This is a genomic window from bacterium Scap17 (genome assembly GCA_013376735.1).
Classification (GTDB): domain Bacteria; phylum Pseudomonadota; class Gammaproteobacteria; order Pseudomonadales; family Halomonadaceae; genus Cobetia.
Map to the genome: position 1 here is coordinate 1,436,053 of VINJ01000001.1, position 230,686 is coordinate 1,666,738.

Sequence of the window (230,686 nt, forward strand, 5' to 3'; positions counted from 1 at the left end):
GTAGCCAGTGAAGCGTGGGTGCTGGGTGAGCGTCAGGCACTGCGCATCGGCGAGCTGGGCCAGCGGCGCCCAGTCCAGCTGCCAGCGTGCCAGCGGCTGGCCCAGCAGCAGGTGGATGTCATCGCGGGTGGCGCAGCTATCGCTGCCCGCTGCGCGGACTGTGCTGTTCGCTTCATGGGATGCGCTGTCAGGGTCTGACGGAAGCTCAAGATGAGACGCCAGCAACTGCAGCCCCCGGCGACTGGCAGCCGCGACCTGACCTTGCGGCGTGATGGCCAGCAGGGCCGCGCTGGGCGAATCCAGCTGCGAGCGGTTGAGATGCAGGCGTAACAGGTGATGGTCGTGCCCGTGCGCCTCGCTCAGACGGCGTTGCTCGATGTCATCCGCCAGTACGCCGAGCATGCCAAGGCTGTATTGGCGCACACGGTAGGGATCGCAGATCAGCCCCAGGCACCCCTCGCAGGCGCCGGGCGTCAGGCCGCGACTGGCACTCCAGCTGGCGGGTGCCAGCAGAGCGGCACTGGCGCTGGCCAGCCCCTTGAGACATTCGGCGTCATGCGCCTCGAGCGCGATGCGCGCCAGACGATTGGCGCGCGGTGCATTCAGGGTCTCGGCGATGGCGTTGTGGCCCAATGACTCCTCACGCCAGCGCGCGCCGGGGTGCAACAGGGCGGCGTCATGGCCCAGCAGCTGTTGATGGCCGTAGCTTGCCAGCACCACGCCGTCGCGGTCGGTCAACACCAGACACGCCTGCCAATGATCGAGCAGGTTGAGGGTATGGCCGGTGACTGCTGACGCCACCGTCGCCATCAGGCTGGCGGCCTGACGCTGACGCCAGACGAGCTCCTCCGGCGGACACCTGAGGGTTGAGGCCGGCAGCGCCGAGGGGAAAGAAGAGGGAGGAGAAGAGGGAAGGGCAGAGGAGAGAGCCGCCGCAGGCGTTGCGCAGGCGGCGCCTGGATCGAGCGCCTGATCCTCCGCGTGGCGGGCTGGATGCTTGGCCGAATGTTGGGCAGCGTGGCGCGCTGAATGCTTGGCGGCGTGGGGTAGTGGCATGCGACGTCCCTTGTGCGGCGGGCCTTTCAGGCCTCTGTTGTTATTGGTGCTTTGACCGGTGCTGTGATCGATGCTGTTTTCGGTGCTTTTATCGATCTGGGGGGAGTGTTCACGGCAATGTTCACTTGTGTGTGGTGAGTGTTCAGTTCCGAGGACTCCAGTGTTCAGATACTGTTCACCAGAGTAGCGGCAGACGGCGCGTATGACGGGCTAGACCATGGTCTGCCCCTGCCTTGGTCGCATCTGGCAAGTCACTGAATGATCGACAAAAGAGAGGAATCTGGCGACCTCCGGTGGTCGATGGAGGGTGTCTGTGGGCAAGTGTCGGCGCGCGGCTGGCACAGGGTTCGCTTGAGGATAGTCACCAGGCGGGTGTGAACACTCGGCAGTGGTTGGCCGTGTCCTTGCCCCGATGACTTTCACCAGACGAGACAGCGCCATGTCCTTGAGCCTTGAGGCGGTCACCCGCCGGGTTGGCCGCGAGACCCATATCGACAGGGTGGATCTGACCTTCGAACCCGGCTCCTTCAATGTGCTGCTGGGACGCACCCTGTCAGGAAAGACGTCGCTGATGCGCCTGATGGCGGGTCTCGATGTGCCCAGTGACGGACGCATCGTGATGAACGGCGAGGACGTGACCGGCCGTCCGGTGCGCGAGCGCAACATCTCGATGGTCTATCAGCAGTTCATCAACTACCCGAGCCTGAGCGTCTACGACAATATCGCCTCGCCTTTGAAGCTGGCGCGCATGGCGCCTGAGGAAATCCGCCGCCGCGTACACGAGATTGCCGAGATGCTGCATATCGAGCAGTTTCTTGCGCGTCAGCCAGCGGAGCTGTCCGGTGGCCAGCAGCAGCGCACGGCCATGGCGCGGGCGCTGGTCAAGGACGCCGACCTGGTGCTGTTCGATGAGCCGCTGGTCAATCTCGACTACAAGCTGCGCGAAGAACTGCGCCACGAGATGCGCAGCCTGTTCGCGACCCGCAACACCATCGCCGTCTACGCCACCACCGAGCCCGGCGAGGCACTGGCGCTCGGCGGTACCACCACGCTGATGCATGAAGGGCGGGTGTTGCAGTCCGGGCCTACCGAGGCCGTCTACCATCATCCGCTGAGTGTCGAGGCGGCGAAGCTCTACTCCGAGCCGCAGATCAATCTGTTCGAGGCCGAGGTGCGCGGGCGTGAGCTGGCGTTCTCCGGTGCGGCCAGTGCCAGCGAGCAGGGCAGCCGTTTCGTGCTGCCCGCGCCACTGGCGGGGATCGAGAGCGGGGCCTATCGCTTCGGTATCCGCCCCAGCCATCTGGGGCTGGCACCGCTGGCCGATGATGATCTGGAGTTCGCCGTCACGGTGGATATCGCCGAGATCTCCGGCTCCGAGACCTTCCTGCATGTCAGCAATGCCGATCACTCGCTGGTCCTGCATCTGGCCGGCATTCACGACTTCGCCGTGGATGATGCCATCCGCGTCTATGCCCCCGCCCACAAGCTGTTCGTCTACGCCGCCGATGGCGATGACGGTGCGGTACAGCGTGGCGATGGGGCACTGATCCGCTCGCCCGAGCGACCCACCACGACTGGCGGAGGGCTGGCCTGATGGCGGAAATACACCTCAATGACCTGGCGCACAGCTACCTGGCGGCGCCCACCGCGGACAGTGATTACGCCATCCGGCGCATGAATCATGTCTGGCAGCAGGGCGGCGCCTATGCACTGCTCGGCCCGTCGGGGTGTGGCAAGAGCACGTTGCTCAACATCATCTCCGGGTTGCTGGCCCCCTCCGAGGGCGAGGTGCGCTTCGATGATCGCGTGGTCAATCGGCTGCCGCCGGAAGAGCGCAACATCGCCCAGGTGTTCCAGTTCCCGGTGGTCTACGACACCATGTCGGTCTTCGACAATCTGGCCTTCCCGCTGCGCAATCAGCGCCAGCCGGAGCACAAGGTACAGTCCCGGGTGCGTGAGATCGCTCAGGTGCTGGAGCTGGAAGACCTGCTCACGCGACGTGCCAGCAACCTGACGGCCGATGAGAAGCAGAAGGTCTCGATGGGCCGTGGCCTGGTGCGCGATGACGTGGCCGCCATCCTGTTCGATGAACCACTGACGGTCATCGACCCCCACCTCAAGTGGAAGCTGCGCCGCAAGCTCAAGCAGATCCATGAGCAATTCAACATCACCATGGTCTACGTCACCCATGATCAGCTGGAGGCCTCGACCTTCGCCGACAAGATCGCGGTGATGTATGAAGGCCGCATCGTGCAGTTCGGCACCCCGCGCGAGCTGTTCGAGGACCCTGCTCACACCTTCGTGGGCTACTTCATCGGCTCGCCGGGGATGAATCTGGCCAGCATCACGCTGGAATCGCAGGGCGTGCGGCTCGGCACGGGGGAGGACGCCCCCCTGCTGCATCTTCCACAAGCGCTGCTGGCGACACTGGCGGAGCGCAAGGGCGAGCTGAAGCTGGGCATCCGGCCGGAGTTCGTCGAACTCGAGGCCAGCGACAGCTCATCGGCGGCGGTGGTTCCCGACACCCGCGAGCATTGGCTGAGTGGTCAGGTCACGCTGGTGCAGGACCTGGGGACCTACAAGGTGGTGGACCTCGACATCGGCGGCGGCTGCCTGTTCAAGGCGCGTATCGAGGAAGATGCGCCACTGCCGGCAGGCCGCGTGCGTCTTCGCCTGCCGGCCCGCTGGCAGCGCTTCTATCTCGATGAGCATCTGCTGGACCTGTCACAGGCCGGTGTGTCCGACAGTGGCGAGGCGGACGGCTTTGCCAGAGGGGAGAGTGGCGGCTCTGTCAGAGGGGAAAGTGGAGAGCGGCCGGGAGGGAATGCCTGATGCAACGCACACACAACAATCGTGCCTGGTGGCTGGTGCTGCCGGTAGTCATCGTGGTGGCATTCTCGGCCATCGTCCCGATGATGACGGTGGTCAACTACTCGGTGCAGGACATCTTCGATCCCTCCACGCGATTCTTCGTCGGCACCGAATGGTATCGCGAGATCCTGCGTGACGAGCGCCTGCACGACTCGCTGATCCGGCAGTTCGTCTATTCCTTCGCGGTGCTGGCCATCGAGATTCCACTGGGGATCGCAGTGGCGCTCTCGATGCCGCGCAAGGGCTTCATGGTCTCGCTGTGCATGATTCTGCTGGCCTTGCCGCTGCTGATTCCCTGGAATGTGGTCGGCACCATCTGGCAGATCATCGGTCGTGAGGACATCGGCCTCTATGGCTGGGCGCTGGGCCAGCTAGGCATCGACTACAACTACGCCTCCAATCCGGCCGACGCCTGGGTGACGGTACTGGTGATGGATGTCTGGCACTGGACGTCGCTGGTGGCGCTGCTGTGCTATTCGGGGCTGCGTGCCATTCCCGATGTCTATTACCAGGCCGCGCGCATCGACCGTGCCTCGCCCTGGGCCGTGTTCCGCTACATCCAGCTGCCCAAGCTCAAGAGCGTGCTGTTGATCGGCATCATGTTGCGCTTCATGGACAGCTTCATGATCTACACCGAACCCTTCGTGCTCACCGGTGGCGGGCCGGGTACCACCACTACCTTCCTGTCCCAGACCTTGACCCAGATGGCGATCGGCCAGTTCGATCTTGGACGTGCCGCTGCCTTCTCGCTGATCTACTTCCTCATCATCCTGCTGGTCTCGTGGCTGTTCTATACCGCCATGACCCATCAGGACAGTGACGACGCCTGAGGAGACGAGTGATGACCACACGCAAGCGTCTGGTAATGACGATCTATCTGCTGTTTCTGCTGGTGCCGATCTACTGGCTGCTGATCATGTCCTTCAAGTCGAATCAGGAGATTCTCGGCGGCCTGACCCTGTGGCCCGAGAACTTCACCTTCGACAACTATCGGGTGATCTTCACCGACCCCAGCTGGTACATGGGCTACCTCAACTCGATGAGCTACGTGGTGCTCAACATGCTCATCTCGCTGGCGGTGGCGCTGCCGGCGGCCTATGCCTTCTCGCGCTATCGCTTCCTGGGCGACAAGCATCTGTTCTTCTGGCTCTTGACCAATCGCATGGCGCCGCCGGCGGTCTTCCTGCTGCCGTTCTTTCAGCTCTATTCCTCGGTGGGACTGTTCGATACCCCGCTGGCGGTGGCGCTCGCGCACTGTCTGTTCAACGTGCCGCTGGCGGTCTGGATTCTGGAGGGCTTCATGTCCGGCGTGCCCAAGGAGATCGACGAGACGGCCTATATCGACGGCTACAGCTTCCCGCGCTTCTTCCTGACGCTGTTCATTCCGATGATTCGCCCGGGCATCGGGGTGACCGCCTTCTTCTGCTTCATGTTCTCGTGGGTGGAGCTGTTGCTGGCGCGAACCCTGACCTCGACGGAGGCGAAACCGATAGCGGCGGTCATGACGCGAACGGTCTCGGCCTCGGGCATCGACTGGGGCGTGCTGGCCGCCGCCGGTGCCTTGACGCTGATTCCCGGCATACTGGTGATCTACTTCGTGCGCAACCATGTCGCCAAGGGCTTCGCCCTGGGCCGGGTATGATCGGCACCAGGTCGAGCGCCGCTGTCATTGCCGTCAGCAAGTCTCTGCTGGCGGCTCACAAGAGGACATGATGATGGAATGGATGGCCTGGACACTGCCCACGTCACTCTTCTTTGCCGGTATCGGCATCCTGCTGCTGGGCATGACCGCCTGGCAGTTCGTGACCCCGACGTTGAGTCGTCAGGGCTTTCTGCCCATCGCGACCACGCGGGGCGACAGACTGTTCATCGGCCTGCTCTCCAGTGGCTGGCTGCATCTGCTGTGGTTGGGCTTTACCGACCAGGTGTTGTGGATCATCAGCATCGTGTGTGTCGTCTGGATGCTGGTGTTGATGAAGTGGGGATGACATGCGGGGAGAGGTGGAGAGGAGAGCGCTGACGACAGGCAGCGTCGCCCGGTGGCAACACGGAACTGGACAGCCTGAGGGGAGTCCCAAGCGGTTCTGACTGGCATCCGCCAGTGACATTCGCCGCTCTGGAATCTCGTTGCATGTCGTCATCTCGCTCACCGCATCGCTCGTCTGCAGATAGTGCCTCAAAAGGGGCCTTGAATGGCGATTCTCCCTCGCCGGGCCGCAAGAACCGCCGTCGACTCTGGACGGGCGTGACAGGGCTGAGCATTGCCTGCGTTGTCGTCCTCGGTTGGTGGGCCGGTACACCGCTCGCCACCTTGGACGCCACGACGCCTGATCAGCAGGTTGGGAATGGCGAAACGGAAGATGCAGGGCAATCAACATTGTGGCAGCAGTATCAGCTCCAGTGGCAGGCCAATCAGACCCGCCCAGCCGAGGCGCGCAAGCCACTGCCACTGCCTGACGTTTCCCGCGCCGGCTACCATCAGGGCGAGGCACTGCCGGCACTTGCGCTTGAGCCACATGATGCTGGTGAAGCGCCAGGAAAGGGCGAGGCAGAAAAGGTCACGCCAGACGAGAGCGAAAAAGGCGCGCTGCGCCGATTCGATGTCACGGCCTACGGCGCGGATGGCAGTGACACCCTGAGTGATCGCCGCGCCATTCTCAAGGCGCATGCCGCCATGCGTGACTGGCAGCGCCAGGGCAGTGATGACGCCGACCGCCCCGCGCGCCGCGGCGTGCTGTATTTCCCGGCGGGGGAGTACGTGGTGTATGGGGCGGCCGAACGCGACTGGTTTCATTCCCGCCTGGTGGCACTGAAAGCCGCGGTGGCGGACTCAGAACGCCAGCAGGCGCTGCGCGAGGCACTGCTCAAGATGCAGGGTTTGAGTCTGGCAGGCAGTCACTGGACCTTGATGGGCGCGGGCAGTGATGTCACGCACCTCAGGCAGACCCGGCCGATGCTGCCGTTGCACGCCAGCTGGTACTGGAGCACTCCCTGGCTGCTCCATCTGGGCAATCTGGCCGAGGGTGGCAAGCAGGAAGCATGGCAAGCCGTCACGCCGACGAGTCACCGGCAGCCGGCGGATACGCAGGACACGATCACGCTGGCGGATGAGACGGATGAATCAGATGACGCAGCGCTCGCGCCAGGCGATGAGGTGCTGCTTGAGAGCATCGACAAGCGGCCTGAGGCAGTGGCCCGTGCCCTGGCGCCCTATCAGATGGAAAAGGACGCCAGCACCGGCGAGTCACGCTGGTTGATCGAGCGTGATGGAGTGTTCAAGCGGGCGCGCTACCGCGTGGTGGCACGTGACGGCCACCGCCTCACGCTCTCGCTGCCGGTGGTGCATGAGCGCTTTCCCGGTGAGCAGTGGCGCATCGCTCGTCTGCACCCGGCGCGGGAAGTCGGGGTGCAGGGCATCACGCTCAAGGGCAACTGGCGTGGGCACTTCAAGCATCACCGCAGCGCCGAGGATGACAGCGGCTTCGGCCTTCTGGACCTGGATGGCATCACGGATGGCTGGGTGCGTGACGTACGGCTCGACAGTTTCAATCAGGGGGTGAAGGTGCGCCACAGCTCACAGCTGACACTCGAAGACGTTACGATGACCGGCAAGCCCGGGCATATCGCGATGACGATCAGTGACAGCAATCAGGTACTGGCTCGCCAGGTAGTCGACCAAAGTCATGCCTGGCATGCACCGGGAGTGGCCCGCTACGCGACCCATAACGTCTACCTTGAACTGGAGCACGCCGGTGACAGTGGTATCGAACTGCATGGTCAGCAATCGCGCGACAACGTGTTCGATCAAAAGCGCGGTGGTCATGTGCGCGACCGTTGGGGCGCCAGTGTCGGCCATCAGCCCAATCATCTGCGCGGGCTGGTGCTGTGGAATCCGGTCAATACCGGCAAGCCACATGCTGCCTGGCCCTTCATGCGCGCCGATTCTCATTTCGGCAAGGTGATCATGCCGACGGTCGTCGGGGCGACCGGGCATGCGCTGGGCATCGCCAATCGTCATGACTATGCCCGGGTGATGAATGCCAAGGGCGTGACCGAGTATGACCCCTTGCCGCCGATGGATGCCTTGCAGGCACGCGTCGAGTCACCGGGCGAGGCCGTGAAGCCTGCCTCGCTCTACCGCGCCCAACGCGAGCTGTTGCATGAGACGCAAGAGTGATAGCCAGCCGCTCGGCCCATCGAGCAGCAGGGCCGCAGTGCAACGAGGACAACAGAGCAGCAGCCAACGACAGCAGATTGGAACGGCAGGAGGACGAGCAGCACCGAGAGCAAGCAAGGCGGCGAATCGCGCCGCGCGACACGTGATTGACGGAAGTGGTTGTTGGAAGACGCGACACAACAATAACGCCAATGAAGGGACATCCCATGAGTCAGCACATCATTCGACCCGCACGCCTGCGTTACGCCATCGCCTTCGCCACGGCGGCGGGGCTCGCCGGCCTCTCCAGCCAGGCCACGGCCGATCAGTATCAGGATGCGGCAAGGAAGTGGATCGATCAGGAGTTCTCACCCTCCACGCTGAGCAAGGACGAGCAGATGTCCGAACTCGAGTGGTTCATCAAGGCCGCTGAACCGCTGCGCGGCATGGAAATCAAGGTGGCCTCGGAAACCCTGACCACCCATGAATATGAGTCAAAGGTGCTGGCCAAGGCCTTCAGCGAGATCACCGGCATCAAGCTGACCCACGACTTGATTCAGGAAGGCGACGTCATCGAGAAACTGCAGACCCAGATGCAATCCGGGCGTAATATCTACGATGGCTACGTCAATGATTCCGACTTGATCGGCACGCACTTCCGCTATGGCAAGGTCGTGCCGATCAGCGACATGATGGAAGGCGACGGCAAGGCCTTCACCTCGCCGACGCTGGATCTGGACGACTTCATCGGGCTGGATTTCACCACCGGCCCGGATGACAAGCTCTATCAGCTGCCGGACCAGCAGTTCGCCAACCTTTACTGGTTCCGTGCCGACTGGTTCGAGCGCGAAGACCTGAAGAAGCAGTTCAAGGACAAGTACGGCTACGAGCTGGGGGTGCCGGTCAACTGGTCGGCCTATGAGGACATCGCCGATTTCTTCACCAATGACGTCAAGGAAATCGACGGTGAGCGCGTCTACGGCCACATGGATTACGGCAAGAAGGACCCGTCACTCGGCTGGCGCTTCACCGATGCCTGGTTCTCCATGGCGGGTGCCGGCGACAAGGGCCTGCCCAATGGCCTGCCGGTGGACGAGTGGGGCATTCGTGTCGAGGAATGTCAGCCGGTGGGCTCCTCGGTGACACGTGGCGGCGCGGCCAACGGCCCGGCGGCCGTCTATGCCACCACCAAGTATGTCGACTGGCTGGGCAAGTACGCACCGCCGGAAGCCCAGGGCATGACCTTCTCCGAGTCCGGTCCGGTGCCGTCCCAGGGCAACATCGCCCAGCAGATCTTCTGGTACACCGCCTTTACCGCCGACATGACGCGGGATGGCCTGCCGGTGGTCAACGACGATGGCACCCCGAAGTGGCGCATGGCGCCGTCGCCGCATGGCCCGTACTGGGAAGAGGGCATGAAGCTTGGCTATCAGGACGTGGGCGCCTGGACCTTCTTCGATTCCACGCCGGAGAAGAATCGTCACGCGGCCTGGCTGTACGCGCAGTTCGTCACTGCCAAGACCGTCTCGCTCAAGAAGACCCTGGAAGGGCTGACGCCGATCCGCGAGTCGGATATCCAGTCCCAGGCGATGACCGATGCCGCGCCGAAGCTGGGCGGTCTGGTCGAGTTCTATCGCAGCCCGGCGCGAGTGCAGTGGTCGCCGACCGGGACCAACGTGCCGGACTATCCCAAGCTTGCTCAGCTGTGGTGGCAGTACATCTCCCAGGCCGCCAGTGGCGAAGCCACGCCACAGGAAGCCCTCGATGGCCTGGCCAAGGCACAGGACCGCATTCTCGAGCGTCTCGAGCGCGCCAAGGTGATGGACAACTGTGGTCCGAAGCTCAACGAGGAGCGTGATGCGGAGTACTGGTTCGCCCAGCCGGGTGCGCCGAAGGCCAAGCTGGACAACGAGAAGCCCAAGGGCGAGACCATCGCCTACGACGAGCTGCTCAAGAGCTGGAAGGAGTAAACGCGACTGGCGCGACACTGCGCCTTCGAGCAGTCTCGTGAAAGACAGCAGCAACGACAACGCCCCTGCCGGTTTCCCGGCAGGGGCGTTCTTGTGCCAGAGCGATCAGCGACAGCGTTTCATCACTGCCTCATGGCTGGCTTGCCGTTACGGCCTTCCATTACCGCTCTCAGTCACGGCCCTCAATCGCCGCTCTCAATCACGGTAGAGATCGATGCTCGGGCAGGAGCAGATCAACTGACGATCGCCGTGCACGTTGTCGACCCGGTTGACCGCCGGCCACTGCTTGGCGGCCTTGACGTGCTCGCTGGGGAAGGCGCCGATCTCGCGGGAGTAGCTGCGCGTCCACTCGGCGTCCATCAGGTCGGCCTGGGTGTGCGGCGCGTGCACCAGCGGGTTGTCTTCCAGTGTCCACTCGCCTTGCTCGACACGGGCGATCTCGGCGCGGATCGCGATCAGCGCCTCACAGAAACGGTCGATCTCGTAGAGCGACTCGGACTCGGTGGGCTCGACCATCAGGGTGCCCGCCACCGGGAACGACATGGTCGGCGCGTGGAAGCCGTAGTCGATCAGACGCTTGGCGATGTCCTCCTCGCTGATGCCGGAAGCGGCCTTCAGCGGGCGGATATCGATGATGCACTCATGCGCCACGGTGCCGTTCTTGCCGCGGTAGAGCACCGGATAGTGCCCATCGAGACGCGTGGCGATGTAGTTGGCGTTGAGGATCGCAAGCTCGGTGGCTTCACGCAGCCCCTGCGCGCCCATCATCTTGATGTAGGCCCATGAGATCGGCAGGATCGCCGCGGAACCGAAGGCGGCGGCCGAGACGGCGGTGCACTCCGGTTTCACGCCTTCCAGCGGGGTGACCACGTGGTTGGAGACGAACGGCGCCAGGTGGGCCTTGATGCCGATCGGGCCCATGCCCGGGCCACCGCCACCGTGGGGAATGCAGAAGGTCTTGTGCAGGTTGAGGTGCGAGACATCGCCGCCGAAGTCCCCCGGGCGGCAGATGCCGACCTGGGCGTTCATGTTGGCACCGTCGATGTAGACCTGGCCGCCGTGGTCGTGAACGACCTGACAGGCTTCGCGCACGGTTTCCTCGAACACGCCGTGGGTGGACGGGTAGGTGATCATGATCGCGGACAGCTTGTCGCTGTGCTGCTCGGCCTTGGCACGCAGGTCTTTGATGTCGATGTTGCCGTTGGCGTCACACTCGACCACCACCACCTTCATCGCGGCCATTGCGGCCGAAGCCGGGTTGGTGCCGTGAGCGGAGCTTGGGATCAGGCAGATATCGCGTGCGCCTTCGCCGATGGAGGCCTGGTAGCGACGGATCGCGACCAGCCCAGCGTATTCCCCCTGCGCGCCGGAATTCGGCTGCATGGAAATGGCGTCGTAGCCGGTGATCTCGACCAGGAAGGCCGACAGCTCATCGATCATCTGCTTGTAACCGACCACCTGATCCGACGGTGCGAAGGGGTGGACGTTGGCGAATTCGGGCCAGGTGACCGGGATCATCTCGGTGGTGGCGTTCAGCTTCATGGTGCAGCTGCCCAGCGGGATCATCGCGTGGGTCAGCGACAGGTCCTTGTTCTCCAGACGCTTCAGATAGCGCAGCATCTCGGTTTCCGAGTGGTAGCGGCTGAAGGTCGGGTGAGTCAGGAAGTCGCTGTCACGCTGGCAGGCCGCCGGAATCGCGCTTGCGCCCTTGGCCAGCAGGTCCTGGTCCAGCGCGGCGACGGACAGGCCGTGCTCTTCGCCGAGCAGCACGTCGAACAGCACGCCGACGTCAGCGGCGGTGGTGGTCTCGTCGAGGTTGATGGTGATGCGGCCGTCGCCATGGTGGCGCAGGTTGATCTCGTGGGTCAGTTCGCGACCGTGGATCTTGCCCTCATCCACGCCGGTCACGGTGATGGCGTCAAACCAGCTGTCGTGGGCCAGTGCCATGCCGCAACGGCTGACGCCCTCGGCGAGAATGCTGGTCAGGCGATGCACGCGGGTAGCGATGCGCTTGAGGCCCTCGGCACCGTGATAGACGGCGTAGAAGCCGGCGATGTTGGCCAGCAGCGCCTGGGCGGTACAGATGTTGGAAGTCGCCTTCTCGCGGCGGATGTGCTGCTCGCGAGTCTGCATCGCCATGCGCAGTGCCGGGTTGCCGCGTGAGTCCTTGGAGACGCCGATGATACGGCCCGGGATGGAGCGCTTGAGCTTGTCGGTGGTGGCGAAGAAGGCCGCGTGCGGGCCGCCGAAGCCCATCGGCACGCCGAAACGCTGGGAGGTACCGACGACGATATCGGCACCGAGGCTGCCCGGCGACTTGAGCAGCACCAGGCTCAGCAGGTCGGCGGCCACCACGGTCATCGCGCCATTGGCGCGCGCGGCGTCCAGCAGCGGCGCGAGGTCTCGCACCTGGCCGGTGTTGCCCGGGTACTGGAAGAGGGCGCCGAAGATGTCGTGCTCGCCGACGTTCTCTGCGGCATCGATGACCAGCTCGAAGCCGAAGTAGTCGGCGCGGGTGCGCATGACGTCCAGGGTCTGCGGCAGGACATCATCGGCGATGAAGAAGCGCTTGCTCTTGCTCTTCTTGTTGCCGCGCTGACACAGCGCCATGGCCTCTGCAGCGGCGGTGGCTTCGTCCAGCAGGCTGGCGTTGGCCAGCTCCATGCCGGTCAGGTCCATCACTGCCTGCTGGAAGTTGAGCAGTCCTTCGAGACGGCCCTGGGCAATTTCCGGCTGATACGGCGTGTAGGCGGTGTACCAGCCCGGATTTTCCAGCACGTTGCGCTGGATGACTGCCGGCAGGTGGGTGTTGTGGTAACCCTGGCCGATATAGGTCTTGAACACCTTGTTCTGACGCGCGAGGCGCTTCAGGTAGTCCAGTGCTTCGGATTCCGTGCGTGGCCCTTCGAGATCCAGCTCACGGCCCAGACGAATGGCGGTGGGCACCGTGCGGTCGATGAGCGTGGCGATGCTCTCTTCGCCCAGCGTCGCCAACATGCGCGTCACATTGGCATCGGTCGGCCCATTGTGGCGGGAGATGAAATCGTCGTGTCCGGCCAACTGGGCCAGGGTAAGCGTCTCGTGAGCCATGCAAGAAATCCTGTGCTGCAACGGGGACTGCAGAGGGCAGTCCGCGGGAGGAACATCACCGTGCCAGCGAGGAGGCTGCGGGCAGGGCGTCGGGAATCATGGGGGCATCGACATCACTGCCGAGCATGCTGCAGTTGCTTCACTCCCCGCGCGACCTGCAAGGGCGGTCGTGTCAGGGGTGTCGTGCCATCGAAACGGGGTGGCGCAATCACGAAGGTGGCTGTGCGCGAGTGTGACTTATGCGAGCACGGATACGCGCTGAAACCTCCTGCCCTGAGTGACTGCGGCCTGGACAGGAGGTTGACGGCGATCAGGCTTCGCTTTCGACCAGCTGAGAATAGGCATCAGCGTCGAGCAGCTTTTCGAGTTCGGCGCTGTCAGCGACCTTCATCTTCAGAATCCAGGCATCGTCATAGGGGCTCTCGTTGACGGATTCCGGCGCGTCTTCGAGGCTCTCGTTGACGGCGATGACTTCACCGGCCAGCGGTGCGTACAGATCGGAGGCCGCCTTGACGGACTCGATGACCCCGAACTCTTCTTCCAGTGCCAGCTCACGGCCGACTTCCGGCAGTTCGACGAAGACGACATCGCCAAGCGCCTCCTGGGCGTGGTCGGTGATCCCGATGGTCACGGTGCCATCGCCGTTGTCCTGAACCCACTCGTGACTCTCGGTGTACTTCAGCGTGGCGGGAATATTGCTCATGAGTGTTTTCCTATGTGAAAAGATTTTCTGATTCAGGGAATCGGTACGTCATTATGCCCCAAGGTCCCAGCGTGTGGCAGTGGCAGACTGCCGCGTGATGCTACGACTTTGGGCGTGTGCTGCTGACGGCCGTCCCTCTATCGTGGTCTGTCACTCCTCGGGCGTCCAGTGTCTTGCGTGGTTCACTCATGAAGCCCGCCATCATGGGCCTGCCTGGCCCATTGCTATGCATCGTTGGCCGGGCCGCCCGGCGCCTTGTTAGTGCGCCGTGACACCTCGTGAGAGGTTGAGTACCTCGCAGCAGTGCGGGAGATGGGTCGCGCCAGTGGGCGAGGATGTCCGGGTCACTGTTGCGAGGCGCTCAAACTCGCGTTATGGTGCCGGCAGTTTCTTATCGGAAACTTGTTTCCATGTTGTGTCGTGAAGACTCGGCTGTCAATGCCTGATGCGTTCAAGCAAAGCGAACCTGATGAGAGCGCTGGAGACGCTGAACGAGGTTCACCTGAGCGTGACCGCGCCGGGCATGCGGCTCTGCATCTAGCTCGTCATTCGGTTCGGTTTGTTGTGAGACCTTTTTCGACAGTCTCGAGATCACCGGGCGAAGGATCTGCTGCCAGAAGACACGATGAGGCGATGAAACATGCGAGTTGGCGCAGTCTCATCGTACTTTTTACGCAATGATTGCCTCACCTGCCAGCGTAAAGCCCTGTTAGGCTAGTGAAGTGAGATAGCTTCCGCTAATGTGGGCTGTCCCAACGGTGAAAATGCCGTGGGAGGCTCGTCGCGGGTCGATCACCCACCTGGGGATGGCACCGCCACGAGTCACTGCGCATCGTGTGATAACAACAATTCAGCGGAGGAAATCTGCGTGGAAATGATCAGTTCCGTCTTTAGTGCCATCAATGGCGTCGTCTGGGGTCCATTGATGCTGATCCTGCTGCTCGGGGTCGGCTTCTATCTTCAGGCAGGCCTAAAGGGCATGCCGATCCGCAAGTTGGGTACCGGCTTCAAGCTGTTGTGGAATGGTCGTGCGCCGGGCAAGGATGGCGACGGCGAGATTTCTCCTTTCAATGCCCTGATGACGTCGCTGTCGGCGACCATCGGTACCGGCAACATCGCGGGCGTGGCAACCGCCATCGCGCTGGGTGGCCCGGGGGCGATCTTCTGGATGTGGATCACCGCGCTGGTCGGCATGGCGACCAAGTACGCCGAGGCCGTGTGTGCAGTGCGTTATCGTGAAGTCGATGACACCGGCAACCATGTCGGTGGCCCGATGTACTACATCCGCAACGGTCTGGGTGCCAAGTGGGGCTGGCTGGGCGGTGCCTTCGCCTTCTTCGGTTGCTTCGCGGCCTTCGGTATCGGCAACACCGTGCAGTCCAACTCGGTCGCGGATGCGCTGGAAACATCCTTCGCCATTCCGCACTGGGTCTCCGGTGTGGTGATGATGGTGCTGGCTGGCGCCGTGATTCTCGGTGGCATCAAGCGCATCTCCAGCGTGGCCGGCAAGCTGGTGCCGTTCATGGCCATCGCCTACTTCCTGGCCGGCATCATCATCCTGGTGATCAACGCCGACCAGATCGGTCATGCCTTCGGCCTCATCTTCACCTATGCCTTCAATCCGGTCGCGGCTACCGGCGGCTTTGCCGGGGCAGCAGTGATGGCCGCCATCCGCTTCGGTGTGGCGCGCGGTATCTTCTCCAATGAAGCGGGTCTGGGCAGTGCGCCCATCGCCCACGCGGCGGCGCAGACCAAGAACCCGGTACGCCAGGGTCTGGTCGCGATGCTGGGGACCTTCATCGACACCATCATCATCTGCACCATCACGGCGCTGGCGATCATCACCTCTGGCCTGTGGTCTTCCGGGGAGACCGGCGCGGCCCTGACCTCGATGTCCTTCGATCAGGCGCTGCCGGGTGTGGGCAACCACCTGGTGGCCATCGCGCTGGCGGTCTTCGCCTTCACCACCATCCTTGGCTGGTCCTTCTATGGTGAGAAGTGCTTCCAGTACCTGTTCGGTACGCGTGCCATCATGCTGTATCGCATCGTGTTCGTGATCGCGATTCCGTTGGGTGCGATGGCCAAGCTCGACCTGATCTGGCTGATGGCGGACACCTTCAATGCGTTGATGGCGATCCCGAACCTGATCGGTCTGGCGCTGCTGTCGCCGGTGGTCTTCAAGCTGACGCGTGATTATTTTGATGGCTAGGAAGTGCTGGCTGGCGAAGATCGCTGAACGACGCTGATGACTCGCCTGGCCCTACCGTGCCACTGACTGCCTTGTGCATCGCCCGGGCCACCTGATCTGGGCGGTGCAGGCGCAGGGCGCCCTGTTCAAGTCGACGGTGCTCTTGTGAGCAGTGTCCATGACAACAAGCCTCCAGAGAGCGTGTGCCGTTCGTGTGCCATCTCTGAGAGTCATCGCAAGCCAACCAGGAGAATGACGATGTCCGATTCCGCCGCAGTGACGGGTCTCAAGCAGACCGCCCTTCATGACCTGCATGTCGAGCAGGGGGCCAGGATGGTCGAGTTCGCCGGCTATTCCATGCCCGTGCAGTACCCGCTTGGCGTCAAGAAGGAGCATGAACACACGCGCGCCAAGGCAGGGCTGTTCGATGTCTCGCACATGGGGCAGTTGATCCTGCGGGGCGAGAATGTGCAGGCGGCGCTGGAGGCATTGGTGCCGACGGATATCATCGACCTGCCGGTGGGCATGCAGCGCTATGGCCTGCTGACCTCCGACACCGGCGGTATCCTGGACGACCTGATGATCGTCAATGGCGGTGAACACCTCTACGTGGTGGTGAACGCTGCCTGCAAGGATCAGGACATCGCACATCTGCGGGTAGGACTGCCGATGGATATCGAGCTTGAGGTGCTGGAAGATCGGGCGCTGCTCGCACTGCAGGGGCCGATGGCTCATGCGGTGATGCAGCGTCTGTCGCCCGAGGCCTGCGAGCTGACCTTCATGCATCATGCCCATGTCACCATCGAGGGTATCGAGTGTTGGGTCAGTCGCAGTGGCTACACCGGCGAGGATGGCTTCGAGATCTCCGTGCCCGATGCCGACGCAGTGCGCTTCGCGCGGCTGTTGCTGGCGATGGAAGAGGTGGAGTTCATCGGGCTTGGCGCGCGGGATTCACTGCGTCTCGAGGCGGGGCTGTGCCTGTACGGTCACGATCTCGATACCACCACCTCACCGGTGGAAGGCAGCCTGATCTGGGCGTTGGGCAAGGTGCGTCGTCAGGGTGGCGAGCGTGAAGGCGGCTTCCCGGGGGCCGATGTCATCCTGACCCAGATCGCCAACAAGGATCACACCCGCAAGCGGGTAGGGCTGGTCGCGCACGGGCGTGCGCCTATCCGCGAAGGGGCTGAGCTCTATGATGCCCAGGACAATCGTATCGGTGTGGTGACCTCCGGCAGCTTCGGGCCGACCTATGGCAAGCCGGTGGCGATGGGCTATGTGAGCATCGCTCACAGCGCACTCGAGACCGAAGTGTTTGCCGATGTGCGTGGCAAGCGCCTGCCGATGACGGTGACGAAGATGCCGTTCGTCGAGCAGCGCTACTATCGGGGTTGAGCACGCCGTGGCCAGATGAGACACAGTCAGCGGAATTGCCAACGAGGCGTGACGATCACCCGCTGCTGGACGCACTTTGACCAGACATGAAAAAGGGACTGCCCAGGCAGTCCCTTTTTCATGTCTGGCAGACGGGCATGTGGGAGGGGGCGATGCCCCGCGCCGTGCGCGAACGCCAGACGCAGAAAAGCCCGCCGAAGCGGGCTTTTCTGTCGGAGGAGGGGTTAGCCTCTTCCAGCCAGATCATGATCAGTCAACGATCTTGATGTTGGCGGCCTGGAGGCCTTTCTTGCCCTGGGTGACGTCGAAGGAAACCTTCTGACCGTCTTGCAGAGACTTGAAGCCTTCAGCCTGGATTTCGGAGAAGTGTGCGAACAGGTCGTCACCGTTGTCGTCCGGAGAAATGAAGCCGAAACCTTTGGTGTCGTTGAACCACTTGACTGTGCCAGTTGCCATGATCGTAATTCCTTACTGATGATATTGCCGGGAGTTACCCGATAAACGTGGGTAAAACAAGGAGGATATACACCAGGTACCGAAGTGCTTCGATCACGACTGACGATATTCGACTTGCTAACCAACGAGAGCAATACTGCGCTGCTCGGGCGGCAAGGTCAAATGAAATATCAAAAACTTATCCTTTTGCCTAATGATCGTGTGCAGAATTCGCCCGCAAATCCGTGCCAATAGTGCTGAGAATTTCGCCACATCAAGGGCGGGGAGCTCGCTTGTTTTTTTATCCCGTTATCTTGGTATGAGCGATGACGCCTGTAGGAAAAAGACCATGGTGCGGCTTTGCCTGTGCAGGAGCTTGAATGGCGCAAAGCCCCGTACGACGGGCGATAGACACAAAAAAGCCGGCAGCGATGGCAGCGCTGCCGGCGGATGGCGTCGAAGCCATCAAGGCTCTCGGAGAGAGGATGTGATGCGCCCATCACATCATGAGAGATTTTCCTCAAAAGGGTCGGCAAAAATCCGTGGGATGCCGGGGCCGTGATTCGTCACCCTCGAGCGCAATTGTTTCGTGAGTCAAAAGTGGCTCGAAGGCCAAAGGCGGCGCGAGGGTGGCCAGTGGTCGGAGGCAGAAAGTGCCTCAGGCATCCAGCTGCATTTCCGGCACGTGTTCCGGGACGACCAGCTTGCCTGCGGTCAGACGCTTGATTTCCTCGACGCTCACGCCTGGCGCGCGCTCCAGCAGGTGGAAGGCACCTTCCTTGATCTCGAGGAAGGCGAGGTCTGTCAGCACGCGACGGATGCAGCCGGCGCCGGTCAGCGGCAGTTCGCACTGGCTGAGCAGCTTGGATTCGCCGTGCTTGGAGGCGTGGGTCATGGTGCAGATGATGTTCTCGGCACCGGCGACCAGGTCCATGGCGCCGCCCATGCCCTTGACCAGCTTGCCCGGAATCATCCAGCTGGCGATATTGCCGTTCACGTCCACCTCGAAGGCGCCGAGCACCGTGAGGTCGACGTGGCCGCCACGGATCATGGCGAACGATTCGGCCGAATCGAAGATGGCAGCGCCATCGATGGTCGTCACGGTTTCCTTGCCGGCATTGATCATGTCGGCGTCGACTTCGTCTTCATAGGGGTAGCGGCCCATGCCGAGCAGGCCATTTTCGGACTGCAGCATCACCTCGATACCGTCGGGGATATAGTTGGCCACCAGTGTCGGGATGCCGATCCCCAGATTGACGTAGGAGCCGTCTTGGATTTCCTGAGCCACTCGCTGGGCCATCTGTTCGCGTGTCAAAGCCATGATTGTTTCCTTGTCTTGGGTGCCATCAGCCATGAGGCACTGTGCCTTGTCGTGAAGGCGGTCGAGAAAGTTCGCCGACGGGCCTGTCGCCCTGATGACAGCGATTCATGCCGGCGGAGCCCTGGGCTCAACGCGAGCGGACGGTGCGTTTCTCGATGCGCTTCTCGAAGTTGCCCTTGATGACGCGATCCACATAGATGCCGGGCGTGTGGATGTCGGCGGGGTCCAGTTCACCCGGCTCGACCAGCTCTTCGACTTCTACCACGGTGATCTTTCCGGCGGTGGCGGCCAGCGGGTTGAAGTTGCGCGCGGTGTGGCGGTAGACGACGTTGCCATAGCGGTCTGCCTTCCAGGCCTTGACGATGGCGAAGTCGCCCTTGATGGACTCTTCCAGAATGTAATGGCGGCCATCGAACTCGCGCACTTCCTTGCCTTCGCCGATCGGTGTGCCGTAACCGGTGGCGGTGAAGAAGGCGGGGATACCGGCGCCGGCAGCACGCATCTTCTCGGCCAGCGTGCCCTGGGGAGTGAGGATCACTTCCAGGTCACCGTCGAGCAGCTGCTTCTCGAACAGTGCGTTCTCGCCGACGTAGGAGGCGATCATTGTCTTGATCTGACGGTCTTCCAGCAGGACGCCGAGCCCGAAGCCATCGACGCCGCAGTTGTTGGAAACCACGGTGAGGTTCTTGGCGCCGAGGCGCTTGATCTCAGCAATAAGGTTCTCCGGGATACCACACAGGCCGAAGCCACCGGCGATTACCGTCATGCCATCTTCGAGGCCTGCCATGGCCTCCGCGTAGCTGGTCACCACCTTGTTGAATCCTGCCATGCGAATCTCCTTGAGTATCCAAGCTGTTGTCGTCGGGATGTCTTCATCATTGCCGACAATCCTGAGTCTGTATATATTTAATAAGTTTGTTTTTTCTATCCATTGATCAGTTTTTGATAATAATTGATTCGCGACTTATCGAGCCTGCTCGCGAGGAAAAAGCCTGCCAGACCCCATGCTGGCGGGGCTGATGCGGTAGCGGGGCGGAACGGCCTGAACTGTGCGCTCAGCCAGGTGAGAGCTTCGTGGCTGTCATCTATGACCAATGGCCTAGATGCCCTGCGAGCGCCTGCTCTGCGAGCGACAGCCAACGAACTGCGCCACATCACTTCTTGTGACATCTCTTGAAACAACCCCGGGACAGGACACGACATGACTCTCAAACAGCTGAAGGCCTTCGTGGCCGTGGCGCGCACGTTGTCCTTCGCCGAGGCGGGCACGCTGGTACATCTCTCGCAGCCGGCCCTGTCGTTGGCGGTGAAGAATCTGGAGGAGTCGCTGGGGGGGCGCCTGTTTCAGCGCTCGACCCGACAGGTCAGCCTGACGCCGGAAGGGCGCGCCTTCTTCCCGCTGGCCAGGCGTCTGCTGTCGGACTGGGAACATGCCGAGGATGAGATGCGCCAGCGCTTCAGCCTCGGGCGCGGCCGCGTGGCCCTGGCCGCGATGCCGACCTTCGCCGGCAATCTGCTGCCCGGGGTGCTGGCCGATTTTCGCCGCCAATATCCGGAGATCACCATCGAAGTGAATGACGTCATCGCCGAAGAGGTGGTCGAGCGGGTCACCGATGGTCGCGTCGAGCTGGGGATCTGCTTCGACCCCGGCGTACGCCAGGACCTGGTGTTCGAGCTGCTGTTCGAAGACCGCTATGTGGCGATCATTCCCCCCGGCCACGCCTTGCTGGCAGAGGCGCCGACCTCCATCGAGTGGTCACGGCTGCTCAAGGAAGACTTCATCACGCTGCAGCGGCCCTCGGGGGTGCGTCGCATGCTCGAGAAACGTCTTGAGGATGCGGGCATGGCGCTGCATGTCGCCTTCGAGACCCACCAGCTGGTCACCTGCGGGCGCATGGTGGCGGAGGGTCTGGGTGTCAGTGCGGTACCGGCGATGAGCGCGGCGCAGATGAGCGCGCTGGGCTGTCAGTGCCTGCCGCTGACAGGCCCCGAGGTTCAGCAGCGGGTCGGCGTGATCCGTCGCGGCCGTCATGAACTGTCGGTGGCGGTACAGGCGATGCTGGAGACCCTGCGCGCGCGTTACCCAGCGGCGGATTGAGTCCGGGGCGCAGTGACACAGGGAGCGACAACAAAGAAGGCGTTAGCGCAGGAAGAGGGCAGCAAGAAGGCAAGAGGAGAGCGAGAAGAGAGAAAGCAGAATGCACAAGAAAGCCGACCTCACCGGGAGGGCGTCAGCAGCTGGCGATAGGTCAGGCTGATGCGCAGCCCGTCGAGCTTGCGCGGCGGCAGCGCATGATGGAGGCGATCCTGACAGCCACGGCCCATCACCAGCAGCGAGCCATGTGGCAGCCACAGATTGAACGCCGGCGTGTCGGCATAGGGACTGCGCGGATGGCCCTTGAAGCGCAGGGGGCGTTCTCGTCCCAATGAAATGGCGAGCACGATCGGGCGAGTGCCCAGCTCCGGCTCGTTGTCGCTGTGCCAGCCCATGCGGTCGGCGCCGTCGGCGTAGCGATTGGCCAGCAGGCTGTTGAAATGCTCCGGGATCACGGACTCGCTGCGCCCCAGATCATCGCGTTGCGGGCTGAGCTCATGGTTGATGGCATGACGTGAAAGCTCGCCCAGTTGCCAGGCGGTCATGTGCCAAGGATTGGGTTCGAACAGGCTGCCGGAGTAGCGATAGCGGGCGCCGACATCGCCCATCCACACCTGGCGGCGTGGAATCGGGTGTGTCTTGCCATGCACGCTCAGGCTGGGGCGCTGCCAGTCGAGATCGCCCTCCAGCGTGACGAGGGCCTGATCGGCCTGCAGCGGCGTCAGGGCGCGCGGCTTGAGATAGAGCGGGTGCAGAGGGTGGCGGTACCAGCCGTGCGCGAGGGCAAGCCAGTCCTCGGGCAGCTCGCGCGGGCGAGCTGCCAGGGCCGAGCCATCCGCCGCCGTCTGGTGCGCAGCTCCATCAGCCGCGGACGTGGAATCAGAGGTCGAGAGGGCGGCGAAGAGATCATCGCCAGCAGAAGGAGTCGTCATGCGGCGAGAGTGCCAGAGCCGCGTCAGGTTGGGCAAGTGGCTCTCGATTCGCGCCGACCCGGGGCTGACGCGAGCCTCACAAGCGTCAGGTCGTCAGCAATGTCTCGAAGGTCAGGATGGCCACCTCGGCAAGGCCCAGCCCCAGCAGCGCGCCGGCCAGCACATCACTGACGTAATGCAGACCGAGGATCACTCGGGAAAGCGCGATCAGCAGTGCCAGTGGCGTGACGAGAATGGCAATCTCCGGCAGCTGCTGAGCGGTCAGGCTGGCGAAGAGGGCAGCATGCAGGGTGTGACCGCTGGGAAAGCTGTAGCGATCCAGCGGTGGCATGGTGCAGTTGATGGTATTGAAGGTGATGAACGGGCGTTCCCGACATAGTCGCGTCTTGAGTGCGCGGTAGAGCAGTGCCCCGGCGCCGGCCGCCAGGCCGAATTCCAGAAACAGCCAGCCGCCCATGGCATGGTGCAGCGGCAGGCTCAGCGTCAGCAGCGCCCACGCCGGCCAGTCGCCCAGCCGCGAGACGATACGAAACAGGGTGAGTATCGGCCGGAACAGCGCCAGGCGCGCGACCTGGCGGCACAGGCGCCACTCCAGAAGGTCCAGTCGCTCAAAGACGGGAAGGCTGCGATCGTGCATCGGGCTTCTCCTCGGCGTGACGCAGGCAGGTCAGAAAGCCCTCGGCGATGCGGCTCCAGCCCAATGGTTCGACGCGCACGCGGGCGGCACGTCCCAGTCTGGCGATGCGGGCCGGCCGCTGGCAGGCCTCCACCGCCTGTTCGATGAAGCGCTCCGGCTGGCTGCAGGGCGCCAGCAGGCCCTGGTGATCGTCGCGGATCACCTCGGCGGCCGCCGCGTAATCGAAGGCGATCACGGCCAGTCCGCTGGCCATGGCTTCCAGCACCACGTTGCCGAAGGTCTCCGACAGTGACGGGAAGACGAACAGGTCGGCGCTGGCGTAATGGGCGGCCAGCGCCTCGCCGGTCTGGAAGCCGGCGAAGATCGCCTCGGGCAGGCGCTGTTCCAGGCGCTCGCGCAGCGGACCGTCTCCCACCAGCACCAGGGCAAGGTCCGGTTGCACGGCCAGCATGGCCTCATAGGTACGGATCAGCAGGTCGATGTTCTTCTCGGCGGCCAGGCGCCCGACGTGCAGCGCGACGGGTTGCTGTGAGCTGACGCCCCATGACTTGCGCAATGCTTCGCTGCGATGACGGGGCGAGAAGCGCTCGCAATCCAGGCCGCGCCCCACCACCTGCACATGCTCGAAGCCTTGCTGCATCAGGCTGTCTGCCTGGGTGCGCGTCGGTACCAGCGTCATGTTGGCCGCATTGTGGAAGCGGCGCAGGCCGCGCCGCACCAGCGGGCGTAGCGCCTTGAGCCGGTAGTGGGTGCTGTATTGATCGAAATTGGTATGAAAGCCCGCGACCACCGGCAGGCCCAGACGGCGGGCGACCATCAGTGCGCTGATGCCCAGCGGGCCTTCGGTGGCGATATAGACGACACAGGGGCGATGCTCGCGCCACATGCGCATCAGGCGCTGCGGCGCCGGCACGCCGACCTGCACGCTGTCATACCCTGGCAGGCGGAAGCCGCGTACCTGAAGCTCCTGCTGGACACGCGGCTCCAGGCTGCCATCTCGGGTGGCGGGACGAATGAGTTGGAGCTCACAGCCGTGCGCGATGAGTTGATCGCACAGATGACTCAAGGTATGAGCCACGCCATTGATCTCCGGATGCCAAGTTTCACTGACGAAGGCAATGCGCTCCATGACGTCTCCCTAGATGACTATTGTGGTCATTATCGAGAGAGGGAGTGACGGCGGCATAACAAGCAGGTGACGAAGCGATGACACACCTTCAACCCCTCACAACTCAGAGGTATGAGGGTTGTCTCATGAATCGTCAAGCAAGGACGACAGCCACCGGCGCTATCGTCAACTGGCGGGGACTGGAGGTGGCGCCATGCCGGGCTGGCGCCGCGATGCAACGCAGCTTCAGCGCTTCTCGAGAATTTCGCGCGGGTCGATCGGCTTGCCCCCGTGGCGTACGTCGAACAGCAATTCATGCTGACCGTTGTTGCCGCGTGCGACGCGACAAAGCGGCGTGCCCGGAGTGACCTGCTGGCCCACCTTGACCAGAATCTCGCCGCACTGGGCCAGCACGCTCTGCAGGTTGCCGGAATGGTGCAGGATGACCACGTTGCCCAGTTGGCGCATGGCGTCGGCGAAGCGCACTTCGCCCCGCGCCGGCGCACTGGCGATGCCGCTGGCGGCGGTACGAATCTGCATGGGCGCCAGCTGGCCATTGCCGTTGGTGCCGAATTCACGTGTCACGCTGCCGGCGGCGGGCCAGCGCCACGACTGGCCCGGCTTCTGCAGCGGGCCGGGGTCCGGGCGGGCGACCAGGCTGCCACCGCTGGCGCGCGCGGCCGGGGCGCTGCGGCTCGGGCCACCGTTGAGCGGCACCGAGATCAGCATGCCGACGTCGAGATCATTGGGGTCCTTGCCGGGGTTGGCGGCCTGAATGCGCTGCGGGCTGGCGCCGAAATAGCGTCCGATCTTGGAGTAGGTATCGCCGGGGCGCAGCTGATAGCGATACGGGCCGCCGGAGGGCGCCCGCTCGCGCGCGGTGGGCACCAGGATGCGCTGACCGACCTTGAGGTCACGAATCTTGACGCCCGGATTGAAGCGCGTGAGGCGCAGCAGGGGAATGTCGGCATCGCGAGCGATCTGCCCCAGGGTATCGCCCTTCTGGATGGTGACCCACTGGCCGGCCGGCGAGCCGGAGTAGCTGCTGGTCGCGCAGCCGCTCAGCCACAGGCTGAGGCAGATCAGCGCCAGCCAGCGCAACGTGAGGCCGGCACGCTGCAGAAGTGGACGGTTTACGTCGGGTTCGGCCTGCGCTCGTGCCGTGAAGCCCGCGGCATCCAAGCCACATTCAGTGTTCATCAATGTCATTCCCTGCACGTGACAGTCGGGCATCCTTGTCCTTCCAGACCTGATTGAGCCATTGCTGGAAGCGCTCGCGATAGGCGGCGTCCGCATGATAGTTGCCGTCGAGCATCCAGGGCTCCAGGGGCCGCTGAGTGATGACGAGCGTGATGTTGCCCCCGTGACCGCACAGGAACTGCCAGAAACTGGCATCGGCATGTCGGTAATCGAGAGTGGCATCCAGAATACCGGAAAGTCGATCGCCAAGCGTGTTGATCACCTGGGCACTGCCGCCGGCACGCGGCTTGAGCAGGTGCTGGAAAGGGCTCTGCTGCTGGTTGTGCTTGGCGGGCGTGAAGCGAGTGCCTTCCACGAAGTTGAAGATCGCCATCGGCGCCTGACGCGAGCGCTCGCACATGCGTCGTGTCGCTTCACGATCACGCTCGGCAAGCCGTGGGTTGCTGGCCAGTTTCTGCTGGCTGTAACGGCGCATGAACGGGAATTCCAATGCCCACCAGGCAAGGCCGATCACCGGTACCCAGATGAGCTCCTGCTTGAGGAAGAACTTGGGCATCGGCGTACGGCGGTGCAGGGCGTACTGGAGAACGAAGATGTCAGTCCAGCTGCGATGATTGGCGATCACCAGCCACCAGCGACGCCGGGCAGCCCCATCGCGCAGCGATTGCGGCACTTGGATGTCCCAGCGCGGGCGCAGCACGTGGCGAATCCACAGGTTGTTGGTGCCGATCCAGCCCATGGCGAGACGGTTGAGCCCCTCCAGCATGTGCAACTGCAGGCGGCGCGATGGCGTGATCAGCTTGAGTGCGGCCAGCAGATACAGCGGCAGCGCCCAGCACAGGGTATTGATGATCAGAAAGACAAGGCTGATGACACCTCTGATACTCGACATGCATGACTCCTTCATCAGGTGGCGCCATCGTAATTCACCCAGGAGTGGATGCCCACCCCGCTTGCGTGAGGGGTGGCAACCCTGCGTTGCACGAAGCGAACGCCCCCCTCAGGTCGAATGGCGGGGCGCACGCAGCTGTGGTGAGATGCATCGCCGGTCGTGTGACTGGTCGGTGCAAGGGAGAGGTCGTGGCAGGGTTCACGCTGAAGTCACGCCGGGCACCGTCAATCATCGCCGCCGCTTCGCGGCGATATCTCAGGGAGCGAGAGTGGCATGTGGTTGCAGGGACTGTTGATCGGGCTGGCGCTGGCCGCCTTCGTGTTGATTGCCATCGAGGATGTGATCCATCTCAACAAGGCCAAGACGACCTTGTTGCTGGGCACCTTCAGCTGGTTGCTGCTGTTCATCTTCGGTCCCGCGGCCCTGGCGGTGGAGGATGTCCCCGAGGCCTTGAACGAGAACCTGCTCGAGATCGCCACCTTGTGGCTGTTTCTGATGGCTGCGATGACCTTCGTGGCCTTTCTCAATGCCAAGGGGCTGATCGCCAATCTGATCTACCGCCTGCTGCCCAAACGCATCGGGGAGCGCGGGCTGCTGTATCTGACGGGGCTCTTTGCCTTCGCCTTTTCATCGCTGGCCGACAACATCACCGCGACGCTGGTATCGCTGACCCTGGTGCTGTCGCTGGGCCTGGCGCCGAAGAAGACGCTGCGCTTTGCGGTGCTGGCGGTATTCGCCGTCAACTCCGGCGGCGTGGCGCTGATCACCGGGGATGTGACCACGCTGATGATCTTCCTGGCGGGCAAGGTGCGCATCAGCGAGCTGATGCTGCTGGCGCTGCCGTCCTTCCTCAGCGTTATGCTGCTGGCGACGCTACTGCTGCCCGGGCTGGGAGGTGAGGTGAATCTGGTGCGCGAGCCGCGCGAGACCCGGCGTCTTGATCGTCTGGTCGCCTGGCTGTTTCTGGCCACTATCCTGTCGACCCTCGGGCTCAACGTGCTGTTTGGCGTGCCGCCGCTGCTGACTTTCCTGTTCGGGATGTCGCTGATGTTCCTGCTTGGACATGTCGCTGAACGGCGCAGCGACAGCGAAGAGCGCCGTATACTTGATTACATTCGTATTATCGAATTCGATACATTGCTATTCTTCCTCGGCATCCTGCTGATGGTCGGGGCGCTCAAGGAAGCTCGTCTGCTGGAAGGCCTGGCACAGCTCTATGCCTTGATGCCGGCGATGCAGGCCAATTATCTGGTCGGGCTGCTCTCGGCACTGGTGGACAACGTGCCGCTGACCGCCGCAGTGCTCAAGGCGGATGTCAGCATGAATGATGCAGAGTGGCTGGCGCTGACCTATGCCGCAGGCGTGGGTGGCTCGCTGCTGGTGATTGGCTCCGCCGCCGGGGTGATCGCGCTTTCCAAGGTGCGTGAGGTGAGTTTCATGAGTTATCTGCGCTTCTTCCCGGCATTGTTGCTGGCCTACAGCGTGGGCTATCTGGGGGCGTACTGGCTGGGCGGGCAGATCACGAACACGCCAGTGACATTGGCGCTGTCGTCTCTGGGCTGATGTTGGGTCGCTGGAGGGCGTTCACTACGGCCACAGCCGCTGCCGCAGTCGCTGCCACAGTGGCCGTCTGAGCTACTTTTGGACGCACTGCCGGATGCGCTATCGGGAGAGGAATTGGCGCTGTTCCTGGTCGGCTGATCATTTTTTGATCAATCTGTCTGCGCTCGCCTGATCTCGATGGCGATACCCAGATGTACAGAGATTATTCACAGCTTTTTCCACAGCTTCTGTTGATAACCTGTCTGCGACGTTAGGTTTAGAGCCTCAGGCACAAGGCGCAGGCATGGCGGGGGGTAAGCGGCGAGTCATGCGGCGATGACACCATGGGGTGTTGCCATGAAGAGTGATGGCAGAAGGGGCGTGGAGGGTATGGCATGAAAGGGCATGCCATCTTCTGCACAGAAGAGCCCCCTGCGCATGCGTAGGGGGCTGAATGCGACTCATCTCATTGCGCAGTGCTGCCAGCAGGCCATCACGCGCTGAGCTGGCACAGCGTATGTTCCGGCAGCAGTTGTTCTGCGGGACGCTGTTTTCCTTCTTGCTGAGTCGTCACCGGTGCCGTCGCCAGCAGGGCGATGCCACCCAGCACCACCATATGCTCGTCACCGTCCGCGAACACCATGCGCTGGGCGTGGGCCGGGTAGTAGTGATATTGCAGCTTGGGATTGATGGGCAGTACCGCATGATGACGCCCGGTCTGCGGTGCCATGCCGTAGGCCAGCATGCCCTCGCAGACCGCTTCCAGCGTTTCGCCAAGCTCTTCGGCATTGAAGCCGACATGGTGCAGGCGCGGCCCCATCACGGAGAGCCAGGCAGCCAGCGGGTTGGCCTCGAGCAGGCGCTCGAAGGTCGGCCAGTCCGGCATGTCCCACGGACGGCAGGGCGCGAGCAGGTTCTGACCCTTGCAGTCATCACGATGACTCTGCCTGATCAGGCGCTTGAGCAGGTCGCGATGCATCGGCGGCAGGCTGTTGGCCTGCAGTTCCGCCAGCATGACGGCAGCGCCACCATCCGGGGGAAGCAGCAGATCGACCAGCAGGCCGCGGTCGGCCATGGCGTACTGTTTCACGCGGCGATAGCCCTGGTGATACAGACTGGGCAACAGCTTCTCGCTTCTGAAGGGCCCCTGGTTCAGCGTCAGGAACATCAGATATTCAGGGTTGATGCTGTCTGGCCAGATATCCAGCGCCCCGATGTCGGGATGGCGGTGGACGAAGTCCAGCCATAGCTGCTGTTGGAATTCCTTGCGTTGCATGATGCCTCCTTGAACGGCCCCTATGACCTCAGTGCTGGAGCGATTATAGGTAGTCGTGCAAAGGGTCATTCAACGCCATTATCCGTTTTTTCGCGTTTCTTGATCGGAGAGTAAAAATGCCAGTGCTGGTGGCGTATTGCGTGGTTCTCATGGTGTGGTCGACGACACCGCTGGCCATCTCGTGGAGCGCTTCGGGCTGGCTGCCTGCCTGGTCGGCGATGGGCAGAATGTTAATTGCCGCATGCCTTGGTTACCCGTTGTTACGCATGATGGGGCTGAAAATGGACCTTTCACGTGGGGCATTGCGCAGCTACTCGGCAGCCGCTCTGGGTATCTGGGGTGGCATGTACTTCGCCTACCTCTCTGCGGCCTGGTTACCAAGCGGTATCATGTCGTTACTGTTTGGACTGGCACCCTTGCTATCAGGGCTTTATGCACGCTGGTGGTTGAAAAGTGCCCCACTTGACAAGTTGCAGTGGATGGGGTTTGCGTTGGCACTGAGTGGACTGGCCGTCGCGGTCTCGGATTCCCTCGCGTTACCGCCGGGCAGCTGGAAGGGGGTCCTGACCATGCTGCTGGCCGTCAACTGCTTTGCCGCCTCGGGGGTACTGGTGCAACGCGAGCGGGCAGGGCTTCATCCGCTGGTGCAGACGGAGGGTGCGCTGCTGGTCTCTCTGCCGCTCTATCTGGTGTGTGCGCTGCTCGTCGATGGCGTGCCGCAAGCCCTGCCGGAGGGACGCCCGATGGCTGCCATCCTCTATCTCGGCATCTTCGGCTCGCTGATCGGCTACCTGTGCTACTACTTCGTGCTGTCACGCCTGTCGGCCAGTACGGTGGCGCTGGCGACCTTGATCACTCCCATCTTCGCCATGAGCCTGGGCGCGGTGCTCAATGATGAGCTGATCTCCAGCCGTGTGCTCGCCGGGGCCTTGCTGATCGTGATCGGGTTGTGCGCCTATCTGTTCGGCCCGCAGTGGCGGGCGCGCCTGACATCCCGCCGCTTGCAGGGCTGAGCAGGCTTCGGGCCGCCATCCTGCCTGTCTCTCGCGCAGCGGATCTGCACGCAATGCCTTGCCGAATGCATCAACGACAAGGGCCGCCCCGGCAGGGGCGGCCCTTGTGTCCTTTCCGGCGCGACTGAGCGCTCTGGCGAGTCGTGCAGGCATCAATCCTGATTGTTCTGGAACAGACGCTTGAGCTCGATCATGGCGGCCTGCTCGCTGTTGACGAGCGCTTTCTGGTCGTGGCGGTGCTCATAGTTCTGCTTGAGCATGTTGTCATCCATTTCCCGGAAGGCGCGCGCCACTTCCGCCGCGCGAGCATTGGGGTAGCCCATCGCTACCAGCAATTCTCCGCCCATCTCCAGGCTGCTGGCATAGGTGTCACGAATCACGTGCTCCACGCCCAATTCCATCAGCTCCCAGGCATGGTGGCGGTTACGGGCACGCACGAACAGCTTCAGGTGCGGGAATTGATGGCGCACCATGCGCACGATGCCGGTCGAGGTCTCGGCATCATCGACCGCCACCAGCATGATCCTGGCCTGCTCGGCACCCGCCGCCCGCAGCAATTCGGCGCGGCTGGCATCGGCGTAGAAGATGCGCGACCCGAACTGACGCACGAACTCGACCTGGGTGATATTGGGGTCCAGCGCGGTGAAGTTGATGCCCTGGCTCTTGAGCATGCGCGCGCTGATCTGGCCGAAACGACCGAAGCCGGCGATCAACACCTGGGGCGTCTCCTCACCGAAGTCCTCATCATAGGGGCGCTTGGCTTCGCTGGTGGCGCCGAGGTGGCGGGCATAGCGATAGAGGAAGGGCGTGGCAGCCATCGACAAGGTCACCGCACTGATCACCAGGCTGGTGAGGGTCTGATCGAAGATGCCGGCGGCCATGCCGGCGGTCAGCAGCACGAAGTCGAACTCACCACCCTGTGACAGGACCGCGGCCAGCGGCAGGGCCTCGGCCATCTTGAGGCGTGCAACGCGTCCGACCAGCGTGATGACGATGACCTTGCCGAACATCAGTGCCAGCGTCAGCGCCAGGACGGTCAGCGGCCGCTCCATCACCAGCGAGACGTCAACCGACATGCCTACGGCCATGAAGAACAGCCCCAGCAGCAGCCCCTTGAAGGGCTCGATGTTGGCTTCCAGCTCGTGGCGGTAGACGGTATCGGCGAGCAGCACCCCGGCCAGGAAGGCACCCAGGGCCATGGACAGCCCCACCCACTCCATCAGCAGCGCCGTGCTGATCACCACGAACAAGGCCGCGGCGGTGAAGATCTCGTGGATCTCGCTGCGCGCGACCATCTTGAGCAGGCGCGGCACGACAAAGCGCCCGACGATGATGACCGCCGCGATCATGCCAATGCCCTCGGCGATGCCGATCCAGTTGGTGCCGGTGGAGGCATCGAAGTTGTCAGCGAACAGCGGCATCAGGGCCAGCAGCGGAATCACCGCCAGGTCCTGGAACAGCAGGATGGCGAAGGTCGACTGGCCGTGCGGCGTCGCCAGCTGCTGATTCTCGCTCAATACCTGCAGCGCGAAGGCGGTCGAGGACAGCGCCAGAATCAGGCCCAGCAACACGGCTGCGGGCAATTCCAGCCCCAGCCACAGGCCGACGGGGGTGAGCAAGGCACCGCACAACAGCATCTGGGCGCTGCCCAGGCCCGCAAGCTTGAGGCGCATGTCCCACAGGCGCTTGGGCTCCAGTTCCAGACCGATCATGAACAGCAGCATGACGACCCCGAATTCGGCGAAGTGCAACACTTCGCCAGGCTCCGAGATGAAGCCGATCAACGACGGACCCAGCAGCACCCCGATGGCCAGATAGCCCAGGATGGAACCGAGGCCCAGACGCTGGAAGAGTGGCACGGCAACCACCGCGCATCCCAGCAGCACGGCGCCTTCCATCAACATGTTCATGTGCGTGTCCTTGTGCATACACGGGCGGAGGAGGCAGCGATTGTCGCTGGCCCCTCCTTTTGTCGCAAGCGTCAAGACGCGCTGGATGCGACCTTGTGCGCAGCGTGTTGCTGTGAGCGGGGCATGAGTGGAGGGGATGTGACGCAGGCACAAAAAAGCCCCCGCCAATGGCGAGGGCTTCAGCAGTGAAACGACTGATGGCGGCGATCAGGCCTGCGGCATAAGAGCTTCGTCCTGCACGTACTGGTTGAACTCGGTGAAGCCACCGATGTGGGTCTGATCGACGAAGATCTGCGGCACGGTCTCGACCGGCTTGCCGATGGTCTTTTCCATGTCGGCCTTGCTGATGCCTTCTGCATGGATGTCGATGTAGCGGAAGTCGAAATCATCGCGCTTGGCGGTGAGCTCTTCCGCGAGGTCCTTGGCGCGGACACAGAAAGGGCAACCCGGACGACCGAAAATGACTGCAAGCATGAGATTCTCCTAAGGTTCGTGATTCTCGTTCAGCCCGTACTAAAGGGGCCGAGAAAATGGCGCCGGCACTGCCGGTGAGTAATCGATGACCGCCATTGTGCTTGAGCCTGCCCGGGTTTGCCAATTGAGCCGTACTACCAAAGTCATTGTGGCAATCAATCACTGCCGTGCCGGGGACTAGCCCATCAACAGCAGATTGGCGCCAAAGCCACCGACGATCAACAGCGTGAACAGGATCAGCGCGAGCAGGAAAGGCTTCATGCCCAGTGAGCGCAGACGATCGATGCGAGTCTCGACGCCCAGGCCCGCCATGGCCATGGTCAGTGCCACGCTGCCGAGGGTAGAGAGGCTTGAGTGCACTGCCGCCGGAATCTCGCCGGTGCTGTTGATGCCGGCCATGGCGATGAAGCCCAGCGCGAACCACGGAATCGTCATGCCGCCGCCGGTCTCGCGGTCATCACCTTCGGTACGGGCACGCATGGCCCACAGCTTCGGCAACAGCAGCAGGAAGGGGACCAGCATCATCACGCGCATCAACTTGACGATCAGCGCATTGGCCAGGGCGTCCGGGCCGACCGCTTCACCGGCGGCCACGACCTGAGCGACCTCGTGGATGGTGGAGCCGATATAGATGCCGAACAGGCCTTCATGCATGCCGCTCAGTGGGTAGAGCAGCGGGTAGACCAGCATCGCCAGCGAACCGAACAGCACCACCGTGGCGACGGCCATGGCGGTGGCCGCCGGGCGAGCCTTGATCATCGATTCGGTCGCCAGTACCGCCGCGGCGCCACAGATGGCGGAACCGGCGCTGGTCAGCAGTGCGGTGTCGCGGTCCAGCCCCAGCCAGCGCGTACCGATGAAGTAGCCGCTGCTCAGCACTGCGGTGATCACCAGCACATCGAGGAAGACGACGCTCCAGCCCAGGCCGAGAATCTGCTGCAGGGTGATGGAGAGGCCGAACAGGATGATGCCGAGACGCAGCAGCTTCTTGGTCGCGATATGCAACCCCGGGGAAAGCGCCGCGGCGTGCCGGCTGGTGATCGGCAGGTTGCCGACCACGATACCGCACAGCAGGGCGAAGACCAGCGGGCTGATGCCGGTGGAGGCCAGCGCCGGAATGGAATGCAGTGCCAGCCCCACCAGGGTCAGGCCGCCACACAGGGCGAGGCCCGGCAACATGCGGCGCAAGCGCTCGGCAGTGGCGGGGGGAGTCAGGGTCTGTGCGTCCATGAGCATTCTCCTTGAGGAAAGTGGCCTATCCCGTGCGGAACATGGCCTGTCTTGTTATGGGGCGTGCGCTGGCGTGGGGGGCACGGCTGTCATCGCCAAGGGCGCTTGAGCTTGCGTTGCTGAGGAAAGTGGCCTATCCCGTGCGGAACATGGCCTGTCTTGTTATGGGGCGTGCGCTGGCGTGGGGGGCACGGCTGTCATCGCCAAGGGCGCTTGAGCTTGCGTTGCTTGCTTAGTGCCTCCGGTTTGATGATTAGTCTATTCGGGAATATTATTCGGCAGTTAGTCGATTATTCTTTTATTACATACCGGAAAAACCGATATGCAGATCCACATCACGCTGCGTCAGTTGCAAGTGTTCGTGGCGGTGACACGCCACGGCTCCGTCAGCGCCGCGGCGCGCGAGATCGGCCTGTCGCAATCGGCGGCGAGTCAGGGGTTATCCGAACTGGAGCGTCATCTCGAGGTGCAGTTGTTCGAGCGCCTCGGTCGCCGCCTGGCCCTGAACGCCAATGGTCGCCGCCTGTTGGCGCGCGCCGAGCAACTGCTGGAGCAGACCCACGCGCTGGAACTTGAGGCCCGTGAGCCCGGCGTGGTGGATGGCAACCTGCGTGGCGAACTGGAAATCGCCGCCAGCGCCACCATCGGCACCTGGTTGCTGCCGGGGCTGGCAGGGGCCTTCATGCGCGAACATCCGGGCACCGAGCTCAATCTGCGCCTGCGCAATACCCACCAGGTGGTGGAGGCGGTGCTCAACTATGACGCCGAGCTCGGCTTGATCGAGGGCGACTGCCACGCGCCGCGCCTGATGAGCCAGACCTGGCGCGAGGATGAGCTGGTGGTGGTGGCGCCGCCGAGCCATCCGTTGGCCATGCGCGGTACGGCGCTCAGCGATGAGGATCTCGCCACGGCCGACTGGATTCTGCGCGAGGGTGGCTCGGGCACGCGGGCGGTCTTCGAGCGTGCGCTGCATGGGCGGATCGAACGTCTCAAGGTGCGAATGGAGTTGGGCCAGCACGAGGCCATCAAGCAGGCCGTGTTCGCCGGATTGGGGCTGGGGTGTCTGTCGCGGCTGTCGGTGGCGGCCGAGATCGCGCGTGGCGAGCTGGTGGTGCTGGCCACGCCCCAGCTCAACCTGAAGCGGCGCTTCTCGATGCTGTGGCACCCGGAACGTTACCGCAGCCCGCTGTGGCAGGCGGTCAAGGTCTATCTGGAAGCCAGTCCGCGCTGAGCCGTCGAGGGCGGAGCCGCCGCGCGCTTGATAGTTTGCTAACATAGGCGCTCCCCGCGATCCGGCTGCCGCCGAGCCACGCCGCTGAGCCTGAGCCACGGGGAGCGTAACGGTCTGTCTAGCGTCCATGGAGATGATGATGAGCACAACGGTCGAGCTTTATTACCACGAGAGCGATGCTCGTGATGGCGCCGAGGAACAGACAACGAGCCAGCAGGACGCGACGCCGCTGGTCATTCTTCACGGCCTGTTCGGCAGTGCCGACAACTGGCGTTCGCATATCAAGTCGTGGTCGCGGACGCGCCGTGTGATCGCGGTGGATCTGCGTAACCACGGCCGCAGCCCGCACGTGGCCGGCATGAGCTACCCCGAGCAGGCCGCGGATGTCATCGCGCTGCTCGACCGCCTTGCCATCAAGCGCTGTGACCTGCTGGGCCACTCGATGGGCGGCAAGGTCGCCATGCAGGTCGCGCTCGAGGCGCCCGAGCGTCTGCGCAGCCTGCTGGTCGCCGATATCGCGCCGGTCGCCTATGGCCACGGGCATGACGATATCTTTGCTGCCTTCGAGGCGGTGCGTGACGCGCGCCCGGCCTCACGCAAGGAGGCCGACACGGTGATGGCGCAGCATGTCGATACCCCGGCCATCCGCCAGTTCCTCGCCACCAATCTGGTGCGTCTCGACGATGGCGCCATGGGCTGGCGCGTCGGGCTGGACCATATCGCCGCGGGCTACCCGCAGATCGTCGAGGCGCCGCACGGTCAGGGGCCGGTCGAGCTGCCGGCGCTGCTGCTGTGGGGGTCGCGCTCCAACTACGTGCAGGCCGAGGGCCTGGCGACGATGCGCGAACACTTCCCTGCGCTGGAAGATGACTCCCTGGAGGCCGGCCATTGGCTGCATGCCGAGCGTGCCAGCGAGTTCCAGCAGGCGGTGGTGGCGTTTCTTGATCGCGTCGCACGCGCTTGAGTACGCCGAGCAGTCACTCCGAAAATCGTCAGCCGGCCGCGAGTGATCGGGTCATCCCGCCGGTGACCACCCACGAGCGCCTGGTGGTGGCGCTGGTCACCCTGCTGCAGTTCGCCGTCATCATGGGCTTCACCATGGTGATGGCGCTGGGCCCTGACTTTGCTACCTCGCTGGGCATTCCGCTGGATCACCTAGGCTATATCGTCGGCAGTTATCCGCTGGCCGCCGCGGTGGGTACCCTGCTGTGGACACGGCACGCCGATCGCTTCGATCGCCGCTGGGCAGTGCTGGGTTTCCTGTTCGGTGCGGCGCTCTGTCATCTGATCGCCAGCTTCGCCACCGACTTCGAGACCCTGCTGGCGGCGCGCATGCTGGGTGGGTTGTTCGGCGGGCCAGCGGCGGCGACGGCGCTGGCCATCGTGATCGACGTGGTGCCGGGAGTCCGCCGGGGGCGTGCCATGGGGCTGGTGATGGGTGCCTTCTCGGTGGCCTCGGTGCTGGGGCTGCCGTTTGCGCTGTGGTTGTCGCAGGGCTTCGGCTGGCAGGCGCCATTTCGCGCAGTGGCGCTGTTGGCGTTGCTGGTGTGCGGGCTGCTGGCCTGGATACTGCCGCCGATCCGCGGTCATCTCGATAACCCCGAGACCCGCCTGCGCAGCCGCAAGGGCACCACGATCCTGAACATCCTGGCCCAGCCCGACCATCGCCTGGGGCTGGCGCTGATCGCCACGGCGATGTTCAGCAACTTCCTGGTGATTCCCAACCTGGCAAGCTATCTGCTGTTCAATCTGGGCCTGCCGCGGGAGGATCTCGGCGGGCTCTACATGATCGGCGGCGGGCTGTCGCTGGTCGGCATGCAGCTGACGGGGCGGCTGTGTGATCGCTATGGCTGTGTCTGGCCGGGCACCATCACCTGCCTGATGACGGCGCTGGTCGGCTGGGCCTTCCTGCTGCATTCGCCGGGGCCGTCGCTGATCTGGATCGGCTTTGGCGCCTACATGCTGTTCTCGTCGGCGCGGCGTGTGACCCAGAATACGCTCAACAGCTTCATTCCCGCCGATCACGAGCGGGCAGCCTTCACCAGCACCCAGAGTGCCGTGCAGCATCTGAGTTCTGCCGCCGGCAGCTATGTGGGCGCCGGACTGCTGGTCAGCACCCCGAGTGGCGCGCTGGAAGGCATGCCGCTGCTGGTCGCGGTGCTGATGATCGCGCTGGTGATCCAGCCGCTGCAGATCCTGTGGCTGTCGCGTCGCCTGGCCCGCCGCTAGCGCTTGTGGAATCGGTACAAGATGGCGAGAGTGAGCCGGACCTAAACCCAAAACGCCCTGTCGGAGATTCCGGCAGGGCGTTTTGCATGGGGCGCGCTCAAGCGCTCAACGTCTCAGGGCGCGTTGACGTCGACGGCCAGGTGGCTCAGCGACTGGCGCTTCTTGATCATGCCGCGCTCGAACAGGAAGTCCTCGAAGTCACGGTAGCGGCCGGCATCCAGCGCGGCAGGACGCAGCGCGAAGCGCGGCAGGGTGGCGTACCAGGCTTCCTTGTTGAGCTCGGTATCCAGTGCCGGATCGGAGTCACGGAACATCTCCCAGCCTTGGTCCGGGTGGTTGATGATCCAGGCGGTGGCTTCGCCGACGGCGGCGAGGAAGCCGGCGTACTGCGCCTGCTTGCGCTCGTAGCTGTCGCTGTTGGCGACGAAGATCAGCTCGTCATAGGTCGGCACGCCTTCTTCCTCGATGTAGAAGGCGCGGCCCTTGACGCCTTCCTGAGCCATCTGGGCCAGCTCGAAGTTGCGGAAGGCGCCGGTGACGGCATCGACCTTGCGCGTCAGCAGTGACGGCGTCAGCGAGAAGTTGACGTTGGTCAGCGTGATGTCATCCAGCGTCAGGCCGCTGTGCTGCAGCATGGTGGAGAGCAGCACTTCCTCGACACCGCCGACCGAGTAGCCGACCCGCTTGCCCTTGAGGTCGGCGATCGACTGGATGTCGCTGTCGGCGCGCACCACCACCACATTCAGCGGCGTGGCGACCAGGGTGCCGATACGCACCAGCGGCAGGCCCTGATCGATCTGCAGGTGCAGTTGCGGCTGATAGCTGATGGCGATATCGACACGCTCGGCGGCAGCCAGCTTGGGCGGCACGCTCGGGTCGGCGGGGGCGATCAATTCGACATCAAGGTCGTGCTTCTTGAACAGCCCCAGCTCCTGTGCCAGCACCAGCGGGGCGTGACCGGGGTTGGTGTACCAGTCGAGCATGACCTTGAACTGCGTCAGCGGCTGCTCGGCGGTGGCAGCGTCCTTGGCAACGTCCTTCGAGTCAGCATCAGCGCTCTGTTCGTCGCCGGCTGGCGTGGCTTCCGCGGTCGGTTCAGCACCGTTCTTCGCCTGCTCGGCGGCGCCGGCAGTCGCTTCCACGGCTTCCTGACTCGCCACCGGCGCGGAGGCGGTTGAGTCGCCGTTCACTCCGACCTCGGCTTGCTGAGCGACGATTTCCGGCGCTGACTGGGTGCTGGTCGCGGCGGGTTCTGCCTCGGCGGCGTGGGCCGACATGGCAGTGGCTGGCAGGCTGCTCAGGCACAGCGTGGTCAGCAGGGTGGCGAAGGCGGTGGACAGCAGCGAGGCACGCGGTGAACGTGTCGGCTGTGCTTTGCGCCGTGGCGCCGATGACGAATGAGACATGGCGGAGTTCCTTGTGATCACAGGGTAGTGGTGCTGCCGTTCGTGGGCGGCAGTCGTCAGGCTCTTGCAGTTTGTGTCGAGCGTCGTTGCGTCTTTCGGTCATGCGGTCATGCGGTCATGCAGTATTTTTCCGAAGGCAAGGCGTGTCAGCTCAGACGTGTCAGCCGGTCGCGGTGCCAGGGCATCAGGGTGCGCAGCAGCGCATCCAGCGAGAAATAGAGCAGCAGGGAAAAGGCAACCAGCACCAGCAGGGCGGCGAACATCAGGTCGATCTCCATGCGCGCGTTGGCGTTGAGCATCAGATAGCCCAGCCCCTGGCTGGCACCGGCCCATTCCCCGATGACGGCGCCGATGGGGGCGGCAGTCGCGGCCATGCGAATGCCGGAGGCCAGCGCCGGCAGTGCGGCGGGCAGCTGGATGTGGATCAATCTGCGCCATGGGCTGGCGCCCAGGGTGTGGGCCAGATCCAGCCAGCCCTGCTGGGTCTGGCGCAGGCCGTCGTAGCCAGTGGAGGCGACCGGGAAATAGATGATCAGCGTCGCCATCACTACCTTGGACAGCATGTCATAGCCGAGCCACAGCACCAGCAGTGGGGCGATCGCGAACAGCGGTATCACCTGGCTGATCAGCAGCATCGGCAACAGCGTACGGCGCAGGCGGGGGATGAAGGCCAGCGCCAGCGCGGTGGAAAGCCCGAGCAGGATGCCCAGCACCAGCCCGGCCAGTATCTCGCTGATGGTGACGCCAGCGTGATGGGCCAGCAGCGGTGCCTTCTGGATCAGCACCTCGAGCACGGCCTGGGGCGTGGGCAGAATGTAGGGCGGTACGGCGGTAACGGCAATGATCAGCTGCCAAAGTCCCAGCAGGAGCAGCGTACTGATGACGAGGTGACGCATGGCGTGCAGACGTTTCATGCGGCCTCCTCGCTATCACGCAGGCGGGCGATCAGTTGCGCCTGCGCCGGCGGCAGGGCCGGGTCATCCAGCGGCACCGGCCGCACGGCGCCAAGCCCCGGCAGATGCTCAAGCTCGGCGCCGTGGCCCGGGGCGCTCGACGGGCGCAGCACCAGCAGTTGATCGGCAAGGCGCAATGCCTCAAGCGGGTCGTGGGTCACCATCAGGACGGTGCGGCCCTTGAGCAGGCGGCTGGCCAGATCGTGCAGCTCCAGACGGGTGATGGCATCCACCGCCGAGAACGGCTCATCCATCATCACGATCGGCGCCTGCTGATAGAGCGTGCGGGCGAGAGCGACGCGTTGGCGCTGGCCGCCGGAGAGGGCGTCCGGCCAGGCCTGCTCACGACCCTCAAGCCCGACCGCGGCCAGAAGCTCATGGGCGAGTTCGCGATTGCGCGGCCGCCGGCGCAGGTCATCGCCCAGCCACAGGTTGTCGATGACGCGCCGCCACGGCAGCAGCAGGTCCTGCTGCGCCATCCAGGCCACGCGGTCGGTCAGCGGCTGACCGTCATCGGTGGCGAGGTCGAGCTGGTGGAGATCTGACATTTCCAGGCCAGCCAGCAGGCGCAGCAGCGAGCTCTTGCCGCAGCCGGAGCGCCCCAGCAGTGCCGTCCAGCTACCAGCCTCCAGACGCGCGGAAATATCGCGGAACAGCGTGTGGCCGGCGTAATCGATTCGTGCGTTGTTGAGGGTGAGTCCCAGCGACACAGGCAATTCCGTGGTCAGGCGGCGTGCCGGCAGGAGGAAGCAGGTGACGCGCCGTGCAGGGCACGCGTCGGGGATTCCCTCCGCCGGTATCAACCGGATCAGGTTCCAGGGGTTGTCGCGCGACGTATCGCTGCGACTCTCAGCCCATTCTCGGGCACCCCCATCCAGGCCGACAGTGTAACGTCACTGTCTTGCCGGTGTCTTGTCCGACGCAAGTCGGGACAGGGGAGACGGCGACTTTCTTGAGTGGCTTTCCTGATTGGCTTTCCTGAGTGGGGCGAAACGGACTATGCCGATGTGGCACGCCTTGGGTATGCTGAACATGACTGTAACAAGACGTGTTGCCCAAGGAGATCATCATGCCCGACACACCGGATCTCTCGACCTGTTCCAGCTATCCCGTCCCCCCGCGACGGCCGAGCGCAGCTGACGCCACGGGGGAGCCGCACCCCGTGCCCAGGGGCTGGCCCGAGGAGTCACTGACTCGACGGCTCTCGACCTATCTGGGGCAACCGCTCGAACCGCTGGCACTCGCCTGGCCGGATAGCGCCAACTGGCTGTGGCGCCAGCGTGGCGGCACGCCGGGGCTGATCAAGCTGGCGCGAACCGGGCCAGACCACGACCCCTTCTGGCACGCCATGCGCGGGGTCTTCGGTGCCGATCGCTGGGCGACGCCGGAGGGTTTGACGCGACTGGCGGGCGCCTTGCCCGCGCGCCTGCCGATTCCGCCGCTGCCCCTGACCTTCCTGGGGCGTCTCGATGGCGCGCCCATCTGGCACCTGCCGTGGTCCAGCGGTCAGCCGAGCAATCTCAGCATCACCTTCTGTGAGCTGCTGGGCGACCAGCTCGGTCGCCTGCATCAGGATACGGTGTCGGGCTTCGGTCAGCCGCTGGCGCAGCCGATGCCGCTGTTGCACTGGAATGCCCGCGTCACGCGCTTTCTGGCCCATCACCCGCGTCGCGCGGAACTCGGCACGCTGCTCAAGCGCACCTTCCCGGCGCCGACTCGCGCGGTGTGGTGTCTGCCGGACATGCGCGCCGATCAGTATCTGTGCGCCGCCACCGGCTGGGTATGGAGCGATTGGGAAGCGCTGGTGTGGGCGCCGATCGAGTTCGACTGGGCGCTGGTGGAGTTGCTGCTGGAAACGCCGGAGCAGCGTCAGGCCTTCATGAAGGGCTATTCGCGCCATGGGCGCATGGTCGATCTCGATGGCCAGCGTGAGCTGTGCCGTGCGCTGTTGTGGGCGATGGAGGCATTCGGCCCGCGGTCCTATGCTGAGCTTGCGGCAGCCCCTGCCTGGGTCTCGCCGCGCAGCCTGGCGTGAAATTCGCGTGCTGTACACTGCAAGTACATGAAAGGTGTGAAATTTCTCTGCAGCCCCTTCGCTGACATGGAATACTGTGGGTGAGTCGTCATGGACGTCATTCGAGATCTGATGTAGGGCTTGGCGGGGGAGCACTCGTGGTAGAGAACCTGAATTATTATTTCTTGCTGGCAGGCACGCTGATCGCCTTGAGCGTGTTGGCCAGCCGCGTCTCGGCGCGTCTTGGCATGCCGCTGCTACTGCTGTTCCTCGGTCTTGGCATGCTGGCGGGTGAAGATGGCGTCCTGGGCATCCAGTTCGACGACGCCTCATCCGCTTACATGATCGGCAATCTGGCGCTGGCGCTCATCCTGCTCGATGGCGGCCTGCGTACGCGGCTGTCCACGTTTCGTGCCGGCCTGAAACCGGCGCTGGTGCTGGCCACCGTCGGGGTCTTCATGACCAGTGGCCTGGTGGGCCTTCTGGCCATGTGGCTGTTTGATCTCACCCTGATCGAAGGCCTGCTGGTCGGGGCCATCGTCGGTTCCACCGATGCCGCGGCGGTCTTCTCGCTGCTGGGAGGCCAGGGCGTTCACCTCAATGAGCGTGTCGGTGCGACGCTGGAAATCGAGTCCGGCACCAACGACCCGATGGCGATCTTCCTGACCATCACGCTGGCCGAGATCCTGACCGGTCAGCTCTCCGGCGTCGCGTCGGGCATCATGAGCTTCCTGCTGCAGTTCGGTGTCGGCGCCGCCATGGGGATCGCCGGCGGCTGGTTGATCGCACGCCTGATGCGTTATCTGGACCTCGCCCCCGGTCTTTATTCGCTGCTGGCGCTGGCACTTGGCTTGAGCCTGTTCGCCACCACCAACGAGATGGGCGGCAGCGGTTTCCTCGCCATCTATCTGTGCGGCCTGATGATCGGGAATCACCCCGGTCGTCATCTGGAGCACATCCTGCCGGTGCATGATGGCATGGCACACCTCTCGCAGATCGTGCTGTTCCTGATGCTGGGCCTGCTGGTCTCGCCGTCGACCATGCTGCAGTTCGCGCTGCCGGCCGCCATCCTCAGCGTGGCGCTGATTCTGGTGGTGCGCCCGCTGGCGGTCATCCTGTGTCTCAAGCCGTTCTTCCGCTTCCGCTGGCGCGAGCTGTGGTTCATCAGCTGGGTGGGATTGCGAGGGGCGGTGCCGATCGTGCTGGCGATCTTCCCGGTGATCACCGGGGTCGAGAATGCCGGTCTCTACTTCAATGTCGCCTTTTTCGTGGTCATCATCTCGCTGCTGGTACAGGGCTCATCGCTGGCGCCGATGGCGCGCAAGTTGAGGGTGGTGGTGCCGCCGGGCGCACAGCCCAGTCGCCGCAACCTGCTCGGCATCATGCCGGTCAACGACTACGAGATGCTGGTCTATCGCGTCGACAACACGGCGCTGGAAGGCGTGGCGCTGCGCATGCTGCGCTTCCCGTCGGGGGCCAAGGTCGGGGCGCTGTTCCGCAACAAGGTGTTGATCCACCCCAAGGGCAGCACCTGTCTGCATCAGCAGGATGTGCTGTGCGTGGTAGGGCGCTCGTGTGATGTGCCAAGCCTCAACCGCATGTTCAATGGCGAGAGCCTGCAGCATGAGCAGCGCGCCTTCTTCGGGACCTTCACGCTGGAAGGCGATGCCAACATGCAGGATATCGCCGATGTCTACGGGTTGACACTCTCCCAGGGCGAGCAGCATCTGACCATCGCCGAGTTCATCACTCGTCGAGTCGGTGGGGTGCCGGTGGTCGGCGACGATGTGGACTGGCATGGCATCCACTGGGTGGTGAACGAGGTGGAAGGCAATCGCATCACCAAGGTCGGGCTGCGACTGCACTGAGCCTGACTCCGTGTCTGAGCCTGAGCCTCTGTCTGAACTTCACGCACTACGACGCCCCCATTGCACTGCGTGTAATGGGGGCGTCGTGTTTGGACTCATCAATATCGTACTCTGTTGATGTCAGGCCAATTTGTCCGTGACAGCGCCTGGCCATCCTTTGTGGCCAGCGACAAGGAGGTGACTACATGGCCAGCCCACATCCTCATCTCGCGGGCTTTCTGCGACGATTCGAGCAATTCCCGCCCGGGCTCACGGCGGATGAGAAGACCTTTCATGCCACCTTCAACATGGTCTACGTGCTGGCGGTCAGCTGCCATCTGATCTACGCCATCCTGCTGTTGTGGCTGGGTGAGATGGGCATTCTGGCGCTGAATCTGGCGATGCTGATCGTCGATCTGGTCTGCCTGCAGCTGCACCGTGCTCGCCGTGAAGCCCTGGCGGCCACGTTGATGGCGCTGGGCACCTGTGCGCAGATCAGCTTCTCGCTAAGCTATTTCGGCTCGGAGGCCGGATTCGACTACTTCTACTTCGGTGCCTTGCTGTGCATCTACTCGATCCGCATGTCGTTCATGCGGCGCGTACTTCTGTGTGCCGCCTGCCTGAGTATGCCGCTGCTGGCCTATATCATCCTGATGCTGGAAGGGCCGACCCATCTGCTGCCCGCTGGCTGGATGCTGGCATTTCGCATCATCAATCTGGGTGTATTGACCATCTTCTTCACGCTGGTGCTGGTACAGATGGGCTGGTCGGTGGAGCGCCTGCAGCAGCGTTTCGAGACGGGAGGGCGCTTCGATGCGTTGACCGGTGCCCTGAGTCGCGCGGAGCTGGTCGACAGCGGACGCGGCATGTTGATCAACAACGGGCCGCTGAGCCTGATGATGGTCGATGTCGACCACTTGGCGCTGATCAACGAGACCTGGGGTCGCCAGGCCGGTGATCAGGTGCTCAAGGAGCTGGTGCGGCGCATGCGCAGCATCCTGCGCGGGGAGGATCTGGTCGGGCGCTATGGCGGCGAGGAGTTCGTGCTGTTATGCCCGGGGCTGCATGGCGAGCGCGTCGACCAGGTGGCAGAGCGTCTGTGCAAGGGCGCTTCGGCGTTGCCATTCGTCATCAATGACGGCCTCAACAGTCTGGATGTCAATCTGTCGATCGGTGTCGCCCAGCGTCAGTCCGGCGACAAGGACCTGGAAGGCCTGATCGCCAAGGCTGACGTCAATCTGTTCCGCGCCAAGCAGGATGGCGGCAATGGCTTCGTCAGTGACACCCAGCTGGGGCCCGTGGGCGGGCCGGGCATCGCCGCCATCAATTGAGCGCAATGCACTGTGCGTAGCTCTGTCCATGGAGCACTGCGCGCAGAGCTTCGTGCACAAAGCCTGGTATACAACCCGGCGCGCCCCCGCAGAATGACGTTCATGTCTCCGGGGGCGTGCTTGTGTCAGGGCGTCACCAGGCTTGCCCTGAGATAAGTCAGCGGCGGTTGGACTGGCGCCGGCGACTCTTGCTTGCGGGCTTGGGGGCGTAGTCGCTGTTCGAGGCCGGTACCGCGAGCTTGGGTGCAAAGCCTTCCACGACCTCGCGCGTCACGAAATAGCCCAGGTGCTGCTCGATGGCGCACAGGTTGCGGAAGTCATCACGCGAGACCAGCGAGATGGCTTCACCGCTGGCCCCGGCACGGCCGGTGCGCCCGATGCGGTGGACATAATCCTCGGCGGCGTCCGGCAGGTCGTAGTTGACCACGCGCTGCAGATCATCGATGTCGATGCCCCGCGCGGCAACGCCGGTGGCCACGAGATACTTGATGGTGCCGGCCTTGAAGTCGGCCAGCAGCTGCTCGCGCATGGCCTGGCTGCGACCGCTGTGGAAGGACTCGGCGGCGATGTCACGTTTCTCCAGCTGACTCACCAGCTTGGCGGCGCCGCGCTTGGTCTCGATGAAGATCAGCGCCTGCTGCCACTGCTTCTCGTGAATCAGGTGGCTCAGAAGGGCGGACTTGAACTCCTTGTCGACCGTGATCAGATACTGGCTGATGTCGGGCGCGGTGACGTTCTCCGGTGCGATCATGATCTCGACGGCGTCCGTCACTGCGGTCTTGGCGAGCACACGCACCTGGGCCGAGAGCGTTGCCGAGAACAGCAGGTTCTGGCGCTCCCTTGGCAGCTTCTCGATGATCTTGTTGATGTCGGCGATGAAGCCCATGTCGAGCATGCGGTCCGCTTCGTCGATGACGAGAGTGCGTGTCTCGTCGAGATGGATCGCGCGGCGGGTCAGCATGTCCAGCAGGCGGCCGGGCGTCGCCACCAGGATGTCCACACCTTCGATCAGACGCTGCTGCTGGGGCTCGATCTCCACGCCGCCATACATCGCCATGGAGCTGACTTCCAGATGCCGGGCGTAGTGCTGGATGTTGTCTTCGACCTGAATCGCCAGCTCCCGCGTCGGGGTCAGGATGACGGCATGTACGCGCTTGGCGCGCACCTTGGGCGCCTGTTGCAGGGTCTGCAGGATGGGCAGCACGAAGCTTGCCGTCTTGCCGGTACCCGTTTGGGCGGCGGCGATCAGGTTGTCACCGGCCAGCACGACGGGGATCGCCTTCTCCTGGATGGGAGTCGGGGTCTGGTAGCCTTGCTCGGTGACGGCCTTGACGATGGGATCGCTCAAACCAAGGGCAGAAAATGGCATGGTGTCTCGACTTGTCTAAAGGGGGAGGGGCAAGCGCACATTCTGCGGCAAGGAATGTCTGGCGCAGTGATGCTCACTGTAGCCGAAAGTCCGCTGACGGCCCGGCGCATCATTGGGCATCGCTCAGGCAGGGTAGCGAAGTGGCGGCGATGGGCGCTGCGCGGCAACAATGAAAAAGCCCCGCCTACCTGAAGTAGACGGGGCTTTCGGAATTCAAGGTGGTGGAGGGACAGGGATTCGAACCCTGGGTAGGCTATTAACCTACGCCGGTTTTCAAGACCGGTGCATTCAACCGCTCTGCCATCCCTCCGACTCACGGAGCGAAATACTACCGAATCTGATGAGAATAGCAAGAGGTAGGCGAAGAAAAATATTCGGAAAAGCCATCGCGGACAAACACTTGCAGCAGGATGGCGCTGGGGTGAGGCCGCCGGAAGCCGCCTGCTGGTACCAGGCCATGATTCAGCTCATGACTCGGATCATGAGTCATGACCACGAAAAAGCCCCGCCTACCTAAGGTAGACGGGGCTTTCGGAATCAAGGTGGTGGAGGGACAGGGATTCGAACCCTGGGTAGGCTATTAACCTACGCCGGTTTTCAAGACCGGTGCATTCAACCGCTCTGCCATCCCTCCGACTCACGGGATGAAATACTACGGATTTTTCAGTCAGCGTCAAGGACTTGGCGTAAATTTCCTTGTCGTTCAGATGCTTGAAAGGTCGCACATGCCACAATGGCCGCGGAGACTGACGATGTCGTTGCCTTGCGCGCGCCGGATGGTTGCCTCAATGGGGCTTTTCATCGTTCTGTCTCTTGATTAGGCAAACCCCTGAGGGCATGCTGGGGTCAATTCGATGAATCCATCGTAGCAACCTGAGGATAGACACCATGGCTAACAGCTCCTGGCAGGTCTCGCAGGATACCGCGAGCCGCTCGCTCAGTACTCACAAGGTACTGCGCAACACTTACATGATGCTGGCAATGACGCTGCTGTTCTCCGCGCTGACCGCTGGCGTGGCGATGAGCATGGGCGTCGGCCGCATGAACATCTTCGTGCTGCTGATCGGTGCCTACGGCCTGATGTTCCTGGTCCACAAGACCGCGAACTCCACCGCCGGCATCTTCGCGACCTTCGCCTTCACCGGCTTCATGGGCTTCACGCTCGGTCCGGTACTGAATGCCTACCTGAGCCTGCCCAACGGCGGCCAGCTGGTGATGACCGCGCTCGGCATGACCGGCATCACCTTCGCCGGCCTGTCCGCGGTGGCACTGGTGACGCGCAAGGACTTCTCGTTCCTGGGCAACTTCCTGTTCGCCGGCGCCATCGTGCTGATTCTGGCGATGCTGGCAGCGATGATCTTCAACATCAGCGGCCTGGCACTGGCTGTCTCCGCCGGCTTCGTGCTGTTCGCCTCCGCGGCGATCCTGTTCGAGACCAGCCAGATCATCCACGGCGGGCAGACCAACTACCTGCTGGCGACGGTGAGCCTGTACGTCTCCATCTACAACATGTTCGTCAGCCTGCTGGCCCTGCTGGGCTTCGCTTCCGACGATTGATCGTCAAGCGAAGGAACATGAGACCTGCAAACGACCCCGCCTCGGCGGGGTCGTTTGCGTTCGGGTGTCAGGTGGCGTGACTCGCGCTAGAATGGCGGCCATTCATGAGCAGTCACACGAGGTTCGCATGCGTTATGCTCTGGCCGTCTACGGCGGCCCCTACAGCCAGCAGGCCAGCCATTCGGCGCTGCGCTTTGCCGATGCCCTGCTAGCGCGCGGCCATCAGCTGACCACGGTGTTCTTCTATCACGATGGCGTCTACAACGCCGCCAACATGATGGCGCCGCCTCAGGACGAGCCGCATCTGCGTGATCGCTGGCTGTCGCTTGCCGAGAACCACGCTACCCGCCTGCAGGTGTGTGTCGCTGCGGGCCTGAGGCGCGGCATGCTCGATGAGCGCGAAGCGGCGCGGCATGGCAAGCAGGGGCACACCCTCGAGGCGCCGTTCGAGCTGACGGGGCTGGGCCAGCTGGTCGAGGCGACGTTGGACAATGAACACTTGATCACCTTTGCATGACGTCATTTCTTGTCATCACTGATGATGACGCCACTTATCAAGTGAGGAGCAGACCATGAGCGATGTGATGACGGCACCCTTGGCAGGTGAAGACGCCGGGATGGCCGCCGGTGATCTGCTGGTCATGCTGCGCCATGGCCCGCATGGCAGCAGCTGGCTGCGCGAAGGGCTGGAGGCGGCGATGGTCGCGGCGGCCTTCGGACGCGAGGTCGGGCTGCTGTTCACCGGTGATGGTGTGATGGCGCTGCTGGAAGGGCAGCAGGTCGGGCCGCTGGGGCAGAAGGGCAGTGACAACCTGCTGGCGGCGCTTGAGATGTATGACGTCGAGCGCTGCTATGTCGATGCGGCGGCGCTGCGCGCACGGGGCCTGACAGCGCAGGATGTCACGCTGTTGCCGGTCACGCTGCTCGAGCACGACGAGGTGGTCGCGCTGACAGTCGCGTTCTCGCGCGTGCTGAGCTTCTGACACGTCACTGCCGCCAACGCTGGCGACTGATATGCTCGCATCAGTTTCCTGATGCCATGTCGTTGATATCTCTTGATTGATGGCCAGCGTCAGCCCCAGCTTTCCTTGCCTGGATAATTGCATGAATCTACATCTACTCAATCGTTCGCCATTCTCCAGCCGCATCCATGATGATGTGCTCAATGCCATGGGCCCGGAAGACCAGCTGCTGCTGATCGAGGATGGCGTCAATGGCGCCCTCGACAACGCCGAGCAGCACCTTGCCGGGCTTGAGGGGCGGCTGTTCGCGTTGCGCGAAGACCTTGAGTCCCGCGGCCTGCTGGGACGCTGCGCGGAGAACGTCATCGTGGTCGACGTCGACGGTTTCGTCGCCCTGACCGAGGCCGCCGACAAGACCGTCAGCTGGTTCTGAGGCGTCAGGCGCTTCTCCCTTTCAATTTTCATGCAAGACAGTGAATCAGGATCTGTATGGCCAGTAGTGAAACGGTGCGCACACTGACGCTTGATGGACGTGATATCAGACTGGATGCGGAAGGCTATCTGGTCGATCTGGATGACTGGAGCCCGGCGCTGGCGGAAATGCTGGCCGCCGAGGAGGGGCGTGAACTGACGCCGGAGCACTGGGAGGTGATCGAGGTATTGCGTGACTTCTATCAGCGCTTCTCGCTCTCGCCGGCCATGCGCCCGCTGAGCAAGGCGATGACCCAGCGGTTTGGCTCCGACAAGGGCCGCTCGCTGCATCTGATGCGCCTGTTCCCGGACAGCCCGCCCAAGGTGGGCGCGCGCATCGCCGGGCTGCCCAAGCCGACCAACTGTCTGTGACGGTCAGCAGCATGCCTGAGTCGCCTTGCCCGTCGTGGTGCGCTGCGCTCAACGCGCAAGACCCGGCAGGGATGGCGACGTACGGCGTTGTCTGCGTTACTATTCGTCACAGCGTTGCAGTGTCGGCCAGGAGGCCGACACTGCTTCAGGTCCCGCGACATGGTCGCAAGGGCATTTGAATTCAGGCGGACAAGAGTCGACTTGCATGGGAAGAGCATTCCAGAACCGTAAAGAATCAATGGCGCGTACCTCTCTCAACAAGGCACGCGTGTATTCACGTTACGGGCGCGAGATTTACGTCTCGGCCAAGAACGGTGGCCTCGACCCCAACGGCAACCTGAGCCTGCGTCGTCTCATCGAGAAGGCCAAGAAGGACCAGGTGCCGACTCACGTCATCGACAAGGCGATCGACAAGGCCAAGGGCACCGGCGGAGAAGACTTCGCTCTGGCGCGCTATGAAGGCTTTGGTCCGGGCAATGTCATGGTCATCGTTGATTGTCTGACCGACAACAACAACCGCACCTTCGGCGAAGTCCGCACCTGCTTCAACAAGGGCAAGGGCAAGCTGGGCGCGCAGGGTTCGGTGTCGCACATGTTCGACCACCGCGCCATCCTGGCCTTCAAGGGTGCGGAAGAGGATGAGGAAAAGGTCCTGGAAGCGCTGATGGAAGCCGACGTCGATGTCAGTGATATCGAGCTCGACGACGGCATCATCACGGTTCTCGCGCCGACGACCGAGTACTTCAAGGCCAAGGGGGCACTGACCGATATCTACGGTGAAGATCTCGACTTCGAAGTCGATGAGATCAGCTTCATTCCGCAGATCCATACCGAAGTCGGCGGCGATGACGCCGAGCTGCTCAACAAGATGCTCGAGCTGCTGGATGATTGTGAAGACGTGCAGCAGGTCTATCACAATGGCGAGTTCGTCTGAGGCAGCATCTTGAACGTGATGCGACTGGCGGCTTCACGCTGACAGAAATGTGAATGTCAGTGTGGGAGGTCAGTCAGAGAAAAGCCCCGTCGGCATGCCGACGGGGCTTTTTCATGTCTCGACACTCAATACTCAACGCTCGGCGTGTCTCAGCAGTGCACGCGCTTCAGCAATGTGCATGGTGCTGCGCTTGCGGGGCCGTCTCGCGTGGGTCCGCCATGCCACCCTTGACGCCATGCTTCACCAGCCAGACGTTGACGGGCCAGGCGGCGAGCAGACCCAGGCTCAAGGAAATGATCAGCGAGTTCCAGAACAGCGGCTGATGCATGCCGGCGCCGCCCGCAAGCCAGAGGTCCACGGAAATCGCCACCACTTCCATCACCACGATGGAGGCCGTCTCGCTCTTGAAGGCATCACGAATCACCTGCGGCTTGTCGTCACTGCCACCCTGCAGCATCGGGCCGACCGTCAGCAGAAAACCGAACAGGTAAGCGAAGAGGAAGGTGATGATGGCGGTGGAGATATTGCCCATGGCCAACAGGCCCACCGCCAGGCTGACGCCGACGAATTCCCCCAGTCCGCAGCCCGAGTAGCAGTGCGCGACGCTTCTCAGCCCCTTGCGGGCATCACCGTTGGCGGCGATCTGGCGGCGCCCGGCGAAACGATAGACCAGCAGGCCAACGACACCGGAGTAGAGCGTGGTCAGTCCCCACACCCACTTCATCATCGGGGCCAGGTGGGCATTCTTCGTGGTCAGATCGCGCACGACCCAGATCAGCGCCGGTACCATCAGCAACAGCCAGCACAGCAGCAGGCTCCAGTGGGAAAGTGACTCACGTAACAGGTCTTGCATGATGACCTCCGTCGAGTGGATGTTGCAGGTGGCAGCCCGCTGATGGCGCGGCCCTCCTTGATAGCTGGTGGGGGCAGCGCGCCATATCAAGGGTGGCTTGTCATCGCCTGCTCGCAACCGCCAGTTGCTTTCGCCTGACAGGGGGACAGGGGGCAGAAGAACAGGCGAGGGTGTGCTCTCACGCCTTGTTAACCTTGCCGCAAGCCTCCATGGTGAAGGATGTCGGGTATTGTCCTTGCAACGTCGCCACTTTTTCCTGGAGCCATCATGTCGAGACACGCTGCTACATCCCTCGCACGCGCCGCACGTCAATTCGCCGGTATCGGTTTGATTGCCTCGCTTGCCGCGCCAGCCGTGGCCCAGGCGGCAGACGATGAAGTCTTCGGTTGGGTGGAAAAGGCGACCATCGAGCCGTGGGGCGTGATGGTGAAGGCCAAGCTGGATAGCGGCGCGCTGACCTCCTCGATGCATGCCGAGAATATCGAGACCTTCGAGCGTGATGACGAGGAATGGGTGCGTTTCGATGTCGAGGTCGAGGATGAGACCAAGGGTGAAAAGGTCGAGAATACCTTCGAACGCCCCCTGTATCGTGACCTGACGGTGTCCGGTGCAGGCGGACGTGATACGCGCCCGGTGGTGCTGATGACGCTGTGCATGGGCGGCGAGCGCTACGAGGAGCAGTTCAGTCTGCGCGATCGTGACGGCATGAATTATCCCGTGCTGCTGGGGCGTCGCACCATTCAGAGCCTGGGTGTGCTCGATGTGCGCAAGACCTTCCAGACCAGCCCGGACTGTGCCGAAGACGCGCCGCTGCATCGCTATGAAGACAAGGAATATTCCGACCGCATCGGCGCGGCGTCCTGATCTCATGTCGCGCTGAACGCTCATTGAGGAACGCGTACCGCGCATTTTCATCACAAGAGGGGGGCCAGCATGCCGGATGCCGCCAGCCAGCGACCTCAGCGTGACGGTTTGCCACTCATCAAGATCTACTACGACGCGCGCTGCCCGGTGTGTCGTCGTGAACGCGCCCGCTACGAGCGGCTGTCGCGCCAAGACGCCAACGTGGAGTGGTGGGATGCGACGGATAACGCCGAGCATCTCGCCGCTCGCGGCATCGGCCTTGAGCAGGCATTGCTGTCGTTGCATGTCGAGACAGCGCAAGGGCAGATCCGTGAGGGCATGCCGGCGTACCGCCTGCTGCTAGCGCGTATCCCCGGCCTTGCCTGGCTGGGGTGGCTGATCACGCGGCCGCTGATCGAGCCGGCGCTGACGCGAGTCTACGACGCCTGGGTGCGGCGTCGACTGTGTCGGGATGGCAGGTTGTGAGTGCCGACGAGCCTGATGCAGTGAGCTGGCTCCCCCATGGGAAGCCCTGCTGGTTTATCATGCTCTTTTGATATGCAAATGCTAATAGTTTTCGTTAGTATGTGAGGCACTGTCTGTTTCTTCACGTCTGCGAGCTTCCCGATGATCGACGCGCTTTCCCCGCTCTTTGCCGGTCCGATGGTTGCCTATCGCGACCTGATCACTACCTACACTCAGGTGCAGGAAGGCGATGAGGCGTCGCTCCAGCGTGTCGTGCCGGCGCGCGATGTGCTCAGCCCCGGTTGGCTGGCGGCGTGCATCGCCGCGCATGGCATGCAATACGAGACCAGCTCGGCAGACGCCGCTTCTCACCACAGCGGCCCCGATGAGCAGGCGCTGCTTTCCCAGTGGTCCAAGTACCTGTTGTCCTCGATGGTATCGCTGCCGCTGGCGGCCAATCTGCTGCTGGACCATCAACTGCCGCTGGAGCTTCGGCACCTTTCGCTGCGCCTTGGCGAGCATGGCGTAGTCACTCAGCTGATACTTGATGATGCGGCGGGGCAGGGCGCAAGCCTCCCGGCGGAGATCGAGTCGGCCGATGAGGCGACGCGTCTCCAGGCTCGCTTCCAGGGCTACCTGGCACATCTTGAGGCCGTCATCGAGCGCCTCGTGCCGCACACTGCGCTGGGGCCCAAGGTCTTCTGGAGCAACGCGGCGCATTACTTCGTCTATATCGTCGGCATGCTGGAAGAGCAGGGCTGGGTCGCGCAGGCGGCGCCGGCACGTCAGCTGATGGCGACCAGAATTCTGGCCGACGGGCGGCGCAATCCGCTCTATCAGCCGGTCAGCGACGTGATGGACCGCCATGGCGAACGGCATACGCCGCGCAAGGTGTGCTGCGTGCGTTATCGCATCGAGTGTCTGGGCTATTGCAGCAATTGCCCGCTGAGCATCGAGCGTGCACCGGCCCGCCGCGCCCAGACGCGTCGGGTCGATCAGCGTGCCAACTCGCGCGCGGCGCTGATCGGTAGCGACCTGTCCTGATAGATAGCGTCCTGAGTGGCAGCTGAGGGGCAGCGTCCTGTGTTGTTCGGTGCCCTCTGGTAAGATGGCGCCCCCTGTCATTGTTCGGTATGTCGTCATGTCCTCGTCTTCGCGCCGCCCACGCGGTGCCTCCTTCGCCAAGTCCGGCGCATCCTCCCGACACGACTCGGCTGACAGACGTCAGCAGGGCACCGCGGCTGGCCGTCGAGATCCTGCGGCCCGCGAGAAGTCCAGCGCGGCCAAGGCGCCTTCCAACAAGTCGCCTTCCATCAAGGTGATCCCGGCTCGCAAGGGTCAGCTGCATCCCCGCAACCCGCATCGTGGGCGCTATGACATGGCTGCGCTGGTCAAGGCGAGCCCGGCACTGGCGGCCTTCGTGATCAAGACACCCGCTGGCAGCGAGTCCATTGACTTCGCTGATCCCGTGGCGGTCAAGGCGCTCAATCGGGCACTGTTGAGTCGCCATTACGGCATCGCCCACTGGGACATTCCTGCCGGCTATCTTTGTCCGCCCATCCCCGGGCGCGCCGATTATCTGCATTACCTGGCGGACCTGATCAGTGAAGCGAATGGCGGTCAGCTGCCGGCGGGTGAGCACGTGCGCGCGCTGGATATCGGCACTGGCGCCAACCTCATCTACCCCCTGCTGGGCAATCGCAGCTTTGGCTGGCAGATGGTCGGCAGTGATATCAGCGTGCAGGCGATCGACTCGGCTCGCGCGATCGTGAGCGCCAATCTGCGCCTCAAGGGCCAGATCGAGGTGCGTCTGCAGACTGATCGCACGCGCCACTTCGCTGGTATCTGGGGCGCGGATGAGCGCTTCGATCTGGTGCTGTGCAACCCGCCGTTCCATGCCAGCGAAGCCGATATGGCGCGGGAATCGCAGCGCAAATGGCGCGGGCTCGACAAGTCGCGCCAGCAGCGCGGCAATGGCCCACGCAAGAGTGGGTCACGTAACGCGCCTGCGCTGAATTTCGCGGGTCAGGCGGCCGAGCTATGGTGTCCGGGCGGGGAAGAAGTCTTCGTCACCCGCATGATCCAGGAGAGCCGCAACGTCGCCTCGCAGTGCCTGTGGTTCACCTCGCTGGTCGCGCATTCGGCGAGCCTGACCGGTATCAGGAAAGCCCTCAAGCGCAGTGGCGCCAGCGAGGTCCGAGTGATCGAGATGTCCCAGGGGCAGAAGGTCAGCCGCTTCGTGGCCTGGTCGTATCTCACGCCCGACCAGCGTCGGCAGTGGGGGCGGGATCACTGGCAAGGGAAGTGAAGCGTCTGTCATAGCCGTATCAAGAGAGTCTTCGACTCAATGATGTCTTTGCATTGAAGCCCCCGTCGCCCAGCGCGACGGGGGCTTCTTGCATTGGCGGTTGTCATCCGCGCTTCACTTAAGCCTGCCTTAATAGTTTGCGGGCAAACTTTCTGCCAGAAACGCGCAGCCTGCCGGTTCCGATCGCTCCAGGATCTGTCATCTATCCGGCTTGCTCGACGCCCAGTCATTGCTCAGGAGTTATTCCATGAAGTCCGCGATCACCATGACATCGCCTGGTCCAGACCACCCCTTGGCGCAGGGCGAGGAGCCCTTGTGCGGAGGAGTTTCGGTGTTGATACCGGCTCGTGATGAGCGTGACAACTTGCCGAGCCTTATTGCCGAGGTGCATGAGGCGCTTGCGGGGCAGCGCTACGAGATCATCGTGGTGGATGATGGTTCCAGTGATGGCAGTTGGAGTTGGCTCAAGCAGGCTGCGCAGGAAGATTCACGATTGCGTCCCTATCACCATGGCACCAGTTTCGGACAGAGTACTTCGCTGTGGCAGGCTGCCCGGCTGGCGCGCGGTCGATGGTTGGCGACCCTGGATGGCGATGGCCAGAATGATCCAGCGGACTTGCCGGACATGTTGTCACTGGCAACGCTCGAAAAGCTCGACCTGGTAGCTGGTCATCGCACGCAACGCCGCGATGATGCCGTCAAGCGTGTGTCATCACGCTTGGCCAATGCCATCCGACAAGCGCTGCTGCACGATGACACGCCAGATACCGGCTGCGGAATCAAGGTCATGCGTCGTGATGTCTTCCTTCGGCTGCCGTATTTCGACCACATGCACCGTTTTCTTCCGGCGCTGGTTCGCGCCCAGGGTGGCAAGGTGCAGTCATTGGCAGTCCGGCACCGCGAACGAGTGGCAGGAGTATCCAAATACGGCTTCTTCGATCGGCTCTGGGTCGGTATTGCCGATATTGTCGGAGTGATGTGGCTTGTGCGTCGCTCGCGTCTACCGTCACCGCTCGAGAATATCTTTGGCCATGCTGCCAGTGAGGCCATCGACCATGGTTCGCTGCCGTTGGTGGGGACGCACGTGTCGACGCCCTCTGCATCCGCGCCAACAAGCCTGTTTGACTCCCCCTCTAGATATCAGGCTGACGGTCACGATGCAGCAGCAGGTGACAGCAACCCGGACCAGGCCGACGTGGCGCGGGGTGCCTGCTGATGGATGTCAGTCCGTGGTGGGTCGCTGTCGGTTTTGGAGGCCAGGCGCTGTTCTCGGCGCGTTTCATCATTCAGTGGCTGGCCAGTGAGAAGGCACGTCGTTCCATCGTTCCTCGTGCCTTCTGGTGGTTCTCGCTTGCCGGTGGCATGACGCTGCTTGCGTATGCCATCCATCGCGAGGACCCGGTATTCATTGCCGGTCAGGGGGCAGGGCTTTTCATCTATCTGCGTAATCTGAGCTTGATCAAGCGGGATCGCCGGTCACTCACGTCGCCTAGCAGCGAAGCGTCGTCCCAGGCACCGCAGGAGTCCACTGTCGTCGAACACGCTTGTGGCAAGACGGAAGAATGCGCATTGGGCACTGACGACTCCCTGAAGGCCAGGCTCGCGTCGCTGGAGATAGAAAACGCCCGACTCAAGACTGAAGTGGCACACCTCCATGCCAATTCCGTTCGGCACCAAGGGACAGGCGCATGAAGGCAATGACGCCAGCTGGCGGTGTGTACCGAAGACTTTCCCGCCATCCCTGGTGGGTCCTGGGGGCGTTGTATCTATCTGTCTCTGCCATCGGGCTTGGCATGCGTATGCCGTGGCCTGCCGATGAGCCACGCTTCGCGCTCAATGGTCTCGAGATGTGGATCACGGGGGACTGGTGGTTGCCACACCGCGCGGGAGAGCTTTATCCCGACAAGCCGCCGATCTTCATGTGGCTCAGTTCCTTGTCCACTGGCTTGGTGGGGGATATCCGCATCGGCTTTGCCCTGCCATCGCTGGTGGCCGGGGCCGCGACTCTGGGGCTGAGCGTGGACCTGATTCGCCGCCTGCATGGCCGGCACACAGCCTTCATTGCCGGGCTGTGGTTGCTCGCGTCAGTGCAGTTCATCTTGCAGGCTCGTACGGCTCAGATCGACATGCTGGTTACTGCTTTCATCCTGCTGGGTAGCTGGGGATTGTTGCGGCATGCATTGCTCAATGATGGCGTGCGCTATTTCTATCTCGGCTGCTTTGCGATGGGGCTTGGCATCCTCACCAAGGGGGTCGGGTTCCTGCCGTTGCTGATGTTGCCTTTCTGGCTGATGGCTGCGCGTCACGCATCGACTTGGCGCAGCAGTGGTCGTCGCGCAGGGCAGCTGACATCACGCGAGCTGTTGATCGGACTCTGCTGGATGCTGGCGGCTCCGCTGCTCTGGGTAGGGCCGATGCTGGTGATGTCCTTCGTGTCCGGCGATTCGGAGCTTGCCGCCTATCGCGACAACATCCTGCTCAAGCAGACCGCTGAGCGATATACCGACAGCTGGCATCATCTGAAGCCTTGGCATTACTTCCTGACCAGTGTGATTCCCTGGGCATGGATGCCGCTGCTGCTGACGCTACCCTCGTGGCCGAAGGCACTCGCTCGCAGCTTCTCGCGCCGCGATCTACGAGTCTGGCTGCCCCTGGTGGGTGCGGCATTGATGGTGGTCTTCTTCTCATTGTCTCCAGGCAAGCGGGGAGTCTATATCCTGCCGGCGCTGCCGCTGTTGGTGATCGGCCTGGCACCCATGTTGCCGGGGTTCTCACGTAAGCCTCATGTCTCCTGGCTGGGGTTTGCACTTTGCGCCGGACTGGCAGGCATCTTCCTGATCGCGGCACTGCTCGGTGTCTTCGGGTACCCGGCATTGGTGACGCTTGCCGAAAAGGAGGGGGTTGTGCCGTGGGGGTGGTGGGGGCTGCTGGGTGGCAGTGGTATCGCGCTCTGTGCCTGGCTGAAACCACGGAACGGCTTGTTGGCCTTGGGGATTTGGCTCGTGGTGTTCTGGATTCTGTGGGGCACCTGGGGGGCACGATTGATGGACCCGGTTCGCAATCCTGCCCTACTGATGGCGCAGGTTGCCGAGAAGAGCGATTACCAGGCATTGGCTATTCCCGACTTTCGTGAGCAATACATCCTGCAGGCGCGCCAGCCATTGTGGCACTTCGGTTACAAGACGCCGGAGGAAGACCAATTCTCGCGTCTCTATGCATGGCTGAAGGAGGCCCCGCAGAACCGCTGGGTCTTGTTGACACCCCGCAAGCTCAAGCGGCATGCCTGTCTGGATGGTGCACAGGCCATCACATTGAATGAGCCGGATGAGCAATGGGTACTGCTACCTGGTAGCGCGGCCGTGAAATGTCAGGGCAATCCCGATGCTGCGCCGATGTATCTGGCGCCGACCTCGGTCTCGAATGAAGCGGCACAGCTGATCGGACTTCCCCAGCGACATACTCTGATGCCGGAGGTTCAGCCGTGAAGTGTCAGAAGCAACTTTCATGTGCGATATCCCTGGTGGGTAGGGGGTCCCATTCGTTGATCAACCTGAATGCCAGCGAGCGAATATGTTGGACGCTATGGGGAGTGTTGCTGATGTCAGCAGCGCTGGCACGACCCTATCTGTCCATCGATGAAACTCGCTATGTCTCGGTGGCATGGGAGATGTGGCATGCCGGCAGCGGGTTCGTCTCGACCATGAACGGGGCGGCCTACGCTGACAAGCCGGTACTGTTGTTCTGGTTGGTTCACGCCGGATGGGTGGTCTTCGGAGTCAATGATGTCTGGCCAAGATTGGTGATGCCGCTGGTCAGTCTGCTGGGTATCTGGCAGATAGGGCGTGTCGCCCGCACCCTGAGGCCGGCCACTGGCCTGGCCGATGCCGAACGGCAGAGACATGAGCTTTGGGTACGCATGGTGCGTTTGATGCTCGCCGGTTGTCTGATGTGGGTGCTCTATAGCCAGGCCTTGATGTTCGATGTGCTGTTGACGACGTGTCTACTGGGCGCGTTGCGGCCCTGGTGTACACCACAGGGAGGGCAGCCGTTCAGTCTGAGCGTCGTGCTCGAGAGTGGTGTGTGGCTGGGGTTGGCCTTGCTGGCCAAAGGGCCGGTCGCACTCTTGTGGTTTCTGTTGGTGGTCGGCTCGCGCCCCTGGTGGACGCAAGCACAAGCCCGCGAGGTGTGGGGCTGTGAGTGGCGCGGTTGGGTGTTGAGCCTGCTGCTGGGCATCGCGGTGTTGTGCATCTGGTTGCTTCCCGCCGTCATCACTGGTCCTCCCGACTATGTCGAGGATCTGCTTTGGGGCCAGACGGCAAGCCGCGTCATCTCCGCGCAGGATCATGCTCGACCGCCATGGTGGTATCTACCGTGGCTGGCGGTGTTGATCTTCCCGCTCAGCTTGCGCCCGCGATTGCTGATCGAGGGGTTTCTGGCCTCGGTTGCTCGGCGGCCAACGTCAGAGCAACCCTTGCTGAAGCTGGGACGCTTCTGGGCACTGGGCGGACTGCTGGTCTTTTCACTTATCTCCGGCAAGCAAGTGCATTATCTGATGCCGCTACTGGTACCGGTGAGTCTGCTGCTGGCCTGGGCTGCTCTGCGCCAGCCTCCGGCTCGCACATCGCTGAAACTGCTGGCGATGATCAGCGGTGGCCTGGGACTGACAAGCCTGGCGTTGGCGGTCATCGTCATGCCCGCAGGCTGGCTGGCTGATGCCTCATTTCTGCCGACCCATGCAGCGCTGGTGGCTTCGGGCAACGCAAGCCTTGCGTGTCTCATGGCGGGAGCTAGCTTGCTGGCCTTGATGGTATGGCTATGGCCTTCCGTGGATGAGGCGAGACGCTCCATCACGGCTCAAACACCTGCCGCTGAGTCACTGGGCAATAGCGCGCTGAATGCTCAGCGGCGACTGGCGCTGGGCAGCGTGTTGCTGGTGACCTGCTTGCTGGCCCTGACATTACGTCCGTTATGGCCACGTCTGGATCAGACTGCCCTGGCTCAATGGGTTCAGCACCATCAACAGGAGGGCCAGGAGGTGGCCGTCGTTGGCTGGGACTATCAGGCAACCTGGCAGTTTCTGGGGCGACTGACCCAACCGCTGAAGCAATTGAAGCGCGATTCGAGTCAGCTGAATTCCTGGCAGGCAGCGCATCCCGATGGCTGGTTGATAATCGAGGCTGACAAATGTCTGCGTCTACCCGACACGCCAGGCCCTCTGGCCGGCATGCGTGATTGGTGTCAGGCGGCAGTAGACGATGGAGACAATGCCACGCCGGTCTTTCGTCAGGGACGCCACCGATTATTGACGGTACCCGCAGCGGCATTGGGCGGCCCCTCATCAGCACCAACGGCGTTGGTCATGACCGTTCAGGAGAAACGATGAGCATGAAGATACTGGTAACTGGGGCTGCAGGTTTCATTGGTGCTGCTCTGTGTGAGCGACTCTTGAAGGAAGGCCTGCAGGTCGTCGGTCTCGACAATCTCAACCCCTACTATCCGTTGGCGCTGAAGCAGCACCGCCTGACACGTCTCGAAGCACTTGCCGGGCAGTGCGTTGCTGCCCCCGGGAATGCACGCCGGTTGGGCAGCTTTCGCTTCGTCAAGCTGGATCTTGTCGAACGTGAGACGCTTCGCACATTGATGCAGGAGGAGGAGTTTGATGTCGTCGTCAATCTGGCGGCCCAGGCTGGGGTGCGCCACTCCATCGCTCAGCCTTTTGATTATGTCGACAGCAACCTGGTCGGCTTCGTCAATCTTCTTGAGGCTTGTCGTGACACGGCCCCGAGCCATTTGCTCTATGCTTCCAGCAGTTCCGTTTACGGGGATGATACCCGTCAGCCTCTGCAGGAATCCCAGGCGGGTGTACGCCCGCTCTCGCTGTACGCTGCTACGAAGCGCTCAAATGAATTGATGGCTTACAGCTACGCGCATCTCTATGGTTTACCGGTGACAGGGCTACGCTTCTTTACCGTGTATGGTGCCCGCGGGCGCCCGGACATGGCGCCACTTCGTTTCGCACGCAAGCTGCTGGCCGACGAGGTGATCGATGTCTACAACCATGGACAGATGGCACGTGATTTCACCCATGTCAGTGATATCGTGGAGGGCATCTACCGACTTATGCACCTGCCGCCGACGCAGGAAGTGAATGCCGCTCCCTCGCGTGTCCTGAACCTCGGGCGTGGTGAGCCCATCGCTTTGGGGAACTTCATCAATGGCCTCGAGGCAGCGCTGGGTGTCCCGGCTCGCAAGCGTCTGCTGCCGATGCAGCCAGGGGATGTCGAGCGTACCTGGGCAGATACCTCGACACTCGAGACGCTGACCGGCTTTCGCCCCAGTGTCAGTCTTGCCACAGGGCTTGAGGAGTTGGCTGAGTGGGCGCAACAGTATCCGTCATTGCTGAGAGAAACCGATGATGAGCAATCGCCCCGGGTGAGATGTCCTGATGAAGCAGGCGTCGCTGCAGGTGGACATTCTGGACGCATGACAAAGGCCGGCATGTCCGCCATGACGGCCTTGGCCTTCAGTAGTGGAACTCTCTTGAAGGCCTGAGTGGGATTCAGCGGCTGTATATCTGAGGTCAGGTCGAGAAGCGTCCACCCCTACAACGCAAGGAGCCCCGCCAGTGAACTGGCGGGGCTCCTTGTATCTTGCCTGTCAGCCGCTATCAGCAGCGACCCTCGCAATTGGCAGGCTTGTCGTTGGCGATGCGCCAGTCTTCCTCGTTGGCCAGCGTGGCCAGCGGCGACAGCATCGAGAAGTCGAACTCGGTGAGGCAGGTACCGCGTTGTACGCGCTTGGGCCAGTCATGATTGGCCAGCGCCGAGCGACCGATGGCGACCAGGTCCGCGTGCTGCAGGGCGGCCTGGGCCTTCGCGACGCTGGCGACATTGCCATTGGTGATCAGCGTGATGTCTGACTCCAGTGCCTTGCGTGATTGGTCGGCAAGCGCCGTCAGGCTGAGGCTGCGCTCACGCTCGTCGTCTGCCTCGGGGAAGGCGGGGGCATCGACATCACTGCCGGTCAGGTGCAGGAAATCCAGCCCAGCTTCCATTAGCTTGGCGAGGCGCTCGCGGGCCTCGTCAGGGCCGCCCTGCCAGGTGAGCTCAGGCTCGGTCACGGTGCCCTGGGAGAGGCGCATGCCGATGACGAAGTCGGCGCCGACCGCCTCACGCACGCTGCGGATGACCGCCAGTGGGAAGGCCAGACGTGCGATGGCGTCGCCGCCCCAGGCATCGTCACGCTGATTGAAGCGCTCACTGATGAACTGGTGGATCAGGTAGCCGTTGGCACCATGCAGCTCGATACCATCGAAGCCGGCTTCCTTGGCGCGACGGGCGCTGGTGGCAAAGCCGGCGATCGCGTCATGGATTTCCGCTTCGCTGATCTCGCGGGCCAGCGGGAAGGGGCCGGAGCCACCGTAGAAGCTGAGCATCTCGCCACTGGCGCGGCTCTCGGAGGGGGCGACGACCTCGTCCTTGAAGCGGTTGTGCTGGGTCTGGGCGCCGGCATGCATCAGCTGGGCGATGAGGCGCCCACCTTGTTGATGCACGGCGTCGACCACCGGGCGCCAGCTGTCCTGCTGCGCCTGGTTGGCCAGCCCCGGCTGGTTGGCGTAGCCCTGGCTGAAGGCTTCATCGGTGTAGATGCCTTCGGTGATCAGCAGCGAGAAGTTGCCCCGCGCAAAATCGCGATAGTAATCGACCATGTCAAAGTGCACCTGGCCGTCATCCTGCGCGCTGGTGCGCGTCATCGGGGCGAGCACCAGGCGATTGTCGAGCTCCAGCCCGGCGAAGGCATGGGGGGTGAACAGTGCGGTGGTGTCTGTCATCTAGTACGTCTCCCGCGGAAAGCATTCCGCTGTCGTATCCGGTCGTAGGCCCTGAGCAACTGCGTGCACGAAGAGGTGAAGATCGACGCAGTGCGGTGGCCTGAATGAATGATCGACGGATCATCTGTATGCCCTATATCGTGCCTGCCGCACCTGGGGGTCACAAGCCGGAACGCTGGAAGGAGAGTGTTGTCGTTTTGACAACCTGTGCATGTAATTGACTGAATTTGCGAGATTTTTTCTCAAACAATTCAGGGTTGCTGCATGAAGTGGCAACGCAGTGCTGCTTTCCATGCACATAAGCATATGCGCGCAACGACGCAGGCCCCGCTACCGTGGGTTGCGGGGCCTGCGTCTTGAGCGCCAATCGTGCCTATGGCGAGTGCTCCGTGCTGATGATCACTTGCCGTCGCACTGGGCGTTCTGCTTGCTGCTACCGGAGGGCGGGCAGCCGAACCAGTTCTCGGTCGGCTTGGCCTGGCCCGTGTTGGCGTGGCGGCCGCCCTGGCTGCCGATCTTGCCGCCATCGAGGCTTTTCTGTACCTGGTGCGTGGCGTTGTCCTTGGCTTGCTGCCGTGCCTCGGGCTGTTCGTTCTGTTGATAGTGCGCGCCGTTGTCAGCTGCGCCGTCTGCGGTGCGCTTCGAGTGGCTGGGCGTTGGCTGGCCCTGCGAGGAATGCTGGGAAGAGGCCGCGCCGCTGGTCCCTGTCTCGGTGTTCATCTCGTCGAAGGCCTGAGCCGGGGAGAGGCCCAGCAGGCCCAGCATCACTGCGGCGGCGCCGATGCCACGGCGCAGGCGGGTGCTCGCGGTAGGTCGCTTGCCTAAGAGCAGATCAGTGCGCAGGCGATGGAGAGAGGCATTGTCGTCAGTGATGGCTGTCGAGGTTCTGTAGAACATGATGAGGGGACTCCTTGCGGGTCTGGCTGCCGGTGTCGGCAGCCGCGCGGGTGAGGGATTCACCGGCGACGCATGAGGTGTCGGCAATGCTGCGCTCTCTTGCGAGTGCGCGCTGCCAGACATGAGAGGATGATGTGAGTGACTGTAACTCGGCGTTGCGCGCCGGGTAATCGATGGAACAGTTATCGGGGCATACCAAGGGAATTCAACTCTTGTTCAATAATTGGCCGTGGCGACGGGCGCACTCGTCGGGGTGGGTGGCATGTCTTGCTCACTCGAGTGAGGCGCAGCCGGCACGCGATCGATCAGACACTTGTGATGGCAAAAGGGCAGACGCCCCTTGAAGTCATGGCGTGCCATGACAATGTGGGAGGGACAGGGCAACGGCCCTGAGTGTTCACCCAGTCAAGGAGACAGGCATGACGATCAAGAAAACCGGTTCCGCGCATTGGGAAGGTAGCGTCAAGCAGGGTAAAGGCACTGTCAGCAGTGAAAGTGGTGCGCTCAAGGATCAGCCTTACGGCTTCAATACGCGCTTTGAAGATGGCGCTGGCACCAACCCCGAAGAGCTGATCGGGGCGGCCCACGCCAGCTGCTTCTCGATGGCACTCTCGATGATGCTGGGCGAGGCGGGGCATGAGCCCAAGGCCATCGATACCACCGCCACCGTCCATCTGGACAAGGAAGACAGCGGCTTCAGCGTGACGAAGATAGCCCTGGTGACCAAGGCCGATGTGCCGGGCATCAGCGAGGCAGATTTCCAGTCCACCGCCGAGAAGGCCAAGGGCGGCTGCCCGATCTCCAAGTTGTTCACCGCCGAGATCTCGCTGGAAGCCTCGCTGGTCAACTGAGGCGTCGCCTGCAGGCGAGCCGTTGCAGATGAACAGCCCTCAGGCGCTGATCACGACGACAATGACTCGCGTGACCGCAGGCATCATCTCTGCGATGCGAGCATGAAAAACCGCCCCTCGGGGCGGTTTTTTCGTTGTGCGCGCGGTGAGCTTTCCCAGCGCGTGTACTAGCGCTTGTCTGAGCCGCTTTCAGAACCGTTTGCTGACTCGCTTTCTGCCCCCTTGCCTGACCTCCTGTCTGGGCTCATTTCCATTGCCTCATCCTCGCTGATCTCGCCGGCATGCTGCATGGCATTGCGGCGCGACTGCAGCCGCGTCAGTGGCTTGCGATCCGGCGTGCAATACCAGCGAATGTTCTCGCGTGAGCATTGCTCCAGCTCGGCGATCACCTGGGCGCCGAGCAGCAGGATCACGGCGCCGATCTCCAGCCCCAGCAGCAGCACGATCAGCGTCGCCAGCGAGCCGTAGACGGCACCGACGAAGGACAGGTGGGTGAAGTACCAGCTCAAGGCGAGGCGTGTCAGCTCCCACAGGGTGGCCGCGACCAGACCCCCGACCAGCGCGCGGCGGGTCGAGACGCGGGTCTGGGGCAGTATCTTGTAGATGGCGCTGAACAGCCCGAACATGCCAACGATGCTGATCAGATAGATCACCTCGCTGCCGGCATCGCCCAGGGTCAGCTCGATGCCGGTCAGCAGCGTCAGGGCATCATTCATCGCCGAGGCCAGCGCCACCAGCAGGGTCAGCGCCAGCAGGCCCGCGCCCAGCACCATCACGAAGGCGTAGGGCAGCAGGGCGGAAATCCACGCGCTGCGCTTACGAATCACTGGATGCTGATGGAAGATCAGCGCAATGGCGTCTTCCAGCATGCGAAAGGCCAGCCCGGCGAAGAACAGCAAGCCGCCCATGCCGATCCAGCTGATCACCTCGCGATTGGCCAGCAGCTTGCGCACCGCGTCCAGCAGGATATCTTCCTGGCCCGGCCCCAGATGCTGGACCTGAATGGCGATGATGCTCATCAGGCGAGTTTCATCCACCAGGTGCGTCAGCAGCACGCAGAGCAAGGCGAACAGCGGCACGCTGGACAGCAGGATGTTGTAACCGACGCCCCCGGCCAGCAGCACGCCACGGTTGGCGATGAACTGTCCGATGACGCGCAGGGCGAAGGCCAGCAGGCGCGGCAGAAAGCGCAACAGGCGGCTGCTCACGGAGTCTGCAGCAGGGTCTGGCATGGCTGGGCATCCTCGCGTTGGTTCGTGATGTCGGTTCAAGGGGGATATCAGCCGCGCTGCCGAGCGCGATGCTGGAAGAACGTCGAGGCGGTATAGAGCGCCAGACCGCTCCAGATCAGCACGAAAGTGATCAGCATCGTCGGATGCAGGGTTTCCTTGAAGATCAGCAGCGCGATCAGAAACTGCATGGTCGGGTTGATGTACATCAGAAAGCCCACCGTGGCGAGTCGCAGGCGACGCGCCGCACCGGCAAAGGCGAGCAGCGGCAGCGCGGTGAGCACGCCGCTGGACATCATCAGCACGCTGGCGGGTAGTTCAAGCGGGCCGACATCGCTGGCCGTGAAGTGCGATTCGCCCGAGAACCACTGGCCGCCGATCAGCAGTAGCGCGAGTGGCGCGAGCATCATCGTCTCGACCAGCAGGCCCGACAGGCCATCCAGCGCGATGCGCTTTCTGAGCAGCCCGTAGGTGCCGAAGGTCACAGCCAGCGAGAGCGTGATCCACGGCAGTTCCGTCAGGCCGACCAGCTGCAGGCTCAGGCCGAGGATGGCCAGCCCCAGCGCGAACAGCTGCACGCGCGACAGGCGTTCCTTCAGGAACAGCATGCCCAGCCCGACATTGACCAGCGGCGTCATGAAGTAACCCAAGCTTGCCTGCAGTACCTCATGCACCTCTACCGCGTGGATGTAGATGCCCCAGTTGAGCGCGATCAGGATCGAGCAGGCCAGCACAGGCACAAGCTTGCGGGGTTCGGCGAAGGCAGCGCGCACCGGTGACCAGCGCCGGATGACGCTGATCAGCAGCACCATGAACACGCAGCTCCACAGGATGCGGTGCAGCAGCACTTCCCAGGCGGGAATGCCCTCGAACAGCGCGAAGTAGAGCGGAAAACAGCCCCACATCACATAGGCGCCCAGTCCGAAGCCGACGCCCTTGGCGCTCTCGCGGCGTGCCTTGGCCAGACTCTCGACAGAGGGGCTTGTCTGCTCCCGCCTCATGCGGAGTCGCTCGAACCATCCTGCGCCAGCGGTTTGCCTGCGATCTGCGCCAGCGGTTTACCTGCGATGTAGTAGCCCGACGGTTCAAGCGCGATGAAGAAGCTTTCGGCCTCTGGGTAGCCGGCCTCGTTCATGGCCTGCGCGATGGACTGGGCGCACAGATCGCGCACCTGTTTGCCACGTTCGAACCACAGCACCTCGACGAAGGGGAAGGCATCGACGAGCTGACCATCGAACACATACTGGGTGGTGATGCACTCCAGCGTGAATTCGTCGCGCGCGGTGGCGGTCGCTTCGCTCAGCTGATCGATCAGTGCGCGCGAGACAGGGGCAAGACGGGCAGGCGTGACACCGTGGAAGCGAAGCTGAGGCATGAAGCTCTCCTGTGAGTCGGGATGGGGAGGGGGCGAGCAAGCTCGCGGTGAACTGACGCCGCCGCAACCTGGTGTGGTGGCCTTGCGTTCATCGCCAATATATCACTGGCTTCTGATGCTCACACCCGCCGCCAGGGATTCGTGTGCGTGATGAGCGCTACGGCGATGACAGATCATGCTTTGCCTCTCACATCTGATCGCCACAGACGGTAGAATGAGCGCTTTCAAGGCGTGGCATGACCAGTGGCAGGGTGGGCAAGGCTCACGCCGACGCGCATCCGCCGGTCGCCACTCAAGCGCCCATTCAGTCAGCAGGGAGGCACGACGACCATGACGACACAGCCACAGGCGACTTCCCCACAAGCGAGTGCTGGCGATGCCTCGCGAGGGGCGACATTGCGTGTCAGCCTGGTGCAGACGGACCTGCGCTGGGAAGACCCGGCGGAGAACTGCCGTCTGCTCGGCGAGCAGCTGGATGCCGCTGGCCTGGTCTTGGGCGCCGATGGCCGCAATGTCGCAACCGATCTGATCGTGCTGCCCGAGATGTTCGCCACCGGCTTCACCATGAATTCGCGTGAGATGGCGCAGCCGATGGAGTCCAGCGAGAGCGTCGACTGGCTCAAGGCGCAGGCCATCACCCGTGGTTGCGTGATGACCGGCAGCATCGCGGTGCTGGATGACGGCGAGTGTTACAACCGCATGCTGTGGGCCACGCCCGACGGTGAGGTGTCGCATTACGACAAGCGCCATCTGTTCCGCATGGCCGGTGAGCATGAGCGTTATGGCATGGGTTATGAGCGGGTGCTGGTCGAGCTCAACGGCTTTCGGATCCAGCTCTCTGTCTGCTATGACCTGCGCTTCCCGACCTGGCTGCGTCAGCGTCCCGTCATCGGTGGCGTGAGTGCTGCCGAGACCGCCGCCGACAGCGCCTTTGAATATGACCTGCTGCTGTGCGTGGCCAACTGGCCGGGCGTACGGCGTCATCCCTGGCGCACGCTGCTGCAGGCGCGCGCCATCGAGAATCTGGCCTATGTGGTGGGCGTCAACCGTGTGGGTGACGACGCCAACGGGCTGCACTATACCGGCGACTCCATGGTCTGCGACTTCAAGGGCGAGCCCATCCTCGACCCCGCGCCAGACCAGCCCTTCATCGAGACCGTGACGCTTGAACGCGGCGCGCTCGACGAGTTTCGAACCAAGTTTCCGGCGTGGATGGACGCCGATCATTTCACTCTGGAGGCCTGATGCGCCTGGACAAATTCCTTACCGAAACCACGGATCTCAGCCGTAGCGATGCCAAGAAGGTCGTGCACCGCGGCGATGTCACCGTGGATGGTGAGGTAGTCAAGAACACCGCGAGCGCCGTCAAGGACGGCATGCGCGTCGAATGGAATGGCGAGCACCTGGAGCTGATGGGGCTGCGCTATCTGATGCTGTACAAGCCGGCCAATGTGGAATGCACCAGCAAGCCGGGCCTCTATGAGCGCGCGCATGACCTGATCGATCTGCCCAATGTCGAGCGCCTGAGCATCGTTGGGCGTCTCGATGTCGACACCACCGGCCTGGTGCTGATGACGGATGACGGCCAGTGGAACCATCGTGTCACCTCGCCCAAGAAGGCCTGTGCCAAGCGCTATCGCGTCACCCTGGCGCGCCCGCTGGAAGGCGATGAGCTGGCGCGCGCCGTGGAGGACTTCGAGCACGGCCTGATGCTGGATGGGGAAGAGAAGCCGACGCGTCCGGCGCGTCTCGAGATGGAAACCGCCACCGTGGGTCTGCTGTGGATCACCGAAGGCCGTTATCACCAGGTGAAGCGCATGTTCGCGGCCATCGGCAATCACGTCGAAGCCCTGCATCGCGAAGCCATCGGGGCTGTCGAGCTGGACCCGGAGCTGGAGCCGGGCGAATGCCGTTTCCTGCGTCCGGAAGAGATCGCCAGCTTCTGATCGTTGGCTTCTGATGCATCAGCGCATGCATCATCAAAAGCCCCTGTCATTTTCACGAATGGCGGGGGCTTTTTCGTGCGCGTCGTTGGCCGCCGTGTCTTGTATCGATCCAACGATCGCGCTTAAGGTAGCTGTTCGTCTGCTCGCATTGTGATTTCTTTGCGGGAAGCGCGTTTTGCAGAAGTGATGTTTATACAGAGGTCGCCTTCAATCAAACGCTTGTTTCCGGTATTTTCATGACAATGGCGTATCCATAACAACAACGAGGAAAATCCACTATGTCGTCCCCCTTCACCAAGTCGTCTCCCTTTGCCAGATCCTCCCTGATGAAACCCCTGCCGCTGCGCATGGCGTTGGCGGGCAGTGGTCTGCTGCTGGCAACGCTGTCAGCGCCGGCGACTGCCGCGGAAGACGCCAGTGTCGTGTTCGCGGCGCCGCCGTGGCCGGGCGTGACCATGAAGACCGAGATTGCCTCCGAAATCTTCGAGGCGCTGGGCTATTCTCCCACCACCCGCCAACTGGGCGCGCAGATCACCTACGAAGGCATCTCGCTCGGTGAGGTCGATGTCTACCTGGCCGCCTGGTTGCCGGGGCAGAGCACCATGTACGATGCAGCGATGGCAAAGGACGCCATGGTCGACTTCGGCAATAACGTGAACGGTGCACGGGCCAATTTCGCCGTACCGCGTTATGTGGCTGAAGCCGGTGTCACTTCACTGCATGATGTCGACAAGCCGGAATTTGCCGACAAGTTCGAAAAGACCATCTATTCCATCGAGATCGGCTCGGGTTCCAGTGAAATCGCCAACCGTGCCGTCGATGAGGATATCTATGGCCTCGGCGATTGGGACCTCAAGGAGTCTTCCACTGCCGGCATGCTTGGAACAGTCGCCAATGCCATCAAGCGTGATGAGTGGGTCATGTTCGTCGGCTGGACTCCGCACTGGATGGGCGTCGAATACGACATGGTCTTCCTCGATGATCCAGAAGACCTGTGGGGGCCGGGCGGCGGCAAGAGTGACGTGAGAACTCTGGCCAACAAGAAATGGTCTGAAGCGCATCCCAATGCCTCCGTCTTCCTGGATCAGATCTCCTTTACCTCCGAGGAGCAGAGTGAACTCATCTATGGCTATGGCAAGGAAGAGCGCCCGCAGGAAGAGGTGGCGGGAACATGGATGAAGGCCAATCCGGGCAAGGTCAAGGCCTGGCTGGATGGCGTGACCACCCGTGATGGCGAACCTGCCTGGCCGGCCGTCAAGGAGGCACTTGGCCTGCCGGAGGCATGATTGACAGCTTGAAAAGGTGCCGCTGATCTTTGCGGATGCAGCACCTTGAATATAGTGGTAAGAACACGAAGCCCGCTCATTGAGCGGGCTTCGTGCGTTCTACAGCAGCGAACGTGTCAAGAAAGCGCACAGCGTCAGAGACGGGAATAGCTTCGGGTGTGCCGCGCACCAGGGGGTGAAATCACTGTCATGCAAATCTTGCATGGAAAATCCAAATAAAGAATTGGTCGCGAGATAGGGGCCTGTATCACCATCAGTCTGCACTCTGCGCTGCTTCCACGCGCAGCCAAGAACAATGACAAGAAGGAAACACTCATGGCTGATTCAGGTTCTTCCTCCGCCCCGATACCCCGCTCTCCCGGGCCCATTGCGCGCTTTCTGTCTCCCTGGACAAGACTGGCGCTGTGGAAGCAGATCTTCATCGCACTGATTCTGGGCCTGGGGCTGGGCATCGTGCTCAACCAGACCGGGCGCGCCGATATCGCCGCCGATATCAAACCGCTGGGTGACCTGTTCATCCGCGGCATCAAGATGCTGATCGTGCCGCTGGTCTTCATCTCGCTGGTCACTGGCGTGGCCTCGCTCAACAACCTCTCCAAGATCGGGCGCCTGAGCGTCAAGACGCTGGTGCTCTATCTGGGCATGACGGCGGTCGCCATCACCATCGGCCTGGGGCTGGCCACCGTCTTCCAGCCGGGTGTCGGGATCGACCTGGGCAGCGCGGCCAATGTCGAGGTGCGTGAAGCGCCGACCGCCGTCGATACGCTGCTCGGGCTGGTGCCGACCAATGCCGTCGAAGCCTTCGCCGAAGGCAATGTACTGCAGATCATCGTCTTTGCGATCCTGTTTGGCCTCTCCATCACGCTGGTGGGGGAGAAAGCCCGTCCGGTACGCGTGTTCTTCGAGTCCGCAGCGGAAATCATCTATCGCATGACCAGCATCATCATCGCCTTCACCCCCTACGGTGTCTTCGCCCTGATGACCTGGGTGGCCGGTACCTATGGCCTGGCGATGCTCGCGCCGCTGGCCAAGGTGATCGGCATCGTCTATCTGGGCTGCTTCGTGCATGCCATCGTGGTCTATGGCGGCATGCTGCGCTTTCTGGCGCGCTTGAACCCGCTGCGCTATTTCCAGGGCAGTGTCGAGCCGATCATGCTCGCCTTCACCAGCACCTCCAGTTCCGGCACCTTGCCGGTGACCATGATGGCCGCCGAGCAGAATCTGGGCGTCAAGCGGGGTGTCTCGAGCTTCGTGCTGCCGCTGGGCGCGACCATCAACATGGATGGCACCGCGCTGTACCAGGGCGTCTGCGCGCTGTTCATCGCCCAGGCCTATGGCGTTGATCTGGGCATGACCGAATACGTCACCATCATCATGACCGCGACGCTGGGCTCCATCGGTACCGCCGGTGTGCCGGGAGCCGGCTTGATCATGCTCTCGCTGGTGCTGACCTCCGTCGGCCTGCCGCTGGAAGGGGTCGCCATCATCGCCGGCATCGATCGTGTGCTCGACATGGCACGTACCGGCCTCAACGTGGCGGGCGACTGCGCCGTCAGCTGCCTGGTCGCCAAGAGCGAAGGCGAGCTGGACGAGCAAGTCTTCAATACGCCCCACGTCATGCGCTCAGAGCTCAGTTGAGCGCTCTTGTCTGAACACCAACCGCGTCATCATCATCGGCTTGTCGGCATCCGCGTGATAAGCGTGTCAAGGACATCAGGAGAACATCGTCATGGAACGCCCCAACGCACCTTCACATAAAGCCAGCCCCTCTGTCGTCCGCTACGGCGTCGTGGGCGGCCTGGGGGCGATCGGCAGCGCGGATGTCCTGCTCAAGACGGTGCGCGCGGCGCAGTACTGCAAGCCACCGGGCGGGGTGGATATCGCCTTCGAGCAACGTCACTTCGATGACGGGCCGGGAATCGCCGCGGAGGCCTATGACCCGCTGCGACGCAAGTTCTACGTCTACAACGTGCTCAAGGATATGCAGGGCAAGGTCGAGAACGCAATGGTGCCATGCTTTCTCTCGCATACCTTCCTGGCCGAGATCACCCCGGAAATCAGCGTCAACGTCGTCGATATCTTCGATGCGCTGCTGGCGCGCATTCGCCGCGACTATCCCGAGGTGCGCAAGATCGGCGTGCTGACCTCAAGCTACGTGCGCGCCTCCGGTATCTTCGAGCAGCGCTTCGGGGAGCCGGAGGCCACGATGGCTGTCACGGATGCCACGCAAGACGGTAACCTCGTGGCAGGTGATGGCCTCGAGGTCATCTACCCCGATGCCACGCTGCAGCGTAATGCCCTGATGCAGGCCATCTATGGGGCCAGCGGCATCAAGAGTGGCCATCATGGTGGTGAGTGTCTGCAACTGTTGCTCGAGGCCTGTGATGGCCTGGTCAGTCAGGGCGCGGAGATCATCGTGCCGGGCCTGAGCGAGATTCCGGTGCTGATGGAGTCGCTGCAGCCGCTGGTGCCGGTGCCCTTGCTCGACTCCAACCTCATCTACGCCGAATACGCATTGGGCGTGGACCGCGAGCGCGAGAATCGCAACTTCAAGCTTGGCGTGCTCGGTGGGGTAGGGCCGGCGGCCACGGTGGACTTCATGCGCAAGGTGGTCAGCCTGACGCGTGCCGAGCGCGATCAGGACCACCTCAAGATGGTGGTGGAGCAGAATCCGCAGATTCCCGATCGCACCGCCAATCTGATCGGCAAGGGCGAAGACCCGAGCATCCCGATGCTCGCGACCTGTCAGCGGCTGGAGGCCGATGGCGCCAATGCCATCGCGATTCCCTGCAATACCGCGCATGCCTTCGTGGCGCGTATCCAGCCCTATATCGGCATCCCGATCATTAACATGCTGACGGCGGTGGTCGATCATATCGCGGCGATGCAGGCGCCGGTGGCGCGGGTCGGGTTGATCGCGACCAGCGGCACCGTGATCAGTCGGGTCTACCACGACATCATCGAGGCCTCGGGGCGTGAAACGCTGGTGCCCGATGCGCGCTGTCAGACCCAGGTGATGGAGGCGATCTACGGGCATCACGGCGTGAAGGCGGGCCATACGGCAGGGGAGTGCAGCGAGCATCTGCAGGCTGCCATTTCCCACCTGCTGGCGCGGGGCGCAGAAGTGATCATCCTGGGCTGTACCGAGCTTCCGTTGATCGAGCTCGATGCGGCACTGCGTGAGCGGGTAGCGCTGCTCGACCCCGCGGAAATTCTCGCGCAGCGCTGTGTGGCACTGGCGCAAGCCGAGGCCTGATTGGCGCTTCATCCATCCGATCAGCCAGTGAAGAGAGCTTGAAGAAAAGACACCCAGCGACGCGATATACTGCGCTCACGCAGGCTCGCTGTGTGCCTTTGCCTCATTCATGCCTCTCTTCAGGTGCTTTGCCGTGGAAATGAACTGGCTGGAAGACTTCCTCACCCTGGCGGTGACGCGTAATTTCTCGCGCGCCGCCACCCTGCGCAACGTGACGCAACCGGCCTTCAGCCGTCGTATTCGCAATCTGGAATACTGGGTCGGCGCCACCCTGATCGACCGCAGCCTGTTCCCCGTCGGCCTGACTCCCGCGGGCGAATCCTTCCAGCGCACCGCCCAGGATGCGCTCTCGGTATTGCGCGTCGGCCGTGATGAGGCGCTCGGCTTCGTGCCCAAGATAGAAGAAGTCGTCTCGATTTCCGCCTCGCACACGCTGGCGGTCAGCTTCTTCGTCGACTGGCATGAACAGCTGCAAAACCGACTGGGCAATCTCAAGGCACGCATCGTGCCCGACCACGTCGCCGGCTGTGTCGATGCCCTGATCAGCGGCAATTGTGATCTGATGCTGGCCTACAACAGCCCGCTACTGCCTACGCTCACCGACATCGTGCGCTATCCCTCCATCGTGCTCGGCTCCGAGCGGCTGGTGCCCGTCAGTGCCGTCGATGACGCTGGCCAGGCACTTTACTCCCTCGACAGCGACACGCCGCAACCCTACCTCTGCTACTCCAGTGACAGCTATCTCGGCCGACTGACCGCACTGATCATCGGACGCCAGAACCTCGCCGCGCGTCTCAACTTCCGCTACGAATGCTCGATGTCTGACGTGCTCAAGCGTGGCGCACTCGCCGGTAGCGGCATCGCCTGGGTGCCGGAGCGCGCCGTGCGCGACGAGCTGGCCGCCGGGCGCCTCGTCATCATCAGCGATGACAGCCACACCGCGCCGCTGGATATCTGCCTCTTCCGCCACGCCGAGCACGACCAGCGCGTGGCCGAACGCATCTGGCAAGCCTGTCTGACCGACGAAGACGAGGCCCTCGAATCAGAATGATAATTCGCTGGCGGCGTACCAGGTCAGAGGAAGAAAGCTCAGGGGGTAGGGCTGGAGAAAATGGAAAAGAAAGCCCAGAACAATGACCTGACATCATCGCCAGAGCACGACGCAAGACGGGAGCCACTGGGGCTCCCGTCTTGCATTACTGCATCTAAGCGCATCTGAGCGCATTCAACCGTATCTGATCGCATCTCAGCTCGCAGCTCTATCGACTGCAACTGCATCGGCCGCAACGGCAAGTCATGCATTGCCTCTCACGACAGTCGACGCGAATTGGCCGTCGTGCGCTTGTGCAACGGCTTGATGAAGAGGGTGCCCGTCGTCCACCACGGCGCCACCTTGCCGCCCGTCATCGCGTTCATCCACGCCTTCTGCATCACGAACCACATCTCCCAGCTGGCTGCGATCTTCTCCGACACCATCTTCTGGTTCTCGGTGATCATCTTCGGGTCCAGCGGTGACTGGGTTCCCCACAACTGAGTGCGCGACATGATGGTCGACATGGCTGTCGACCACATCTCCACCGACGTCGTGCCCAGCTTCCAGACATCGAACATCGCAGCCGGCGTCGTTGGGACCAACTCTGACCAGGCAGGTTGTTTAGCCATTGTACTCTCCAGGTAAGGAACATGAATACAGTGATACGCCTGTTTTTGTTGCAGTGCAATATGAGTTTTGACTGTGGGACGAGATCGGGCGATTCGGAGCCTCCATTATCACCACTTTCCATACAAAACAATGAGTTAGCGGTAGGTGATGGCTTGGGAAGCCGGAATTTTCCGTGCCTTGGCGGAAATTTCCCGTGGGGTTAGGGAAAGTGGATTTTCAGGATTTGTTGGCAATGTCTTACGCAGCCGTATGAATTTTATGAGGCTGGGTATCAGTTCAGTCAGACAGGACGCGTAGGCGTTGGCGAATGGCGCGGAAAATTCCGGCGTGGTGTTAGGTACGATAGAAGTGGGAGCGTGGCGAGGGACGCTGGGGCACCGAGACGGCGTACCCTTCAGGCGACGTAGGGTGTCGCATTGAACTGACGATCTATACCCGCAGATGCACCAAGTCAGCTACTATTAGGCTTCATGAAATTGCACATATTCGGATTTACAGTTGTTGATCGCCCCAACAGGGCGTTGGGTCGTGTGGTCCTTGGACGGAGCTTGCCCTGCTGCAGCGCCGTGCGGTAGCCGTGCATAAACATTTTATAGTGGGCGGATGCAGGCTCTGAGTGCAACACCCCATTGAATTGAGGGGGGGCTTCATTGTGCTTTGCCATCAGTTCATTCATCACCTCGATAGGGCATTTGAAGTCGAAGCGTTTCCGAGGCTGCATATTCAGCTCGAAGGCAATGGCATCCAGCTCTTCATGACTGGTCGGTGACAGTTCCCTTAGGGAGATACTGGCGAATCAGCCCATTGATATTCTCGTTTCTACCTCATTGCCAAGGGCTATGGGGATCATAGGAGTAGATAGCGACGCCTGTGTTTTGCGTGATAGCGGCATGCCTGGCCATCTCTCGTCCTTAGTCATACGTCAGGGTTTTTCGTGCTGCCAATGGCATTCTCTCAAGCGCGGCACTGAAGCCCTCTAAGGCTGAGGTCGCAGTCGCATCATGCATTTTTGCCAGTATCAAGTATCCGTTACTGAGCTCTACAAGAGCGCCAACCGCTGAGGAATTGCCTTTTCCTCGATTAGATCGCCTTCCCAATGCCCAGGCATCTCGCGCTTGTCCACCATGATGGACGCCGTTGCCGGTCGGCTGCGTGAGGAGTGGAGACCACAGCAAATCAGTGGCTTCATGGCGCCCTTGGCCGGCGGTAGTGTCAGTCATCAATGGATCTACTCCTTGATCTGGGACGACAAGGCCCGGGGAGGGGGGCCTTTGGCGGCATATTTGTCAGCCCAAACTCCCCAATAAGCACCGCACGCCCCCCAAGAACGCCGGATTGGGCAAGATCCCCAACCGAGTCGGTATCGAGCACCGCCCAGATGAGGTTGATGACCGGCGCTTCATCGGCCACTGGGAAGGCGTCACCGTGATACAGGGCCACAAGCAATCAGGCCTTGTCGCGTTGATCGAGCGTCGCAGTGGCTATTTACTGGCGGAACGACTGCCCAGGATCTCGGCAGAGTTGATGCAAGCAGCCATGATCCGCTTGTTAAAGCCGCGTCGAGGAGCGGTCCAGACCATTACGCTGGACAATGGCTCAGAGGCTCAGGCCTTGAGAGAGACAAACCTGGATAGTGGCACGATCGGTAATGCTGAGTTCTGAGTATGACATGAGTGCAATACCTTACAAGGAAACTCAGTTGTTGCACTCAGAATCTGCGGCCAAGGAGTTAAAGGTTGTACTGTAATTGATATATAACATAGAAAAGCGCTGTAGTGGTCAGTTTTAAATGTAGCGTTAAAATACAAGCTTAGGTAGGAGGGGGGATGAGACGATTTGTTTCACCACCAGTAGAACATTTTGATCGATTGCGGCAGCCACTCACTAAAGGTGAGCGAATAGTATTCGACTTGTTCAATGAGACGCTTGCGCCTGAGTGGGAAATTTACATTCAGCCTCACCTTAATGGTTTGCGTCCAGATTTTGTTTTGATGAACCCTGCTGTTGGAATTGCCGTCTTCGAAGTAAAGGACTGGAATCTAGACGCAATGCGCTATTGGGTAGAGGACCGGCCCGGTAGAGCTCCCCAGCTATGGGCATCTGATGGTAGAAAGGAGTTTTCAATTCACAGCCAAAATCCGGTTGAAAAGATATTTAAGTACAAAAATGAAATACATGAACTTTATTGTCCTAGATTAAATGCAAAGGCTGGTTTTGCTACGATTACCGCTGGAATCATTTTCCCATTCGCCAATACAGAAGATGTCCAGAAACTTTTACGTCCTTGTCTGGATTATCGAGGAATGCTTGGATGGCCTCAGTACAATCCCGTATCTGGTGCTGAAGCCATAACTGAAAGTAGAGTTCATCAGGTCTTTCCTGAAAGTCGCCGACTAACTTCTAGATTTATGAGCGATGAGCAGGCTGATGACATGCGAAATTGGTTGATAGAGCCCGATTTTTCTGCTGCTCAAAGGGAAATCATAGAGTTGGATTCAAATCAAAGATCGTATGTAACTTCTAGAACTCAGTCAGGCTACAGGAGAATCAAGGGACCGGCTGGTTCTGGGAAATCCTTGATCCTTGGTGCTCGCGCGGCACAACTTCTCGGTGAAGGTAAAGAAGTTCTTGTTGTTACTTTTAATATCACTCTACTACACTATTTAATGGATGTTGCTGTTAGATGGCCAAACTCGAAGGGGCGTACGAGGCAGGATATCACCTGGTTGAATTTCCATGCATGGTGTAAGCGAGTTTGTTTGGATTCAGATCACGAAAAAGAGTATCTCGATCTATGGCGCGGTGCCGAAGAAGTATTACGAGATGAAGATAGTGTGTTGCGGTTTCGCCTGCCTGCATTGGTAGGAAGCTGTATTGATTCGGATACTGATGAACTGGTTCAGCGCTACGATGCTGTTCTGGTAGATGAGGGGCAGGACTTCTTGCCGTCGTGGTGGAATGTACTTCGTAAAGTGTGTCGGGATGGCGGTGAAATGCTGCTTGTGGCCGACGCCACGCAAGATGTATACGGAACCGCTCATTCATGGACCGATGAGGCTATGACGGGCGCGGGATTTCTTGGTGGTCGTTGGGCAGAGTTACAAACTTGCTACAGGCTGCCGCCTTCTGCTTTACAAGTGGCAAGAAATTTTGCCAGTAAATATTTACCACCAGACACCGTCGACTTGCCTAATGGCCCGCAAGGAGAGCTCGATTTATACCCGTGTGCATTACGATGGGTCCAAACTACTCCTATGCGTGCAGTTGAGGTATGCCTCGAAGAAATCCTTCAGATGGCACCGCGTGCTACTAATGCTATTTTGGCGATTCCTGATATCACGTTTTTAACGGGCAGCCAGAAGATGGGTGCTTCTGTTGTGAATGCTTTGGAGGCTAAAGGCATCCATGCGGTGCATACGTACAGCGCTGACAAGAAGGAATCACGCAGACGCAAAATGGGTTTCTATATGGGGGATGCAAGAGTAAAGGCGACGACTCTTCATAGCTTTAAAGGATGGGAAGCTCGTGCCATTGTTATTTTTGTGGGCGAGAAGACTAGCGGACAAACACTTGCTCTGATTTATGCCGGACTTACAAGGCTTAAGCGGCATGAAGAAGGAAGCTTTTTGACCGTGGTCTCTTGTGCAGGCGAGCTAATAGAGTTCGGAAAGTCATGGGATGCTTATGAAGAGCGATAGTGTAGTGGCATATTGATTCTGGTCACCTGAGTTTGAGGGTATGATCACTCATACAAGTAGTCAGGTGCAGGAATTATAGCAGTATCTCCGTTGTTGTATCGTGGCCAAGAGAGGCTGTATCAAGTAGGAAGAAGAGAGTCCGATAATAGAGCTGCTATTGAAGGTCGAGCGGACTAAGGCTAGTATCTGTTTCATGTTACCAAGAATCTCTTTGGCTACCGAAAGATGCGCTAAAAGGTGCTTACCAATAGACCAGCGCAGCTATTCAGCCTGATCGAGATGGCCAAGTAATACAGTCAAGCAATTTTATGCATAATAATGAATATTGATTGCGAGGTGATATGAGTATTGATATTTTAAATTTTAAGGTTGCTGGATATCGCTATGCGCAGCAATATCGTAGTCCGAGTGATATTGTTCAAGTTGGTGAATCATTGATACTTAAATGTAATCAAAAGAATATTTACGATGATCACTCTGTTGAGATTTATAATTGTCGGATGGAGAGGTTAGGCTATGTCCCAAAATTTTATAGCCAGAAGGTCTTTAAAATGGTTATGAATTCTAAAGAATATCATGCTTGTGTCGCTAGTTATAGGGATCTTGATTATCCTTTGATAAATGTTTCTCTGAAGATCAGTTCAGAGAGTACTTCTTCTGATGGTGACTCCTTGGTAAATAATCTATTAACTGGGTCGTGAATAACCTTCTATTTGTCAGATTTGCTTTTTACCAGAGCGATTAGTGATGGATTTATATATTTGCGAGACAGGCTAATATGTGTTGCTTGTGTATGTCAGTTATCCACTGATTTGTCGATAGGTATAATTTTTAATGTTGCTAATTTAGCATAGATCGTCTAGGCTTAAATTTTGACTTTGCTTGAGGGTTGACTAATGTTGAAGTTTTTAAATGCTTTAGGTGTGAGTCTATTCCTGAGTGGGTGTGTTACATCAGGGCATTCCACACCAGCTCAGCTTGCAGAATATAAAAAATCTATTCCAGTTTGCTACGAGAAAACCGAATGTCAGAAAATGTGGAGTGCGGCTAGAAGGTGGATATTGAATAATTCTGGATATAAGCTTCAGCATATCACATCGGATTATATGGAGACTTATAATCCACGCAATGGAGATACTGATATAGCCTTTAGAGCTTCATTGGAGCCTAGTGGTGACGGGTATCGTATCGTGGGAGAGGCGTGGTGCGGGAATATGTTTGGATGCGTGCCTGTTCAACATGAAGCTATGATTAACTTCAACCAATATGTGTCTGACTCTATATATAGATGATGAATAAATAATCTAATTATTATTTGAGGGCGCAATAACTGTATTGACTTTAGTTATTGCGCTTAAGTCTTGGATTCCTGAATTCAAGCAATAAGCGCAGCACCTGCAGTATCCAGCCCTCCTGAGTATTCCCCTAGAAACACCTGCGCCGGTGTCCGGTAGCCGAGTCGCTTTCGAGGACGGTCATTCAGCTTTTCGACCACCTTGCGTAGCTCTGCATTGCTGACCTGACGAAAATCCGTTCCTTTGGGGAAGTACTGCCGTATCAGGCCATTCGTATTCTCGTTGGTCCCACGCTGTCCAGAGCAGTAGGGATCGCAGAAGTACATCGCCGCCGTCACGGCCTTGGCCACCGCTTCGTGGCCAGCGAATTCCGATCCATTGTCCAGTGTGATCGTCTGGACCGCTCCCCGACGCGGCTTCAACAAGCGGATCATGGCTGCTTGTGTCAACTCGGCCGAGATCTTGGGCAATCGTGCCGCCAGTAAATAGCCACTGCGACGCTCGACCAGCGTGACAAGGCCTGATTGCTTGTGCCCCTGTATCACGGTATCGCCCTCCCAGTGGCCGATGAAGCGCCGGTCATCAATCTCATCTGGGCGGTGCTCGATACCGACTCGATTGGGGATCTTGCCCAACCCGGCGCTCTTGGCGTGCGTGCGGTGCTTATTGCGGCGTTTAGGCTGACGGAGATGCCGCCAAAGGTCACCACCCCGTGCCTTGTCGTCCCAGATCAAGGAGTAGATCCATTGATGACTGACACTAACGCCAGCCAAGGGCGCCATGAAGCCACTGATTTGCTGTGGGCTCCACTCCTCACGTAGCCGATCGGCAACGGCGGCCATCATGCCTGGAAGGCGCTTTGTCCACTTGTTAGCAGTGCGGCGCCGATGATCACTGAGTATCTGAGCCTGCTCGGGATCATAGCCATTAGCGGTGGCGTTACGGCGAATTTCACGGCTGATCGTGCTGCTGTGGAGGTTCAGCTCCCTGCCGATCTGGCGCTGGCTCATGCCCAAGTCATAACGGGCGTGGATCTGATATCGTTGGGTCTGGGTCAGCTGTCGGTATTCCATACTCTGCTTCACTTTGGTCGGTGAGCCGAGAAGGGTACCGGCGCTGGCCCTCCTGCCTCTACCGTGCGGTCCAAAGTGCTGCGGTTATTCTATGAATCCAGGATTTATTTGGAAAGTTTGGGTAGATTATCGCCGGCCAAACCCTCGTTAGCGCTTGCATACTAGTAGCTGAGAAATTTACTCCAGCGACGATATGATACTCAGTCTATATCCCAGGCTTGTTTCAATCTCGTAACGGTATGCTCCCATTTCGGTGTTGTGGGCTTGCAGATAGTGTTCTGATTGCCGAACAGACCGACTTCGCTAAATGCTTGTGAGGCACTGTACGAAGTGATCCAGCGGACTGGCACGAGGTATTCCGCTGTCTCCTCATCCTCTTCATCGAAGGTTCGGTGGAGCTGTGGGTACGCGGTAGCTGTGGCAATGTCGTGAAGTCTCTGAATCCCTTGATCGGTCTGGACCGTGAAATGCTCGCCTCGGCAACGCTCTCCGGTCACCTCAGCCACGCCTACGTAGCCGGTCTTGGGGATGTTGACCCAGACGCGGTCTCCCTCTGAGAGCATAGCGAGGGTCTTCGAGTACCAGGCGGCGCCACCACCGGCAATGAAGCCATAGCGACGCGCCAACTCCCATGGACGGTTATCGCCGAAGGAGGCGTAAAACTCGCCATTCCAAGGCTCCTTGCGTGACTTGCGTGGGACAGGCAGGGGCGGTTCGTCCGGGTCGATCATCCAGGCACGACTGAGGTAATGATTTCCCTGGTCCTCGAAGGCGCTGAAGAACATGGCGTTGATCGAGAGCTGGGCATGTTCGTTGAGATAGTTGATGATTCGCTCGCTGCTGGCGTCGAGTTGGGTGGCCACGACCACCAGCTGGTGATTTTCGTTGAGGGTGACGCTATCTAGCGTGATACCGAACTTGGCCTCGAAGGCGCCCTCAAGAGACATGTGAGGGCGCTGATAACGTTGGGCAAAGGCTTGATAGATTTCTACCAGCTGGTAGTCGGCCAGGGTGACGATCCAAGAGGCATAGTCGATGGCCTGAGCCACCACATCGCGGGGTGTCTTGTCGCGTTTGAGTTCGATGACGATAACTGTGCCGTCGGCAGCAATCGCCAGCAGATCGATCAGCTTGTTGAAGTCCGTGCGTACCTGTCGACCAATCAACAACCAGTCCCGATTGAGGATCGAGACATCCTGCATGATCTGCTCCTCTAGCTCCCCCTCGTCGGCTAGCCCAGTAGGCCGCAGCTTTTGCGGCATCTCGCCTGCAGTACCTGCCAGCTTCCAGATTCCTTGCTCTATAGCCATCAGGCGCCTCCTGGTGCTTGTTAGAGAAAGCGTTGCCTCACCCAAGGCGATGCTCTACCATGGATATCAACACGGCCCCCGCCTCTTGGCTCTCACGAGCTTACGCGGGGGTTCTTGTTTGTGTGCTCCCACCTTCATCATCCCCACCAGCGCTCCCAGCCCGGTGGAGCTCCCATGTCCTCCAGCGTTAGCCCTCGTCTGGAATGAGGCACCGGGAAAGCCTCCAGATGTGCCTGTAGACGTCGATGCCACTCGGTTTCGGGGCAGACCATCAACGCCATGTGCCGCACGATACTCAATAGCAGGAAGGGGCGGGCAAGGCGCTTTGCGTCCCTGAATTCATCGCACCACGGTACCTCACCTTGCTTGGGCAGCCTTGGCTGGTCAACGACATTGCGGTTCCAGAGCCGGCTGTGGTGTGCGCAGACGTTACGCAGATAATTCAGCGAGCGAAGCCAGCTCTGGAAGACCTTCCAGTCTTGAATGCCGTATTTCTGAGCGATCCGTATCTGGTCTGGCACCTTCATCATGGCGAAGAGCTGCGAGAGGGTGCCGAAGTCCCAAGTCTCGACGGAGACCCAGATCGGCAGCCGCGGCCCGTGCTTTTGCCGATAGTGCTTGACGAAGTCTTCCTTTGAGCGTCGCTCCATACCTTCGCAGCGCTCCTGCCACTTCTCGAAGCTGTCGCGCGAGTCACGACCGGATTTGCGGCGGGCGAAGGAGGGATGGAAGGTGGCGCGGTGCAGGTGTGCGAAGGCATCGCTCCCGCCCAATAGGTAGGCGATATCCACTCGCAGCGCGATCTCGATACGTTCCAGGGCATCGGTCAGGCGCAGCCGAAGCTCCTTGTCGAAGAGGTATAGCCGCACCGCATCGATGAACTGGGTGTCGGGAACGAACTGATCCGTTGCTTGGGTGACTGGCCGGTCATGTTGGTCATGACCGGCCGTCTCGAAGACTCGGAAGGAATACCAATAGGCGCTTAGTCGGTAGTAACCGACGCGCTCCAGATATTCCAAAGCGGCGCTTTCATCGCCGACCTGCATCCCGCGCTCGGTGAGCAGGGTCAACTGCTCTTGAAACGACTTCCAGGGACGATCGTAGGCCATCAGCTCACCATCCTTTTATTGGTTTGCCGACGTCAGATAAGGACTCGGTTCTCCAAAGCTCGAGACGTGAAGGCTCTCGATGGCACGTGTGGCAGCTACGTGTATCAAGGCACGCTCATTGAGCTCCCGGTAACGCTTCTCGACCGGATCTTCACTGTCCATGGAACGTGGGGCAGGGACGACGCCTGCATTGATCCCTGCGAGACACACCTTGCGGAATTCCAGCCCTTTCACCCGGTGCATGGTGGCGAGCCGGACTGCGTTGTCGGTTGCCTCATCGCCGGACTCCTTCTCCATGATGGCCACCGGAATTCCACGTGCCTTGAGTGCCTGAGCATATTGATCACGCAAGCGCTGAGTTCGGGCAACGATGCAGCAGTCACGACGCAGGGTAGGGCGTTGCCCGTCACCGGCTTCCCTATCGGGCGCTTCTGCCAATCCTTCGACAAGCTGTACAAGCGCATCGACTTCTTCATCGAAGCTATCGAAATGCTGCACGGAAGGTGCTTCGCCCTGCAGAAGCGAGCGATAGTCACTGCTGGAGTCCTGGCCATCATCGAGATCATCGACCTCTACGCCTTCCAGCAACGCTACGGCATAACGGCGGGTCTGCTCGGTAGTGCGGTAGTTGATTCTCAGCTTGCGTCCACGACGGCCGCGCACGTTGATACCACAGCTTGAGAGAGTCGCACGGCGGCCATAGATGCGCTGATGGCCGTCACCTACCAGGAAGAGGTCGTTGGCGCCTTCAGGCACAAGAGCGCGCAGCAGTTTGAGGGATTCTGCACCAAAGTCCTGAATCTCGTCAGCGATGACATGCCGGTACTGGCGAGCGAGCTGCCCTTGCTCCGCGAGTTGTACGGCCTCGAAGGTACAGTCTTCGATCGTACGCAGCCCTGCATTGTTCAACTGGTTGCGCATTTCCTCGAATACCGGCCAGATGGCGGCGCGTTGTCCGCGGTTCAGCGGCTTGCCACGGCCTACACGTCTGGCCCGGAAATATTCCTGGCGTGTGCGAGCATGCTGGGGGAGGACGACCTGTTGCCATTCCTCGTCGTAAAAGCTCTCTGGCAGGTCCAGCTCATCGGGAATCAACTGAAGTGCTGCGCGCCACGCCTTGCGGTATCCCGGTTGATTGGAATAGGCAAGCCTGGCTTTGCCTTGGCCGCTGGTCAGGCGATGGATGAGTCGGTCGATATTGATGACCTCGATACAGGCCATTTCCTGATGTGTGCACAGCTGATTTAGCTGGTGCTCGATATCCTGCGCGAGATTACGCGTGAAGGTCGTGAACAGGATGCTGCGTTCGTCCCCTTCACCACGTCTCACGGCATGGCGGGCCAGGTAGCGCGCTCGGTGCATGGCAACGACCGTCTTGCCAGTCCCTGCGCCTCCCAGTACGCGCACGGCACCATTCCAATCGCGCTCGACCAGTTCACGCTGCGAAGGGTGAAGGAAGACCCGCCAGTGCTCCAGTGGCGCATTGAGCATTCGCGTCAGCTCATCGTCGTCTTCCACCACGTGGAAACGGCGCTGACTGTCGGCTTGCTGCAAGGCCTGCACGAAGTCTTCGGTATCGATGCTGGGGGCTTCGTCCGGCGCACCGTACATCTCGAGTATTTCTTGCTTGTCCTCACCTTGCGCGAGGAAGAGCAGTGCCTCATAGGCCTCATCGGGCAATACGTATTGCATCGCATCCAATGCAGCCGAGTTCTTGAGCTCACGCACTCTTTCCAGCAGGGCCTCTGGGACACCCAACCGCAGAAGCTCTCTATCGCGCACTTCGTCAAACAATGGGCTTGCGGACTCACTGACAGGTGTCGTCAGCGGGCTCGACGCGGGAGCATCTTCGTAAACCTCACGCGTGACGGTGGCCAGTACCTGGAGGCTACCCGTCTGGGGGTTGATGCTGGCTTCATGACGACGCGCCCAGTCATAGGCATCGTCATGCTTGTCGACCCACATGAAGACGTAGACATTGCCTTTCTCAGGCTTGAGCACGATAGCGCGATATTCCTGGTCCACGCGGACCGAACGCATGTTCTTGTCACGGGCATCACGGATGACCTCGTAATTGATGCCCGAGGAGCGCGGGTTGCTGCGAAACTTGCCGATCAGGTCCTGCACCTTGTTCTGCTTGGCACGGGGGATGCTGCTCATCGCGCCGAGAAATTCCTGAGCGAGCGCGATGGTCGGCTGATGCGATGTTTCTGAGGGTGCTGTCATGTTGCTGCGTCCTTGTCCGGTACTTCTATAGTCAGGCTGTCACGGCGAGCCAATGGCCTAGCTGAGTGAGTGCATCCTTGTCGATGGGCAGACCCGTACTGTCATCAAACAGGATCACCCGCCAGTCAGCAAATGCCTCGGGCAGTGGTGTGGAGCTAATGGCAACCTTGTCATCCGGCCAGCTCAGCTCAAGCATGATGCTGGCCTCACCATTGGCATCCAGGAGGTCTACTCCACTTTCGGGTACTGCTACCTCCTGAGCGATCAAGGCCTCCACCCATTCTGGATCCAGCAGGCTGTTGGCATGGATTTCCTCCCAGGCATTGTCGGCCTGGGCGCCGTCGGTCCGAGTATCGTCATGCCCAGTATTGCTCGTGGCGTCTTCATCTGCTGGCCACCAGCAGGAGGGATCGAGCAACCCTTCACCAGCCGCTACGCCACGCGTGCTGCTGAGAGTCAGGCGTGGAGCGAATTGCAGAAGATTGGCTTGTTGCCAGAAGCGGCGCCAATGGTCCTCGTCCTTGAGTGTGGCTTCCAGATCCCGGTCATCCAGCGAAAGATGCAGGTGCAGGTGATTGCGGATACCACTGACTGATCGAACTTGTGTCTGGGGAACGCTCACCAGTACCTCGCAACGCCCCTGGCTATTATCGAAGCTGTCAAGGACGCCCCCGAAGAGACGTGGTCCCATCGACGTATCCAGCAAGGCGTCAGCCAAGGGGATCAACAGGTTCTCCCGCAATTCTGTGCTCAAGCGAGTGAGCAACGAGGAATTGTCGTGCGTCTGCATGGTCAGCCAGGCAAGTGACTGCGTCAGGCAAGCCTGATGCCACTCCTTGCTCTGCAGGTCGGGTTGCGCGGCATAGGTGAGCAGAGCGTCAAAGGCAGATCCATCCATCAGCTGGCGAGCATGATTCACGGAGAGTGGTGCAAGCGCCTTGAGCCATTCTTGCGTTTCGGGCGTACTCGCCTTGGCCTGGAGCACCTTGAGCAATGAGTGAGGTATCTCGATATCCGCGAGGCTGGCGCATTGATGCTTTTCTCCCATCAGATCGCGCCACGTCAGTGTCCAGACCCGATAACGTCCACTGGCCAGCACTGCCTGACGTTTCTCGGCATCATCGCCGACTCGCTCACGATGATATTGATAACCATCGAGATAGATGGCGATCGGTTGCGTACCTGCAGGTGCGCTGAGCGGGGTCATCAAGAAGTCCGGGCGTGTCGTGCGAGACACTCCCTGGCTTGGCCCGAGTACGGCCTGCGGACGAATCTGCCAGCTGACCAGCGGGCCATCGCCCTGACCCTTGAAGGTCAATCGCCAGCCCGGCGTGCCATCGACAAGCTCTTGGCCAAGAGAGTGGTTCCCAGACGGCTGATTGAGCAGGTCGATGAAGCGTTGCTCCAGCTCGCTTTCCACCAGCACATTGAGGTCGATCTTCTCCAGCCCCGCGACTTCCGTCAGAAGATGACGACGCGAGATGATGCGCTCAAGCAAATTCAGGGCCGTATCACGCGATGTGTCCTTGAGATGACGGCTCTGGCGATAAGCCAACAGGCAGCGATAACACCCATCCCGTCCAGGCTCATCTTCGCATGCACAGTCACGCATGGTGTCGCGGGCAAGGGCCAGCATGTCCACCAGTTTCTCCGGGGCCAGCATCAGCTCCTTCAGATAACCGGTACCACCGGGGACAGTATCGTAGAGCACCAGGTAATGGCGGGCGGGTTGCTGTTGGGTGGCCGGCACTTCCTGCTCGGTCAGGCGTAGATGGTCCACGCTGCCACGGAAGTAGCGCTTCAGCCCCAGATGGAGACTTGCGATCAGTGACTGACGCGCACGTTCCGACATCGCGACATCGGAGAGTGGCAGCAGCAGGCGCAGTGCTTCCGAGTGCAGTTCGCGATACAGGAAGAGTCCGTTATGCAAATTCTCTGGAGTATCGGGCAGCTTGTTGCGCACCACCTTGCACCATGGCGTGTGTTGCTCTTTCTCTTTCTGACCCTTGTAGCGGACCTTGCCGCAATGCGCACAGACCGCAAAGCCCGGGCGAGGGGCCTCCTTGCCTGCAATATTCAAGGTATCACCAGCATCCCCTCCGCGGCCGAAGTTGATCTCAACGAAGCGTGCATCTGCGATGAATTCAAAGCCGAACGGGCAGGCCGGGTCATCAATGCGCATGGCATGGCTGGCGCTGTTCGGTTTGATATCCACCAGCATCTGGCGGTTGTAGAAGGCTGGCTGACGCTGGTCGCTGTCATCCCCGATGCGGCTGTCTCGGTCGCGTACCGTGGCCGTGACTTCCTTCAGGCGCAGCAAGCTTCGCTTCTGAGCCGAATCTCCCCATTGAGGGCTGCCGCAACGTGGGCAGCTGCCATGAATGTCTCCCTCAGCCAGCGACTCGCTGTAGTGGCATACACTGCAAAGTCGCCAATGTTCGATGTCCTGCCCGCGCAGGTTGATCTGGTCGATCGTCAGCGTGCGTCCCAGGGCATAGAAGGTATTGAGAGGGGCCAGCTCCACCAAGGCACTCTGTGCCGGGCGTTGGAACTCATGATGTACCACTTCATAGCTCTTGCCGCTGGCAGCCTGTGCCTTGCTGACGTGGCGGATCACCATGCCATTGAGCGTCACGCCTTCTTCCGGGAAGGCATAGTTGGGCAGCAACCCTTCATCCGTGAAGAAGTTGAGCGTCTGTTGCTGGCCCAATTGCTTGAGCAGGCTCATGCGGCCATGACGCTCGACCTCGATGGCCTCGATCTCGTTGCGCACATGCTCGTCTTCTGGCTGCGACCTCAGATGCTCCAGTGCGCGGTCGTACTCCTTGATCTCCAGCTTCCAGGCACGGCGTTGCTCGGCGCGGCGTGTCAAAGTGGTGATGACACGTGCTTTCAGGCCTGAGGGAAGCGCTGCCGAGGCGGCAGTGGCGTTCGGCATCAGCTGCTGGCTCAGGTAATCACGGTCTTCTACATCCAGATGCGGGAAGCGCGCCAGAAAGCGTGCCAACAAGTCGGCATGATGCTCTTCGATGAAGCCGAGCAGGGTATAGGGGAAGCGCCCGGTATTCGGGCCATCATCGGCCTTGTGATTCACCGCATCCAGCACTTGAGTCAACCGACTGGGCAGCAGCGAGGGAGCCAGGCTGCCATTCTGTGCATGGCTGGCCATCCACGCATCAAGGCAGAAGGCCAGTAGCTGGCGTTCCAGTACTGCGCGGGCTTTCAGGAAGACTCCAGGCGTCGCGACTTCGCCGTTCATCATTTCCTGTGGTCGAGAGAAGAAGTACAGATCATGCGGTGCGCCATTGGCGATGGTCAGATTGAGCGCATTGCCATCGCGGCGACCAGCACGTCCGATGCGCTGCAGATAGTTGGCCTGGGCCGGAGGAGTCGAGCACAGCAGTACGGTGGAAAGGTCCCCGATGTCGATGCCCATCTCCAGCGTCGGGGTGGCGGATAGCAGATTGATGTCCCACGGGCGCTTGCCCTTGATGAAGGAGTGCTCCACCCGTGCACGGGTATCAGCGTCCAACAGGCCGGTGTGTTCATGGCTGACCAGGCGCGCCCCGGATTGATGTGCCGGGGTCAGGCTCCAGTGAGCGGGACGAGCTGCCTGTAGCTGGCCCTGGCAATGTGGCTGCAGGCAATGCATGTTCAGCCAGTTGGGTAGTGCCGTCGAAGGTACCTGTACGCGCTGACTGCACTGACTACACCGTAACGGCAGGAGTTGGGTGCTGGCATGCCAATGAGCCGGGACAAGGCCCCAGATGCTACGACCCTGACTCTGGCCTTGCTCTTCCACCAGGCCCGCGCGTGATAGCGCTTCAAATGCCAATCGATACGCCTGGGCCACGTCACTCGCGCTGCTGAGGCTATCGATAGGCAGGTGGTGGGTCAGCCAATGGCGGTACCACTGGCTAGCACTGCGTGCGCTACCCTGGCTGCCACCGGTAACGCAATCGACGAACTTGCCGATGGGCTCCAGACTGACAAAGGCCGGCGGCTGACGACGTGGGCCATAGTTGGGCAGAAACAGCGATTGCTGAGTACGGTTGAGCATGAACGAGTTATCACCGCCCTGAGCGATGAACTCGCGCATGGCGGGATGAATGAAGGCACCGCGGACGCGCATGCGATGCAGCACGCCCAGCAGCCACTGTTCCAGCACCTGAGAATGTGGCTCAGCCATCGCGGCCAGATGGGGCAGTTGTTCACGCCATTGGTGACGCAACTGGGTCAGGGTTCGCTCAAGACGCGAGACATCGACACCCAAGCCCAGCAAGCCTTGTCGCTCGAGCGTCCTGCCGATACGGCTGCCCAGTCCCAGTTCGCTACGTACTTCCCAATCGAGGCGCTTGGCGATCAACTCCGGCAGTTCACTGCCGGCCGGTAGAATGCCGGTTTCCTGTAACTCGCGAGCGTCCTGTAGCCAATCCAGATTGGGCGGCAGCCAACGGCCCACGAAATCGGCATCACTCCCCGCGCGCTGGCGTTCATTGTCGGCAAATCCCTGGGCCAAGGTATCGAGATCCATTGGCAGACGTTGCTGACTGGCCCAGCCTATCAAGGCCTGGCGCAATGATTGGCTCCAGGTACGGGCCTCGAAGAAACCGGCGCGGTGCGCGGCATCCTGTACGGAGTCCGAGAAGGCAATCACCTTGCGGTCATCATTGAAGTCGGATTGATACAGCCGAGATAGCATCACGCTGGAAAGCGAGGCAGCACGCGAGCCCACGATGGATAGCCCGTTATGTGCCTGACAGCAGGGGCACTGATCGACGGCGCTGATCGTCTTGTCATTGCGTGTCTCGATCAGCGCAGGCATCCAGACACGAATCCTGCCGGGCTGCTGGCAATGCGGGCACTCATCACTGCTATCGCGATTGGCGCTGCCCATACGCTTGCAGGACGGGCACAGGTGGCGGACTTCGCCCTTGCTGGCCGCAGGAGGTGTTTCGCCTTCCTTCAGGGGGTAAAGCAACACCATGTCCGGATCTTTGGCGAAGTACGCCGTATAGATACGGCTCAAGTCATCGCTGACCTGTGGGGAGTCAATGGACTTGAGGGTGCCCCACGCCGCGGAATGACACTCACGGCAATGCACCAAAGGCAGGGCAAGTCCTGACAATGAGCTCTCCGCGCTACCTTCTCCGGCAGGCAGAGAAGCATCGGGCTCGTCATCATCTGCGGCGGGTGCATCCGGTAGTTCATTGCTGCCGCTCAGTGCATCCCCGCTCAGGTCATCACTGAACAGCAGCGAGGGCTGAGCATCGACACTGACGACCATACGAGACAGCTCACGTAGCCACAGCTGTACGCGTACGTTCAGAAGTGGCGTCGTGCATAGCTTGCCACTGGCATCAGTGACCTGATCACGTGCCGTGCATACGAGGGCGACCAATCCTTGCAACAGCAAGGCGGCATCCCGTCGTGATGTGCCCAGGCGGCGCTGCCAATCACTGGCAAGCACCTGCATGTCGGTGACACTCGTCAGGCGTCCCAGCAGATCATGGAAGGCCGAGTGACGACGCAAATCATTACCCAGCAGAATCCGGTGCCGTTCGTGTTCCGCATGGTTCGGGTCGCCGAGAATGGCGGGGTTGCAGGAGGGCGCTTCGCCTTCAGTGTCTCTGTCCTGTACCGGGAACCAACTGGCTGCCAGCATGGCCAGATAGTCGGCTGCGTTCTCGTGGTCACGGGTGGTCAGAGAATCCAGTTCAGCAGGGCTGCGGGGGACATGGCGGAAAGCGATCTCGCCCAGTTTCTCTTCAGCGCCATTCAGGTACTCCTTCGCCGAAAGGCGGTCCTCTCGTACCAGTGACGAGGCATCGAAGGGCGTAGCAAAGACATCACTGGCATAGGCCAGCATGTCGCCGCTACCACCTTCGCCGCCGATGGTGGCAGAGGTGCCGACGCACGCCATCTCGTCACCGATGGCGAGTCGCTCACGCAGACGGCGGATCAGGCAGGCGAGGTCTGTCCCTTGTGCGCCATCGAAGGTATGCAGCTCATCTACCACCAGATAGCGCAGCATGCCCGGCGTGTTGTGCTTCCACAGTGGCTGGTCCTGCGGGCGCATCAGCAGATAGTCCAGCATCTTGTAGTTGGTGAGCAGAATATCCGGGGGCGAGCGACGCAGTGTGTCCTTGCAGGTGATGACACTGTCTTCACGCATGACCGTGCAGGGTTCGCTCTCGGTGTCGCCGGTAAACAGGCCTACGGTCAGTTTGGGTGACAGCCGCGCGCATTCCTTGGCAAAGCGGCGCGCCTGATCGGTCGCCAAGGCATTCATCGGATAGATGATCAGCGCCTTGATACCATTCTTGCCTTGGCTACCCGGCGCGCTGCGGACTCGTGCGCAGTGTTCCAGCAGGGGATAGAGAAAGCATTCCGTCTTGCCTGAGCCCGTGCCCGTGGCGACCAGCGTAGACCCCAGTGGTGCATCCAACGTCTGGCCGCACAGGCGATCGAAGGCCTGCTGCTGATGCTTCCAGGGCGGGAAGGCCGGCTTGACGTGCTTGAACGGCACCGTGCCTTCTCCACGTCGGAAAGGCAGCGCCAACGAGAGATAAGGGCCCTTGAACAAGGTGTCCGGGCTATCGGTCAGCTGCTCGATCAGCCAGGTATTCTCTCCATCAGCATTGGCACGTTGCGGGCCACGAAAATAGGGCGTGCTGACCGGAAAGGTCGCGCGCAGAAAGTCTCTGAGCGAGTGGGTCAATTCATCTGCCACGACACTGGGTAACATGGGCGTCCTTGTCCTTCGTTATCTGGTTCAGAAGCTTCCAGGGCTATTCAGCGCCTGCTCTACCGTCAAGACTTGCCATCCCAAGGCTTCTGCGGCACTGATATCTGTCTCATCAATGGCAACACCTAGCTTGCGGCGTGGCCATGCCAGCTCCAGTGTGGCCACGACCATCTGCTGGCTGTCCTGAATATCCAACCCGACCTCGGGAACCGTAGTGCGGTTGTGCTGCAAGTGATGCAACAAGCCATGTACTCCCGGGTCAGCAAAGCGGAACACATCCACCCAGCTCTGAGGAATCGGCATCTCTTGCTGTCTGCGAAGGCTAGCGATCAGTTTACGGTCATCATGATGTACGAACATGCGCTGATGGTTCGGCTGCTTGCTATGGCAATCGATGCACAGAACGCGGAGGTTTTCCTTGCGGTTGTCATTCTTTACGGCATTGACATGGTGAACATGGAGCAAATGTCGATGAGCGTTCAGGCTGACACGGCATTGGCTACAGGTATAGTGATGTTGCTCGCGTAACTTCCGTGATACCTCTGGCCAATCCTTGGTGTAACTCGGGCGTTCCGGAACCTGCTTGTCATCATCAATGGCAGGGTGGAAGGGGAAAAAGGAGGAGTATTTTTCGAAAAATCCTTGGAACGTGAATTCATCGAATATTTTTCCTGTACCTCTCCCTGGAGTGACATAGCCCTCATAGTTGAGCTTGCGTAGGCATAGCTTGCAAACCTTGAGTGCGGCCATCCCTTGCTCACGTGTAATTCGATCGACAATCAGGAATTGGCCTTCCAGTGACTGGGAGAAGAAGTACTCGCTATCAAGTTTGCCAGCTCGCTTCATCTCTTCGAGTTTCTGGCAGTAGGCAACATGGATTCTATTCCCGTTTATGCCATCAAAAAGGGCTTGATGAAATTTGGGCGTATAGTGGCCTCGCATGTAAAGCATGACCTGTTGGCCCTGCTTCTCCAGCAAGTCTCCCTTACCTCGGATATGCTCGAAATCATCCCAGTCAATGGGGCCGACATCGGGTAGATCGACCTCCAAAGGCTTTCCAGGCTTTCTCGCTGGCGGTGCTTCGCGTTCAGGAAGCGGTGGCAGGCTCGTATCCAAACTCAGTGGACGATGACCAGGGCGCGCCATGGGGCGCGCCTTAGACTTCAGAGTGTTGAAAGAGATCTCCAGCTTCATGGGGTGACCTCGTCGAGAATGGTACGAATCTGACTCTCTGCATTGGTCAATACACGGAAACTGACACGCCGTGAGCGTTCCGCATTTTCCTGCTGATTCTCGTCAAGCTCAGGGTGCGCTGAGGAATAGCCGACGGCAGCCGTCGTCTTCTTTACCCAAGCCTTGTCGGCCTGAGTCTCGGGAAGCTGATAGAGGTAGTTCAAGACTGAACGCGTACGGTCCTGAGAGAGTTGCATGTTCAGAAAGTAAGCGTCGTCTTCACTCACCAGTCGATTCCAGCGACTGGAGGTATGTCCTTCGATACGTATCTCGTCAATCACTGACTTGAAGGGAGCCAGGACCTCAAGATAACGCGGATAAAAGTCCGCCAGAATTTGCTCAAAGCGTGGGCGAAGCTGGTACGACCCCGTGGCAAAAAGCACCTCGGGTGACTTGAAGGTCAAGGCCAGAGTCTTGGGGTCTATCTCCGCTTCCCAGCGCGGGAGGTCGTCCTCGAACTCCTTGCGCAGGGCCTCGAAGATCGCGACCTGAGTGGCCTGATAGGTTTCCGCCACCTGAGTGACACGGTCGCGCTCCTTGAGTGCGTGCTGCATCAGAGCGATGGAAATCAGCAGAAATACCATCATCAGGCCAGCCATCAGGTCAGAGACGCTCAGCCAGTGATGTTCTTCTTCACTGCCGGCCGCGCTGCCGCGGCCGAACAGGGCATCAAGACGACTCATCAGTAGGCTCCTGCACGTGAACCCTGGTTGACCACTTTCTGCATTTCATTGGTCAACTGCGTGTAGTCCTCAGTGAAGCGGCCCGTTACCTGAGCCAATTGATTGCCCATGAGCGTCAAGGCGCGCGTCAGCTCGTCTTGCATGGTGCTATCCAGGTTCTTGACCTGCTGATCCAATGAGCTGGCGGTATCCCGTACGATGTCTTGCAGTACGCCATTGAGTTGTTGCTGGGCGGCTGAGAGCTGGCCTTGATACTGCTTGGATGCCGCTTCCAGCGCCTCACGATACTGATTTTGCAGGGTCGCGAGTTGCTCACGTGCCTGGGCCTGGCTATCGCGCAGTTGCTGCTGGGTTTCTACTCCGGCATCGCCCAGAGTGCGGGTCAGCTGACTGGACTGCTGGGTGAGCTGGTCAATGAGGGTCTTGACCTGCTGCTCGGCCGTTTCGATACCCTTGCGGTGAGTCTCACTCAGGCGTTCTGCGCCCTGATTGAGTTGCGCGGCATTCTGCTCCAGCGTCGCGTGCAGTCGTTCGAAGCGCTCACCGATTCCCTGGGTTCCTTCGCGCATTTCGGTTGCCATCTTCTCGGCATTGCTGCGCATGTCCTTGCCGAGCTCCTCGGCACCTTCGGATAGTTTGCGTGTCATGCCTTCAGCCCCGTCACGCAGTTGCTTCTCGAGGTTTTCGGCACTGGTCTGCATCTGCTTGCCGAGACCTTGGGCCCCTTCATCGAACCGCTTCTCCAGTTGTTCTGCACCGGAGAGGAACTGTCGGTTGAGGGTCTCGGTGCCTTGCGTCAGCGTATCGGCACTGCCTTGCAGATGGCCTTGCAGTGCAGTGAAGCGTTCTGCACTCTGGCGGTGCTGCTCATCGAGTTGCCCCGCGATACGCTCATTGCCCTCGGTGAGGTGCTTGCCCATGGCTTCGTGCTGTTGCTGAAGATGTTCGACCATCTCGCGCACCTGAGCATTGACGGTTTCATGGGCGTCACGGAATTGACCGGCGATCTGCTCGGACTGGCTGGCCAGGTGATCCGACGTGCCTTGTAGTGACTGGTGAACGCTGTTGTAGCGTTCGTTGAGGCCGGAGGCGCCTTCGATCATCTCGGCGTTGATCTTGGCGGTGCCGTCGACCAGCTCCTTCTTGAGTTCTTCCCCGCCGCTGACCAGCTGGGTTGCGGCATTGAGAGCGGCCTGGGAAATATCGGCCACTGTCTTCTCGACCTGCGCATTGATCTGCGGCACTGCCTCGACGGCCTTGTCGCGCATGTCGGCGAAGGCGGCGAGGTGGGCTTCGAGGTCTGCCAGCTGGCGCTGGGTGGCGGTCAGCAGTGTTTCCAGTCCTGACATCGTCTCCGGGATGGCGCTGGCACTGGTGCTGATGTTGGCGATGCTCTTCTCGGTATCGGTGATGGCAGTGACGCCCTGAGCATACTGATCACGCATCTCGCCCAGCTGCTGGCGGTAGTTTTCCTGCCATTCCACCAGCGACTTCACCGAGGCATCCAGTGCCTTGAAGTTCTCGCCGAACTGTTCCGTCAGCTGGTTGTTGAAGTCCTGGATGACTTCCTTCAGGGCATTGATGACCTGCTCGGTGGCGGATTTCGACATCATCTCGGCGAACTCGTGCATCTGCTCACTCAGCTCGCGCGCGAAGGCGTCAAAGCGCTGGCGCTGAGCTTCGGCGTGGGTGCCCAAGGCTTCAGCGGCGGTGGACTGGCGGTCTACCTCGCGCACCAGCGCCTTGTGGTTGTCATCCTGATTCTGACGCAGCAGACGAATCTGCCCGGTGAGGGTATCGCTGTCGTCGCCGGCAATCGCCAGGTGCAGTTTCTCCAGATTGGCAGTTTGCTTGGCGAGTTGCTCATTCTGCTGCTGCATCACCTGGTGAATGTGCTCCGGGCCGACTTCATCCGGGCCGGAGGCGACATCCGTCCCGGGCTGCATGAACTTCAGACCGGTGGTGACCTTGTAGGCCATGGCCAGCGCCATGCCGAACAGACTGGTCATGAAGGCGGTCTTCAAGCCATCCAGCAGCAGGGCGATGCTGTCCTGGATATTGGTGGTATCGAAGTGCAACAGGCCAATGACGATACCGATGAAGGTGCCCAGCATGCCCAAGGACGTCAGCAGGTTCGGGGTGTAATGGGTAAAGCTGCGCGCCTTGTCCTGCTTGTAGCACACCAGGGCGACAATCCCGATGGCGAGTATCACCCAGCAGAAGACGCCGGTAATGGTATCGGCGTTGCTGCTGTACAGCTGGCCTTCCAGGTGGCTGGAGATCATTTCAATCATTGCGGTTGCTCCCTGCGGGCCTCTCTGGGCCTTTATCCAATATGTGCCAGCCGCTGAGGGGATTTCCCGACAGCGGCTATTACGACGTGAAATGTTTTTGCAATGCTTTTTGCGATATGGCGTCAGTGGCGAGTGATCATGGCGTTATCGTCACGTGGCCCTTGTTGTCACTCGCTGCTGATTCGTTTGGTTCCGCGTCTTCTCGCTCTGCTGCAAAGAAGGCCCATGCCTCGCGATAGTTCGCTTCTCTGTCCGGGCGAGTGAAGGGCGCGTGGTATTCCACCGTGGTTTCATAGGGCCCGCCGGGCAGGGTGTCATCCTGATAGGTCTTGCGGACGACGCCTTGCTCCAGGTGCTGGATGTCTTCCCACCCCAGGGCAATGCCGTATTCGGTCAGCTCCGGTGACTCGATGGAGTAATGAATGCCGTCATTCAGCTCCGCCTTGCGTGCCTTGCGCGGCAGGCCGACGCCTGCCAGTCCCTTGCTGGGTGTAAAGACGATCCGGCCCTTGGCGTCGTACCAGGTATCGGCCTCGTACTGGCGCATTACCGAGAACTGCACGCGGTAGATGGTAATCAACTGCTCCAGGGTCATGCCCAGCGCCTGTGCCACCAGTACATCAATTTCCACCAATGCCTGACGGCGGGCGTAGTCATATCGCAGGGCGCAATCGCGCTGCCATTCCGGCGTCAGCTTGGCGAAGAAGTCGTGATCTAGCATCGGGCTGGTGCTGGCCCAGCGTTGTTGGGTGAAACATGTTTCGTATGTATCTTCCCACAAACTATTGTAATGGCTAGTAAGTGAATGCAAGCTAATAATGCGACTAGTAAGTTGTTTCTGAGAGCGAGCATTAGGTTCTACAATTGCAAAATCGTCCAGCATTTGATGCAGGTTTGCTTTGCCTGTGGTTTTGCAAAGAAAATCAAATGGTAGACTATTCGCTAGCGCCATATGATTAATCAATAGAATCGTATTTCGATACGCGTAAGTTCTAACACCATTCATGTGCCCTGCACCTTTTGGCACTAGTGAGCTAATTAGTGTTCTTTCTCCCGACTGGGAAAGCATTGCGCGAAATGCTTGGCGATAATACTCCGTCACCTTTCTCGGCTCGCTTTCCCCTTCTTCCACCCAGCTGACGCGCGGCGTGCGGGCAGCATAAGTCTCCGCATCACATGCTGGCACGTAGTTGGTGCGCGGCAGATAGTCAGCGGGCAGGGTGGTGAGATCCAGCACATCGTAGTGGCTGTTACCTGTACAGACTGCACGAGGCGTCTTGTAAAATGGACTGCCGACGAAGAAGTGCGGGCCGCTGAGAATCCAGTCTTGGCTGGATTCCGGGAAGCGTGTTTCGCGACGCATGGTGCCATCTTTCTGGGCATTCGTTTCATGCCACATTTCGAGCGACACATACTCACCCTTCAAGTCGCCCAATCGCTTGGGTTGACGAGCAAAGCATCCCAGCACCTCCAGGAGTTGCTTGGCATGAAGCGCGGGGAGGCGAGCTTGGAGCGCAGGCGTTCCCTCGCTGTCATATAGCTTGGCGAATAGCTCAAGTGTTTCCACGTCAATCTCTAGCAATCGATCGCGGTGTCCCTTTGTATTCCAAGTAACCTTGGACTTTCCATTGATCTCGACTTCATCTTTGATGGCAGGAACGTCTTCTTTACCTACTTTGTCAAGGTAGCTTTGGTCTATGGTATTAGGCGAAAATGTATTGGCCAAATGCAAGAAATCTGGAGATTTTGTTCGTCCATATACATTGATGCTGAACATCGTGGCATGGTGAACTTCGGCGAAAAGACGCAATTCATTATGGAACTGAAAATGTGCCCGCAATCTTGGATATACCGCCTCACGCAGCAGGCCACCTTTCGGGTCGTCGTAGATACCCTCCGGATGCAGGAAGCCGGAAATCGCCTTGTCATTGCCCAGCCGCCAGGCGGTCGGCAGGAAGCATTTGTACAGGTTGGTCTGCACCCCCTTGAGCAGCGGATAGTTGCTGGCATGGTTGAGGAAGGCCTGGGTGGCATCTGACTGCTGGTAATCTGCCAGCCAGGCGTCCTGCAGGCCGGGATGCTCGTGCATGGCCTGTTCGCGCAGTGTATTCAATTGGCTTGCCGAGAATTTCTGCAGCACGAAGCGCGGCTGGTGATCACCGAGCACGCCGCTTTCTTCCCATTCCACCTTGAGCCAGGGCGGGTTCCCCAGTATCAGGTCAAAGCCTTGGCGGCCGTTGTGCAGGCCGGCGAAGAGATCGGCAAATTCCAGCTCCCAGTGGAAGAAGCGTTCGCGCTCGGCAATGTTCGCCGCCATGGCAAAACGCGGGCAGGCCTTGAGCAGCAGATCGCGGTTGACGACGCCGAAGCGGTCGACGAAGGAGCGGCCCTCCTGCTCGACATCATAGGTGCCGTCGGGCTGGCTGATGGCGAGGTCGGCGGAGAACAGGTCTGGCGTGGCGGTGGTCGGGCCTTGGCCGAGGGTGTCTCCGGCGAGAAGTGTCTCGAGGTCGAACAACCATTCGGCGCGTGAGGGCAGGGCTTCGTGTTCCTCCAAGGGCCAGAACCACAGCGCACACCAGTAATCCATCGCCAGTTTCAGGCGCTGATAGGCGGGGGCGTTGTTCTGTTCCGGGCGGCTGATGGCGTCATGCGCGGCGTCCTTGTCGGCCATGCTGCTCCGCCGCCCCTTGGCCGGTTGGCCGTAGATGGCGTAGGGGTCTGAGGTGGTGTTGCGCAGGCGATGCAACTCACGGGCGTGCTCATCCCATAGCGCACTGACCTTGCGGCTGAGCGCCTCCAGACGCGCGATTTCCGTGCGGTCGAAGGACGTGGTGAAGTCCTTGCGCCACGCTTTCAGCGCCTTGATCTGCTCCGGGAAGAGCGTCTTGGCGACCTTGTCGTCATAGGCGGCCATGCCATCGAAGGGCAGCAGGAAGTGCCAGATACCGGCTGTCTCTTGCGTAGTCTCGGGCATCGTCTGCGGCTCGAGCGCTGTCTGTGACTCGAGCGCTGCCTGTGACTCGATCGAAAAGGGCACGGCCTTGGGCGCCGTCTTCAACCAGCTGGCGGCATTGTTGCCCTTGAGGGACAGGCTGCTGGCGGGGTAGCTCTCACGGCGTGCGCCGATCAATGAGTTGCCGGTATGCAGCTGGAAGCCGAACCAGGGCACGAAGCGATCATCGGAGAGGGCGGCCAGCCACAGTGAGACCTCGGCCAGCTCCACGGCGACCGGGTTCAGGTCGACCCCGAACACGCAGTGATCGGCCAGGTACATCTTGACGCGCTGCTTGTGGGCGGCGTATTCGGCCTGGGGAATGCGGTGCCCCTGTGCTGTGCTGGTGTCCTTGCCTGCATCAGTGCTGCTGGCGTCAGCGTCGGCATCACGGTGGGCTGCAGTGGCTTGCTCGCCTGGCAGTGATGCCTCATCCAGCGCCAGACCGGCACTCTGGGCCAGGGCGAGATACTTGTCGGCCAGCTGGTCAATCGCTTCATTCAAGAAGGCGGCGCTGCCCATGGCAGGCTCGCACAGAGTCAGGCTGAGAATATGTCGGGCGCGGGCGGCGTCATCGGCGAGGGGCTCCAGCTGCTCGCGGTACAGCTCCTTGAGGGCGTATTTGACCAATGAGCGAGTGAGGACCTCCGGCGTGTAATAGGAGGCACTCTTCTGGCGGTCACGCCCGGCCAGGCGATAGAGGAAGCTGCCGCGTTCATGGCGCTTGTGAACTTGCTCGCCGTGCTCGTTGCGCAGCATGACGCGTTCGTTCTCGGCGTAGTGATGCAGCTCGTGCTCCGGCACGAAATAGCCGGTCTCCAGGGCATCGGGGTTGGCTTCGCCGGCTTTCTTGACCTCGAAGAGTGTATCGGTGGCGAAGAAGCCACGGTAGGAGAGCAGTGCCTCGTAGACGGCGCCCAGCTGGTTGATGCCGAGACGTGCGTAGCTGATACGACCACGACGCTTGTTGCGCCCACTGGCACGCGAGAGTGACATCAGCTCGATGATGCGCTGCCAAAGATAGTTGGGGAAGACGACCTGATTGAGCAGCGGCGTGCGGGCCGGCTCGAACAGGTGGGAGCGCAGGGGGCTCATCTCAAAGGCGGAGGCGCCATCACGCGCACTCATCGCCTGGGTCATGTCCATCTGATGTCCAGTGCTTACCCCTTCGTAGACGAGGGTGAACAGCTGAGTGATGGAGTGATGCAGATAGCTGCCCTGGCGTTCGCGCTCGCTGGTCAGCGGGGTGAGTTCCAGCTCGCGCAGGCGTTCCAGCGAATAGCCGTTCAGGTAGATGCTGTTGGCGACCGGGGCGTAGTTCAGCTCTGGGCGGGCCTCGATGTAGAACAGGAACAGCAGGCGATACATCACGCGCAGACACTCGCGAGAGAGCACGTCCGGGTCCAGCTCGTTGCTGCCGGAGAAAATGCCTTTCTTCTGGCTGCGCGCCTTTTCGACCAACTGGCGCGCGGCCTCGTTGCCGAGCAGCTCGATGCACTCGCGCAGCGCATACTTGAGGTCTTCGCTGACGCCATAGGCATGCTTGTGGGCGTTCTCGTCCAGGGTGTCCAGCAGGCTCTGGCCGCTTTCTTCGCTGATGGCTTCGCGGGAGAGGAGCACGCTTGCGGCCTTGAGGGCCGGGTCTTCACGACGGCCGAGCAGCTCTACCCAGTCAAAGCGCAGCAGTTGTGCGCGTGCGAAGCGCGCGCGGTCGATCAGAATCCATTGGCGGGGCGAGACGAGGAGTACCCAGCGCGGCGGGCGGGCCAGCGTGAAGATGTCCCGCGAGATCAGCGCCTGCCAGTTGGCCTTGCCCTCGGTGATACGCTTGCTCATGGCCTCCGGCAGTGGGGTTTCATCACGGCCCGCGCTGGTGGTGCGGTACTGGGCAGGATGTGGCTGTGTCTCCAGCGGATCGCCTTCGGCGGTGTCTTTCGAGAAGGCTTCGACGACCCACAGATGCGGATGGCCATCGGCGTTGGTCAGCTCGGCCAGCAGCGGGATCTCACAGTCATCCGACAGCAGCTGACGCTTGGGCGCGGCGTGATAGCCGAGAATCGACAGCAGCGGGGCATTCAGTGCTCGTGCGGCGGCGACACGTGCATTGGCGTCTGCACCGCGAAGGCCTTCCAGCTGCTCGATGTCACGCAGATGCTGGTGGCCGCGACGGCTCAGGGCACTCCACGGCGTGCGAGTGTCGTCCTGGCTGGCCTGTTGTTTCCAGCGTTCCAGCACGTCGGAGATGTTGGATTCGAAGATGTCCGCGAGGTAATGCTCGCTGTAGAACTCGTTTTCGTTGCTGATCCCGGCGTAGGCCATGGTGCTTTCCTTGCCTTGTGCCCGGCGCGAGTGGCCGGGCGCAATATTGAATAGGCGGATGTCGTGTCGTGCTGTCTTGCGTGACTGGCCTGCGCTCTCAGGCCTGGCCTTCGTTCCTGGCTGCGGGCTCGCCCGTCAGGACGGCAGCGACCTGGATGAAGGGCAGCGACTCCAGCATCTGGGTGTCTTCCAGCCAGGCTTCGTAATCGTCGAAGGTACGTTCTATGCCGGCTGTGGCCTCGTCGCGGCGCTGTTGCTTGCGGCCGGCGGCTTCTCGGCTACTTTCCAGTGTCAGGTCCAGCTGGCGATGATGGCGCTTCTTGAGCTCATCCATGGCGCTCATCTGTACGTTGAGGCGCTCATTCAGCTCGTTCTCGCGTACCTTGCGCAGTGCGGAGAGCTGTACACGGGCGCGATCCACCACTGCGGGTAGGGCGGCGGCGAGGGCGCGGGTGTCGCCTTCTATGCCGGGGTTGGGCAGGGCTTCGGGATTCAATTCAAGGCGTTCCAGTGCCTCTTCGAGAGGCTCTGGCGTGCCGGCCTGCCACTTGCCGCCCACATGGGTGGCGGGTACGGCAATCCAGGCTTCCATCAGGCTCTGTCCGCGCTTGTTGGGATAGCCGCCATGCAGAACGAAGAGCGCTTCATCCGTGGCCAATACCGATGGCACTCGCATGACAGGCGCCCTGTGGCGACCGAAGGCATTCAAGACACGTTGACGCAACCACTGCATCACCGGGTGCAGCGGCCATAGATATTGCACGCTCGGCCATGGGCTGTCTTCCTGGCGGGCCAGCGCAAAGTGGCGTTTGAGCGTGTCGATGTCGTCGCTGAGGATGAAGCGATCATGTGCCGGGCGAATCTCGCGTGGCAGCCATTTGAGCTGCTGACGGAGATCCGAAGGAGCGGTCAGCTCGACACGTCGTGCCTTGCGGTCGACCTGCATCTGCAGTGACTGATTGTTGTCGCGCATCTCGGCGTCCAGCCAACGCAGTGCGTGGCCCGCCCAGTGGAGGGTGTCCTCATAGAGGCCGCGCGGTCGTTTGGCCGGAGCAGGGGTGACCGCTTCCGGAGTGAACTGAGCCAGGGTGTCTTCCATGGGGTTGTCCAGGTCGAACAGGCCCTCGAAAAGACTCTGGCCAGCATCACTGGTGGTATCAGCGGCCATGACTTCGGCGACTTTCTCTTCCTGCTCCTGCTGGGTCAGGGCAGTGGCAAACTCGGAAGGGTCACCGATATTGCGGCTGGCCTGGTCATCCTTGTCGATCAGCACTTCCAGTACACGCTGGTCACCGCGTACGCGAGCATTGGTACTCTCGGTGAGCAGGTAACGAATCTGGGGCGTATGGCGCTGGCCGTAACGATCGATACGGCCGTTGCGCTGCTGGAAGACCATCAGCGACCAGGGGATGTCGAAGTGCACCATGCGATGAGCGAGGTGGTGCAGGTTGATCCCCTCGGAGGCAACATCGGAGCACAGTAACAGACGCAGCGGACTGTCGCCGCGATTGAAGCTCTCGACGGTCGCCATCAGATCGCGATCGCTGTCGGTGCCCTTGAGCACTCCGATCTGCTTGGCTTTGAGGCCGCAGTCACGCTCGATATGTTCGCGCAGGAAGTCGAGGGTCTTGAGGCTCTCGGTAAAGATGACGAGGCGGTCATCCTCGGTGCGTGTCCAGCCCAGCCCCCCCTGGCCGGCCTTCTTGCCGATCAGCTCACACAACGCCTGATACTTGCCGAACTTGTCGGGAGTGATCTCCGAGACAATGTCGTGCAGGGTGGTGAGATTCTCGATATCCGCGTTGCGCTCCGGTGTCTGCTCACGCTTGGCTAATGCCTTGAGACGGTTGGCCAGGATACTGGTGCAAGCCGCAGGGCTTGAAAACAGGGCTTTTTCCAGCGTGGTGCGGAAGAGCCCCTGACGACCTTTGCCGTCAAGACTCTGGAAGGGTGTCTCCATCAATAGATCATAGGCACGCTCTTCCAGGGGGCTGGCGGTCGCGTAGTGCTTGTCGATCTCGCGGTCGGGGAATTCACCGAGCTGATCTCGCACGTCCTTCTTGAAGCGGCGGATGACCAGCCCCTTGTCACGGAAGTCCTCGTGGGCGTAATTCGAGGTATCGGCGATGGCGGTGGGGTCCAGCATGTTGACCAGGCTGGCGAAGCTTTCGGCCTTGCCGTCGTGCGGAGTGGCCGACAGCATGATGAGCGTGTCCGAACGCGTCGCCAGCAATCTGGCTAGACGCGCACGTTGGGAGTGACTGCCGCGCTCGGCCACATTGTGTGCTTCATCGATGATGATGATGTCCCAGTAGGCTTGCTCGAGATAATGCCGATATTCGAGGTCCTGCTTGAGGGTATCGATGGAGACGATTGCCCGATCGTAGTAGTGGAACGGGTTGTGATTGCTGGGAATGTGGCGGCGGACGCGCGCCAGGCCCACGGAGTCCAGACGTGTCAGCGGGATGGTGAAGCGATTCCAGAATTCCTGCTGAAACTGGGACAGCATGGATTTCACGGCAAGCACGAGAATGCGCTTGCCTCGGCCACGGTGAATCAGCTCACTGGTCAGAATACCGGCTTCCAGCGTCTTGCCCAGGCCGACGGAATCCGCGATCAGGATGCGCTGGCGCGGTTGACGTAGCGCCTGACGAGTCGGCTCGAGCTGGAAGTCCAGCGTGTCCATGGCACCCATGTGACCGAGCTGAACGGCATCGTCAGCTGGAGCCGTAGCACGCAGTTGGGTATCCAGGTTCAACAAGCCAGCACGGAAGCCTGGAGAGAGATCATCCACCAGGGCTGTTTTCTCCGGGGCGAGCACACGAATGTTGGGCTCAAGCCGGGTGAGAAAACTCGCCTCTCTTCCACGCACCAGCTCCGAAAGACCAGTGCAGTGAAGAACGTACTCGCCATCACTGCTGTGATCCATTCGGGTCAGGCGCCACTCGGCATCACGAATCTCCAGGCGCATCCCCGGAGCGTACTGTGGCTGACTCATGCCTTCTTCCTTGTGTGACGTGTTGCTTAGCGATATCTGATAGACAGGGTAGCAGGGCGCTGACTTGGCACGTCAGGCTGTAAATCCATTCAGTGTGACTGAAAATGCGAAGCACATTTTCTTGCTGGATGGCCCTTGAGCGCCACAGTCACTAGGCTTTTGGCCCTGGTGACGAGCACGAAACAGGGCTGTCGTATGTTGACAGTGCTTACTCTTTCGTCTCGATTGTGCGACGCTTGTGTCGTTTCTTTGCACATTATCATATATTGGTTACGTGCTGTAGTTAACACTGATGTGCTTCTCGTAAGCACTGCGGTAGCCGTGGGTGCGGTGTAGTTGTAGTGCCTTGGTAGAGAGGGAAGCTGATAACTGATAATTGCCTCGTAGATATATTGATAAGTTTTGTCCCCATTGAGCAGGTATAAGCGTCTTCGATTGACTAGTGCCAGAGTTTCACGATTTTTATGGTAAGTGAATGTTAAAAAGTATTATACGGTGGTGGTATCGCCCTGAACAGTCTTCAGGTTATGTGAGTTATCTGAAGACGATTGAAAACAATAAGATTTGTTATGAATTGAGGTTCTTCCCCGGAGACGAGGGAGGGCTGCCTGCATTGAAGGAATATTCTGCCAAGCCTTTGTTCATCACGTATCAAGAAGATGGTTGGGATGTGGAACAAACGCTTCTGGACCATTTCAGTCGGTATGCAGCCCGTGTAGATAGAGGCAAGCGTGCAGATCGGTATACGAGGCGTGATCGATGCGGAGCTATGTTTTATAAGGATGTGCTCGGCTTGGATGATCAGCTACATGTTGAAGCGGAAAAGGCTCAAAAAGAAGCTAGATTGAAAGAGGAGACGAATGCCAAAGAAGGGTGTTTTTCTTTGATAATTGCGATTGCTCTGGCACCTTTTACTTTTGGGCTTTCATTGCTTTTCGTGTTTTATAGCGGATCTTGTTTAAGAGAGTCAGCGAAAAGCAAGGCAAAAAAAGAACAACATAGGGGAACTACAAGACCAGTTCACCCTGAAGATATACAATCTCTGTTGAGTGTATTGATTGACAATAAGGTTTCATCATAAAATTATTTGTATTGCTCCAAGGAGCCCTATCTGCCAGCGTAGTTGTCACCTAAACGGATTGAGAGGTGATCAACGTGCGTTATTCCACAGAGCGTAAGGAAGCCATCCTCAAGAAGATGGCGCCGCCTATGAGCATGACCATCCCGGAATTGGCCGAACAGGAAGGCATCACTGCAACAACCCTCTACAATTGGCGGAAACAGGCCAGAGAGCGAGGACAAGTTTTGCCATCACGTTCCACCCAGCCCGACCAGTGGACCAGCCAGGAGAAGTTCCAGATCGTCCTGGAGACGGCCCCGATGAACGAGGCCGAACTCAGCGCCTATTGCCGCGAGCGTGGGCTCTACCCCGAGCAGGTGGAAGCCTGGCGGGATGCCTGCATGAACGCCAACGACGACGTGGCAGCGCAGGCCAAGCAACAACGCCAGGCTCGCAAGGCGGAGCAAAAGCGGCTCCGTAAGTTGGAGCGCGAGCTGCACCGCAAGGACAAGGCCCTCGCCGAGACGGCGGCCCTGTTGACCCTGTCAAAAAAAGCCGAGGCGATCTGGGGCACGACCCACGACGAGGACGACTGACCAGCCTCCCGGATCGCCAGCGCATCGTGACCCTGGTGCAAGACGCCCAGCGTGACGGGGCTCGGCTGGCCAAGGCCTGTCAGGTGATGGGCATCAGCGTGCGGACCTACTACCGCTGGGTCGCAGAAGGCGAAGTGACGGCGGACCGCCGTCCCGACGCCGATCGCCCGGAACCGGCCAACAAGCTATCTCCCGAGGAGCGAAAATCGATCGTGGCGTTGTGCAACGCTCCAGAGTACCGAAGCCGCCCTCCGGCCTTCATCGTGGCCGATCAGGCTGACAAGGGCCGCTATCTGGCCTCTGAGTCGACGATATACCGAGTGCTTCATGAATATGATCAGCAACATCACCGGGGTCGACAGCAGGCCCCTCAGCGTAAGCGCCCACCGACCACTCACCAGGCGACGGCGCCGAACCAGCTTTGGTGCTGGGACATTTCGTGGCTGCCCGGTCCCGCGCGCGGCACTTGGTGGTATCTGTACCTGATAATGGACGTCTTCAGCCGCAAGATCGTCGGGCACGAGATCTATGAAACAGAGACTGGCGAGCTGGCCGCTGAGTTGATCCAGAAAGCCTGCTGGCGAGAGCGCCTGACAGATCGTCATAAACCCTTGATTCTGCATTCAGATAACGGCAGCCCGATGAAGGCAGCGACCTTCCTGGAAAAGCTCTATGACCTGGGCATCACTCCCTCATACAGCCGACCGCGAGTCAGCAACGACAATGCCTTCGCCGAGTCGGCCTTCAAGACGCTGAAGTACCGGCCGGGCTTCCCCATCGACGGGTTCGCCACCCTGGCCGAGGCTCAGGACTGGGTTCAGCAATTTACCGAGTGGTACAACCATGAGCACCGGCACAGCGCCCTTCGCTACGTCACGCCGAGCCAGCGTCATGACGGCGAGGCCAAAGGCATTCTGACGCAGCGCCGAGAGGTCTTCGAGGCCGCGAAGCAGCGTCACCCGGAGCGATGGTCAGGCGACATCCGAAAACTCGACCTGCCGGAGATAGTGCATTTGAATCCGGAGCGGGATCCGATACCGCAGGCAGCAGGATTTTAAAAAGCCAGCACCACTTCATGTGCCAACTATGTTGACAGATTCCGGGAGGGAGTTATGAAGGATTTAACTAGAGTCATTCCTGAGTCAGGTGAAGTATTGCGGATATTAGTCAGGCTTACAGGCTATCGACCATATTTCGAAAATATAGGGGGAGATAAAGACCTTGACGATATGTCAAATGGCAGTCGTCCAGGGAGTAATTTTACTCTATTTCAATATTCCCAGAATACATGGCTTCGTGCCTTACAAGAGGACTGCGGAATTGAGTGGCATAATCTCGTCAACTCTTACTTTCAACAGCACATAAAGAAATTGCAAATACTTTCACGTGAAGTTGATACTACTGGATTAATTTCATCCAAAGCCAAGGTTGTGCTACAACGATCAGTAGTAACGCCGGAGATTTCTGGTTTCATTCGCCGTGCAAGTAACGAAACACAGTTCCATATTCCTGTATTCTGGTGGGATCAACCATTTGCAACATGGTTGAGTATAGTGTCAGATTATAGCGATCTATCAGGAGCACAGCTAGTAGAGCGCCTAGAGAGTCATCTGGAGGTAGATGCGCGAACGTTGGAGCGTTGGAGGCAAGGAGGGACTATAGGTGCATCGCTCTGGCCTTATCGTCATGCGGTACAAGCTATGCTTATCGACACGCACTTGGATAAGAAAAGGATCGAGCAACTTACCGGGTGGTTAGTTATATCGGTCGCGCTGCAGTCGATATCTGAGAAACTACGTGCTGATATTGCTAAATACTTTCAGACTACAGATGTCAATTCCCTGAAAAGCGATAAAGAAGTCATAATGAGCATGATGCAGGAGGCGGCTGACAGGCGTTGCCTCGATTTGCGCTATCAAATAAAAGCATTATTTGACGAAATTGAACAACTTTTCAGTAGTCCTTGCAAGAATGAGAGGGACATCCGTATCCGGCTAGATTGGTTGCGTGCGGCCTATGAGAAATATGGCACAGATCAGGTTATAGCGTATGAATATTTATGGCTTTGGTTATCTGCTCGTTTGGAAGCTCACCTTGGGCACGAAGTTTTAGCATCAAGACAATATGGTGAAGCCTGTGAGCAGGCGTGGGGGCGAGCAGGCCCCAATCAATGTATCCTTATACATGAGGCGCTATGCTATTCTGTTGGAATGGGAAAGAAGGTCAAAGCTGAACACTACTGGGATAAAGCATATCTTCTTGGTCTGAATGAATTACCTAAGAAACCGTTGGATGAACAAGAGATGCGACGTCTATCATTTGAATTTGAACGGCGTTTTTCACCACAAAAATCCAAGTCGCGGATTCCACCTGCAGTGCGGACGATAGTGAATGACAGTCCCTTCTCAATCACATCCAAAGATCTGTTGAATCCTAATCGAAAACGAGCCGTGGCCAACGGTAGAATACGCTATACACCACTGATGGATGCCGTCATGCAAGGCTCACTTGCAGATGTAAAAAAAATGATAGCAGCTGGCGGTTGCCCTAATGTTTTTATACCTGAGTCAGGTGATAATGCTTTGATAATAAGCCTCCGGCGAGCCTATGATTCTGGTAATTCAGATATTTTAAAATATATCTTAAGCTTGGACCTCACACCAGATACAGTCAATAGGCCTGCCTCTACCAAGCGTGAGACACCTCTCAAGATAGCACTGGAAATGGCAGACCTGACTATTGTTGAAAGGTTGATTGTCTTGGGGGCTAATATAGAGAACCCATGTTTTACTTCTCCAAGCGCACTCGTCTATGCAATGGCATTGCTTCATCAAAGCTTACCCTCAGGGAAAGTACTTCATTCCCAAGACTATTACTCGGGGCGCGTACCAGGTGATGCATTCGATGCCAAGGGAGGCGCTATCTTGGATAGTGAACTGCAGGGTGTGCGCCAGGCAAGGCGATTCATGATCGACGAGGTTTGGAAAAATAACGTTATTGAAGCGCTTCGTAAGCACTACGATCGACCTGTTGCCGCACGTAAAGAAGTGGTCATGACTCTGCTCAAGAATGGCGCCAACCCGAATCAGCGATACAAGGCTGCCAACGATGGAAAGTCGCGTTGGACGCCAATGCTTTTTGCCGCTCAGCTCGGTGATCTCGAGATAGTGAAAGTGATGATCGATAGCGGTGGAGACCCTTGGGCTTCGCTGGAAGAAGCTTCCCCAGGCAACGAAAAAAATGCTCTATGGATTGCTATCAAAAATCAGCAACACGTGGTTGCCAAGCACCTTGAGGGGTTGCGTCATCAGCCCAAACCTTGACTGAACACTTTTCGATTTTTTTTTCGGCTGTCTGACGGGCGTGGAAATCACCCTCTGTTGCATAGTGCAAGCACACTATGTGATGAGGGCTTCTCATGTATTTCAGTAAAGACAAGGATATCAACCAATTGACGCGAAAGCTGGTCCAGCTTGGCTGGACATACGCCAAAGGACGGCATTACAAACTCTATCCACCCAAGGGCACCGGCATGGTTATCGTGCCTACTACGCCAGGTGATCGACGAGCCTTTCAAAATTTCCGACACGATGTGCGTCGCTGTGAGCACGCAAACGCAACTGGTTATCAAAAGCAGTATCAGGAGGTGTCACAATGACTCCTGTGATTCTTGTATCCTTGGACTGGAGACGCCCTCAGGACGGTAAGACCGGTTTGGGGATTGGCTCCATTGCGGCCGCACTTCAAGATAACCAGGTGTCGTGTCAAATCATTGAAACACAGATCAACTCTCCCAGCTTCTCCCTCGACTCAGTGCTGGAAGAACTTAAGTCAGCAATCGCTGCGGCGGGAATAGATTGCTTGGTAGGTTTCGGGACCTATGTCTGGAATGACTCTGAAGTGCAGCAGTTGATTCAGCGGGTTGCTGATACTGAAGCGAAAATAGTGTTGGGTGGTCCGCAAGTTTCGTATATGCCAGCAGGGCAATTGGAAGAGACATATCCTGGTGTTCATTACTTCGTTCGTGGTCAAGGCGAGATGGCCATGGTGTCATTGGCCCATGGTGAGTTTCCAGACGATTGTGGTATTCATGTTGCCGGCACGATAGATCATGGTCGCAGGGCGGATCATGATCTATTGTCTTTGCCTTCACCTTACTTGTTAGGAACCGTAGAGCCTAAAGCTAGCATCCGCTGGGAGACTCAAAGAGGATGCCCGTTCAAATGCTCATTCTGTCAACATCGTGAACCTGGCAAGAGGCTACATCATCAGCGTTTTGACGTAGAGCGTCTTGATAAAGAGCTGGCACTTTTTGCAGCTTATGGGGTCAAGCGAATTTCGATATTGGATCCGATATTTCATACTAATCCAGCGCGAGCTATCGAAGTTTTGAATAGTATCAAAGCTGCTGGTGTTACAGCACAGCTTGCGTTGCAATGCCGCTTTGAAACTTGTACTCCAGAGTTTCTGGATGCACTTGAAGGGCTTGATGTGACACTGGAATTCGGGCTTCAGACCACTATTGAAGCTGAGTATCGTGCTATCTCGAGACCTAATAATATGGTCATCGTTAAAGAGAAAATCCGTGAGCTACACGGGAGAAATATTGATTTTGAGGTTTCACTTATCTATGGGCTCCCTCACCAGACATTGGATAGCTTTCGGGCTAGTGTCGACTGGTGTTTACAACAAGAGGTTCCTAGAGTTCGCGCATGGCCCTTGATGCTATTGCGTGGTACCCCCCTCTATGACCAAAAGGATCAATATGGCTATGTTGAGAGTGTTGATCAGGCGATACCGATAGTTATCGCTAGCAATAGCTTTACTGAAGAAGAATATAAAGAGATGGCCAAGATTGCAGACTCCTTGGAGGAGTCATGAGATGGGAAAATTTATCGCTATCGAGGGAATGGATGGTGTGGGTAAAACCACAATAGTACGAGAATTAGCCAATCGATTTTCTGGGCATGCCATGTCAACTCCTGGAGAAGGTTTGGCCAAGAGTCGTCAGGCAGTGCTGGAGGCTTTAGCAGATGACGAGCTTGCGAAAGCACTATTTTATATGGCGAGTGTCTCCAGCCAAGGTAGAAAAGCAGCGTATTTGGTAGAGCAGGGGAAGTGGGTCTTCATGGATCGTTATTGTGCCTCTACCCAAGCATATGCCAAGGCCAGAGGGGTCAAATCTGATCTGTCAATTTTGTTTAAAGATATGGTCAAGCCAGATATGACTGTTCTTCTTCTCTTGGGTGAAGCGGAGCGTCAGAAGAGACTTGGTCATCGAGGCTGTACACCTGAAGACCAGGAAACTCTCGATCCAGATTTTCGTCACTGTGTGTCAAATGAGCTTAAAAGTCGTGCCGATATAGCGATTAATATAGACGGGATGACAATAGATGATGTTTGTACAAAGCTAGTGGGATTGATAAGTGATTCGCATATAAACGAGATCAAATGCTCTTTGTTCGATCTCTAGTTGGAGTAACCGTGGCTTGTTGTTGGGAGTGATATTTATAATGACATTTTGGTTAGGTCAGTAAAGCCAAGTGATCAAAATTTTTGCATCGCATGACAATTGGCTGCATGATTTTTGGTTAACCTTTAGTAGGTTATGTGTAAAGTTTGATTGATTACTCATAATCCTTTGGTTTGTATTATTTTGTTTTGTAAATTAACCATTTAAAGAAAGACATGAAATTGAAGGAGATATAAGGTGTTTCTATTTTCTTGGCGGAAGTTTTTTCCCTATATCTGGGTTTTGCCAGTCATAATTGGTATCGTGCAGTTGTCTCCCAGAGCATTCGAAGCTGCTGAAATCTTGTTGTTGAATGATACTTACAAGCTGGCAAAGTATCGGCTTTCATCCTTGCCTTCTGAACAGTATGAAAAACAAATACAGCTCGCTATTGAGGGCAAGGATATAGAACTTGCTGACTCTATAGTTTTGTTGGCTCAACAACAAAACGTGATGCTCGATTCAAAAATCCTGGAGGACCTTGAGCAGGAAAAAGGCTTTTGGGAAACGTCTACAAGGGTTGGTCAAGACATATGGTCGGGAGTCAGCACTGGAGAATCTGTCGGAGCGGCGGGATTGAGTGCTGCCATCGTTAGTGATATGACTTCTATTGGAGATATACGAGACTTTGCCAGTGAGATAAAGCGTTGGCCAGACCAAGATAATGTAGTATTGGTTTTTGCTGGCACAGGGATCTTGATGACAGGTGCTACAGTAGCGAGTGTAGGTGCTGTAGCACCCCTGAAGGCAGGTATGTCTATAGTAAAGTTGGCTAAAAAGACTGGAAAATTAAGTAAAGGATTGTCTGTTCAGATAAAAAATATAAGCAAAGATGTAATCGATAAAGAAATGCTGGCCAAGGTTTCAAGTAAATTTAGAAACATGACTACCTCTCAGCTCGTTGATGGGCGTTACTGGGATGATTTGACTGGTTCTGCAAGTAAGATTATTTCCATGAACAAAGCCAATCAAGTTTTAGGTGTTGCCGGTAGTATAAAAAATATTAGATCCAGGGCGAGTTTAAGAGGTGCGTTAGATGCTCTAAGCCGAGCGGATAGCATTAAGGGTATAAAACGGCTGGAGATATTGTCAGATAAGTTTAAAGGTGCATTTCGTGGTACTTTGAAGATATTGCCTGATATTGCGAAAGGCGTCTATAGAGTCTCAATGTTGCTAATGGAGATGATTATTTTGGTGATTTCAATGATCACATCTTTAATTTATATTGCATGGGTAGCCGTTAAGATGTGCAAAATTATCTTTAAGGGTAGGATAGGTGATATAGGTACTGTTTGAAAGTTCAGGGTAATACTGCATAAATCCTGGCGTTGGTGCCTGGTTGTCACCACGGGGTGGAATCAGGCGATACCGCTACCGCCTAATGAGCCAGCCGATCAAGCAACTTTCATTCCCAAAGGGTTGTGTCCACATCAGCGGCGGACCCATCGAGATATGCTGTAGAACGACTGGCGTGCCTTGAGGTAGTGGGGGGCCGATAAGGGTGAGCCGCAGGAAAGCAGCTGCAGAACGGGACTGCGCGCCTGGGTGACAAGGATGAGAGTGATGAAAAATGGCCGTCGTGAACTCTTCACGATGGCCATTATTGTTTGCGGCGGTGTCAATCACTGTCACTTTGCTGAGAGGGCTTATTAACATCCACTTCCTCGCGTGATTGACGACGGTGGCCTTCGAAGAGGCAGGTAATTGCGCAGGACCATGCAAAAAGATGTGAAATGAGCGGAAAAGTACGCGATCAGCCATGCGCTCAGACACGAGACGGCTGTCAGCTTGATAATATCTTCCGAGGATAGCCTGTAAGCCAAGGTGGCTCTCGGTACCGGGCAAGTCATCAAATATGACGATGAAGTCTCAGAGGCGTAGTGACAAATGGAGTGTCTGGACAAGCGCGCGCTTTATCTGCAGGAAGTCAGCAGTTGTGGTGGGGTTCGGGCGGCAGCGGAGCATCTGGATGTGAATCCTTCTGTCGTGACGCGTCAGATCCGGAGTCTGGAGAATGAGCTGGGCGTGGCGTTGCTCGAGAGAAATGGCCGCCACGTATTGCCAACGGAGGCGGGGAGACTGGTGCTGGAAAGTTATCTGGCACAGCGGCAACTCAACTCTGAGCTTCGCGATACGCTGTCCCGCTGGAAGAATCTGCAGACAGGGCAGGTCACTGTCTCTGTCGGTGATGGTTTCGTGGACAGCTTCATCAAGTCGGTGCTGAGTACCGTCGCAAAGCGTTATCCGGATGTGATGATCGATATGCGGACCGGCATCTATGTGCCGCGTGAGCCTCATGAGATGGTCTTGCATGATGAGGTGGATATCGCGGTGACTTATGGACCGGTAGTAGACCCACGCCTGGTCGTGCATTCCTTTGCCCGCGGGCCTCTATGTGCGCTCGTGGCAAGGGACCATCCCTTGGCAGATCATGAAAGCGTCTCCGTGGCGGAGTTGGCACGTCACAAGTTGATCTTCCTGCCGGAGGTTTCGGGGTCGCAGCGTCTGGTCAATGACATCTTCCGTACGGCAGGCCAGGTTGCGACGCCTTCCTACCGCTGCAATCTGCATTCCATCTCCCGTCGGATGGCCTGTGCAGGCGTTGGTGTCGCCTTCATGACGGCAGCCGCTGCACATGAAGAGGTCTCGGCGGGACTCCTGTCTGCCGTCCCCATCGAGCATTCTTTGGCAGAGGCGACCCAAGGCAATCTGGTACGCAGAGTCGGCAGACGGCTGACGCCGGCTGCCGACTATCTATGGAAGGTGATGATGGGGATGCACTGACTCAGCTCGCCATCATGTAGACCCCCGGCCCGATGGCCCAGCCCAGCGAGAGCCATAGCATCAGGAAGGCCGACCAGGCGATCAGGAAGCCAAGCGCCAGCGGGAGCATGGTGGCAACGAGGGTGCCGAGGCCCATTTCCGGTTGATAGCGCTGCATGTAGACCAGCGCCACCGAGAAGTAGGGGCTCATCGGCGAGATGATGTTGGTACTGGAATCCCCGATACGGAACATCGCCTGCACGAAGGCAGGGTCGAAATCGATCATCATCAGCATGGGCACGAAGACCGGTGCCATCAGCGCCCATTGCGCGGAGCCGCTCGTCATGAAGATGTTGAGCACTGCAGTCATCACGATGAAGGCACCGACCAGCGGAAGACCGGTAAAGCCTGTGCTCTGCAGGATATCGGAGCCTTCAATGGCAATGAACTGACCCAGCTCGGACCACTTGAAGTAGGCGATGAACTGCGAGATCGCGAAGAACAGCACCAGTGTCGGGGCCAGCTCGCTGGCAGATTCCGCCATCTTCTTTGGCACATCGCGACTGCTGGTGATCTGGCCGACAGTCGCGCCGTAGACCAGGCCAATCAGTACGAAGTACAGGAACATCAGCGGCACGAGGGACTTGAGGAACGGAGAGGGGATCAAGCCACCATCGGCATTGCGCAGCGGTGAAGTCTCAGGCAGCACCGCGATCAAGACAAGTGCTACATAGGCCAATGTGGCCAGACCGACGCGCTTGATGCCGGTCCATTCTTCAGGCTTCAGCTCAGGCTTTTCGCCCTGTGCCGTGAAGTCCTTGCCCATGGGCAGGACACGTTGCAGACGCGGCTCCACCACTTTGTCGATGATGAGAGTCCCGACAATTGCCAGCACGAACACCGAGCAGGCGACGAAGTAGTAGTTGTCGACAGGGGAAATGTAAGCCTCGGGGTCCACGAGCCTGGCAGCATCCGTGGTGATACCGGAGAACAGTGCGTCGCCTACGGTCACGAACAGACTGGCATCGTAGCCGGCGCCGGCAGCTGCATAGGCTGCCGCAGCGCCAGCGATGGGATGACGGCCCACGGAGTGGTACACCATTGCTGCCAGCGGGATCAGGATCAGATAGTTGGCATCCGAGGCGATACTGCCGCAGATACCCGCCATGAAGATGCAGAACGTCAGCAGTACCGGGGGCGCTTTCGCGACGCTGACCTGCATGAGCGTGGACATGAGGCCGACCTTGTCAGCCAGTCCAATCCCGAACATGACGACCAGGATGAGCCCCAAGGGCGGGAAGTTGATGAAGTTGCTGACCACGCTGGTCAACATGAACTCCAGGCCCTCCGGTGATACCAGGCTACGCACATGTACCACGGCATCGCTTTGCGGATTGACGGCAGACACGCCGAGTAGGTCCAGCACCGCCGAGGCGACGATGATCAGTCCTGCCAGAATCGTGAACAGAATGAAGGGGTGAGGGAGCTTGTTCCCTGTACGTTCGATGGATGCGAGAACGGCTTGCATTGTTGTTGTCCTTGTTATGTTGATTTGACCGACTTGTTCAATCGCGTGCCAGCAAGTCCTTGGCCAACGACAGGAAGACACCGCCCGCGACCGGCAGGATGTCGTCATTGAAGTCGTAATGCTCGTTGTGCAGGTAGGCACTGTCGCCGTTGCCGACGAAGAAGAAGCATCCGGGGATTTCCCTGAGGTAGAAGGCGAAGTCCTCAGCGCCCATGGTGGGCATGTAATCCAGCTTCTGGATGTCATCACTGACTTGATGGTGACGAGCGATCTCGAGGACCTTGTCAGACCATACGGCGTCATTGAGGAGAGGGGGGATCTCAAGCTCATGCGCCATTCGGTAGCTGGCGCCATGCGCGCTGCACACGCCAGAAATGACTTGTTCAAGTTGACCGGCCAGTGCATCCCGCGAGGAAGTGCGGTCACTGCGGATATTGATCAGGATCTCGGCTTCGCCAGGGATGATGTTGGCCGCATCACCTGCATGAAAGGCGGCTATCGTAATGACGCCTGCTTCCAGCGGCGATTTGTGACGTGCGACCAGTCCCTGTAGTTGCTGAATGATCGAGGTGCCCACGTAGATCGCATCCACTGCCAGGTGCGGCATGGCGGCATGCCCGGTTTTCCCTTCGACAGTGACCCGGAAGGTGTCGTTACCCCCCATGGCCGGGCCGGGCTTGACGAATACCTGGCCGGCCGGGAAGTTCGGACGATTGTGGTAGCCGAATATCGCGGAGACTTTCGGATTCTCCAGCACACCTTCTTCGATCATCCGCGCTGCGCCATTGCCGCCTTCCTCCGCCGGCTGGAAGATCAGCTTCAGATGCCCGGACAGGGTGCCGCGCTGCTCCATGATGGCCTCAGCCGCCAAAAGGAGTGTGGCGGTATGGCCATCATGTCCGCAGGCATGCATCAGCCCACGCTTGGTGGAACAGTGTGAAAAGGTGTTGGCCTCATCAATCGGCAGCGCATCCATATCGGCGCGAAAGGCGATCACGGGCCCAGGACGTCCAGTGTCCAGTTCCGCCAAGACACCTGTCTCCGCAATACCCTCGGTGACCTGGTAACCCAGCTCGCGCAGTCTCTCTGCGACCACCTTCGCTGTCTGGGTCTCCTCGAACTTCAGCTCGGGGTGCTGATGGAAGTGGTGCCTGAGTGATCTGGCCGTCTCTAACTGACTGTCGGTAAACATTGATTGTCCTTGTTCTAGTTTAGGAACTGCTTGACTACGCTAGAACAAGGCGGGAGCACGAAGGGAGACCAGAGAGCGTCGTGTTTGTTGACCTGAGTGCAACGAATACCAGAGGGCGCTCATTTTGCTGTGTCTCAATCTGCTGGTGTAGCGGACGAAGGCGATTGCCGATGATGCATTCTGTCTTGCACAGCTCGGCCTAGTGGGGTCTGCAAAAACCAGCTGATCGGCACGCGCAAGAAGCGCTGCCTCGATAACCTATTCAAGAGGTTGGGCAGACGTGTCTACGCAGGGTCGGGTATCGCCCATTCGATGGTTTAAATTCCATGCTAAAAGCGGCCTTAAATGACGATTCTGATCTTGAAGGTAAACCGACATGGTTTATTATTTGTCTTAGAAACGGAACTTAAGGTCGCTTTTCTACATGAAAATAAACCAGTTGCTACAGAAGATCCCGCGTGACGCCGTCGTGACGACCGCCTGGCTGGCGTCACACGGCGTCACCTCGGATCAGGCGCGTAAGCTGGCCAACAGTGGCTGGCTGCAACGCGTGGGGCACGGCGCTTACTGCCAAGCGGGGGAGCCTCTTACCTGGGAGAGCGCTGTTTTCGCCCTGCAGACGAGCGGCGACACGGACTTACCACCGCTGTGGCCGGGTGGCCAGACGGCCCTGGCACTGCATGGCTTTGCCCACTATCTGCCCATGGGGGAGAGCACAACGCACCTGTATGGCAAGGAAGCCGTTCGGCTGCGCCGGTGGTTGAGTGATGCCGAGTGGGCAGGGCCGTTGGTGCTCCACTCTGAAAAGGGTCTGCCACCGCAGCTTCCCGGCAGTTTCACGGACTACGCACCGGATGGCAGGGCTTTCAGCTTGCAGGTATCGACCCCCGAGCGAGCGGTCCTGGAGTGGGTCGCCGTGACGCCGAATGAGCTGCTGTTCAGCAGTGAGCTGGTCGACACCTTCGGCGGGCTCAATACGCTGCGTCCACGCCGGCTGCAGGCATTGCTGGAGGGGTGCCGCTCGGTGAGAACCAAGCGGGCCTTCCTGGTGCTGGCTCGCCACGCCGGGCATGCCTGGTACGCTCGCCTGGAACCACGTCGACTGGACCTCGGCAAAGGCAAGCGCCAGCTCTGCCAGGGCGGCAAGCTGGACAGGGAATATCACGTGACGGTGCCGGAGGCGTTCCTGCATGCCGATTGATGCTCGCTACCACGAACAGGTCAGGCTGCTGGTCTCGCTGCTGCCGTTTTTCAATGATGAGCCGTGCTTCGCCCTTAAGGGCGGTACGGCCATCAACCTATCCGTGCAGCCATTACCCCGTCTATCGGTCGATATCGACCTGGCCTACTTGCCGCTGGAGCCCCGTGACGAGGCATTGCGCGCTGCAGCGATTGGCAGAGACTTTCAGCGCCCGACTGCCAGGTGTGCAGGCCGAGCTTCAGGATAATCGCCGGGACGAGCTGAGGATCTTGGTGCGTCGAGGTCGCAGCCAGGTGAAGGTAGAGGTATCGCCGGTGCTGCGTGGCACTCTGCACCCGCCTCAGGAGCGCGATATCGTGGAAGCTGTGGAGGATGATTACGGCTTCGCGGCGGTGCAGGTGGTGTCACTACCGGACTTGTATGGCGGCAAGATCTGCGCCGCGCTAGATCGCCAGCAGGGAGCTATGGCGATTTTGGTTTGCGGGGGAAGATAGGAAGGGGGGGCGTAACCTGTTGATTGATCTCGCCAGATCACAATCAACAAGAACTGGTTGCGCTATGGGCGATCCTACTTCCCAGTCGCTTTCACAACCAGAAGCCGAGATTTCCGATCTACTGCACGAACTGCTGCGCCATGGGGTACGAGATCTGATTGCCAAGGTGGAGCGGAATCTGTCAAGATGCATTATATTTTTTTAATATAAATCAAAAGATTCGTAAATCAATGAAAAAGTCAAATGCTTTATATGCAGTCATCTTCCTGCTTGTATTATTATCATGCTGCTTGGCCATCTGGGTTTACTATTTAAAAGAAGGGAAGGATTTACTTAACTTTATTATATCCATGGTAGGTTTTTGTATTGCATTGCTGGCTTTATTCATTGCTTTACGTACTTATACCTCAATTGATAGTGTGAATAATATTACTAAAATGGATGGTAATATACTCGACAACGAAAGGTATGTAGTTTCGTTGCCTGAACTTATAGATAAGTTCAGGTCTAAAAATGAGATTCAATTGGAAGGAGAGCTATTTGAGTCTATCGAGTTGAGATTAAAAAAATATTCCAATACAGCTGTGTTGTTTGCTGAAACTTTACAGTATTTGATTGACGTGATTGTAATTTTTCCTGCGATTTTTAACGCAGTCAATACTGACAAGGAATACTATAAGAAACGTATGGATAGAATCCTAACGATGATAGATAAAAAGCGTGATTCTCTTCACTCAGTCAGTAGGGGGAATTCAATTCAAATTACTGAGAGCATCAAACTCTTCAAAGCGGTTGTTGCTTATCAAAAATTTGTTGCTGATAATAACTTTAATGTACATGCTAGCCTTCTTCATGTTCGTGGCCCGATATTGCGTAATTCAGTAACTAGAACAATCTATCATAATTATCTGGGATTGTATTATAACAAGAAGGGCATGCATTTACTGAGAGAGTCTTTGTGCACTGCTTCAGTTGATATCTTATCAGTTGCAGGGCTTGCTCTTGTGGGCTCAAAAGTCAAATGGCTACTCCCTTCAGTTAAAGCTGATGTGCTCATGTATTTGTGGTTTGCATGTGATCACTTTGATAAAGCGCTTGAGATATCAACGGAAGATCTTATGTGGCCAGGGTTTATTAATTATAATAAGTCTAGAACGTTGTATTTTATAAATATGATCTCTGATTCAACAGAAAACTGGGTCGATGCCATGGATGCAGCAATATTATATCGATCTAGATTAAATGTGCTTATAGATGAAGTGCTGACCGAAAATCGCTCTGATACACCAAAAGTGATTAATACACATTTGAAACATTTTTTTACTCATCAAGAGGAGCTTGCTCGACTAGTGAAATTAAACTTAATTATTTCTGATAGGGCAAGAGGTATAAAGAAACATTCTATGCTCTATAGAGGGGCAAACATAGATAATCTTCAGAAGCAACAGCTAGTTGAGCTGTTTGTAAATTGTGATAGTTTTACTAAAATAGAATCTTACCAGAAAGATGTTATTCAAGCTCTTTTCTAATCTCGATATGGGTTGATGGATTGTTGAGTTTCGATTTTCGACTTTTCGATGTTTTATGTTGACGTAGTTATTGCACTTTGCATCTTTTTTCGATTTGGTAGTAAAAGTAAATAGACGCCAGCCACGTTATCTTGTTAGCATTTGCGAACTCGTGGCTGACATATTTTCTCTGGTGAAGATCTGATACTCAGTCTATGTCCCATGCTTGTTTCAATCTCGTCACGGTATGCTCCCATTTCGGTGTTGTGGGCTTGCAGATAGTGTTCTGATTACCGAATAGGCCGACTTCGCTAAATGCTTGCGAGGCACTGTACGAAGTGATCCAGCGGACTGGCACGAGATATTCCGCTGCCTCTTCATTATTTTCATCGAAGGTTCGGTGGAGTTGTGGGTACGCGGTAGCTGTGGCAATGTCGTGGAGTCTCTGAATCCCTTGATCGGTCTGGACTGTGAAGTGCTCGCCTCGGCAACGCTCTCCGGTCACCTCAGCCACGCCTACGTAGCCGGTCTTGGGGATGTTGACCCAGACACGGTCTCCCTCTGAGAGCATCGCGAGAGTCTTCGAGTACCAACCGGCACCACCACCGGCAATGAAGCCATAGCGACGCGCCAACTCCCATGGACGGTTATCGCCGAAGGAGGCGTAAAACTCGCCATTCCAAGGCTCCTTGCGTGTGACCGGCAGCGGTGGCTCGTCCGGGTCGATCATCCAGGCACGACTCAGATAATGATTTCCCTGGTCCTCGAAGGCGCTGAAGAACATGGCGTTGATCGAGAGCTGGGCATGTTCGTTGAGATAGTTGATGATTCGTTCGCTGCTGGCGTCGAGCTGAGTGGCCACGACGACTAGTTGGTGATTTTCGTTGAGGGTGACGCTGTCTAGCGTGATACCGAACTTGGCCTCAAAGGCGTCCTCGAGAGACATATGAGAGCGCTGATAACGTTGGGCAAAGTTTTGATAGATTTCTACCAGCTGGTAGTCGGCCAGGCTGACGACCCAAGAGGCATAGTCGATGCCCTGAGCCACCACGTCGCGGGGTGTCTTGTCGCGCTTGAGTTCGATGACGATAACTGTGCCGTCGGCAGCAATCGCCAGCAGGTCAATCAACTTGTTGAAGTCCGTGCGTACCTGCCGGCCGATCAACAACCAGTCCCGATTGAGGATCGAGACATCCTGCATGATCTGCTCCTCTAGCAGCCCCTCATCCGCTAGCCCAGTGGGCCGCAGCTTTTCGGCATCTCGCCTGCAGTACCTGCCAGTTTCCAGATTCCTTGTTCTATAGCCATCAGGCGCCTCCTGCCGTTTGTTAAAGAAAGCGTTGCCTCACAGAAGGCTGTGCCCTACCTTGGGTTCCAACACGGCCCCCGCCTCTTGGCTCTCACGAGCTTACGCGGGGGTTCTTTTTTGTGTGCTCCCACCTTCATTATGCCCACCAGCGCTCTAAGCCCGGTGGAGCCCCCATGTTCTCCAGCGTTAGCCCTCTTCTGGAATGAGGCTCCGAGAATAACTCCAGATGTGCCTGTAGACGTCGATGCCACTCGGCTTCTGGGCAAACTATCAACGCCATGTGCTGCACGATACTCAATAGCAGGAAGGGGCGGGCGAGGCGCTTTGCGTCCCTGAACTCATCGCACCACGGTACTTCACCTTGCTCGGGTAGCCTTGGCTGGTCAAGGACATTGCAGTTCCAGAGCCGGCTGTTGTGCGCGCAGACGTGACGCAGGTATTCAGCGAGCGAAGTCATCTCTGTAACACCTTCCAGTCCTGAGTGCCGTATTTCTGAGCGATCCCCACCTGGTCCGGCACCTTCATCATGACGAAGAGCTGCGAGAGAGTGCTTAAGTCCGAGGTCTCGACGGCGACCCAGATTGGCAGCCGCGGCCCGTGTTTTTGCCGATAGTGCTTGATCCAGAGGCGTTCACGAATGGTGCGGAAATTTCCGGCGTGGAGTTGGGTGCTATAGAGGTAAGGGCGCAGCTAGGCGCGCTGGGGTACAGAGGCAGCGTATCGTTCAAGCGACGCAGAGTGTCGCATTGAACTGACGACCTATACCCGCAGGTGCACCAATTCATCTATCATTAGGTTTCATGAAATTACACATATTCGGGTTTACGGTTGTTGACCGACTTAACAGGACGTTGGGTCGTATGGTCCTTGGACGGAGCTTGCTCTGCTGCAGCGCCGTGCGGTAGCCGTGTATATCAATTTTATAGTGTCATGAAGAAGTTAAATATCCTCTATAGACCTATTATTAAAAAAGTACCTATATAGCGCCAGCTCACTCGTATGTTTATATGTGGAATGCATGCTTTATATTTACTTATGGTATATTTCAAAAATCACATAAAATATTTGATTGTTGTATTGTGGCATGTATGGCAGCTGCAAAGGATAGCTGTAATTTTAATAAAGATCAGGTTGCTGGATTGATGAAAAGTATGAAACAAGAAACAAAAACTGAATTTGTGAATAGGTTTATGGATGTGCCTTTTAAATCCATTCAAGGTAAGTATTCTTTTTGTAATGAAACAGACAGAAAAGTACTGTTTAGCTTGGATGTCGGAGGCAATGAGGATAATGACGTTATCTTAAGCTCTGACTGGAGTCGAAATGGCTATGCGCATTCAATCAAACATATCGATAAAATCATGAAACAAGGGTATGACCTTTTTGTTTTCAAGGTGAGAACCCAGGATAAGAATGGTAAAACAATACCTGTTGGGTTCGATAAAGTAGCAGAAAAAAGGAATCTGGTTCTTGATGATGACGGGATATACCGCGCGACGCCTCTTGACTATACATTTTTTGACGACAGCATCGAAGCGAAAATACGTAATAACGCCAATCTGACCGAGACTGAAAAGTATCAGCTTGTAATGGCACGCCGTGGACAAGGTCGTTTCCGGCGGGCTGTGGCCAACATTGAACCACGATGTCGCATTACCGGTCTCGCTGACATGCAGCATCTTAGAGCCAGCCATATCAAGCCTTGGCGCGTGGCAACAAACTCTGAACGATTGGATGGACACAATGGTCTGATGCTAACGCCACACATCGATCATCTCTTCGATCAAGGTTATATCTCCTTTACTGATGAGGGTGAAGTGCTCTTGTCGGGCAGACTTGACCAAGAAGCTGCCCAAGTATTTGGAATATATAATGGACTATTTTCTGGTAGCTTTACGGATAAGCAGAAAGGTTACCTTTCATATCATAGAGCTAATATACTGAAGTCCGTATAGATCAGAGAGATACATTTTCCGGTCCTCTGTGTGAATATGAGATTTCCTGGTGCTGGCTCGCCATGCTAGGCATGCCTGGTACGGTCGTCTGGAACCTCGGCGACTGGATCTCGGCAAGGGCAAGCGGCAGCTCTGCCAGGGCGGCAAGCTGGACAGGGCATATCACGTGACGGTGCCGGAGGCGTTCTTGCATGTCGATCGCCGTGCGCGACATGTCTAAGATGCCTTTTGGCAAATACCATTGATACATCGGCGGTAGAGCAGACTTGCCGATTCCTTCCAATGGCGATTATGTCCTCGCATCTTAAGTCACATTCTTCTAATGTATTTGAAACGCAAATTTGGAGCACATAATTTCGCCACGCACAGGGGATGACATGGCGAACAGCAGGGAGGCTCTGTTCCAGTGGAACATCACCAAGGCCATGTCTGCCGTCGGCTGGGAGTACGTTTGCTGGCTGGAATCGCTCCCCTTTCGCCTCATCAAGCGTGAGGAAGAATGCTTGCGCCTGGATGTGGCTGGGGAGGGCTAAGGCCTTACCCCGGTCAGCGAAGTGGGCTCAGGCAAGCCCCACGATCCTGAGAAACAGCGCCTGGCCGAGATTATCGACCGGCTCAACGACCTCTACGGCGCCGAGGTCAGCGACGACGACAAGCTGCACTTCGCCATCGGCATCGCCGACCGTATCGAACGCGACGAAGCGGTGATGGCCCAGGTGCGCAACCACAGCGAAGATCAGGTGATGCACGGCCTCTTCCCCAGGAAGGTCACCAACGCCGTGCTCGACGCCCTCAGCGACCACGAGAAACTCAGCATGCCGTTGCTGGAGGATGAGGAAACGGGGAGGCAATTTGCGCTATTGATCCTGAAACTGCTGGCGGGGAGGTCGAACCGTGACTTGCGTGCTGAATAGCGGTTTAGGGGAGGGGCTAACGTGACTGATAACAACCTGCAGCCACTATGCAGGCAAAGGCAACAGGCATGGGGATATGCAGCATGCACGATAATCCGTGGTATGCTGCTAAGCTATACTTAATTTCCATATATTTCAGTGCCTTATGGGCTCTGCATGTGAGTGGTATAACATTCTTGAACGCGCGCGCTCGTTCAGTCACTAAACGAGCGCACTGTCTAATACCTGTTAAGCAAAAGAATACAGGAACCAATATGCTTAAAAAAGAATTTCCTCTTTTCTTGTTTCTAGGAACGGCAGATCATGAAGGAATAACTAGCAAACTTAAAGCAACTAACACTCAATTTAAGAAGAAATTGTTGGATTCAAGCGTCGAGAACTGGCGCACAATATTTGATTACTTTAAAGAATACGAAGTAACAGGAGCTATTGTTAAGCTAACTCCGCATACCTATGGAGCTATTGCATCAGATAAGTATAAAGATTTAGCAGAGAGATTGTTTTCCGAGGTATCAAAGGTTCCCAATATTGTTTTTGTTTATGAGTCATTGCTATCTGGCTCGAGTGAAGAGGCTATAAAGGAAGGCGAGGAGGAGCAAGATCCTTTTTTCGGATATTATTTTGGTCAACCTAGAGCAAGCGCGTTAACTATTGTGAATTCCATGATGGAAAAGCATGGCCTCAACGTCATGCCATATAAAAAGAATGCTGAACTTACCGTTCTAGCTACCTCTTTTCTAGAACAAAATGAAAGTAACTTGCTCTTTAGGCTTTACGTGCCCTCTGAGAGAATGTGGGCTCTGGAAGCCGATAAGCTCCTGCAGCTATTTAGAGACTATTTGTCCAAGGTAAGTGGTGTAAATTCTAGGCTAGATCAATACCGTACTAATCAAGGGGTTATCTACGAGTTTTTTGGCGAAAGTGAGGATGATAATAGAAAATTATCTGATGAATTTGATGAGTTTTCGAAGTTTATGGATGTGTGCGCATCTGATCCTGCTAGAGCAGAAATCTTGCTTAAGGATAAAAGCGTTGCTACCGGATTGATAACAAATATTGTTGACCGATACTCGAAGGAAGCTCGGAGGCTCCATGTCGACCTCAGACAGGAGAGGGAAAGAAAGGTCTTATCAATTCGTCACCGACTTGAATCCGAGCTCACCGATATGCTTCCAGGGGATACGGGTTGGGAAACAATTACTGCCATTGTTGACGATGCTATTCCCCAAGCCGGCCCTCTCAGTAACGCACTGCAGGTTGATCAGGCCCCTTTACATATCTCAGATCCTGGAAATATTACAGTAAATCTCAAACCGCAAATAATCCAGACTGTAAATGGTGTCGTTTCTCAGGAAATATACGGAGACCAGCACATAGGTCCCGAAGCGAAAGAAATACTAGATCTAATCCAAAAGTATGCAGGTGAAAGATCAACGGAGCTTTCTTCTGCTGTACATGAGGTGGTAGACCCTGATGCACCAAAGGCAGATCGTTTGTCAGCTAAACAGAAAATAAAGGGGTTTCTCTATCAAGTGGGCAGGAAAGGTAGCGACGTTGCCATAGATCTTCTTCAAAAATATATTGAGAGCCAGGTCGGACTCTGAATGCTTAACAATGTGGTCAACGGGACGCCAACTACGCTGCGCTCCGTTGCCGCCCATTACCACCGGCGTTATACACTAAACCTAATATGAGGCAAGAATCGAAACATGTCTGAACCAAAGTTATTCATTTCCTACTGTTGGTCGAGTCCTGAGCATGAAGACTGGGTACTCAGGCTTGGTACTGAGCTCCGAGAAAGTGGAGTGGATGTAATATTAGATAAGTGGGATCTGAAAGAAGGTAACGATGCAAACGCGTTCATGGAGAAAATGGTTTCAGATGAAGAGATAAAAAAGGTTATCTTGGTAATAGATGAACAATACAGCGATAGAGCTAACGCGAGAAAAGGTGGTGTAGGAACAGAGACGCAGATTATCTCTGCTGAGGTTTACGAGAGCGTTGATCAGAATAAGTTTGTTGCCGTAATAGCGAGTAGAAATTCTGACGGGAAGGCAAAACTTCCGGTTTTTTACAAGTCTCGAATATATATTGACCTATCGGATCATGAACTCTACGGGAAAAACTTCGAACAATTATTGAGATGGGTTTACGACAAGCCGCTAAATGTTAAACCTGAAATAGGAAAAAAGCCTGCATTCTTAGATGAGGAGGAGCAAGCCTCATTAGGGACATCGGTTGCTTTTCGAAGATTGTTGGAAGCGATAAAAAACAACCGCTCACATGCTCATGGAGCACTGGTTGAGTATCTGAATTTATATTCAGATAACTTTTCACGGTTTAGGCTGGAGCCGAGCAACGGAGCTAATGATTTCGATCAAAAAATCGTAGATAGTATTGAGCAGTTCATACCTGCAAGAAATGAGCTAGTAGAGGTATTTGGTGTTATTGCCCAATATGATCAAACGACCACTTCATCCCCTGTAATTCATAAATTCTTTGAGTCGCTGATTCCGTTCTTAGATAGGCCAGAGGGAGTAACCTCCTATCATAAGTGGGACTGGGACAATCTTAAGTTTATTATTCAAGAGTCCTTCATTCTATGCGTTTCTATTTTTCTGAAACACGAAAGATTTGATATCGCTAGTTACCTACTGACTCAGCGATATTATATTGAAAATGATACTCGTTATGGGCGTAGCACCATGGCATCTTTCGGTGTGTTTCGAAACTATCTTGAATCTCTTAACCATCGAAATAGCCGGCTCAAACTTCAAAGATTGTCGGTTCACGCAGATATGATGAAGGAGAGGTGCACAGATTCAGGAGTTTCATTCAATTACATAATGCAAACCGATTTCGTTTTATATCTTGTGGAGGCATTACAAGGAATTAAGGACGCCCGAAGGCAAGAATGGTGGCCTGAAACCCTTGTTTTTAAATCATTTCATGGTGGCACATTTGAGATTTTCCTTAGATCTGAATCGATTGACTACTTTAGTCGCCTAGCTCCAACTTTGGGTATAAGTAAGAAATCAGATCTGGAACCATTTGTTGAAGGCATAAAGGATGATTCTATATACATTCCAAAGTGGCAGTTTGAAAGAATATCTCCGTTAGAGTTAATGAACTATGAGAACCTGTGCACACGTGCATAACAATGTGCTGCTAGGGACAAACCTACGCTGCGCTCCGGTTTGCCCCAGAGCACAGCGTTATATCAGGGAGGACTTAATAGCCGCTCCTGGCCGTAAACGGTCAGCATGCCTTTGAGGCGAGCAGTTTTTCGCTCCCCCTGAGGCATGCTATTCGAGGGAAAGGGACCTAAAACGGTACACCGCCGGTACACACACCAGCTTCGTATGTTATCCTCAACTTTCGCTAAGCTACTGATTCCAAAGAACTGTACCTTTCGCTCGATTACGGTCGCTTTTCCTTGAATATCAGTAACATATTGATTTAAAGGCGAACTCATAATCCCCTGGTCTGATCCTGAAGGTTTCAGCCGACCAGTATCCTCCAGTCTTATTTTTCACCTCCAGCCAAGCCCCCGTACCTCCCCTTGAAATACAACAATGGCCGCGCCGTCTCAGCAACATCCAGATTCAGTCCTTTCACTTCCCCGATCACGATCAGGTGATCACCAGCGGGGTGCTCAGCGTGAATCTTGCAGTCGAGCCAGTGCAGGCTGTCATTGATCACCGGGTTGCCGAGGGGGGAGAGCTGCCAGTCGATGCCTTGCCATTTGTCCGCGCCGCGCATGGCGAACTGGTTGGAGACATGGCTTTGCTCGCTGGAGAGGATATTGACGGCGAAGCGCTCTGCCTGGCGAATCTTCGGGTAGCTGAACGAGCTTGCCTTGACGCTGAAGGAGATCAGCGGCGGGTTCATCGAGACGCTGTAGAACGATTGGCAGGTGAAGCCGATTGGCTCGTCGTCGACCTGGGTCGTGATAATGGTGATGCCGGAGGCGAAGTGGCCGAGGGCTTCACGGAAACTGGCGGGGTCGATGGTGGTGTCAGCTTTGGTGTAAGTATCGGAGAGCGACATGGCAAATCCTGGGAGATTGGGGAGGTGGTAATGATCAGCCGTGGGGGAAGGGCTGCAGCGATAGCGCTGGACTGGGCGCTTGAGTGACAGGGGTGAGAGTGATGAAAAAATGGCCGTCGTGAATCCTTCACGATGGCCATTTTTGTTTACGGCGGTGTCAGACCCTGCTGCTTTCACTCTCGAGCACTATCGTCGGGCCGACTCGGTTCAGAACTAGCCTGGCGCTGTCTGTCAGTGCTGTGCCTTGGTGCACCTTGGCCAGCTCAGTGTTTCGCCAAGCGATCAGCGCTGTGCTTCGAGTTCCTTGCGCACGATAGCGGCGCCGGCGCTGAGTGCCTGCAGCTTGCCGCGGGCGACTTCACGGGAGAGCGGGGCCATGCCGCAGTTGGTGCAGGGATAGAGCTTGTCGGCATCTACAAACTGCAGCGCCTTGCGCAGGGTCTCGGCGACTTCTTCCGGCGTCTCGATGGTGTTGTTGGCGACATCGATGGCGCCGACCATGACCTTCTTGCCACGGATCAGCTCGATCAGCTCCATTGGCACGTGGGAGTTGTGGCACTCCAGCGAGACGATATCGATGTTGGATTGCTGAAGCTTGGGGAAGGCTTCTTCGTACTGACGCCACTCGGAGCCCAGGGTGTTCTTCCAGTCGGTGTTGGCCTTGATGCCGTAGCCGTAACAGATGTGGATGGCGGTCTCACACTTGAGGCCTTCGATCGCACGCTCCAGCGTGGCGATGCCCCATTCATTCACTTCATCGAAGAACACGTTGAAGGCCGGTTCATCGAACTGGATGATGTCGACGCCCGCCGCTTCGAGTTCCTTGGCTTCCTCGTTGAGGATCTTGGCGAATTCCCATGCCAGCTTCTCGCGGCTCTTGTAATGGCCATCGAAGAGGGTGTCGACCATGGTCATCGGGCCAGGCAGCGCCCACTTGATCGGTTGATCGGTCTGCGAACGCAGGAACTTGGCATCTTCGACGAACACCGGCTTCTGGCGAGAGACCGGGCCGACCACGGACGGCACGCTGGCCTCGTAGCGATCCCGGATCTTGACGGTTTCACGCTTCTCGAAATCCACACCATTCAGGTGCTCGATGAAGGTGGTGACGAAGTGCTGACGCGATTGCTCGCCATCGCTGACGATGTCGATCCCGGCGTGCTGCTGCTCCTGCAGGGAGACGCGCAGGGCGTCCTGCTTGCCCGCGACCAGTGCCTCACCTTCGAGTTTCCAGGGGGACCACAGGACCTCCGGTTCGGCGAGCCAGGACGGTTTCGGCAGGCTGCCAGCGGTGGAGGTCGGGAGTAATCTCGTCATGATGAATAACCTTGTCCTTGGAATGGTTCAGATAGCGAAAGTCGTTCGTCGATCAGCGCGCGCTGTTTGCGGATCAGTGAGCTGACCGATGAGGGATTTATTGGTTGGCGGACCAGTTGGCGGACCACTGCTCGAGCAGGCTCTGGTAGGGCTTGATGAAGCTCTCTTCCACGAACTTGCCCTGCTCGATGGCGAGCTGGCTGCGCTCTTCGCGGTCGTACACGATGCGCGTCAGTGAGTGGTCCTGCTGCTTCAGGCTCGCCTGATAGGATTTGCCGGCCACGGAATTGGCGTTGTAGACCTCGGGACGATAGATCTTCTGGAAGGTGTCCATGGTGCTGATGGTGCTGATCAGCTCCAGGTTGCTGTAATCGTTGAGCAGGTCGCCGGTGTGGTAGAAGGCCAGCGGCGCAACGCTGCCCGGCGGCATGAAGTAGCGCACCTTCAGGCCCATCTTGTTGAAGTACTCATCGGTCAGGGAATAATCATCCTGGCGATATTCCACCCCGAGGATCGGGTGCACGTTCTCGGTCTGCTGATAGGTCTTGGTGGTCGAGACGCTGATGCAGATGACCGGCGGCTTCTTGAAGCATTCCTTGTAGGTGGGGGAACCCACGAAGGCCTGGAACAGGTTGCCGTGCAGTACGCCGAACTGCTCCGGCACGCTGAAGGAGTCCTTGCCCTTGTTGTGCTCCAGCAGGCGCACGCTGAAGTCATAATCGCGTACGTAGGACGAGAAGTTGTTGCCGGTCACGCCGTCAATGCGCTGATTCGTCTGGTGATCGACGATGGTGGTCTGCAGGATCTCGATGATCGGCAGGGCATTGTCGGAACGCGCGGCATCGAGATTCAGCTCGACGGAGATGATGTCCAGCTCGACGGAGTAACGATCGCCCTTGGGGTTGTCCCAGTTGGCCAGCGCATTGAATCGGTTGTTGATCATGTTCAGCGTGCTGCGCAGGTTCTGCTGACGGCTCTCACCACGCGCCAAGTTGGCGAAGTTGGTGGTCAGGCGGGTGTTTTCCGCCGGAACGTAGTTCTCGTCGAAGCGCAGACTGTTGATGCTGAAACCGAATTCGTTGCTCATGGCGTTCACCCTGATCCTGAGAGAGAAAATTCACTGTGTCGTCGACATCTTCCCGTGATCTTTCAGGCGTCTCGTGAGCAGGTTGCTCTCTGTGAGAACGCATCCATGCCGGGAGAGGCACGCTGCTCGCCATCACGTTCCGTGTGCTGGCTGTGAAGTGCAGCGTCATGGGAAGTCTTCATCAACGATCTGATGCAGGTGAGTATCTAGCTCCTAGCTCCATGAGACAAACTGGATTTTTTAATTTTCAAGTTGAGCGCTATTCATGATGAGGGCGGGCGTTATGTCTGGCGCTGCGAAAGCCGGCGAATCGAGCGGGGAGAGGCGGGCTCAGCAAACGCGCAACGTGAGCCGCAGATATTGTACACCGGAGCGATTGGGTCGTACGCCCTGCAAAGATCCTGTGCGGCGAAGAAGTTTAAGCTGCGAACTGAACTATTGTATTAGTACTTCAAGCTAACTTTTATGACAAAAAAGTGGAATGAGTGCCTGTATTATGAAAATATGCCTCAAGAATTATCGCTCTCGGTCGATCTGCATAGGCAAATATTCGAGGCTGACGGATAGCTGACATATTTGATGTGATCCACTTGCTGTATCGACTATGGTCTATACAACCAAGATAGTGTTGCAATCTAGATATTAATTTTATTTCTGATCAATAAGGATGTTGTTATGCCACTTCCCTTAATCCTTGCTGGAGCAGCCCTAGTTGGCGCCGCCTACGGTGCGAAGAAAGGCTACGACGGTTATCAGAGCCATTCGGAAGCCGATGAAATCGTTGAGATTGCCCAGCAGCGCTATGACGAAGCACGAGAAGTATTTAATAAACAGGAGAAGAAGACAACGAGGGCACTCACAGCTTTGGGGGAAAAAGAGCTGGAGATTGGCAAGCGCTTGGGTGAGTTCAAGGTTTTGGCTGACAATCTTCAGCAACAGTTGAATGAGGGTAGAAAGAATAAACTGGAAGTTAATATTCCCAAGCATAAGCTCCAGGAAATTGAGGAGTATAGCTACACAGCCGTTGGCGTGCTGGGAACGATCGCAGGAGCTGGCACCGCCGGTGCTGCTGCCGGATTTGCAGTCTACGGTGGCGTTATGGCTTTTGGAGCAGCGTCAACGGGCACTGCTATATCATCTCTGGCAGGGGTTGCCGCTACCAACGCCACCTTGGCGGCCCTTGGTGGTGGCTCTTTGGCAACGGGTGGCTTGGGCATGGCTGGTGGAACGGCAATTCTTGGTGCCGCAGTAGCTGGCCCTGTATTGGCGATTGCAGGCTGGGCTTATAATAGCCATGGTAAAGAAGCGCTCAGGAATGCCCGCAAGGCCGATGAGGAAGCCAATGAATCCATCGATAAGCTGGAACGTGCTATTGAGCATCTTAGTCAGACCACTGATTATGTGCGTAAGATAAAAAGTACACTCACATCGCTTGATAAGCAGTTTGTTTTTTATTTTGATAAGCTTAAAGAAATTGACGATCGTCTTCAGTATATTAAAAGCCATGACCTCGACGTGGAAAAAGAAATAAGTAAAATGAATGAAGAGATCATGCGTACTATCGAAAATGGATATGCATTAGCAGCTATTATGGTTAATCTGATCACTACTCCGATATTTAAGGTTAAAGCTGTACATAGCGGAGTACTTTTGGATGAGAAAGGTGTGCCTGTTATGGAGACAGATACAGAGGGCTCTATGATACTTAATCATAGTGAATTGGATAATCAACTTGAAGAAGCGGTATCCAGTGCGAAAGGTATCAAGGAAGCTTGATGTACCTGGTAGGGAGTGAAAGCTCCCTACTATCACCTTTTCATTTTGTGAGTCTCCCTATGCACACTCCAGCGCAGGATTTCAATTGGGTCACAGAACTCGAAAAAACCGTCGTTAATAGTTTGGTAACTAGTTTCGGTTTGGACTTTCTTCTGTTTGAGGATAAGATAGGTGGAAATGTTGACACCATTCATAACGCTCGCCAAGGGGTTTGGGCTACGGAGGGCGAGAAGAAACGTTACGAGCAGCGAGATAAATACGACTCACACCCTTATCATACGCACGAAAATTATATAAATACCGGTAAGCAAGATAAGCCGATCCATCGAGACGGCGGTCTGCACGATCCCTACCGAAACACTGTAATGGGAGTGCACGATGAACGCCATCTTGACCATGTGATTAGTGCCAAGGAAATCCATAATGATGCTGGGCGTGTCCTTGCTGAGCTCGATGGCGTGGAGCTAGCGAATCAAGATAGGAACCTTCAATCTACTCAAGGAACCATTAACAGATCAAAGAATGCTACATCAATCGACGCCTATCTAGATAAGCTGCCAGGAACAATCAGTACCCACGAATCTACCTTAGCCAAGGACCGCCAGAAGCTTGAAAACCATCCGCGTGACACACCACGGCAGCAGCATGAGGCGCGTACGCTGGAAGATAAAATTCGGAAAACCGAGGATAAAATCAAGCAGCTTAAATCTGTCGATCCCGAGAGTATGCGGGAACGAGATGCCGAAGCTCGAAAATCCTACGAACAGCAGATCAAGCGCTCTTATTACACTAGTAGCAAGTTCGTAAAGCAAACTGCTAAGGCATCGGGTATGGCGGGGGTGAAGATGGGCACCCGCCAAATGCTGGGGCTGATCATGGCTGAGGTTTGGTTCGAACTACGTGAGCAAATTCCTGTCTTGGTAGAAAAAAATAAAGAAAACTTCGATTTTTCATTATTCATCGATAGTATCAACAAGACGCTGAAAGGTATCTGGATACGAGTAAAGGCACGCTTCAAGGATTTCCTTACGGCTTTCAAGGATGGCGTCTTCGGTGGCGTATTTGCTAGCCTTACAACCACGCTCTTCAATGTGTTTGCTACAACGCAGAAAATGGCAGTAAAAATTATCCGAGAGGTCTGGTCTCCGTTGGTAAAGGCCATAAAGTTGCTGATTTTTAACCCCGACCAGTTAGGCTTTGTTGATTTGTGCAAGGCTGTCGTCTCCGTTCTGTCCATTGGGGCTGCTACGGTGGTGGGGTCTGTGGTCTATACACAACTATTTCCGATATGCAATTTTCCGCTGGGTGCCGAGTTGGCGGCTTTCTGTAGTGCGCTAGTAACTGGCGTCGTCACTTTAGGGCTGAGCTACTTCTTGTTTCATAGCGGCATAGCAAAAAAAATCTGGGCGTTTGTTGAGTCGATCATGCCGCATGCCGACATGATCGCGAAATTCCAGTCCATCAACGCTGAGCTGGATCAGTATCTTATAGAGCTGAGCAAGTTTGAGTTTAATCTTGATGTAGAAGAGCTGGAAGACTTCTCGCTACAGTTAGTAGCTTGTAACAATGAAATTCAGAGGGGGGCGCTTTTACAAGACGAAGTTGATAAGAGAGGTATAGGATTACCCTACGAGGTGGGGAACTCTGAGAGCACGCGGAAATGGTTGGCATCATGCATCAAGGGATAAGCACGTTTCCATGCACCCAATGTGGCCTTTGTTGTCAGCGTGTTAATTTGGCGAACGAGACTAAGCCTCTTGATCGGGGAGATGGTACTTGCAAGCATTACAGTGATGCTGATAAGAGGTGTAACATTTACGCCGATCGACCTGATATTTGCCGGGTCGATCGGCAGTATGAGTTGCATTATGCTGATCAATATAGTTGGAATGAGTTTGTAGATATTAACTTGGAAATATGTAGTATCTTATGGGAAGTATCTGAAAAAAGTTAATCATTAAGTTGGTGCTGTCTAAGGGGAGAGCACCGGCGTATGCCGTGGTTTTCGTTCAGATGTATTCCCTTTCAGCAAAGATTTGGCATCCCCGCGACCCACCATGATGTAATCAATGACTCGAAACTCTACTGACGGCTTTCACCACGTGCCAGGTTGGCGAAGTTGGTGGTCAGGCGGGTGTTTTCCGCCGGAACGTAGTTCTCGTCAAAACGCAGACTGTTGATGCTGAAACCGAATTCGTTGCTCATGGCGTTCACCCTGATCCTGAGAGAGAAAATTCACTGTGTCGTCGACATCTTCCCGTGATCTTTCAGGCGTCTCGTGAGCGGGGTGCTCTCTGTGAGAACGCATCCATGCCGGGAGAGGCACGCTGCTCGCCATCACGTTCCGTGTGCTGGCTGTGAAGTGCAGCGTCATGGGAAGTCTTCATCAACGATCTGATACAGGTGAGTATCTAGCGCCTGGCTCCATGAGACAAACTGGATTTTTTAATATTCAAGTTGAGCAAGATTCATGGTGAGGGCAGAGCCTGAGTTTTCACTGTGCCAGCGCCATCACTGATGTCATTGAGGTTGGTGCAGAGTTGGTGCAGAGAGAATAGGCAGATACCAGACACCACAACGCCGCCTTTCAGCATTGGGAGACGGTGTTGTGGTGTTTGGTCTGTTGCGCGGAGTATTCAGTCCAGCCGCACCCTGTACTGAGCGGCCAGCGATAGGGATCAGTAGAGGTGAACGGCCTCCAGGCGGGCACGCGACACACCTTGCTCATCGGTCAGCGTCAGTGTCTTGCCTTCAATCTGCCAGCCCGACACGTCATTGAGTGTCGCGAGGAAATCGCGTTCGAGCGTTGCGACTTCACCGGGGCACGCCATGCGGGTGGTGGCCAGACGGCCGAAGCTGAGTTCGCGATCGTCATGCTGATATTCCCCCATCAGGCGGTTGCAGCCAGTGGAACCTGCCACTCGCGAGCCTTGCGTTTGAGAGTCTGAGCTGTGCAGGACGATGTGGGCTTCACGCTTGCCATCCACCACGGGTGTCGGCTGCTCATCGAGTGCCACCAGCTTCCAGTAGGTATTTTCCAGCGGCTCGTCGACGGCTTGAGAGTCAGCGGAGGATTGAGTGCCTGCGCAGCCGCTCAAGGTGAATACTGCACTCATCACGGCGGCCCATGTCATCACTTGCGCTTGTTTCATGCGGGTGTCTCCCTCACTAATAGGTTGTCCATGTAAATCGTCTACGTCGATTTTGGGGCTGTGCTTTCAAAGGCCGTGCTTTGCGGGCTGTGCTCCGTGAGCATTGAAGGCTCTCGCAGAAAGTGGCGTCGCCTCTTGGTCACTGAAGCGTGGTCATCTGAAGCGTTGTAGGCTGAATCAGGAAGACGCGTTACGCATTCTGAAACAATCGCCAAGGAGTTGTCATGCCAGCCACCCGCACGCCCTCGTCCGCCAGGGAGCGGATACATCTGTGGTGGGATCTGTTCATCATCGTGCTCGTCATCGCCAATCTGGCATTGCTGCTGTTCGATAGCCTCTTCTTGATTCCCCCGCTGAACACGGCCTTCGAGGCTGTGACACCCGGGCTGCATGCGGCCTATGAGCAGAACATCCACGCCAATTTCCTCTCCATCGATCTGGCGTTCGTCGCCGTCTTCCTGCTCGATGTGCTGGCGGGGTGGGCAGTGGCCATCGCGGAGCGGCGCTACCACCGCTGGTTCTTCTATCCCTTTGTGCACTGGTATGACGTGCTGGGGTGTATCCCGCTGAGCGGCTTCCGCCTGTTGCGTGTGTTGCGTGTGGTCTCGTTGTTGTTCCGTCTGCAACGTCTGGAATTGATCGATGTGCGGCAATGGTATGTCTATCGTGTTGCCGCCAAGTATCTCGATATCCTGCTGGAAGAGCTGACGGATCGTATCTCCCTGCGCATGCTCGACAACGTGCAACAGCAGTTGCGCGACAGCGATGACCTCTCATCCTCGGTGATCGAGCGTGTCGTGGAACCGCGCAAGCAGGCCTTGATCCAGGAGATTAGCCAGCGCCTCGAGACCATGGCAGGGGACGTCTATACCCAGAATCGCGACGATACCCTGCGCTATGTGCGGGGCCTGGTCAGTCGCACTCTTGCCGAGAGCCCGGAGCTCCAGCGCGTCTCGCGCCTGCCGATGGGCACTCAGCTGACGAAAGGGCTCGAAAGTTCGCTGTCCGATCTGGCCTGTCACCTTGTCGATGAAGCGCTGGTCGGCCTGCGCTCCAAGGAGTTCTCGGCGCTGGTGGGGCATCTGGCAGAGAGTGGTTTCGATGCCTGGTCGCGCACTGACCCGAGGACGGAACAGATCACTGAGCAGGTGCTGATCGACATGCTGGAGCTACTCAAGGAGCGCATCGCCGTGAAGAGTTGGCATCAGAAATATCAGTGAAGACAGGTGTGCCTGCAGAAGGTATGTCGCAACTGACCAGCGTGCAGGGCAAGTCCCTACGCGGGGCAGCCCTTGAAAGTCGGCCACGCCCTCCCGACATCAGTCATTCGGCAATGGATTTGCAACACCCATAAGGACGTCTCGATGTCATATGCACCGCAACCCTCAAGCGACACTCACGATGTTGATCAGGCCAGGGCCTGGCTGGATACCTACCGGCGGGTGCGAGCCGCCACCGAGGCGATCTGTGCGCCGCTGCACAAGGAAGACTACATGGTGCAGAGCATGGCGGATGTCAGCCCACCCAAGTGGCACATCGCCCATGTCACCTGGTTCTTCGAAGCCTTCATCCTGAAACCGTTTCAATCTGGCTATCAGACGCTCGATCCCGCCTACGATCATCTCTTCAACTCCTACTACGAGACCCATGGCGTGCCGTTCCCGCGCGCCGAGCGTGGCGCAATCTCGCGCCCGACCGTCGACGATGTCTATCGTTATCGCGCACACGTCGATCGCGCCATGCAAGCCTTGCTCGAGAACCCACCCCAGGAACATCTGCCGGAGATTCTGCGCCGTCTGGAGCTGGGCCTACCGCATGAGCAGCAGCATCAGGAGCTGCTGTTGATGGACATCAAGCACATCCTGGCGCAGAACCCGCTGTGTCCGGCTTATCGGGAAGAGCTGGCGTCAGGCTTGGCACCGACGCCTGCGCGGGAGGTGCCGCCGCTGGGCTGGCTGGCCTATCCCGCCGGGATTCGCGAGATCGGCCATGATGCATCAAAAGGCGGCTTCGCCTACGACAACGAGATGGGTCGTCACCGTCAGTTCGTCGAGGCGTTCGAGATCGCTGACCGTCCAGTGACCAACGGCGAGTTTCTCGCCTTCATGGAGGCAGGTGGTTACGCCACTCCCGAGCACTGGCTGGCGGATGGCTGGGCGACGGTCAAGGCGGAAGGTTGGCGGGCACCGCTTTACTGGGTCGAGCGCGACGGCGTCTGGCATCACTACACCTTGGGCGGTCTGGTGCCGGTAGATCTGAATGCGCCGGTCTGCCACGTCAGCTTCTTCGAGGCCGACGCCTACGCCCAGTGGGCCGGCGCGCGTCTGCCGACTGAAGCCGAGTGGGAGACAGTCGCTCAGGATGTCCCCCTGACGGGTAACTTCGTCGATCAGGATCATCTGCAACCAGTCGCCGCCGCGAAAGCCGACGGCATGCCGGGTCAGATGTTCGGCGATGTCTGGGAGTGGACGGGCAGCGCCTATCGCCCCTATCCAGGCTTTCGCAAACTGCCAGGCAGCCTGGGCGAGTACAACGGCAAGTTCATGTCCGGTCAGATGGTGCTTCGTGGAGGCTGTTGTGCCACGCCCGCCGACCACATCCGCGCGACCTATCGCAACTTCTTCCCGCCCGAGGCGCGCTGGGCGTTCTCCGGCTTCCGTCTCGCCAGGGACGGTGGGGTCTGATGGGCTAACTCTTCCAGAACGCGCCTCCAGACACTTTCATATGCTGCTTTCATCTGCGGCTTTTGCCCGCCAACCCATAAAGGAGTGTTCATGGCCGACCACCCCGAACCGCGTATCACGCTGCACCCGCTATCCTCGCGGGTACGAATCCTGGTCGGTGAGACAGTGATCGCTGACACGGGCAACGCGCTGGAATTGCGCGAAAAGGGCTATCCGCCGAGGCTCTACCTGCCGCGCGCCGATGTGGCGATGGCGGAGCTCTCGGTTTCTCACACCGTCACCCATTGTCCCTTCAAGGGCGACAGTACCTATTACTCGCTGCCGGATCTTCCTGATATCGCCTGGAGTTACGATCACCCCATCGAAGAGGTGCAGGCGATCGCCGGGCGGCTGGCGTTCGATACCGACAAGGTCATGTTGGAGGTGGAGTGATTCAGACGAACGGCTCGCCGCCAACCTGATTCTCTCGTCGATGCACAACGCTCCGTCGTGCTCTGCTGCAGAGATAAACCGATAGAGAACAGTAGCTTGGCGTTCGCCAGATGGTTAGAATCCTGAAGTTTGCTGCACCGCGCTCCTCCATCGGGCGCGGTGCAGCATTACCTTTCCCTTATCAAGGCTCAGTACTCCGGTTGGACGAATCACCTCGCTTGATTCCTTTCCGTACAGGCTGCACCAGGAGTCAAGACAGTGGTTGTCCCTTCGAACGTTGCGCCAGTGATGGGTGTACTGCTATGCCTCGTGCTGGCCTCCTGCATCAGTCGTTACCTCAAGTCCCCCCGCATGAAAGGCCGCATCGGCGAGTGGCGAGTGCGCTGGATGGCGCGCCGACTCGGCAAGCAGGGCTATCGGGCCTTGCACAATGTCACCCTCAAGACCGAGAGCGGCACCACCCAGATCGATCATGTGCTGCTGTCGCGTTTCGGCTGCTTCGTGTTGGAAACCAAGAACATGAAAGGCTGGATCTTCGGCAGTGAGCACGAGGCGAACTGGACCCAGCAGTTTCCTCGCCAGTCGTTCAGCTTCCAGAACCCGCTACGTCAGAACTACAAGCATCTCAAGGCACTGGAGACGACGCTTGGCGTGACTCCCGAGCATCTGCATTCGGTGATCGTCTTCGTAGGCAGCGCCAGGCTCAAGGGTGAGATGCCAGCCAACGTGACGCGCGGGTCTGACTTCGTTTCCTTCGTACAGTCGTTCAAAACCCCCGTCTTCAGCGAGGCGCAGGTCGAGGCCATGCATGAGGCGCTACTGACGGGACGACTGGCGCCGACTCTGGCGACGCAGCGTACCCATGTACAGCACCTCAAGCAGCGCAATGCTCCAAAGGCCAGACGTGAATGCCCGAAATGCGGCAGCCGGATGGTGCTGCGCACTGTCAAATCCGGTGTGCGTGAGGGCCAGCAATTCTGGGGATGCTCGGCCTATCCGGAGTGCCGAGCGACCCAGGCGATGTGATGCCACGGATTTATGGAGCCAGTGCGGCAATTATTCGGCGCAGGCGGACTCTGAGTGCAACACCGCAAGTGATGGAGGGTGATGCATCGAGGTTGGGCTATCTCTAGCCCACCGACCACCTGCGCTTTGGCTTCGATAGGCGACAGCCAGTATGCGAGTATGCGGCCTTAGCCTTCAGCGTCGCTTCATCAGCTCTAGAAGTACCTCACCATGTATCTCACCCAGCACGTGCGTGTAGTGATGTGTCAGTGTTTGAGAGTTGCGGTGCCCGATCAACTTGGCGAGTAACTCGAGACGGTGACCTCGTGCCTTGGCATCTTTTTCCAGTACGTCGTAGACCGCTCGGCGGCAGTTCGCTAGTGCTGCAGGAGTGAAGGACCAATGTCCTCGGCAGGCGGAGGAAAGGCGATCCAGAAGCTGCGGGTAGTCGTCGCTGTAGAGGCGCAGTACGAGCCACGAGATTGCATTGTGCCTCAAGAGATGAAAGTCGAAGTGGATGTCCTCCAGCTCCAATCCGGGTGTGAGAGCACCGCGGAGAGACTGCCGGGCCCATGCCATGAGCGGGGTCAGCAAGCTCTCTCTTGAATAGCCTAGCGGAGAGCTTTCTGGCCCCAGCAAGGCAATGTTCTTCAAACGCTGCTGGCCAGCAAAGGACTCTCGGCGTCTATCAATCCACTCTCTCACCAGCGTCATCAACTCTGGGGATATCAGAAGATGAAGAGGAACGCTGCGCCGAGCATTTGCGGTCTTCCCAGCATGGATTTCTACGTAACAGTAGGTGGGGCCGTCCTCTCCCGGCTGATTGATGATGACGTCATGCAGTGTCAATGCCATGACTTCTCCAGCTCGCAGGCCCCCGTAGTAGCCAAGGAGGAAGGCGATCAGCCAGCTGCGCCGCAATCCACTCCGTCTTCGGGAGAGCGCCCGGGTAAGATGTTCCGCCTCGTGCGGCATGATCAGATGTGTACGCAATGTACTGATGAACCGACCTCCCTCACCCTGCACGGGGGGAATACCCGTTAATCGATCGTTGCCTTGGCAGAAGCTGATGAACTGATTGAACGTCTGGAAGAAGTTGTGGGACGTCGAAGTGTCCCAGCCTTTCTGAGTGGGTAGCTGCTCGCTGATTGCCTCCATCAGCTCTCCATCCCAGAGCGTCAACCATGGGATATCGGGCAACATCATCATGGAGGTGGGCGTCAGACGACTCAGGTAAGTCCTGAGCGTGCTGGCTTTGTTGCCTTGAGTGCTCGATTGATAAGACAGCCATAGCAGTATCCAGAGTGGGTAGCTGTCTTCGCCCAGCATGTGTATCAGCTTCTTCGCGTAGCGAGACGTAATGGCGTCATGCCGCTGAATCGCGGATTTCCCTCTGGGGGGTATCAGACCTTCATGCTCCAGTTCGGTGATATACGCATACAGTTGGTTGCCTGCTTTCACATACCAGTCTGTTGATAGTTGATCCTGCCGGTATCGAGAGGAGGTTGATGGTGACGATTCGTTACTCCAGTCGCCTCCTCCCATAAGGAGTTCAGGGGTGTGAAGATCGGTCTCGATGTCTTCCGGTTCAGAGACATTCATTGCTCCAGAAGCGCTCGACGTACCGGAGGTAGGGAGGGGGGCCGCCGATAAAAGGAGGCTTTCGTCATGCTGCCAAGGAGAACGCCAGCTACACACTGGTAGAGGGTAGCGCCGAAGCAGCTGTGACCAGAGGGGTGCAGGGCCTAACAATGTCGTGCATCGAAAGGCATGACGAAGCAATGATCGGACACTCTTCAGCGAAGCGGAGGAACCAGTCCTGCGTGGTGCCTGGCTATCTAGCAGCTGTGACAGACCGGTGACCAAGAGCTGATCCAGATGGGTAGCTCGCGCTTCCAATGAACTGTTCAGGTCCAGCGTAGCATCCGAGGAGAACCACCATACATCGGCTTGCTGGGAGGAGGTGGCTGGTGATGGGACAGGGGACTGACGGCAAGCCCTGAGTAGCCTCCTGAGATGATTCGGGATTTTTAGCCGGTAATGGGCTGGATGTGTTCGAGGTAACCCTGGCAGGCAGCCGATGAACCAATGGTGGGGACCGCGCTTGATGTTCAGGCGTGGCAGATGCTCTGAGCTCAAGTTCAGCAGAGTATGGCGAATCACTTCTTCCTCCATCCCCAGCAGGGTACCCATGCTCAAGGCCAAGAAGAGAAGAGACTGCTCTGGCGTACATTGGTTGGCGGGAATGCGCTGCAGGGCGCGTACCGAATCCAGCACCCGTTGCTGAACCTTGATATCTCGTGATGAGGTAGCCGCGGATGAGGGTCTGACCGGGCGTTTGATACTGGTCGGAATCGTAGCCTCGAAGTCAGGCTCTCGGTTGAGATGAGTCAGTACAAGCGCGACTTCCTTGGTGACCTTTCGGGAGCTGAAGTCAAGTCCAGTTTCCTTGGCAAGCTGGATGGCGTTGCGAATCAAGGCTTGTACATCTCGCTGGTTCAAGCGTGTGGCATTGTGTCGAGCGCGAGACGGCTTGGTGGAAGGCACACTTTGCGCTCTAGCCTGTGCTCTGGTTACCTTTTTCTTATGCCGTCGCCAGGCGTAGCGCGCGACATTCTTGCGGAAATGTCTGAGCTCTTCAGAGGAGGAGAAAAGGCGATGATCTGGATCATCCCAGCGACGGAATATCCTACCCAGTGTTTTCGAAAGCTCGACCGGAGACAGCTTCGGAGTTGTAAGCTCTTGGTGCGTGGCCTGGGCAGGTACATCGGTTTTCTTCCGAAGGTCAATGGGGGTAACAGCGCTCATCCTCTATCTCCTTGAATGGCTGGTCCGGCGTGCTGAATGGGCCATGGGAGGTCGTCTCTGTGAAGCAGATCCGGTGTCAAGCCGCATAGTCTGGCGATATCGGTTAGTGCGCTTCGTGTCGCCGATTGAATCAGGTTCCGATCACTGGACGGGGATTGGAGTGAATGTCCCTGAGTGGTGTGTCCAGCGAGCGCGCTAAATTCAGCGTGAGAAAGTCGCGATTGGAGCGCGGTGATCATACTGTGGCGCGTGATATTGGAAGGCTGGCGGCCCCACTGGCTCAATTCAGTTGCCAAAGGCGAAGGCATGAATATTGGAAGATCCTTGAGCCACTGCCGCCAGTCAGCATGCTGCATGCATTGCTGCGTCAACATCATTGTCGAGGCATCGAACTTCCATTGAACGGGGTAGGCGATTTGCTCATCCCCAAGAAAATCTCCCTTACCACCCTGGCGTTTCCACCATCGTTGCCATTCCTCCCGCCACTCATGCTGAAGCCTGAGCAATGCGCCAAGGGCAGGGACAAGTGGAATTTGGCGGCTTTCCTGTGCCCGAGCCGAATCCTTGTCGCGTAGCCAGAGCGTATTTTCCAGCTGCTCACATTGGGTTTTGGAGCCAATTGGGCGAGCCAAGGTGCAGAGCTGCCATGCAAGTAAGGTCAGCGCTCCCAGTATCTGACCTTGCCGGGCAATGGCTTCGCCGACTGCCCGTAAGTCGCTACTACGATTCCCTTGTGAGGTAATCAATGAGGTAACCAGCATGGCGTGGTTCTTGGTAAGTTGCGTCAGCAAATGAAGCGGACGTTTGAAATAGCTCGGCTCCTGGGCTTTTGTGGATCCCACGGTGTGATCTTTGCGAGGTGTACGACAGTCTTCTTCTAACAAGGGAAATAGGCCAAGCGCAGCTTGAGCCGAGAGAAAAGCCTTCTGAATCTTGTGCAGAGGTATCGTTCGATACGTTGCCGGGGCAGATAGTGAGAGCGGGAGCTCGCCTCGCAACCAGGTCGCGATCACTTCATCTTCACAGGCAGGCACCACCCAATGATGATGACTGGCGGACACGCGCCTCAACGTCAGAGTACTTCCGGGACGGTTATCCCCCCAGCGCTTGAGTCTTTTCTCGATCAGTGATTTCAGTGCTTTGAAAGGCTGGGCGCCGGGGAGCCATACCTTTTCGGCCATGAGTGACTGATTGAGAGCGTTGGGCAAGGGCAACGTGATGATGGTTTCGGTAGGTGCCTTGTTGACAGAGTAGTGGAGTAGCCCCTCCTCCGGTGACCAGCTGGGAATTTGATCCAGCGTCTGGCAGATGATCCACTCACGATTGCTGTCGCTATTGAGGGGCAGCTTGGGGGATCGGGAGATTACCGTCGTCTGCAGCAAGCGCTCAGGTGCTATTCCACTGCAAAGTAGAATGCCAAGAAATGCCAAGGCTTGTCGGTTTGCAATGACACTCTCGGATTCTATGAGAAATTCCTCATCTTTCGGTGGTTGGAAGATACGTAAAGCTGCTAGAACCTCTTCTTGTGGGCGTAGGCTGATGTCTGCAGATGTCTTGAGACTGCGGGCCTGTTGCAAGAGCTGAACGCGTTCAAGGTGAAGCGCCTGATCGCCTTGTGAAAGCAGTGTGTTATGGAATAGCTCTTTCACTGGGTCGAGGGGTGAGATGCTGCTTTGGCTTAGGTCATTAGATGATGATTCATTCTGATGTTCATTGCCATCCGTGAGCTCTTCATCATCCTCTATTAAGGCATGGTCAAGTGCTTGTATTGACCTGTCAAGGGAGCGATAGTCGGTATATTCAGCATGGATTTTGTGAGATTTGTCACTGGCCCAAAGTGGCGAATCACGAAGAATGGTATCGACATGTTGGCGTCTTTTTTGATTTTCATTGCGAGCTCTATGCTGTTTTCTTATTGGGCTACGAGTGAGCTGGCTCGACTGATAAATTTCGTCAAGCAAAGCGCGTGTCGCTTTCTTATTGCGCAGATGGTTGGGATGCTCCGATGAGCGGTCCGTTGCTGTATCATAGGCATGAAGAAACTGTTCGAGCAGCTTCAAATCAGCATCGGAAAAATGTTCGGGAGGAGGAACTAACTGCTCTCCCAGGGTAGGGGAAATGGGTCTGGGAAAGCTGTTGTGAATATCATCCAGGTCACCCCAGTCAAGTAGCCGTTTGAGCGTCTTTCTAAGCTCAAGTATCTGGGTGTAGTATTTTATGGCAGAGCCACGTGTCACAGTATGATAAGGCTGACCGAAAATCAGTCTAAGCAGCTTTCGGATACTGCTTACGCGAGGATCAGTGAGCGACTTAAATCGGTAATTTACCGTATAATGAAGGCAGTGAGACATTCTATGATTTCGATGTGTCTCGTCCTCCATAAAAAATTCGCTTCCTAGGAACTCCTCTACTTGGGACACAAGGTCTGGCATCGAGTAATCGTTGGCAAAGAGTCGAGCGCTGAGGCGATATTCTGAGGCAATCAAGGGAGGGAGGCTCCCCTTGAGCCACTCCAGTATAAGGGGCCAGCGGGACCCGATCGCATTGAGGTCGTAATTAGCCAATATTTGGTCAGGTAGTTGGTGTTCACTCACGCGAGAGCCTCCTGTTAATCAGTCAAGCGAATTTGAAAGTGTAAGTCCCATTTGCGGATTCGAGTCGGTTTCCTCCTTGTTATTCGAGTGCTTGCTTTTTTCTTTAGCGTTGCTTTTCTTATTGATATCTGGTTGCTGCTTCCTATTATCTTTTCGTTTACTATGAGCGTTTTTATTATTTTTTTCAGCAGCAGTAGCAGCGTGTGCCGTATTCCTATCTTCAGATACACCGCTTTGGTGAGTATTTGTATTTTTATTTATTTCGTTCATAAATTTCCTGATCGAGTCATCAGAATAACGATGCCTGAACATTGATGAGATTTGCTTGCGTGTTATTGGCAAGTTTTGTTGAGTGACTACATTGCTCCATGCGTGTTGTAATCTTTCATCATTAATGAAGTTTCTGAGTATAGTGTTCCATAACTTCTTTTCGTTAATTCTGATATCGCCAGTGGAATGTAGGTTGTGGATATTGATCCATTCCCAGCCAAGCTCGAGCAGAGGCTGTAGCACCTGGTAATAGAATCTCACCACCTGGACTTCATCTTCGTTGAGTCTGCCGATATCGATCTCGATGCAAAATACACTTTGTGAGACGGGCACTTTCTGTGTGGATACGATGGCTTTGATGACATGAAAATTCACGAACTCCTCGGAAGTGTGAGTCGACTGAACGTTGCTGCGGAAGCGGACAGGCGCTAGGGGCAGGTTCTCTGTCGCGACTGTTGGTCGAAAAGCATGCTCCTCGCTCATAAGCTCGGCGGTGTCCACCTCGAGTACTCGCTGATGGATGACAAGCGTCTTGTCAGCGCTGATTTTCACTAGTGACGGTGTATAGGTAGCATCTGGCATATTGATGACTCCAACAATAGGCAAAGGGGGGCCGAGACGTATGAGAGAATCATTCGTCGAGTTCATGTCCAGCAAACGCGAGTAACTTTGAGTAGTGATGATCAGTCGAGCAATACACCCGACCTGTAGAACGATATTTCTGGGAGTGCCGCCTCCTGATATATCCAAGCTGAATCAGTGTGTACTAATAGCATAACTCAAGTGGCAAGAATCTAAGGTATCTTTTAACCGTCAAAATCGACCGTTTCGAGAGCATTAGGGCTTTTTGACGTCAAACTTGGTAGATATTTTGTATTACGAGTTCTTGAGCGATTGCTTTTGTCAATTCATCGATTATTGAACGGTAATGCATTGCTCATGTATATCAAAAGTCGTTGGCGCTGTTTTCGAAGGGGTCTGCGACCCGAATGTACTCCGTCAAGGTGCTGAGATGTCTGTGACCTGTCACGCGTTGTATCTGCTCCAGGCTCTTCCCCCGCAGATGAGCTTCAGTGATCAGGCCAGCACGCATGCTATGTGTGCTGAATCCGCGTGAAGCCAGGTTTGACCGCTCAAGCCCCCTGATCAACGCATTCTGAAAAGCAGTTCGAGAGAGTTTCGAGCCTCCTGGCCTGCCGCCCAGCGAGACGCTGCGAAATACCGCACCTCTCTGGATATGGGCGGCTTCCAGCCAGCGATACAGGAGATTGACGGGGCAGTAGGGGAGCGAGGTATCCGCATGGTGAATGGCTTTGACTTCATGTCGTCCTTCTTGATTGGTCTTGCTGCGGGAGAGCCTGACCAACACGCCTCGTGTATCCCATGTGAGGTGCTCGACACGAAGGTTGAGGACTTCGCTGTAACGAAATGCTCCATAGAACGTCAGGCAGAACATGGCGGCGTCGCGCAGATCTCGCAACTCGCTCAAATCCAGGCTATTCAGCAGCTGATGCAGATCGTCTCGCATCAAAGCTGGTGCACGTTTCACCGGCACTTCATTGAGGCGTGCACAGCCGCGCATGACCCCCTTGATCATTTGCTCATTGCCCAGGGTGGGGCAATTCATGACAAGGTGCCAACGCCGTAACGAGCACAGCTGTCGCTTGAGCGTATTCGGTTTATAACCGTCCTCGAAACACCGGGTGAGGTAGTTGGCAATCTCCGTGTCGGTGCTGGGGAGGGTGCCGCCACGTCTGAGAAACATCCGTATGTCGCTTTGGAAGGCTCGGATGGTACTCGGTGCAAGGCTTGCCATGATCAGCTTTCGTGCCGAGACCGTCAGGCAAAGCCCCGGCAGAGAGTCCTGGTTTCCCTGATAGGGGATCACTTGCATTGCCTGATGCCTCCGTCTTTGAGGCGGGTGGATGCCTGTCGGTGGTCTGGACACCATGAGGGATCTCCATCGATGTCGAAAAGTTGGAATGAGGGCCGATATGCGCTGTGAGGTGGCCATCGAATTTCACGCTATCACCCTTCGTAAATCAGCCAACCCGAAATGCATGCCCTAGAAAGCATGGAGAGTTGAGAGTCACGCATATGCAAGGTTGTTCGAGCAATCCCACTGGTAAATGTGAGATTTGTAGATGTTATACTTAGTATTAAGCTATAAAAAGTGAGATTATCTGGTAATCGCGCGGGCGTGGCTGCCGAGCCGCCTCCCGTAATCAGAGCGATACCAGGCGCGCCAAGAAGGCGTTGGAGAACGCCACATCATTTGCCAGATCAAGAGTGATCTCTCGTACTCCCTCTGAGAAGCTCACACACTCACTCATGGGGGCCTGAGCATGTGGCGCGCCATGCATGTCAATCGTGGGGAGTTCACCGCACGTACCGGGGTCGTTGGAGGCTATCGAATCAGTGGCTGGAGAGACGATCGGGGCGGGTAGTGTCGGGGAGGAGAAGGAATCCAGTTGGATCGCAGCATGCTCGTCGGGCAAGTCGTCAAACAGTCGATAGGCGTAGTGTCGTAACGTGCTTTCGTTGAGGGCATAGAAATAGCACGCATCATCCTGTGCATGTCGACGCCGTATGATCCGGCCTAGCACTTGGCGAAAATACTGTTCGGTCCTGACGTGGCTGAGATAGCAACATACCTGCAAGCGGGGAATGTCGATCCCTTCACTGACCATGTTGACGGAGACAATCCACGAAGTATGACCGTAGCGAAACGCCTCAAGTCGTGCGTGCGCTCCTTCTGTCTGGCTGGTTACCAGGCACACCGTCTGTCCCATCTGTTTCAGACAATCAGCGATGTCTTCTGCATGAGAAATGTTGGATGCCACCACCAATCCTGCGGCGCTCGGGTCTTTCTCCTGAAGCTGTCGCAAGCGTTGGCAGCTGACGTCCAGCAAATGCTGCTGAGGCCCGGGGTGACGCAGCAAGGCGGCGTAATGCACCGCTGGGTGACGCAGCAAGGCCGGGATGCTTTGGTAATACAGTGTCTCGCGCTGCGCCTGCTGTTCTGCCACCAGACGTATGTCGTCGTTATCTATCAAATAGATCTGGGGAGTACGGCAGACATCATCCTGGATGGCATCACGCAGGGGATAAGTGAAGTCTGGGATCAGCGCGAGGCGGTCATTGTCGGCCGATGGCAGGGTTGGCACCGATGGCTCGGACGCTGAGGCGGCTTCATGGCTCGGTGCCATATAACGCAGCATCGGAAGGCAGCTGCCATCAGTGCGCCAAGGAGTGCCTGACAAGGCGAGCGTAAAGCGAACATCGCGCTCCAATGCCAAGAGTGCCAACCCCCATTGATTGGCGCCGGTGGCTGCCGAACTGGTGTAGGCGTTTTTTGCGGCGCATGCTGTCGCGCCGGCGGCATGGTGGCTTTCGTCCCAGACCAGCAGGACACGCCCTTGGCGACAGAGTTGCTTGAGGTCCTCCAGGCGGAAGCTGAGCGCTTGATAGGTCAGCGCGATACCGATGTCCCCCAGCCTGCCCTGCATGGGCCGCCCCAGAATTTGCGAAAACGTCTCGCGTGCACGCTCCACCACGGCAGAGGTGGGGCCGAGATAGATGACGTGATCAATGCTCCCGTTGAGAATCAGCTCCTCAGCCAGGACGGCGGCCATCAGCATCTTGCCCGCACCCGGGGTGGCCTGGCACAGGAAATGGGGCCGCTGATCCGAAAGCCGTTGAAGCGCTGTCTCAATACAACGCGCTTGCCAGGCTCTGAGTGTCGGGCTTGTCAGAGAGGGCAGTAATCGATTGATCTGACGCGGCGTCATGAGGCACCTCCAGCATGGCGTTTTGCAGAGAGCGCCAGCACGGCAGCCAGTTGTCCCTGGAGTTCGCAGGCGCGCTGAATTGCATCCTCCTGGAGTGGAGCGATGTCGGGTTTCGCCTCCGGATAGTCCTTTGCCAATTGATAGAGGTGCTCGGCTTCCGCGCTCGCGGCCCGCATGGATTTTTTCAAGGCTCGACGTTGTTCCTGCAGTGCTGCATCCAGCGGTAGATGCGATGTGCCATCGGTTTTCGACGTGGCAAGATCCTGTCGATTGCTCGGCAAGGGGATATCCGGTGAGCGCTCCGAAGTGCCATCGATGAGTTGATAGACGCGGCGACGCTTGCCGATGGTGTCGGATTGCACAACGTGACCATCAATGACCAGGCGATCGATCAGGTCACCGACCCGCTGCAGGACAATAATGGGTTTATAGCCCGCCAACTCTGGATGTTTCATCAGCTCGTTGCGGCAGCTGACTTTCGTGAAATGAGTCGGTTTATCCTTCAAGGCTTTCAGCCACTGCTGGAAGTGCTGTTTGATCAACTGTCCTCGCCGATAAGCTGCGGCAGTCGATGAATCCTGGAATGTGGGAGTGCTCGAGGTGTGAGGGGGAGGAGAGCGACGCTGGCTCTCTGAGGTGATGGTAGATGTCGAGTCGTGTGACACCGAAGTCTCGGGCGTCTGGGAAGACTCGGCTATTGCCTTGCCCGTATCAGAGGGCGCAAGAGGAGTAGATGAGGGTGTTGGTGTGGTGTGAGAAGAATTCGAGGTCATGACAGCACCTCGCTGCAGTCGCAAGCGATACGTGCGCGACAGTCTTGGGAAGGGGGATCGGGATAGCCGCCATAGGGGGTGGGTAGATCGGGGCTACGCGGAGATGCCGTAGTCTGGATGACCATGGTTGAAGCTCCTTGGATATGGGAGCCGCTCCCGCTGTCGCCAAACAGTGATGGGGGCGGCCGTACACGGGTTGGCGAACCGGCATCCAAGAAACCGGCAGACCCGGAGGTCTCCCGCGCACGACCGCCATAACGCATGGCAGCCACAAAAAAAGCGCCAACCATGGTCTGGGGCGCTTGTGCGCCTTGGATGATTTCGAGTCGCCAAACCCGATCGAGGATTTTGCCTCGATAAACCAAATCTAGCAGATGAAAGAGAGGTCGTAAATATCACCCATCGGCAAAAGAGACGTCTATTCGAGGTTGATCTCAATATCGCGAAAATTCGCCTCTGGCGTGGCACGTTGCCATGGCATTCCGTCGAGGGAATCGGGAGAATGCTGCCTTTCTTTCAGCCGCGTAGCGAATCGATAGTCATGACGGAGTTGGTGGATCGGCCTTTGGCCGGAATTGTTCTCAGATTGCTGTCCGGTGTGTTGTTCACCGGCATGATGGTGTGTGTGAAGGCGGTCAGCGAGACGGTGGAAGTGGGGCAGACGGTGTTCTTTCGTTCGGCCTTTGCCTTGATTCCGATCATGATCTTCATGATGTGGCGCAAGGAGTTCCCGCGTGGTCTGGCGACCCGTCGACCGGGCGGGCATCTGCTGCGCTCCGGATTCGGTGCGGCCGCGATGTTTGCCTCCTTTGCGGCGGTGGCCTTGCTGCCCATCTCGGAGGCGACGCTGCTGGCACAGTTGACGCCGGTCATGATGGCCGTGGGTGGTGTGGTCTTGCTGGGGGAGCGGTTCAGTCGGCAACGGGCGTTGGCGCTGGGGCTGGCCTTGGCGGGAGTATTGGTGCTGATTCTGCCGTCGCTGAACCTCGAGAGCAGTACCGGCAATGTGACCGGCTACGTGCTGGGGGTACTCTCGGCACTGCTGACGACTGGCGCGTTGCTGACGGTGAGGCGTATCTCGCGTACCGAGACGGCCGGAGCGATCGCCTTCTATTTCATTCTGGTCTCGGCCTTGGCAGGCCTGGCGACGCTACCGATGGGATGGGCGCCGCTTTCCCAGGAGGCGCTGGGGCTGTTGGTGCTGTCGGGATTGTTCGGGGGGGCCGCGCATATCTGCATGACACTGGCATTGCGCTACGCTGAGGCGTCCCGCCTGGCACCCTTCGAGTATGTCGCGTTGCTCTGGCCGATTCTGGCGGACCTGCTGATCTTCCATGCCCCCATCTCGAGTGGCTTCCTGTTTGCCCTGCCCCTGATGCTGGCAGGAGCAGGGCTGGCCGCCTTCGAAGGGCGTCAGATCAGATGGCCTCTTCGACGATGAGCTGTGGCTGCCCCTGGGAGCAGGGCTCGATGCGGGCAGCCACACGATAGACCTCACGCAGTCGCTCCGGGGTGACCACCTCAGCGGTCGGGCCGCTGGCGATGAGGCGGCCGTTCTGAAGCAGCATGGCCTGGTCCGTGAAGCGCAATGCCTGGCCCAGGTCGTGCAAGGCGGCAATGATCAGCATGCCTCGCTCGCGGGCGAGGCGGCGCAGAATGGTCAACAGCTGCAACTGGCGATGCAGATCCAGTGCGGAGGTTGGCTCATCCAGCAGCAGAATCTCGGGTGACTGCACTAGCGCCTGGGCGGCCCCCACCAATTGGCGCTGGCCTCCACTCAGATCACTGATGTCCCGCTCGCCCAGCGCGCTGATTCCCAGATCGTCCAGTGCACGCTCTACCTCTGCCATGTCCTCAGGCTGAACCTTCAGGCTGCGGCCCTGCATGCGCGCCAGAAGTACCGATTCATAGACCGTCAGCACGGCATTGACGCCGGTATCCTGTGGCATGTAGCCGATGGGGCGCTGGCGAGTCGCGCCCTCGACGCGTGCCTCTCCACCGCCGTCGATCAACCCGAGGATGCGCCGGAACAAGGTCGACTTGCCGGCGGCGTTGGGCCCCAGCAAGGCCACCACCTGGCCCCCTTCGAAGCAGGGCGTCGTGACCTCCGCCAGAATCTGGCGGCGACCATAGTGGGCGGACAAGCGATCAAGCGTGAGCGTTACCATGAGGATGACTTCTGTCGCAGGATGAGGAACAGGAAGAAGGGAATGCCGACCAGTGAGGTGATGATGCCGATCGGGATCACCGTGCCCGGCAGGATGATCTTCGACAGCACCGAGCCGATCGAGAGAATCAGCGCCCCGCACAGGGCAGAGCCGGGCACGAAGAAGCGTTGATCTTCCCCCAGCAGCAGGCGTGCGATATGTGGACCGACCAGTCCGATGAAGCCGATGGTGCCGACGAAGGCGACGGCGATGGCAGCCAGTAGCGAGACCAGTACCAGCACTTCCAGGCGCAGCGCCTTGGGTTTGACGCCCATGCTTTCCGCCTTGGTATCTCCCAGACGCATGGCCGTCAGTGCCCAGCCATGACGTGCCAGTAGCGGCAGCACGATCGCCAGAACGCCGAGCGAGACCCAGAACTTGGGCCAGGTGGCCTTGGTCAGGCTGCCCATGGTCCAGAAGACCACGGCGGCCACGGCCTGTTGGCTGGCGAAGAACTGGATCAGGGCCATCAACGAATTGAAGATGAAGACCATGGCAATGCCGAGCAGCACGATGGTCTCGATCGTCACGCCACGCTTCATGCTCAAGGCGTGGATGAAGAAGGCCGTGATCATGGCCATGACGAAGGCATTGATGGGGACCACATAATCGATGGCGGCGGGAATGATCGCGACGCCAAAGGCCAGTGCCAGCGCGGCACCGAAGCTGGCCCCGGCCGAGATACCCAGGGTGAAGGGACTGGCCAGGGGATTGCTCAGGATAGTCTGCATCTGGGCACCGGCCACCGACAGGCTGGCACCGACCACCAGCGCCATCAGGGCGACGGGCATGCGAATTTCCCACAGGATGACTCGCACTTGATCACTGACGGAGTCCGGGGAGATCAATGCCGCGATGACCTCATCGAGCGGGAAGCGTGCCGGACCGAGCGACAGGTCCAGACACAGGCTCAGGAACAGTGCCACGCCCAGTGACACCAGAATCAGTTGTCGTTTGACCACCGAGGCGCGGTAGTGGCTCCCCCCTTGCGAGAGGGGAGCGGAAGAGGTGACATCATTCATCTTTCAGCGATACCCAGTAGCCAGGTGCGTAGTCCACGGGCAGGAAGCGTTCGTGCAGTTCCTGCATGGTGGCTTCCGGGTCAAGATCGGCAAACAGCTCCGGGTGGAACCACTTGGCCATCTTCTGAACCGCCACGAAGTAGTAGGGGCTGTTGTAGAACTGATGCCAGATGGCGTGGAAGTTGGCGTCGTCCACGGCTTGAATGCCTGTCATGGCGGTGCGCTGTGTCAGGGCCTGGAGCTTTTCGCGAGCGAGATCCTGATCAGCCCCCGGACCGACACCGACCCATTTGCCGCCCGGCACATAGGCGTCCCAGCTTCCCCCTGTCACGACGACATGCTCAGGGTTGGCGGCGATGATCTGCTCGGGGTTCAGGGTGCCGAAGGTAGAGGGAATGATGCCTTCGGCAATGTTGTGGCCGCCGGCCAGATCAACGTATTCGCCGAAGTTGCCCGGCCCGAAGCTCATGCAGCAGTCGTCGGAGTAGCCGCCGGCGCGATCGATGAAGACGTCAGGGCGCTGTGGGTCCTGCTTCGCGATGACATCGGTGACGCGAGCCATCTGTTCTTCGGTGTAGGCGATGAACGCTTCGGCCTTGTCTTCCTTACCTAGCAACTGGCCCATCAGGCGCATCGACGGCGTGGTGTTCGCGAGTGGATCCTCACGGAAGTCGACGTAGACGATCGGGATGTCCAGCTGTGCCAGCTTGTCGTCATAGGCCGCGTCCTCGGTTGCCTGACGGGCTTCCAGATTCATCAGCACCACATCCGGCTTCAGGGCTGCTGCCTGCTCGACATCGAAGGTGCCATCCTTGAAACCACCGAAGGTCGGAATCTTCTCGAGTTCGGGGAAGCGCTTGGCATAGTGGGCGTAGTTGTCCGGGTCGGCTTGAGAGAAGTCTTCACGCCAGCCGACCACCTTGTCGAAGGGAGACTCGGGCTCCAGCGCGCCCAACAGGTAGACCTGGCGACCCTCGCCCAGGATCATGCGCTCGACCGGGGCGTCGAGGGTGACTTGCCGGCCGGCAACATCTGTCAGAGTGATCTCATCGGCGACAGCGCCGAAGCTGGAGGCCAATAGCAGGCCGCCGGCTGTCATGGAAAGCAGAGGCTTCATGTGTGACTCGCTGGGAGGGTAAGGAAAATTCATCGGGCGCGTTGTCGCCCGCACGGCTGTGTTCGATGCGGGACAGGTTGCATCTCATTATCATCTGCGTTGCGATTATGAAGTAATTCCCGATGAGCGTCGATATGGTCCCTGTCGTCTCGTTTTCGTCGGTGTCGATACTTGGTGCTCCAGCAGGAAACGATTTGGATCGAGAGTGTCGGCCAACGGCACTGGCCCCCAGCAAGCAACGTTGTCTGGGGGCCAGCGAAGAGGGAAGAGCGGTCGGCCATCTGCTTCTGGGCTGTCACTACACTCAAGACTGCGATGACGTGCTGGAAGGGTGGTGTTACAGCCCGTGGCTCAAGATGGCTGAGGTCATTTGGCCGCGAAGATTTCCTTTACTTCCTTGTCGCGTACTTTCTTCGCCATGCCGGTCAGGAGCACCTTGAACAGCAGGCCACTCACCAGGGTGGAGAGCGTCAAGGTGAAGAAACCGGCCAGGATCCAGTCCACCAGCACGAAGCCGCTATTCGTCAGGGTCGGGTGATAGAACACCATGCCAGCGAAGACCACCCAGTGGCTGATGCAGAAGAAGCATTGGAAGAGGTGGCCGGTCATGTGGCCAAAGCGTTGTGCGTACTGACGCAAGGGCGCGAACAGTTCACCTTGGGTGATCGAGATTGCGATGCTGCTGGCTGCCAGGGCCATCACGAAGCAGGTCCATAGCGCGTTCAGTGTCTCGGGGGAAAATACGGTAGTCATGGGGATCCTTGTGTGTCTTCGTCAAAGTGACGAGTGGGAAAAGTGAGTGGGTCGTGCTCAATGTCTGTCGATGCGGGTGTCTGGTTCTCTCTTAGCCTTCTGTCTAGCGTGCGCTCAGCATCCGGTTGACACCTTGGGTGGCAGCATCGAGGGCGCCCGCAAGGTGACCCGGGAATCGCGGTGACCATTCACTGGCGATACCGAACAGACGTTGCTGCCAAGGGCCTTCATTGGCCTCCAGCAACGGCACCGAGACATGGGATGCCACGTCTTCCAGGTCTGCCGGGCTCGCGATGAAGGGTGAGGTTGCCCAGTCCTTGAGGTATTCCTGCCGCGGATGTGCCGCCTCAGCGCCGAACAGGCGCGCCAGCTGTGCGCGGCAGTGCTGGCGTAATGCGTTCGGCGTGATCTGACGTCGGTGACCTGCCGGGACTCCCACGAACCCGAAGAGTGCCCCGAGGCCTTCCCTTGGGCTGGCATCGTGAATCTCCACCATCGGGCCACGCGCGCTGCGTGCGACACCGGACAAGCCGGCCTCGCGCCAGAAAGGACGCTCGTAGACCGCAAGATACTTGGCGTGGGGCGCCATCCAGGTCGCGGTCTGCTGCCACTGTGCCGCAAGCGCGCTCGGCAATGCCGGCGTGAACTGGATATGCTGGAGTGCCTGACGTGGCGGAATAGCCAACAAGACCTGCTCCACTTCGCAGCTCATGCGTTGCCCGCTGTCATCTTCGGCACTCAGCGCAATCCCGTCTGGCAAGCGCTCGAGATGACGAACGATTTGCCCAGTCAGTATCTTGTCCGCAGGGATATCGCGTCGCAGTCGCTCGATCAGCGCCTCCATTCCTCCCACCACACGCATGGCGGTCAGCGAATCCCTGATGCCAGCGGTGCGCAGTGGGCTCTTGTCCGTGGCGCGCTCGAGGAGGCTGTCGCCCGTCACATGTTGTGCAAAGCATTCCAGGCCCAGTGTCTGCATCAGTTGCGCCATTTCGCGCTGATGCTCCGGCCAGAACCAGGTCGGCCCCAGGTCCAGGCGGTGCTGTGCCTCTGTCTCGGCAAGGGACGGCACTGCGGAAGCGATACGGCCTCCCATGACGTGCTGGGCTTCGAACACCCGATAGTCATGAATGCCATGCTGCTCCAGTTGCCATGCGGCATAGAGACCTGAGAGACCAGCCCCGATAATGGCAACGCGTGGCGAAGGTGTGTTCATTCATCCTCCAGAGCGATCAGATGCCCCGTCTTGAGGTAGAAGGTCGCTCCCTCTGCGCCGGCGGAAAGCGCCAGCGGTTCGCTGGCTGGCAAGCGCAGCCAACTACCGGCAGGGCAGGACCCGTGCCCTGGATGCAGGCAACCCTCCAGCACCAGCAGTTCGGCACCGCCAGTGTTGACCAACAGCGGAAGCTCGGCATGTGGCGTCAGGCGCTGCAGGCTCACCTGCTCGGTCGCACTGGTATACAGTGGGCAGATCTCGCGGCCATCCTGCTCATGCCAGTTGGCCGGGTCTCGAGTGTTGATGCGTATCGCTTCATGCTCTTCGGACGGCATCTGTCGCAGCTTGACGAAGATCACGCAGCCGTCGGTGCTGCTGGGGGTGTGGCGCGAGTCTGGCGGGTTACGCAGGTACCAGCCAGCAGGGAAATCCCGCACGCCATCTTCGGTGAAGGTGCCGGACAGCACGAGAATCTCTTCGCCTTGTGGATGCTCATGCGCTGAAAAGTGGGAGTCTGGTGCATATCGGACCAGGCTGGTGGCCCGTGCCTTCTCCTCCCCGATACGGTCCAGCATCATGCGCTCGACCCCTCCCTGGGGGGACGGCACCCACTGGTAATGATCCGGTGTGATGCTGGCACGTTGTGAAAAGTCGGCATTGAGGCGCATGTAGGGCATCTCCACGAGGGCGAGAGAGGGAAGAAAACCTTTTTCCATGTCTGGCGGTCATCACACTCGAGCGCCATGGTATGAGCAGAGCAGGACAGACACCTATGAGCTGTCACGATCCGTCTATGCGGCGTATTCTGGAAGCTGACTGAACATTCAACAAACGAGATTAACTAGGCAGTAGGGAAAGAAAAACTTTATCGCCATGACATCGCCCAATCATCTGAATGCTTTGCGTGCCTTCGAAGCGAGCGCCCGCCACAAGAGCTTTGCCGCTGCGGCAGAGGAACTGCACGTGACCCCTGCCGCTGTCGGCCAACTTGTGCGGGGACTGGAGGAGTGGCTGGGTGACTCGCTGTTTCATCGTGCCAACAGCGGCAAGACACGCCTTGTCCCGACGGAGCTTGCAGAGCAGGCACTGCCGGATATCCGTGCCGGATTCGAGAAATTGTCACTCGGGGTGGAGCGTCTCAAGGATGGCACTCGGCGTAGCGTGCTGACGGTGACCGTCAGTCCTGCCTTTGCCGCCAAATGGCTGTTACCACGCCTGCATCGGTTTCAGGCGGCGTGGCCGGACATTGATGTGCATCTGGACACCAATCACAAGCCGGTCGATTTCTCACGGGAGCGGGTAGATATCGGGGTACGCTACGGGCCAGGCAAGTGGAGGGGCGTGGTGGCTCAGGAGCTGATGCACGAAGAGGTCTATCCCGTCTGCTCGCCCCAGCTGCTGCGTGACCCTGAGCGCTTGAAGACCCCCGCAGCCCTGTTGGAGGAGACACTGATTCACGACTTGTCCATGGAAGGCTATGACGGCTTTCCGTCATGGAGCGGCTGGTTCAAGAAGGCGGGTCTCACGGATGCCGATTCATCGCGCGGTCTGCAGATCAACAACTCTGCCGCAGTGCTGCAGGCCGCGATCGATGGTCAGGGCATTGCGTTGGCACGTGGAGTCATGGTGCATGATGACCTTGTCTCGGGGCGCCTGGTCAGGCTGTTTGATGAGGTGATGTGTGCCTCCTCTCTGGCCTATTACGTGATCCACCGGCCCGAGGTCACTCAGGTGGCCAAGGTACAGGCATTTCGGGAATGGTTGCTGGAAGAGGCCGGGCTCAGCTGCCGAATACCTTCCATCCCGGCGTCGTGAATGGCTCTGTGGTCAAGCACATCGGGTGTGCCTAGAAGGTGCCCGAGGGCCTCTGATAGAAGGAAAAGGCGAAAATCCGATATTGCTGCATCCGGCTGCAAGACATGCCCGTATCTCCCTGCATCGAACGCAAGATGTCATGAAAACAGCACATGCAACACGCTGACCTGACAGCCTTGTCGGAATACTCAATCGACTTCCTCAGCGAAGTGATGCAATCGGAGATATCAGCATGCAGCAGGGTTCCCAGGCAGTGAATCAAGGGCGTTATGGTTATTACATCGGTGTATTTGGGGTGGTGCTCCTGCTCCTGTGGCTGGGGATCTACAAGTTCACGCCCACAGAGGCGGGATTGATCGAGCCGTTGGTGGCCAATCACTTTGCCATGAGTTGGCTGTATGACGTGATGTCAGTTCAGATGGTGTCCAATCTGGTCGGGCTGTCAGAAATCCTGGTGGCGATCGCCATGATCGTCGGTCTGAAGTATCGTCAGGTGGGCTACTATGCAGGGATTGCCGGCAGCGTCATCTTCCTCTCCACTTTGAGTTTCCTGTTCACGACTCCTGATATCTGGAAGGTCACGGATGGCGTACTGATCGCCAACTTCTTCCTGGTGAAGGACATTCTCTTCCTGGCAATTTCCGTCAGCATGGTGGAACGAAATCGACCGATCAACGCTGACTGATTTCTCTCTATGAAGTCACAAGGCGCTCGGCAATATTGCCGGGCGCTTTTTGCTTGTCTCACGCCTGGCTTGGCGGGGCCTCAGCCAGTCACATCCATGAGCTGGCTCACGACCCACTGATGCAGCGGGTCGTCGTTGTAGCGAGGGTGCCAGGCAGCGGTGACATCAAAGGGCTCCGGCAATGTTTCGAGTGCCAGCTCTACCAACTCACCTCCGGTGATCGCTCCGGCAGGGAGAAACGCTACTGAATCTGTGGCTTCCAGGTAAGCCGGGACGACCGAGAAGCAGGGGGCGGAGATCGCGACATTGCGGGCAAGGCCCTGCGCCTTGAACCAGTCATCCAGCGAGCCCTTCAGATTCGGGCGCGAGGGCGATGCAATGATGTTCGGGTGGCGGGCTATGTCCGCCAGTGTCACCGATTGATCAGCGATCGAGGAGTGCTTCGAGGTCATGCACACATGACGATCAGAGAAGAGATGCCGGCTGGGGTAGGACTCTGGCTGGTAGTTGGGAAAGGCGATGGCGAGGTTGACGTGATTGCTCTCCATCAAGGCAGTAAGCGACCGGTGATCCCATCTACCGCAGAGTCCTGAATTCCGTCACGTTAGATGTCCACCTATCAATAAGTGGACACTTATCATGACGGAATCAAGCGTGTTGGAAGTTCCTCGCAAGCGTCGCCGCTTCACTGCCGCCTTCAAGGCCAGGATCGTCGAAGCGTGTCAGCAACCCGGTGCCTCCGTTGCCGGAGTGGCGTTGGAGCACAGCCTGAATGCTAACCTGGTCCACAATTGGATCCGTACCACCCGTCAGCAAACGGCTGTGCCAGAAATACCGGCATTTGTACCGGTGCCCATGACTCGCGAGTTGTCACCGGCCACTCCCCAGCATCAGGTGGCGGACCCTATTCGCCTCACGATCCCGCACCCCAACGGCCCGATGGTCATCGAGTGGCCTGCCTCGGAGGCCGACGCCTGCCGATCTCTGATCCGAGAGCTGCTCGCATGATCCGCATCGACGAAATCTGGCTGGCCACCGAGCCGCTGGATATGCGGGCCGGTCCGGATACGGCCCTAGCCCGGGTGGTGAAGGTGTTCGGCGCGGCTCGCCCGCACTGTGCCTATCTCTTTGCCAACCGGCGCGGCAACCGTATGAAGGTGCTGGTCCACGATGGCCTGGGTGTCTGGCTGTGCGCCCGGCGCCTGAACCAGGGCAAGTTCCACTGGGCCGGTCACTGGCAGGGCGATCGTATCGAGCTTTGCCCCGAGCAGGTCACGGCACTGGTGCAAGGACTGCCCTGGCAGCGTCTCGGCGCCGACGGGGTGATCTCGGTCGTGTGATGAGCGGCACAGACTTGGCGGCCCCGCTATTCGCGGATGCGCTAATCCCGTTCTCGTCGGCGGGCTGGCATACTGGCGGAATGACGACGCCCCCTGACCTGACTCAACTCTCTCCCGATCAGCTCCGCCACTTGGCGGCAACGCTGATGACGCAGGTGGAGGAAAAGGAGAAAGCGCTACGCCACAGCGAGCAGGTCAATCAAAAGCTGACCTATGAAATGGCATTGCTCAAGCGCCACGCCTTCGGCAAGCGCAGCGAGCAGCTCAATGTCCTGCAGATCAGCCTGCTGGAGGAAGGGGTGGACGCCGACATTGCTGCCATCGAGACCGAGCTGGAAGAGCTCCACCTCACTGCTGCCACGCCAGTGGCAAGGAAGACGCCCAAGCGCACGCCCTTACCTCCCGAGCTACCGCGCACCGAGATTCATCATGATCCGGAGAATGATCACTGCCGGTGTGGTTGTCAGCTGAGGCGGATCGGCGAGGAAATCAGTGAGAAGTTGGATTACACGCCGGGCGTGTTCCACGTCGAGCGGCATATCCGTGGCAAGTGGGTCTGCGACCAATGCGAGACACTGACCCAGGCACCGATGCCGACGCAGATCATTGACAAGGGCATCCCCACCGCCGGCTTGCTGGCCCAGGTGCTGATCGCCAAATATGCTGATCACCTGCCACTCTATCGCCAGGAGCAGATCTTCGCCCGCGCCGGCGTAGCGATTCCGCGCTCCACCCTGGCCGAGTGGGTCGGCACCTGCGGGGTGCGACTTCAGCCGCTGATCGATGCACTGCGTGAAGTGTTGCTCAACGAGCCGGTGCTGCATGCCGACGAAACGCCGGTACCGATGCTGGCCCCTGGCAAGAAGAAGACGCACCGCGCCTATCTCTGGGCCTACGCCACCACCCCGTATGCCGGGTTGAAGGCCGTAATCTACGACTTCAGCGAGGGACGTGGCGGTCAACATGCCCGCGACTTCCTCGGGAAGTGGCGGGGCAAGCTGGTCTGTGACGACTACAGCGGCTACAAGCAGAGCTTCGCCAACGGTGTTACCGAGATCGGTTGCATGGCCCATGCCCGCCGTAAATTTGTCGATCTGCACGTCGCTGGCAAGAGCCAGATCGCCGGGCAGGCTATCGAACTGATCGGTCAGCTATACCAGGTGGAGCGTGAGGTACAGTCATTCAGTGCGGAAGAGCGTCAACGGCTGCGGGAGACGAAAGCAAAGCCCATCGCCGATGCGCTACATCGCTGGATGCTGGCGCATCGCGAGAAGGTTCCGAATGGTTCGGCGACGGCGAAAGCGTTGGATTACAGCCTGAAGCGCTGGGCGGCGTTGACGCGCTACCTGGATGACGGCGCGTTGCCGATCGATAACAACCGGGCGGAGAATCTGATTCGCCCCTGGGCGCTGGGGCGTTCAAACTGGCTGTTCGCCGGATCTCTGCGCAGTGGCCAGCGTGCTGCCACCATCATGAGCCTCATTCAGTGTGCCAAGCTGAACGGCCATGAGCCCTATACCTACCTGAAAAATGTGTTGGAAAGGCTGCCGACCCAAAAGGCTAGCCAAGTGCACGAACTTCTGCCCCATCATTGGCAGCATACTGCGTGATCACTCGCAAGCGGTGATGCCCGAACGCTTACTCAAGGCATGCAGAGTATCGATCTCGAAGTCCCTCACCACGATCTTGAGCCCCGGAGCTTCGCGGCGCAGTTCAGCCAAGAGCGTCGGTAGCACGATCTGTTGTGCGTAGTCTGTGGCGGAAATGACGAAGGTGCCCTGCACGGCTGCCGGGTCAAACTTCTGGGGAAATTGCCGCGTGGGATTCGCATCAACGCCATCAATCCCACCGTGCTGCAAGAGGCTTGGGACGTGTATGGCGAGATGATGCCGGGCTTCCAGCCCGTGTCTGGCGCACTGGTCGGCAAGGCGTTCGAGCGCTCCGTCGATGGCTTCATCACCGGGGAAGTGATCTTCGTGGATGCCTGATCGGGGAGAGAAAGGTGTCAGCCCGCGTGGCTGACCGACCTCTGATGTAATGAACTGAAACGCCACAAGGGGAGCCGAGGCTCCCCTTGTGGCGTAAGCATGACTGAATCCAGCCGAGGGTCAGAAGTCCATGGTCAGCCCCAGGTTCAACCGGCGGCCATCCAGTACCACGCCGTAGGTGTCATTGGTGACTTCCTTGTCAGCGATGTTGTAGAGGCCAGCCTTGACGCGGGCGTTCTCGTTCAAGGCATAGACAACGCCTACATCGAAGAAGGTATAGCTGGGGGTGCCTTCGCTCATGCTGGTACGTGACAGGTAATCACTGGTTTCGCCACGGTAGTTCCCCTGTGCCCACAGGTTGAGGTCGTGAGTGGCTTGCCAGTCCAGCGCCACGTTGAGCATATGTTCCGGGATCTTGTTCAAGGGCTCGCCCTTGAATTCACCACTTTTCTGCTCGGAGTCGGTGTAGGTGTAGCTGGAGCTAAGGTTCACGCTTGGCGTGATGGCATAGTCCAGTGACAGCTCGACGCCCTGCATGACAGCTTCGTCGATGTTGCGGTAGGTGCTGACGAAATAGTAATCAGTGCCGGCATAGTTGCACTCACGGAAGGCGGGGTCGGAGAAACCTGCATCCGGGCCCTGGCAGAGGCGGTCTTCGGAGATCTTGTCCTTGAACTGAGTGTAGAACAGGGTGGCGCCGGCGCTGAGTGTGCTTGACTGGTTCTGGAAGACGGTGCCCAGCTCGTAGTTGGTGCTGGTCTCCGGATCCAGCTCCTCGTTACCGATGATGACGGCGCTGCCCCGACCGGTTCGGCGCCCAAAGCCCTCTGTCGCAGCGGATAGACTCGGCTGACTATAGCCTGTGGAAACCCCGCCCTTGAGCGTCCATTGCGGATCAAGGTGATAATTGGCATAGACGCGTGGCGAGAGATGTCCGCCAAACAGCTCGTCATCGTCGTAGCGTAAGCCGGTGGTGACGTTGAGGTCCTCAGTCAGACTCCATTCCATCTCGACGAATAGTGCGGCAATCCAGCGATCGACGTTATCGACGGCACCCGGGACATTCGAATCCAGCAAGCCATTGGTTTCATCCGTCAGCTGCTCGAATTTGTACTGACCGCCGAAGGTCAGCATGTGGTCGCCCCAGAAGTACGTGGTCTGGTTGTTGAGCGTGGTAACTTCTTCGCGCTTCTCATCATCGGAGTCCAGCACGTTCTCCGAAATGTCGTGCTGTAGATAGGTGTCCGTGAGGAAGCTGCCATAACTTCCCTTGTGGCCAAGGGTATAGACATCCTTGTCGTAGCGATAACGACTGGTTTCGGAATCATCCGGGATGCTCACGCCAGCATTGTGAGTGTATTCCTTCTTGGAGGCGGTATAGCCGAGCGTGAACGCATTGTCCTCATCTGGTGTCAGCGTGAACTCGGCACCTCCTTGACGTGTATCGCTGTCGGGCATGCTTTCAGCATTGTCACTACCGCCCTGGTAATCGCTTTCTTCATAACCGGTCCAGTTGCCATGGACCTTGAGGCCAAGCAGGCCATCGACGAGCGGCCCGCTGGTATAGAAACTCAGCTGCTGCCCGTCGTTGCTGATGTCATTGAGCGAGTAGGTATATTCCGTCGTGACAGATCCCGACCACTCATCCGCCACCTTCTTGGTGATGATGTTGATGACGCCGCCCATGGCTTGTGAGCCGTACAGCGATGACATCGGTCCGCGAATCACTTCCACTCGCTCGATCATCGAGATCGGGGGGAGGCCAATCTGCTTGCCTTCATCATTGCCATTGGTATTGACGGAGCGGCCAGCCGAGAGAGGGCGGCCATCGATCATGTAAAGCGTGTAGCTGTTGTCCATCCCTCGAATACTGATGTCCTGAGAATTTCCGCCCCCCGTGACATAGACGCCAGGCACATTATCCATGGCATCTGTGATGTCCGTGTACGACTGCTTGTTGAGCTGCTCGCCGGTAATGACCGAGATACTGGCAGGAGCATCCGAGATCACCTGTTCGTAGCCGGAAGCTGTCACCACCACAGGTTCCAACTGGCTGGAGTCGTCAGCCTGTACGCCAGCAGGTAGGCAAGCGGCGGCGATACTGATGACCAAGGCCGATCGAGCAAAGGGGAGTGCGGGGACTGTCATGTTCCTGAATCCTTGAGATCGCGATTATGTCGTTATTGAGCCACGAGGTTTTTTAGGGCTGTGGGCCACTGAGTGCTCTGTTGACGTCGACTTCGGGTAGGGAATGCGACAGGCGTCATCGCATCAGTGTCGATCTTTTTCTCGTGTTTACGAAAACAAATGATAAACATTCGTATTTTTTAGTTTAGGTATGTTTCTTTGCTGTCAGAGTTGCGTTCTGCGCAACCCTCGGTGGTGGCATGGAGTCGTCCGTAAATTGCGGGTTGTGCAACGCACAGTTGCATGATTTTGAGGAAATAGCCGTGCTAGGATCGCAAACATAAATGATATTAATTATTATTCAATAAAGGGAATGTCGATGAACGTCGCTGGGCTCACCTTGTCTGTCTCTACTGTGTTGTTGGCTGCTTTACCTATTGGTGCCCAGGCACACGAAGTCGCCGGGGGAGAGCATGGCCCTTCCGTCGTGAGTTTGGACTGGGGCGCTGCCGATACGCTGGATGAGCTGGGCTTGGCCGAGCACCTCGTCGGGGTACCACATCAGTCTGCGCCCGCCTATGTGTCACACCTGGTCAAAGGTCGGGCAGATATCGGCGGGCTCAAGGAGCCTGATGTCGAGGCGATCGCGGGCCTGGAGCCGGACCTGATTCTGGTCACCGGTCGTCAGTCCGGATCACTTGAGGCGCTCAAGGCTGTGGCGGAAACGCGAGATGTCACTCTCAAGGAAGGTGACTACTTCGAAGCACTGAGCGACAAGGTACTGAGCTTGGCGTCCCCGTATCATGCTGAGGAAAAGGCACGTGAGAAGCTGGCAGCGCTCGAGTCGGATATCGCGACGGCGCGTGAAGGGCTGGCGGAAGATCTTGACGCGTTGGTTGTGATCCATAACGACGGTAGTTATGTTCTGCGCCAGGAGCCGATTGTCACTGAGCTGCTGCAGATCGATCAGCCGGCGCTGCCTAACTCCGTGGAGCCGGTCAGCCGTGGTGCGCGTACTTTCTACCCGCTGACGCCAGCGAATATTGCCGAGATGGCGCCGGATGCTCTGTATGTGGTTGATCGCAGTGCTGCCATTGGCCAGACCCCGATGGATGCTGACGCGCTTGAGGCCGCGCTGGCCGATGCTGGCGGGGCGGACATTGGTGTCACCGTGCTATCCCCGGGGCTTTGGTATCTCTCCGGCAATGGCTTGCAGAGTGTGCGTGCCCAGATGAATGAGATTCTCGAAGGACTGTAAAGGCCGGAGCACACGGTTTCTTGTCAGACACACGAAGGCCAGGCATCTGCCTGGCCTTCGTGTGTCTGACGGATATACATCAGGCGAGGTTGTCTGATCAGAGGCTTCAGCGTTGCTTGAGCTGATCGCGCAGCCCTGTCGGAACCTGTTTGATGATCAGACGGTCACTTGCTTCATCGTATTCCACCGAGTCGCCCAGCAGGTGCGAGTCAAAGCTGATCGAGACGCCCGCGGCGCGTCCGGTGAAGCGCTTGAACTGGTTGAGCGTCTTCTTGTCCGGCGGGATTTCCGGTGACAGTCCGTAGTCACTGTTGCGAATGTGGTCGTAGAAGGCCTGCGGATGCTCTTCATCGATCAGCTCAGACAGCTGATCCAGAGTGATCGGCTCGCCGAGCTTGGCCTGGTCGGTGGCATAATCGACTAGGGTATCGGTCTTTTCGCGGCTGGCTTCCTCGGCCATGTCTTCCTTCTCGACATAGTCGCTGAACGCCTTGAGCAGGGTGCGGGTTTCCTGGCCGGCATCCCGCTGCTCCTGTGCGCCCAGTGTTTCGGCGAAAGCCTCGGCGAGCTTGGTGCGTCCGCGATCACGCGCCCAGGATAGATAGGGGTGAGAGGTCGAGCTACCTTGCCACTGACTGATATCCAGTCGTGCGGCCAGCGACATCTGGGTCATGTTGAGCTGTCGGGCGGGGGTTACCGCGAGGGACTCGTCGATCGCGAAGCCGTCACGATGGTGCAGCAACGCCATGAACAGGTGGCGCGTCTCGCCCTGCTGGTGATCCACCACCAGCAGATGGCCGCCTGTTGGGAGATTGTCATCGATCAACGGCATGAGTCGACCGGCAAGCGTCTGGGTCAGGCTCGCGAAATCGGTTTCACCTGCGAGGAAAGACGCCAGCTCGGCAGGGAAGGCGGCAGGTGCGTCTTCATTGAAACGGCCCCAGTTCTTGGTCTTGCCGTGGTAGGCATCATTGAGCCCGGACACCAGATCCTCCAGTGCATCGGATGCCGGCAGGGCGGTGGCGGCAGGCACCAGCTGAGCCGGCGTCTCGCTATTGCCCTTGTCGATACGGTGAATGATGCTGTGCAGGATCGGCATGGAAACCTCCCTCGGCTGCGATGAACGGGCTGGGGATGATACCTGCCACGATTCGGCAGTGGTAGGGCTGTAGGCAGCCGGGGAGAGCGCCTTGGCTATACACCTTTTCTGCAAGGCGCCCATCAGGAGTTCACCTATCAGAAGAGCCTCTGACTTTATTTTGTTGAATGCATCAGTGGATGGCTGCTTTCGTCTCTACTTCGTCATGGCATGCCTCAAGGAGCATTCTCAAATTATTGGCATCCATAGTGCCGCGCTTTCCAATCACAATCAGTTGAGTGCCTGGCGTTTGTCCATTCCATGGTTCTGTAGGTGTGATCTCGCAACGTGCCCCTACAAGATGAAGAATACATTTCTGGTCGTGAGCTTCCGCGACATGACAAATGCCCTTGGCACGGTAAATAGTGGCGGGGAGGTTAGCCATCACCTTGCGAAGAGCCTTCAGGTTCAGTGGGATATCGCTTTGCCAGCTCCATGTATCGAATAGATTATCGTGATGGAGTGGGACTGCCCTGAACGTTCCAAACGCCATCGTGGATGCTGGGGAGTTACCGCTATCAGGGCTGACTGGTTCAGCAGTCACCTTTCTTTCCACACCGAGTAACAGCTCCAGTGGGACTACACCATATTCACTTTCTATCACGCGCGCGTTCGGATATAGCCAACGTGCCTTGAGTGAAGTGTGTTGATCTGGTGTTAGTAGGTCAGTTTTGTTGAGTATGATGATATCAGCAGCATCTAGCTGCTCGGTGGCAAGCCGTGTCATATCACTATCCAGATCATCAAATTGAGCAGCATCGACTACAGTCAGAATGCCATCGATATGGAGCGACTGACGAAACTGAGGATAGCGCAAGGTGTTGGCGATCTTGACAGGATTCGAGACACCGCTAGCTTCGATGACCAGATGCTCGGGGCGTTTCTGTGGGTCTGCCAACAGCGTGGAAAGTTGCGCGATCAAGTCACCCTCCACCGTGCAGCAGATACATCCATTCGCCAGACTGACGGTGGTCTGGGTCTGGCTGACGATCAACTGTGAATCAATGTTGATAGCCCCGAAGTCATTTACCATCACGGCCATGCGGCGACCGTGGTCACTGTTGAGCAGGTGATTGAGCAGCGTCGTTTTGCCCGCACCGAGAAAGCCTGCGACCAGCGTGACGGGAATGCTGTGTTGTTGTGTCATGGGAGTTTCTTCTCATTATTGAGTCAAGCCGCTTCGCTTGGCTCGTGGTCAGGAAGTCGGGTGTCAGAAGGCGGGCAGTGGTTCCTGCCAGGTAGCAGCCATATCGGTATCCGTGAAGGCTCCCAGACGATCCCATGTCACTTCTCCTTCCAGCAGAGTCAGCTCCACTTGTGTGGCATGCAGATTTCCCTTGATGGCGATATCGAAGAGGTCACGGTCCAGCACGATGAGGTCAGCCGACTTGCCGACTGATATTGATCCCGCGTGTTGTTCGATTCCCATGCACCATGCGCCGTTGATCGTCATGACACGGATGGCTTGCTCTAGAGAGATGGGGTGACCAAAGAACTGACCTTCTTCTTCACCGAAGGGGTTTTGACGGGTAATCATGGCTTCGAACCCGATCCACGGGTTCAGGCTGGAGACTGGCCAGTCTGTCCCCATCACGGCATTGCCGCCGGCCTCTATGACGCCCTTGAAGTTGTAGGCACGCTGCATGCGTTCTTCGCCGAAAACAGCGCGAGCATTCGCGAAGGAGGAGGGGAACCACCCCACGGGCGAGAATTCGGCAGTAACATCCAGTGCTTTGAAGCGTACAAGGTTGGTGTCCAGTAGCGTTGTGCTATGGGCGCATTGATGACGCACGCCATTATTGCCATTTCGTGCTCTTGCTTGAGCGACGGCATCCAGGAAGATATCGGAAGCTCCATCACCGGTGCAGTGCGCGATGACACGAACCCCTTTGCGATCCATGTCGACTACCATGTCGACGATATGCTCTGGCGTGAGATTCAGGTGTCCTCTCCAGTTCTTCTCGCCTGGCCAGGGAGTTGATAGATAGGACGAACGTGATTCATGGGTGCCATCGAAGTGAAACTTCACCGCATTGGCATTCAGGCGATTGCTTCGATAGTAATGACGCTCTCCTGCCAGTAGCTCCCAGCGCCGTTTGACCGGGAAGATATCATCCTGCCAGCTGATGGCTGCTTCTACTCGGACGGATAGCTTGCCATCTTGATCGAGACTGCGAAGTGCATTCAGGCGGTGTTCGCAGACGTGCACGTACTTGGTGCCCACCACGCCATGTCCACTCTGGAAATGCAGCCCCTCTCGATAGGCACGTGTCAGCGCATGCTGCGGTGTTGGTGGCATGGTAGCGTGGATGATGGCGTAGGCACCATCGACCAGAATGCCGGAAGGTTCATGGGTAATGGAGTCTCGCTCGATATAGCCATGACGTGGGTCCTGGGTCTCAGCGGTAATGTTTGCCAGCGCCAGTGCGCGCGAGTTGACCATCATGCAGCCCCATGAGCGATCAAGAATGGCCACAGGGCGATCAGGCATGAAGCTGTCCAGCCAGTCACGATCAGCGACCAACCCAGCCTGCTTGAAGGTATAGCGCACGAAATATTGGCCGTAGATCCAGCCATCGCCCGGATGACTGTCGGCGTAGTCGAGTATTGCCTGCTTGACCTCCTCCGGGGTGGGATCCTCAAAACCGATATTCAGATAGTCGGCATAGCCGGGCGCCAATGCCAGGTCGGGGTGAGTATGCATGTCATAAAGACCGGGCATCACGAATCGACCTTCAAGATCGATGACCTTGGTGTGGTCTCCAATGAAGGGCGTCACATCATCTTCATTACCGACGGCCATGAAGCGACCGCTGCGAATCGCGACGGCTTTCGCCCGGGGAGTATTGTCGTCCACGGTATGGATGTTGGCATTGATCAATACGATATCGGCAGTTTCTGCCGGTGAAGAGGCCGCTACAAAAGAAGGTGTCGTCAGAGTGCTGGAGGTAATCATTATCATGAACTCATAATCGAAAGGGGGAGGCACAGCACGAGAGAAGAGCGAGGCACGGGCGTGCATCACGATGGGATACACGCCCGTTCATCAGCCGATCATCCAATGGCCCAGCAGGGCGAGGATAGGTAGCGAGATCATCACTCGCAGGGCATAGATCATGACCAGGTCACGTAATGTGAGCCCAATGTCAGCTCTGACCAGGATGATGGCAGCTTCGGTAAAGAAGATGATTTGAGTGACAGCGACACCCGCCATCACGAAGCGTGTCACTTCGCTTTCGATTCCAGCACCTAGAATGGAAGGCATGATGCTGTCAACAATTCCGGCGAGTAGCGCGGGCGCTGCCTGAGCAGCCTCCGGAAGACGCAACAACTCCAGATAGGGCACCAATGGCAGTGATAGCACCTGGAATAACTGGGTGAACTCGATCAGCGCCAATCCGACACATCCCACCAACATCATGGCCGGATAGATGGAGAAGGCCACATCTGCGCTGATCTGAAGCCCTTGCTTGAGCTGTTCTGTGGGAGAGTTGGCTTTCTCGGCACGTTCGACGGCGCGGCGTAGACCAAGGGCCAGTACACCTTCTCCAGGACGACGGTCTGTCTTGAGCTGCTTGCCGACTGCGGGATGGTAGACCGGCAATTTGTTACGAAGCGGTGGCAGCTTGGGCACAATGATGGCGCACAGGACGCCGGTGATGGCAACGGCGATGTACCATTGAATGAACATCTCCTCGAGGCCGATCAGCTTTAGCAGCAAGTAAGAATACGCAATCGAGACGATCGAGAAGTTGGTCGCGATCGTGCACGCCTCACGACTGTTGTAAAACCCCTGACGGTACTGCTGAGTCGTAAGGATGATGCCCACGCTGGAGGCTGACAGCCAAGAGGCGAGGCAGTCCACCGCTGCTCTCCCCGGCAGGCCGAAGAGACGCTCGAACATGCGGCTGCACAAGGTGCCGGCGAACTCCATCAGTCCGTAGTCAGTCAGCAGAGGTAATAGCAGTGCTGACAGGAAGTAGATGGCCAGGACGACTGGGCCAACATCATAGAGCATTACGCCGCCGGTATTGCGACTCCATACCCACTCAGGTCCTACCTCAAAATAGACCATCGTCATCAACAAGGCGCCGATGACGCGTACGATGGTCCAGCCCATGCCGGGATTGAATAGCGTGATCAAACGCCCCTTGCGGTGGCGTAATGGACTGAAGGTGACGGCCAGGGTCATCAGACTAGGAATGATGGCGACCGCGGCTGTTGCTGTCACCATGAGGGGTTTGAGTACATCATTTATGTAGTCGATGACGAACGCGATCATGATCGTCATCCGACCATCAACACTGATCGGCGTAAAGAAAAGCAAAACGCCGAGAAGCGTGGGGATCAAGCATTTGAGCAGCTGTTTCGTGCTATAGCGAGATTGAGGGACTTCTGAGGCGACGGGAGTCGGGCGGTCGGTCATGGGACGCGTACCTTTTTTATAGTTGTAATGACGAGTTGATGGTTTTCATGAATCATCAATCGTTGCTTTTACGATGCCATCGTGCAGGCAGCTCGTGCCAGGGTGGATGTATCCAGCGAGAGTAATTCTGCCAAGCTCATCCGGAAATGGTGTGCCGTTCTAGTGACGAAAGTCGGGCGCTTCTCTATCCAGGCGCCGTAGTTCTGCGGCCCAGGTCAAATCTACGCTCTCTGCGTGGTAGCGTGGGTTCTCAAACTGCTGGGCGGTGTATTCACATTCCTGTGCAGAAGGCATTATGAGTGGGCGGCCTGCTTTCATTGCTTCAAGTTGAATCTCGCAAGCCTTGTTCAGATAGAACATGTTGAAGTAAGCCTCAGCAACGCTGCGACCAGTGGTCAGTAATCCATGATTGCGCAGAATGGCACACTGCCGATCACCAAGTGCTGCCACGATGCGATTACGGACTTCAAGATCGAGTGGAATACCTTCGTAGTTGTAGTAGGCCACGCGATTGTAAAAGGCCATGTTGGTTTGATTAAGAGGAAGAAGCCCCTCTTCCAATGCCGCGACTGCCATGCCAGCCAAGGTATGAGTATGCATGACGCATACAGCATCATGACGATGCATGTGGATGGCACTGTGAATCGTGAAGCCTGCAGGATTTACCTCAGGATCATCAATGTTCAGTTTCTGGCCATCAATGCCAATAGTGACCAGATTGGAGGCGGTAATCTCCTCTGGTAGCAAGCCATAGGCATTGATCAGGAAAGCCGGTGTCTCGCCTGGCAGGCGTACGGATATATGAGTGAAGACTTGATCGCTCCAGCCATTTCGCTCCAGCAGGCGATAGGCGGCGGCCAGGTCGACTCTCAAGGTTTCTTCAATCGCGGGTTTTGGCATGTGGCGCACTCTCGGACGGGAAGGCATGGGACAGTGGTGTGGCTCAGGACACGGGATAAGGGCGTGCTCATCCTGTGGCAGGCTGGCCTTGTATGCATCCTAGGTTGCTTGTGAGAGAGCGGATATCGATTTATTCTCCAGAAGTTCATTCCAAAAAGTCATGACCTGCCATGCAACGACAGCTCCCCAGCATGATATCTCTTCGGTGCATCGTCGCTTTCGCACGCTTTTCCAGCGTCACAAGAGCCGCCGAAGAGTTGAATCTCACTCAGAGTGCCGTAAGTCGCCAGATCAAGAATCTGGAGGAGTTTCTGGGCTGCCCGCTGGTAACGCGTTCTCGACAGCGGCTTACGCTCAATGAGTTGGGGCAAGCCTATGTGCACGAGATAGCGCCGTTGTTGGAGAGTCTTGAAACAGCGACTCATCATGTCCGCACCAGTCACGTTGGCCATCTGCGTATCGGAGCTGAACCTTCGTTTACCTCTCGCTGGTTATTGCCCAAACTCAAGTCATATGCAGTACTCAATCCCGAGATTGAGCTCGAGATCATGAATGATCTGCGCCGGCTTTATGACAGTCATGAAGGCTATGATGTTGGCATCCTTTTTGGGGAGGGTGAATGGCCAGGATTTGATGCACGTTTTCTCATGTCCAGTGAGCTACTTGCTGTGTGTACACCGGACTTGCTGACTGAAAAAGGTCCTGTCATTGAGCGGCAGGATATTCTGCGTTACCCGATTCTCCATCATGTGGCGCATTCACCTTTGATGAAGTCTTCCACTCAGTTGTGGTTGGAAGCAGCGGGGCTATCGATCAGAGAGTGCAATGCATTACCAGGGCAGCGGTTGGAGCATTTTCAGTTTGTTCTTGAAGCGGCTTTGCATGGGCTTGGGATAGCCATATTACCGCGCTATTTCGTGACACCAGAACTTGCTGAGGGGCGCTTGGTGATCGCAAGCCCCTCACCCTTGAGGTGCGGTGGTTATTACGTAGTTGTGCCCTCAGGGCAGCATGACCCCAAAGTCAGTCGTTTTGCGGATTGGTTGTTGTCTTGGGAGTCTTGATATAGGCGACTATCAGAGGACTGCCTGGTGCGCTGTACATCTTAGGACTGCCAATGGCTCCTTCCTCACGGACAGGTTTCACCCTTGATGAGCCGAGTCGTCAGCAGGCGAGTCGAGGCGGGTTCCAGCCCCAGAATCATTCGCGCGGCAAGGCGGCCTTTCTCGGTACTGTCCTGCTGGACCGTGGTCAGGCGTGGTGAGCGATATTGACCTTCCTCGATACCATCAAAGCCGGTGATACGCAGGTCTTCGGGAATCCGGATGCCGCGTTGTTCGGCCAGGGTCACGGCGGTCAACGCGATACGGTCGGACATGCATAGCAGGAGGTCTGGCCGTTCACTGGCCGGAAGATCCAGAATCTCTGCCAGCACCGGTGCGCAGACCTCGTAGGTGTTTTCCTCGATGTTCCACATCGCCACAGAATCGGGGGAGATATCCTGCTCAGCCAGCGCACGATGAAAACCTGCCAGACGCGAGCGGGTGATTGTCTGACCCGTCGGTAGCAGTGCGTGGGCACTGGTGATACGTCCATTGCAGGGTGTTTCGGTCAGGCGCAGGTTGACGATGCCGATGCGACTGGTGGGTGTCTTCAGGGCATGTTGCGCGATGGCGTAGCTAGCGGGCTCATTATCCACGTGGATGGCGGGTTGATCGCCCAGATCGAAGTCGACTGCCACGATGGGCTTGTGACCCGCACTCTGGAGTTCCTCCTCCAGCGCCATGCTGGCCATCAGCCCGTAGACAATGAAACCATCGGCAATGCTGGAAGATCCTGGTACCTGTGAGGCATCTTGGCGACCCGAGAGCAGCAGTAGGGTATGGCCATGGGCGTCGAGCACTTCTGCGATGCCCGACAGCAGCTCGCTGGCGACCGCATCCTTGAGACTGTAGGTCAGTGTCTCCGCAAGTACTACGGCGATGATCCGTGAGTGCCCCGTGCGTAGACTGCGCGCCTTGGCGTCCGGGCCACGGTAACCAAGGCGTTTGGCCTCCTCGAGAATCCGCTCACGCAATGCTGGCGAGAGCTGGTCGGGGCGGTTGAAGGCGTTGGAGACACTGGCAGTGGAGACGCCGAGTTGTGTGGCTAGCTCCTTGAGAGTGATACGGCGAGGCGATGACACAGGCGTCGGGTTCCTGGAGTGGAGGCTGATACGGTCAAGAGTAATTCAGGATATCGATCAGTCGTAAGCGTTCGGGCATCACTCGCAAGCGGTGATGCCCGAACGCTTACGATGAATCGCTGAAAACGCCGTTGGTTATTTCGCGCTGGGCAGGGAGCGGCGGTAGGCGCCCGGGCTTTGGCCAAAGGCTTTACTGAAGTTACGGCAAAACACCGTGGCCGAGGAAAAACCGCTTTGCTCGGCTACCTGCTGGATCTGCAGGTCAGTGGCGCCCAGCAGGCGCCGCGCATTGTTCAGCCGATGACGCTGCAGGTAGTGGATAGGCGTCATGCCGGTGGCGGCTAGAAAGCGCCGGGACAGGGTGCGGGGCGTCACACTGAGCTGGTGGGCCAGTAGCGGCAGGGTCAGCGCGTCGGTCAGATGCAGGCGCATGTAGTCGCGGGCGGCGTCCACCAGGGTGTCGTTGCAGCTGGGCTCGAGAAATACCGGCAGCGGTGCGTCCTTGTCGCGGATGGTGAAGTAGTGAGAGGCAAACTCGGCTGAGCGGTCGCCGAGAAAGCGCTGGATCAGCAGCAGGGTCGCATCGAAGGTCGCCGGTGTGGTCGCGGTGGTGATGATGCGATCCGCCTCGACCATCTGCAGGCGGGGGCTAACGCGAACCTTGGGGTAGCGCTGTCGGAAGATGTTCTCCGACGCCCAGTGAATGGTCGCCTCTCGACCGTCCAGCAGGCCGGCCTCGGCCAGATGAAAGACACCTGTCACCAGCCCTACCACAGTCGCTCCGCCGCTGTGCTGTTGTTTCAGCCACTGCAGTGCCGGGCGGGTGCGCTCCAGATTGTCCATTGACAGCCCCCAGACTGATGGCAGTACCACCACATCGAATTGGCGCTCGCCCACGTCGGCAAAGTACTGGGTATCAAAACGCAGGCCGGAGAAGCCGCTTACCGGCTCTGGCGTGCAGCGCAGGAACGTCTCGCCAAAGCCACGCCAGGCGCTGTTTTTAAACAGCCCTGCGCTCAGCTGCATGCCCTGGAAAACCTCAGCCATGCTGATGATTGTGCTGCTCCAGAACCGCTCGGGAATCAGGTAGGCAACCTCAATGGCGCGTTGTGCGGTGGAGACTGTAGGTGGCTGCGGCATGGGTTTGTCCGGTGGTGTTGGTTGGCGGTGCAATAGCCATTATGTCTTAAAAAGTTGATAAGTGGTCTTTTATGGTCATTTGGCGTTGATTAAGTATTGATAAAGTTAGCCCCATCAACCGCCAAGACCCGCCGCGGCCGCGCCGCAGGAGGGCTACCTGATGAGGACCTGACCATGGATCGCCAGACGGAAATTCGACTGATCAAGCAGGCGCTGGAGCTGAAGGCGCGTGGTGAGACGCAGTACCACGAATCGACTCAGACCCACGCCACTGACCGCTACATCTCCGCTGCCTGGTTTGAGCGCGAGAACGATATGCTGTTTCAGCGCCAGCCTATTGCGCTTGCGGCTGGCGCCGAAATACCCAACCCCGGCGACTACCTCAGTGTGGAGTGGGTCAAGGGTGTACCGCTGTTGCTGGTGCGGGGTGAGGATCAGCAGGTTCGGGTGTTTGCCAACGCCTGCCGACATCGCAATGCCCGGCTGGTAGCAACCGGTGAAAGCGGTTGTCGCAAGCGCTTTGTCTGCCCCTATCACGCCTGGACCTACGACACCCGGGGCAACCTAGCCGGAGCGCCGGATTTTGAGCGCGGCTTTGCTGATCTGGACCAGCAGAAGCTCGGGCTGGTCGAGTTTCACTGTCGGGAGCTGGGCGGCATGGTGTTCTTCCACCCGGACCGCAATGCCGAAGTGCCCGAGGATCTGCTGGCGTCGGAAATGGCGTCCGGCTTTGACTACCTCAAGCTTGCTGCCCAACGGGTCTACAAGCGCCGCAGCTATGTGATCAAGGCCAACTGGAAGATCCTGCTGGAAGGTGGCATTGAGGCCTATCACTTCAATGTGGCCCACAAGAACACGCTGGCGCCGTTCTTCCTTGGCAACATCTCGACTTGGGAAAGCTGGGGCGATTTGCAGATGCGCATGATTCTGCCGAAAAAGCCGATGCTGGAGGCCGCCGAGCTGCCGGAGCAGGCGTGGGACATGCGCAAGATGGCCAACATCATTTTTACGCTGACGCCGGCGGTTTTGTTACTGGCCCAGCCGGACAACATCTCGCTGATTCGCATGGTACCGCTGTCAGCTGGTGAGACCCGCATTGAAGAAGTGCTGCTGGTAGATCCTCCGCAATCGGGCGCCGAGCAGTGGTCAGAGCAGGAGCTGACCATCCACGAGACCAACCACAACCTGGTTCACAAGATTCTGATGGAAGACTGGGTGCTGGGCGAAACCATTCAGGCCAACATGGCCAGCGGAGTGGTCGACGAGATTCACTTTGGCCGCTTCGAATCTGCGCTGACCTGGTTTCACGAACAGTACGCACGCTTGATGGCGCTTGATGACGGCGTCATCGCGCGGCTGGCCTGAGGCGGCGGAGGGTTAGACGATGAAAAAGTGGCAATGCGTGGTCTGCGGCCTCATTTACGACGAGGCTCTGGGCTGGCCGCAGGACGGTATCGCCCCGGGTACCGCCTGGGAAGATGTACCGCCTGACTGGATGTGCCCCGATTGCGGCGTCGGTAAGGACGAGTTCGAAATGGTGGAGCTGTCGTGAGCGCGCCTATCGTGATTGTTGGCAGTGGCCTGGCTGGCTATACGGTTGCGCGCGAGCTGCGCAAGCGCGACAGCAGTACGCCGTTGGTGATGCTGACGGAGGACGATGGTGCCTTCTATTCAAAGCCATTGCTATCCAATGCGCTCGCCAAGGGTACAAGCGCCGATGCGCTGGTCAGTGCTGACTGCGACAGCATGGCGGCGCAATTGAATATGCGCATCCTGCCCTTTAGCCGGTTGGTGTCCATTGAGCCGACTCAGCATCAGTTGGTGTGTGAGGGCCAGCGGCTCGACTATCGCGCGTTGGTGTTAGCGGTCGGCGCCGAAGCGACGACGCTGGCGATACCCGGAATCGACCTGCCCGGAGTGCTGTCGGTCAACTCGCTGACCGACTACCGCCCGTTTCGCGAGCAGCTTGAGGTGGCTGAGCGGGTATTGATCATGGGGGCCGGGCTGATCGGTTGCGAGTTTGCTAACGACCTGCTGGCTGCCGGTAAACAGGTTGAGCTGGTTGATCCGCTCGCCTCGCCGCTGGCCGCTTTAGTGCCCGAGCGAGCCGGGCAGGCGCTGGCCACTGCGCTGACCCAGGCCGGCGCGCATTTTCATATGGGGCGCCGGGTAGCGTCGCTGGCGCCGAGTCAGGGGAGGCTGCAAGCCAGCCTTAGCGATGGTCAGACGACGGAAGTCGATCTGGTGCTTGGCGCTGTAGGACTGACGCCACGCACGGGATTGGCGCGGACTGCCGGCCTTCGCTGCGGGCGCGGCATCTGTACCGATGCGCAATTGGCCACCAGCGAGCCGGATATCTACGCCCTGGGCGACTGCGCCGAGGTGCAAGGGCTGTGGCAGCCCTACGTGATACCGCTGATGAGCGCGGCCCGTGCGTTGGCGGCCACGCTGACCGGCCAGCCCACAGCAATGAGTTACCCACCCATGCCCATCATCGTCAAAACACCCGTTTGCCCCATGGTTGTACTGCCGCCACCGGCTGTAGTCGGAGAGTGGCATTGGCAGGGGACTGGCGTTGATCTGCAAGGTGAATTTCGTGATTCGCAGGGCGCCTTGCGCGGCTTTGTGCTGAGTGGCGTGCAGGTGGCGCAGCGCCAGGCGTTGCTCAAGGTATTGCACTACTCCGATAACAATGAACAACACAGCTCACTAGCGTAAGTGCAGAGGGCCTGATGAGAGGACATATTGTTGAACAATTGGCGCGGCACTGCGCCGCTCGACCACAGGCGATTGCCTGTGCCGATGGCTCGCGCCAATGGTGCTTCGCTGAGTTGCGCGAGCTTGCTGACCAGTTAGCTGCGCGGTTGCGGGCAGAGGGAGTGCCGCAGGGGGGGGGGGGGGTGTATAAGAGACAGGGGGAGCGTTTGGCTGTGCTGACCCGTTCACACCTGGATGCGCTGGTCGCCTTGCTGGCGGCCCAGCAACTCGGGCTGATCTACATGCCGCTTAACTGGCGCCTGTCGATTGAGGAGCAGGCCTACGTGTTGGGACATGGCGCGCCCGCCCTGGTGCTGGCCGACGCTGACCTGGCGCAGCTGTATGCCGAGGCCCTGCAGAGTATTTCTTGCCTGGTGGATGTGGTCCGAGGGCTAACGCCGGCTGCGGAGGGGGAGAATAGTGGAGCCTTCCGCGCAAAGCCTTGAGGATGCCGGCTTGCTGCTCTACTCCTCCGGTACTACAGGGCGCCCCAAGGGCGTGCTGCTCTCGGTACCTCGGCGGCTGCGAACTCATCAGCCCCAGCTGCTTCATCCGCCTGCTGGCCCGATAACGACTCAACTGTATTCCTGCCTGCGTGACCATTTTTGCAATACTGCGAGCGCCGGCAGCGCCGTTACTGACGGTATGCGCCTCGACAACCTGATCCAGCAGCTTCTGTTCAGTCTCACAAGATCTTCTATCCCGACTACGCCAAGCCCGGTAGCTACTGCGATGCACCCCAAACACCTGACACAAGTGCTGCATCGCGTAGCTCTCTTCAAGTCGCTCGATTATCGAGAATTGCTCAGGGAGTCCGACATCAAGAGAGCGGTAGCCTTTTTTAATAGGGTAAGCGGATTAAATGGTTGATCTTACCTTTGCATGAGAGTGAGACAGACCGGCATCTCATCGGATTATCTGGTTGATGCTTCACCTACTGCTGGTGCATGTTTCCTTCGCTAATTCCAGCAAGAACCCCACACGCCTCAACTTCCCGGTCATCGTTGCAACTCGCTCTCAGTGAAACGAGTTGTTTCTCAAGCGCTTGCAGAGCGGTTATCTGCGACCGCACATGAGAGATGTGATCATCGAGCAAGGTGTTGACGGCGGTACAAGGCTGATGAGGGTCGTCCTGATAGCTCTGTAGTTCGTGAATCTCAGCCAGTGACAGGCCCAGGATTCTGCAGCGACGGATGAAGGCCAGCCCCTCACCATGCTTCTCGGTATAGACACGGTAACCGTTGTCCTGCCGATCAGGCGGCGGCAACAAGCCCTGCTGTTCATAGAAGCGGATCGTCTGTGTTTCGACCCCTACCAACTGCGCCAACTGACCAATGCGCATCAGCCTCCTCCCCAACGGATTCTTTACTCTATTGACCTTATAGTAGCTTTATAGTTTTAAATGGTACCACAACATTGTTCAAGTGGAGTCGTATCATGAGCAAATCCTGTGGTGGCGCCTGTGGCGGTGATGCAACGTCCGCAGCGGATACCGATATACAGGCCTCCTCCGAGGCGCCAGGGAGATGGGTCAGTGTTTATGCCGTGCCGAAGATGGACTGTCCATCAGAAGAACGAATGATTCGCCTAGCCCTGAACGGCTTTGAGGAGATTCGGGCGCTGTCCTTCGACTTGTCGAACCGCCGGCTGAAGGTCGTGCATGACGGCGAGGTCGAGCCCGTCACCTCGAAACTGAAGACCTTGGGGCTAGGCGCCTCGCTTCAGGAAACCGTCGCTGCAAATCCGGAGACCATCAAGGCCGCCGAGTTTTCGGCAGCTTCTGCTAAGCAAGAATCCGGGACCCTGCGCTGGTTGCTCGGCATCAATGCACTTCTGTTCGTGGTGGAAATGACTGCCGGTCTGATCGCCCGGTCCACCGGCCTGATTGGAGAATCCCTGGACAATTTTGCCGATGCGGCGGTGTACGGGCTTGCCCTTTATGCGGTTGGACATAGCGTGAAAATGCAGGTACGTGCCGCGCATCTTGCTGGTGTACTGCAACTGATCTTGGCTGTGGGCGTGCTCGTAGAGGTGGTGAGACGCTTTGTATTCGGTAGTGAGCCTGAATCGCTGGTGATGATGGCTATCGCATTCGTCGCATTGATTGCCAATACCAGTTGTCTGCTGCTCATATCCAAACATCGGGAAGGCGGGGCGCACATGAAGGCAAGCTGGATATTCTCGGCCAACGACGTGGTGATCAACCTGGGGGTCATCACCGCCGGCGCCCTGGTCGCGTGGACCGGTTCCAATTATCCGGATCTGATTATCGGCACCATCGCGGGGGGCATTGTACTTAACGGTGCCAGACGCATTTTGGCGTTGAAGGGTTAAATAATGCTCATTATTGGCAAAAAGCTCTCGCCGTATGCCCTATTGTCCATATCGGGCCTGCTGGCAGCGTCTGATCAGGCTGTAAAGTGGCTGGTGCAGCAATCAATGGCCTATGGCGAGTATGTTTCGGTGACCCCGTTCTTTAACTGGGTGCACCTATGGAACACCGGTGCCGCATTCAGTCTTTTTGCGAATGGTGGAGGCTGGCAGCGCTACTTTTTTATCGGAATCGCGGTAGTGGTCTCGATTTTTCTGATCAAGCTGATCCTTGAAAATCGTCATAAAGGAGAAGCCATCGCTTACAGTCTTATCCTCGGTGGCGCCATGGGCAACCTGATTGACCGGGTCTTTCGCGGCTATGTTGTGGATTCCTTTGATTTCTATTGGCGAGACTGGCATTGGCCGGCCTTCAACCTGGCTGATATTGCAATTGTCCTCGGTGCCTTACTTTTCGTTTCCAGCAGCTTGTTGGGTAAAAAAGCAAACACCAATGCCGAGTCGGATGGATCTGACTGACACCTACGCCTATACAACACCATGACCGAACTTCCCGACAACATCCTTCACCTGCCGCAATACCAAGTACTGGGCTGCAAATCAACCGACGACGAAATGCACTTCCAGGTGGACGTGCCCGATCCCATCGCCTGCGAGGAATGCGGCGTGCAGGGTGAGTTCGTACGGTTCGGCAAGCGTGACGTTCCCTATCGTGATCTGCCCATCCACGGCAAGCGGGTCACTCTCTGGGTGGTCCGCCGCCGATACACCTGCCGGGCCTGCAAGACAACATTCAGGCCCCAGCTACCGGAGATGGTGGACGGATTCCGTATGACACTGCGGCTGCATGAGTACGTGGAGAAGGAATCCTTCAACCACCCCTACACCTTTGTGGCGGCACAGACCGGCCTGGACGAGAAGACGGTGCGCGACATCTTCAACGCCCGCGCCGAGTTCCTGGGGCGCTGGCACCGCTTCGAGACGCCCCGCATCCTGGGCATTGACGAGCTATACCTGAACAAGCGCTACCGCTGCATTCTGACCAACATTGAGGAGCGAACCCTGCTCGACCTGCTGGCCACCCGCCGCCAGGACGTGGTGACCAACTACCTGATGAAGCTGAAAGACCGGCAGAAGGTCGAGATCGTCAGCATGGACATGTGGAACCCCTACCGGGCAGCGGTCAAGGCTGTGCTGCCCCAGGCCCGTATCGTGGTCGATAAGTTCCATGTGGTGCGCATGGCCAACGATGCCCTAGAGAGAGTGCGCAAGGGCCTCAGAAAGGAGCTGAAACCGTCCCAGAGCCGGACTCTCAAGGGAGACCGGAAAATCCTGCTGAAACGCGCTCACGAAGTCTCAGACCGGGAGCGCCTCATCATGGAGACCTGGACAGGCGCGTTCCCGCAACTGCTGGCCGCCTACGAGCACAAGGAGCGCTTCTACGGCATCTGGGACGCCACCACACGGCTCCAGGCAGAAGCCGCCCTGGACGAGTGGATAGCCACCATCCCGAAGGGCCAAAAGGAAGTCTGGAGCGATCTGGTCAGGGCAGTGGGAAACTGGCGCGAAGAGACCATGACCTACTTCGAGACGGACATGCCCGTCACCAACGCTTACACGGAGTCCATCAACCGACTGGCCAAGGACAAGAACCGTGAAGGGCGCGGTTACTCCTTCGAGGTGATGCGGGCACGAATGCTCTACACCACGAAGCACAAGAAGAAGGCACCGACTGCGAAGGTCTCTCCTTTCTACAAGAAAACCATCGGTTACGGACTGCCGGACTTCGCAGAGGAACTCAACTACGGAGTCGATCTATCAACCATCTGAGGGTGGTATCAGATTGATGGGGTGAAGGTGCCCCATCAACCATTAAATCCGTATACCCTTTTAATATTGCCTTCTCTTCTTCCACTCGCCGCAGCTTGCGCTTCAGTTCCTGGATCTCACGCTGTTCCGGCGTCAGAGCCTCATCTTTCAGCGGCGCCTTGCCTGCCCGCTCAGCGCGAAGCCTGCGAACCCAATACTCCATGGTGGATTTGCCAACCCCCATGGCCTCACACGCCGCCTTCAGCGTGTAGCCCTGGTCGACCACGAGCTGGGCCGCTTCCAAGCGAAATTCCGGGCTAAACGTTCTTTTCTTCGTCATCATCTGCACCTGATTGTCTCTGTGAGCCATCATACACTCAAAGTCAGGTGGCCAGATTCACTGTGCCACTACAGCCTGTACTCGCCGTCTCTCGGCAATTGGAAGTCACTGACAAGCGTTTGTGGCGCATCGTGCATCATTACGTAGGCCGCATGCAGGGAGACCTGGATCTTTCTCAGGTTGCCAATGTCGGGGTCGACGAAACGGCATCACGTCGAGGGCAACGTTACGTCACCGTATTTCTCGATATGCAACGCCAGCAAGAGCCGGTGATCTTTGCTGTCCAAGGACGTGGCAGAGAGACGATCAAGGCGTTCAGCGCCTTTCTAGAGGCACATGGTGGCGCCCCGGGTAATGTGGTTGAAGTCGTGTGTGACATGTCTCCGGCCTTCCTCAATGGCACTGCGGAACATCTTCCTGATGCTCGAGTGACGGTTGACTGGTTCCATATCGTGCAGACGTTCACCAAGGCGCTGGATGAAGTGCGTAAGCGGGAACGTCGAGAAAAATCCCATCCCAAGGCCCTGCGCTGCGCAGTGCTGAAAAGCATGGATAACCACAACCTGACGGAAAAACAGCTGGTCGCCCTCCGGGAGCTGGTTGCTGATCAAGGGGCTACCGCGAATGCATGGATCATCAAGGAAAAGCTGAGGTGGATTCGTCGCTCACCGACAGCGCGCGGGGCTCGTTGGCGCATCACGAATTACCTCAAAGTGATGCGTGAGGCAGTCGCTGGTCACACGTTTCTCAAGCCAATGGCAAAAGCACTCAATACGTTGGAGCGACATGCCGACCAGGTTGTGAGGCGCTGGTACTCAGGCCTGACGAACGCACGTTTGGAAGGCATGAATGGCCTCTTTCAGGCTGCCAGATCTCGGGCTCGCGGCTACCGAAACGAAAGCAATTTCATTGCGATGATCTACCTGATCGGCAGTCCCGTGGGGCGCATGCTGGATGAAGTCAAATCCACATGAAACGTCGAAGAGCCCATTATTTTTTGTGTGCCACCAGCCAATAAGCGATTCCTAAAGAGACGACGACAGCAGCAGTTGCATATATATACTGAGCAGAAATAGTGTCGAAGTCCATAATGATTACTTTTCTCGCAATAGCCATTAAGGCTGTCGCAATGACCAGTTGTAAAGGAAAAACATCTGTTCCCAGATACAATCGAATATTGACGAATATTTCAATGGCAATTAATACTACCATGAAAGCGCCAAAAAGACGAAAGATATCACTGACCTCAAGTAGAAGATAGGGTGGTGCAGTCAGCTGTTGATATAATACATAAATAATGTCAATAATACCCCAGATGATCACGAGGACCATAAGGCAAGCCAGCACCTTCACGCCGAGTCGAATAACTTTGTGGAGCGCGCGAATTAGTGAGTCCTCGTGCTCCTGTGGAAGCTCCTCATGAATTATATGACGAGTTTTCTCAGTAGCGTCAGGTAGATGATGGTTATTGCTGTCTAAGCTCATGTCATCTCCTTTTGGTATGCTGCAATGCTTTCCTTATATTGTTTTCAGTAAGTCGAGTAAAGTGAAAAATATAGCTTGATTCACACGCTATCCTCTACTACCGGACACGCTATCTTGTCTCTTTATTGATAAGATGATGTATGTATTGCTTGTTGTTTTGCTGTATAATTGACGTTTTACCAGTTAATGCTAGAAAGATCGGAACCATATTGCCATGTTTGCATTGTAGATATGGTGAATGTTCTCTAATAGGCAGGCCCCCTGCTTTACTTCCTGAATTCAAGCAATAAGCGCAGCACCTGCAGTATTCAGGCCTCCTGAGCATTCCCCTAGAAACACCTGCGCCGGTGTCCGGTAGCCGAGTCGCTTTCGAGGACGGTCATTCAGCTTTTCGACCACCTTGCGTAGCACTGCATTGCTGACTTGGCGGAAATCCGTTCCTTTGGGGCCTGAATTCAAGCAATAAGCGCAGCACCTGCAGTATCCAGCCCTCCTGAGTATTCCCCTAGAAACACCTGCGCCGGTGTCCGGTAGCCGAGTCGCTTTCGAGGACGGTCATTCAGCTTTTCGACCACCTTGCGTAGCTCTGCATTGCTGACCTGACGAAAATCCGTTCCTTTGGGGAAGTACTGCCGTATCAGGCCATTCGTATTCTCGTTGGTCCCACGCTGTCCAGAGCAGTAGGGATCGCAGAAGTACATCGCCGCCGTCACGGCCTTGGCCACCGCTTCGTGGCCAGCGAATTCCGAGCCATTGTCCAGTGTGATCGTCTGGACCGCTCCTCGGCGCGGCTTCAACAAGCGGATCATGGCTGCTTGCGTCAACTCGGCCGAGATCCTGGGCAGTCGTGCGGCCAGTAAATAGCCACTTCGACGCCCAACCAGCGTGACCAAGCCTGATTGCTTGTGGCCCTGTATCACGGTGTCGCCCTCCCAGTGGCCGATGAAGCGCCGGTCATCAACCTCATCTGGGCGGTGATCGATACCGACTCGGTTGGGGATCTTGCCCAACCCGGCGCTCTTGGCATGTGTGCGGTGCCTTATTGCGGCGTTTGGGCTGACGGAGATGCCGCCAAAGGTCACCACCCCGTGCCTTGTCGTCCCAGATCAAGGAGTAGATCCATTGATGACTGACGCTAACGCCGGCCAAGGGCGCCATGAAGCCACTGATTTGCTGTGGGCTCCACTCCTCACGTAGCCGACCGTCAACGGCGGCCATCATGCCTGGAAGGCGCTTTGTCCACTTGGTAGCAGTGCGGCGTCGATGATCACTGAGTGTCTGGGCCTGCTCGGGATCATAGCCATCAGCGGTGGCGTTACGGCGAATTTCACGGCTGATCGTGCTGCTGTGGAGGTTCAGCTCCCTGCCGATCTGGCGCTGGCTCATGCCCAAGTCATAACGGGCGTGGATCTGGTATCGTAGGGTCTGGGTCAGCTGTCGGTATTCCATACTCTGCTTCACTTTGGTCGGTGAGCCGAGAAGGGAACCGGCGCTGGCCCTCCTGCCTCTACCGTGCGGTCCAAAGTGCTGCGTTTATTCTATGAGTCCAGGCTTTACCGACCATGATCGTCCTTGATGATCAGAGCCCCATGCACTCTCACAGGTTCACTCACTTTGCGACGTCGCTGGCAAAACGAGCGGCGTTCTCACGTAGAAAATCGCTGTCGTCCGCGTCACCCCAGAAGGCGGGCTGCGCCTTCGGGATGGTCAAGGCCTTCTGGATCTGGGGGCGCGCATCGAGCCGCTCGAACCAGGCCTTCAGATAGTCGAGACCCTCGATCGATACCTTGGCCCAGACGTAGGCGCGTGCCCAGGGGTAGGTCGCCATGTCGGCGATGGTGTACTGATCCCCCGCCAGCCACTCGCGGCCTTCCAGGCGGGTGTTCAGGACCTCCAGCAGGCGACGGGATTCCTCCACGTAGCGCTTGATGGAGAAGGGTTCCTGCTGGCCGTTGGGGGCGGCGATGCGCTGGAAGTACATGGCCTGGCCCATCATCGGGCCGATGCCGCCCATCTGGAACATCAGCCACTGTAGCGTTTCGCTGCGGGCCTTGGCCTCTCTGGGCAGGAAGCGGTCGTACTTCTCGGCCAGGTACCAGAGGATGGCGCCGCTCTCGAACACGGCGAAGTCGTCGTTGCCCCGGTCGACGATGGTGGGAATGCGCCCGTTGGGATTGAGCTTGAGATAGTCGGGCGCCTTCTGCTCCTTCTTGCCGAAGTCGATGAAGGTCAGCTCGTAGGGCACCTCCGCTTCCTCGAGAAAGATGACCGGCTTGTAGCCGTTCATGGTGGCGGCGGTGTACAGGTGAATATCCGGCTGTGACATGGGGAACATCCTCATGGGGGTGACGCGATGAAGGGCGGTGCGCGTCGGGCCCGGTATCCTCTTGCATCGGGCCCGGCGCGCATGGCCGGTTGCCTGTGGACGGTCACATCTGACGGTCCCAGAGGCTCTCCTGGTAGCGCTTCACGTCTTCCTCGAATCGTGCGGGATGCACGTTGCGGAAGGCATGCTCGTCCAGCGGGATGAGGCGCACCATCTCATCGATCATGGAGGAGGGTTCGAGCTGCAGATCGTCCCCGGCGAACAGCTGCTGGGTCTCGCGGATCGGCGCCTCGGGGGTGAAGTTTGTCGCCGGGTCGTACCACTGGTCGAGGGTGTCGTACATGCGGTCGTTGAAGCCGGTGCGGAAGGGGCCCGGGTTGATGGTGGCGACCTTCACGCCCAGCGGTGCCAGCTCTTCATGCAGGAGCTGAGAAATACCTTCCAAGGCATGCTTGGACGCGACATAGGGCGCGAGGTAGGGGAAGGTGGTGAAGCCGGCGATGGACGATACCAGCACGATCTTGCCCTGGCCGCGGCTGGCGAAGGTCTTGGCGTAAGGCTGCACGAACTCGAGGGTCGAGAAGACGTTCGTCTCGAAGACCTTGCGCACGCGCGACACAGGAATTTCGGCGATGGGACCGGTCTCGCCGATCGCCGCATTAGCCACCACAACATCCACCTCGGCGCCGTAGCGCGCAAAGATGCTGTCGCGATTCTGGGCATCGGTGATGTCGAGCTTTTCGACCTCGAGGCGAACCCCTAGCTGATGCGCCTTTTCCTTCAAGGCCGATACCTGAGGCCAGATTTCTACCGTGGCAATCACCCGGTGTCCTTGTTGCGCCAGTGCCAGTGCTGCCCCTTCCGCCAGGCCGCTGCCGGCCCCTGTCATCAGAATGGTCTTCATCGTCTCTCTCCTCGAGATAAGTGCGATTACGCCAGATCGTCGCGATCCAGGCGCTCGAAAATGATGGCCTCGACGGAAGTCCCGCCAACGTTGGTCACCTGGTGCGCCCAGGCCTCGTTGTGCATGACGTCGCCTGCCTCCACGTCACGCTCCACGACATCGCCGCTTTCCAGTGCGATGCGCAGGCGCCCGGCGGAGAGGAAGTAGACGATCTCCTCCGGATGGCGATGAGGCGCATCGGCGGCCCCGGGGGCCATGGTCATGTGTACCAGCCTTGTCTCACCGGTATTGACGAGCTCGCGATAGAACTCCGGGGAGGCCTGGTCGGCCAGCGGTACCGGGCGCCCAGCGCCAGGCCATTGAGATGTTGTCATCAGGTGATTTCCTTAAAGTGGCGGATAGCTCAACCAAAAACATCCTCAAGATGAGCCTCGAAGCGCTCTAGGTCACTGGCAATATCCGGGTTCTTCATCACGTCGAAGGCCCCAAAAGTGGGGAGTGGGCTCATGTCGAAGAAGCGTGCGTTCAGATGCACGGGCGCGACCAGATCATTCAGTGACTTGCCAGCAAAGAAGCGTTCGTCGGGATCATCAAAGGCTTCTGCCGGTGCGTTGAGCGTGATGCTGAGCATGTACTCGGTACCGGTGAGGGTGCCGCCCAGGCCGTAGTTCTCCTTCGGCTTCTCGGCTGTGCGGCCGTCGCCGTTGCAGAAGCGGCCATCCATGCCGGCGGTATAGACCTCATCCATATACTTCTTGAAAGACCAGGGCACCATCATCCAGTTGATCGGGAACTGCATGATTACGACATCGGCCCACTGGTGATCGGCGATCGCTTCCTCGACGTCATAACCTTCTGCAATGCGACTGACGCGCACCTCGTGTCCCTTGTCGGCCAGCCAGGAGCGCGCGCGTTCGACAAGGCTGTCGTTGAGCGCGCCCTTGGCAAACGGATAGGGCTGGTGTCCGTTGATGATCAATACCTTACGCATGAAATCCTCCGCCACGATGGGCAACGAGTAGTGGATCAACAAGCTCTGCAGGCGTTAAGATGACGCGATAGGTAACCAAAAACAACCAGTATACTTTTGGTAACCTTGTTCTTCGGAGGACCGACCGGGCCCGCCCCGGGATGGCCCCTTCTGGGGAGCCCTCGGGAATCGACGAGCGGTTGCAAGTCCAGAGCCCCTTGGCTCTAGGCAGACACGACAGGAGATGTGCGAGTGGATGCGCATGTGACGGAAGATTCGAAAGGCCGGCGTCGAGTCGCGGCGCCCTGCATGGAGCCCTGCGCCATCGAGAAGGGCATGCGCGTGCTCGGTGGCAAGTGGACGGGATCCTTGTTGTGGCATACCAAGGACGGGCCGGTGCGGTTCAACGACCTGGCCCGGATGGTGGGCGGTGCCAGCAAGAAGATGATCACCGAGCGACTGCGCTTTCTTGAGGCGAAGGGATTGATCTCTCGCCATGTGCGCGAGACATCCCCGGTGATTGTGGAATATGCGATCACGCCGCTAGGGGAGACAGCCATCAAGGTGCTCGATGAGCTGCGCGAATGGAGCGAGTCCTTACCGGCCGATGTCGTGGAGGAGTGACGGCATGAAAGCACCATGTACAGAATCACGAGGTGAATACCGCGGCCTCTGGGAGACCCTATGAAGTGGCCCCGACGAAACGATGAGGCATGCTCGTGACCAGGATGATTCAGTCGGTATCACGCAGCTTCCTGCTGCTGGAGGCGCTACGTCACGCAGATAAGCCACTGACATTGGCGAGCCTCAGTGCCGAGGCGGGCCTGAGCAAGACTACCGTTCATGGGCTGCTGGATACCCTGGTGGCGCTGGGCTACGTGCGTCGCCTGTCCGAGGGTTACTGGCTCGGGTTGCGACTTGATGAGCTGGCCGAGCCTCTGGCACAGGAGCGCGAGCAGCTCCGTCAACACTACCGCGCGCTGCTGGACGAGGCTGCGGCGCTGAGTGATGAGACCGTCTATCTGGCCACTCCCTGCGGTAGCCAGGAGTACCTGTATCTTGAGGCCGTGGAGGGTCGGCAGCCGCGTCGTGTCCAGAGTCCTCGAGGGCGCCGGGAATCGCTGCGTCATTCGGCGATCGGCCATGTCTTCCTCGCCAACGATGATGGCCTTCTGCGCCAGGTCAGGCGCAATGGCCCCCTGAGCGATGTGCAGGAGGCCCAGCTTCGGGAGGTCAGCGCCCGCGGCTTCGCGCTGGATCTCGAGGACGTCGAGGCGGGTCTTTGCTGTCTGGCGATCCCCTTGCGGCAGCGGGGCGACTGCGTGGCGGCACTGGGCATGGCAGGGCCGGCCTCGCGCTGGTCACCGTCGCGGTTGAATCGATTGGCGAAGCAGCTACTGGCGCGCTGATTCTCCTGTCCGTCCCGCCGTTCGACATTGTCGAATGTTGGTCGGCATCCGCCGCTCCCCCTATGCCTGCCTGCGCGGCATCGGCATGCTCCTCATCGCGTCGTCGCCGACGGCGCTGATCTTGACCAGTTCTTGAGGAGAATGACATGCATCTTGACGATGCCCACCACATCATCGCCGGTATCCGCCAAGCCGCCGCCGATGAGGGATTCGCCGTCTCGCTGGCCATCGTGGATGCCAGCGGCCTTCAGGTCGCCTTCGAACGTATGGATGGCGCGGTCCCTGGCAGTATCGACGTCGCGATCAAGAAGGCGCGCACGGCGTCGCTGTTCCAGACTGACAGTGCCCAGCTGGGCCAGATCGCCGCCCCGGGAGAGGCGATCTATACCCTGGAGAATACCAACGGAGGCCTGATCAGCTTCGGGGGCGGCGTGGTACTGCGCGATGCACAACAGAGCGTGGTCGGGGCGGTCGGTGTGGCTGGCGCGACCGTCGAGCTGGATGAGACCCTTGCCCAGCTGGGGCCGCGCCTGATGGCCCGGGAGGCGGCATGATGCGCGGCCAGCATCCTGCCGTCCTGGCATTGGCGGTCGCCGCCTTTGCCATCGGCATGGCGGAGTTCATCGTGGTCGGGGTGCTGCCCGCGATCGCCTCCGATCTGGGCGTCACTCAGGATCGTGCCGGTGCGCTGGTGAGTGGCTACGCCCTGGCCCTGGCGATCGGTACGCCGCTGCTCATGCTGACGCTGTCCCGCTTTGCGCCGCGTCGGGTGCTGACGGGGCTGATGACGCTCTTCGTGATTGGCAACCTGTTGTCGGTCGTCGCCCAGGACTTCACCAGCCTGATGCTCGGTCGCGTCATCACCGCCGTGGCGCATGGTGCCCTTTTCGCCTTGGGGGCCACCGTGGCCAGTCGGCTGGCGCCGGAGGGGCGATCCGGCAGTGCCATCGCGCTGATGTTCTCGGGGCTGACGCTGGCCATGGTCGTGGGCGTGCCAATCGGCAGCCTGCTGGGGAACGGCATGGGGTGGCGGATGCCCTTCGTGGCGATTCTGGCCCTGGCGGCCATCGCGCTCATTGCGCTATGGCGTTGGGTCCCGGCCTCGCTGGCGGCTCAGCCGACGGGGAGCTGGGGGGAGCAGCTGTCGGTCCTCGGGCATCTGGTCATCGTGTTGACCATGACGCTGACGGCGCTGGGTTTCGGGGCGACCTTCCCGCTGTTTACCTACATCAGCGCCTGGCTGACCGATCAGACGGGCTTCTCCACGGCGGCCGCCAGTGGCCTGCTGGTCGTCTTCGGTGGCGCCACGCTCGTCGGCAACCTGATGGGCGGGCGACTGGTCGGCGCCATCGGCTGGCGGCGCACGGCCGCCTGGCTACTGGTTGGACTGGCGGCGATCCTGGCGATCATCCACGCCTGGGGCGAGGCTAGGTGGTTGATGCCGGTTTGGCTGGCGGTGTGGGGCGCTTTGGCCTTCGGGCTGTCGCCGGTCTTTCAGTCCGGCATGCTGGCCACGGCCGAGCAGCATCGGCCGCGGGCGGTGGCCTTCGCCTCGGCGCTCAACATCTCGTCGTTCAACATCGGCATCTCGGCCGGCTCCGCCGTGGGGAGTGCACTGGTCGCACAGCAGGCGCTGGGGGTGACACCGCTGGCCGGCAGTGGCTTGGCGATGCTGGCGCTGGGGGCGCTGTGGTTCCAGGGGAAGGTAAACGGCTCTCACCACGCTGAGGCGATGGCGTGATGAAATCTTTCTTCAATTACGATACAGCTCCCTTTGTAAGGAGCATTGGCGGGGTGGAGAGCGCACCACGAGGCGAGAGGAGAGCTGTGGTGTAGTGGGATAGTGAATCTGGCCACCTGATCTTGCCCAGTGGCAGTGGATATCCTATTAAGGAAGTTCGCTGTTGCTGGGCAAGATCTGATGTTTTTGCGCTACCGAATGGAATGACGCTGAGTCTCAGTGGCCGCGGAAATTGCTGGGACAATGCCCCAACAGAGCGCTTCTTCAAAATCCTGAAAACGGAATGATTACCAGAGATCGGCTATCCCAATATTGCTGCGGCGAAGCGATCTGTCAGTGATTATATGGTCGATGACTTTAGTAGCCTCAGGCCGCACAAGCATAACGATGGGTTACCGCCGAACCTGGCAGAAAAGAACTACTGGTATGCATAAAGCTCGGTGGCCAGAAACACTTGACCGCTGCAGGTCAGGCAGTAAGCAAAGGATAGCTTCTTCTAGTCAATTGAAGATCCGAGATCCTACATATAACGAGCTTGTAAAGCGCTTTCTATATTCACGGGGAGAGACCTTCAGGTGGCGTTCGAAAGCGAGTAACAGGCCATCTGATGTATCGTAGCCGCACCAGTTGGCGATTCTTGAAATCGGTTCGTGAGTGCTTTCAAGGTACTGCCGCGCGCGATCTACTCGACGTTGCTCAATGAAACGTCCCGGAGGAATGCCCACTCTTTCTCGAAATTTTCGGTTGAAACTCCTCAAGCTAAGATTGAAATGATCAGCGAGCCTTTCAAGGCGCAAGTCATCTTCAAGATGATCCACGATATATTGCACGAAGGGGTCCGAAGGGGTATCAAAATCGTGGGGAGCCGTTTGGGCATGGAATTGAGCTTGGTTGCCGGGGCGCTTCATGAACATCACCATCGCCTGAGCAACCCTTCTTGCCAATTCGGAGCCGAGATCTTCTTCAATCAATGCGATAGCGAGATCTATAGCAGCCGTGACGCCAGCCGCCGTATAAACACCGTCATCGCTGATATACATTCGTTCTGGATTGAGTTTGACCTTGGGGTACCGCTTCCGGAAGTCGTTAGCCGCAGCCCAGTGCGTGGTTGCTAACTTTCCATCGAGAAGCCCCGCCTCAGCCAGGATGAACGCGCCGGTGCAGGCACTTACGGTGCGGCGAACGCGCGGTGCCATCATCCTGATCCAGTCAATGAAGTCGGTGTCATTTAGGCATTCATCGTCATCATCGACAGCCTGGACGATCAGTGTGTCCACTGCGCCCTCGAGCTCATCATAGGCTTTGGATGCCACGATGCTGAGCCCTTGGACGTTGTAAATTGTTCCCTTTCCACGTGATACGACTTCCACCTGATAGGCGGGAGGTTGACCGGCCTGTTCCAAAAAGAAAGTCGTTTCTGAAAAAGTTCTTATAAAATCAATATATTCCAAAGAAGAAGAGGCATGGTTGGTGACAATGACGACACGTCTTGGGAAGCCATCTCTATTCAACGCGGTTTGTAGCGTGGGAACTTGGTAGTGAGGCATGGGCAATCCAAAGGGGGGAGCAAGATGGCACGATCGTCGGGATATCTGTCATTGTGACACGGCTTTGACAGTTACACCATCTAGGATTGAAAAACGCAGTTACTGAGAGGGCGAGAAATGCCGACACAGCTGGAGAAAGCTCAGACAATGAAGGCCCTTCACGAAGGTTCTGAGACCTTCCTGATACCAGGGCCGTGGGATGTTGCCTCGGCGCGCGTATTCGAGGCACTCGGATTTCAGGCGCTGGCCACGACGAGCGGTGGGTTGGCGTACGCCCTGGGCAAGCTTGATGGGGAAGTCACCCTCGATGAGAAGCTGGCCCATTGCCGCGCTCTTTCAGAGGCCACCCAGATCCCGATCACGGCCGATTTGGAGAATGGCTACTCTCACCACCCGGACGGTGTTGCGGAAACGATTCGCCGAATTGCAGAAACGGGCGTTGTTGGTGGTTCTATAGAGGACTGGAGTGGTGAGGGCATCTACGACTTCAACCATGCTGTCGAACGGATCGAGGCAGCGGTCGAGGCTGCGAGGTCCCTCGATTTTCCGTTTTCCGTCATTGGCCGCTGTGAGAATTTGCTTCGCGGGAAGAATGACATGGACGACACCATTCGCCGCTTGAAAGCCTATGAAGCTGCAGGCGCTGATGTCTTGTTTGCTCCCGGTTTGCGCACGGCGGAGGAAGTCAAAGCGGTGGTGGATGAGATCAAGACTCCGCTGAGCGTTGTGGCAATGTCGCCCGATCTCTCGGTTGCCAAGCTGGCCGGGGCCGGTGCAAGAAGGGTAAGTATCGGAGCCGCCATGGCAATGGCTACCTACGCCGCCCTGATCGAGGGGGCGCGCGAGATGAAGGAAGAGGGTACTTTCGATTGGATGAAAAAACTCTCATCGGAAAACGCCATAGAGCCGTTGCTCACGTCTCGTCGTTAATTCGCAGCAATCACAAAGCTCATGCATCTAACTTTATTTTATATAAAGTTATAAGAGTTTGGGGGGTATGCAATCGTAGGCCTTCTATACAGCTGAAGGCTTGGAGGAAGTCCAGTAAACCGAAGGGTTGGATATGCCATTCGAACCTTCTGATGTCGAGATCAGCTCAACCGGTTACATGGCCTTCGCATACGGTAAGATTTTCATGAAGCTTCTGAATGAGAGTCAGATGAAAGAAAAATATGATCTGTACGTCATTGACTACAAGACGTCAAAAGCTTTTTAACACAAAGAGGCTCGCCACTCTTAGCTATACGAACAACATAGAGTTTGGTCAGGCTGCATGTTTTTCGATGGAGAAATACTGATCTTTGGTTTCTGAAACAGGGCGTCGTTCCTATGCATTTGGTCTTCGAGGCTTAGTTCAATGAAGAGGTTCGAGTTTTATACAAAACCGTCATGGCTGAGGGGGCGACGGACAACGGTGGTCCTGGTTATCGCGAAGACAACTGGGCAGGCTATTGCGCGGCTTTCGTTATAGTCCCAGATAGACACAATATTGAGGCGGCCTATTGGGACTATGACAAAGCCGGCGAAAAAGGTACTGAGTAACCATGACAACGACGGAAGACGGAAAGATCTCCTACGATGAGGAGATGAAGATCGACGCCAAGACCTGGAACCCGTTTACCGGGTGTACGAAAGTTTCTCCGGGTTGTAAGCACTGCTACGCAGAAACCATCGCCGCGAAACTCCATAAATGGGGCACGTCGGGCTACGAAAACGGCTTCGAGTTCACGATTCACCCGGACCGCATAGAAAAAGCAGCGCCCCTGAAACGCAAGAAGCCGACGTTCTACTTCATCAACTCCATGAGCGACATCTTTCACGAAGATGCGGACGATGCGAGCATCGATCAGGTGATGGATGTTGTCAGAAAAGCACACTGGCATGTGTTCTACATTCTGACCAAGCGAAGCCAAAACATGCGAGCGTATTTCGACAGGCGAGAGGCTCCCGAAAACCTGTGGGCGGGAGTGACTGTTGAAGACCGGAAGTATGGCCTCCCGCGCCTTGAAGATCTCAAGAAAACAAGGGTGAGGAACAAGCATATCTGTTGTGAGCCTCTCCTGGATGACCTTGGTGAGCTGGACATGTCTGGCATACGGCTTGTGGTAGGTGGCGGAGAAAGTGGACCCGAGGCTCGGCGCGCGATGCCCGAATGGGTAAGCTCTCTCCGTGATCAATGCCTTGCCCAGAACGTCCATCTGTATTGGAAACAATGGGGAACCTATGGCCCTGATGGCTCTCGCAGCAGCAAAAGTCGAACGGGGAATTTGATCGAAGGTAAGTCCTACCTGTCCATTCCCGATGAGCTTTCGATATGATGAATTTAGTTAAAGAAATTTTTATCGAATTATCCTGTAGTTCAGGGAAGGCATTGTCTGTTGGACGATCTCTATATCATTACATCCGCAATCTACCTCGCCATTTCTTCGGTAGGTGTAAGATCTCGGATGCTCAATTGACTAGAATAAGCTATCCTTTGCTTGCTGCCAGAGGGCTTCTTCGTCAGTTCGTTCAGGAGCATCGTGAAGTGGTCCAATTGGAGCGGACACCCCGATAAGCCTCATAATAGAGGCGATGGAGGTGTTCATGACCAAGAAGACTCGACGTCGGTATTCCGATGAATTCAAGGCCGATGCGGTGAGCCTGGTGAGCGATCAGGGATATACCGTATCCGAGGCAGCTCGGCGCCTGGGAGTTGACCGTAGCTTGTTGGACCGTTGGTGCCGCAAGCAACGTCAACAGACTTCAGGCGCCTCGATCCAACACGCGGATGATCGCGACGACGAGATCAAGATGCTCCGCGAAGAGGTTCGTAAGCTTCAGATTGAAAAGGATACTTTAAAAAAGGCGGCGGCCTTCTTCGCCAAAGAATCGAGCTGAGAAATCAGTTCATCGAATCGGAGAAGGCCGCCTATCCAGTGGCCTTGCTGTGTCGGGTCATGCAGGTCAGCCGGAGTGGTTTCTATGACTGGCGACGGCGTGGCCCAGATGATCATCGCCAGGCCCTTCATCGTGAGGTCAGAGAGACCCACCGCCGGAAACGAGGCAGCTACGGCAGCCGCCGCATCGCCAAAGAGCTGCAACGTCGTGGCTACGAGGTTGGCCGTTACCAGGCCCGGAGTCTGATGCGGGAAGCCGGCGTAGAAGCAAAGCAGCGGTGCCGCTGGCGTCATACGACCGACAGTGAGCACAGCCTTCCGGTGGCGCCCAGCCTGCTCAACCGTCAGTTTTTGGTGTCGGAATCGAACCGGGCCTGGGTGGCCGATATCACGGCGATCTGGACGTTGGAAGGGTGGCTCTACTTGGCGGCAGTGCTCGACCTCCACGACCGGCAACTTGTGGGTTGGGCGATGGCAGGCCACATGCACACACAGTTGGTTCTGGACGCCTTGGAGATGGCCGTAGGGCGCCGGCAGCCCAAGAGCGGATTGATCCACCATAGCGACCGCGGCAGCCAGTACGCGTCACATGACTACCGATCCACGCTGGATCGGCACGGGTTCCAGACCTCCATGAGCCGCAAGGGAAACTGCTGGGACAATGCTGTTATGGAGCGGTTCTTCAGCTCACTGAAAAGCGAGTGGCTGGCTGACCAGCGATATGGAGCCCGCCAAGCAGTACGGCGAGATGTAATCGAATATATCGAGATGGAGTACAACAGCTGCCGACTCCACTCGACCTTGGGCTACCGAACGCCGAGGGATATTGAACTGGCTGCTGCGGCTTAAAAATGTGTCCGCTCTCACGTGACCAGAACAATGGTTAGTGCCCTGTCGGCGGCAGACAATGAAGAGCGCGCCATGGACACGGGGGCCGAAGCGGCCGATTCCGGCTTCCACACCATGCTGGCCTACCATGGAGACAGCTTCTTTGGCCTCGCCGATGGCAGCTTCAAGGCCGCCGTGCTGCATGGCCGCGGGCTCGGCGCGGAGACCAAGGTCATCGGGGCTGACGGGAACCTGACGGATGACGCCACCTCTACTCGCCTGGGGCTTTACGGCACGACCTATCTCGCACCCAAGTGGCGCTTCGCACCAGCCGTTCTGGCAGAGGTGAGCAAAGATCGCTACGACGACGGAGATGAGTATTCCTGGGCGACCTTCAATGCGCGTCTGGCCAATGAGCTGACGACGAATTTCGAGATGCAGTACGAGCTGAGCTATCAATGGATGGACCTGGACCCCGGCTCGACAGGCAATGCCGTAGAAGGCGGGTATCGCAAGTTCACCATTGCACCGACCTTCAAGCCTGAAATCGGTGGCTTCTGGAAGCGTCCGGAAATTCGCTTGTTCGCGTCCTGGAGTGACTGGGATGAAGAGCTCAATGATTACTCCGAAGACGATGCCCTCGGGAGTGCAGGCTTTACGGGAGGCGAATGGGCCTTCGGTGTCCAGAGCGAGGTATGGTTCTAGGAGCAGGGTGCTAAGACCGTCATCGCCTGCCAGTGTTTCGATCTTGCCCGTGGAAATGTGCTCGATTTTCTGATGGTCAGCGTGGTCTCAACGACAGTGCCGGTCCCAAGCGGGTCTGGAAGTTCAAGAATGATCCCGCGCATGAGTGGATCGTCGAGCAGGTGTGATAGATAGGCTATTCTTCGGTAAGTTGTAAAAAAGCCCGCCTCTGGACATTCCAGAGGCGGGCTTTTGCGTTCATGGCGTCACATTACGCCAAGAGCTTCATACCAGCTCGCGCTTTTCTTCACGTGCGATGCGACGATCACGTGCGACCGCGCGACAGATGACGATCAATACCGCCAGGGTGAGTGCTGGCCATATCAGTACATAGGTAGCGAAAAGCAATGTCATGGGGCATGTCTCCTGTTGTCCGTCTTCAGACGTTATCCAGCTTCATGCGAGGCTCAGGCCGCCGGCTGTGGCTGGTTGGGCGCTGAAGTCTTGTGGTCGTCTGCGTCGAGTGCTTCGTCATAGTTGCCGACACGTGCGGTGATGGTGTCGAAGTCGAAACGCTCCTGGCGGCTGGCGAGGCTCATGACCACACACACCAGAGTGCTGGTGCCGTAAGCGGTCAGTGAGGCGAGCAGAACGGTGTAGTCACGCAGGAAGTCGGTCGCGAAGATCAGCATGGCGATCATGGCCGCGATTCCAGCCAGGATGCCGAGAATGCGCCCCAGGAAGCCGAACACCATCAGTCCGATGATCACGCCGCCACCGATGCTGGCGAGCAGTTCGAAGAACAGACCGCTCATACCCGTCAGCGGCACCAGTTCAAAGCGTGCCAGACAGAACATCAGCATCGCGACGATGACCGACGTGGTGAAGGCGGTATTGGTCACTCGGTTCCAGAAACAGCTGGCGATGACCGGGAAGACGATCGCGCCCCACAGAGCCCCGACGAAGACCAGCATTACCAGGATATCCAGTGAGAAGCTGGCGAAGACGATGCCCAGCACCGCGGCGATGATCATGGTCAAGCGGCCGATGAAGAGCATGCGCTTCGGGTCTGGCTTGCCGCGGGCGATATTCTTGCCATAGACGTCGGCCATGATGATGGCGGACAGTGCGGAGAGGTCGGAATCCGCGGTAGAGGACAGCGAGCCGATCACCAGAATGAAGAACAGCGCGATGAAGAACGGCGGCAGATACTCGGACACCATCTGCGGGATGAGGTTGTTCATGTCGCCGTTGAGCGGCTCCACCCCGAGTGTCAGTGCCATCAGGCCAATCATGCCCAGGCCGATGACGATGGCCCCATAGCCCAGCGTCGCGGTGAGGAAGGTCGGCTTGATGTGGTCTTCGTTGACGGCGAACAGGCGCTGGGAAATGGTCTGGTTGCCGATCGCATAGGCCAGTACCGCGACGAAGAAGGGCGCACCCTGATTCAGGATGGCATCCGTCGAAAAGAAGTCGGCCTGCTCGGGCGTCAGGTTATCCAGGCCAGCGACCAACTCTGTCGGGCCACCCATCGCAAAGAACACCGCCGGAATGATCACGATGGCGATCGCCATCAGGGCAACCAGTTGCGCGAAGTCGGTCAGTACCGAGGCGCGGAAGCCGGACCACAGGGTATAGAACAGCACCCCCACGCCCGCCATGATCACGCCCGCCTGGAAGGACAGCGGCGAGAGCACGGAGACGAGCGCCCCGGCGGCGGTGAAGTTGACCATCAGGCTGATCACGCTACCCAGCAGGTTGGAGAGCGCCAGAATCAGCTGACTGGAGGAGCCGTGGCGCGCATGGATCAGCTCGCCCAGTGTATGCGCATTGGGCGCCAGCTTGCGGAAGCGGCGACCGAAGGGGTAGATGAACAGGATCATCAGTGCACCCCACAGGCCATAGTGGATCGGCCCTGAGACACCATAGGTATAGCCGGAGGTGGCGGCGGCATAGAAAGAGGCCGCCCAGATCCAGGTAGCCGTCATGCTGGCAGCACCCATGCCGAAGCCAACGCGATGGTTGGAGACCATGAAGGCATCGGCATCTTCATTTTTCTTGCGGATCCCCAGCGTCATCAGGTAGGTGCCGCCATAGAAGGCAAGCAGCAGCAGTACGACAGTCAGGGTAGAGAATTGATATAGCGATTCGTTGTTCAAGAACTGGCCCTCGGTAGGGAAACAGGGCGCTACGCAACGCAGTTGCCCGAGGGCAAACGGTTGTCGATAGCGACGAGTAAGGAGGGGAAGGTTCTTAGCCGTGGACGTAGTTCTGCGTCATTTGCTCAAGCAAATGGCATCCAGCGCAGCACGTGGGCCGCGTCATCAATAATCGGCAATCTCGGTCAATGAAGACGGAGTTGGTGGCACTTCCCGGTCAGGCGGGAACTTGGGGGAGGGCGGCGTGGCATGCATCTGCCTTCATCGGAATAATGATATCGCATACGCGTCCTTGTTATCGGTCAAGCCTTGCAAGGGCGCTGATGCGAGTTGTTGGTCAGCCCCAAGCTTGGCGAAACGGTGTTTTTATTTTCTCTCGTTATCAAATTCGTTGGCAACGATAAATTATGCGCATGTCAATGTCCACACCCTGGCGGGGAAAGCTTGCCTCTCATTCACGTCAACGGTGGTTGGACGAGTGGGTGCGACGATGTTCAGTTGCGTGACACGTGCCAGAGCAGCATGGAAGACATGACGTATTATATAAATAATATTACTCGGCATGAGTTGTGTTTATTTGCTGAGTGTTCTGAATGGTGCCAGAGAGTGGAATAAATCGTTGTCATTACGTCATGCGTATTACTTGTCCAATGCTTGTGGAAAAGACTCCCTCAATGGCCCAGGCAACGGCTGACTAGGTGTCGGGTTCCGTCTGATTGACTATAGCTTGCGTAAACAGCTCAGGTCGTTCGACCTGCCACTCCTTCATTGCTGCTATAGGCGCTTTGTGGTGTAGTGCCTTCTGAGGAATGTGGTGGTTATAGAGCCAGCAATAACGCTCGAGTGTCTGTTCTAAATCCTCACTTGAGTCATAACGCCGAGTCGCCAGAACATCGCTGATACGCCCATTGAAGCGCTCCACCATCCCGTTCGTTTGGGGTCTGCCTGGCCTGATCAATCGATGCTCAATACCATGGTTCTGACATTCCTGATCGAAAAGATGATTTCCACTGGGCTTACGTTCGCCACCCACGGTGAAGCGATCGGTAAAGGATTTACCATTGTCCGTGAGCACGGTTCGAATCGTGAAGGGAGCCTCCTCTTCTGCACGCTTCATGAACGCCTGGGCGTCCTTTGCAGATTGACTTGATCTGACCTCCAGATACACCCACCGAGTGGCACGATCAATCGCGACGTAGAGATAACGCTTCTGATCTTCGTCAGGCATTTGGGGCAGGTGCTTGATATCAATGTGCACATACCCGGGCTCATAATCCTTGAAAGGCCGATGCTTGGGCTTCTCGTCCTCCTTCGCATCTTGACGCGCCAGCTTGGCGAGAGTCGGTACATCACGTCGTTTGAGCATGCGCTGAAGCGCGGAACGCGACAGATTGGGGTTCAGGAATTCCCGAGCAACGACAAGTAGATCATCGAGCCCCAAGCGAAGCAGTTCACGAGCGGCAATGACGATCTCTTCCTGTTCTGAGGTCAGAGTCGCGAGTAGGTTATGACGTGTGTGGGAGCGATCCAGGACATCATCACGATAGCGCCAGCGCTGTATAGTTGAGACGCTGACCCCGAACTGACGAGCGAGATCTTTGTTCGTCATGCTCGAAGGAGCTGCTTGGATGTCGGCACGGATTTTCGGTGTCGTCGTCGCTTGCTTATGCAGCTTGATGTCCATGAAGCTTTTCCTGAATCAATTGCTTGATGAGCTCACGAGAGGCTAACAAAGGATAGCTTCGTTGTGAAATCCGATCATCCGGCACCCTACAACTAGGCTTGGAAGAGGACGTTGCTTGATGGGAGGGGGGGTCTTCAAAGCGGCCGGCCCACGGTATAACGCCCTGTCTGAAGACAGGGCGTTATAAACATGCCCAAGGTAGGCATGCGCAGCGCAAGGCTTGGCTTACCGAGAGCTTTCTGCCGTCTTGCGAGTGCTTTCCCAGCGCAGGTGCGCTTCAGGAGAATAGCTACGTGATGGCGTGTGCTCGAGACCGATCTTGGCGGTACCGATCGACACCAGACGCAGCAGGGACGCCGTGGCGGCAATCACGATGAACAGCGCCGGCACACCGCCGAGGTTGGAGAGCATCTTGATGCCGTCAATGCCCACGAAGGCCGTCATGATCCAGGCGACGGCGCCGATGGTGCAGCCCCAGATGATCTTCATGAGCAGACGATCATTGGTGTTCTCGTCGCTGTCTCCGGCCATGGCGGCCTGGCTGTCGGTGCTGCACAGCTGGCTGATCGCTTCGGTGTTGGAGTCGGCTGCCGTCACGAAAGACAGGAAGGCGATGATCAGGAAGATGGCGCTGACCAGGGTGCTCATCGGCAGTTCATCAAACAGGGCATAGATGACGGAGCCTGCACCAGACTCATTCAGCAGTTGGTAAAGCGCACCGCCACTTTGCATGTCGAACTGGATAGTGGAGCTTGCGAAGACACTCACGTAGGTGATCGAGAACAGTGCCGGCGCGACCAGGTTGATCAGCATGAACTGGCGCACGGTATAGCCACGGGAAATCTTGCCCAGGAACAGGGCGGAAATCGGTGCCCATGCCATCCAGTTGGCCCAGTAGAAGATACTCCAGCTTTTCGGCCACGGATCGTCATCGAAGGCCCCGGTGAACAGGCTCTTTTGCATGAAGTTGTTGAAATACTCACCTGCGGCTTCGGTGCCATAGCCAAGAATGGTCTGGGTCGGGCCACACAGGAAGACGAAGGCCATGAAGACGAAGAAGGCCTTGGCATTGATGGCGGAGAGACGCGCAATGCCTTTCTGCAGACCACTGGCCGCGGAGGCGGTAAAGCAGGCCACGATGGCCAGAGTCACCAGTGCCAGCATCAGCGGACCAGTGCCGGTGCCCAGAAAGCGGTCCAGCCCACCGGCCAGTGTCATGGCGCCGGTGCCCAATGACGAGGCCATGCCGCAGACCAGTGCAAACAGCGCCAGTGCATCCAGCGCACGTCCCTTGCGACCTATCAGGCGATCACCCAGAAGCGGCACGAAGAGCGTCCCGAGCGAGAACGGCTTGCCCAGGTTGTAATGCATCAGAGCGAACAGCAATGCCGGGACGGTATAGATCGCATAGGGCGTGAATGACCAATGCAGGAACATCGTCGAGAGCGCGAATCTGGCAGCCTCAGGTGTATTGGCAACCACATCGAGTGAACCTGGTGGAGTATGCAGGTGATAGAGCGGTTCTGCGGTCGACCAGAACATGATGCCGACGGCCAGGGTGGTACATAGCGTGATGGAAAACCAGCGCCAGGGTGTCAGGATCCGCGTGGCATTTTCACCCCCGATCCGGGTCCGGCCCAGTGGTGAGAGGTAAGTGATCAAGCATGTCACCACCATCGCCAATGCCGTAATCGAGAACAGCCAACCGAATTTGTCGAGTACCCAGTCATTCAAGGCCGTCGTGGTGGCGAGGAATCCTTCGAGATTGATGAGACTTGCTGCCACCGCGACCATCAACAGGATGAACGGTGGCCAGAAGACCAGGGGGCGGATGGAGGAGCCAAACATACGCATTCCTATAATTTCTTGTGAGGGTGCGGATGCTAACTCATAAAATTCTGTTTTGTCAGCGTTGAGATTCGCTCACCAACGGCGTATATACGCGCGCGTTCATGTAATGCGCTGGCGGGATTTCCAGAAAGTGCTGTCCGGAAATTGCGTCAGTGACTAACGCCCCCGAGCCGTTACGCAGACTGCATGGCCCACGACACTGTGCGCGCCATGACACTCAAGAGAAAACCACGACACCCCCGTCGCCTCTCGGCCCGGGGGTGTCGTGGTTTCTCCTTGAGGACTTGAGTATCACGCCATCTCGAGCTGACTCAGCTGGACTGGGAAGATTGCCAACGCTGGTGAGCTTCTGCCGAATAACTGCGTGACGGCGTGTGCTCGAGGCCGATCTTGGCGGTGCCGATCGAGACCAGACGTATCAGTGACGCCGTGGCACCGATCACGATGAATAGCGCTGGTACCCCGCCGAGGTTGGAGAGCATCTTGATGCCGTCGATGCCGACGAAGGAAGTCATGATCCAGGCGACGGCGCCGATGGTCGAGCCCCAGACGATCTTCATCATCAGTCGGCCCTTGCTGCGCTCTTCGCTTTCGTTGCCTGCCAGGGCCGCCTGGCTATCCGAGCTGCAGAGCTGGCTGATGGCATCGGTATTGGAGTCGGCTGCTGTCACGAAGGACAGGAAGGCGATGACCAGGAAGATCCCTCCCACCAGCGAGCTCATCGGTAGCTCATCGAATAGTGCGTAGATCACCGAGCCAGCCCCGGCCTCGCTGAGAATCGTGTTGAGTGCCCCGGCGGTATCCATGTCGAGCTTCAATGTCGTGCTGCTGAACACCGCGACATAGATGATCGAGAAGAGCGAGGGCGCCACCATGTTGATCAGCATGAACTGCCGCACGGTATACCCCCGTGAGATCTTGCCCAGGAACAAGGCCGAAATCGGTGCCCATGCCATCCAGTTGGCCCAGTAGAAGATGGTCCAGCTCTGTGGCCAGGGGTCATTGTCGAAGGCCCCGGTGAACAGATTCTTGCTCATGAAGTTGGTGAAGTATTCGCCAGCCGCTTCCGTGCCGTAGCCCAGGATGGTCAGCGTCGGACCGAAGGCGAACACGAAGATGAGAAAGGCGAAGAAGGCCTTGGCGTTGATGGCGGACAGGCGTGCGATGCCTTTTTGCAGACCACTGGCCGCCGAAGCGGTGAAACACAGCACGATCGCGAGGGTGACGATGCCCAGCATCAGCGGGCCCGAGCCAGTGCCGAGGAAGCGGTCGATGCCGCCTGCCAATGTCATGGCGCCTGTGCCGAGGGACGACGCCATCCCGCAGACCAGCGCAAACAGCGCCAGGGCATCCAGTGCACGTCCCTTGCGTCCGATCAGTCGATCTCCCAGCAGCGGCACGAACAGGGTTCCGAGCGAGAAGGGCTTGCCGAGGTTGTAATGCATCAGGGCAAAGATCAGCGCAGGGACGGTGTAGATCGCATAGGGCGTGAACGACCAGTGCAGGAACATGGTCGAGAGCGCGAACCGCGCGGCTTCCGGGCTATTGGCGGCAATGTCCAGCGAGGTGGGCGGCGAGTGCAGATGATAAAGCGGCTCTGCGGTCGACCAGAACATGATGCCCACGGCCAACGTGGTGCATAACGTGATGGAGAACCAACGCCATGGGGACAACAGTCGCGTCGCGTTCTCACCGCCGATACGGGTGCGGCCCAGCGGCGAAAGATAGGCGATGAGGCAGGCCACCACCATGCTGAGCGCCGTGATGGAAAACAACCAGCCGAACTTGCTCAGTACCTGGTTGTTGAGATTGGTAGTGACAGCCAGAAAGCTGTCGAGATCGATCAAGCTCGCCAATACGGAGGCGAACAGCAGAATGAAAGGTGGCCAGAAGACCAGTGGGCGCACGGATGCTCCGAACATTTGATACTCCTCGATCTTGTTGTCGGGTGTAGCCGATCATCTTGTTGTCAGGTGTTACCGATCATCTCGGGGTGGCGCTTGACGTCTTGTCTGCGCCGATCAGGGGCCTCATCGGTAAGGGGGGAATGAGCGTCTGATCATGTAGGGACGATCATCTGATCTTGCAACGTCAGTGCTCGAGGAGGAGGCGGAATGACGTCAGCTTTCCGGGCTCCCTGTGACATGCAGCGAACTGCCGTGCAGCGTATTGCAGGGTAGATCGGAAAATCTTCCATCCTGTCGCAGTCAGAATGTCAGAGGTCGTAATGGAGATAGTAAAAACGCCCGTATAAGCAGCAAGACCAGTGATCCTGATGAGGGCTCATCGCGCCTGAGGGTTCTCTCGCAACAATTCGCGAATCATCTCTGCGCAAGTATCGAAGATCGGATGCGTCAGGCTGGGGGAACGATGGAGTTCAATTTCGGCAGTGGGTAGCGCCGGAAGCCCTGCCTCGGTGCCCAGCTCGCACCAGTCCTCAGGCAACGAGCGTCGATCTGCCACCGTGATGGCATGGCCCTGATTGACGATGACTCTCAAGCCACTGGGGCTTTGACTGGTGGAATCGATGCGCCAGCTGCGTTCTGCCTGGGTCAGGGCGGACAATGCCCTTTCGCGATAGATGCATTGTTCGGGGAACAGCGCCAACGGCAGCGGAGCGGAGGGGTCCAGCACGAAGCGTTGATGCGCCGCCCACACTACCGGTTCGCGGGACAGCAGTTCCCCCTGGCGTTGTTGGTTGTGGCTGACCGCGATGACCAGATCCAGCTGGCCGGCATCGAGCTGTTCCAGCAGTTCCGTGGACATCCGGCAGTGGATGTGCGGACGGATCTGGGGGTGGCGCTCGCCGAGATGTGCCAGCAGATCTGGCAACCAGGTGGTGGCGTAATCCTCCGGCAAGCCGAGGCGCAACGTGATCGGGTGGTCGTTTTCGCTGAGGGCGGCCACGGCTTCGCGTTGCAGTTGCAGGATGCGTCGTGCGTAACGCAGAAACGTTCGGCCGGCATTGGTCAATTCCATATGACGGCTGGTTCGCATCAGCAGTCGATAGCCAAGACGCTCCTCGAGGGTGCTGATGCGCAGACTGACAGTGGACTGCGTGCGATGCAGATGCCGCGATGCCTGAGTGAAGCTCCCGCTGTCGGCCACCGTCACGAATGCCAGCAGGAGATCCGTATCCAGCGATGGCAGCGGGCGAGGGGCGTCTGTGCTTGATGTATCGGGTTTGCCGATGGATTTCATTGGAATGACTCGTTTCTCAAATGCATGGATTCTGGCCAGCATAGTGCCTGACCCACGAGCTGTCTTGTCCCCCAGCCCCACGACGTGAGGATACTTCCGTGACTGACCTGACTTCCGCGATGCCCCCGCAATTGGCCGATGCCGAGACCGTCGATCTCTCCGCGTTGGTCGATACCGAGCGTTACCCCCTGCATGACCCCCGATCTCCGGTGCTTGAGGCCACGATCGCCAAGGCGCGTGAAGATCTCGAGCGTGAGGGTTGTGCCGTGTTGAGAGGATTTCTGCGTCCTGAGCGCCTTGCGCAGATGCAAGCGGAAACGGCCCGTCTCGCCGAGACCGCGTTCTACAACACCCGCGAGGTGAATGCTTATTTCACGGCCGATGACGACCGCTTGCCCCAACAGGACCCGCGTCGCTTGTTCATGACGCGCACCAGTGGCTTCGTGATGCGTGACATGATCCCTGCCGATAGCCTGATGCAGCGGCTGTACGTCTCGCAGGCCATGAAGCAACTGGTGTCGGCCTGTCTTGGTCGTGAGCGGGTGTACGAGTATGCCGACCCCTTTGCCGGGCTCGTGCTCAACGTGCTGCCAGATGGCACCGAGCAACCCTGGCACTACGACACCAACGAATTCATCGTCACCATGATGACGCAACAGCCCGAGAGCGGGGGGCAGTTCGAGTATTGCCCCGGCATCCGCACCCCCAACGATGAACACTACGCTGCCGTAGGCGAAGTGATCCGGGGAGAGTCGCGCGAAGCGGTGAAGACCTTGAGCCTCAACCCAGGCGATCTGCAGTTGTTCAAGGGGCGGTTCAGTCTGCACCGCGTCACGCAGGTGTCGGGTGAGGTCCCACGGTTGACGGCGATTTTCGCGTATTCCGAAACGCCGGGAGTGGTCGGCCGGCTTGAGCGTACGCGTCAGCTGTATGGACGCGTCTCGGAGCAGCACATTCTGGCGGAAGCCCAGCACGTCCAGCGCGCCGACGGTCTGCTCGACTGATCGACGATCGGTGTTCCCGTGACGCCTTCTCAACTTGCATGCGCCTCTTGAGCGCTTGATCGAACACTTCCCACAGAGCACTTCACATGAAAATGGACCTGACAGCGATGGGCATTCTGGCCCCGACCCATGCACTGGAAGACTGCGAACCGACGTCGGAAGAGATTGCGCAGATCCAATGCGACCGACTTGCGCGTGTTCGCCAGGAGCTGGCCCGTCGTGATATCTCGGCGGCAGTCCTGTTCGACCCGGCACATGTCCGCTATGCCACCGGGTCTCGCAACATGCAGGTATACAGTTCGCGCAATCCCGCTCGCTACGTATTCGTCCCCGCGGCAGGGCCGGTCGTGCTGTTCGAGTTCTCGGGGTGCGAACACCTGGCCAGCCATCTGCCGACCGTGGACGAGATTCGTCCGGCCAAGGCGATTTCCTATTATTTCAATGAGAAGAATACGGAAGCCGTCACCAGGGCCTGGGCGGATGAAATCATCGGTCTGGTGCGTCAGTGCGGCGGAGGTGAGCGGATCGCCATCGAAAGCGCGACCGCGGAAGCCGCTTTCATGCTCGAGCAGCGAGGCTATCAAGTGCTGGATGCTCAGGAGCCTCTTGAGCAGGCGCGAGCCTTCAAGGTACCCAACGAGATAAAGATGATTCGCTCCTCGCTGAGAGCGGTCGAGGAGGGAGTGCGCAAACTGGAGGCCTCCATCCGCCCTGGGGTCACCGAGAATCACGTCTGGTCCCGACTGCATCAGCACATCATCGAGACAGACGCCGATTTCATCGAGACACGCCTCATGAATTCCGGGCCACGCACGAACCCCTGGTTCCAGGAATGTTCCGACCGTGTCATCCAGGCAGGAGAACTGGTCGCACTGGATACCGATGTGGTGGGACGTTACGGATACTATGCGGACTTCTCGAGAACCTTCCTGTGTGGCACGGGTGAGGCCAGCGCCGAGCAGAAATCGCTCTATCGCATGGCGTATGACCAGATCCAGACCAACATGGAAAATCTCAAGCCGGGGGTCAGCTTCAAGGAGTACGCCGAACGCGCCTGGCGAATCCCTCCCGCTTACCGCGCGCGTCGTTACTTCGCCCTGGCGCATGGTGTCGGGATGAACGGCGAGTATCCCTACATCGTTCATCGCGAGGATATCGAGGACAAGGGGTACGACGGCATCCTCCAACCGGGGATGACGCTGTGTGTGGAGAGCTATATCGGGCATGAGTCCGGCGGTGAAGGCGTCAAGCTCGAAGAGCAGCTGTACATTCGTGACGATGGTCAGGTGGAGCTGTTGTCCGACTACCCCTTCGACGAGCGCCTGCTGAGCTAGGCTGTCTGAGTCAGGCCGGTTGAGCCGTGCCTGTTGAGCCGGTCCCGGGTAGCTTGCCGAAGCGCATCGGCATTACGCGGCATGGCGGCTTTGGTAACATGAGGTCAATTGTGCGGGTGGCTGTCTGTGACAGTCACCCGCTTTGCCATTGTCTCATGGCGAAAGAGGGCCAGATGGCAACCGTGTACCGTGAACGGGAAAGTGTGTCGAGAACGTCTATCGTTCATGGGATACCGGTTGCTTCCTGCTCGCCTTTTGCCTTTCGTGAGTGTCGTCTATGCCAACCCCTCTGCCACTGCAGAAACTGCCGCCCTTGAGTTCGCTGAAAGGGTTTGAAGCGGCTGCGCGTCTGCTGAGTCTCCGCGCGGCTGCCGAGGAACTGAACCTGACGCATCCGGCCATTGCCAACCAGATTCAGCGTCTCGAAGAGAGTCTGGAGGTGAAACTTTTTGCCCGTGAAGGCCGTCATGTGGTGCTGACGGCGGCTGGCGAGCGTTTCTATCCGGTAGTGCGTGAAGCGCTGACGGGCCTGGTGCAAGGCGCCGAGTCTCTGCGCCAGATGCAGCATGCCCAGCCGCTGACGATTCAGGTCTATGTGACGACCTCGATTCGCTGGTTGGCACCTCGCTTGTCGCATTTCCAGGCCATGCATCCTGAAGTCGAGCTCAAGCTGATGACGTGCAGTCTCGGCTGGGAGTTCGATGAGGCCAATGCCGATGTCGGTATCGTCTTCCGCGATGCGCCGCTGGCGGACCACCTGCACTGGCAGCCGTTGTTCGAGTCACGCCTCCTCCCGGTATGCAGCCCCCAGCTGCTGGGCGACGACGCACACCCGGTTCCCGCGGATGCCTTGAAGACGCTGCCGTTGATCGGGGTCTACACCGAGGGCTGGAATTGGGAGAGTTACTTCGAGGCATTGTCGCTAGGCCCGTGTCCCACCCGCAATTGCATCGTGGTCGACACCCTGGCCGTCGCCCTGGAGATGGCGGCGCGCGGGGAGGGCGTCGCATTGGTCAACGGGCCCTTTGCCGACGATGACCTGGCGAACGGTCGACTCATCAACCCGATCGGACAGGTGACGACCGGGCGCGGTGAATGGGGGGCTGTCTGTCATCGCGAGCTGGAGCGGGACCCGCGCGTCGCGACCCTCCTTGGCTGGTTGGAGGCACAGAGTCGCAGCGTGCCCACCTGATCCGCCAGAGCGAGAGCTGTTACGTGACAACGCCACCTTCGGGTGGCGTTTTTTTGTTTCCGGGTTCTGACTTCTGGATTCTGGGGGCTGGGCATCTGCCGGTTGTTCGCTGTTCGGAGACGTGGGGTCTGGGGGGGCTCACAAAAATTGTTACCAATCGCCAAATTCTTATGAATTGTTGGCAGGCAGGTCGGCCAGTAGGGTGAGCCTCAAGATGACATGGGCCACGACGGACAGGATTCCACTCCGTCCCAAGCGGCCCTGTGCAGTACACCGGACAGCCAGCAGGCAGACAGCAAAGAGGACAGCACATGAAAGTCGGATTCATCGGTCTCGGTAACGTGGGTGGCAAGCTGGCAGGTAGTCTGCTGCGCAATGGACATGACGTCACCGTGCGTGACCTTGACCCGGAAGCCGCCAAGCCTTTCCTCGCGCAGGGTGCCAAGTGGGCGGATTCTTCCAAGGAACTCGCCGAAGCCAACGACATGGTCATCACCTGCCTGCCGTCTCCGGCTGCCTGCAGCGCCGTGATGGAAAGCGACGACGGCATCATTGCCGGTCTGCGTGAAGGCAAGATCTGGCTCGAGATGAGCACTACCGACGATGGCGAACTGCGTCGTATCGCCGACAAGGTGCTGGCCACCGGTGCCAAGGCACTGGAAGCGCCGGTCTCCGGCGGCTGCCATCGTGCCGCCACCGGCAATATCTCCATCTTCGTCGGCGGTGACCGCGAATCCTTCGAGCAGGTGCTGCCGGTGCTGACCAATCTCGGTCGTCGTGTCCTGCACACCGGGGAGCTGGGCACCGCCTCCGTGCTCAAGGTGATGACCAACTACCTGGCCACCGCCAACCTGTGCGCCGTCGCCGAAGCCCTGACCGTCTGCAAGAAGGCCGGCATGGACATGAACACCACCTACGAGGCGATCAAGATTTCCTCGGGCAACTCCTTCGTCCACGAGACCGAGTCCCAGGTCATCCTGAACGGAAGCCGCAACATCAGCTTCACCATGGATCTGGTGCTCAAGGATGTCGGCCTGTTCGACACCCTGGCCAAGAACCTGGATGTGCCGCTGGAAATCTCCCCGATGCTGATGGACATCTTCCGCGATGGTCAGGAACGCTTCGGTCCGCGTGAGTGGTCCTCCAACATCATCCGTCGTCTCGAGGAAGCCGCCGATGTCCGTGTGCTCGGCACCGGTTTCCCGGCAGAGCTGACCGATGACGAGCCGGAAGAAGTCGGCTACGAAGTCGGCGTTACCGGCCGCAACTGAGCCGTGAAGACTGCCCCGGAGCGCCGTGCGAATGGCCTCCGGGGTATTTGCGTTTGAGACTCACCCTCAGGGAAAGTGTTATCTCCCACCAGCAACGAGAGGTCTGGCATGCAACATCACGACAACTTCTACATCAATGGTCACTGGCAGGCACCCTGCGGGCGCGAGCGCATGGAGGTCATCAATCCGGCCACCGGCGAGCTGTGCGCCAGTGTACCGCGTGCCGGTGAGCAGGATGTGGAGGCTGCCATCATGGCAGCACGTCAGGCGCTGCCTGCCTGGTCCACGACATCAGCGCAGGAACGCCACGACATCCTGATGGCGGCAGCGGATGAGATGCAGTGTCGCTTCGATGAGCTGCGCGACGTCCAGGTGCTCACCATGGGTTGCCCGGTGCAACTGGCCGGCGCGCTACACGTGGAAGGCCCCATCGAGGGAATGCGTTACTACGCCGAGCGCGCCTTCCAGATGGAGGAGGACGAGCGCAAGGGCGATGTGACTCTGATGCGCGAGCCCATCGGTGTCTGCTCGCTGATCAACCCGTGGAACTATCCGCTGCATCAGTTGATCGGCAAGCTGGCCCCGGCGCTGGCGGCAGGCTGCACCGTGATCGCCAAGCCGGCGGAGCAGACGCCGCTGCAGGACTTCATCATGGCCGAGATCTTCGAGAAGGTCGGTCTGCCTGCAGGTGTCTTCAATGTGGTGACGGGCGAGGGCAGCGAGATCGGCCCGGTGATGTCCGGCCATCCGCAGGTCGACATGGTGTCCTTCACCGGCTCGACCATTGCCGGTAGCAAGGTCGCCGAGAGTGCCGCGCCCACCGTCAAGCGGGTCTGTCAGGAACTGGGCGGCAAGTCGCCGCTGCTGGTGACGGAAGATGCCGACCTGGCCGCGGCCGTGCGCTTGAACGTCGAGAACGTGATGGCCAACACCGGCCAGACCTGCGACGCTTTCACGCGTCTGCTGGTGCCGCGTTCGCGCATGGAAGAGGCGACCCGTCTGGCGGTCGAGATCGCCAATGAGCAGGTGGTAGGTGACCCGAATGATCCGGCGACCACCATGGGGCCGCTGGTCTCCCAGCGTCAGCGCGAGCGGGTGCTTGATCTGGTGCAGCGAGCCATCAACGACGGTGTCGAGCTGGCGCTGGGTGGCGTCGAGCCGCCCGAAGGGCTCGACAAGGGCTGCTATGTGCGGCCGACCATCTTCACCAATGTCAGCAATGAAATGGAGATCGCCCGTGAGGAGGTCTTCGGCCCGGTGCTGTGCATTCTGCCCTACGACGATGTGAAGCAGGGGATCGCCATCGCCAATGACAGCGTCTATGGCCTGTCATCTGCGGTCTATGCACGTGACGCCGAGGCAGCATTGCCGATCGCCCGCTGCATGCAGGCAGGGCAATGCTATCTGCAAGGGGCAGAGTTCTCCTTCGATGCGCCCTTCGGTGGCTACAAGCGTTCCGGCAACGGCCGTGAATGGGGCGACGAAGGCCTGGCGGAATATGTCGAGGTCAAGGCACTGCTTGGCGCACCAGTCATCACCTGACAGGAGGCGGGCCGCGCCGTCATGATGCCACGCAAGATACCCGTGATTCGTGAGGCCAGGCTGGCCCGTGAATCACGGGTATCTTGCATTCGCGCCATCGACCATTCGCGCCATCGACAAAAGACACCCTCAAGGCGCTTGTCGGCTGTCGCGGATGCGCTTTGCTATCAGAGCAACTCCATCGCGTCTGTCACATCGCTGAGTACTGAAAAATACCTATATGCTCAGTGCTAAAAATACCTATATATAGTGGCAAGACTTTGTGCGGTGCAGCATAACTGGCTCGCCAGGTGCCGTCTTGGACCTCAGATGATGCGCGAGGAGAGCTGACGCGCTGCCTGCACCAGATGCTTGGAGTAGGCGCGAGCCTGCTGCGGATTCAGGCAGTCCTGGCTGATGACGGCGCTGATGGCGGCAATGGGCTCGTTGCGCATGTTCAGCACAGGCGCCGCGATACAGCTCAGCTGTCCTTCGGCCTCACCGCTGGACACCGCATATCCCAGGCGTTGTGCACGTTCAAGCTCGGCATCCATCTCGTCACGGCGTTCGGCCAGGCCGGGCGTGCTCCGCGTCGCAGCTTCCAGATACAGTTGGCATGAGGCCTCGGGGCGCATGGCGAGAATCGCCTTGCCGGCGGCACAGGCGTGCTGGGCCATGGTCTTGCCGATGTAGAGGTTGTAGCTGCCACTGCCGGAGGCATCGACCTTCGAGATCACCACCACCTGATCCCCGATGGGGATGCACAGGAAGATCGAGCGGTGAATCTCGTTCTTGAGAATCTCGGCGATGGGGTAGAAGACCGGAATCAGGCTCTGCTTGTTGTAGATCGTCGAGGAGATCTGGAAGATGCGCGAGCCGATGCAGTAGGACTTCTTGCGACCGGGATCGTGAGCGACCAGCTGATGGTGCAGCAGGGAGTTGATCACGCGGTGTCCGGTGGCAGGCGAGATGCCGGTGGACTCGCAGATTTCCGAGAGCGTCAGCGGGTAGGAGGCTGCCGCAAGCAGGTCCAGAATCATGACACTGTGGTCGACTGCAGGGGCTTTGGTCTTCTCGTGATTCATGAACGCGGGGACACTCCGAAACGCGAATCTCGGCCACAGGCGGCGTGCATCCGGGGCTGTGACACTTTGACGACGGATGAACGATGCCACACACGGCATCTCTCATGCGCTGAATATAAAACGGCCCATAGGGTACCAGACCCATGGGCCGTGCGCGGGTTGTCTGGTGGCTGATCTCGGCTCACTCGGCGTGATCGGCCAGCACCAGGTCCGCGCCTTTTTCCGCCACCATCATCACCGGCGCATTCAGATTGCCGGAGGTGATATTGGGGAAGATGGCGGCATCGATGACGCGCAGCCCCGCCACACCATGTACCTTCAGCCGGCTGTCGACCACGGCGTTCGCCTTGTCCGGGCCCATCGCGCAGGAGCCACACAGGTGGTAGATGGAGCCTCCCTGAGCGCGGAAGTACGCAAGCATGCTGTCCTCATCCTGGACCGTCTCGGCCGGGGCGACCTCGCACTCGGTGATGGCCTTGAGCGCGGGCGCGCCCATCAGCTTGCGCACCAGACGACTGCCCTGGATGACCTCATCAATGTCTTTCTGGGTGCTGAGGTAGTTGGGGCAGATGGTCGCCGGCACCGCCGGGTCTGCCGAGGCCAGTGAAATGCTGCCACGGCTGGTCGGTCGGCAGGAATTGAAGGCCAGCAGGAAGCCGGAATACGGCTCCGGTGTCAGCTTGGCCTTCGGGTCGTTGGGAATCTGGTAGGACATCGGGTTGAAGTAGAGCTGGATGTTCGGCTCTGACTCCGCCTCGCTGCCCCGGAAGAACCCTCCGGCCTGATTCACGCTCATGCCCAGCGGCCCGCTGCGGTTGATCAGATACTGCAGCCCTGCCTTTGCCTGGCCCCAGAAGGATGCGAAGTCATCATTCAGCGTGGTGCGATTGGCGCGGTAGTAGTAGCTGGCACACAGATGGTCCTGCAGGTTCTGCCCGACGGCCGGCAGGTCTACCTGTGTCTGGATACCATGCGTCGCCAGCGCCTCACGCTCGCCGATCCCCGAAAGCTGCAGCAGCTTCGGGGAGTCCACCGCGCCAGCGCAGAGAATGACCTCGCGATGTGCTGACACCTCGATGACCTCGTCATCAAGCCGGTAGACGACACCCGTGGCGCGCTTGCCGCCATCGGGCGTCTCTTCCAGCGTCACGCGTTCCACCCGACAGATATGCTTGAGCGTGAGGTTGTCGCGTGACAGCGCCGGCTTCAGATAGGCGGTATTGCTAGAATCCCGCTGTCCCTTGCGGATGTTGGCCTCATAGATGCCAGCACCCTCGAAGTGTTCGCCATTGAAATCATCATTGAGCGTGTAACCCAGCTCGCGGGCACCTTCCAGCCATGACTGGCAGATCGGGTGCGCGCCATGTTTCAGCGGCGTGATGCCGATCGGCCCCTGGCCGGAGCGATACTCGGTGTCGCCATCCGGGTGGCATTCAAGACGCTTGAAGTAGGGCAGTACCTCGCGATAGGACCAGCCGTCGTTGCCGGCGCGCGCCCAGTCATCGAAGTCCGAGGCCTGGCCCCGGACATAGATCATCGCATTGATGGAGCCGGAGCCACCCTGCACCTTGCCGCGGGGGGTATAGATCTTGCGCCCCCCCATCGCGGCTTCTTCCTTGCTGTAATACATGTAGTTGTAGGTCGGGTTGTAGTAGGTCTTGGCGAACCCGACCGGCACCTTGATCCAGGGCGAGGTGTCCTTGCCGCCGGCCTCCAGCAGCAACACGCTGTGGCGTCCGCTGGCGCTGAGCCGGTTGGCGAGGATACACCCCGCCGACCCGGCACCGACAATGATGAAATCGTATTGCATCGGCGTTACGCCTCCGGCTTGCGCTTCCAGTCGGTGCTGGACTGTTCCTTCACGTCATAGGGACGCGGGTCCATGCTCAGGTGCAGGGTCCGGCCGGTGTAAGGCGAATTGGCCTTGACCACGTCCATGTCCAGCTCGACCCCCAGGCCCGGCTTGGTGGAGGGGATGATGTAACCATCACGCCACTCGATCTTCTCCTTGAGCACATCGGCGTGGAAGCCATCCCAGGTGCCGATGCTTTCCTGAATCAGGAAGTTGGGCGTGGCGGTCGCCAGCTGGATACTGGCCGCGGCGCCGACCGGGCCGTTGTAGAGATGCGGGGCGATCTGGGCGTAATGGACTTCTGCCAGCGCCGCGATCTTCTTGCCTTCCAGAATGCCGCCGACGCGTCCCAGGTTCATCTGCAGGATGGAGGCCGCGTTGTTCTTGAGCACATCGTGGAATTCGTACTTGGTGGTCAGGCGCTCACCGGTCGCGACCGGGATGGAGGTGTGGTCTGCCACGCGCGCCATGGCCTCGCTCTGTCCCGGCGGTACCGGCTCTTCCAGCCACAGCGGGTCATACGGCTCGAGATACTTGGCGAGACGAATGGCGGATGCCGGCGTCATCTGGCCGTGGGTGCCGAACAGCAGATCACAGCTATTGCCGACCGCTTCGCGGATGCGGCGGCAGAAGGTGGCGCTCTTGTCCATGCCTTCCAGAGACAGCATCTGGCCGGAGTAGGCGGTGTAGGGGCCAGCCGGATCGAACTTCAGCGCGGTGAAGCCCTTTTCCTTGTTCTCCAGGGCGCACTCGACGGCCAGCTCGACGTTGTCATAGTCGTAGTTGCCGCGCGCATCCTTGGGGTACAGATAGGTGTAGGAACGCAGCTTGTCGTGGACCTTGCCACCGATCAGCTCATACACCGGCAGACCAGCCGCCTTGCCGACGATATCCCAGCAGGCCATCTCGAGACCGCTGAGCACACCCATCATGGTGAGGTCAGGGCGTTGGGTGAAGCCACTGGAGAAGGCTTCGCGGTACAGACGTTCAATATGATGCGGGTTCTTGCCTTCCAGATAACGCGAGAAGACATCGGCGATCGCCTTGCTCATGACTTCCGGATGGAAGGTGGCGGCATAGACTTCACCGACCCCTTCGATGCCGCAAGCGGTACGTAGCTGAACGAAGATCCAGTACATGCCGCCGACGTGGGGCGGCGGAGTGGCGACGATGTGTGTCTCGCAACTGACAACTTTCATGGTGGCAGGCCTTTCAGTGGTCACTGGCTAGCAGGATGGTGTGGAAGCGCACTGCCTGGCATGCCGTCATTCGACGCCAACAGCGTGCTTCCGGAAAGAAATGGGGTAGGGCGTCAGCGCCTCCGGGGAGAGGGTTCCCCAAAGGCGTGACAGACAAGACGGAATGGCGTGATCAGTAGTTCATCACGACCAGACGGGTCTGGGTGTAGTCGAGCATGCCGTGCTTGCCATCATCACCGCCCAGGCCAGAGCGCTTCCAGCCGGCGTGGTAGCCCTGGTAGGGGTCCGCCGGGGTGCGGTTGATGTAGAGCTCGCCGGCTTCGATGTTGTTGGCGACCTTCATGGCGGTGCGATAGTTCTCGGTGAAGACCACGGAGGCCAGACCGAACTGGTGGTCATTGGCCAGTGCCAGCGCCTCGTCCACATCGCTGTAGGTCAGCACCGGCAGCACCGGGCCGAAGATCTCTTCCTGCACGATCTCCATGTCCTGACGGCAACCGGTCAGCAGGGTCGGCGGATAGAAGTGGCCCTTGCCTTCCGGGATATAGCCGCCGATTTCCAGAGTGGCGCCGTCATCGATGGCGCGCTCCACCATCTGATGGATGTTGAGGCGCGAATTCTCGTTGATCAGCGGCCCCATCAGGCTGGCATCTTCCAGACGGTTGCCGAACTTGACGCCTTCCATCTGCTGCTTCAGCTGGGCGACGAAGTCGTCATAGACGGATTCGTGCACATAGACACGCTCGATGGCGGTACACAGCTGGCCACAGTTGGTGAGGGTAGAGGCCGCGATCTGTGCTGCTGCCTTGGCCAGGTCGGCATCCGGCTCGACGATGGCCGGTGACTTGCCGCCCAGTTCCAGTGAGGACTTGGCGATGTTGACCTGGGAATATTCCAGCACCTTGCGACCGGCGCCGACGCTGCCGGTCAGGGTGATCATGCCCACCTTGGGGTGCGTGCAGACGGCTTCCGCGGTGCCGTGGTCCATCGCCAGGATGTTGACGATGCCTGCCGGAATGCCGGCATCCTGGATCGCCTTGGCGATCTCGAAAGCGGAGGTCGGGGTGTTGTTGCTCGGACGCACGACCACGGCATTGCCGGTGATCAGCGCCGGGGCGATCTTGCGCAGCAGGGTGAACACCGGGTAGTTGAACGGAATCAGGCAGGCCACGACGCCGATGGGCTCACGCTGCAGCAGCAGGCTTTCATTGGGAGTGTCGCTGGGGACGATCTCACCCTCGATACGACGTGCCCACTCGGCGTGGTAGCGCGTGATGTCGGCGGCGTAGACGGCTTCATTGGTGGCGTCTTCCAGGCTCTTGCCGGACTCATCTGCCAATGCCTGGCCGATGGCATCCTTGCGCGCCATCAGCGCCTCGGCAAGCTTGTGCATGTAGCCAGCACGCTCGGTGCTGGTCTTGGCACGCCAGTCCTTCTGCGCCTTGGCCGCAATGCTCACCGCTTCAAGCGCTTCGTCAGTGGTTGCTGCCTGCACCTGACCTACCAGTGCTTCGGTGGCCGGGTTGTAGACCGAAATCATCTCGCCCTGGGATGAGGCGACGAATTCGTTGTTGATGAAGTTCTTGTCAGTGCGCATGCATCACTCCTCCTGAATTTGGCCTACAGGCTATGAAGTGACGCCAAAGGTGTCAAACTGTTTTTCACATGTAGAATTAGATTTCCACATATGGAATTTATGATTTGCTTCTAGTCGATGATCCCGTAGTCTTGGCTGCGGGATTTTTCGTTCTGGATCTGCATGAGCGCGCGGTCTCATGTTTCAAGCGGCGCATTGCTGTGGAAGGGGCTGCATTCACGTTCAAGTTTTCATTGAAAGTCTTTCTCCGTGCCGCGGGTTTTTCAGCCAGGCAGCGAAAGATAGTGTCAGTCACTTCCCGAGACAGGCCTGCTGCCACGTGACGCAGCAGCTCTTGCCGTTGGGCCGATGACAACCACTGACTATAAGGGGCATCTCCATGCTCACCTTGATCGTGAAATTTGACGTCAAGCCCGAACAACTCGCTACCTTCAAGCAGGCCTTGGCTGACAACAAGCTGGGCTCAGCGGCTGAACCGGGGATGCTGGAAATGCGTTTCTTCGCGGCCAAGGATTCTCCCACCACCATCTTCGCCTACGAGCGCTGGGCAAGTGCTGAGGCGCATCAGGCACATGTGAATCAGCCCTACGCGCAAGCCCTGCTGAAACTGGCTGACACGGCGTTGGCATCGCCATTCGAGGTGATGCCCTTGAACGATACTGACCCGGCGCCATTGCATGAGGCGAACCCCAGGCACGTGCAGCCGGAAGATGAGGTATTCAGTATCTTCTTCATCTTCAAGATCAAGGAAGAATATCGCGCTCGGTTGCTGCAGCAATTCACCACGCATGTGGCGAAGACGCGCAGTGAGGAGCCGGGAAATCTCGTGTTTGACCTGTATATCATCGACGGGCAGGACGACACGCTGGTGATATACGAGCATTGGCGCACGAAGTCAGACCTGTGGGACATTCACTTCCAGCAGCCCTATGCCATCGAGACAGGCAAGCTGTTGGAGCAGGCCATGGTCGGGGATATGCAGCAATACTTGAATATCGTCAGCGAGTTCTGAGTTCTCCGCCGCTCATACGTTTCCTGTTTGCCCACTGAATGCGCAGCCCTTAGAGGCTGCGCATTGTGCGTTCCCCCCCTCCTTGAACATCAGCGTGCCATTCCACCACCATCCACGCCTGTGAGCTCAACCAGGCAGCTGTCATCAAATCCTGCAGTGCCACTGGCATGTAAGCTGGCAGGCCAGTGCGAGTCACGCGAATGTGATAGTTTCTGGAGCATCCTGCCGTTTGGCGGTGCAGAGTCCCGGGCATTGTCTTCGCCGGCGGGGCAAGCGGCGCCGTGTGATTACCCGGTAGTGGCAACCCTCTTCATCTTTGGTCAGGACTCCTCGTCATGAGTGATGCGTATTACCTCCACCTTACCGATCGCCTGCGCGAACAGCTGAAGGACCCTGATGCCTTTGAAGAGGGGCGGTTGCCTTCTGAGCGCGTGCTGGCCGAGCGCTTCGACACCACGCGCGTGACGTTGCGTCAGGCGTTGGGGCAGCTGGAGGGAGAAGGGCGCATTCATCGCAGCAATCGGCGTGGGTGGTTCGTGTCGCCGCCGCGGCTGGATTACGACCCCACGCGTGACTCCGGCTTCAATGACTATGTGACGGCGCAGGGGCGACGCCCACGGACGGAAGTGCTGTTGACCGATGTTCAGACCTACCCACCGGCTGCGCAAGCGCTGGGCCTGGCGGCCCAGACACCGCTCTATCACATACGCCGCCGGCGTTTCGTGGATGAGCGCGCCGTGCTCAGCGAGTCGATGTGGGTGGTGCCGGAGCGCGCCCCTGGACTGCTCGAGGAGGGCCAGTTCGGGGTGTCACTGTGGGCGGAGCTGCGCGGACGCTATGGCCTCACGCTGGCCCATCGTGAGCTGCGCTTCTACTCCGAGTCGCTGGGAGAGCAGGCCGCCCGGGAGCTGGGGGTCGCCATGGGTAGCCCCGGTCTGACCGTGCGTCGCGCTACCTTCGATGAGCAGCATCGTCCCATCGGCTATGACGAAGAGCGCTGGCTGCACAATGCGCTGTGCATCACCGTCACGCTCAAGAACAAGCCCTGAACCCGCGCTGCAGGGACACTATATGAGGTAACACTGTTTCACTGGGCCTTCAACTGACTGTCACGGGGGTGTCATTCGGCCAGCCCATACTCTTGGTATATACCAGATGGCGAGAGCCATTCATTCCAAGCGTTGGAGAGTCCCGATGTCCTTCTTGACCCGTTCCTTGCTGGCCAGTGCCGTTGGTCTGGTCGTTTCCCTCAATGTCCAGGCGGCCACCGAGCTCACCGTCTATACCGCGGTGGAGTCCGATGATCTGCAGAAATATGCCGAGCGCTTCCAGCAGGCGCATCCGGATATCGACATCAAATGGGTGCGCGACTCCACGGGCGTGATCACCGCACGATTGCTTGCCGAGAAGGACAACCCGCAGGCGGATGTGGTGTGGGGCCTGGCCGCGACCAGCCTGCTGGTGCTCGAGAAGGAAGGCATGCTGGCACGCTATGCCCCCAAGGGAGTCGAGGCGCTGGATAGCAAGTTCGTCGATCCCGCCTACCGTGATGGCCAGGACCCGTCCTGGGTCGGGATGGACGCCTGGGTCGCCTCGCTCTGCTACAACACCGTCGAAGGTGAGCGACTGGGAGTGCCCAAGCCGACGTCCTGGGAAGACCTCACGCGTCCCGAGTTCAAGGGCCACGTGATCATGCCCAACCCGAGTTCTTCCGGTACCGGCTATCTGGATGTCGCCAGCTGGTTGCAGCTGTGGGGTGATGAGGGCGGCTGGGATTACATGGACCGCCTGCACGACAACATTGCCCGCTACACCCACTCAGGCTCCGCGCCCTGCAACCTGGCCGGTTCCGGCGAGGCCGTGGTCGGTGTGTCCTTCGCCTTCCGAGGCGCACGTCTCAAGGCGCAGGGCGCACCGGTGGACCTGGTCTTCCCCGAGGAAGGGCTGGGCTGGGACATGGAAGCCGCGGCGATCATGAAGGGCACCGACAAGCGTGAGGCGGCGCAGACACTGATGGATTGGGCAGTCTCCAAGCCGGCCAATGAACTCTACAACGAAGGCTATGCGGTCGTGGCCTATCCAGGGGTGGCCAAGCCGATCGAGCATTATCCGGCCAATATCACCGAGATGATGATCGAGGCTGACTTTGCCAAGGCGGCCAACCAGCGGGATGAAGTGCTCGCCGAATGGCAGCGCCGTTACGACGGCAAGTCCGACAGTCAGTAAGTCACGCCCAGCCACCTTCGTCATTTCCCCGGCGCCTTGCGCCGGGGTCGGGAGTTTCTCGCATGTCTCTTGTGACCGCACCCCCGCGTCATCACGCCTCGCGTCAAGCGCCGCCAGCGACTGCTGGCGCCTCGCCTCGCGCGGCCACCGCCCCTGCAGCCCGGGCACCTGCGCGTGACGCAGCGCCTCAGGCACCCATCTCGCGTTCTGCGTCGTCAGACAGCATCCACCTCAAGATCAGCGGCCTCACCAAGCGCTATGGCCAGTTCACGGCCCTGAGCGAGATCGACCTCGCGATCCGCGAAGGCGAATTCGTGTGCTTCCTCGGCCCCTCCGGCTGTGGCAAGACCACCTTGCTGCGCGCCATCGCCGGGCTTGCGCCCCAGAGCGAAGGCACCATCCACCAGCGCGACCGGGACATCTCGCGTCTGCCGCCCCAGGCGCGCGACTTCGGCATCGTCTTCCAGTCCTATGCGCTGTTCCCCAATCTCACCGTGTTCGACAACGTGGCCTATGGGCTGCGCAATCGGCGCGATGCGCGTGATGCGATGCGCCGCCGCGTGACGGAGCTGCTCACCCTGGTGGACCTGGCCGGCAGTGAAGGCAAGTATCCGGCGGCCCTTTCCGGGGGCCAGCAGCAACGCGTGGCACTGGCGCGGGCGCTGGCGACCGAGCCGGGGCTGCTGTTGCTCGATGAGCCGCTGTCGGCACTGGATGCGCGCGTACGTCTGCATCTGCGCAGTCAGATCAAGGCACTGCAGGCACGGCTGGGCGTCACCACCATCATGGTGACCCACGACCAGGAAGAGGCCCTGGCCATGGCGGACCGCATCGTGGTGATGAACCATGGCGTGATCGAGCAGATCGGCACCCCCGCCGAGATCTATCGTCAGCCGGCGAGCGCCTTCGTGGCCGAATTCATCGGCAGCATGAACTTCCTGCAATGCTGTCCCGAGAACGCCAGTACCCTGCGTCTGGGTCAGCAGCATCTGGAATGCGCGGCGCATGATCTTGAGGGTCTGGATCAGGCGCGTCTGGCCATTCGCCCGGAAGCCGTCTCGCTGTGCGCAGTGGGTGAGGGGCTGTCGGCGCAGGTGGAGCACGTCGAGTTTCTCGGTGCCTTCCTGCGTATCACTCTGACGCTTGAGGGCTGTGGGCAGACACTGTCGGCGGATGTGGCGCTACAGAACAGTGAGTCACTGGGCGTGCGGGTCGGTGCCCGGGTGGGTGTGCGTCTGCCGTCCGAGGCGATCCGCCTGTACCCGCTGGTGGAGGAGCAGGCATGATGGCGCGCGCATTGCCCTTGCAGGGGCGGCTGTCAGGCGAGTCCGGCTTGCGTCTGTTGATGTTGCTGCTGGCCTTGGCGTTGCTGGTCATCGGGCTGCTGTTGCCGCTGGCCACCATGCTGATCAAGAGCGTGCAGGACCGCAGCGGCGACTTCGTCGGCCTGGCCAACTTCGCGCGCTATGTGCAGACGCCGGCGCTGGTCGGCTCGATCATCAATTCCGTCAGCATCGCGTTGATCAGTACCCTGACGGTGGTGAGTCTGGCCTTCCTGTGCGCGTACGGCATCACCCGCACCTGCATGCCGGGCAAGCGCGTCTTCCGCATGCTGTCCATCCTGCCGCTACTGGCACCGTCACTGCTGCCAGCCATCAGTCTGGTGTATCTGTTCGGCAATCAGGGCTGGTTCAAGGATGTGCTGCTGGGGGAGAGCATCTACGGCCCCATCGGCATCGTGATGGGCATGACCTTCTGGATCTTCCCGCATGCGCTGATGATCATGATGACGGCGCTCAGCAACAGCGATGCCCGTCTCTATGAAGCCGCGGATGCGCTGGGAACGCCCAAATGGCGCAGCTTTCTGACCATCACCTTGCCGGGCGCGCGCTACGGCATCATCTCCTGTGCCTTCGTGGCCTTCACGCTGGCGATCACCGATTTCGGCGTGCCGAAGATCATCGGCGGGCAGTTCAGTGTGCTGGCCACCGATGTCTATCGTCAGGTGGTGGGGCAGCAGAACTTCCAGATGGGCGCGGTGGTCAGCGTCATCCTGCTGTTGCCGGCCTTGCTGTCCTTCGCGGTGGACCGCTGGATCCAGCGCCGTCAGGTCGCGCAGCTCTCGGCGCGCGCCGTGCCCTGGCAGCCGACACCAAGCCCGCTGCGTGACTGGGGCTTCGCGTTGCTCTGCTATGGCGTGGCCGCCGCGATTCTGGCCGTGATCGGCACCGCCATCTATGCCTCGCTCGTGCAGTTCTGGCCCTACAACCTGAGCCTGACCCTGGATCACTACGCCTTCAAGGCGCTGGCGGGCGGTGGCTGGGACGCGTGGCTCAACTCGCTGACGCTGGCCTTCTGGGTCACCTTGATCGGCACGCTGGTCATCTTCTTCAATGCCTGGCTGACCGAGAAGAGTCAGGGCTATCGCCCGCTGCGCCAGGGACTGCACTTCATGGCGATGATGCCGATGGCCGTGCCGGGCATGGTGCTGGGTCTGTCCTACATCTTCTACTTCAACCAGGCCGACAACCCGCTGAACTGGATCTACGGCACCTTCGCGATTCTGGTGCTCAACACCCTGGTGCATTTCTATACCGTCTGCCACCTGACCTCGGTGACTGCGCTCAAGCAGCTTGATGGGGAATTCGAGGCGGTCGGTGCCTCACTCAAGGTGCCGTTCTGGAAGACCTTCTGCCACATCACCTTGCCGGTATCCCTGCCGTCAGTGCTGGATATCTCGGCCTATCTGTTCATGAACGCGATGACGACCGTCTCGGCGGTGGTATTTCTCTACAACAGCGATACCCGACTGGCCTCCATCGCGGTGATGCATCTTGACGAAGCCGGGCACTTCGCCAGTGCGGCCGCCATGGCAGTGCTGATCTTCTTCACCTGTCTGGGCGTCAAGCTGCTGCATGCGGTGGTCAGTCATCTGCTATTGACCCGTGCCCAACGCTGGCGACAGGCGACCTGATACCCCGTTGGCCGTCTTTTTTTTGTGTAAATTAACTGGTATATACCAATGAGTATTCAACATCCGTACTTGCTGACTCCCGGCCCCTTGACCACCAGTGCGAGCGTCAAGGCCGCCATGATGAAGGACTGGGGCTCCTGGGATCAGGACTTCAACACCAAGACCGCCGAGATCTGCCAGCAGTTGCTCCGCTGTGCCAATGCCAGTGAGCACCATGAGTGCGTGCCGATGCAGGGCAGCGGTACCTTCGCGGTCGAGGCGGCGCTGGGCAGTCTGATCGAGCCGACGAGTACGACGCTGGTGCTGGTCAATGGCGCCTATGGCAAACGGCTGGTCAGTCTGCTGACCCGCATGGGGCGCGACTGCGACGTGCTGGCGTGGGGCGATGCCGAGGCGCCGTGTGCCAAGGCCGTGGCCGACAGACTCGCGGCAAGGCCCGAGATCGGCCATGTCGCCATGATTCATTGCGAGACAAGCTCGGGGATGCTCAATCCGGTGGCGGACATCGCCGAGGTGGTGGCAGCACACGGTCGTGAGCTGATCCTCGATTCGATGAGTGGCTTCGGGGCGCTGGAGATCGATGCGCAACGTACTCCGTTTCTGGCGCTGATCTCCTCGGCCAACAAATGCTTCGAGGGGGTACCGGGGTTCGGCTTCGTGATCGCCCGGCGCGATGCGCTGCAGGCGGCACAGGGGCGTAGCCACTCATTGTCGCTGGACCTGCACGATCAATGGCAGTACCTCAAGCGCACTGGGCAATGGCGTTATACCCCGCCGACTCACGTGGTGGCGGCGTTTCACCAGGCGCTGAAGGAACACGCCGAGGAGGGCGGCGTCGCGGGTCGCCACGCCCGGTATCGCGCCAACATGCAGCGACTGGTGGCAGGCATGCGTCAGCGCGGCTTCACGACCCTGCTCGACGATGCCTGGCTGTCGCCGATCATCACCACCTTCCTGAGCCCGGCACACCCGGACTTCGACTTTTCCCGTTTCTACGCCGAGCTCAAGGCACGTGGCTTCATCATCTACCCGGGCAAGCTCACCGACGTGGAGAGCTTCCGCATCGGCAGCATCGGGCAGCTGGATGTCCGCGTGATGGATCAACTTCTGGCCGCCGTGGATGACGCGCTGGCCACCCTGGGTGTCGACGATGCCCGCCCGTGCGCTGACGCTGTCGCACTTAACTGACTGGAGAACTGTCATGCAATATCACACCCCGGATCGCCTGCAGGCTGCCATCTTCGACTGGGCCGGCACCCTGGTGGATTTCGGCTCCTTCGCGCCGACCCAGATCTTCGTCGAGGCCTTCGCGGAAATCGGCGTGGCTATCAGTCTGGAAGAGGCGCGCGGCCCGATGGGCATGGGCAAATGGGAACACATCCGCACCCTGTGTGATGACCCTGCGATCGCGGCCCGTTTCGAGGCGGCCCGTGGCCACGCCCCCAGTGATGCCGATGTCACGGCGCTTTATGAGCGATTCATGCCGCTGCAGATCGACAAGATCGGGGCGCACTCCGCACTGATTCCCGGTGCGCTCGAGGTCATCAACGGGTTGCGCGACAAGGGCATCAAGATCGGCTCATGCTCCGGCTACCCCCGCGAGGTGCTCGAGCAGGTGGTCGCACGGGGCAAGGGCAATGGGCTGGTGGTGGACCATGTCGTGGCCACCGATGAGGTGCCCAAGGGGCGACCCTCTCCGGCGCAGTCTCTGGCCAATGTCATCGCGCTGGGCATCACTGACGTGGCGGCCTGCGTGAAGGTGGATGACACGGCGCCGGGGCTGCTGGAAGGTCGCAGTGCCGGCATGTGGACGGTCGCGCTGACCTGCTCCGGCAACGCCATGGGGCTGGATCACGCGGCGTTCATGGCCCTGTCAGAGGCAGAGCTCAACGAAAGGCGCAGCGCCATCGAAGCTCAGTTCGCGCCATCCGGGCCACACTTCATGATCGACACCATCGCGCAGCTGCCCGAGGTGATCCGCGAGATCGAGGCGCGTCTGGCGCGCGGTGAGCGCCCCTGACAGCCTGGTGACGGGGCGGCGACGCCATGCCTGACGCTGCACTGCCTGTCACCTCGCTCGCCCACCTTGATCTACCATTTCACCCCACCACTTCACTCCACCCCTTCAGGCGCCAGCCTCGGGCCCTTGTACCAGGCCTTGAGGCTGGCGTCTTCTCGCGAAAGGTAAGGACATATGCTCATTGGCGATTGCCGCCTGGTTGCCCTGAAAGCCCGTTATTTCCTCATGCCCGTCCGCATGCCTGTCCCCATGCACGGGCAAGCTCACTCTCACGCCCAATTTCATGTTCAGGCCCAATCTCATGTTCAAGCTCAAGCTCAAGCTCAAGCTCAAGATCAAGCCCACACGATTGCCGTGAGTGCCCCTTGAGCCCACTGGCGCTGGGGCTCATCCTGATCTCGGTCTGTCTGCACGCGGGCTGGAATCTGCTCGGCAAGGGGAGGGCGCCGTCGCTGGCCTTCTTCATGCTGGCCATGGCCAGTGGTGCGCTGATCTTTGCGCCGCTGCTGGGGCTGGGGCCGTCGTTTGCCGTGTTGCCCGGTGAATTCTGGGGCTGGCTGGTGGCCACCGGACTCTGTCAGGTGCTCTACATGGGCGGACTTGCCTGGGCCTATGCGCGCGGCGAGGTCAGTGTGCTGTATCCCATCGCGCGGGCCTTGCCGGTAGTGCTGGTGCCGCTGGTGTCGCTGAGTCTGCTGGGTAGTCAGGCGCTGACAGTGTTGGATCTGGTCGGTATGGGGCTGATCGTGCTCGGCGCGTTGGTGCTGCCCTTGAGCAGTCCGCAGGGCCTGCGCCCCTCGACCTACCTGTCGCCCGCGTTGGGGTTCGCGCTGCTGGCAGCAGTCGGCACCACCGGCTATTCGCTGATCGACAAGCAGGCGCTGGATATCATGGTGAGTGTCGGTTACTCGCCCACCTCGGCGGGCGCTGTCTTCCTGGAGTTGCAGGCCATCATGACCGTCGCCTGGGGCGCACCTCTGGTGATGCTGTTGCCGACTGAGCGTCGTCGCCTGCCGATGCTGTGGCGGGGGGAGCGGGGCAGCATGGTGCTGACTGGCGTGATGGTGATGGCGACCTACGGACTGGTGCTGGTTGCCATGACGCTGACGGCGGAGGTCAGTCTCGTCGTGGCGATGCGTCAACTGTCGATCCCGCTGGGCGTGATGCTCGGCGTGGTCTGGTTGCGCGAGCGAGCGGCGATCGCCAAGTGGATCGGCATCGTCATCATGCTGGCGGGGCTGTGGACCGTTGCGCTGATATAAGGAAGGGCGTGGCATGAGGCACAAAAAAAGCGAGACAGGCGGCTGCCTGTCTCGCTTTTGTCTTTCTGCGGGCGCTGGCGGGGCATCATGCTGTCGTGAGCCCTTTCACCGCCATGCTTACTTGGCGTCTGCCACCAGCATTTCCAGCGTGGCGCGTGCGCCGTTGTCGTGCAGGCTCTTCAGCGCTGCCAGGTAGGCGTCGCGGAAGCGCGGCTGATCGACCAGATCACCGAACAGTTCACGGTTGTCCAGGAAGGCAGTCGGCTCTTCGCGCTGACGGCTGGCACGCTCCATCAGCTCGTCCTTCAGCGGGTCGACCACGTCGATGGTCTCGCCTTGCTCGTCCACGCCTTCGGCATAACGTGCCCAGCTGGCCACGACGGCTGCGGTACGACGCAGTTCGCCGTCGGTCTTGAGCTGTGCGTGTGCCACCGGGATCAGGAACTTCGGAATGCGGTCGGAGGTCTCGGCGCACAGACGCGCGAGGGTGTCCTTGACTTCCGGGTTGGCGAAACGCTCGATCAGGGTGCGGCAATGGGCGTCGAGATCGATACCCGGCAGCTGGGCCAGCGTCGGGCGAGCTTCCTCGTTCATGTAGCCGAGCAGGAAGTCGACGATCAGCGGGTCGTTGCAGGCTTCATGCGCGTAGCGATAGCCGGCCAGATACCCGAAGTAGCACAGCGCCTGGTGACCGGCATTGAGCAGACGCAGCTTCATCAGCTCATAGGGCTCGACATCTTCCACCGGCTGCACGCCGGCATCTTCAAAGGCCGGGCGGCCATTGGCGAAGTGGTCTTCCAGCACCCACTGGGTGAAGGGCTCGCAGACCACCGGCCAGGCGTCTTCCACGCCGAAACGTGAGGACAGCTCTTCGATGTCAGCCGGCGTGGTCACCGGCGTAATGCGGTCGACCATGGAGTTGGGGAAGGGCACTTCAGCTTCGATCCATGCCGACAGTTCTGCATCACGTGCACGCGCGTAGGCAGTGAACATCTTGTGAGCGACATTGCCGTTGCCTTCGATGTTGTCACAGGACATCACGGTGAACGGGGCGACGCCACGCTCGCGGCGACGGGCCAGGGCTTCGGTGATCAGGCCGAAGCTGGTCTTGGCTTTCCCCGGGTTGGCCAGGTCGTGCTGGACGTCGGCGTTCTCGAGATTGAATTCGCCGCTGACCGGGTGGAAGTTGTAACCCCCTTCGGTGACGGTCAGAGAGACGATGCGGATCGCCGGGTCGGCCATCAGCTCGATGACGGCCTCCGGAGAATCCGGGGCAAAGCGGTAATCGATGATGGACCCCACCACGCGCGGCTCATAGTTGCCGTCCGGGTGCTTGAGTACCACGGTGTAGAGGTGGTCCTGCGAGGCCAGGGCTTCCTGCATGCGGCGGTCGCCCGGCATCACGCCGACGCCGACGATGCCCCAGTCCAGCGCCTTGCCCTGATTCATCAGCTCGTCGAGGTACATGGCCTGGTGCGCACGATGGAAACCGCCCACGCCGAAGTGGACGATACCGGCGCTGACTGCAGTGCGATCATAGTTCGGAGTGGCTGCCTTGGCGTCCAGCTGAGTCAGACTGGCATTGGAGAGACGGGTCATGGGAGGTCTCCTGCCGCGTGTCGCGGTCGAGTCGAGATGGGTAAAGAAAGGGTAGGTCGTAACGGCCAGCGGCGAAGGTCACCCGTGTGATTCAGGCTTCCTTCGCCGCTGGCATGGCAGGGGCTAGCCCCTGCCGACTCAGCTAGCGGTGGCCGCTTGCTTCGGGGGCTGCTTGTTGAACAGCGCCTTGCTGCGCTGCAGTTCCCAGTACGCGAAGATGAAGTAGATGATCGTCGACCAGATGGTCACGTCATAGAACAGTTCGCGATTCGCTTCGTAGCTGGCCAGGTCGGGGCTGCCGAACAGCACACGCAGCGCGAGGACCAACGGCACCGCCAAGCCCAGCACCATCCAGATGGCCTTGATGACCTTGGTCAAGCCCGAAATGTCCTTGACCGGTGCGTGGTTGATGGTCTCGGCCTGCTTGGCGTGCAGGACTTCGACACGCTCCTGGAATTCCCGCTCGGCCGCTTCGGCTTTCGGGTAGGAGGCGGCAGCACCGGCAGATCTGGCCATCAGGGTGTAGAGAATGATGGAGACGAACCAGGTCGGCAGGAACAGGTAGTAGAACGGGATCACATCGACCATCTCGAG

The 230,686-nt window shown here is 58.7% G+C and carries 179 protein-coding genes, 2 tRNA genes, 14 pseudogenes and 1 riboswitch (2 of these 196 running past the window's edge); of the genes and pseudogenes, 104 read left to right on the top strand and 91 right to left on the bottom strand.

The window, feature by feature from the left end; genetic code table 11:
- Positions 1–1,056, bottom strand: the 5' end (the start) of a protein-coding gene (locus FLM52_06265; protein NVN55399.1) for a hypothetical protein. The gene continues 1,095 nt to the left of window position 1, outside the view; only the first 1,056 of its 2,151 coding nucleotides appear in the window; the start codon lies at positions 1,054–1,056; the stop codon falls past the left edge of the window.
- A 439-nt stretch (positions 1,057–1,495) separates the two neighbouring features.
- Between FLM52_06265 and FLM52_06270 the strand changes: the two genes are divergently transcribed.
- The 7 genes from FLM52_06270 (at position 1,496) to FLM52_06300 (ending at position 10,053) form a co-directional block, all read left to right on the top strand.
- Entirely contained in the window at positions 1,496–2,650 is a 1,155-nt protein-coding gene (locus FLM52_06270) for an ABC transporter ATP-binding protein (protein NVN55400.1), read from the top strand.
- The gene (locus FLM52_06275) at positions 2,650–3,888 is read left to right on the top strand and encodes an ABC transporter ATP-binding protein (protein NVN55401.1); all 1,239 of its coding nucleotides are present in this window, start codon (positions 2,650–2,652) and stop codon (positions 3,886–3,888) included. Before FLM52_06270 ends, FLM52_06275 begins: the two co-directional genes overlap by 1 nt.
- Complete coding sequence (locus FLM52_06280) at positions 3,885–4,757, top strand: sugar ABC transporter permease (protein ID NVN55402.1); 873 nt, start codon at positions 3,885–3,887, stop codon at positions 4,755–4,757. Before FLM52_06275 ends, FLM52_06280 begins: the two co-directional genes overlap by 4 nt.
- 11 nt (positions 4,758–4,768) lie before the next feature.
- The gene (locus FLM52_06285) at positions 4,769–5,569 is read left to right on the top strand and encodes a carbohydrate ABC transporter permease (GenBank protein NVN55403.1); all 801 of its coding nucleotides are present in this window, start codon (positions 4,769–4,771) and stop codon (positions 5,567–5,569) included.
- Between the two features lie 73 nt (positions 5,570–5,642).
- Positions 5,643–5,915 carry a hypothetical protein gene (locus FLM52_06290; protein NVN55404.1) on the top strand — a complete coding sequence of 91 codons (273 nt, stop codon included), beginning with the start codon at positions 5,643–5,645 and terminating at the stop codon, positions 5,913–5,915.
- Positions 5,916–6,058: 143 nt separating this feature from the next.
- Entirely contained in the window at positions 6,059–8,104 is a 2,046-nt protein-coding gene (locus FLM52_06295; GenBank protein ID NVN55405.1) for a DUF4955 domain-containing protein, read from the top strand.
- Between the two features lie 206 nt (positions 8,105–8,310).
- Positions 8,311–10,053 (top strand): carbohydrate ABC transporter substrate-binding protein, encoded by a 1,743-nt coding sequence (locus FLM52_06300; GenBank protein ID NVN55406.1) that lies wholly within the window; start codon positions 8,311–8,313, stop codon positions 10,051–10,053.
- A gap of 195 nt (positions 10,054–10,248) precedes the next feature.
- Here the strand turns inward: FLM52_06300 and gcvP are convergent, their stop codons facing one another.
- Both gcvP and gcvH read right to left on the bottom strand, forming a co-directional pair.
- Positions 10,249–13,143: an aminomethyl-transferring glycine dehydrogenase gene (gcvP, locus tag FLM52_06305; protein NVN55407.1), complete on the bottom strand. Its 2,895-nt coding sequence runs from the start codon at positions 13,141–13,143 to the stop codon at positions 10,249–10,251.
- Positions 13,144–13,453: 310 nt separating this feature from the next.
- Positions 13,454–13,846, bottom strand: a complete 393-nt coding sequence (gcvH, locus tag FLM52_06310) for a glycine cleavage system protein GcvH (protein ID NVN55408.1) — start codon at positions 13,844–13,846, stop codon at positions 13,454–13,456.
- Between the two features lie 868 nt (positions 13,847–14,714).
- Between gcvH and FLM52_06315 the strand changes: the two genes are divergently transcribed.
- Positions 14,715–16,055 carry a sodium:alanine symporter family protein gene (locus FLM52_06315; protein ID NVN55409.1) on the top strand — a complete coding sequence of 447 codons (1,341 nt, stop codon included), beginning with the start codon at positions 14,715–14,717 and terminating at the stop codon, positions 16,053–16,055.
- A 237-nt stretch (positions 16,056–16,292) separates the two neighbouring features.
- Complete coding sequence (gene gcvT / locus FLM52_06320) at positions 16,293–17,426, top strand: glycine cleavage system aminomethyltransferase GcvT (protein NVN55410.1); 1,134 nt, start codon at positions 16,293–16,295, stop codon at positions 17,424–17,426.
- Positions 17,427–17,675: 249 nt separating this feature from the next.
- Here the strand turns inward: gcvT and FLM52_06325 are convergent, their stop codons facing one another.
- The 3 genes from FLM52_06325 to FLM52_06335 all read right to left on the bottom strand — a co-directional run bounded on the left by FLM52_06325 (position 17,676) and on the right by FLM52_06335 (position 20,011).
- Positions 17,676–17,882: a cold-shock protein gene (locus tag FLM52_06325; protein NVN55411.1), complete on the bottom strand. Its 207-nt coding sequence runs from the start codon at positions 17,880–17,882 to the stop codon at positions 17,676–17,678.
- Positions 17,883–18,519: 637 nt separating this feature from the next.
- Positions 18,520–19,182, bottom strand: a complete 663-nt coding sequence (locus tag FLM52_06330) for a CoA transferase subunit B (protein NVN55412.1) — start codon at positions 19,180–19,182, stop codon at positions 18,520–18,522.
- 127 nt (positions 19,183–19,309) lie between these two features.
- The gene (locus FLM52_06335) at positions 19,310–20,011 is read right to left on the bottom strand and encodes a CoA transferase subunit A (GenBank protein NVN55413.1); all 702 of its coding nucleotides are present in this window, start codon (positions 20,009–20,011) and stop codon (positions 19,310–19,312) included.
- Between the two features lie 372 nt (positions 20,012–20,383).
- Here FLM52_06335 and FLM52_06340 point away from each other — a divergent pair, with 372 nt between their 5' ends.
- Entirely contained in the window at positions 20,384–21,280 is an 897-nt protein-coding gene (locus FLM52_06340; GenBank protein ID NVN55414.1) for a LysR family transcriptional regulator, read from the top strand.
- A gap of 119 nt (positions 21,281–21,399) precedes the next feature.
- Here FLM52_06340 and FLM52_06345 read toward each other — a convergent pair whose 3' ends face one another.
- From FLM52_06345 to FLM52_06365, 5 genes are all read right to left on the bottom strand, one after another.
- Positions 21,400–22,209 (bottom strand): alpha-ketoglutarate-dependent dioxygenase AlkB, encoded by an 810-nt coding sequence (locus FLM52_06345; GenBank protein NVN55415.1) that lies wholly within the window; start codon positions 22,207–22,209, stop codon positions 21,400–21,402.
- 85 nt (positions 22,210–22,294) lie between these two features.
- Positions 22,295–22,846, bottom strand: a complete 552-nt coding sequence (locus tag FLM52_06350; protein ID NVN55416.1) for a phosphatase PAP2 family protein — start codon at positions 22,844–22,846, stop codon at positions 22,295–22,297.
- On the bottom strand, positions 22,818–23,975 hold the full coding sequence (locus FLM52_06355) for a glycosyltransferase family 1 protein (protein NVN55417.1): 1,158 nt from the start codon (positions 23,973–23,975) through the stop codon (positions 22,818–22,820). The genes FLM52_06350 and FLM52_06355 overlap by 29 nt, the downstream gene beginning before the upstream one ends.
- 225 nt (positions 23,976–24,200) lie before the next feature.
- Entirely contained in the window at positions 24,201–25,154 is a 954-nt protein-coding gene (locus FLM52_06360; GenBank protein ID NVN55418.1) for a LysM peptidoglycan-binding domain-containing protein, read from the bottom strand.
- Entirely contained in the window at positions 25,144–26,046 is a 903-nt protein-coding gene (locus FLM52_06365) for an acyltransferase (GenBank protein ID NVN55419.1), read from the bottom strand. The genes FLM52_06360 and FLM52_06365 overlap by 11 nt, the downstream gene beginning before the upstream one ends.
- 273 nt (positions 26,047–26,319) lie before the next feature.
- Here FLM52_06365 and FLM52_06370 point away from each other — a divergent pair, with 273 nt between their 5' ends.
- Positions 26,320–27,609 (top strand): sodium:proton antiporter, encoded by a 1,290-nt coding sequence (locus tag FLM52_06370; GenBank protein ID NVN55420.1) that lies wholly within the window; start codon positions 26,320–26,322, stop codon positions 27,607–27,609.
- Between the two features lie 472 nt (positions 27,610–28,081).
- On the opposite strand, the gene FLM52_06375 is transcribed toward FLM52_06370, so the two are convergent.
- Entirely contained in the window at positions 28,082–28,864 is a 783-nt protein-coding gene (locus FLM52_06375) for a DUF1338 domain-containing protein (protein ID NVN55421.1), read from the bottom strand.
- Positions 28,865–28,980: 116 nt separating this feature from the next.
- Here FLM52_06375 and FLM52_06380 point away from each other — a divergent pair, with 116 nt between their 5' ends.
- A complete protein-coding gene (locus FLM52_06380) occupies positions 28,981–29,877 on the top strand; it encodes a DMT family transporter (GenBank protein NVN55422.1) in 897 nt (298 codons plus the stop codon).
- Positions 29,878–30,029: 152 nt separating this feature from the next.
- Here FLM52_06380 and FLM52_06385 read toward each other — a convergent pair whose 3' ends face one another.
- The 3 genes from FLM52_06385 to FLM52_06395 all read right to left on the bottom strand — a co-directional run bounded on the left by FLM52_06385 (position 30,030) and on the right by FLM52_06395 (position 33,440).
- A complete protein-coding gene (locus FLM52_06385; GenBank protein ID NVN55423.1) occupies positions 30,030–31,787 on the bottom strand; it encodes a potassium transporter in 1,758 nt (585 codons plus the stop codon).
- Between the two features lie 207 nt (positions 31,788–31,994).
- On the bottom strand, positions 31,995–32,261 hold the full coding sequence (locus tag FLM52_06390) for a GrxA family glutaredoxin (protein ID NVN55424.1): 267 nt from the start codon (positions 32,259–32,261) through the stop codon (positions 31,995–31,997).
- A 177-nt stretch (positions 32,262–32,438) separates the two neighbouring features.
- The gene (locus tag FLM52_06395; GenBank protein ID NVN55425.1) at positions 32,439–33,440 is read right to left on the bottom strand and encodes a YeiH family putative sulfate export transporter; all 1,002 of its coding nucleotides are present in this window, start codon (positions 33,438–33,440) and stop codon (positions 32,439–32,441) included.
- 373 nt (positions 33,441–33,813) lie between these two features.
- Here FLM52_06395 and FLM52_06400 point away from each other — a divergent pair, with 373 nt between their 5' ends.
- The 3 genes from FLM52_06400 (at position 33,814) to FLM52_06410 (ending at position 36,951) form a co-directional block, all read left to right on the top strand.
- Positions 33,814–34,722, top strand: a complete 909-nt coding sequence (locus FLM52_06400) for a LysR family transcriptional regulator (GenBank protein ID NVN55426.1) — start codon at positions 33,814–33,816, stop codon at positions 34,720–34,722.
- A 133-nt stretch (positions 34,723–34,855) separates the two neighbouring features.
- On the top strand, positions 34,856–35,686 hold the full coding sequence (locus FLM52_06405; GenBank protein NVN55427.1) for an alpha/beta fold hydrolase: 831 nt from the start codon (positions 34,856–34,858) through the stop codon (positions 35,684–35,686).
- Entirely contained in the window at positions 35,683–36,951 is a 1,269-nt protein-coding gene (locus FLM52_06410; protein ID NVN55428.1) for an MFS transporter, read from the top strand. The genes FLM52_06405 and FLM52_06410 overlap by 4 nt, the downstream gene beginning before the upstream one ends.
- A gap of 113 nt (positions 36,952–37,064) precedes the next feature.
- Here FLM52_06410 and FLM52_06415 read toward each other — a convergent pair whose 3' ends face one another.
- The 3 genes from FLM52_06415 to FLM52_06425 form a co-directional block, all read right to left on the bottom strand.
- Positions 37,065–37,934, bottom strand: coding sequence for an ABC transporter ATP-binding protein (locus tag FLM52_06415; GenBank protein ID NVN55429.1), 870 nt, complete (start codon positions 37,932–37,934; stop codon positions 37,065–37,067).
- Between the two features lie 569 nt (positions 37,935–38,503).
- Complete coding sequence (locus FLM52_06420) at positions 38,504–39,271, bottom strand: ABC transporter permease (protein ID NVN55430.1); 768 nt, start codon at positions 39,269–39,271, stop codon at positions 38,504–38,506.
- Positions 39,268–40,053, bottom strand: a complete 786-nt coding sequence (locus FLM52_06425; protein ID NVN55431.1) for an ABC transporter ATP-binding protein — start codon at positions 40,051–40,053, stop codon at positions 39,268–39,270. The genes FLM52_06420 and FLM52_06425 overlap by 4 nt, the downstream gene beginning before the upstream one ends.
- Positions 40,054–40,078: 25 nt before the next feature.
- A riboswitch (TPP riboswitch) is annotated at positions 40,079–40,192 on the bottom strand.
- Positions 40,193–40,379: 187 nt separating this feature from the next.
- Here FLM52_06425 and FLM52_06430 point away from each other — a divergent pair.
- The 3 genes from FLM52_06430 (at position 40,380) to FLM52_06440 (ending at position 44,502) form a co-directional block, all read left to right on the top strand.
- Positions 40,380–41,345, top strand: a complete 966-nt coding sequence (locus tag FLM52_06430) for a hypothetical protein (protein NVN55432.1) — start codon at positions 40,380–40,382, stop codon at positions 41,343–41,345.
- A gap of 137 nt (positions 41,346–41,482) precedes the next feature.
- Positions 41,483–43,192 (top strand): potassium/proton antiporter, encoded by a 1,710-nt coding sequence (locus tag FLM52_06435; GenBank protein NVN55433.1) that lies wholly within the window; start codon positions 41,483–41,485, stop codon positions 43,190–43,192.
- A 185-nt stretch (positions 43,193–43,377) separates the two neighbouring features.
- On the top strand, positions 43,378–44,502 hold the full coding sequence (locus FLM52_06440; GenBank protein NVN55434.1) for a GGDEF domain-containing protein: 1,125 nt from the start codon (positions 43,378–43,380) through the stop codon (positions 44,500–44,502).
- Between the two features lie 157 nt (positions 44,503–44,659).
- Here FLM52_06440 and FLM52_06445 read toward each other — a convergent pair whose 3' ends face one another.
- The 3 genes from FLM52_06445 to FLM52_06455 form a co-directional block, all read right to left on the bottom strand.
- The gene (locus FLM52_06445) at positions 44,660–45,871 is read right to left on the bottom strand and encodes a DEAD/DEAH box helicase (GenBank protein ID NVN55435.1); all 1,212 of its coding nucleotides are present in this window, start codon (positions 45,869–45,871) and stop codon (positions 44,660–44,662) included.
- A 219-nt stretch (positions 45,872–46,090) separates the two neighbouring features.
- Positions 46,091–46,181, bottom strand: a tRNA-Ser gene (locus FLM52_06450).
- 233 nt (positions 46,182–46,414) lie between these two features.
- Positions 46,415–46,505: transfer RNA gene (locus FLM52_06455), tRNA-Ser, on the bottom strand.
- Between the two features lie 254 nt (positions 46,506–46,759).
- Between FLM52_06455 and FLM52_06460 the strand changes: the two genes are divergently transcribed.
- The 6 genes from FLM52_06460 (at position 46,760) to FLM52_06485 (ending at position 50,167) form a co-directional block, all read left to right on the top strand.
- Complete coding sequence (locus FLM52_06460) at positions 46,760–47,428, top strand: Bax inhibitor-1/YccA family protein (protein ID NVN55436.1); 669 nt, start codon at positions 46,760–46,762, stop codon at positions 47,426–47,428.
- Positions 47,429–47,555: 127 nt separating this feature from the next.
- On the top strand, positions 47,556–47,945 hold the full coding sequence (gene tusD, locus FLM52_06465) for a sulfurtransferase complex subunit TusD (GenBank protein NVN55437.1): 390 nt from the start codon (positions 47,556–47,558) through the stop codon (positions 47,943–47,945).
- A gap of 100 nt (positions 47,946–48,045) precedes the next feature.
- On the top strand, positions 48,046–48,411 hold the full coding sequence (gene tusC / locus FLM52_06470) for a sulfurtransferase complex subunit TusC (protein NVN55438.1): 366 nt from the start codon (positions 48,046–48,048) through the stop codon (positions 48,409–48,411).
- A 121-nt stretch (positions 48,412–48,532) separates the two neighbouring features.
- The gene (gene dsrH, locus FLM52_06475) at positions 48,533–48,823 is read left to right on the top strand and encodes a sulfurtransferase complex subunit TusB (GenBank protein ID NVN55439.1); all 291 of its coding nucleotides are present in this window, start codon (positions 48,533–48,535) and stop codon (positions 48,821–48,823) included.
- A gap of 74 nt (positions 48,824–48,897) precedes the next feature.
- On the top strand, positions 48,898–49,233 hold the full coding sequence (tusE, locus tag FLM52_06480) for a TusE/DsrC/DsvC family sulfur relay protein (GenBank protein ID NVN55440.1): 336 nt from the start codon (positions 48,898–48,900) through the stop codon (positions 49,231–49,233).
- 205 nt (positions 49,234–49,438) lie between these two features.
- Positions 49,439–50,167 carry a YebC/PmpR family DNA-binding transcriptional regulator gene (locus FLM52_06485; protein ID NVN55441.1) on the top strand — a complete coding sequence of 243 codons (729 nt, stop codon included), beginning with the start codon at positions 49,439–49,441 and terminating at the stop codon, positions 50,165–50,167.
- A 166-nt stretch (positions 50,168–50,333) separates the two neighbouring features.
- Here FLM52_06485 and FLM52_06490 read toward each other — a convergent pair whose 3' ends face one another.
- On the bottom strand, positions 50,334–51,020 hold the full coding sequence (locus tag FLM52_06490; GenBank protein ID NVN55442.1) for a DUF4396 domain-containing protein: 687 nt from the start codon (positions 51,018–51,020) through the stop codon (positions 50,334–50,336).
- 267 nt (positions 51,021–51,287) lie between these two features.
- Between FLM52_06490 and FLM52_06495 the strand changes: the two genes are divergently transcribed.
- The 9 genes and pseudogenes from FLM52_06495 (at position 51,288) to FLM52_06535 (ending at position 61,188) form a co-directional block, all read left to right on the top strand.
- On the top strand, positions 51,288–51,884 hold the full coding sequence (locus tag FLM52_06495; GenBank protein NVN55443.1) for an ATP-dependent zinc protease: 597 nt from the start codon (positions 51,288–51,290) through the stop codon (positions 51,882–51,884).
- A gap of 69 nt (positions 51,885–51,953) precedes the next feature.
- Positions 51,954–52,349 (top strand): DUF393 domain-containing protein, encoded by a 396-nt coding sequence (locus FLM52_06500; GenBank protein ID NVN55444.1) that lies wholly within the window; start codon positions 51,954–51,956, stop codon positions 52,347–52,349.
- A gap of 141 nt (positions 52,350–52,490) precedes the next feature.
- A complete protein-coding gene (fhuF, locus tag FLM52_06505; protein ID NVN55445.1) occupies positions 52,491–53,372 on the top strand; it encodes a siderophore-iron reductase FhuF in 882 nt (293 codons plus the stop codon).
- Between the two features lie 97 nt (positions 53,373–53,469).
- Positions 53,470–54,636, top strand: a complete 1,167-nt coding sequence (gene rlmF, locus FLM52_06510; protein NVN55446.1) for a 23S rRNA (adenine(1618)-N(6))-methyltransferase RlmF — start codon at positions 53,470–53,472, stop codon at positions 54,634–54,636.
- 265 nt (positions 54,637–54,901) lie between these two features.
- Positions 54,902–55,852 carry a glycosyltransferase family 2 protein gene (locus FLM52_06515; protein NVN55447.1) on the top strand — a complete coding sequence of 317 codons (951 nt, stop codon included), beginning with the start codon at positions 54,902–54,904 and terminating at the stop codon, positions 55,850–55,852.
- A pseudogene (locus FLM52_06520) lies at positions 55,852–56,112 on the top strand (hypothetical protein). Before FLM52_06515 ends, FLM52_06520 begins: the two are co-directional and overlap by 1 nt.
- 221 nt (positions 56,113–56,333) lie before the next feature.
- Entirely contained in the window at positions 56,334–58,121 is a 1,788-nt protein-coding gene (locus tag FLM52_06525) for a hypothetical protein (GenBank protein NVN55448.1), read from the top strand.
- A 113-nt stretch (positions 58,122–58,234) separates the two neighbouring features.
- A complete protein-coding gene (locus FLM52_06530) occupies positions 58,235–60,019 on the top strand; it encodes a hypothetical protein (GenBank protein ID NVN55449.1) in 1,785 nt (594 codons plus the stop codon).
- A 2-nt stretch (positions 60,020–60,021) separates the two neighbouring features.
- A complete protein-coding gene (locus FLM52_06535) occupies positions 60,022–61,188 on the top strand; it encodes an NAD-dependent epimerase/dehydratase family protein (protein NVN55450.1) in 1,167 nt (388 codons plus the stop codon).
- Positions 61,189–61,303: 115 nt separating this feature from the next.
- On the opposite strand, the gene FLM52_06540 is transcribed toward FLM52_06535, so the two are convergent.
- Together FLM52_06540 and FLM52_06545 are read right to left on the bottom strand one after the other, a co-directional pair.
- Positions 61,304–62,467, bottom strand: a complete 1,164-nt coding sequence (locus FLM52_06540) for an NADH:flavin oxidoreductase (protein ID NVN55451.1) — start codon at positions 62,465–62,467, stop codon at positions 61,304–61,306.
- Positions 62,468–62,866: 399 nt separating this feature from the next.
- A complete protein-coding gene (locus FLM52_06545; GenBank protein NVN55452.1) occupies positions 62,867–63,364 on the bottom strand; it encodes a hypothetical protein in 498 nt (165 codons plus the stop codon).
- A 419-nt stretch (positions 63,365–63,783) separates the two neighbouring features.
- Between FLM52_06545 and FLM52_06550 the strand changes: the two genes are divergently transcribed.
- The gene (locus FLM52_06550; protein NVN55453.1) at positions 63,784–64,215 is read left to right on the top strand and encodes an OsmC family protein; all 432 of its coding nucleotides are present in this window, start codon (positions 63,784–63,786) and stop codon (positions 64,213–64,215) included.
- Between the two features lie 167 nt (positions 64,216–64,382).
- Here the strand turns inward: FLM52_06550 and FLM52_06555 are convergent, their stop codons facing one another.
- From FLM52_06555 to FLM52_06565, 3 genes are read right to left on the bottom strand one after another with little or no spacing between them, the layout of a single operon-like run.
- Positions 64,383–65,447, bottom strand: coding sequence for a YihY/virulence factor BrkB family protein (locus FLM52_06555; protein NVN55454.1), 1,065 nt, complete (start codon positions 65,445–65,447; stop codon positions 64,383–64,385).
- Between the two features lie 47 nt (positions 65,448–65,494).
- Entirely contained in the window at positions 65,495–66,445 is a 951-nt protein-coding gene (gene rarD / locus FLM52_06560; protein NVN55455.1) for an EamA family transporter RarD, read from the bottom strand.
- On the bottom strand, positions 66,442–66,819 hold the full coding sequence (locus FLM52_06565) for a DUF1904 family protein (protein ID NVN55456.1): 378 nt from the start codon (positions 66,817–66,819) through the stop codon (positions 66,442–66,444). Before FLM52_06565 ends, rarD begins: the two co-directional genes overlap by 4 nt.
- 330 nt (positions 66,820–67,149) lie before the next feature.
- Here FLM52_06565 and FLM52_06570 point away from each other — a divergent pair, with 330 nt between their 5' ends.
- The 6 genes from FLM52_06570 to FLM52_06595 all read left to right on the top strand — a co-directional run bounded on the left by FLM52_06570 (position 67,150) and on the right by FLM52_06595 (position 74,358).
- The gene (locus tag FLM52_06570; protein NVN55457.1) at positions 67,150–68,064 is read left to right on the top strand and encodes a nitrilase family protein; all 915 of its coding nucleotides are present in this window, start codon (positions 67,150–67,152) and stop codon (positions 68,062–68,064) included.
- The gene (locus FLM52_06575) at positions 68,064–68,765 is read left to right on the top strand and encodes a pseudouridine synthase (GenBank protein ID NVN55458.1); all 702 of its coding nucleotides are present in this window, start codon (positions 68,064–68,066) and stop codon (positions 68,763–68,765) included. Before FLM52_06570 ends, FLM52_06575 begins: the two co-directional genes overlap by 1 nt.
- A gap of 326 nt (positions 68,766–69,091) precedes the next feature.
- Positions 69,092–70,051 (top strand): ABC transporter substrate-binding protein, encoded by a 960-nt coding sequence (locus tag FLM52_06580; protein NVN55459.1) that lies wholly within the window; start codon positions 69,092–69,094, stop codon positions 70,049–70,051.
- Positions 70,052–70,366: 315 nt separating this feature from the next.
- Complete coding sequence (locus FLM52_06585) at positions 70,367–71,689, top strand: dicarboxylate/amino acid:cation symporter (GenBank protein ID NVN55460.1); 1,323 nt, start codon at positions 70,367–70,369, stop codon at positions 71,687–71,689.
- 91 nt (positions 71,690–71,780) lie between these two features.
- Entirely contained in the window at positions 71,781–73,307 is a 1,527-nt protein-coding gene (locus FLM52_06590) for an aspartate/glutamate racemase family protein (GenBank protein ID NVN55461.1), read from the top strand.
- Positions 73,308–73,416: 109 nt separating this feature from the next.
- Positions 73,417–74,358 (top strand): LysR family transcriptional regulator, encoded by a 942-nt coding sequence (locus tag FLM52_06595; protein ID NVN55462.1) that lies wholly within the window; start codon positions 73,417–73,419, stop codon positions 74,356–74,358.
- A gap of 257 nt (positions 74,359–74,615) precedes the next feature.
- On the opposite strand, the gene FLM52_06600 is transcribed toward FLM52_06595, so the two are convergent.
- Positions 74,616–74,918 (bottom strand): hypothetical protein, encoded by a 303-nt coding sequence (locus tag FLM52_06600; GenBank protein ID NVN55463.1) that lies wholly within the window; start codon positions 74,916–74,918, stop codon positions 74,616–74,618.
- Positions 74,919–75,625: 707 nt separating this feature from the next.
- Positions 75,626–76,093, bottom strand: a pseudogene (locus FLM52_06605) (IS30 family transposase).
- A 158-nt stretch (positions 76,094–76,251) separates the two neighbouring features.
- Between FLM52_06605 and FLM52_06610 the strand changes: the two are divergent.
- The 3 genes from FLM52_06610 (at position 76,252) to FLM52_06620 (ending at position 79,369) form a co-directional block, all read left to right on the top strand.
- On the top strand, positions 76,252–76,632 hold the full coding sequence (locus tag FLM52_06610; GenBank protein NVN55464.1) for an IS30 family transposase: 381 nt from the start codon (positions 76,252–76,254) through the stop codon (positions 76,630–76,632).
- A gap of 164 nt (positions 76,633–76,796) precedes the next feature.
- Entirely contained in the window at positions 76,797–78,668 is a 1,872-nt protein-coding gene (locus FLM52_06615) for an AAA family ATPase (protein NVN55465.1), read from the top strand.
- 341 nt (positions 78,669–79,009) lie between these two features.
- Positions 79,010–79,369: a hypothetical protein gene (locus FLM52_06620; GenBank protein ID NVN55466.1), complete on the top strand. Its 360-nt coding sequence runs from the start codon at positions 79,010–79,012 to the stop codon at positions 79,367–79,369.
- Positions 79,370–80,043: 674 nt separating this feature from the next.
- Here FLM52_06620 and FLM52_06625 read toward each other — a convergent pair.
- The 10 genes from FLM52_06625 to FLM52_06670 all read right to left on the bottom strand — a co-directional run bounded on the left by FLM52_06625 (position 80,044) and on the right by FLM52_06670 (position 104,951).
- Complete coding sequence (locus FLM52_06625; protein NVN55467.1) at positions 80,044–81,036, bottom strand: IS30 family transposase; 993 nt, start codon at positions 81,034–81,036, stop codon at positions 80,044–80,046.
- A 200-nt stretch (positions 81,037–81,236) separates the two neighbouring features.
- Positions 81,237–82,346 (bottom strand): hypothetical protein, encoded by a 1,110-nt coding sequence (locus FLM52_06630; protein NVN55468.1) that lies wholly within the window; start codon positions 82,344–82,346, stop codon positions 81,237–81,239.
- Between the two features lie 137 nt (positions 82,347–82,483).
- Entirely contained in the window at positions 82,484–83,392 is a 909-nt protein-coding gene (locus tag FLM52_06635) for an Abi family protein (GenBank protein ID NVN55469.1), read from the bottom strand.
- A 78-nt stretch (positions 83,393–83,470) separates the two neighbouring features.
- Positions 83,471–85,681, bottom strand: coding sequence for an AAA family ATPase (locus FLM52_06640; protein NVN55470.1), 2,211 nt, complete (start codon positions 85,679–85,681; stop codon positions 83,471–83,473).
- A 31-nt stretch (positions 85,682–85,712) separates the two neighbouring features.
- Positions 85,713–92,429: a DEAD/DEAH box helicase gene (locus FLM52_06645; GenBank protein NVN55471.1), complete on the bottom strand. Its 6,717-nt coding sequence runs from the start codon at positions 92,427–92,429 to the stop codon at positions 85,713–85,715.
- 27 nt (positions 92,430–92,456) lie between these two features.
- A complete protein-coding gene (locus FLM52_06650; GenBank protein ID NVN55472.1) occupies positions 92,457–93,623 on the bottom strand; it encodes an HNH endonuclease in 1,167 nt (388 codons plus the stop codon).
- Positions 93,620–94,345, bottom strand: a complete 726-nt coding sequence (locus FLM52_06655; protein NVN55473.1) for an OmpA family protein — start codon at positions 94,343–94,345, stop codon at positions 93,620–93,622. Before FLM52_06655 ends, FLM52_06650 begins: the two co-directional genes overlap by 4 nt.
- Entirely contained in the window at positions 94,345–96,639 is a 2,295-nt protein-coding gene (locus FLM52_06660; GenBank protein NVN55474.1) for a hypothetical protein, read from the bottom strand. The genes FLM52_06655 and FLM52_06660 overlap by 1 nt, the downstream gene beginning before the upstream one ends.
- Before the next feature lie 136 nt (positions 96,640–96,775).
- Complete coding sequence (locus tag FLM52_06665) at positions 96,776–101,953, bottom strand: hypothetical protein (protein NVN55475.1); 5,178 nt, start codon at positions 101,951–101,953, stop codon at positions 96,776–96,778.
- A 97-nt stretch (positions 101,954–102,050) separates the two neighbouring features.
- Positions 102,051–104,951 (bottom strand): DEAD/DEAH box helicase, encoded by a 2,901-nt coding sequence (locus tag FLM52_06670; protein NVN55476.1) that lies wholly within the window; start codon positions 104,949–104,951, stop codon positions 102,051–102,053.
- Between the two features lie 475 nt (positions 104,952–105,426).
- Here FLM52_06670 and FLM52_06675 point away from each other — a divergent pair, with 475 nt between their 5' ends.
- The 7 genes from FLM52_06675 (at position 105,427) to FLM52_06705 (ending at position 114,903) form a co-directional block, all read left to right on the top strand.
- Entirely contained in the window at positions 105,427–106,032 is a 606-nt protein-coding gene (locus tag FLM52_06675; GenBank protein NVN55477.1) for a hypothetical protein, read from the top strand.
- A 116-nt stretch (positions 106,033–106,148) separates the two neighbouring features.
- Positions 106,149–107,665, top strand: a protein-coding gene (locus FLM52_06680; protein ID NVN55478.1) for an IS3 family transposase whose coding sequence is annotated in 2 segments (ribosomal slippage) — positions 106,149–106,575 and positions 106,575–107,665 — 1,518 coding nt in all. Because the reading frame shifts where the segments join, the coding sequence is not laid out codon by codon here.
- Between the two features lie 54 nt (positions 107,666–107,719).
- Positions 107,720–109,930, top strand: coding sequence for an ankyrin repeat domain-containing protein (locus FLM52_06685; GenBank protein ID NVN55479.1), 2,211 nt, complete (start codon positions 107,720–107,722; stop codon positions 109,928–109,930).
- 331 nt (positions 109,931–110,261) lie between these two features.
- Positions 110,262–111,488 carry a radical SAM protein gene (locus FLM52_06690; GenBank protein ID NVN55480.1) on the top strand — a complete coding sequence of 409 codons (1,227 nt, stop codon included), beginning with the start codon at positions 110,262–110,264 and terminating at the stop codon, positions 111,486–111,488.
- Position 111,489: 1 nt separating this feature from the next.
- Positions 111,490–112,080 (top strand): AAA family ATPase, encoded by a 591-nt coding sequence (locus FLM52_06695; GenBank protein NVN55481.1) that lies wholly within the window; start codon positions 111,490–111,492, stop codon positions 112,078–112,080.
- A gap of 237 nt (positions 112,081–112,317) precedes the next feature.
- On the top strand, positions 112,318–113,415 hold the full coding sequence (locus tag FLM52_06700) for a hypothetical protein (GenBank protein NVN55482.1): 1,098 nt from the start codon (positions 112,318–112,320) through the stop codon (positions 113,413–113,415).
- Between the two features lie 591 nt (positions 113,416–114,006).
- Positions 114,007–114,903 carry a LysR family transcriptional regulator gene (locus FLM52_06705; GenBank protein NVN55483.1) on the top strand — a complete coding sequence of 299 codons (897 nt, stop codon included), beginning with the start codon at positions 114,007–114,009 and terminating at the stop codon, positions 114,901–114,903.
- A 1-nt stretch (position 114,904) separates the two neighbouring features.
- Here the strand turns inward: FLM52_06705 and FLM52_06710 are convergent, their stop codons facing one another.
- Both FLM52_06710 and FLM52_06715 read right to left on the bottom strand, forming a co-directional pair.
- Positions 114,905–116,410 (bottom strand): AbgT family transporter, encoded by a 1,506-nt coding sequence (locus tag FLM52_06710; GenBank protein ID NVN55484.1) that lies wholly within the window; start codon positions 116,408–116,410, stop codon positions 114,905–114,907.
- A gap of 37 nt (positions 116,411–116,447) precedes the next feature.
- On the bottom strand, positions 116,448–117,602 hold the full coding sequence (locus tag FLM52_06715; GenBank protein ID NVN55485.1) for an amidohydrolase: 1,155 nt from the start codon (positions 117,600–117,602) through the stop codon (positions 116,448–116,450).
- Between the two features lie 424 nt (positions 117,603–118,026).
- On the opposite strand from FLM52_06715, the gene FLM52_06720 reads away from it, so the two are divergent.
- From FLM52_06720 to FLM52_06730, 3 genes and pseudogenes are all read left to right on the top strand, one after another.
- On the top strand, positions 118,027–118,803 hold the full coding sequence (locus FLM52_06720) for a hypothetical protein (protein ID NVN55486.1): 777 nt from the start codon (positions 118,027–118,029) through the stop codon (positions 118,801–118,803).
- Positions 118,793–119,258: pseudogene (locus FLM52_06725) on the top strand (nucleotidyl transferase AbiEii/AbiGii toxin family protein). The gene FLM52_06720 and the pseudogene FLM52_06725 overlap by 11 nt, the downstream one beginning before the upstream one ends.
- 269 nt (positions 119,259–119,527) lie before the next feature.
- Complete coding sequence (locus tag FLM52_06730; protein ID NVN55487.1) at positions 119,528–120,826, top strand: hypothetical protein; 1,299 nt, start codon at positions 119,528–119,530, stop codon at positions 120,824–120,826.
- 187 nt (positions 120,827–121,013) lie between these two features.
- On the opposite strand, the pseudogene FLM52_06735 reads toward FLM52_06730, so the two are convergent.
- Positions 121,014–122,113: pseudogene (locus FLM52_06735) on the bottom strand (hypothetical protein).
- 454 nt (positions 122,114–122,567) lie between these two features.
- On the bottom strand, positions 122,568–122,804 hold the full coding sequence (locus FLM52_06740) for an Abi family protein (protein ID NVN55488.1): 237 nt from the start codon (positions 122,802–122,804) through the stop codon (positions 122,568–122,570).
- Positions 122,805–123,121: 317 nt separating this feature from the next.
- On the opposite strand from FLM52_06740, the gene FLM52_06745 reads away from it, so the two are divergent.
- The 5 genes and pseudogenes from FLM52_06745 (at position 123,122) to FLM52_06765 (ending at position 128,141) form a co-directional block, all read left to right on the top strand.
- Positions 123,122–124,069 carry a hypothetical protein gene (locus tag FLM52_06745; GenBank protein ID NVN55489.1) on the top strand — a complete coding sequence of 316 codons (948 nt, stop codon included), beginning with the start codon at positions 123,122–123,124 and terminating at the stop codon, positions 124,067–124,069.
- 43 nt (positions 124,070–124,112) lie between these two features.
- Positions 124,113–124,289, top strand: a pseudogene (locus FLM52_06750) (hypothetical protein).
- A 253-nt stretch (positions 124,290–124,542) separates the two neighbouring features.
- A pseudogene (locus FLM52_06755) lies at positions 124,543–124,983 on the top strand (type I restriction endonuclease subunit R).
- A gap of 83 nt (positions 124,984–125,066) precedes the next feature.
- Positions 125,067–126,587: a hypothetical protein gene (locus tag FLM52_06760; GenBank protein ID NVN55490.1), complete on the top strand. Its 1,521-nt coding sequence runs from the start codon at positions 125,067–125,069 to the stop codon at positions 126,585–126,587.
- 105 nt (positions 126,588–126,692) lie between these two features.
- On the top strand, positions 126,693–128,141 hold the full coding sequence (locus FLM52_06765) for a TIR domain-containing protein (protein NVN55491.1): 1,449 nt from the start codon (positions 126,693–126,695) through the stop codon (positions 128,139–128,141).
- 367 nt (positions 128,142–128,508) lie between these two features.
- Here FLM52_06765 and FLM52_06770 read toward each other — a convergent pair whose 3' ends face one another.
- From FLM52_06770 to FLM52_06780, 3 genes are all read right to left on the bottom strand, one after another.
- Positions 128,509–129,033 (bottom strand): flavin reductase family protein, encoded by a 525-nt coding sequence (locus tag FLM52_06770; protein ID NVN55492.1) that lies wholly within the window; start codon positions 129,031–129,033, stop codon positions 128,509–128,511.
- 282 nt (positions 129,034–129,315) lie between these two features.
- The gene (locus tag FLM52_06775) at positions 129,316–130,350 is read right to left on the bottom strand and encodes a methionine synthase (protein ID NVN55493.1); all 1,035 of its coding nucleotides are present in this window, start codon (positions 130,348–130,350) and stop codon (positions 129,316–129,318) included.
- Between the two features lie 97 nt (positions 130,351–130,447).
- Positions 130,448–131,437: a DUF1852 domain-containing protein gene (locus FLM52_06780; GenBank protein NVN55494.1), complete on the bottom strand. Its 990-nt coding sequence runs from the start codon at positions 131,435–131,437 to the stop codon at positions 130,448–130,450.
- A gap of 675 nt (positions 131,438–132,112) precedes the next feature.
- Here FLM52_06780 and FLM52_06785 point away from each other — a divergent pair.
- The 3 genes from FLM52_06785 to FLM52_06795 are packed head-to-tail and all read left to right on the top strand — an operon-like array spanning position 132,113 to position 135,167.
- Positions 132,113–133,213 carry a chemotaxis protein gene (locus FLM52_06785; protein NVN55495.1) on the top strand — a complete coding sequence of 367 codons (1,101 nt, stop codon included), beginning with the start codon at positions 132,113–132,115 and terminating at the stop codon, positions 133,211–133,213.
- 59 nt (positions 133,214–133,272) lie between these two features.
- Positions 133,273–134,901, top strand: a complete 1,629-nt coding sequence (locus FLM52_06790; protein NVN55496.1) for a hypothetical protein — start codon at positions 133,273–133,275, stop codon at positions 134,899–134,901.
- Positions 134,886–135,167, top strand: coding sequence for a YkgJ family cysteine cluster protein (locus tag FLM52_06795; GenBank protein NVN55497.1), 282 nt, complete (start codon positions 134,886–134,888; stop codon positions 135,165–135,167). The genes FLM52_06790 and FLM52_06795 overlap by 16 nt, the downstream gene beginning before the upstream one ends.
- Before the next feature lie 131 nt (positions 135,168–135,298).
- Here the strand turns inward: FLM52_06795 and FLM52_06800 are convergent.
- Together FLM52_06800 and FLM52_06805 are read right to left on the bottom strand one after the other, a co-directional pair.
- Positions 135,299–135,418, bottom strand: a pseudogene (locus FLM52_06800) (DUF1852 domain-containing protein).
- Positions 135,419–135,891: 473 nt separating this feature from the next.
- Entirely contained in the window at positions 135,892–136,347 is a 456-nt protein-coding gene (locus FLM52_06805) for an META domain-containing protein (protein ID NVN55498.1), read from the bottom strand.
- A 242-nt stretch (positions 136,348–136,589) separates the two neighbouring features.
- Here FLM52_06805 and FLM52_06810 point away from each other — a divergent pair, with 242 nt between their 5' ends.
- The 4 genes from FLM52_06810 (at position 136,590) to FLM52_06825 (ending at position 140,507) form a co-directional block, all read left to right on the top strand.
- Positions 136,590–137,585 (top strand): ion transporter, encoded by a 996-nt coding sequence (locus FLM52_06810; GenBank protein ID NVN55499.1) that lies wholly within the window; start codon positions 136,590–136,592, stop codon positions 137,583–137,585.
- Between the two features lie 144 nt (positions 137,586–137,729).
- The gene (locus FLM52_06815) at positions 137,730–139,049 is read left to right on the top strand and encodes an ergothioneine biosynthesis protein EgtB (protein ID NVN55500.1); all 1,320 of its coding nucleotides are present in this window, start codon (positions 137,730–137,732) and stop codon (positions 139,047–139,049) included.
- A gap of 90 nt (positions 139,050–139,139) precedes the next feature.
- Positions 139,140–139,481, top strand: coding sequence for a DUF427 domain-containing protein (locus FLM52_06820; protein NVN55501.1), 342 nt, complete (start codon positions 139,140–139,142; stop codon positions 139,479–139,481).
- Between the two features lie 288 nt (positions 139,482–139,769).
- A complete protein-coding gene (locus FLM52_06825) occupies positions 139,770–140,507 on the top strand; it encodes a nuclease (GenBank protein ID NVN55502.1) in 738 nt (245 codons plus the stop codon).
- A 174-nt stretch (positions 140,508–140,681) separates the two neighbouring features.
- On the opposite strand, the gene FLM52_06830 is transcribed toward FLM52_06825, so the two are convergent.
- From FLM52_06830 to FLM52_06855, 6 genes are all read right to left on the bottom strand, one after another.
- The gene (locus FLM52_06830) at positions 140,682–143,294 is read right to left on the bottom strand and encodes a site-specific integrase (protein ID NVN55503.1); all 2,613 of its coding nucleotides are present in this window, start codon (positions 143,292–143,294) and stop codon (positions 140,682–140,684) included.
- Complete coding sequence (locus FLM52_06835; GenBank protein ID NVN55504.1) at positions 143,291–145,888, bottom strand: hypothetical protein; 2,598 nt, start codon at positions 145,886–145,888, stop codon at positions 143,291–143,293. Before FLM52_06835 ends, FLM52_06830 begins: the two co-directional genes overlap by 4 nt.
- A gap of 18 nt (positions 145,889–145,906) precedes the next feature.
- Positions 145,907–146,740 carry a hypothetical protein gene (locus tag FLM52_06840; GenBank protein ID NVN55505.1) on the bottom strand — a complete coding sequence of 278 codons (834 nt, stop codon included), beginning with the start codon at positions 146,738–146,740 and terminating at the stop codon, positions 145,907–145,909.
- A gap of 364 nt (positions 146,741–147,104) precedes the next feature.
- Complete coding sequence (locus FLM52_06845; GenBank protein ID NVN55506.1) at positions 147,105–148,172, bottom strand: tyrosine-type recombinase/integrase; 1,068 nt, start codon at positions 148,170–148,172, stop codon at positions 147,105–147,107.
- A gap of 211 nt (positions 148,173–148,383) precedes the next feature.
- Complete coding sequence (locus FLM52_06850) at positions 148,384–149,949, bottom strand: helicase (protein ID NVN55507.1); 1,566 nt, start codon at positions 149,947–149,949, stop codon at positions 148,384–148,386.
- Entirely contained in the window at positions 149,946–150,491 is a 546-nt protein-coding gene (locus FLM52_06855) for a hypothetical protein (GenBank protein ID NVN55508.1), read from the bottom strand. The genes FLM52_06850 and FLM52_06855 overlap by 4 nt, the downstream gene beginning before the upstream one ends.
- Positions 150,492–151,263: 772 nt before the next feature.
- On the opposite strand from FLM52_06855, the gene FLM52_06860 reads away from it, so the two are divergent.
- Positions 151,264–152,163, top strand: a complete 900-nt coding sequence (locus FLM52_06860) for a DMT family transporter (GenBank protein ID NVN55509.1) — start codon at positions 151,264–151,266, stop codon at positions 152,161–152,163.
- Here the strand turns inward: FLM52_06860 and FLM52_06865 are convergent.
- The 6 genes from FLM52_06865 to FLM52_06890 form a co-directional block, all read right to left on the bottom strand.
- Entirely contained in the window at positions 152,141–152,890 is a 750-nt protein-coding gene (locus FLM52_06865) for an ABC transporter ATP-binding protein (protein NVN55510.1), read from the bottom strand. The genes FLM52_06860 and FLM52_06865 overlap by 23 nt on opposite strands.
- On the bottom strand, positions 152,884–153,951 hold the full coding sequence (locus tag FLM52_06870; protein ID NVN55511.1) for an iron ABC transporter permease: 1,068 nt from the start codon (positions 153,949–153,951) through the stop codon (positions 152,884–152,886). Before FLM52_06870 ends, FLM52_06865 begins: the two co-directional genes overlap by 7 nt.
- Complete coding sequence (locus FLM52_06875) at positions 153,944–155,068, bottom strand: ABC transporter substrate-binding protein (GenBank protein ID NVN55512.1); 1,125 nt, start codon at positions 155,066–155,068, stop codon at positions 153,944–153,946. Before FLM52_06875 ends, FLM52_06870 begins: the two co-directional genes overlap by 8 nt.
- 366 nt (positions 155,069–155,434) lie before the next feature.
- The gene (locus FLM52_06880; protein ID NVN55513.1) at positions 155,435–155,821 is read right to left on the bottom strand and encodes a DUF1360 domain-containing protein; all 387 of its coding nucleotides are present in this window, start codon (positions 155,819–155,821) and stop codon (positions 155,435–155,437) included.
- 103 nt (positions 155,822–155,924) lie between these two features.
- Positions 155,925–157,037: an amine oxidase gene (locus FLM52_06885; GenBank protein ID NVN55514.1), complete on the bottom strand. Its 1,113-nt coding sequence runs from the start codon at positions 157,035–157,037 to the stop codon at positions 155,925–155,927.
- Positions 157,034–157,705, bottom strand: a complete 672-nt coding sequence (locus tag FLM52_06890; protein ID NVN55515.1) for an anti-sigma factor — start codon at positions 157,703–157,705, stop codon at positions 157,034–157,036. The genes FLM52_06885 and FLM52_06890 overlap by 4 nt, the downstream gene beginning before the upstream one ends.
- A gap of 205 nt (positions 157,706–157,910) precedes the next feature.
- Between FLM52_06890 and gcvA the strand changes: the two genes are divergently transcribed.
- Both gcvA and FLM52_06900 read left to right on the top strand, forming a co-directional pair.
- A complete protein-coding gene (gene gcvA, locus FLM52_06895; protein ID NVN55516.1) occupies positions 157,911–158,852 on the top strand; it encodes a transcriptional regulator GcvA in 942 nt (313 codons plus the stop codon).
- Positions 158,853–159,084: 232 nt separating this feature from the next.
- Entirely contained in the window at positions 159,085–159,537 is a 453-nt protein-coding gene (locus FLM52_06900) for a DUF417 family protein (GenBank protein NVN55517.1), read from the top strand.
- Between the two features lie 80 nt (positions 159,538–159,617).
- Here FLM52_06900 and FLM52_06905 read toward each other — a convergent pair whose 3' ends face one another.
- Entirely contained in the window at positions 159,618–160,085 is a 468-nt protein-coding gene (locus tag FLM52_06905; protein NVN55518.1) for a hypothetical protein, read from the bottom strand.
- Between the two features lie 91 nt (positions 160,086–160,176).
- Here FLM52_06905 and FLM52_06910 point away from each other — a divergent pair, with 91 nt between their 5' ends.
- The 4 genes and pseudogenes from FLM52_06910 (at position 160,177) to FLM52_06925 (ending at position 162,865) form a co-directional block, all read left to right on the top strand.
- Positions 160,177–160,545 carry a transposase gene (locus tag FLM52_06910; protein ID NVN55519.1) on the top strand — a complete coding sequence of 123 codons (369 nt, stop codon included), beginning with the start codon at positions 160,177–160,179 and terminating at the stop codon, positions 160,543–160,545.
- Positions 160,542–160,877: an IS66 family insertion sequence element accessory protein TnpB gene (gene tnpB / locus FLM52_06915; protein NVN55520.1), complete on the top strand. Its 336-nt coding sequence runs from the start codon at positions 160,542–160,544 to the stop codon at positions 160,875–160,877. The genes FLM52_06910 and tnpB overlap by 4 nt, the downstream gene beginning before the upstream one ends.
- Positions 160,878–160,957: 80 nt before the next feature.
- A complete protein-coding gene (locus FLM52_06920; protein ID NVN55521.1) occupies positions 160,958–162,487 on the top strand; it encodes an IS66 family transposase in 1,530 nt (509 codons plus the stop codon).
- A gap of 198 nt (positions 162,488–162,685) precedes the next feature.
- Positions 162,686–162,865: pseudogene (locus FLM52_06925) on the top strand (short chain dehydrogenase).
- Between the two features lie 120 nt (positions 162,866–162,985).
- On the opposite strand, the gene FLM52_06930 reads toward FLM52_06925, so the two are convergent.
- On the bottom strand, positions 162,986–165,013 hold the full coding sequence (locus tag FLM52_06930) for a TonB-dependent receptor (protein ID NVN55522.1): 2,028 nt from the start codon (positions 165,011–165,013) through the stop codon (positions 162,986–162,988).
- 352 nt (positions 165,014–165,365) lie between these two features.
- On the opposite strand from FLM52_06930, the gene FLM52_06935 reads away from it, so the two are divergent.
- Entirely contained in the window at positions 165,366–166,250 is an 885-nt protein-coding gene (locus FLM52_06935) for an ABC transporter substrate-binding protein (protein ID NVN55523.1), read from the top strand.
- Between the two features lie 106 nt (positions 166,251–166,356).
- Here FLM52_06935 and FLM52_06940 read toward each other — a convergent pair whose 3' ends face one another.
- The 5 genes from FLM52_06940 to FLM52_06960 form a co-directional block, all read right to left on the bottom strand.
- Positions 166,357–167,349: a nucleoid-associated protein YejK gene (locus FLM52_06940; GenBank protein ID NVN55524.1), complete on the bottom strand. Its 993-nt coding sequence runs from the start codon at positions 167,347–167,349 to the stop codon at positions 166,357–166,359.
- Between the two features lie 172 nt (positions 167,350–167,521).
- Positions 167,522–168,535 carry a GTP-binding protein gene (locus FLM52_06945; GenBank protein ID NVN55525.1) on the bottom strand — a complete coding sequence of 338 codons (1,014 nt, stop codon included), beginning with the start codon at positions 168,533–168,535 and terminating at the stop codon, positions 167,522–167,524.
- Positions 168,536–168,598: 63 nt separating this feature from the next.
- Entirely contained in the window at positions 168,599–170,326 is a 1,728-nt protein-coding gene (locus FLM52_06950) for an amidohydrolase (GenBank protein ID NVN55526.1), read from the bottom strand.
- A gap of 108 nt (positions 170,327–170,434) precedes the next feature.
- Positions 170,435–171,814: a YjiH family protein gene (locus FLM52_06955; GenBank protein ID NVN55527.1), complete on the bottom strand. Its 1,380-nt coding sequence runs from the start codon at positions 171,812–171,814 to the stop codon at positions 170,435–170,437.
- 159 nt (positions 171,815–171,973) lie between these two features.
- Entirely contained in the window at positions 171,974–172,714 is a 741-nt protein-coding gene (locus FLM52_06960) for a class II aldolase/adducin family protein (GenBank protein ID NVN55528.1), read from the bottom strand.
- A gap of 191 nt (positions 172,715–172,905) precedes the next feature.
- On the opposite strand from FLM52_06960, the gene FLM52_06965 reads away from it, so the two are divergent.
- The gene (locus FLM52_06965) at positions 172,906–173,778 is read left to right on the top strand and encodes a LysR family transcriptional regulator (GenBank protein ID NVN55529.1); all 873 of its coding nucleotides are present in this window, start codon (positions 172,906–172,908) and stop codon (positions 173,776–173,778) included.
- 65 nt (positions 173,779–173,843) lie between these two features.
- Here FLM52_06965 and FLM52_06970 read toward each other — a convergent pair whose 3' ends face one another.
- Positions 173,844–174,881 (bottom strand): LacI family DNA-binding transcriptional regulator, encoded by a 1,038-nt coding sequence (locus tag FLM52_06970; protein NVN55530.1) that lies wholly within the window; start codon positions 174,879–174,881, stop codon positions 173,844–173,846.
- 153 nt (positions 174,882–175,034) lie between these two features.
- A complete protein-coding gene (locus tag FLM52_06975) occupies positions 175,035–176,039 on the bottom strand; it encodes a helix-turn-helix domain-containing protein (GenBank protein NVN55531.1) in 1,005 nt (334 codons plus the stop codon).
- Positions 176,040–176,213: 174 nt separating this feature from the next.
- Here FLM52_06975 and FLM52_06980 point away from each other — a divergent pair, with 174 nt between their 5' ends.
- From FLM52_06980 to FLM52_07000, 5 genes and pseudogenes are all read left to right on the top strand, one after another.
- The gene (locus tag FLM52_06980; GenBank protein ID NVN55532.1) at positions 176,214–177,404 is read left to right on the top strand and encodes a Rieske 2Fe-2S domain-containing protein; all 1,191 of its coding nucleotides are present in this window, start codon (positions 176,214–176,216) and stop codon (positions 177,402–177,404) included.
- A 19-nt stretch (positions 177,405–177,423) separates the two neighbouring features.
- The gene (locus tag FLM52_06985) at positions 177,424–177,591 is read left to right on the top strand and encodes a rubredoxin (protein ID NVN55533.1); all 168 of its coding nucleotides are present in this window, start codon (positions 177,424–177,426) and stop codon (positions 177,589–177,591) included.
- Positions 177,588–178,757, top strand: a complete 1,170-nt coding sequence (locus FLM52_06990) for an FAD-dependent oxidoreductase (protein NVN55534.1) — start codon at positions 177,588–177,590, stop codon at positions 178,755–178,757. The genes FLM52_06985 and FLM52_06990 overlap by 4 nt, the downstream gene beginning before the upstream one ends.
- Before the next feature lie 14 nt (positions 178,758–178,771).
- Positions 178,772–179,242, top strand: coding sequence for an AMP-binding protein (locus FLM52_06995; protein ID NVN55535.1), 471 nt, complete (start codon positions 178,772–178,774; stop codon positions 179,240–179,242).
- A pseudogene (locus FLM52_07000) lies at positions 179,199–179,306 on the top strand (AMP-binding protein). Before FLM52_06995 ends, FLM52_07000 begins: the two are co-directional and overlap by 44 nt.
- Here FLM52_07000 and FLM52_07005 read toward each other — a convergent pair.
- Positions 179,307–179,561, bottom strand: a pseudogene (locus FLM52_07005) (IS3 family transposase).
- 169 nt (positions 179,562–179,730) lie between these two features.
- On the bottom strand, positions 179,731–180,138 hold the full coding sequence (cadR, locus tag FLM52_07010; protein ID NVN55536.1) for a Cd(II)/Pb(II)-responsive transcriptional regulator: 408 nt from the start codon (positions 180,136–180,138) through the stop codon (positions 179,731–179,733).
- Between the two features lie 95 nt (positions 180,139–180,233).
- On the opposite strand from cadR, the gene FLM52_07015 reads away from it, so the two are divergent.
- Genes FLM52_07015 through FLM52_07025 form a run of 3 tightly spaced genes read left to right on the top strand, consistent with a single transcriptional unit; the run spans position 180,234 to position 182,957 of the window.
- Complete coding sequence (locus tag FLM52_07015; GenBank protein ID NVN55537.1) at positions 180,234–181,130, top strand: cation transporter; 897 nt, start codon at positions 180,234–180,236, stop codon at positions 181,128–181,130.
- A 3-nt stretch (positions 181,131–181,133) separates the two neighbouring features.
- Positions 181,134–181,646, top strand: coding sequence for a signal peptidase II (locus tag FLM52_07020; protein ID NVN55538.1), 513 nt, complete (start codon positions 181,134–181,136; stop codon positions 181,644–181,646).
- 21 nt (positions 181,647–181,667) lie between these two features.
- On the top strand, positions 181,668–182,957 hold the full coding sequence (locus FLM52_07025) for an ISL3-like element ISPpu12 family transposase (protein NVN55539.1): 1,290 nt from the start codon (positions 181,668–181,670) through the stop codon (positions 182,955–182,957).
- On the opposite strand, the pseudogene FLM52_07030 reads toward FLM52_07025, so the two are convergent.
- Positions 182,926–183,015 (bottom strand): annotated as a pseudogene (locus tag FLM52_07030) (peptidase M23). The gene FLM52_07025 and the pseudogene FLM52_07030 overlap by 32 nt on opposite strands.
- Before the next feature lie 335 nt (positions 183,016–183,350).
- Here FLM52_07030 and FLM52_07035 point away from each other — a divergent pair.
- A pseudogene (locus tag FLM52_07035) lies at positions 183,351–184,250 on the top strand (ISL3 family transposase).
- A 16-nt stretch (positions 184,251–184,266) separates the two neighbouring features.
- On the opposite strand, the gene FLM52_07040 reads toward FLM52_07035, so the two are convergent.
- The 7 genes and pseudogenes from FLM52_07040 to FLM52_07070 form a co-directional block, all read right to left on the bottom strand.
- Positions 184,267–184,761, bottom strand: coding sequence for a hypothetical protein (locus tag FLM52_07040; GenBank protein ID NVN55540.1), 495 nt, complete (start codon positions 184,759–184,761; stop codon positions 184,267–184,269).
- A gap of 279 nt (positions 184,762–185,040) precedes the next feature.
- Positions 185,041–185,208 (bottom strand): annotated as a pseudogene (locus tag FLM52_07045) (IS30 family transposase).
- Between the two features lie 8 nt (positions 185,209–185,216).
- A pseudogene (locus tag FLM52_07050) lies at positions 185,217–186,210 on the bottom strand (IS30 family transposase).
- 160 nt (positions 186,211–186,370) lie between these two features.
- On the bottom strand, positions 186,371–187,087 hold the full coding sequence (locus FLM52_07055; protein ID NVN55541.1) for a glutathione S-transferase: 717 nt from the start codon (positions 187,085–187,087) through the stop codon (positions 186,371–186,373).
- A gap of 103 nt (positions 187,088–187,190) precedes the next feature.
- Positions 187,191–187,991: an SDR family oxidoreductase gene (locus FLM52_07060; protein NVN55542.1), complete on the bottom strand. Its 801-nt coding sequence runs from the start codon at positions 187,989–187,991 to the stop codon at positions 187,191–187,193.
- Between the two features lie 26 nt (positions 187,992–188,017).
- A complete protein-coding gene (locus FLM52_07065) occupies positions 188,018–188,365 on the bottom strand; it encodes a cupin domain-containing protein (GenBank protein ID NVN55543.1) in 348 nt (115 codons plus the stop codon).
- Between the two features lie 29 nt (positions 188,366–188,394).
- The gene (locus tag FLM52_07070; GenBank protein ID NVN55544.1) at positions 188,395–188,997 is read right to left on the bottom strand and encodes an NAD(P)H-dependent oxidoreductase; all 603 of its coding nucleotides are present in this window, start codon (positions 188,995–188,997) and stop codon (positions 188,395–188,397) included.
- A 216-nt stretch (positions 188,998–189,213) separates the two neighbouring features.
- Here FLM52_07070 and FLM52_07075 point away from each other — a divergent pair, with 216 nt between their 5' ends.
- The 4 genes from FLM52_07075 (at position 189,214) to FLM52_07090 (ending at position 192,111) form a co-directional block, all read left to right on the top strand.
- On the top strand, positions 189,214–189,585 hold the full coding sequence (locus tag FLM52_07075; GenBank protein ID NVN55545.1) for a helix-turn-helix transcriptional regulator: 372 nt from the start codon (positions 189,214–189,216) through the stop codon (positions 189,583–189,585).
- Between the two features lie 89 nt (positions 189,586–189,674).
- Positions 189,675–190,370: an IclR family transcriptional regulator gene (locus tag FLM52_07080; protein ID NVN55546.1), complete on the top strand. Its 696-nt coding sequence runs from the start codon at positions 189,675–189,677 to the stop codon at positions 190,368–190,370.
- A gap of 146 nt (positions 190,371–190,516) precedes the next feature.
- Positions 190,517–190,924 (top strand): heme-binding protein, encoded by a 408-nt coding sequence (locus FLM52_07085; GenBank protein ID NVN55547.1) that lies wholly within the window; start codon positions 190,517–190,519, stop codon positions 190,922–190,924.
- A complete protein-coding gene (locus FLM52_07090) occupies positions 190,921–192,111 on the top strand; it encodes an MFS transporter (protein NVN55548.1) in 1,191 nt (396 codons plus the stop codon). Before FLM52_07085 ends, FLM52_07090 begins: the two co-directional genes overlap by 4 nt.
- Positions 192,112–192,611: 500 nt before the next feature.
- Here the strand turns inward: FLM52_07090 and FLM52_07095 are convergent, their stop codons facing one another.
- A complete protein-coding gene (locus FLM52_07095; protein ID NVN55549.1) occupies positions 192,612–193,658 on the bottom strand; it encodes a helix-turn-helix domain-containing protein in 1,047 nt (348 codons plus the stop codon).
- A gap of 117 nt (positions 193,659–193,775) precedes the next feature.
- Between FLM52_07095 and FLM52_07100 the strand changes: the two genes are divergently transcribed.
- From FLM52_07100 to FLM52_07115, 4 genes are all read left to right on the top strand, one after another.
- On the top strand, positions 193,776–194,588 hold the full coding sequence (locus tag FLM52_07100) for an isocitrate lyase/phosphoenolpyruvate mutase family protein (protein NVN55550.1): 813 nt from the start codon (positions 193,776–193,778) through the stop codon (positions 194,586–194,588).
- Positions 194,589–195,202: 614 nt separating this feature from the next.
- Positions 195,203–195,976: a phage Gp37/Gp68 family protein gene (locus tag FLM52_07105; GenBank protein ID NVN55551.1), complete on the top strand. Its 774-nt coding sequence runs from the start codon at positions 195,203–195,205 to the stop codon at positions 195,974–195,976.
- Between the two features lie 268 nt (positions 195,977–196,244).
- Positions 196,245–197,386, top strand: a protein-coding gene (locus FLM52_07110) for an IS3 family transposase (protein ID NVN55552.1) whose coding sequence is annotated in 2 segments (ribosomal slippage) — positions 196,245–196,494 and positions 196,494–197,386 — 1,143 coding nt in all. Because the reading frame shifts where the segments join, the coding sequence is not laid out codon by codon here.
- Between the two features lie 30 nt (positions 197,387–197,416).
- A complete protein-coding gene (locus FLM52_07115; protein NVN55553.1) occupies positions 197,417–198,070 on the top strand; it encodes a carbohydrate porin in 654 nt (217 codons plus the stop codon).
- A 446-nt stretch (positions 198,071–198,516) separates the two neighbouring features.
- On the opposite strand, the gene FLM52_07120 is transcribed toward FLM52_07115, so the two are convergent.
- From FLM52_07120 to FLM52_07140, 5 genes are all read right to left on the bottom strand, one after another.
- Positions 198,517–200,208, bottom strand: coding sequence for a sodium:proline symporter (locus FLM52_07120; GenBank protein ID NVN55554.1), 1,692 nt, complete (start codon positions 200,206–200,208; stop codon positions 198,517–198,519).
- A 694-nt stretch (positions 200,209–200,902) separates the two neighbouring features.
- Positions 200,903–201,892, bottom strand: coding sequence for an IS481 family transposase (locus FLM52_07125; GenBank protein NVN55555.1), 990 nt, complete (start codon positions 201,890–201,892; stop codon positions 200,903–200,905).
- Positions 201,893–202,117: 225 nt separating this feature from the next.
- Complete coding sequence (locus FLM52_07130) at positions 202,118–203,740, bottom strand: BCCT family transporter (GenBank protein NVN55556.1); 1,623 nt, start codon at positions 203,738–203,740, stop codon at positions 202,118–202,120.
- Between the two features lie 314 nt (positions 203,741–204,054).
- Positions 204,055–205,665 carry a BCCT family transporter gene (locus FLM52_07135; protein NVN55557.1) on the bottom strand — a complete coding sequence of 537 codons (1,611 nt, stop codon included), beginning with the start codon at positions 205,663–205,665 and terminating at the stop codon, positions 204,055–204,057.
- A gap of 361 nt (positions 205,666–206,026) precedes the next feature.
- Entirely contained in the window at positions 206,027–206,944 is a 918-nt protein-coding gene (locus FLM52_07140; protein ID NVN55558.1) for a LysR family transcriptional regulator, read from the bottom strand.
- A gap of 119 nt (positions 206,945–207,063) precedes the next feature.
- On the opposite strand from FLM52_07140, the gene FLM52_07145 reads away from it, so the two are divergent.
- The 5 genes from FLM52_07145 (at position 207,064) to FLM52_07165 (ending at position 213,287) form a co-directional block, all read left to right on the top strand.
- On the top strand, positions 207,064–207,948 hold the full coding sequence (locus tag FLM52_07145; GenBank protein ID NVN55559.1) for a hypothetical protein: 885 nt from the start codon (positions 207,064–207,066) through the stop codon (positions 207,946–207,948).
- Positions 207,949–208,034: 86 nt separating this feature from the next.
- The gene (locus FLM52_07150; protein ID NVN55560.1) at positions 208,035–209,282 is read left to right on the top strand and encodes an aminopeptidase P family protein; all 1,248 of its coding nucleotides are present in this window, start codon (positions 208,035–208,037) and stop codon (positions 209,280–209,282) included.
- 277 nt (positions 209,283–209,559) lie between these two features.
- Complete coding sequence (locus FLM52_07155; protein NVN55561.1) at positions 209,560–210,474, top strand: LysR family transcriptional regulator; 915 nt, start codon at positions 209,560–209,562, stop codon at positions 210,472–210,474.
- A gap of 311 nt (positions 210,475–210,785) precedes the next feature.
- A complete protein-coding gene (locus FLM52_07160; protein ID NVN55562.1) occupies positions 210,786–211,745 on the top strand; it encodes an NAD(P)-dependent oxidoreductase in 960 nt (319 codons plus the stop codon).
- Between the two features lie 108 nt (positions 211,746–211,853).
- Entirely contained in the window at positions 211,854–213,287 is a 1,434-nt protein-coding gene (locus FLM52_07165; GenBank protein NVN55563.1) for an aldehyde dehydrogenase family protein, read from the top strand.
- Between the two features lie 305 nt (positions 213,288–213,592).
- On the opposite strand, the gene FLM52_07170 is transcribed toward FLM52_07165, so the two are convergent.
- The 4 genes from FLM52_07170 to aldA form a co-directional block, all read right to left on the bottom strand.
- Positions 213,593–214,351 carry an IclR family transcriptional regulator gene (locus FLM52_07170; GenBank protein ID NVN55564.1) on the bottom strand — a complete coding sequence of 253 codons (759 nt, stop codon included), beginning with the start codon at positions 214,349–214,351 and terminating at the stop codon, positions 213,593–213,595.
- 181 nt (positions 214,352–214,532) lie between these two features.
- Positions 214,533–216,161, bottom strand: coding sequence for a choline dehydrogenase (locus FLM52_07175; protein ID NVN55565.1), 1,629 nt, complete (start codon positions 216,159–216,161; stop codon positions 214,533–214,535).
- A gap of 5 nt (positions 216,162–216,166) precedes the next feature.
- On the bottom strand, positions 216,167–217,402 hold the full coding sequence (locus FLM52_07180; protein ID NVN55566.1) for a mandelate racemase/muconate lactonizing enzyme family protein: 1,236 nt from the start codon (positions 217,400–217,402) through the stop codon (positions 216,167–216,169).
- A 172-nt stretch (positions 217,403–217,574) separates the two neighbouring features.
- The gene (gene aldA / locus FLM52_07185; protein NVN55567.1) at positions 217,575–218,999 is read right to left on the bottom strand and encodes an aldehyde dehydrogenase; all 1,425 of its coding nucleotides are present in this window, start codon (positions 218,997–218,999) and stop codon (positions 217,575–217,577) included.
- A 379-nt stretch (positions 219,000–219,378) separates the two neighbouring features.
- Between aldA and FLM52_07190 the strand changes: the two genes are divergently transcribed.
- The 8 genes from FLM52_07190 (at position 219,379) to FLM52_07225 (ending at position 228,493) form a co-directional block, all read left to right on the top strand.
- The gene (locus tag FLM52_07190; protein NVN55568.1) at positions 219,379–220,011 is read left to right on the top strand and encodes an antibiotic biosynthesis monooxygenase; all 633 of its coding nucleotides are present in this window, start codon (positions 219,379–219,381) and stop codon (positions 220,009–220,011) included.
- A 335-nt stretch (positions 220,012–220,346) separates the two neighbouring features.
- Entirely contained in the window at positions 220,347–221,060 is a 714-nt protein-coding gene (locus FLM52_07195; GenBank protein ID NVN55569.1) for a UTRA domain-containing protein, read from the top strand.
- A gap of 145 nt (positions 221,061–221,205) precedes the next feature.
- A complete protein-coding gene (locus tag FLM52_07200) occupies positions 221,206–222,237 on the top strand; it encodes a putative 2-aminoethylphosphonate ABC transporter substrate-binding protein (protein NVN55570.1) in 1,032 nt (343 codons plus the stop codon).
- Positions 222,238–222,299: 62 nt separating this feature from the next.
- On the top strand, positions 222,300–223,523 hold the full coding sequence (locus tag FLM52_07205; protein ID NVN55571.1) for a putative 2-aminoethylphosphonate ABC transporter ATP-binding protein: 1,224 nt from the start codon (positions 222,300–222,302) through the stop codon (positions 223,521–223,523).
- Positions 223,520–225,211, top strand: coding sequence for a putative 2-aminoethylphosphonate ABC transporter permease subunit (locus FLM52_07210; protein NVN55572.1), 1,692 nt, complete (start codon positions 223,520–223,522; stop codon positions 225,209–225,211). The genes FLM52_07205 and FLM52_07210 overlap by 4 nt, the downstream gene beginning before the upstream one ends.
- A gap of 48 nt (positions 225,212–225,259) precedes the next feature.
- Positions 225,260–226,399, top strand: coding sequence for a 2-aminoethylphosphonate--pyruvate transaminase (locus FLM52_07215; protein NVN55573.1), 1,140 nt, complete (start codon positions 225,260–225,262; stop codon positions 226,397–226,399).
- Between the two features lie 13 nt (positions 226,400–226,412).
- Positions 226,413–227,231 (top strand): phosphonoacetaldehyde hydrolase, encoded by an 819-nt coding sequence (locus FLM52_07220; GenBank protein NVN55574.1) that lies wholly within the window; start codon positions 226,413–226,415, stop codon positions 227,229–227,231.
- A gap of 365 nt (positions 227,232–227,596) precedes the next feature.
- Positions 227,597–228,493, top strand: a complete 897-nt coding sequence (locus FLM52_07225; protein ID NVN55575.1) for a drug/metabolite transporter — start codon at positions 227,597–227,599, stop codon at positions 228,491–228,493.
- Positions 228,494–228,610: 117 nt separating this feature from the next.
- Here the strand turns inward: FLM52_07225 and FLM52_07230 are convergent, their stop codons facing one another.
- Together FLM52_07230 and FLM52_07235 are read right to left on the bottom strand one after the other, a co-directional pair.
- Positions 228,611–230,092 (bottom strand): mannitol dehydrogenase family protein, encoded by a 1,482-nt coding sequence (locus tag FLM52_07230; protein NVN55576.1) that lies wholly within the window; start codon positions 230,090–230,092, stop codon positions 228,611–228,613.
- Positions 230,093–230,230: 138 nt separating this feature from the next.
- Positions 230,231–230,686, bottom strand: the 3' end of a protein-coding gene (locus FLM52_07235) for a hypothetical protein (GenBank protein NVN55577.1). 1,305 nt of this gene lie beyond the right edge of the window; 456 of the gene's 1,761 nt are visible here — the last part of the coding sequence; the start codon falls outside the window, past its right edge — the gene reads right to left on this strand; the stop codon is at positions 230,231–230,233.

What these genes read in the sequence shown, in the direction of transcription:
- FLM52_06270 (NVN55400.1), top strand. Translation starts at nt 1,496, where the DNA reads ATGTCCTTGAGCCTTGAGGCGGTCACCCGCCGGGTTGGCCGCGAGACC.
- FLM52_06275 (NVN55401.1), top strand. Translation starts at nt 2,650, where the DNA reads ATGGCGGAAATACACCTCAATGACCTGGCGCACAGCTACCTGGCGGCG.
- FLM52_06285 (NVN55403.1), top strand. Translation starts at nt 4,769, where the DNA reads ATGACCACACGCAAGCGTCTGGTAATGACGATCTATCTGCTGTTTCTG.
- FLM52_06290 (NVN55404.1), top strand. Translation starts at nt 5,643, where the DNA reads ATGGAATGGATGGCCTGGACACTGCCCACGTCACTCTTCTTTGCCGGT.
- FLM52_06295 (NVN55405.1), top strand. Translation starts at nt 6,059, where the DNA reads ATGTCGTCATCTCGCTCACCGCATCGCTCGTCTGCAGATAGTGCCTCA.
- FLM52_06300 (NVN55406.1), top strand. Translation starts at nt 8,311, where the DNA reads ATGAGTCAGCACATCATTCGACCCGCACGCCTGCGTTACGCCATCGCC.
- gcvP (NVN55407.1), bottom strand. Translation starts at nt 13,143, where the DNA reads ATGGCTCACGAGACGCTTACCCTGGCCCAGTTGGCCGGACACGACGAT.
- gcvH (NVN55408.1), bottom strand. Translation starts at nt 13,846, where the DNA reads ATGAGCAATATTCCCGCCACGCTGAAGTACACCGAGAGTCACGAGTGG.
- gcvT (NVN55410.1), top strand. Translation starts at nt 16,293, where the DNA reads ATGTCCGATTCCGCCGCAGTGACGGGTCTCAAGCAGACCGCCCTTCAT.
- FLM52_06325 (NVN55411.1), bottom strand. Translation starts at nt 17,882, where the DNA reads ATGGCAACTGGCACAGTCAAGTGGTTCAACGACACCAAAGGTTTCGGC.
- FLM52_06330 (NVN55412.1), bottom strand. Translation starts at nt 19,182, where the DNA reads ATGGCTTTGACACGCGAACAGATGGCCCAGCGAGTGGCTCAGGAAATC.
- FLM52_06335 (NVN55413.1), bottom strand. Translation starts at nt 20,011, where the DNA reads ATGGCAGGATTCAACAAGGTGGTGACCAGCTACGCGGAGGCCATGGCA.
- FLM52_06340 (NVN55414.1), top strand. Translation starts at nt 20,384, where the DNA reads ATGACTCTCAAACAGCTGAAGGCCTTCGTGGCCGTGGCGCGCACGTTG.
- FLM52_06345 (NVN55415.1), bottom strand. Translation starts at nt 22,209, where the DNA reads ATGACGACTCCTTCTGCTGGCGATGATCTCTTCGCCGCCCTCTCGACC.
- FLM52_06350 (NVN55416.1), bottom strand. Translation starts at nt 22,846, where the DNA reads ATGCACGATCGCAGCCTTCCCGTCTTTGAGCGACTGGACCTTCTGGAG.
- FLM52_06355 (NVN55417.1), bottom strand. Translation starts at nt 23,975, where the DNA reads ATGGAGCGCATTGCCTTCGTCAGTGAAACTTGGCATCCGGAGATCAAT.
- FLM52_06360 (NVN55418.1), bottom strand. Translation starts at nt 25,154, where the DNA reads ATGAACACTGAATGTGGCTTGGATGCCGCGGGCTTCACGGCACGAGCG.
- FLM52_06365 (NVN55419.1), bottom strand. Translation starts at nt 26,046, where the DNA reads ATGTCGAGTATCAGAGGTGTCATCAGCCTTGTCTTTCTGATCATCAAT.
- FLM52_06370 (NVN55420.1), top strand. Translation starts at nt 26,320, where the DNA reads ATGTGGTTGCAGGGACTGTTGATCGGGCTGGCGCTGGCCGCCTTCGTG.
- FLM52_06375 (NVN55421.1), bottom strand. Translation starts at nt 28,864, where the DNA reads ATGCAACGCAAGGAATTCCAACAGCAGCTATGGCTGGACTTCGTCCAC.
- FLM52_06380 (NVN55422.1), top strand. Translation starts at nt 28,981, where the DNA reads ATGCCAGTGCTGGTGGCGTATTGCGTGGTTCTCATGGTGTGGTCGACG.
- FLM52_06385 (NVN55423.1), bottom strand. Translation starts at nt 31,787, where the DNA reads ATGAACATGTTGATGGAAGGCGCCGTGCTGCTGGGATGCGCGGTGGTT.
- FLM52_06390 (NVN55424.1), bottom strand. Translation starts at nt 32,261, where the DNA reads ATGCTTGCAGTCATTTTCGGTCGTCCGGGTTGCCCTTTCTGTGTCCGC.
- FLM52_06395 (NVN55425.1), bottom strand. Translation starts at nt 33,440, where the DNA reads ATGTTGCCGGGCCTCGCCCTGTGTGGCGGCCTGACCCTGGTGGGGCTG.
- FLM52_06400 (NVN55426.1), top strand. Translation starts at nt 33,814, where the DNA reads ATGCAGATCCACATCACGCTGCGTCAGTTGCAAGTGTTCGTGGCGGTG.
- FLM52_06405 (NVN55427.1), top strand. Translation starts at nt 34,856, where the DNA reads ATGATGATGAGCACAACGGTCGAGCTTTATTACCACGAGAGCGATGCT.
- FLM52_06415 (NVN55429.1), bottom strand. Translation starts at nt 37,934, where the DNA reads ATGCTCGACTGGTACACCAACCCCGGTCACGCCCCGCTGGTGCTGGCA.
- FLM52_06420 (NVN55430.1), bottom strand. Translation starts at nt 39,271, where the DNA reads ATGAAACGTCTGCACGCCATGCGTCACCTCGTCATCAGTACGCTGCTC.
- FLM52_06430 (NVN55432.1), top strand. Translation starts at nt 40,380, where the DNA reads ATGCCCGACACACCGGATCTCTCGACCTGTTCCAGCTATCCCGTCCCC.
- FLM52_06440 (NVN55434.1), top strand. Translation starts at nt 43,378, where the DNA reads ATGGCCAGCCCACATCCTCATCTCGCGGGCTTTCTGCGACGATTCGAG.
- FLM52_06445 (NVN55435.1), bottom strand. Translation starts at nt 45,871, where the DNA reads ATGCCATTTTCTGCCCTTGGTTTGAGCGATCCCATCGTCAAGGCCGTC.
- FLM52_06460 (NVN55436.1), top strand. Translation starts at nt 46,760, where the DNA reads ATGGCTAACAGCTCCTGGCAGGTCTCGCAGGATACCGCGAGCCGCTCG.
- tusD (NVN55437.1), top strand. Translation starts at nt 47,556, where the DNA reads ATGCGTTATGCTCTGGCCGTCTACGGCGGCCCCTACAGCCAGCAGGCC.
- tusC (NVN55438.1), top strand. Translation starts at nt 48,046, where the DNA reads ATGGCCGCCGGTGATCTGCTGGTCATGCTGCGCCATGGCCCGCATGGC.
- dsrH (NVN55439.1), top strand. Translation starts at nt 48,533, where the DNA reads ATGAATCTACATCTACTCAATCGTTCGCCATTCTCCAGCCGCATCCAT.
- FLM52_06485 (NVN55441.1), top strand. Translation starts at nt 49,439, where the DNA reads ATGGGAAGAGCATTCCAGAACCGTAAAGAATCAATGGCGCGTACCTCT.
- FLM52_06490 (NVN55442.1), bottom strand. Translation starts at nt 51,020, where the DNA reads ATGCAAGACCTGTTACGTGAGTCACTTTCCCACTGGAGCCTGCTGCTG.
- FLM52_06495 (NVN55443.1), top strand. Translation starts at nt 51,288, where the DNA reads ATGTCGAGACACGCTGCTACATCCCTCGCACGCGCCGCACGTCAATTC.
- FLM52_06500 (NVN55444.1), top strand. Translation starts at nt 51,954, where the DNA reads ATGCCGGATGCCGCCAGCCAGCGACCTCAGCGTGACGGTTTGCCACTC.
- fhuF (NVN55445.1), top strand. Translation starts at nt 52,491, where the DNA reads ATGATCGACGCGCTTTCCCCGCTCTTTGCCGGTCCGATGGTTGCCTAT.
- rlmF (NVN55446.1), top strand. Translation starts at nt 53,470, where the DNA reads ATGTCCTCGTCTTCGCGCCGCCCACGCGGTGCCTCCTTCGCCAAGTCC.
- FLM52_06515 (NVN55447.1), top strand. Translation starts at nt 54,902, where the DNA reads ATGACATCGCCTGGTCCAGACCACCCCTTGGCGCAGGGCGAGGAGCCC.
- FLM52_06525 (NVN55448.1), top strand. Translation starts at nt 56,334, where the DNA reads ATGACGCCAGCTGGCGGTGTGTACCGAAGACTTTCCCGCCATCCCTGG.
- FLM52_06530 (NVN55449.1), top strand. Translation starts at nt 58,235, where the DNA reads ATGTCAGCAGCGCTGGCACGACCCTATCTGTCCATCGATGAAACTCGC.
- FLM52_06535 (NVN55450.1), top strand. Translation starts at nt 60,022, where the DNA reads ATGAAGATACTGGTAACTGGGGCTGCAGGTTTCATTGGTGCTGCTCTG.
- FLM52_06540 (NVN55451.1), bottom strand. Translation starts at nt 62,467, where the DNA reads ATGACAGACACCACCGCACTGTTCACCCCCCATGCCTTCGCCGGGCTG.
- FLM52_06545 (NVN55452.1), bottom strand. Translation starts at nt 63,364, where the DNA reads ATGTTCTACAGAACCTCGACAGCCATCACTGACGACAATGCCTCTCTC.
- FLM52_06550 (NVN55453.1), top strand. Translation starts at nt 63,784, where the DNA reads ATGACGATCAAGAAAACCGGTTCCGCGCATTGGGAAGGTAGCGTCAAG.
- FLM52_06555 (NVN55454.1), bottom strand. Translation starts at nt 65,447, where the DNA reads ATGCCAGACCCTGCTGCAGACTCCGTGAGCAGCCGCCTGTTGCGCTTT.
- rarD (NVN55455.1), bottom strand. Translation starts at nt 66,445, where the DNA reads ATGAGGCGGGAGCAGACAAGCCCCTCTGTCGAGAGTCTGGCCAAGGCA.
- FLM52_06565 (NVN55456.1), bottom strand. Translation starts at nt 66,819, where the DNA reads ATGCCTCAGCTTCGCTTCCACGGTGTCACGCCTGCCCGTCTTGCCCCT.
- FLM52_06570 (NVN55457.1), top strand. Translation starts at nt 67,150, where the DNA reads ATGACGACACAGCCACAGGCGACTTCCCCACAAGCGAGTGCTGGCGAT.
- FLM52_06575 (NVN55458.1), top strand. Translation starts at nt 68,064, where the DNA reads ATGCGCCTGGACAAATTCCTTACCGAAACCACGGATCTCAGCCGTAGC.
- FLM52_06580 (NVN55459.1), top strand. Translation starts at nt 69,092, where the DNA reads ATGAAACCCCTGCCGCTGCGCATGGCGTTGGCGGGCAGTGGTCTGCTG.
- FLM52_06585 (NVN55460.1), top strand. Translation starts at nt 70,367, where the DNA reads ATGGCTGATTCAGGTTCTTCCTCCGCCCCGATACCCCGCTCTCCCGGG.
- FLM52_06590 (NVN55461.1), top strand. Translation starts at nt 71,781, where the DNA reads ATGGAACGCCCCAACGCACCTTCACATAAAGCCAGCCCCTCTGTCGTC.
- FLM52_06595 (NVN55462.1), top strand. Translation starts at nt 73,417, where the DNA reads ATGCCTCTCTTCAGGTGCTTTGCCGTGGAAATGAACTGGCTGGAAGAC.
- FLM52_06600 (NVN55463.1), bottom strand. Translation starts at nt 74,918, where the DNA reads ATGTTCGATGTCTGGAAGCTGGGCACGACGTCGGTGGAGATGTGGTCG.
- FLM52_06615 (NVN55465.1), top strand. Translation starts at nt 76,797, where the DNA reads ATGAGACGATTTGTTTCACCACCAGTAGAACATTTTGATCGATTGCGG.
- FLM52_06620 (NVN55466.1), top strand. Translation starts at nt 79,010, where the DNA reads ATGAGTATTGATATTTTAAATTTTAAGGTTGCTGGATATCGCTATGCG.
- FLM52_06625 (NVN55467.1), bottom strand. Translation starts at nt 81,036, where the DNA reads ATGGAATACCGACAGCTGACCCAGACCCAACGATATCAGATCCACGCC.
- FLM52_06630 (NVN55468.1), bottom strand. Translation starts at nt 82,346, where the DNA reads ATGGCTATAGAGCAAGGAATCTGGAAGCTGGCAGGTACTGCAGGCGAG.
- FLM52_06635 (NVN55469.1), bottom strand. Translation starts at nt 83,392, where the DNA reads ATGCAGGTCGGCGATGAAAGCGCCGCTTTGGAATATCTGGAGCGCGTC.
- FLM52_06640 (NVN55470.1), bottom strand. Translation starts at nt 85,681, where the DNA reads ATGACAGCACCCTCAGAAACATCGCATCAGCCGACCATCGCGCTCGCT.
- FLM52_06645 (NVN55471.1), bottom strand. Translation starts at nt 92,429, where the DNA reads ATGTTACCCAGTGTCGTGGCAGATGAATTGACCCACTCGCTCAGAGAC.
- FLM52_06650 (NVN55472.1), bottom strand. Translation starts at nt 93,623, where the DNA reads ATGAAGCTGGAGATCTCTTTCAACACTCTGAAGTCTAAGGCGCGCCCC.
- FLM52_06655 (NVN55473.1), bottom strand. Translation starts at nt 94,345, where the DNA reads ATGAGTCGTCTTGATGCCCTGTTCGGCCGCGGCAGCGCGGCCGGCAGT.
- FLM52_06660 (NVN55474.1), bottom strand. Translation starts at nt 96,639, where the DNA reads ATGATTGAAATGATCTCCAGCCACCTGGAAGGCCAGCTGTACAGCAGC.
- FLM52_06665 (NVN55475.1), bottom strand. Translation starts at nt 101,953, where the DNA reads ATGGCCTACGCCGGGATCAGCAACGAAAACGAGTTCTACAGCGAGCAT.
- FLM52_06670 (NVN55476.1), bottom strand. Translation starts at nt 104,951, where the DNA reads ATGAGTCAGCCACAGTACGCTCCGGGGATGCGCCTGGAGATTCGTGAT.
- FLM52_06675 (NVN55477.1), top strand. Translation starts at nt 105,427, where the DNA reads ATGTTAAAAAGTATTATACGGTGGTGGTATCGCCCTGAACAGTCTTCA.
- FLM52_06685 (NVN55479.1), top strand. Translation starts at nt 107,720, where the DNA reads ATGAAGGATTTAACTAGAGTCATTCCTGAGTCAGGTGAAGTATTGCGG.
- FLM52_06690 (NVN55480.1), top strand. Translation starts at nt 110,262, where the DNA reads ATGACTCCTGTGATTCTTGTATCCTTGGACTGGAGACGCCCTCAGGAC.
- FLM52_06695 (NVN55481.1), top strand. Translation starts at nt 111,490, where the DNA reads ATGGGAAAATTTATCGCTATCGAGGGAATGGATGGTGTGGGTAAAACC.
- FLM52_06705 (NVN55483.1), top strand. Translation starts at nt 114,007, where the DNA reads ATGGAGTGTCTGGACAAGCGCGCGCTTTATCTGCAGGAAGTCAGCAGT.
- FLM52_06710 (NVN55484.1), bottom strand. Translation starts at nt 116,410, where the DNA reads ATGCAAGCCGTTCTCGCATCCATCGAACGTACAGGGAACAAGCTCCCT.
- FLM52_06715 (NVN55485.1), bottom strand. Translation starts at nt 117,602, where the DNA reads ATGTTTACCGACAGTCAGTTAGAGACGGCCAGATCACTCAGGCACCAC.
- FLM52_06720 (NVN55486.1), top strand. Translation starts at nt 118,027, where the DNA reads ATGAAAATAAACCAGTTGCTACAGAAGATCCCGCGTGACGCCGTCGTG.
- FLM52_06730 (NVN55487.1), top strand. Translation starts at nt 119,528, where the DNA reads ATGAAAAAGTCAAATGCTTTATATGCAGTCATCTTCCTGCTTGTATTA.
- FLM52_06745 (NVN55489.1), top strand. Translation starts at nt 123,122, where the DNA reads ATGTGGAATGCATGCTTTATATTTACTTATGGTATATTTCAAAAATCA.
- FLM52_06760 (NVN55490.1), top strand. Translation starts at nt 125,067, where the DNA reads ATGCACGATAATCCGTGGTATGCTGCTAAGCTATACTTAATTTCCATA.
- FLM52_06765 (NVN55491.1), top strand. Translation starts at nt 126,693, where the DNA reads ATGTCTGAACCAAAGTTATTCATTTCCTACTGTTGGTCGAGTCCTGAG.
- FLM52_06770 (NVN55492.1), bottom strand. Translation starts at nt 129,033, where the DNA reads ATGTCGCTCTCCGATACTTACACCAAAGCTGACACCACCATCGACCCC.
- FLM52_06775 (NVN55493.1), bottom strand. Translation starts at nt 130,350, where the DNA reads ATGACGAGATTACTCCCGACCTCCACCGCTGGCAGCCTGCCGAAACCG.
- FLM52_06780 (NVN55494.1), bottom strand. Translation starts at nt 131,437, where the DNA reads ATGAGCAACGAATTCGGTTTCAGCATCAACAGTCTGCGCTTCGACGAG.
- FLM52_06785 (NVN55495.1), top strand. Translation starts at nt 132,113, where the DNA reads ATGCCACTTCCCTTAATCCTTGCTGGAGCAGCCCTAGTTGGCGCCGCC.
- FLM52_06790 (NVN55496.1), top strand. Translation starts at nt 133,273, where the DNA reads ATGCACACTCCAGCGCAGGATTTCAATTGGGTCACAGAACTCGAAAAA.
- FLM52_06795 (NVN55497.1), top strand. Translation starts at nt 134,886, where the DNA reads ATGCATCAAGGGATAAGCACGTTTCCATGCACCCAATGTGGCCTTTGT.
- FLM52_06805 (NVN55498.1), bottom strand. Translation starts at nt 136,347, where the DNA reads ATGACATGGGCCGCCGTGATGAGTGCAGTATTCACCTTGAGCGGCTGC.
- FLM52_06810 (NVN55499.1), top strand. Translation starts at nt 136,590, where the DNA reads ATGCCAGCCACCCGCACGCCCTCGTCCGCCAGGGAGCGGATACATCTG.
- FLM52_06815 (NVN55500.1), top strand. Translation starts at nt 137,730, where the DNA reads ATGTCATATGCACCGCAACCCTCAAGCGACACTCACGATGTTGATCAG.
- FLM52_06820 (NVN55501.1), top strand. Translation starts at nt 139,140, where the DNA reads ATGGCCGACCACCCCGAACCGCGTATCACGCTGCACCCGCTATCCTCG.
- FLM52_06825 (NVN55502.1), top strand. Translation starts at nt 139,770, where the DNA reads ATGGGTGTACTGCTATGCCTCGTGCTGGCCTCCTGCATCAGTCGTTAC.
- FLM52_06830 (NVN55503.1), bottom strand. Translation starts at nt 143,294, where the DNA reads ATGAGCGCTGTTACCCCCATTGACCTTCGGAAGAAAACCGATGTACCT.
- FLM52_06840 (NVN55505.1), bottom strand. Translation starts at nt 146,740, where the DNA reads ATGCCAGATGCTACCTATACACCGTCACTAGTGAAAATCAGCGCTGAC.
- FLM52_06845 (NVN55506.1), bottom strand. Translation starts at nt 148,172, where the DNA reads ATGGCCACCTCACAGCGCATATCGGCCCTCATTCCAACTTTTCGACAT.
- FLM52_06850 (NVN55507.1), bottom strand. Translation starts at nt 149,949, where the DNA reads ATGACGCCGCGTCAGATCAATCGATTACTGCCCTCTCTGACAAGCCCG.
- FLM52_06860 (NVN55509.1), top strand. Translation starts at nt 151,264, where the DNA reads ATGACGGAGTTGGTGGATCGGCCTTTGGCCGGAATTGTTCTCAGATTG.
- FLM52_06865 (NVN55510.1), bottom strand. Translation starts at nt 152,890, where the DNA reads ATGGTAACGCTCACGCTTGATCGCTTGTCCGCCCACTATGGTCGCCGC.
- FLM52_06870 (NVN55511.1), bottom strand. Translation starts at nt 153,951, where the DNA reads ATGAATGATGTCACCTCTTCCGCTCCCCTCTCGCAAGGGGGGAGCCAC.
- FLM52_06875 (NVN55512.1), bottom strand. Translation starts at nt 155,068, where the DNA reads ATGAAGCCTCTGCTTTCCATGACAGCCGGCGGCCTGCTATTGGCCTCC.
- FLM52_06880 (NVN55513.1), bottom strand. Translation starts at nt 155,821, where the DNA reads ATGACTACCGTATTTTCCCCCGAGACACTGAACGCGCTATGGACCTGC.
- FLM52_06885 (NVN55514.1), bottom strand. Translation starts at nt 157,037, where the DNA reads ATGAACACACCTTCGCCACGCGTTGCCATTATCGGGGCTGGTCTCTCA.
- FLM52_06890 (NVN55515.1), bottom strand. Translation starts at nt 157,705, where the DNA reads ATGCGCCTCAATGCCGACTTTTCACAACGTGCCAGCATCACACCGGAT.
- gcvA (NVN55516.1), top strand. Translation starts at nt 157,911, where the DNA reads ATGACATCGCCCAATCATCTGAATGCTTTGCGTGCCTTCGAAGCGAGC.
- FLM52_06900 (NVN55517.1), top strand. Translation starts at nt 159,085, where the DNA reads ATGCAGCAGGGTTCCCAGGCAGTGAATCAAGGGCGTTATGGTTATTAC.
- FLM52_06905 (NVN55518.1), bottom strand. Translation starts at nt 160,085, where the DNA reads ATGGAGAGCAATCACGTCAACCTCGCCATCGCCTTTCCCAACTACCAG.
- FLM52_06910 (NVN55519.1), top strand. Translation starts at nt 160,177, where the DNA reads ATGACGGAATCAAGCGTGTTGGAAGTTCCTCGCAAGCGTCGCCGCTTC.
- tnpB (NVN55520.1), top strand. Translation starts at nt 160,542, where the DNA reads ATGATCCGCATCGACGAAATCTGGCTGGCCACCGAGCCGCTGGATATG.
- FLM52_06920 (NVN55521.1), top strand. Translation starts at nt 160,958, where the DNA reads ATGACGACGCCCCCTGACCTGACTCAACTCTCTCCCGATCAGCTCCGC.
- FLM52_06930 (NVN55522.1), bottom strand. Translation starts at nt 165,013, where the DNA reads ATGACAGTCCCCGCACTCCCCTTTGCTCGATCGGCCTTGGTCATCAGT.
- FLM52_06935 (NVN55523.1), top strand. Translation starts at nt 165,366, where the DNA reads ATGTCGATGAACGTCGCTGGGCTCACCTTGTCTGTCTCTACTGTGTTG.
- FLM52_06940 (NVN55524.1), bottom strand. Translation starts at nt 167,349, where the DNA reads ATGCCGATCCTGCACAGCATCATTCACCGTATCGACAAGGGCAATAGC.
- FLM52_06945 (NVN55525.1), bottom strand. Translation starts at nt 168,535, where the DNA reads ATGACACAACAACACAGCATTCCCGTCACGCTGGTCGCAGGCTTTCTC.
- FLM52_06955 (NVN55527.1), bottom strand. Translation starts at nt 171,814, where the DNA reads ATGACCGACCGCCCGACTCCCGTCGCCTCAGAAGTCCCTCAATCTCGC.
- FLM52_06960 (NVN55528.1), bottom strand. Translation starts at nt 172,714, where the DNA reads ATGCCAAAACCCGCGATTGAAGAAACCTTGAGAGTCGACCTGGCCGCC.
- FLM52_06965 (NVN55529.1), top strand. Translation starts at nt 172,906, where the DNA reads ATGATATCTCTTCGGTGCATCGTCGCTTTCGCACGCTTTTCCAGCGTC.
- FLM52_06975 (NVN55531.1), bottom strand. Translation starts at nt 176,039, where the DNA reads ATGCCGCAGCCACCTACAGTCTCCACCGCACAACGCGCCATTGAGGTT.
- FLM52_06980 (NVN55532.1), top strand. Translation starts at nt 176,214, where the DNA reads ATGGATCGCCAGACGGAAATTCGACTGATCAAGCAGGCGCTGGAGCTG.
- FLM52_06985 (NVN55533.1), top strand. Translation starts at nt 177,424, where the DNA reads ATGAAAAAGTGGCAATGCGTGGTCTGCGGCCTCATTTACGACGAGGCT.
- FLM52_06995 (NVN55535.1), top strand. Translation starts at nt 178,772, where the DNA reads ATGAGAGGACATATTGTTGAACAATTGGCGCGGCACTGCGCCGCTCGA.
- cadR (NVN55536.1), bottom strand. Translation starts at nt 180,138, where the DNA reads ATGCGCATTGGTCAGTTGGCGCAGTTGGTAGGGGTCGAAACACAGACG.
- FLM52_07015 (NVN55537.1), top strand. Translation starts at nt 180,234, where the DNA reads ATGAGCAAATCCTGTGGTGGCGCCTGTGGCGGTGATGCAACGTCCGCA.
- FLM52_07020 (NVN55538.1), top strand. Translation starts at nt 181,134, where the DNA reads ATGCTCATTATTGGCAAAAAGCTCTCGCCGTATGCCCTATTGTCCATA.
- FLM52_07025 (NVN55539.1), top strand. Translation starts at nt 181,668, where the DNA reads ATGACCGAACTTCCCGACAACATCCTTCACCTGCCGCAATACCAAGTA.
- FLM52_07040 (NVN55540.1), bottom strand. Translation starts at nt 184,761, where the DNA reads ATGAGCTTAGACAGCAATAACCATCATCTACCTGACGCTACTGAGAAA.
- FLM52_07055 (NVN55541.1), bottom strand. Translation starts at nt 187,087, where the DNA reads ATGTCACAGCCGGATATTCACCTGTACACCGCCGCCACCATGAACGGC.
- FLM52_07060 (NVN55542.1), bottom strand. Translation starts at nt 187,991, where the DNA reads ATGAAGACCATTCTGATGACAGGGGCCGGCAGCGGCCTGGCGGAAGGG.
- FLM52_07065 (NVN55543.1), bottom strand. Translation starts at nt 188,365, where the DNA reads ATGACAACATCTCAATGGCCTGGCGCTGGGCGCCCGGTACCGCTGGCC.
- FLM52_07080 (NVN55546.1), top strand. Translation starts at nt 189,675, where the DNA reads ATGCTCGTGACCAGGATGATTCAGTCGGTATCACGCAGCTTCCTGCTG.
- FLM52_07085 (NVN55547.1), top strand. Translation starts at nt 190,517, where the DNA reads ATGCATCTTGACGATGCCCACCACATCATCGCCGGTATCCGCCAAGCC.
- FLM52_07090 (NVN55548.1), top strand. Translation starts at nt 190,921, where the DNA reads ATGATGCGCGGCCAGCATCCTGCCGTCCTGGCATTGGCGGTCGCCGCC.
- FLM52_07095 (NVN55549.1), bottom strand. Translation starts at nt 193,658, where the DNA reads ATGCCTCACTACCAAGTTCCCACGCTACAAACCGCGTTGAATAGAGAT.
- FLM52_07100 (NVN55550.1), top strand. Translation starts at nt 193,776, where the DNA reads ATGCCGACACAGCTGGAGAAAGCTCAGACAATGAAGGCCCTTCACGAA.
- FLM52_07105 (NVN55551.1), top strand. Translation starts at nt 195,203, where the DNA reads ATGACAACGACGGAAGACGGAAAGATCTCCTACGATGAGGAGATGAAG.
- FLM52_07115 (NVN55553.1), top strand. Translation starts at nt 197,417, where the DNA reads ATGGTTAGTGCCCTGTCGGCGGCAGACAATGAAGAGCGCGCCATGGAC.
- FLM52_07125 (NVN55555.1), bottom strand. Translation starts at nt 201,892, where the DNA reads ATGGACATCAAGCTGCATAAGCAAGCGACGACGACACCGAAAATCCGT.
- FLM52_07130 (NVN55556.1), bottom strand. Translation starts at nt 203,740, where the DNA reads ATGTTTGGCTCCTCCATCCGCCCCCTGGTCTTCTGGCCACCGTTCATC.
- FLM52_07135 (NVN55557.1), bottom strand. Translation starts at nt 205,665, where the DNA reads ATGTTCGGAGCATCCGTGCGCCCACTGGTCTTCTGGCCACCTTTCATT.
- FLM52_07140 (NVN55558.1), bottom strand. Translation starts at nt 206,944, where the DNA reads ATGAAATCCATCGGCAAACCCGATACATCAAGCACAGACGCCCCTCGC.
- FLM52_07145 (NVN55559.1), top strand. Translation starts at nt 207,064, where the DNA reads ATGCCCCCGCAATTGGCCGATGCCGAGACCGTCGATCTCTCCGCGTTG.
- FLM52_07150 (NVN55560.1), top strand. Translation starts at nt 208,035, where the DNA reads ATGAAAATGGACCTGACAGCGATGGGCATTCTGGCCCCGACCCATGCA.
- FLM52_07155 (NVN55561.1), top strand. Translation starts at nt 209,560, where the DNA reads ATGCCAACCCCTCTGCCACTGCAGAAACTGCCGCCCTTGAGTTCGCTG.
- FLM52_07160 (NVN55562.1), top strand. Translation starts at nt 210,786, where the DNA reads ATGAAAGTCGGATTCATCGGTCTCGGTAACGTGGGTGGCAAGCTGGCA.
- FLM52_07165 (NVN55563.1), top strand. Translation starts at nt 211,854, where the DNA reads ATGCAACATCACGACAACTTCTACATCAATGGTCACTGGCAGGCACCC.
- FLM52_07170 (NVN55564.1), bottom strand. Translation starts at nt 214,351, where the DNA reads ATGAATCACGAGAAGACCAAAGCCCCTGCAGTCGACCACAGTGTCATG.
- FLM52_07175 (NVN55565.1), bottom strand. Translation starts at nt 216,161, where the DNA reads ATGCAATACGATTTCATCATTGTCGGTGCCGGGTCGGCGGGGTGTATC.
- FLM52_07180 (NVN55566.1), bottom strand. Translation starts at nt 217,402, where the DNA reads ATGAAAGTTGTCAGTTGCGAGACACACATCGTCGCCACTCCGCCGCCC.
- aldA (NVN55567.1), bottom strand. Translation starts at nt 218,999, where the DNA reads ATGCGCACTGACAAGAACTTCATCAACAACGAATTCGTCGCCTCATCC.
- FLM52_07190 (NVN55568.1), top strand. Translation starts at nt 219,379, where the DNA reads ATGCTCACCTTGATCGTGAAATTTGACGTCAAGCCCGAACAACTCGCT.
- FLM52_07195 (NVN55569.1), top strand. Translation starts at nt 220,347, where the DNA reads ATGAGTGATGCGTATTACCTCCACCTTACCGATCGCCTGCGCGAACAG.
- FLM52_07200 (NVN55570.1), top strand. Translation starts at nt 221,206, where the DNA reads ATGTCCTTCTTGACCCGTTCCTTGCTGGCCAGTGCCGTTGGTCTGGTC.
- FLM52_07205 (NVN55571.1), top strand. Translation starts at nt 222,300, where the DNA reads ATGTCTCTTGTGACCGCACCCCCGCGTCATCACGCCTCGCGTCAAGCG.
- FLM52_07210 (NVN55572.1), top strand. Translation starts at nt 223,520, where the DNA reads ATGATGGCGCGCGCATTGCCCTTGCAGGGGCGGCTGTCAGGCGAGTCC.
- FLM52_07215 (NVN55573.1), top strand. Translation starts at nt 225,260, where the DNA reads ATGAGTATTCAACATCCGTACTTGCTGACTCCCGGCCCCTTGACCACC.
- FLM52_07220 (NVN55574.1), top strand. Translation starts at nt 226,413, where the DNA reads ATGCAATATCACACCCCGGATCGCCTGCAGGCTGCCATCTTCGACTGG.
- FLM52_07230 (NVN55576.1), bottom strand. Translation starts at nt 230,092, where the DNA reads ATGACCCGTCTCTCCAATGCCAGTCTGACTCAGCTGGACGCCAAGGCA.